The sequence below is a fragment of the Chryseobacterium sp. CFS2 genome (assembly GCF_036543225.1).
Taxonomy (GTDB): domain Bacteria; phylum Bacteroidota; class Bacteroidia; order Flavobacteriales; family Weeksellaceae; genus Chryseobacterium; species Chryseobacterium culicis_A.
Map to the genome: position 1 here is coordinate 115,343 of NZ_JAZHQU010000007.1, position 180,371 is coordinate 295,713.

At 35.8% G+C, this 180,371-nt stretch carries 173 protein-coding genes, 8 tRNA genes, 1 other RNA gene and 1 riboswitch (1 of these 183 cut by a window edge); of the genes, 95 read left to right on the top strand and 87 right to left on the bottom strand.

Translation table 11 applies throughout. From position 1 onward, the window contains the following. From ODR02_RS16810 to ODR02_RS16835, 6 genes are all read left to right on the top strand, one after another. Positions 1-110 carry the end of a CDP-alcohol phosphatidyltransferase family protein gene (locus ODR02_RS16810; protein ID WP_309512841.1) on the top strand. 493 nt of this gene lie to the left of the window's left edge, so 110 of the gene's 603 nt are visible here — the last part of the coding sequence; its start codon lies off the left edge, out of view; the stop codon is at positions 108-110. Then, positions 100-903: a phosphatidate cytidylyltransferase gene (locus ODR02_RS16815; protein WP_309512842.1), complete on the top strand. Its 804-nt coding sequence runs from the start codon at positions 100-102 to the stop codon at positions 901-903. The genes ODR02_RS16810 and ODR02_RS16815 overlap by 11 nt, the downstream gene beginning before the upstream one ends. A 4-nt stretch (positions 904-907) precedes the next feature. After that, on the top strand, positions 908-1,945 hold the full coding sequence (locus ODR02_RS16820; RefSeq protein WP_309512843.1) for a patatin-like phospholipase family protein: 1,038 nt from the start codon (positions 908-910) through the stop codon (positions 1,943-1,945). 375 nt (positions 1,946-2,320) lie between these two features. Continuing rightward, complete coding sequence (locus ODR02_RS16825) at positions 2,321-3,076, top strand: SDR family NAD(P)-dependent oxidoreductase (protein WP_309512844.1); 756 nt, start codon at positions 2,321-2,323, stop codon at positions 3,074-3,076. Beyond that, entirely contained in the window at positions 3,058-4,359 is a 1,302-nt protein-coding gene (locus ODR02_RS16830; RefSeq protein WP_331835776.1) for a phosphatase PAP2 family protein, read from the top strand. The genes ODR02_RS16825 and ODR02_RS16830 overlap by 19 nt, the downstream gene beginning before the upstream one ends. Positions 4,360-4,362: 3 nt before the next feature. Further along, entirely contained in the window at positions 4,363-6,063 is a 1,701-nt protein-coding gene (locus ODR02_RS16835) for a bifunctional alpha/beta hydrolase/class I SAM-dependent methyltransferase (protein WP_309512846.1), read from the top strand. 99 nt (positions 6,064-6,162) lie between these two features. On the opposite strand, the gene ODR02_RS16840 is transcribed toward ODR02_RS16835, so the two are convergent. After that, positions 6,163-6,732: a YceI family protein gene (locus ODR02_RS16840; RefSeq protein WP_209787080.1), complete on the bottom strand. Its 570-nt coding sequence runs from the start codon at positions 6,730-6,732 to the stop codon at positions 6,163-6,165. A gap of 137 nt (positions 6,733-6,869) precedes the next feature. Between ODR02_RS16840 and radA the strand changes: the two genes are divergently transcribed. Next, positions 6,870-8,219: a DNA repair protein RadA gene (radA, locus tag ODR02_RS16845; RefSeq protein WP_309512847.1), complete on the top strand. Its 1,350-nt coding sequence runs from the start codon at positions 6,870-6,872 to the stop codon at positions 8,217-8,219. Between the two features lie 133 nt (positions 8,220-8,352). Then, positions 8,353-8,946, top strand: a complete 594-nt coding sequence (locus ODR02_RS16850; RefSeq protein WP_309512848.1) for an acyl carrier protein phosphodiesterase — start codon at positions 8,353-8,355, stop codon at positions 8,944-8,946. Positions 8,947-9,187: 241 nt separating this feature from the next. Here ODR02_RS16850 and ODR02_RS16855 read toward each other — a convergent pair whose 3' ends face one another. Together ODR02_RS16855 and ODR02_RS16860 are read right to left on the bottom strand one after the other, a co-directional pair. Continuing rightward, entirely contained in the window at positions 9,188-9,703 is a 516-nt protein-coding gene (locus ODR02_RS16855; protein WP_309512849.1) for a DUF6702 family protein, read from the bottom strand. Positions 9,704-9,784: 81 nt separating this feature from the next. After that, a complete protein-coding gene (locus ODR02_RS16860) occupies positions 9,785-13,003 on the bottom strand; it encodes a S8/S53 family peptidase (RefSeq protein ID WP_309512850.1) in 3,219 nt (1,072 codons plus the stop codon). A gap of 151 nt (positions 13,004-13,154) precedes the next feature. On the opposite strand from ODR02_RS16860, the gene ODR02_RS16865 reads away from it, so the two are divergent. From ODR02_RS16865 to ODR02_RS16885, 5 genes are all read left to right on the top strand, one after another. Then, positions 13,155-13,733, top strand: a complete 579-nt coding sequence (locus tag ODR02_RS16865; RefSeq protein ID WP_309512851.1) for a HupE/UreJ family protein — start codon at positions 13,155-13,157, stop codon at positions 13,731-13,733. Between the two features lie 67 nt (positions 13,734-13,800). Further along, a complete protein-coding gene (locus ODR02_RS16870) occupies positions 13,801-16,188 on the top strand; it encodes a M1 family metallopeptidase (RefSeq protein ID WP_309512852.1) in 2,388 nt (795 codons plus the stop codon). Between the two features lie 56 nt (positions 16,189-16,244). After that, positions 16,245-16,967 (top strand): DUF3108 domain-containing protein, encoded by a 723-nt coding sequence (locus ODR02_RS16875; protein WP_309512853.1) that lies wholly within the window; start codon positions 16,245-16,247, stop codon positions 16,965-16,967. Between the two features lie 155 nt (positions 16,968-17,122). Then, positions 17,123-17,260: a hypothetical protein gene (locus ODR02_RS16880; RefSeq protein ID WP_209787066.1), complete on the top strand. Its 138-nt coding sequence runs from the start codon at positions 17,123-17,125 to the stop codon at positions 17,258-17,260. A gap of 263 nt (positions 17,261-17,523) precedes the next feature. Next, positions 17,524-17,658 (top strand): hypothetical protein, encoded by a 135-nt coding sequence (locus tag ODR02_RS16885; protein ID WP_309512854.1) that lies wholly within the window; start codon positions 17,524-17,526, stop codon positions 17,656-17,658. Positions 17,659-17,730: 72 nt separating this feature from the next. Here ODR02_RS16885 and ODR02_RS16890 read toward each other — a convergent pair whose 3' ends face one another. Together ODR02_RS16890 and ODR02_RS16895 are read right to left on the bottom strand one after the other, a co-directional pair. Beyond that, a complete protein-coding gene (locus tag ODR02_RS16890) occupies positions 17,731-18,429 on the bottom strand; it encodes a LytR/AlgR family response regulator transcription factor (protein WP_309512855.1) in 699 nt (232 codons plus the stop codon). Beyond that, on the bottom strand, positions 18,422-19,390 hold the full coding sequence (locus ODR02_RS16895) for a sensor histidine kinase (RefSeq protein WP_245169829.1): 969 nt from the start codon (positions 19,388-19,390) through the stop codon (positions 18,422-18,424). Before ODR02_RS16895 ends, ODR02_RS16890 begins: the two co-directional genes overlap by 8 nt. 295 nt (positions 19,391-19,685) lie before the next feature. Here ODR02_RS16895 and ODR02_RS16900 point away from each other — a divergent pair, with 295 nt between their 5' ends. From ODR02_RS16900 to ODR02_RS17110, 43 genes are all read left to right on the top strand, one after another. Further along, positions 19,686-20,381 carry a DUF2490 domain-containing protein gene (locus ODR02_RS16900; RefSeq protein ID WP_309512856.1) on the top strand — a complete coding sequence of 232 codons (696 nt, stop codon included), beginning with the start codon at positions 19,686-19,688 and terminating at the stop codon, positions 20,379-20,381. 23 nt (positions 20,382-20,404) lie between these two features. After that, complete coding sequence (locus tag ODR02_RS16905) at positions 20,405-21,691, top strand: CitMHS family transporter (protein WP_309512857.1); 1,287 nt, start codon at positions 20,405-20,407, stop codon at positions 21,689-21,691. A gap of 41 nt (positions 21,692-21,732) precedes the next feature. Then, complete coding sequence (locus tag ODR02_RS16910; protein ID WP_309512858.1) at positions 21,733-22,944, top strand: cation:dicarboxylate symporter family transporter; 1,212 nt, start codon at positions 21,733-21,735, stop codon at positions 22,942-22,944. Beyond that, positions 22,931-23,722, top strand: a complete 792-nt coding sequence (locus ODR02_RS16915) for a TerC family protein (protein ID WP_209787056.1) — start codon at positions 22,931-22,933, stop codon at positions 23,720-23,722. The genes ODR02_RS16910 and ODR02_RS16915 overlap by 14 nt, the downstream gene beginning before the upstream one ends. 115 nt (positions 23,723-23,837) lie before the next feature. Beyond that, positions 23,838-24,116 carry a co-chaperone GroES gene (locus tag ODR02_RS16920; RefSeq protein ID WP_034696138.1) on the top strand — a complete coding sequence of 93 codons (279 nt, stop codon included), beginning with the start codon at positions 23,838-23,840 and terminating at the stop codon, positions 24,114-24,116. A 103-nt stretch (positions 24,117-24,219) separates the two neighbouring features. Next, positions 24,220-25,845, top strand: a complete 1,626-nt coding sequence (groL, locus tag ODR02_RS16925; protein ID WP_309512859.1) for a chaperonin GroEL — start codon at positions 24,220-24,222, stop codon at positions 25,843-25,845. Positions 25,846-26,429: 584 nt separating this feature from the next. Beyond that, the gene (locus ODR02_RS16930) at positions 26,430-26,744 is read left to right on the top strand and encodes a hypothetical protein (RefSeq protein ID WP_309512860.1); all 315 of its coding nucleotides are present in this window, start codon (positions 26,430-26,432) and stop codon (positions 26,742-26,744) included. Positions 26,745-27,239: 495 nt separating this feature from the next. Then, positions 27,240-27,917 (top strand): hypothetical protein, encoded by a 678-nt coding sequence (locus ODR02_RS16935; RefSeq protein WP_309512861.1) that lies wholly within the window; start codon positions 27,240-27,242, stop codon positions 27,915-27,917. Positions 27,918-28,140: 223 nt separating this feature from the next. Further along, positions 28,141-28,602, top strand: a complete 462-nt coding sequence (locus ODR02_RS16940) for a hypothetical protein (RefSeq protein WP_309512862.1) — start codon at positions 28,141-28,143, stop codon at positions 28,600-28,602. 222 nt (positions 28,603-28,824) lie between these two features. Then, complete coding sequence (locus tag ODR02_RS16945; RefSeq protein ID WP_309512863.1) at positions 28,825-30,579, top strand: ATP-dependent nuclease; 1,755 nt, start codon at positions 28,825-28,827, stop codon at positions 30,577-30,579. A 157-nt stretch (positions 30,580-30,736) separates the two neighbouring features. Further along, positions 30,737-31,144, top strand: a complete 408-nt coding sequence (locus ODR02_RS16950) for a helix-turn-helix transcriptional regulator (RefSeq protein WP_114819374.1) — start codon at positions 30,737-30,739, stop codon at positions 31,142-31,144. A gap of 44 nt (positions 31,145-31,188) precedes the next feature. Then, positions 31,189-31,731, top strand: coding sequence for a hypothetical protein (locus ODR02_RS16955; protein WP_309512864.1), 543 nt, complete (start codon positions 31,189-31,191; stop codon positions 31,729-31,731). 26 nt (positions 31,732-31,757) lie between these two features. Next, positions 31,758-32,207 (top strand): hypothetical protein, encoded by a 450-nt coding sequence (locus tag ODR02_RS16960; protein WP_309512865.1) that lies wholly within the window; start codon positions 31,758-31,760, stop codon positions 32,205-32,207. A gap of 58 nt (positions 32,208-32,265) precedes the next feature. After that, positions 32,266-32,835, top strand: a complete 570-nt coding sequence (locus ODR02_RS16965; protein ID WP_309512866.1) for a hypothetical protein — start codon at positions 32,266-32,268, stop codon at positions 32,833-32,835. 414 nt (positions 32,836-33,249) lie between these two features. Continuing rightward, on the top strand, positions 33,250-33,834 hold the full coding sequence (locus ODR02_RS16970) for a hypothetical protein (protein WP_309512867.1): 585 nt from the start codon (positions 33,250-33,252) through the stop codon (positions 33,832-33,834). Positions 33,835-33,930: 96 nt separating this feature from the next. Beyond that, positions 33,931-34,569, top strand: a complete 639-nt coding sequence (locus ODR02_RS16975) for a hypothetical protein (RefSeq protein WP_309512868.1) — start codon at positions 33,931-33,933, stop codon at positions 34,567-34,569. A gap of 173 nt (positions 34,570-34,742) precedes the next feature. Continuing rightward, entirely contained in the window at positions 34,743-35,288 is a 546-nt protein-coding gene (locus tag ODR02_RS16980; protein ID WP_309512869.1) for a hypothetical protein, read from the top strand. 63 nt (positions 35,289-35,351) lie between these two features. Next, positions 35,352-36,527 (top strand): Kelch repeat-containing protein, encoded by a 1,176-nt coding sequence (locus ODR02_RS16985; RefSeq protein ID WP_309512870.1) that lies wholly within the window; start codon positions 35,352-35,354, stop codon positions 36,525-36,527. A gap of 41 nt (positions 36,528-36,568) precedes the next feature. After that, positions 36,569-37,012, top strand: coding sequence for a hypothetical protein (locus ODR02_RS16990; RefSeq protein ID WP_309512871.1), 444 nt, complete (start codon positions 36,569-36,571; stop codon positions 37,010-37,012). 2 nt (positions 37,013-37,014) lie between these two features. Next, a complete protein-coding gene (locus ODR02_RS16995; RefSeq protein ID WP_309512872.1) occupies positions 37,015-37,530 on the top strand; it encodes a hypothetical protein in 516 nt (171 codons plus the stop codon). Positions 37,531-37,595: 65 nt separating this feature from the next. Beyond that, positions 37,596-38,006, top strand: coding sequence for an SMI1/KNR4 family protein (locus ODR02_RS17000; protein WP_309512873.1), 411 nt, complete (start codon positions 37,596-37,598; stop codon positions 38,004-38,006). 87 nt (positions 38,007-38,093) lie between these two features. Further along, positions 38,094-38,621: a DUF922 domain-containing protein gene (locus ODR02_RS17005; protein WP_309512874.1), complete on the top strand. Its 528-nt coding sequence runs from the start codon at positions 38,094-38,096 to the stop codon at positions 38,619-38,621. Positions 38,622-38,974: 353 nt separating this feature from the next. Next, entirely contained in the window at positions 38,975-39,637 is a 663-nt protein-coding gene (locus ODR02_RS17010) for a hypothetical protein (protein ID WP_309512875.1), read from the top strand. 38 nt (positions 39,638-39,675) lie between these two features. After that, the gene (locus ODR02_RS17015) at positions 39,676-40,185 is read left to right on the top strand and encodes a YegJ family protein (protein WP_309512876.1); all 510 of its coding nucleotides are present in this window, start codon (positions 39,676-39,678) and stop codon (positions 40,183-40,185) included. A gap of 126 nt (positions 40,186-40,311) precedes the next feature. Beyond that, positions 40,312-40,908, top strand: a complete 597-nt coding sequence (locus ODR02_RS17020) for an SMI1/KNR4 family protein (protein WP_309512877.1) — start codon at positions 40,312-40,314, stop codon at positions 40,906-40,908. Between the two features lie 72 nt (positions 40,909-40,980). Beyond that, positions 40,981-42,183, top strand: coding sequence for a hypothetical protein (locus ODR02_RS17025; RefSeq protein WP_309512878.1), 1,203 nt, complete (start codon positions 40,981-40,983; stop codon positions 42,181-42,183). Between the two features lie 17 nt (positions 42,184-42,200). Continuing rightward, entirely contained in the window at positions 42,201-42,860 is a 660-nt protein-coding gene (locus ODR02_RS17030; protein ID WP_309512879.1) for a DUF2461 domain-containing protein, read from the top strand. Between the two features lie 400 nt (positions 42,861-43,260). After that, positions 43,261-44,229: a hypothetical protein gene (locus tag ODR02_RS17035; protein ID WP_309512880.1), complete on the top strand. Its 969-nt coding sequence runs from the start codon at positions 43,261-43,263 to the stop codon at positions 44,227-44,229. 65 nt (positions 44,230-44,294) lie between these two features. Then, positions 44,295-44,936 (top strand): hypothetical protein, encoded by a 642-nt coding sequence (locus tag ODR02_RS17040; protein ID WP_209787011.1) that lies wholly within the window; start codon positions 44,295-44,297, stop codon positions 44,934-44,936. A 73-nt stretch (positions 44,937-45,009) separates the two neighbouring features. Next, on the top strand, positions 45,010-45,768 hold the full coding sequence (locus ODR02_RS17045) for a hypothetical protein (RefSeq protein ID WP_309512881.1): 759 nt from the start codon (positions 45,010-45,012) through the stop codon (positions 45,766-45,768). A 29-nt stretch (positions 45,769-45,797) separates the two neighbouring features. After that, positions 45,798-46,454: a hypothetical protein gene (locus ODR02_RS17050; RefSeq protein WP_309512882.1), complete on the top strand. Its 657-nt coding sequence runs from the start codon at positions 45,798-45,800 to the stop codon at positions 46,452-46,454. Between the two features lie 93 nt (positions 46,455-46,547). Continuing rightward, a complete protein-coding gene (locus ODR02_RS17055; RefSeq protein ID WP_309512883.1) occupies positions 46,548-47,012 on the top strand; it encodes a DUF2628 domain-containing protein in 465 nt (154 codons plus the stop codon). Between the two features lie 113 nt (positions 47,013-47,125). Continuing rightward, on the top strand, positions 47,126-47,677 hold the full coding sequence (locus ODR02_RS17060) for a dihydrofolate reductase family protein (RefSeq protein ID WP_209787004.1): 552 nt from the start codon (positions 47,126-47,128) through the stop codon (positions 47,675-47,677). 6 nt (positions 47,678-47,683) lie between these two features. After that, positions 47,684-48,058, top strand: coding sequence for a VOC family protein (locus tag ODR02_RS17065; protein WP_309512884.1), 375 nt, complete (start codon positions 47,684-47,686; stop codon positions 48,056-48,058). Between the two features lie 122 nt (positions 48,059-48,180). After that, the gene (locus ODR02_RS17070; RefSeq protein ID WP_309512885.1) at positions 48,181-48,552 is read left to right on the top strand and encodes a hypothetical protein; all 372 of its coding nucleotides are present in this window, start codon (positions 48,181-48,183) and stop codon (positions 48,550-48,552) included. Between the two features lie 196 nt (positions 48,553-48,748). After that, on the top strand, positions 48,749-49,186 hold the full coding sequence (locus ODR02_RS17075) for a hypothetical protein (protein WP_209786998.1): 438 nt from the start codon (positions 48,749-48,751) through the stop codon (positions 49,184-49,186). An 87-nt stretch (positions 49,187-49,273) separates the two neighbouring features. Then, a complete protein-coding gene (locus ODR02_RS17080; RefSeq protein ID WP_209786996.1) occupies positions 49,274-50,884 on the top strand; it encodes a serine hydrolase in 1,611 nt (536 codons plus the stop codon). A 132-nt stretch (positions 50,885-51,016) separates the two neighbouring features. Continuing rightward, the gene (locus tag ODR02_RS17085) at positions 51,017-51,400 is read left to right on the top strand and encodes a 5-carboxymethyl-2-hydroxymuconate Delta-isomerase (RefSeq protein ID WP_209786995.1); all 384 of its coding nucleotides are present in this window, start codon (positions 51,017-51,019) and stop codon (positions 51,398-51,400) included. Positions 51,401-51,433: 33 nt separating this feature from the next. Then, on the top strand, positions 51,434-51,934 hold the full coding sequence (locus ODR02_RS17090; RefSeq protein ID WP_209786993.1) for a DinB family protein: 501 nt from the start codon (positions 51,434-51,436) through the stop codon (positions 51,932-51,934). A 406-nt stretch (positions 51,935-52,340) separates the two neighbouring features. Continuing rightward, positions 52,341-53,117, top strand: a complete 777-nt coding sequence (locus tag ODR02_RS17095) for an alpha/beta fold hydrolase (RefSeq protein ID WP_309512886.1) — start codon at positions 52,341-52,343, stop codon at positions 53,115-53,117. Between the two features lie 8 nt (positions 53,118-53,125). Further along, positions 53,126-53,479 carry a DUF2200 domain-containing protein gene (locus ODR02_RS17100; RefSeq protein WP_209786989.1) on the top strand — a complete coding sequence of 118 codons (354 nt, stop codon included), beginning with the start codon at positions 53,126-53,128 and terminating at the stop codon, positions 53,477-53,479. Positions 53,480-53,622: 143 nt separating this feature from the next. After that, positions 53,623-53,748, top strand: a riboswitch (FMN riboswitch). A gap of 92 nt (positions 53,749-53,840) precedes the next feature. Next, on the top strand, positions 53,841-54,488 hold the full coding sequence (ribB, locus tag ODR02_RS17105; RefSeq protein ID WP_309512887.1) for a 3,4-dihydroxy-2-butanone-4-phosphate synthase: 648 nt from the start codon (positions 53,841-53,843) through the stop codon (positions 54,486-54,488). 133 nt (positions 54,489-54,621) lie between these two features. Continuing rightward, positions 54,622-55,620: a T9SS type A sorting domain-containing protein gene (locus ODR02_RS17110; protein ID WP_309512888.1), complete on the top strand. Its 999-nt coding sequence runs from the start codon at positions 54,622-54,624 to the stop codon at positions 55,618-55,620. A 62-nt stretch (positions 55,621-55,682) separates the two neighbouring features. On the opposite strand, the gene ODR02_RS17115 is transcribed toward ODR02_RS17110, so the two are convergent. Further along, positions 55,683-57,767 (bottom strand): TonB-dependent receptor domain-containing protein, encoded by a 2,085-nt coding sequence (locus ODR02_RS17115; RefSeq protein WP_309512889.1) that lies wholly within the window; start codon positions 57,765-57,767, stop codon positions 55,683-55,685. A gap of 168 nt (positions 57,768-57,935) precedes the next feature. Between ODR02_RS17115 and ODR02_RS17120 the strand changes: the two genes are divergently transcribed. Together ODR02_RS17120 and ODR02_RS17125 are read left to right on the top strand one after the other, a co-directional pair. Beyond that, on the top strand, positions 57,936-58,688 hold the full coding sequence (locus ODR02_RS17120; RefSeq protein ID WP_309512890.1) for a DUF3575 domain-containing protein: 753 nt from the start codon (positions 57,936-57,938) through the stop codon (positions 58,686-58,688). A gap of 108 nt (positions 58,689-58,796) precedes the next feature. Further along, a complete protein-coding gene (locus ODR02_RS17125) occupies positions 58,797-60,092 on the top strand; it encodes an MFS transporter (RefSeq protein ID WP_309512891.1) in 1,296 nt (431 codons plus the stop codon). Positions 60,093-60,152: 60 nt separating this feature from the next. Here the strand turns inward: ODR02_RS17125 and ODR02_RS17130 are convergent, their stop codons facing one another. After that, positions 60,153-60,368, bottom strand: a complete 216-nt coding sequence (locus ODR02_RS17130) for a hypothetical protein (RefSeq protein ID WP_034696179.1) — start codon at positions 60,366-60,368, stop codon at positions 60,153-60,155. Positions 60,369-60,586: 218 nt separating this feature from the next. Between ODR02_RS17130 and ODR02_RS17135 the strand changes: the two genes are divergently transcribed. From ODR02_RS17135 to ODR02_RS17155, 5 genes are all read left to right on the top strand, one after another. Further along, positions 60,587-61,261: a DUF4919 domain-containing protein gene (locus ODR02_RS17135; RefSeq protein WP_209786979.1), complete on the top strand. Its 675-nt coding sequence runs from the start codon at positions 60,587-60,589 to the stop codon at positions 61,259-61,261. A gap of 192 nt (positions 61,262-61,453) precedes the next feature. Further along, positions 61,454-62,305, top strand: a complete 852-nt coding sequence (locus ODR02_RS17140; protein ID WP_309512892.1) for an alpha/beta fold hydrolase — start codon at positions 61,454-61,456, stop codon at positions 62,303-62,305. Next, the gene (locus tag ODR02_RS17145) at positions 62,305-62,775 is read left to right on the top strand and encodes an RNA polymerase sigma factor (protein ID WP_309512893.1); all 471 of its coding nucleotides are present in this window, start codon (positions 62,305-62,307) and stop codon (positions 62,773-62,775) included. The genes ODR02_RS17140 and ODR02_RS17145 overlap by 1 nt, the downstream gene beginning before the upstream one ends. Continuing rightward, the gene (locus tag ODR02_RS17150; protein WP_209786974.1) at positions 62,765-63,358 is read left to right on the top strand and encodes a hypothetical protein; all 594 of its coding nucleotides are present in this window, start codon (positions 62,765-62,767) and stop codon (positions 63,356-63,358) included. The genes ODR02_RS17145 and ODR02_RS17150 overlap by 11 nt, the downstream gene beginning before the upstream one ends. Next, positions 63,355-63,969, top strand: coding sequence for a class I SAM-dependent methyltransferase (locus ODR02_RS17155; protein WP_209786973.1), 615 nt, complete (start codon positions 63,355-63,357; stop codon positions 63,967-63,969). The genes ODR02_RS17150 and ODR02_RS17155 overlap by 4 nt, the downstream gene beginning before the upstream one ends. Positions 63,970-64,030: 61 nt before the next feature. Here ODR02_RS17155 and ODR02_RS17160 read toward each other — a convergent pair whose 3' ends face one another. From ODR02_RS17160 to truA, 6 genes are all read right to left on the bottom strand, one after another. Further along, entirely contained in the window at positions 64,031-65,788 is a 1,758-nt protein-coding gene (locus ODR02_RS17160) for an ABC transporter ATP-binding protein (protein WP_309512894.1), read from the bottom strand. Positions 65,789-65,919: 131 nt separating this feature from the next. Next, positions 65,920-66,498 (bottom strand): alpha/beta hydrolase, encoded by a 579-nt coding sequence (locus ODR02_RS17165; protein ID WP_309512895.1) that lies wholly within the window; start codon positions 66,496-66,498, stop codon positions 65,920-65,922. Then, positions 66,495-66,689 carry a hypothetical protein gene (locus tag ODR02_RS17170; protein WP_309512896.1) on the bottom strand — a complete coding sequence of 65 codons (195 nt, stop codon included), beginning with the start codon at positions 66,687-66,689 and terminating at the stop codon, positions 66,495-66,497. Before ODR02_RS17170 ends, ODR02_RS17165 begins: the two co-directional genes overlap by 4 nt. Positions 66,690-66,775: 86 nt before the next feature. Next, positions 66,776-67,363 (bottom strand): Crp/Fnr family transcriptional regulator, encoded by a 588-nt coding sequence (locus ODR02_RS17175; protein WP_209786970.1) that lies wholly within the window; start codon positions 67,361-67,363, stop codon positions 66,776-66,778. Positions 67,364-67,432: 69 nt separating this feature from the next. After that, entirely contained in the window at positions 67,433-67,774 is a 342-nt protein-coding gene (locus tag ODR02_RS17180; RefSeq protein WP_209786969.1) for a hypothetical protein, read from the bottom strand. A 23-nt stretch (positions 67,775-67,797) separates the two neighbouring features. Beyond that, complete coding sequence (truA, locus tag ODR02_RS17185; protein WP_105681583.1) at positions 67,798-68,532, bottom strand: tRNA pseudouridine(38-40) synthase TruA; 735 nt, start codon at positions 68,530-68,532, stop codon at positions 67,798-67,800. Positions 68,533-68,641: 109 nt separating this feature from the next. On the opposite strand from truA, the gene lpxK reads away from it, so the two are divergent. The 6 genes from lpxK to ODR02_RS17215 all read left to right on the top strand — a co-directional run bounded on the left by lpxK (position 68,642) and on the right by ODR02_RS17215 (position 74,504). Then, positions 68,642-69,667 carry a tetraacyldisaccharide 4'-kinase gene (gene lpxK / locus ODR02_RS17190; RefSeq protein WP_079243242.1) on the top strand — a complete coding sequence of 342 codons (1,026 nt, stop codon included), beginning with the start codon at positions 68,642-68,644 and terminating at the stop codon, positions 69,665-69,667. Then, positions 69,651-70,466 (top strand): purine-nucleoside phosphorylase, encoded by an 816-nt coding sequence (locus tag ODR02_RS17195; protein WP_309512897.1) that lies wholly within the window; start codon positions 69,651-69,653, stop codon positions 70,464-70,466. The genes lpxK and ODR02_RS17195 overlap by 17 nt, the downstream gene beginning before the upstream one ends. A 195-nt stretch (positions 70,467-70,661) precedes the next feature. Further along, positions 70,662-71,177, top strand: a complete 516-nt coding sequence (locus ODR02_RS17200; protein WP_209786967.1) for a TlpA family protein disulfide reductase — start codon at positions 70,662-70,664, stop codon at positions 71,175-71,177. A gap of 88 nt (positions 71,178-71,265) precedes the next feature. Beyond that, positions 71,266-71,721, top strand: a complete 456-nt coding sequence (locus tag ODR02_RS17205; RefSeq protein ID WP_309512898.1) for a GNAT family N-acetyltransferase — start codon at positions 71,266-71,268, stop codon at positions 71,719-71,721. 168 nt (positions 71,722-71,889) lie between these two features. Further along, positions 71,890-72,987 carry a DNA polymerase IV gene (dinB, locus tag ODR02_RS17210; RefSeq protein ID WP_209786965.1) on the top strand — a complete coding sequence of 366 codons (1,098 nt, stop codon included), beginning with the start codon at positions 71,890-71,892 and terminating at the stop codon, positions 72,985-72,987. Between the two features lie 44 nt (positions 72,988-73,031). After that, positions 73,032-74,504 (top strand): alpha-amylase, encoded by a 1,473-nt coding sequence (locus ODR02_RS17215; RefSeq protein WP_331835777.1) that lies wholly within the window; start codon positions 73,032-73,034, stop codon positions 74,502-74,504. A gap of 52 nt (positions 74,505-74,556) precedes the next feature. Here the strand turns inward: ODR02_RS17215 and ODR02_RS17220 are convergent, their stop codons facing one another. The 3 genes from ODR02_RS17220 to ODR02_RS17230 all read right to left on the bottom strand — a co-directional run bounded on the left by ODR02_RS17220 (position 74,557) and on the right by ODR02_RS17230 (position 77,607). Then, positions 74,557-74,724 carry a hypothetical protein gene (locus tag ODR02_RS17220; RefSeq protein WP_158521389.1) on the bottom strand — a complete coding sequence of 56 codons (168 nt, stop codon included), beginning with the start codon at positions 74,722-74,724 and terminating at the stop codon, positions 74,557-74,559. 244 nt (positions 74,725-74,968) lie between these two features. After that, positions 74,969-76,309 carry a carboxylesterase family protein gene (locus tag ODR02_RS17225; RefSeq protein WP_309512900.1) on the bottom strand — a complete coding sequence of 447 codons (1,341 nt, stop codon included), beginning with the start codon at positions 76,307-76,309 and terminating at the stop codon, positions 74,969-74,971. A 395-nt stretch (positions 76,310-76,704) separates the two neighbouring features. Next, positions 76,705-77,607, bottom strand: a complete 903-nt coding sequence (locus ODR02_RS17230) for a helix-turn-helix domain-containing protein (protein WP_105681590.1) — start codon at positions 77,605-77,607, stop codon at positions 76,705-76,707. Between the two features lie 105 nt (positions 77,608-77,712). On the opposite strand from ODR02_RS17230, the gene ODR02_RS17235 reads away from it, so the two are divergent. Both ODR02_RS17235 and ODR02_RS17240 read left to right on the top strand, forming a co-directional pair. Further along, the gene (locus ODR02_RS17235) at positions 77,713-77,892 is read left to right on the top strand and encodes a hypothetical protein (RefSeq protein ID WP_245169823.1); all 180 of its coding nucleotides are present in this window, start codon (positions 77,713-77,715) and stop codon (positions 77,890-77,892) included. Positions 77,893-77,908: 16 nt separating this feature from the next. Continuing rightward, positions 77,909-78,961 carry an NAD(P)-dependent alcohol dehydrogenase gene (locus ODR02_RS17240; protein WP_309512901.1) on the top strand — a complete coding sequence of 351 codons (1,053 nt, stop codon included), beginning with the start codon at positions 77,909-77,911 and terminating at the stop codon, positions 78,959-78,961. A 52-nt stretch (positions 78,962-79,013) separates the two neighbouring features. On the opposite strand, the gene ODR02_RS17245 is transcribed toward ODR02_RS17240, so the two are convergent. Further along, entirely contained in the window at positions 79,014-79,442 is a 429-nt protein-coding gene (locus ODR02_RS17245) for a winged helix-turn-helix transcriptional regulator (RefSeq protein WP_079243251.1), read from the bottom strand. Positions 79,443-79,524: 82 nt separating this feature from the next. On the opposite strand from ODR02_RS17245, the gene ODR02_RS17250 reads away from it, so the two are divergent. Then, positions 79,525-80,403 carry an NAD(P)H-binding protein gene (locus tag ODR02_RS17250; protein ID WP_309512902.1) on the top strand — a complete coding sequence of 293 codons (879 nt, stop codon included), beginning with the start codon at positions 79,525-79,527 and terminating at the stop codon, positions 80,401-80,403. Positions 80,404-80,494: 91 nt separating this feature from the next. On the opposite strand, the gene ODR02_RS17255 is transcribed toward ODR02_RS17250, so the two are convergent. From ODR02_RS17255 to tuf, 25 genes are all read right to left on the bottom strand, one after another. Next, positions 80,495-81,778: an alkaline phosphatase family protein gene (locus tag ODR02_RS17255; protein ID WP_309512903.1), complete on the bottom strand. Its 1,284-nt coding sequence runs from the start codon at positions 81,776-81,778 to the stop codon at positions 80,495-80,497. Between the two features lie 110 nt (positions 81,779-81,888). Further along, positions 81,889-82,734: a GNAT family N-acetyltransferase gene (locus ODR02_RS17260; RefSeq protein WP_309512904.1), complete on the bottom strand. Its 846-nt coding sequence runs from the start codon at positions 82,732-82,734 to the stop codon at positions 81,889-81,891. 24 nt (positions 82,735-82,758) lie between these two features. Next, positions 82,759-83,364, bottom strand: coding sequence for a GrpB family protein (locus ODR02_RS17265; RefSeq protein ID WP_309512905.1), 606 nt, complete (start codon positions 83,362-83,364; stop codon positions 82,759-82,761). A gap of 132 nt (positions 83,365-83,496) precedes the next feature. Next, positions 83,497-84,243, bottom strand: a complete 747-nt coding sequence (locus ODR02_RS17270) for a T9SS type A sorting domain-containing protein (RefSeq protein ID WP_309512906.1) — start codon at positions 84,241-84,243, stop codon at positions 83,497-83,499. A 1-nt stretch (position 84,244) separates the two neighbouring features. Next, positions 84,245-84,769, bottom strand: coding sequence for an ankyrin repeat domain-containing protein (locus tag ODR02_RS17275; RefSeq protein ID WP_309512907.1), 525 nt, complete (start codon positions 84,767-84,769; stop codon positions 84,245-84,247). Then, positions 84,766-85,311: a YceI family protein gene (locus tag ODR02_RS17280; RefSeq protein WP_209786954.1), complete on the bottom strand. Its 546-nt coding sequence runs from the start codon at positions 85,309-85,311 to the stop codon at positions 84,766-84,768. Before ODR02_RS17280 ends, ODR02_RS17275 begins: the two co-directional genes overlap by 4 nt. An 11-nt stretch (positions 85,312-85,322) precedes the next feature. Beyond that, complete coding sequence (locus ODR02_RS17285) at positions 85,323-85,670, bottom strand: hypothetical protein (RefSeq protein ID WP_245169822.1); 348 nt, start codon at positions 85,668-85,670, stop codon at positions 85,323-85,325. Between the two features lies 1 nt (position 85,671). Continuing rightward, on the bottom strand, positions 85,672-86,514 hold the full coding sequence (locus ODR02_RS17290; RefSeq protein WP_309512908.1) for a DUF5777 family beta-barrel protein: 843 nt from the start codon (positions 86,512-86,514) through the stop codon (positions 85,672-85,674). A 125-nt stretch (positions 86,515-86,639) separates the two neighbouring features. Next, the gene (locus tag ODR02_RS17295; RefSeq protein ID WP_209786951.1) at positions 86,640-87,290 is read right to left on the bottom strand and encodes a Crp/Fnr family transcriptional regulator; all 651 of its coding nucleotides are present in this window, start codon (positions 87,288-87,290) and stop codon (positions 86,640-86,642) included. Positions 87,291-87,471: 181 nt separating this feature from the next. After that, on the bottom strand, positions 87,472-87,777 hold the full coding sequence (locus tag ODR02_RS17300; protein ID WP_002976436.1) for a DUF3467 domain-containing protein: 306 nt from the start codon (positions 87,775-87,777) through the stop codon (positions 87,472-87,474). Between the two features lie 87 nt (positions 87,778-87,864). Then, a complete protein-coding gene (gene rpoC / locus ODR02_RS17305) occupies positions 87,865-92,130 on the bottom strand; it encodes a DNA-directed RNA polymerase subunit beta' (RefSeq protein ID WP_105681603.1) in 4,266 nt (1,421 codons plus the stop codon). 122 nt (positions 92,131-92,252) lie between these two features. After that, positions 92,253-96,074 carry a DNA-directed RNA polymerase subunit beta gene (gene rpoB / locus ODR02_RS17310; protein WP_105681604.1) on the bottom strand — a complete coding sequence of 1,274 codons (3,822 nt, stop codon included), beginning with the start codon at positions 96,072-96,074 and terminating at the stop codon, positions 92,253-92,255. A 440-nt stretch (positions 96,075-96,514) separates the two neighbouring features. Further along, positions 96,515-99,112 carry a T9SS type A sorting domain-containing protein gene (locus ODR02_RS17315; RefSeq protein ID WP_309512909.1) on the bottom strand — a complete coding sequence of 866 codons (2,598 nt, stop codon included), beginning with the start codon at positions 99,110-99,112 and terminating at the stop codon, positions 96,515-96,517. Between the two features lie 31 nt (positions 99,113-99,143). Then, complete coding sequence (locus ODR02_RS17320; protein WP_309512910.1) at positions 99,144-100,280, bottom strand: hypothetical protein; 1,137 nt, start codon at positions 100,278-100,280, stop codon at positions 99,144-99,146. Between the two features lie 902 nt (positions 100,281-101,182). Next, positions 101,183-101,551 (bottom strand): 50S ribosomal protein L7/L12, encoded by a 369-nt coding sequence (gene rplL / locus ODR02_RS17325; protein ID WP_076781873.1) that lies wholly within the window; start codon positions 101,549-101,551, stop codon positions 101,183-101,185. 46 nt (positions 101,552-101,597) lie between these two features. Next, on the bottom strand, positions 101,598-102,194 hold the full coding sequence (gene rplJ, locus ODR02_RS17330) for a 50S ribosomal protein L10 (protein ID WP_105681608.1): 597 nt from the start codon (positions 102,192-102,194) through the stop codon (positions 101,598-101,600). A gap of 17 nt (positions 102,195-102,211) precedes the next feature. Next, complete coding sequence (gene rplA / locus ODR02_RS17335; RefSeq protein WP_076354938.1) at positions 102,212-102,904, bottom strand: 50S ribosomal protein L1; 693 nt, start codon at positions 102,902-102,904, stop codon at positions 102,212-102,214. Positions 102,905-102,915: 11 nt separating this feature from the next. Next, entirely contained in the window at positions 102,916-103,359 is a 444-nt protein-coding gene (gene rplK / locus ODR02_RS17340; protein WP_209786948.1) for a 50S ribosomal protein L11, read from the bottom strand. 249 nt (positions 103,360-103,608) lie between these two features. Then, entirely contained in the window at positions 103,609-104,277 is a 669-nt protein-coding gene (locus tag ODR02_RS17345; protein WP_105681611.1) for a hypothetical protein, read from the bottom strand. A 7-nt stretch (positions 104,278-104,284) separates the two neighbouring features. Continuing rightward, positions 104,285-104,932: a hypothetical protein gene (locus ODR02_RS17350; protein WP_309512911.1), complete on the bottom strand. Its 648-nt coding sequence runs from the start codon at positions 104,930-104,932 to the stop codon at positions 104,285-104,287. Between the two features lie 12 nt (positions 104,933-104,944). Beyond that, positions 104,945-105,565, bottom strand: coding sequence for a hypothetical protein (locus ODR02_RS17355; RefSeq protein ID WP_209786946.1), 621 nt, complete (start codon positions 105,563-105,565; stop codon positions 104,945-104,947). 425 nt (positions 105,566-105,990) lie between these two features. Beyond that, the gene (gene nusG, locus ODR02_RS17360; RefSeq protein WP_105681614.1) at positions 105,991-106,533 is read right to left on the bottom strand and encodes a transcription termination/antitermination protein NusG; all 543 of its coding nucleotides are present in this window, start codon (positions 106,531-106,533) and stop codon (positions 105,991-105,993) included. Positions 106,534-106,552: 19 nt separating this feature from the next. Continuing rightward, positions 106,553-106,759: a preprotein translocase subunit SecE gene (gene secE, locus ODR02_RS17365; protein WP_002976410.1), complete on the bottom strand. Its 207-nt coding sequence runs from the start codon at positions 106,757-106,759 to the stop codon at positions 106,553-106,555. 12 nt (positions 106,760-106,771) lie between these two features. After that, positions 106,772-106,842 (bottom strand) — tRNA-Trp (locus ODR02_RS17370). Positions 106,843-106,899: 57 nt separating this feature from the next. Continuing rightward, entirely contained in the window at positions 106,900-108,111 is a 1,212-nt protein-coding gene (tuf, locus tag ODR02_RS17375; protein WP_105681615.1) for an elongation factor Tu, read from the bottom strand. Between the two features lie 325 nt (positions 108,112-108,436). On the opposite strand from tuf, the gene ODR02_RS17380 reads away from it, so the two are divergent. Then, positions 108,437-109,936, top strand: a complete 1,500-nt coding sequence (locus tag ODR02_RS17380; protein ID WP_309512912.1) for a DUF4394 domain-containing protein — start codon at positions 108,437-108,439, stop codon at positions 109,934-109,936. Between the two features lie 83 nt (positions 109,937-110,019). Here ODR02_RS17380 and ODR02_RS17385 read toward each other — a convergent pair whose 3' ends face one another. From ODR02_RS17385 to rpsU, 15 genes are all read right to left on the bottom strand, one after another. Further along, positions 110,020-113,118 (bottom strand): efflux RND transporter permease subunit, encoded by a 3,099-nt coding sequence (locus ODR02_RS17385; RefSeq protein WP_309512913.1) that lies wholly within the window; start codon positions 113,116-113,118, stop codon positions 110,020-110,022. 69 nt (positions 113,119-113,187) lie between these two features. Beyond that, positions 113,188-114,273: an efflux RND transporter periplasmic adaptor subunit gene (locus ODR02_RS17390; protein WP_209786943.1), complete on the bottom strand. Its 1,086-nt coding sequence runs from the start codon at positions 114,271-114,273 to the stop codon at positions 113,188-113,190. Positions 114,274-114,277: 4 nt separating this feature from the next. Next, positions 114,278-115,519 carry a TolC family protein gene (locus tag ODR02_RS17395; protein ID WP_309512914.1) on the bottom strand — a complete coding sequence of 414 codons (1,242 nt, stop codon included), beginning with the start codon at positions 115,517-115,519 and terminating at the stop codon, positions 114,278-114,280. A 218-nt stretch (positions 115,520-115,737) separates the two neighbouring features. Continuing rightward, complete coding sequence (locus ODR02_RS17400) at positions 115,738-117,102, bottom strand: sensor histidine kinase (protein ID WP_309512915.1); 1,365 nt, start codon at positions 117,100-117,102, stop codon at positions 115,738-115,740. Beyond that, positions 117,103-117,783: a response regulator transcription factor gene (locus ODR02_RS17405; protein ID WP_105681621.1), complete on the bottom strand. Its 681-nt coding sequence runs from the start codon at positions 117,781-117,783 to the stop codon at positions 117,103-117,105. A gap of 250 nt (positions 117,784-118,033) precedes the next feature. After that, positions 118,034-118,105 (bottom strand) — tRNA-Thr (locus ODR02_RS17410). 42 nt (positions 118,106-118,147) lie between these two features. Further along, a tRNA-Gly gene (locus ODR02_RS17415) sits at positions 118,148-118,220 on the bottom strand. 86 nt (positions 118,221-118,306) lie between these two features. Next, a tRNA-Tyr gene (locus ODR02_RS17420) sits at positions 118,307-118,387 on the bottom strand. A 20-nt stretch (positions 118,388-118,407) separates the two neighbouring features. Next, positions 118,408-118,481 (bottom strand) — tRNA-Thr (locus ODR02_RS17425). An 89-nt stretch (positions 118,482-118,570) separates the two neighbouring features. Then, positions 118,571-118,643, bottom strand: a tRNA-Gly gene (locus ODR02_RS17430). Between the two features lie 88 nt (positions 118,644-118,731). Continuing rightward, positions 118,732-118,812 (bottom strand) — tRNA-Tyr (locus tag ODR02_RS17435). A gap of 19 nt (positions 118,813-118,831) precedes the next feature. After that, positions 118,832-118,905: transfer RNA gene (locus tag ODR02_RS17440), tRNA-Thr, on the bottom strand. Positions 118,906-119,015: 110 nt separating this feature from the next. Continuing rightward, positions 119,016-119,306: an HPF/RaiA family ribosome-associated protein gene (locus ODR02_RS17445; RefSeq protein WP_209786941.1), complete on the bottom strand. Its 291-nt coding sequence runs from the start codon at positions 119,304-119,306 to the stop codon at positions 119,016-119,018. Then, complete coding sequence (locus tag ODR02_RS17450; protein WP_309512931.1) at positions 119,303-120,190, bottom strand: tyrosine-type recombinase/integrase; 888 nt, start codon at positions 120,188-120,190, stop codon at positions 119,303-119,305. The genes ODR02_RS17445 and ODR02_RS17450 overlap by 4 nt, the downstream gene beginning before the upstream one ends. A 78-nt stretch (positions 120,191-120,268) precedes the next feature. Then, positions 120,269-120,466: a 30S ribosomal protein S21 gene (rpsU, locus tag ODR02_RS17455; protein WP_045501128.1), complete on the bottom strand. Its 198-nt coding sequence runs from the start codon at positions 120,464-120,466 to the stop codon at positions 120,269-120,271. A gap of 269 nt (positions 120,467-120,735) precedes the next feature. Here rpsU and ssrA point away from each other — a divergent pair. After that, positions 120,736-121,137, top strand: a transfer-messenger RNA (tmRNA) gene (gene ssrA / locus ODR02_RS17460). Positions 121,138-121,301: 164 nt separating this feature from the next. Here ssrA and ODR02_RS17465 read toward each other — a convergent pair. The 9 genes from ODR02_RS17465 to ODR02_RS17505 form a co-directional block, all read right to left on the bottom strand. Further along, complete coding sequence (locus ODR02_RS17465) at positions 121,302-121,862, bottom strand: HlyD family efflux transporter periplasmic adaptor subunit (protein ID WP_209786940.1); 561 nt, start codon at positions 121,860-121,862, stop codon at positions 121,302-121,304. Further along, entirely contained in the window at positions 121,852-124,059 is a 2,208-nt protein-coding gene (locus ODR02_RS17470; RefSeq protein ID WP_209786939.1) for a peptidase domain-containing ABC transporter, read from the bottom strand. The genes ODR02_RS17465 and ODR02_RS17470 overlap by 11 nt, the downstream gene beginning before the upstream one ends. A gap of 9 nt (positions 124,060-124,068) precedes the next feature. Then, positions 124,069-125,298 (bottom strand): hypothetical protein, encoded by a 1,230-nt coding sequence (locus ODR02_RS17475; RefSeq protein ID WP_209786938.1) that lies wholly within the window; start codon positions 125,296-125,298, stop codon positions 124,069-124,071. A gap of 285 nt (positions 125,299-125,583) precedes the next feature. Further along, entirely contained in the window at positions 125,584-126,417 is an 834-nt protein-coding gene (locus tag ODR02_RS17480; RefSeq protein ID WP_280895007.1) for a GLPGLI family protein, read from the bottom strand. Between the two features lie 216 nt (positions 126,418-126,633). After that, complete coding sequence (locus ODR02_RS17485) at positions 126,634-127,818, bottom strand: tetratricopeptide repeat-containing glycosyltransferase (RefSeq protein ID WP_209786936.1); 1,185 nt, start codon at positions 127,816-127,818, stop codon at positions 126,634-126,636. Then, the gene (gwsS, locus tag ODR02_RS17490) at positions 127,818-128,864 is read right to left on the bottom strand and encodes a grasp-with-spasm system SPASM domain peptide maturase (protein ID WP_209786935.1); all 1,047 of its coding nucleotides are present in this window, start codon (positions 128,862-128,864) and stop codon (positions 127,818-127,820) included. Before gwsS ends, ODR02_RS17485 begins: the two co-directional genes overlap by 1 nt. After that, positions 128,861-129,055: a hypothetical protein gene (locus tag ODR02_RS17495; protein WP_105681630.1), complete on the bottom strand. Its 195-nt coding sequence runs from the start codon at positions 129,053-129,055 to the stop codon at positions 128,861-128,863. The genes gwsS and ODR02_RS17495 overlap by 4 nt, the downstream gene beginning before the upstream one ends. Positions 129,056-129,062: 7 nt before the next feature. Next, complete coding sequence (gwsG, locus tag ODR02_RS17500; RefSeq protein WP_309512916.1) at positions 129,063-130,049, bottom strand: grasp-with-spasm system ATP-grasp peptide maturase; 987 nt, start codon at positions 130,047-130,049, stop codon at positions 129,063-129,065. Positions 130,050-130,137: 88 nt separating this feature from the next. Beyond that, positions 130,138-130,371: a hypothetical protein gene (locus ODR02_RS17505; protein WP_105681632.1), complete on the bottom strand. Its 234-nt coding sequence runs from the start codon at positions 130,369-130,371 to the stop codon at positions 130,138-130,140. Positions 130,372-131,651: 1,280 nt separating this feature from the next. On the opposite strand from ODR02_RS17505, the gene ODR02_RS17510 reads away from it, so the two are divergent. Genes ODR02_RS17510 through pyk form a run of 5 tightly spaced genes read left to right on the top strand, consistent with a single transcriptional unit; the run spans position 131,652 to position 135,833 of the window. Beyond that, positions 131,652-131,891 carry an acyl carrier protein gene (locus tag ODR02_RS17510; protein ID WP_002976354.1) on the top strand — a complete coding sequence of 80 codons (240 nt, stop codon included), beginning with the start codon at positions 131,652-131,654 and terminating at the stop codon, positions 131,889-131,891. Positions 131,892-131,925: 34 nt separating this feature from the next. Then, positions 131,926-133,170 (top strand): beta-ketoacyl-ACP synthase II, encoded by a 1,245-nt coding sequence (gene fabF / locus ODR02_RS17515; RefSeq protein ID WP_209786933.1) that lies wholly within the window; start codon positions 131,926-131,928, stop codon positions 133,168-133,170. Positions 133,171-133,179: 9 nt separating this feature from the next. Then, positions 133,180-133,944 (top strand): ribonuclease III, encoded by a 765-nt coding sequence (gene rnc / locus ODR02_RS17520; RefSeq protein WP_209786932.1) that lies wholly within the window; start codon positions 133,180-133,182, stop codon positions 133,942-133,944. Continuing rightward, on the top strand, positions 133,922-134,395 hold the full coding sequence (locus ODR02_RS17525; protein WP_209786931.1) for an IPExxxVDY family protein: 474 nt from the start codon (positions 133,922-133,924) through the stop codon (positions 134,393-134,395). Before rnc ends, ODR02_RS17525 begins: the two co-directional genes overlap by 23 nt. Continuing rightward, positions 134,388-135,833 (top strand): pyruvate kinase, encoded by a 1,446-nt coding sequence (gene pyk, locus ODR02_RS17530; protein WP_105681637.1) that lies wholly within the window; start codon positions 134,388-134,390, stop codon positions 135,831-135,833. The genes ODR02_RS17525 and pyk overlap by 8 nt, the downstream gene beginning before the upstream one ends. Positions 135,834-135,967: 134 nt before the next feature. Here pyk and ODR02_RS17535 read toward each other — a convergent pair whose 3' ends face one another. From ODR02_RS17535 to hutI, 3 genes are all read right to left on the bottom strand, one after another. After that, a complete protein-coding gene (locus ODR02_RS17535) occupies positions 135,968-137,260 on the bottom strand; it encodes an aldehyde dehydrogenase family protein (protein WP_309512917.1) in 1,293 nt (430 codons plus the stop codon). A 138-nt stretch (positions 137,261-137,398) separates the two neighbouring features. After that, on the bottom strand, positions 137,399-138,319 hold the full coding sequence (gene hutG, locus ODR02_RS17540; protein ID WP_209786929.1) for a formimidoylglutamase: 921 nt from the start codon (positions 138,317-138,319) through the stop codon (positions 137,399-137,401). A gap of 88 nt (positions 138,320-138,407) precedes the next feature. After that, positions 138,408-139,631, bottom strand: a complete 1,224-nt coding sequence (gene hutI, locus ODR02_RS17545; protein WP_209786928.1) for an imidazolonepropionase — start codon at positions 139,629-139,631, stop codon at positions 138,408-138,410. 258 nt (positions 139,632-139,889) lie between these two features. Between hutI and ruvB the strand changes: the two genes are divergently transcribed. The 4 genes from ruvB (at position 139,890) to coaE (ending at position 143,105) form a co-directional block, all read left to right on the top strand. Continuing rightward, the gene (gene ruvB / locus ODR02_RS17550; protein WP_105681642.1) at positions 139,890-140,912 is read left to right on the top strand and encodes a Holliday junction branch migration DNA helicase RuvB; all 1,023 of its coding nucleotides are present in this window, start codon (positions 139,890-139,892) and stop codon (positions 140,910-140,912) included. Between the two features lie 62 nt (positions 140,913-140,974). After that, positions 140,975-141,586 (top strand): FMN-binding negative transcriptional regulator, encoded by a 612-nt coding sequence (locus tag ODR02_RS17555; protein WP_309512918.1) that lies wholly within the window; start codon positions 140,975-140,977, stop codon positions 141,584-141,586. A 13-nt stretch (positions 141,587-141,599) separates the two neighbouring features. After that, positions 141,600-142,466, top strand: coding sequence for an MBL fold metallo-hydrolase (locus ODR02_RS17560; protein ID WP_209786926.1), 867 nt, complete (start codon positions 141,600-141,602; stop codon positions 142,464-142,466). 9 nt (positions 142,467-142,475) lie between these two features. Continuing rightward, a complete protein-coding gene (gene coaE / locus ODR02_RS17565; RefSeq protein ID WP_209786925.1) occupies positions 142,476-143,105 on the top strand; it encodes a dephospho-CoA kinase in 630 nt (209 codons plus the stop codon). Between the two features lie 137 nt (positions 143,106-143,242). On the opposite strand, the gene ODR02_RS17570 is transcribed toward coaE, so the two are convergent. The 12 genes from ODR02_RS17570 to lpxB form a co-directional block, all read right to left on the bottom strand. Next, on the bottom strand, positions 143,243-147,673 hold the full coding sequence (locus tag ODR02_RS17570) for a GEVED domain-containing protein (protein WP_309512919.1): 4,431 nt from the start codon (positions 147,671-147,673) through the stop codon (positions 143,243-143,245). 167 nt (positions 147,674-147,840) lie between these two features. Then, positions 147,841-150,876, bottom strand: a complete 3,036-nt coding sequence (locus ODR02_RS17575; RefSeq protein WP_209786923.1) for a reprolysin-like metallopeptidase — start codon at positions 150,874-150,876, stop codon at positions 147,841-147,843. 180 nt (positions 150,877-151,056) lie between these two features. Then, a complete protein-coding gene (locus ODR02_RS17580; protein WP_105681648.1) occupies positions 151,057-151,722 on the bottom strand; it encodes a DUF6048 family protein in 666 nt (221 codons plus the stop codon). Continuing rightward, positions 151,688-152,164 carry a DUF6452 family protein gene (locus ODR02_RS17585; RefSeq protein WP_309512920.1) on the bottom strand — a complete coding sequence of 159 codons (477 nt, stop codon included), beginning with the start codon at positions 152,162-152,164 and terminating at the stop codon, positions 151,688-151,690. The genes ODR02_RS17580 and ODR02_RS17585 overlap by 35 nt, the downstream gene beginning before the upstream one ends. Before the next feature lie 31 nt (positions 152,165-152,195). Next, the gene (gene rlmD / locus ODR02_RS17590; RefSeq protein WP_309512921.1) at positions 152,196-153,608 is read right to left on the bottom strand and encodes a 23S rRNA (uracil(1939)-C(5))-methyltransferase RlmD; all 1,413 of its coding nucleotides are present in this window, start codon (positions 153,606-153,608) and stop codon (positions 152,196-152,198) included. A 108-nt stretch (positions 153,609-153,716) separates the two neighbouring features. Further along, positions 153,717-155,258 (bottom strand): TlpA family protein disulfide reductase, encoded by a 1,542-nt coding sequence (locus tag ODR02_RS17595; protein WP_309512922.1) that lies wholly within the window; start codon positions 155,256-155,258, stop codon positions 153,717-153,719. Between the two features lie 307 nt (positions 155,259-155,565). Then, positions 155,566-156,333, bottom strand: a complete 768-nt coding sequence (locus tag ODR02_RS17600; RefSeq protein ID WP_209786921.1) for a succinate dehydrogenase/fumarate reductase iron-sulfur subunit — start codon at positions 156,331-156,333, stop codon at positions 155,566-155,568. A 24-nt stretch (positions 156,334-156,357) separates the two neighbouring features. Next, positions 156,358-158,370 (bottom strand): fumarate reductase/succinate dehydrogenase flavoprotein subunit, encoded by a 2,013-nt coding sequence (locus tag ODR02_RS17605; protein WP_209786920.1) that lies wholly within the window; start codon positions 158,368-158,370, stop codon positions 156,358-156,360. Positions 158,371-158,385: 15 nt separating this feature from the next. Continuing rightward, positions 158,386-159,048, bottom strand: a complete 663-nt coding sequence (locus ODR02_RS17610; RefSeq protein WP_105681654.1) for a succinate dehydrogenase cytochrome b subunit — start codon at positions 159,046-159,048, stop codon at positions 158,386-158,388. A 145-nt stretch (positions 159,049-159,193) separates the two neighbouring features. Next, the gene (locus tag ODR02_RS17615) at positions 159,194-160,966 is read right to left on the bottom strand and encodes a ComEC/Rec2 family competence protein (protein WP_309512923.1); all 1,773 of its coding nucleotides are present in this window, start codon (positions 160,964-160,966) and stop codon (positions 159,194-159,196) included. A 141-nt stretch (positions 160,967-161,107) separates the two neighbouring features. Next, positions 161,108-162,199, bottom strand: a complete 1,092-nt coding sequence (locus tag ODR02_RS17620) for a glycoside hydrolase family 99 protein (RefSeq protein WP_209786918.1) — start codon at positions 162,197-162,199, stop codon at positions 161,108-161,110. 42 nt (positions 162,200-162,241) lie between these two features. Further along, complete coding sequence (gene lpxB, locus ODR02_RS17625) at positions 162,242-163,345, bottom strand: lipid-A-disaccharide synthase (protein ID WP_309512924.1); 1,104 nt, start codon at positions 163,343-163,345, stop codon at positions 162,242-162,244. Positions 163,346-163,423: 78 nt separating this feature from the next. Between lpxB and ODR02_RS17630 the strand changes: the two genes are divergently transcribed. The 3 genes from ODR02_RS17630 to ODR02_RS17640 all read left to right on the top strand — a co-directional run bounded on the left by ODR02_RS17630 (position 163,424) and on the right by ODR02_RS17640 (position 165,067). After that, on the top strand, positions 163,424-163,933 hold the full coding sequence (locus tag ODR02_RS17630) for a DUF2480 family protein (RefSeq protein ID WP_209786916.1): 510 nt from the start codon (positions 163,424-163,426) through the stop codon (positions 163,931-163,933). Between the two features lies 1 nt (position 163,934). After that, positions 163,935-164,330: a hypothetical protein gene (locus ODR02_RS17635; protein ID WP_309512925.1), complete on the top strand. Its 396-nt coding sequence runs from the start codon at positions 163,935-163,937 to the stop codon at positions 164,328-164,330. Between the two features lie 80 nt (positions 164,331-164,410). Beyond that, positions 164,411-165,067, top strand: a complete 657-nt coding sequence (locus ODR02_RS17640; RefSeq protein ID WP_105681660.1) for a DUF937 domain-containing protein — start codon at positions 164,411-164,413, stop codon at positions 165,065-165,067. Between the two features lie 59 nt (positions 165,068-165,126). Here the strand turns inward: ODR02_RS17640 and ODR02_RS17645 are convergent, their stop codons facing one another. Together ODR02_RS17645 and ODR02_RS17650 are read right to left on the bottom strand one after the other, a co-directional pair. Then, entirely contained in the window at positions 165,127-165,246 is a 120-nt protein-coding gene (locus ODR02_RS17645) for a 30S ribosomal protein THX (protein WP_065119703.1), read from the bottom strand. A 473-nt stretch (positions 165,247-165,719) separates the two neighbouring features. Beyond that, positions 165,720-167,114, bottom strand: a complete 1,395-nt coding sequence (locus ODR02_RS17650; protein WP_209786913.1) for an MATE family efflux transporter — start codon at positions 167,112-167,114, stop codon at positions 165,720-165,722. A 197-nt stretch (positions 167,115-167,311) separates the two neighbouring features. Between ODR02_RS17650 and ODR02_RS17655 the strand changes: the two genes are divergently transcribed. From ODR02_RS17655 to ODR02_RS17680, 6 genes are all read left to right on the top strand, one after another. Then, positions 167,312-167,896 (top strand): hypothetical protein, encoded by a 585-nt coding sequence (locus tag ODR02_RS17655; protein ID WP_309512926.1) that lies wholly within the window; start codon positions 167,312-167,314, stop codon positions 167,894-167,896. 2 nt (positions 167,897-167,898) lie between these two features. Beyond that, positions 167,899-168,102 (top strand): helix-turn-helix domain-containing protein, encoded by a 204-nt coding sequence (locus ODR02_RS17660; protein WP_077418859.1) that lies wholly within the window; start codon positions 167,899-167,901, stop codon positions 168,100-168,102. 10 nt (positions 168,103-168,112) lie between these two features. Further along, the gene (locus ODR02_RS17665; RefSeq protein ID WP_209786911.1) at positions 168,113-168,556 is read left to right on the top strand and encodes an ankyrin repeat domain-containing protein; all 444 of its coding nucleotides are present in this window, start codon (positions 168,113-168,115) and stop codon (positions 168,554-168,556) included. 144 nt (positions 168,557-168,700) lie between these two features. Then, complete coding sequence (locus ODR02_RS17670) at positions 168,701-169,063, top strand: ankyrin repeat domain-containing protein (RefSeq protein ID WP_123864430.1); 363 nt, start codon at positions 168,701-168,703, stop codon at positions 169,061-169,063. Positions 169,064-169,200: 137 nt separating this feature from the next. After that, complete coding sequence (gene aspS / locus ODR02_RS17675; RefSeq protein ID WP_309512927.1) at positions 169,201-170,955, top strand: aspartate--tRNA ligase; 1,755 nt, start codon at positions 169,201-169,203, stop codon at positions 170,953-170,955. 498 nt (positions 170,956-171,453) lie between these two features. Then, entirely contained in the window at positions 171,454-172,785 is a 1,332-nt protein-coding gene (locus ODR02_RS17680; protein ID WP_309512928.1) for a M12 family metallopeptidase, read from the top strand. A gap of 71 nt (positions 172,786-172,856) precedes the next feature. Here the strand turns inward: ODR02_RS17680 and ODR02_RS17685 are convergent, their stop codons facing one another. Further along, on the bottom strand, positions 172,857-174,125 hold the full coding sequence (locus ODR02_RS17685; protein WP_209786908.1) for an adenylosuccinate synthase: 1,269 nt from the start codon (positions 174,123-174,125) through the stop codon (positions 172,857-172,859). Positions 174,126-174,324: 199 nt separating this feature from the next. Beyond that, positions 174,325-174,894: a Crp/Fnr family transcriptional regulator gene (locus ODR02_RS17690; protein ID WP_209786907.1), complete on the bottom strand. Its 570-nt coding sequence runs from the start codon at positions 174,892-174,894 to the stop codon at positions 174,325-174,327. Between the two features lie 146 nt (positions 174,895-175,040). On the opposite strand from ODR02_RS17690, the gene ku reads away from it, so the two are divergent. The 3 genes from ku to ligD all read left to right on the top strand — a co-directional run bounded on the left by ku (position 175,041) and on the right by ligD (position 178,374). Then, a complete protein-coding gene (ku, locus tag ODR02_RS17695; protein ID WP_209786906.1) occupies positions 175,041-175,826 on the top strand; it encodes a non-homologous end joining protein Ku in 786 nt (261 codons plus the stop codon). After that, entirely contained in the window at positions 175,826-176,431 is a 606-nt protein-coding gene (locus ODR02_RS17700) for a DNA polymerase ligase N-terminal domain-containing protein (RefSeq protein ID WP_209786905.1), read from the top strand. Before ku ends, ODR02_RS17700 begins: the two co-directional genes overlap by 1 nt. A 71-nt stretch (positions 176,432-176,502) precedes the next feature. Beyond that, positions 176,503-178,374 (top strand): DNA ligase D, encoded by a 1,872-nt coding sequence (gene ligD, locus ODR02_RS17705; RefSeq protein WP_209786904.1) that lies wholly within the window; start codon positions 176,503-176,505, stop codon positions 178,372-178,374. A gap of 56 nt (positions 178,375-178,430) precedes the next feature. Here ligD and ODR02_RS17710 read toward each other — a convergent pair whose 3' ends face one another. Together ODR02_RS17710 and ODR02_RS17715 are read right to left on the bottom strand one after the other, a co-directional pair. Next, positions 178,431-179,276 (bottom strand): mechanosensitive ion channel family protein, encoded by an 846-nt coding sequence (locus ODR02_RS17710; protein ID WP_209786902.1) that lies wholly within the window; start codon positions 179,274-179,276, stop codon positions 178,431-178,433. Between the two features lie 306 nt (positions 179,277-179,582). Next, entirely contained in the window at positions 179,583-180,317 is a 735-nt protein-coding gene (locus ODR02_RS17715) for an SDR family NAD(P)-dependent oxidoreductase (RefSeq protein WP_309512929.1), read from the bottom strand. Between the last annotated feature and the right edge of the window lie 54 nt (positions 180,318-180,371).

The following is a 180,371-nucleotide window of genomic DNA, read 5'->3' on the forward strand; positions in this document are numbered from 1 at the left end:
TTTTCGGAGTAAACATTACCGTTGTTTCCCCATACATTTTTGGAATTATCATTGTTTTACTCCTGATCAGTACTTATACACGACTTAAGAAATCTCTGAATGAAGCCTGAAGAAAATAAATTTGCCGATGTTCCTATACGGGTAAAAACATGGATCTACATCATTATTGTTTTTGCGCTGGGAGTTTCACATCATCTTGCTATGACCATTTTGGTTTCATGGATAAGTTTTCAATGTTTTTTTGAATTTTCAAGGATGTTCAAAATTTATGATTCTCCACTTGCTCCTTCAATTTTCATAAGTGTTTTACAGTTTTTCCTGCTCTATTTTTTGAATACTGATGTTTACCTTTTGTACAGTTTCCTTATAACAATCCTCATTGTATGCCGTTCTGTACTGAAAGGTTCCTCCGTAAAACAGATATACGGAATTTCCATTGCCTTATTAATATGCCTTATCGCTTTTCCGAATTTGCTATGGATAAGAAATCGTTTTGATGGGTTGAATGCCATTATCTTCATTGTAGTAGTGACTGAACTGAACGATGTATTTCAATATCTGATGGGAAAGTTTTTCGGGAAACATAAAATAACACCTCAAATCAGTCCCAACAAAACACTGGAAGGGCTTATTGGTGGTATTTTTATTACAATTATCCTGAGTAATATCTTAGGACATTTTCTGCTTACAACAAATATGGTAACCAATTCTATTTTAGGACTTGTTCTGGGAATTTCAGGATTTTTCGGTGATATCTTCATGTCTTATGTAAAAAGAAAAACCGGTGTAAAAGATACCGGCAGCCTGCTTCCCGGACATGGTGGCCTTCTTGATAGAATGGACAGTCTGGTTTTTAATGCGCCTTTATTCTTTTGGTTATTTCCTCTTCTGATAAAAAATTAATGCCATGGAAGAAAAATTTAAAAGAGCTGTTATTTTTTCAGGAGGCGGAACAAGGCTGATGATTTATCTCGGAATCTTCGCTGCACTGGAAGAACTGGATCTTAAACCGGATCTCCTGATTGCTTCCTGTGGTGGATCATTTGCAGCAACAATCATCAATGCTTTTCCTGATCATCTTTCCCGGAAAGAATACCTGACATCTGAAGAATATTTTCAGTTTGTTTCAGGAACTGTATTGACAAAGCAGAGAAAACTTTCACAAATCGGATTTTTCTCACTAAAAAAACTTCTGGATAAAAGAAAAGCCCCATTCATTGAAGATGTTTTCAACCGATATCTTGTTGAAATGCCCCAAGATCTATCCAAATGTTTTCCAGCCATCAAAAATGTTCAGTTTTCAAAAGAAATACCTACCCTAATTATGGGTTCGGAGATTCTTTTTACCCCAAAAGAATGTGGACAAAAAAGAAATGAAAAAAAATTATATCAAAAAACAATCTTCACAGATCCGGAAACAGCAAAGAAGATTTACCCCGAACAAATTGTCAGTCATTCTGAAAGCTTAAAAAACAGTGCTGTTGAAGAAACGCCCAAAATAGTTACTGACTTTTCCATGCTTGAAAGTACCCGAGCTTCTATTTCCGATATGTTTTATGTAGAACCTGCATTTCTTAAGGGAAAATATTTTGCTGGCGGAGCTATAGATCTTGTTCCTGCAGAATTAAGTCAGCATCTCGCACAGGAAATCATTACCGAAAAAAAACAATCATACAATCCCGTGGAAGAAGCTCTTGTACGTTCTGTCCTTGGATTCAGTGGAAATGAAAGGCTTGCAGAGACAGACCAACTTTTATCAGGCTTCCAAATTGATACCATCAACATAAAACAGGAACTGGAAGGACATTATCTGAAAAAAGGAATTGACTGGAGAAAATTTGAAATCAATTTTTCGTTTCCTAAAAGTTACCACCAATTTGTGAAAGACATGGAAATACAATGGCAATATGGATTTGATCAGACCATGAAAACTATTAGAGGGTGATGACAAATCCTCCAACTGAAGACGGGAAAATTCCCCTCCTCCGGAGGGGTGGCGAAAATTCAAAGAATTTTTGACGGGGTGGTTTTTAACACATAGTTTTAAGTTTCGGCTAAAGCCAATGGAAATGCAACCTATTGTGATCACGGGCTAAAGCCCGTGCCTATTGAATATCTTAGTTTTATAAGTAATACTAAAACCATTAAGAAATAAAGTATAGTTAAGATGAATCATCCTGATTTTTAAGCTTAAAGCAAAGCTCATCTTCATATTCTAAACATCTTAAAAAAATCTTAATGTTTCAATCGTTAAAAACATTCACCTTATTTTCACTTTTAAAATCTATTTTTACATAGAATTGAAAACCATCAGACACTCATGAACGTTTTTATCGCAGGCGGAACTTCGGGTATTGGCTATGCACTGGCCAGACACTATCTTTCTAAAGGATACTGTGTAGGAATCTGTGGAAGAGATCTTACTAAAATCCCGGAGAATGATTCTAAAGATATAAAGGCTTTTCAGACAGATGTTTGTGACATCAACGCCCTGTTATCCACATTACAGTCTTTTCTTGTGGATAAAAATGAACTTGACATTTTCATTAACTGTGCAGGAAGCTATGCAGAAGATGTAGCAGGAAGAATTTCTTACGAAGAGGCTGAAGAAATGCTCCAGACCAATATTCTGGGAACCGTTAATTTTTTCGAGGCAGCAAGAAAAGTAATGAAAAATCAGAAAAAAGGAAGTATTGCCGTGATTGCTTCTGTTTCAGGGATATTGGAATATGAAAATTCCAGTCTTTATACGAAGACAAAACGTTCTGTAATACAGATTGCCGATGCGTATCACCGTGCACTGAAACCTTTCGGAATTTCTGTCACTACAATTGCTCCGGGATATATTGATACCGAAAAATTAAGGCAGCTTAACCAAAATAACTTAAGTAAAAAACCATTCCTTACGGAGGTAGAAACTGCAGTTTCCATTATCTCAGAAGCCATAGAAAAACAAAAAAAGCTTATTATTTTCCCAACAAAAATGAAGTGGATGATGAAATCTTTATCCCTACTTCCTTCTTCTTTATTAAATATCATCATGTTCAGAAAAGCCCAATGGATGAAAAACAACTGACAATACAACGAAAGCTGTACGCTTTGATTCTGTGTTCCATTGTATTTATGATGGTTTACAATTTTACAGCATGGTACATTTCAAAACTGACTGATGTTCCGTCCTTCGTCTTTAATTTTGAAAATTACATTCCATTTATTCCGTGGAGCATTATTCCTTATATGACCAGCGGAATCTTTTTCTGTCTGGTATTTTTTTTCTGTCAAAATAAAGAGCAGCTTAAAGTTTTAACACAGCGCATACTCTTCGTAACGGTTGTTGCCGGAATTTGCTTCTTATTATTTCCCTTAAAATTTTCATTGCCCAAACCTGAAATCAACGACCCGGTTCTGGGATATTCTTTTCAGTTTTTAAAAGTATTTGATTCTCCTTTCAATCAGGCTCCGTCCCTTCATATTGCCTATGCTTTTATTTTCTGGTCTGTTTTCAGGAATTTAAAAAAAGGAAGATCATTCGTAATGCTTTGGCTTATTATCTTGGGAATTTCTACGTTGACAACGTATCAGCATCATTTCATTGATGTCATAACCGGAAGTATTCTTGCCCATTTTAGTTTTATCATCTTTCCTTATCAAAAAAATAATTTTCTGTATAGAAATTTTCATATCGCCAACCTCTATTTTTTATCAGGATGGTGTATTATTTTAATCGTATTTCTGGCTAATCAATTCATCGGAGAAACAGGGTTGTTATTTCTTTGGCCAGGGTTGATGATTATTCTGATCGGGTATCATTATCAGAAAAACGATATCTTCTTTTTAAAAAATAAAGCAGGACATATTCCGTGGATAAAAAAGATTTTCTATATCCCATATCTGTTAATTTACAGGATATTTTGGAGGTTTTTCCGGAAAAACAGAACTCCCTTGGAAATTCTTCCCCGATTATATATTTCATCTAGACCTGATCGTGAAAGCATACAGGATTTCGGAATTAACAAAGCAACATTTGTGTATGACCTGTCAGCTGAAATAGAAGAACTCTCTATCATAAAAGATACAGCAGTTTATCATTCTTTTCCTCTTCTGGACATTGGAACATTTGATAGTTCTGAAACCCAAAAGCTGGTTACGGAAATCACAGAATATTATCAGCAACTTCCGCCGGATGGCAAGATTCTGATCCATTGCACAATGGGATTCACAAGAAGTTCAGTAATCGGAATTTTAGTAATCAAAAATATTCTATCTTTACCTCTTACAGAAGCAATAACCATGATGAAAACCCACAATAAGCATGCGGTCATACCTACTTATCTGGAGGATTTTCTGAAAAAAATTTAATCTATGAACAGCGGACATTTTACAAGTTTTGACAACAGTGAAATTTTTTATCGTGAGTGGAATTATCAACCTCAGCAGAAGAGTATCATCATGATCCACCGTGGACATGAACATTCTGAAAGACTAAATGATATTGCACAATCTCCCCAGTTTTCAAAATACAATATCTTCGCATTTGATCTTCGTGGGCATGGGTATACGAAAACCCAAACCTCATCTGTTTTTATGGATTATGTAAGAGATTTAGATGCTTTCTCTCAATTTATCAATTCCCAATACGATATAAAAACGGCAGACATTTTTGTTGTAGCCAATAGTATAGGCGGAGTGGTAGCTTCTGCATGGGCTCATGATTTCGCTCCTTCTATTGCAGGAATGGCTCTTTTGGCTCCAGCTTTTAAAATCAATCTCATTGTTCCTCTTGCTAATGAAATGATTACGTTAGGAACAAAGCTTAAGAAAGGACTGATCATTAAAAGCTATGTAAAATCCAAAATGCTGACTCATGATCTTGAACAGCAAAAAGCATATGATACAGATCCCCTGATCTCAAGGTCTATTGATGCAGAACTTCTTATTGATCTGGCAAAAGCAGGAAAACGTCTGGTAGAAGATGCTGAAGCTATAGATACGCCGACTTTAATTCTGGCTGCAGAAAAAGATCATGTGGTTTTCAATAAAGATCAGAAAATATTCCATGAAAAACTGGATACAGATTTGAAACATTATGAAGTGCTGCCTGATTTCTTCCATGGGATTTTATTCGATACCGGAAAGGAAAAAGTCTACGATAAAATTGTGGATTTTGCTGAAAAATGCTTCAAGAGAGCAACAAAGCAAAACTCTCTTTCTCCCGACCGTTTTTCTGTAAAAGAATATAACGATCTGCAAAATAATGTCGGGAATAATCTGAATTTTAAAATGCAGAAATTTTCTTTAGGAAAAATCGGGAAACTAAGCAATGGAATGGCCATTGGTCTGAAATACGGCTTCGATTCCGGAGCTTCGCTGGATTATGTATATCAGAATCAACCCAAAGGCAAATTCGGCTTTGGAAAAATGATGGATAAAAACTACCTCAATGCAATCGGCTGGAAAGGAATCCGCATCAGAAAACAACATTTGCTGCAGCTTTTGGAACAAAATATCAAAACACTAAAACAACAGGGCAGACCTGTGAAAATACTGGATATTGCAGGCGGAACAGGAAATTATTTGTTCGATATCAAAGAAAAATATCCGGACGCAGAAATCGTTATCAACGAATTTGTAAAATCCAATATTGAAATCGGAGAAAAAGTTATTAAAGAAAAGAACTATCAGGATATCAGATTTACCAATTTTGACTGTTTTGATCCGCAAACCTATCAAAAACTGAATTTTGAACCTAATATCACCATTGTATCCGGGATTCTTGAACTTTTCGGAGATAATGAAATGGCGAGTAAAGCGATTCAGGGCGTGAATTCAATTTCGGAAAAGAATACCTTCATCATTTACACCGGACAACCATGGCATCCTCAGCTGAAAATGATTGCCTATGTACTGAATAACCATCAGAACAAAGACTGGATTATGAGAAGACGCTCGCAGAAGGAGCTGGACAGAATGATGGCTTTTAATACCATTCAGAAACAAAATATGCTGATTGATGATTTTGGAATTTTCACTGTTTCTTCAGGAAAAGTAAACGTTTCAGATTAATACTATTTTTAATTCCCGCAGATCCTCTGACCGGTTTTTATAAACAAAAAAGGTTTTCCATGAGAACGGAAAACCTTTTTATATTTTAGGGGTTGAATATTATTGCTTCACCAGTTCAAAGTAAGCGGTTACTTCAACATCTTTTGCAATACCTGCTCCTGTAGGATCATATTTGATTCCATAATCCAGACGGTTGATGGTAAACTTGGTCTGAATCCCCATAATTTGTTTTCCGTCTTTATTTTTTGTAATCCCACCGAAGGTAACCGGAGCCGTAATATCTTTCTCCACTCCTTTGATCGTCAGTTTTCCTTTAACAATATAGTTGTTGTTTTTATCTTTTGTAACGGAAGAGCTCTTAAATTCAATGGCAGGATATTTGGCCACATCAAAAAACTCTTCACTTATAAGATGTCTGTCTCTCATGTCCACTCCGGTATTAATGGTGGAAGCACTTATAGAAAAGCTTAAATCAGCATTATCCAGATTTGCTCCACTACTGGCCATCCTTCCGTCAAACTTATCGAATCTTCCCTGTACAAAGCTAATTCCCATATGTTTAATATTAAAATTGATGGAAGAATGCATATGGTCTACGTCCCACGTACCTTGTGCAAAGGTAACAACACTTAAAAACACAAACACGAAAGATAAAAATACTTTTTTCATTGTAATGATATTTTACATTAATATTTTAATTGAATGAGGCTAATATATGAAAGATATTTCTACCATGCATGGATTAGTTTTTAATATTAAGTTCAATTAGATTCTGAAAAAAAAATGCTTTTTTATACCTTCGCAGTATGGCAAAACTGAAAACAGCATATTTCTGTCAAAACTGTGGAACACAGTACCCTCAATGGCTGGGACAATGTAAAAACTGTGGAGAGTGGAATACCTTAGTAGAAGAGGTTGTTGAAAAACCTTCTCACAAAAGTCCTCCTTTCTCAAAAACGAAACAACATGTCATCAATATTGTTGAAGTGGAAACAAGCGAGGAACCGAGAATAAAAACACCTTCCGAAGAACTGAACCGCGTTTTAGGAGGTGGAATTGTTTTAGGCTCCGTTACTTTGATTGGTGGCGAACCGGGAATCGGGAAATCTACCCTTCTGCTTCAGCTTGCATTAAAAATGAAGAAAAAAATCTTCTATGTTTCCGGGGAAGAAAGTGCATCTCAGATTAAAATGAGAGCTGACAGGCTTACGGATATTCAAAATCCGAACTGTTTCCTTTTTACAGAAACGTCATTGGAGAAAATTCTTCATGAAGCAAAAAAACTGGAACCGGATTTCATGATCATTGATTCCATTCAGACGCTGCAGTCTCAACTGATAGAAAGTTCTCCAGGAACGGTCTCTCAAATCCGGGAATGTTCCAATGAGATTATCAAATATGCCAAAGAAAATAATACTCCTGTTTTCCTTGTAGGCCACATCACCAAAGACGGCCAAATTGCCGGCCCAAAAGTCCTGGAGCATATGGTAGATGTTGTTCTGAATTTCGATGGAGACCGGAATCACCTTTTCAGATTGTTGAGAGCCAATAAAAACCGTTTTGGTTCTACCGCCGAAATTGGTATTTATGAAATGGTCTCCCAGGGATTGAAAGAGATTAAAAATCCTTCTGAAATTCTGATCACCAAAAAATTTGAAGAACTGTCCGGAAACTCCGTTGCCGTAACACTGGAAGGAAACAGACCTATGCTTTTGGAAATTCAGGCATTGGTAAGCACTGCTGTTTATGGTACTCCTCAAAGAAGCTGCACCGGTTTTGATTCAAAAAGGCTCAATATGCTTTTGGCTGTACTGGAAAAAAGAGCAGGTTTTCAATTGGGGGCAAAAGATGTTTTCCTGAATATTACCGGAGGGATAAAAACAGATGATCCGGCACTGGATTTAGCGGTCATTGCTTCTGTTCTTTCCTCCAATGAAGACATTGCCATTTCGGAACATTACTGCTTTGCCGGAGAAATTGGTCTGAGTGGAGAAATACGTCCTATAGCCCAGGTAGAACAAAGAATTACTGAAGCTGAAAAGTTGGGGTATGAAAAAATATTCGTTTCTAATCTTAATAAAATTCCGAAGAGAAAATTTGGAATAAAGATTGAAGAAGTGAGCAAAATTGAGGATTTTCACGAGAGACTTTTTTAATGTGAATGGTCAATTTTGCTTCGCAAGTCAATGGTCAATGAGGATGTAGATAAAAAAATTCACAAGCGAAGAGGATTCACTTTTCACTATTCACTTTTATCAAACATTCACATTTAATTCATACCTTTAAATTATGAATTATCTGGCGCATTCTTTTCTTTCTTTTACCGACGGACAGATCGTGGGGCAGTTTCTTGAAGATTTTATCCGCAACAGGGATCGTTTTTCTTTCCCGAAAGATATTCAGGACGGAATTACCCTGCACAGAGCTATTGATACTTTTACAGATTCCCACCCCGCCATTCATGAAGCCAAAAAAGTGTTTGCCCCTTTGGTAAGATTATACGCAGGTGCATTTGTAGATGTTTCTATGGATCATTTTGTAGCCAACGATTTTTCTTTACATACGCTTGATGGCTGGAAAGCTCATTCCCTTCGAGTGTACCGTGTTTTGAATGCCAATGAACAGTGGCTGCCCGAAAACTTCAAAAAAATGCTTGTCAAAATGGAGCATGATGACTGGCTTTATAATTATCGTGAAAACTGGGGAATTAAATTCAGTATTCAGAATGTACTTAATAAAGCAAAATATCTTGATAAGGACATTCCTGTTTTTGAAGCTTTTTTAAAGAATAAAGAGCGTCTTCAGCAATGCTATGATGATTTTTTTCCTGATCTGCTCGCCCATGCAAAAGGTATCAATACCTTGATTCAGCTGGAAAATTAATATTTTCGAATTGGTTAAAACACAAAGTTCATGTCAAATAGCTTATCAGAAGTGAGCTAAGAAAGCGACAAAGTCGCTGACTAAGCTGAGTGGATATGAATAAGCTTAGAACGAATCAATGAAGTTGATTCTACCTTTGCTCCCTTAAGAACATCACACAACAGGTTAAATCTTTACGTCAAACGAAAATAATCTAAACCGAATTGTAATTCTACTTGTCTTTTAGAGCTTTATAATAGGTTTAAAATTGCTTATAAAGATAACGGTTAGGATAAGTAAGTTTTTCGCTTCTTCTTTCTCCATTCACAATAATATGGACAATATTGATCTGATCATCAAAAAGGTTATACAGAAAGCTTACCGCTGTTTCTACTTTTTTGGGAGTGGATACAGTTTCAGATTCCAGAAATACATTTACCGATTCCTGGTCTTCTTCATACCCGATGTAGTTGACCTTCAAAAATTTATTATCAACTTTTAATTTGAAATATTCTGAACAATATTTTTGCAGGGCATCATTCAATTTTGCTTTGTATTGTTCATCATTAAAATGAAAAGCGCCTCCATATTTTTTTCCTAAGCCATTTTCCATATCATCAAGGAAAAACCTTCCTGTCACTTCAAATGTTCTGGATTTTGAATTATAATTAATTTCCACAGAGCCTACATGGTAGGGATGAACAGCCTCATCGCTTACAAAACTCTGAAAGACGATGGTTACCAATACAAGAAATCCAAAAAAAAACTTACGTGACATGAATTTTATTTTAAGCAAATATAAAAAAAGCAACAGTTATAGAAACTGCTGCTTTTTTATTTGAAATTGATTACTGAATTTTTATTCTTTAATCACCTTTTTCGTAATTTTTGTATTATCCTCCAATACAATGGTGAACAGATAAGTTCCTCTTACCAGTGCTGAAACATCAATTTTACTTGCGTTGGTGTTGACATTTGCTGTTTTAACCAGTTTTCCTGAAGCATCATAAATAGTTACCATTCCTTTTGAATGTCTGCCCAACACTACATTCACAAAATCTTTCGCAGGATTCGGAGTGATATTCACCTCTGCATTGATCTTAACATCTGCTGTTCCCAGTGTTGTACCTGTTTTAACAAAATATCCGCCAAAACCTGTTGTCTGGAAGCTTACTTCCCAGTATTGGTAGGTATCATTCCAGATAATATCTGCAATATCAGGAGTGATAATCGCTGCAGTTCCTCCAAAAGAAGCTACTGTACCTGTGGTACTTGTTCCTGTGTATTTTTCAATAAGAAGATTGGCTTTATTGGCAACATCGGTAGGTGAAGTAGGTAATTTCACTCCATTGGTAAGATTATAAGCATCGAAATCACTCTGCTTAAAGTATAAAGTTACTTTACCAGTTGCAGTCGTAGTGTTTGCATCCGAATTGATTTCATATCTTCTTGCCACATAGTTGGGCTGTGCATTATCCACCCATACTTTTGATGTTACATTTCCTGTTACGGTACTTGCGGCTTCTTTTTCTACTCTTGCTATAAGCTGGCAGATATTTGTAAAATAGTTATATCCATTGGCTACCGTGCTGGCTTTCGTTTGGTTGGAAGTTGCTAAATTCTTCACTTCAGCTACATTTTCATACACTACAGCTCTCATTTTAAAGTCAAATGTTCTTGAAGTCCATGCCGTACCATCTGTAGATGTTTTAGATCTGTTATTAACTACTGCATTTTCAGCCTTCATGGCGATTCTTCCTCCCAAACCATTGACCACAATATAAAAATCTTTTCCGGTAACCATCTGTATATTCAGATCGGAAAGACTCACATAGTTCCAGGTAAACCTCTGTGTATTATTAAGCCACGAAGTAATCGTTTTAGTAGCTATAATATCCCCGGGATTTCCATTGGCATCCACTTTTCTGATTTGAATATCCACCGGAATATCAGAAGGAAGTGAAGTTCCCGTTAAAAACGAAAATCCTCCCAGTTTCCCTGTTAATGTTGGGGTATATCTGACAGCAAGAGCTATATTATCAAAATAATAATTTGATTCTGTATTGGCAATGATATAAGGTTCATCATACCCTACTGTTTCAAAATTAGATTTCACACATCCCAGTTCGTCGGTAACGGCTTTATAAATATCTAATTTACCATATCCCCATCTCATATTCGGAACAGTACCGGTTGCCCCATCCATTCTTGCGTTAGCTGTAAGACGGGCTTTCACCTGTGCTGCTGTTAAAGTGGGATTAGCCTGAAGCAATAATCCTACTGCTCCTGCTACTCCTGGTGAAGACATACTGGTTCCCTGGTTTTTCACATAATAGTTGGTTCCTGCAATAATATCTGTAGCTCCGGGAGAAGAATCAGCTGATCTGGTTGAAATCACATTCTGGCCGGAAGCCGCAATCTCCGGTTTTTGAACCCCATCTACTCTTGGCCCTTGCGCACTGAATGATGATATGGATTCCTGTGGAGTAAGGGTATAATAACCGCTCGTTCCGCTGTACCAGCTTGTTCTTCCTAAATATGAAGCCACGGTAATGGCATTAGAAGCATTCCCGGGAGACCCTACAATATATTCATTATCGCCATTTTGCAAAGTTGTACTCACTCCCTGGCTGTACAACCAGCCATGTGTAGTAATCTGCTGGGTTCCGTTATTGGTAATTTCTAAGGTATAATTTCCCTGAACGTTTGTAGTTCCGGAAGTTCTGGTTATCACCATCTGAACATACCGCTTGTTGTTATCATTCCCCCAGTAGTTATACATTGTTGCTGTAAGCCCTCCTCCCAATATACTGTGAGCAGTAGTTGTGCTTATATTCTGTGTATACTGTTGTCCGTCCGGAGTAGTTAGTTTTGCTGTAACAGGAGTATTATCATTGGCATACATAATAAATGAAAATACTGAAGTTGCAGAAGTATTGCTTGAAACGGTAAAGGTATACGTCTGTGCCGCACCAGCCGCAATATCAAATTTTCTATGAAGATTGGCTCCATAATCATTACCTGCAGAAATAACCACTACTCTACCAGGTCCTGAAGTGGTAAAATTGTTCACCGCTACCTCATGGCTGGAAGTTCCGTCATGAGCAGTTCCCTGTCCGCCAATACTCATATTGACAACAATAGGTTTATTAAGCGCTGTTGCTACGTTTTTAAAATAGGTTAAAGCATTAATGGTATTTGTTGTAGGAAAGGATCCGTTACCACCTTTTACAAAAACAATGTCTGCATCAGATGAAAATCCTTTATGTCTTTTATCCGTAAATGCAGAGCCATTGCCGGCTGCCGTCCCCGAAACGTGGGTTCCGTGTCCGTTGGTATCATTTTCACGCACAAATCCTGTTGGCGTTCCATCCAACTCATCTTCAATCTGTGCTCTTGTATACTCTACACCTGTTGAAAATCCTGTAGGGGTTGTCTCTCCTGCTTGTGCTGTGAGTGTCTGATCCCAGATGGAAACAATTCTGCTTTTGGTCTGATCATTGGCTTTTCTGAAGTCCGGATGTTTCCAGTCTATTCCACTGTCATAAATTCCGACTAAAACACCTGTTCCGTTATAAGCTGTGTTATTGAAAACTCCATCCTGCAAAAGGCTTGCTCCGGACTGAGCTCTGCTCACATCATTATGAAGTTCGTCAAACTCAGGAGCCATTACTGAAGTTACATAAGGAAGTTTCGTAAGCCGTTCAAGATCATCCATGGAGACCAGAGCAGTAGAAAATGTTGGCAGCTGACTTTGGATCAGGAAACCATCAGCCTTCAGTTTTTCAGGCTCTTTCGTATAGATTATACATGAATACATAGTCTGAGCTCCCTTTGAAGTCACTACCAGATGCTGGTCAAGTTTCATATCAGGACGTTCCAACTCTTTTACGGCTCTACCATTGGTAATATTTTCTTTATTTTTCAATAAAATATCAAACCGGGAGTCCAATTTCTGTACCTGACCGTAAAAAGCGTAGGAATATAATCCCAAAAAGGCTGCTGTAGCATTTCTAAGAAGCTTCGCTCCTCCAGGTGAAATGTTTACATTTGTAGAAAATAATTTTTTAATATCCATATTTCATTTTTATGCAATACAATTATACAATTTTTATTCAATACATAAATAATACAAGACATTAATAAAAATCAAGCATAAAAATTAAACCAAACAATAAAACCAACCCCACTTTAACAATATATTCAAAACATAAAATTTTTTAATCAAAATGCAGGATTTCCTTTTTTATTTAAACCTTGGATGGGAACATATTATTTCTCCGGATGCTCTGGATCATCAGCTTTTTGTACTGGCATTGATCGCTGTTTATTCCTACAGTGACTGGAAAAAAATCCTGATTCTGGTGACTGCATTTACAATAGGACATTCCATTACATTAGCTTTGAGTATTCTGGATGTTTTCAGAGTTCCTTCTGACTGGGTTGAGTTTTTAATTCCTTTAACCATTGTTCTGACTTCTTTGGATAATATTATCATGAAAAATCAGAAACAGACCTTGATGCGGGCCAATTACTACCTCGCATTAATCTTTGGACTTGTTCACGGAATGGGATTCGCCAATACGGCAAGAGTAATGATTGCAAAAAGTCAAGGTATTGCTTTACCGCTATTGGGTTTCAATATAGGTCTTGAGCTTGGCCAGATTGTAATTGTTGCTGCGATTTTAATCATCCTGTTTATTTCACTCAATCTTTTTAAAGTGAATAAAAAAGACTGGATTCTTTTTGTTTCTTCCGGGGTATTTGCTTTATCCCTGAAAATGACTCTGGAAAGAATTCCGTTTTAAAAGTTAAATATTTTTATTATTTCAGCAGCTAATTCCTATCTTTGATCATTAATAAATCATTTCGGTTATGAAACTAAAAGTTGTTATACTTTCACTTTCTGTATTTGCATATACAGGTTTCACCGCACAAAATATTCAGAATAACCCAGGCAGCAACCATGGCAACAAGTTTGAGCAGCTGGGAACGATTCTACCAACACCCAATATTTACAGAACAGCTTCAGGAGCTCCCGGACACGGATACTGGCAGAACAGAGCCGACTATAACATTTCTGCTTATCTGGATGAGGATAAAAGAAATCTGAAAGGTTCGGAAACAGTTACGTACTACAACAATTCTCCGGATGAGCTGGATTATATCTGGTTGCAGCTTGATGAAAACGAACACTCAAGTATCAAAAATGCCGGATATGACGCTTCATCTGTTCTTCGTCCTTCCACTACAGATCAGCAGCTTAAAATTTCTGAGCTTCCTGTAAAAGATAATGGCTATGGAGTAAATCTTGAAAAAGTGACTGATGCTTCAGGGAATCCTTTGAAGTATACCGTTAACAAAACCATGATGCGGATTGACCTTCCCAAAGTTTTGAAAAAGGGAGAAAAATTCGTTTTCAAAGTAGACTGGAATTACAATATCTCTAACAGAATAAAGATGGGAGGCCGAGGCGGTTACGAAAACTTCCCCGAGGATGGCAATGATCTGTATACGATAACACAATGGTATCCAAGAATGTGCGTGTATAGCGACTTTCAGGGATGGCAGAACCACCAGTTTACCGGAAGAGGTGAATTTGCATTGGTTTTCGGAGATTTTAAAGTTTCTATGAATGTTCCTGCCGATCATATTGTAGGAGGAACCGGAGAATGTAAAAACTACGATCAGGTATTAACAGCTGATCAGTTATCAAGATACAGAAAATCTGAAAATGCAGCGGAACCCATCGAAATTGTAACATTGGATGAAGCTAAAAAAGCAGAGAAAAATCATTCAAAACAAAGAAAAACATGGGTTTTTGAAGCAAAGGATGTTCGTGATTTTGCATGGACTTCTTCCAGAAAATTTGTCTGGGACGGAATGCGTGTAACGATCCCTGAAAACAATAACAAGGTAATGGCAATGAGTTTTTATCCAAAAGAATCTTATGGCCTTTACAGAAAGTTTTCAACAAAAGCTGTAGCGCACACCATTAAAACCTATTCAGAATTAACCATTCCTTATCCATATCCTGTAGCACAGTCTGTAGAAGCATCTAATGGAATGGAATATCCGATGATCTGTTTTAATTTCGGGAGAACTGAGAAAGACGGAACGTATTCTGAAGGAACCAAAAATGGGATGATTGGAGTAATTATCCATGAGGTTGGCCACAACTTTTTCCCGATGATCATCAATTCTGATGAAAGACAGTGGGCATGGATGGACGAAGGTTTGAATACATTTACTGAATATCTTACAGAAGAGAAGTGGGATAACAAATTCCCATCTAAAAGAGGGCCGGCATGGACGATTGTAGATTACATGAAACTCCCGAAAGATCAGCTGGAGCCTATCATGAGTAATTCAGAAAATATTGTTCAGTATGGACCGAATGCGTATTCAAAACCTGCTACAGGACTGAATATTCTTCGTGAAACAATCATGGGAAGAGAGCTTTTCGACAAGGCATTTAAAACCTATGCTAAAAGATGGGCATTCAAACATCCTGAACCTGCAGATTTATTCCGCACCATGGAAGATGCCAGCGGTGAAGACCTTGATTGGTTCTGGAGAGGCTGGTTCTACGGTACAGATCCTGTAGATATCGCTATTGATAAGGTAACGGTAGCTGTTCCTAATCTTGAATCTGATCCAAAAGCAGCTGCAGAAGTAAAATATCAGGTTGAAAAACCTTTGGTTAACAGTTTCGAAGACCTTTCAAAAATCAGAAACAGAGAAGATAAGAATATCAAATTCTATGTAGACGGAGATAAAGATCTTCAGGACTTCTATTACAGATACGACAGAGGCCAGGAAAAGATAGATAATAATAAGGAATACACCGTAAAACCAGCAGCCAATCTTCCTTTAGATGCTAAGGACAAAGAGAAATTCAAAAATATTACAGGCTATCAGATAGACTTTGTGAATAAAGGCGGACTGGTAATGCCGATCATCCTTGAATTCACTTTTGAAGACGGATCAAAATTATATGATAAATCTGCGGCTCAGATCTGGAGATTGAATGAGCAAAAGGTTTCCAAAACGTATTATTTCGACAAAAAATTAAAATCTATTCAGCTTGATCCAATGAGAGAAACGGCTGATATTGATACCACTAATAATGTTTGGAGCAGTACCGGATCTGGCAGTGAAACTTCAAAATTCCAACTTTTTAAACAAAAACAGGAAGGAGGAACTGTAAGAGGAGGCTCAACCGGAAAGGTTAATCCAATGCAGGCTTCAGGAAAGAGTTAAAAAACAAAACGTTGTAACTTTTAACAAATACAGCACTACTTATTATTAAAAAGATCATGAGAACTATTCTTTTCCTTTTAATACTAAGTAGTGCTAATTTTTTTTCTCAAAAACTGCTTACGCCTGAAAATGCTGGAATCAATCCAAAATTAATACAAGATGAAACTTCCGAAGCTCTATGGTTTGCAGAAAATGCAGGAACAAAAATAGAAATAGGACGCATTACCACCGAGACAAAAAAACTGAACAAAACAGATCTTCTGATCAGAACAACTGTACAAATGAAACAGGCTCCTGATGCAAAATGGACAGATTCTACCCTTGTGAAAATATCGAACTTCGCTCCTATTTATCATTCTTCTTACAATATAAACAGAGATACGGTTCTCAAGTCTGGGAAAGATAAAGTCACCGGATATTATCTGGATAAAAAATCTCAGAAAAAAGATATCATTGAAATCCCTGCTGTACATTATTTTGATAGCAGCAGCTATGCAATGCTGATACGCTATCTTCCTTTGAAAGAAAATTACACTGCTGAGATTTCTATTTTCGATTACAATCCAAAATCTGAGAAAAAAGGATTAATGAAAGCCTATATTCTGGATACTCAAAAAGCAGAATATAAAGGAAAACCAGTTTGGGTAGTCAAAACAAATGATGATATCAGCAACAAAACAGCTACCACAACCTATTATATTGATCCTGCAACAAGAAAAATTGTAAAACAGGATATGGATATGGCAGGAAGAAAAATGTCTTTGGAAATAACTCAGTAAATTATTGAAAACCAAACACCAACACCTTTTTTTCGTCTATAAAAAATATAACAATCCGGCTTAAAAAGTTTTATATTTGGATCACCATAAACACCAGATGTCAAAAGCCTGATTGACTTTAAATGCTCAGGAACGTACAAATCAAAATATTACTTATGAAAAATGCCAGATTACTAAGCAGAGATGCTCAAAAAAAAATCCATGGCGGAATTGCTGCCAGATTGGTATGTTGCGAACGCGACGATAATGGAAAATGTACTTTATGGATCGGGCCTGGACAAAACTGTCCTTAGTTCTATCATCTCATAACAATTTTGAAGAAAGCCGGAAGTTTCCGGCTTTCTCTGTTTACATTCTCAACCTGAAGTATATCTATTACCATTGAAGAAAAACCATTATCAACTGATAATCAAAATTTTATTTAAAAAAAATATCAATAAAATATATCACATCATAAGGAAAAGTACTATCTTTGATTCTCTTATTTTACACCAAGTGTCAAAATCCTGATTGACTTTAAATGTTCAGGAACGTACAAATCAAAATATTAATAACTATGAAAAATGCTAAATTATTGAGCAGAGACACTCAGAAATCGATCAACGGCGGAGCAGCAGGACGCGTTTGCTGTGAGTACAATTACAAAGGACAGTGTATTCTTTGGATTGGACCTGGACAATATTGCCCATAGTTCTATCATCAGATAACAGTTTAAAAAAAGATTGTTTCAAAAGTCAAGTTATTGGGTTTTGAAACAATCTTTTTAGTTTAAATGTGCTTTCACATTCTTTTTATAGGTTCTTCCCAACGGAAGCTCTTCTCCAGTTTTCAGAAAAACATGACTGGAATTATACGAATTAATATGTTCTGACAATACAATATAAGACTTGTGAATTCTGATGAAACCGAAATGCTGAAATTTTTCCTCAAAATTTGACATTCTCTCCAGAATCATATATTTTTTCAAAGGGGTCATCAGCACAATATATTCCCCGAATCCCTGTATCCAGAGAATATCTTTGAGAAAAACCTTATTCATCACATAATTGGATTTGAACATAATATAGTCTTCCTGATGATGATTGTTTGCTGAGTTTTTAAACTGAACAAAATCTCTTGCTTTATTGACCGCTTTTCTAAAAGTATCAAAATCCACAGGCTTTATAAGATAATGAACAACATCCAGTTCAAATGCTTTCACCGCATATTTTGTTTCCAGCGTCAGAAAAATACACAGCGGAGGATCGGGAAGCTGTTGTAAAAGCTCTACCCCATTGATTCCAGGCATATTGATATCAAAAACCACCAGATCCACTTTGTTGGTTTTCAGAAAAGCCAGCGCTTCTTCCGGTTTCTGAAAGGAAGCCAGCAATTCAACCTCTTCAAGCTGATCACAATATTGTTTTACAAGCTGCAATGCAGGATATTCATCATCTACATTAACGATAGTCAGGTTAGCCATTGATAGTAATTGTTAAAGCAATTTTATATTGATCATGTTCTTTCGGTCCGGAATAAAATTCATACTGATCAGGATAAAATTTTTCCAAGATATGAATAATTGCCTCATTACCCAATCCATGATAATTAGATTCAGCTGCATGAATTCTATCTTTCCCTACAGAATTTATAATTTCAAAATACAATTCAGAGCGCTCAATATTACAGAATAATTTTATAAAACCATGAGCATCCTCTCCTATTGCTGAATGTTTTAAAGCATTTTCAAATAAAGTAAGAAGTATAGCAGACGGGATTTCAGCAACGTCAAATTCTTCCTGCTCTTCAATATCCATGACAATATCAAGCTGGTTATTATATTTAAGCTGGTACAACGCAGCAAGAGCTTTCAATGAAGAAAATTCCTGGGAAACCGTAACTTTTTCTTTTCCGCTGTCATAAATAATATACTTCAGAAGTTTACTCAACTGCAAAATAGAATCTGAGGTCTTCTCGGAATGGGTAAAACTGTTCGCATATATATTATTAAGGGTATTCAGCAAAAAATGAGGATTCAGTTTAGACTTCAGCAAATCAAGATACAGCTGATCTTTCTCCTCTCCAAGGCTGATCACATCCTGTTCTATTAAAAATTTGTCTTTGGTAATTCCCAAAAAAGATCCCACCAGAATGATGATTCCCTGTGAAATGTATACATTGTACAGAAACCCAACGTGAAAGCCCTTTCCACTGAAATCCATCTGAAAAACAGCAGGCTCCCACAGAATCCTGAAAAGGCTGGAAACCAAAAAGCAGATTAAAGCATAGAGAATAAACTCCGGATACTTATTGGATAAATAAAACCGGGGAACCAGATAATAGTACACCAGATAATAAATTCCCACATTGAAAATTGTATTCAAAATAATGCTTATCACCAACTGAGTTGAATCCAGGAAGTAGTTTTCGGTGAAATAAGTCATCAAAATGAAGATAAAAAGGAAAAAAATATGCTGAAACCTCAACAAAAATTTCCAACGGTACTTCATAAGGCTTTCCAGAATCTTACCACTAAATAAAATTCTGATAATCAATAATATAATAATAAAATTAATGATTAAAAACATAGTCCATACCTTATTTTGAAACGCATCAAATATAATATCTTTTTGTCTCAAAATGCAGTTCGTTGAGAAAAACTGTCATTGATTGAAAAAATCCGGGCCCGCTCTTCCGAATAAATATATTTGAGAAACCGCAATATTAATCAAATATTTCATGAAACTTAATATAAAATTAACGCTTATTTTATCATTTTGTCTGATAAATGGTCTTTTATACAGTCAGAGCAAAGACAATTATAATATGTGGTTTCAGTACCTGATGTCTGCAAAGATTACTGATAAAAGTACTTTAACTGCCCTTACCCAATACCGTTCCTTTGACCTGGCTTACGACACAAGACTTTTCCTTGTGAATGCTTATGTAGACTATGAAGTAGCAGAAAATATAAGACCTGCCGCAGGAGCGATGTTTTTGATTCTTGAATCTTATAATGCTGACGATTCTAAAAAGATTCGCTACGAAAAAAGGCCATTTCAACAGGTAACCGCTGATTACTACATTGGCAGAACCTCAATATCCAACCGCCTTAGAGTGGAAGAACGCTTTATCAGTAACCCTGATGAATTCGAGGTAAGAATCCGATACCTGATCTCTGTCAGAATTCCTTTCAATAAAAAAGGAGAAAAAGAAAAACTCTATGGTATTCTTAAAAATGAAATAAGAATGAATATTGATAAAACAGAGCCTTTCGACAGCAATCGTATTACTGCAGGCCTGGGAATAAAAGTAGGGAAAAATTCTGCGCTGGAGCTTGCCTTTATTAATCAGATGGAAACCGGAAAAACAAGCAATTACGGATTCATAGGCTTCAGAAACAGCTTTGACTGGAGAAAAAAGAAACAACAATAACCTCATTAACATTATACTATATTATGCTTACATTTCTTGGTTTTTTAATGATTTTCATCTTCATGATCCTCATCATGAACAAAAAGATGACCCCGCTTACGGCTTTAGTCCTTGTACCTGTTCTTATCGCTGTGGTGGCAGGATTCGGGCCTGACCTGGGGAAAATGATGAAAGATGGAGTAAAAGAAATAGCACTTACTGGGGTTATGCTGATTTTTGCCATCCTGTATTTCAGTCTGATGATTGATACCGGGCTTTTTGAACCTCTCGTGAATGCCATACTAAAGGCTGTAGGAGATAATCCGGTAAAAACAACCATCGGGACTGCCCTTCTCACCACACTTGTTTCTTTAGACGGAGATGGCTCTTCCACTTACATTATTGTGGTGGCAGCATTACTCCCACTTTATAAAAAACAGGGCATGAACCCTTTAGTTCTGACCTGCATCATCATGCTAGCCGGCGGAATTATGAATATTTTACCATGGGGAGGCCCAACTGCCAGAGTAATGAGTTCTCTAAAACTGGGACATACTGAAATTTTTGTTCCTATGATTCCGGTAATGCTGATCGGGCTGGTATGGGTGTTCTTTGTTGCCTATATTTTAGGAGTCAGAGAGAAAAAAAGAATCAGCAAACATGGTAAATACACCAAATACAGCGGACAGGATATTGCTGGCGAAAATGATCCCGCATTAAGACGTCCGAAACTTATCATTATCAATTTAATCCTGACCATTATTTTGCTTTGTGTGATGATTCTTGACATTATTCCTTTGGGAGTTGCTTTTATGATTGCTTTCTGCATTGCTTCCGTGATCAATTATCCTAAACTGAAAGATCAGCAGAAGATTATTTCAAAACATGCCGGAAATGCTTTATCTGTGGCGGGAATGATCTTCGGTGCAGGAATTTTCACCGGTATTCTGAATGGTACCGGAATTATGAGTTCTATGGGAAATAGTATCATCAGTATCGTTCCAAAAACCTGGGGTGGCTATCTGAACATTATCACCGCTATATTCAGTGTACCGCTTACCTTTTTCCTTACCAATGATGCTTATTATTTTGGAATCCTTCCAGTTATTACAGCTACAGGCAGCCAGCTGAATATTCCACCTGATATTTTGGGACGTGCCAGCCTTGTAGGACAGGCTTCTCATTTATTAAGTCCTCTGGTTCCTTCCACTTATCTGCTGGTTTCACTGGCAGGTGTTGAATTCTCCGACCACTTGAAATTTACCTTAAAGTGGGCTATAGGATCATCAATCGTAATGTTGCTGGGTGCTTTGGTTCTTGGTATTATATAAGGTTATATCTTTGAATTCTGTAATCTTATCCTAAAACGAGAATGATGAAAACTGCCAAGCAAAAAACATTTACAGACTCTTATTTAAGAAATCTTACGCTTTATGTGTTCACAGCAATCATCTGTGGAGCATTAACCGGTTATTATTTTCCGGAAATCAGTAAGCATCTGGAAACGGTAAGCAGTTACTTTTTCATGCTTCTTGAGGTTTTGATTATTCCGGTAATTTTTATTGCTGTAACGTATGGAGTAAGCTATATTTTCAGCACAAAAAATGCTTTTAAAATTGTAAGTCAGATGGTTCTGTATTTTATAATCATCACTTCCATCAGTATTGTATTGGGGATCGGATCCGGTCTTCTTTTAAAACCGGGGGCAAATACGGGGATTATTCTTTCTTCACACAAAGCATTGCCTGAAAGATTTCTAACCAGGACTACGAATCCTTTACATATCAGCAACTATGTACTTTTTCTTTTACTCTCCATATCTGCAGGAGTTGTAATTGGTCTTTCAAAGAAAAAAAATAACATTCTTAAAGCTATAGACGTAGGAAGGAACTTGTTTTTCAAACTCATCAAGTATGTGTACCTGTTTCTCCCGATAGTCATTTTCTCTAATATCGCTTACGGAATTTCTGTATACGGAATTAATACTTTGCTCCCATTAAGTAAGATTGTTGCCACAGTATATCTTACCTGTGTATTTTTCATCTTCGGGATATTAGGGGTTGTAACAGCTTATTTTAAAATTAACCTTTGGGATTTTTTAATCAGCATCAAAGAAGAAATCATTCTTGTTATAGCAACGTCTTCATCAAAGACCGCCTTTCCAATGATCTTTGATAAAATGGAATCACAGGGTTATGATCGGAAAATTCTCCGCCTTATTATTCCTCTAGGATACAATTTTAATCTGGCCGGAGCTTGTATCTACCTTTCGATTTCATGTATTTTCCTTATCCAGTTTTATAATATTCCTCTTACCATAAAAGATTATTTCTGGCTTTTTATCACCATTTCCATTGCTTCAAAAACAGCTTCAGGGGTACCGGGATCCGGTTTTCTTGCCCTGATGTTTACCTTAAGCCGTTTTGGAAAAATCCCCACCACAGATCTTGCCCTTTTATACAGCGTAGACCGCTTTATGAATGAAGCCAGATCAGTTACCAATTTCATAGGCATTTCAGTTTCTGCTGCCATTATTTCAAAACTTAATCAACATTCTATTCCCTTAAAAAATGATATTTCCTGATTTTACCCTCCTTTTCAATGACATCTTACAAAACCCTGCAAAATCTTTAGCCATTATCGGCAATCTCATCCTGATCGAAAGCCTTCTGTCCGTAGATAATGCTGCTGTATTGGCCACCATCGTAATGGATCTGCCAGAACATCAAAGAAAAAGAGCTTTGAAATATGGAATTCTGGGTGCTTATCTATTTCGGGGACTTGCTCTTATTTTTGCGTCTGTTCTGATTTCCGTTTGGTGGCTGAAACCACTGGGAGGATTATACCTGATCTATATTTCTCTGGACTGGCTGATCAAAAAGATGAAAAATAAAAACGATGAAGAAAGTGCAGACGAAAGTCCTGACAAAGAATCCAGCTGGCTGTATAAAAATTCCATCGGGCTGCTGGGGCAATTCTGGGCAACCGTTGCGATTGTAGAAGTAATGGACCTTGCTTTTTCTATAGATAATGTTTTTGCGGCAGTTGCTTTCTCTGATAATTTACTTCTGATTACCCTCGGCGTATTTATAGGGATTTTAGCGATGAGATTTATAGCGCAGTGGTTTGTCCGCCTTATGCAGATATTTCCTTTCCTGGAAACTGCCGCGTTTATTGTGATTGCTATTTTAGGAATTAAACTAAGTTTATCTTTATTTGAGCACTTCTACCCTGCCACCGCATTCGCTCAATTTCTAGGCAGCCATACCATGGAAATTTTAGTTTCCGCCATTACCGTTCTTTTATTTGTAATTCCTGTAGTGACCAGTTATCTTGTTGGATTTCCAACCCGTAAAAAATAATTTTTCTGCCAAATTTTCACATTCGGAAACAAAAGTCTGCCATTTCAGCCACCATGGTCTCATGGCATACATTTAGAGAATTACAACACAGAAATAATTAAAAAATAAATATATTATGTCAGTAAACTTTAAACCATTGGCAGACAGAGTTCTGGTAGAGCCAATCGCAGCAGAAACTAAAACAGCTTCAGGTATTATCATCCCGGACACTGCAAAGGAAAAGCCGCAAGAAGGTACTGTAGTGGCAGTAGGTCCTGGTAAGAAAGATGAGCCTACAACAGTTCAGGTAGGTGACAAAGTTCTTTATGGAAAATATTCAGGAGCTGAATTGAAGCTGGAAGGTAAAGATTATTTAATCGTAAGAGAAGCTGATTTATTAGGAATTATTGGCTAAGATTTAAGATCACAGACATCAGATTTCAGATTAAAAAAATCAAATTAAAAAACTTTTGTTAGCTGTCTAATATCTGACATCTAACATCTAATATCTAATCAAAATGGCAAAAGAAATAAAATTCGATATTGAATCAAGAGACGCTCTAAAGAGAGGGGTAGATGCATTGGCTAATGCAGTAAAAGTAACTTTAGGTCCTAAAGGGAGAAACGTGGTAATTGAAAAATCTTTCGGTGCTCCACACGTAACTAAGGATGGTGTGTCTGTTGCAAAAGAAATCGAACTTGAAGACAGAGTAGAAAATATGGGAGCTCAAATGGTAAAAGAAGTAGCTTCCAAAACTAATGATATCGCAGGAGACGGTACTACTACCGCTACTGTATTGGCACAGGCTATCGTAAGAGAAGGTCTTAAGAACGTAGCTGCAGGTGCTAATCCAATGGATCTTAAAAGAGGGATCGACAAAGCTGTAACTGCAGTTGTTGAAAACCTTAAAGCGCAGTCTCAGGCTGTTGGAGATTCTACAGATAAAGTAAAGCAAGTTGCTTCTGTATCAGCTAACAATGATGAGACTATCGGTGCATTAATCGCTGAAGCTTTCGGAAAAGTTGGAAAAGAAGGTGTAATCACTGTAGAAGAAGCTAAAGGTATCGATACAACAGTTGACGTTGTAGAAGGTATGCAGTTTGACAGAGGATACCAGTCACCATACTTCGTGACTAACCCTGAGAAAATGTTAGCTGAACTAGAAAACCCATATATCCTTTTAGTAGAGAAGAAAATCTCTTCAATGAAAGAATTGTTACCGGTTCTTGAGCCAATTGCACAAGGTGGTAAGTCTCTATTAATTATCTCTGAAGAAGTTGAAGGTGAAGCTTTAGCTACTTTGGTGGTAAACAAACTAAGAGGTTCTCTTAAAATTGCTGCTGTAAAAGCTCCAGGATTCGGAGACAGAAGAAAAGCAATGTTAGAAGATATCGCTATCCTTACAGGTGGACAGGTGATCTCTGAAGAGCAAGGTTTCACTATGGAAAACATCTCTTTAGATATGCTTGGAACTGCTGAGAAAGTAACGATCGACAAAGACAACACTACAGTTGTAAACGGTGGTGGTGACGAAGCGAAAATCAAAGGAAGAGTAGCTCAGATCAAAGCTCAGATGGAAACTACAACTTCTGACTACGACAGAGAGAAACTTCAGGAAAGATTAGCTAAGTTAGCTGGTGGTGTTGCTGTACTTTATGTAGGTGCTGCTTCTGAAGTTGAAATGAAAGAGAAAAAAGACAGAGTAGATGATGCATTACACGCTACAAGAGCGGCTGTAGAAGAAGGTATCGTTGCAGGTGGTGGTGTTGCTTTAGTAAGAGCAATCTCTGCTTTAGAAAGCCTTACAGGAATCAATTCTGACGAAACTACAGGGATCAAAATCGTGAAAAGAGCAATCGAAGAGCCATTAAGACAAATCGTTGCTAACGCAGGTGGTGAAGGTTCTGTAATTGTTGCTAAAGTAGCAGAAGGAACAGGAGACTTCGGATACAACGCAAAAACTGACGAGTATGTTCACATGCTTGAAGCAGGAATCATTGACCCAACTAAAGTAACAAGAGTTGCCCTTGAAAACGCAGCTTCTGTATCTGGAATGCTTCTTACCACTGAATGTGTAATCACTGAAGTAAAGAGCGCTGAACCAGCTATGCCAATGGGTGGTGGAATGCCAGGAATGATGTAATAGCGTGAGCTAAGACAAATTAATATATAGACCGCTCTGCTTTTGTAGAGCGGTTTTTTTGTTTGTAAGGTTTAAGTTTTTTGGCAAAGGTATCTGGGTTGATATCCTTGTCAAGGTTTAGAACCTTGATAAGGATACGTGCATACAGCAATACAAGTAATAAGAGTTGCCCTTGAACACGCAGCTTCTATATCTGGAATGCTTCTTACTACTGAATGTGCAAATTAATATACTAACCGTTCTACTTTTTATAGAGCGGTTTTTTATTTAATATTGTTTTATAACATTAAAGATTATGCAGTTTGGAAAACACAAAAAAATAACTAAAAAATATGTTCTTCAAAAGTTGTGAAGTTTCATATATTTGAGAATTGGACCTTACTTAAAAGAAAAAACAATAAAATATGGTGACACTCAAAATAAAAAATTATTTCATCGTTTTTTTTAGAATTGTATTCTCTTTTTTTTCATTACCTCTGCCATTTATTTTTACAAAAGGAGCATATCAAAATATGATTTCAAAAGGTCATTATTTATGGTTCTGTTACTTTATTTTACTCTTTCTGCTCACAATATACATAGTAATGAAAAAGAATTATTATGAATTGATACGAGCCAAGATTCAACACGAAAATCTAGTTTATTATAACTTCTTATTAATTAAGAAAACCTTACACTTAAAAGATGTTCTTGGCTATAAAAATGGAATTGATGATGATGGAAATGAATTTATAAGTCTATACAATGATAAAAACAAAAAAATAGTTACGCTAAAAGTAAACATATATTCTAATTTACCTGAATTTGTAGAAGCTTTACATTGTAAACATATTGGATATGAATTAACGCCTTTTCAACATGTGATTGAGAAGATTAAAAAACTTTTTACAAATACATAAAACGTCTTACAACATTATTCTATATCAAATATACTTCTTATCACTAACTGTGTAATCACTGAAGTAAAGAGCGCTGAACCAGCTATGCCAATGAGTGGTAGAATGCCAGAAATAATGTAATGGTCAGCGACCGAGGCAAATTAATATACTAACCGCTCTGCTTTGTAGAGCGGTTTTTGTTTGTAAGGTTTAAAACCTTGACAAGGATACGTACATACAACAATACAAGTAACAAGATTTACTCTTGAAAACGTAGCTTCTGTTTCCGGAATGCTTCTTTCAATTGAATGTGTTATCACTGAAGAAAGTATTGCTCTAATATTATATTTCACAAATAGTAGAAATACTTAAATTCATTTTGGGTAATAAATACGGTATTTTCACCGCTTACATTCGTTTAATTTTACAGAAATAAAAGTTCCCAAACAAACAATCTTTCTTAAACAGGTATACCGAAAACTGTATAGAGTAGGTACAATATAAAACACAATTATTATGGCAGGAGATAATGACAGAATACACGGCTATAATCCCACTTACCGTGTACAAAAACCCGTTAACTTTCACTCTTTTGATCTTGACAGTAAGAACAAACCCACAAACTTCATCTATCAAAAAGTAACCATTGATGGACCAGGTGTTGCAGCTGATGATCATCAGGGGCATATTGTTCCCCAAAAGACGCTTAATATTGTCCTGAATCCTCTGATGGAGAATATGGCAAAAAGTTGTAAAAACTTAGCCGATGTCAAAAATTTTATTAAAAATTCATGGATGCAGCTTGTCTATGACTATGGAGAAAAAATTTCGGCACCCATGTTTGATTTTGAGGATAGCGATCCGGAAACTAAAGTAGGTGGTTTTTTCTCCATAGTAACCTGGAATCCGGTGAATATCTGCCGGGCTCCAGAGGATAAAAAAAGAAATGGTGTTCCTGGTAATTCTATTGATACCCAGGTTGAGCAATATCTTGCTGGTCATAGGGACCAGCAAGGCATTAATGCAGCATGGCTTTCAAGTTTGCAAACGCTGATGAAAGATGATAAAAATCCCGATAAAATAACAGATTATATCGCCAAATGCTCTGACACTCTATCAGGACAGCTAACGAAAGGGATTGGTTATTATGCATTTCCCTGGAAATACACCAATAACATTTTAAATCCTGTATAGATCAATACCAGGAATGATGTAACGGTCTGCGAGCGAGGCAGATTAATATACTAATCGTTCTACTTTTTGTAGAGCGGTTTTTTGTCGGAATATGGTTTCCCGTAAGGAGATATTAACAAGACATTTTAAATTAGTAAGAATAAAAGTAAATTAATAAGAATAAGTATAAATTATGAAAATTAAAATAATTTATAGGTAAGCTCAAAAACAAAAAACTATAATAATGAAATCAATCCTAATTATTGGAGCAAGTAACGCAGGAAAGTCAACAACTGCACAAGAAGTTTGCAGACAACTTAAGCCAACGAAAGTATTCAGACTGGATATCTCAAAAGAAGAATTAGATAATGCTGAAATAGAAAACATTTTCAACAACACATTTATTATTGAAGTAAATGGTAAACTTATTTTAGTTGTTGCAGGAGCAACAACTGAACAAGGTGTCAAAATTACAGCTATAATGGATGTTTGTATAAAGTTAAAACTTAATATTTCATTCGCTCTTGTATCCATGAGAAGTTTTGAAAGAACAGAAGGATTTGACACAAAAAATCAATTATCTTCAATTTCAGAAATATTGCTAGAAGAAAGGATTTATAAAATTAATGAAGAAGATTTTAGAAACTCAAAAGAATGGAAAAGTAGAATTAAAAAAATAGTTAGCCTAATTAAAGAAAATATATAAAACAAAACCGTTACCTTAAAATTGTATCGTATGGTAACAGTATGTACTAAATCAAATTAATATACTAACTGTTCTACTTCTTGTGGGACGGTTTTTATTTGTATTATGGTTTCACTAAAGAAGTATTATTTTTAATATTTAGCTTTAAAAGTCTTATTCTGAAAACATCTAAGGTTAAATAAAATAATTTATATTATGTTTGTATGAACTATAACTAAAAACATGATACTTAAAGAGATTCAAATTAAAAATTTTAGATCTATTAAAGATGAAAATATAATTTTCAACCATAATTGTATTATACTTCTTGGAAAAAACGAAGCTGGAAAAAGTAATATTTTAAAAGCTATTGCTGCTGTTTTTGGAGAATATACTGTTTCCAATAAAGATAAAAGGAAAAGAGTAGAAAATGAAAAAATAGATGAATATTTAATTCTAGCAGTTTTTAAATTAGATGAAAACGATGTAAAGAAAATTATAGAAATTTTTAAGAAAAAGTTTTCTGGCACTGAATTAATTACATTCAAAAATAAAATGACCTTAGTAGAGTTTGTAAAAAAAATATTCTATGAATTCGTAATTAGGCTAGATATACAGGAAAATAGTAAACCTTTATTTACAAGATGGAAATATGCTGGAAAAGATTTGTTTTTTGAAAAAGATTTATTTCTGAATTCAAATATAATTACTGATAATCCAAGTCAAGGAATAGGATTAAACTTAGTAAAAGAATTTCAAACTATTGTTGAAAATTATTATAATATAACACCTATCAAATGCCATTACTGGCAATATAGTGATAGTTATCTTCTACCAAATTGTGTCAATATTCAAGAATTTATTTCATCTCCTTCTGAACATAAAGCACTAGAAAACATTTTTGCTTTATGTGATAGAGAGAATATTGAACAAGAGTTTGATAATGCATATTCAGAAGATGGTGATTATTCTAATCTATTAGAGCAAGTTTCAAAAAAGGTTACAACTACTTTCCAAAAAATTTGGAAAGACTTTCATGGTACATCAATTCAATTATTACCAAATGGCGAAGAGATTCTTATTAAAGTTGTTGAAAAAGCAAAATATAATTTTGAGGACCGAAGTGATGGCTTCAAAAAATTTATTAGTATTCTTCTTATGCTTTCAACAGAAGCAAGAATAAATAAAATTCAAGAAAAAGACATCATACTAATGGATGAACCTGATCAAAGTTTATATCCTAGTAGTGCACAATATTTAAGAGATGAACTTATAGATATAAGTAAAAAAACAAAAATTGTTTATTCAACTCACTCTCAGTATATGATTGACTCAAATTGTATTGATAGACACTTAATAATTGAGAAGAAAAATGATGTAACATCTATTAATAAAGATGAAATTAAATCACCATTTGCAACGGACGAGCTATTGAGAAGAGCAATTGGAACGAGTATTTTTGAAAGTTTACAGGAAAAGAATATTATTTTTGAAGGATATTTGGATAAATTAATTTTTGATTCATATATAGAATTTTATAAACAAAAAAAAGAATTTGAATCATTTGGCAAAGTATATCTTAGTGGAATATCTGGAGTTGAAACTTTAACACAAATCTTAATTCTCGCAAACAAAAAATTAATAATTGTCGCTGACTCTGACGAAGCATCTAATAAAAAGAAAGTCGAATATCAAAAAAATTATCCTCAATTTAAAGATGCTTGGTTAGCATATGGTGATATTGATAAGAATATAGCAACTCTTGAAGATTTTTACACCCAAAATTATTTAGAAACTCAGATTTTAAAAAATGGTTATGAAGTCCCATATGATAAAAATAATAATGCTATTTTCAATATAGAAAAAGCGGTAAATAAGGATAAAGAGCTTAAACAAAAGTTAAAAGTAAGTTTAGCTGAACAAATACGTAAAACATATCTTACCGATTCATATTCTCAATATATTAATGCATTAAAAGAAAAATTAGAAAATTTATGATTTTCGTGTTGCAAAACCCACGCTGCGCAAAGTCTCCCAACTTTGCGCCATCATAAAAAAACAAAATCCGAAGTCTCCCACTTCGGATTCTTTATATCCCACTATCTAAAATATCCCCCAACTTTTACTTATATTTGTTTCTATAACGTACACAAATATGCAAAACAAAAAAATACATCAGGGGAGAAATATCAAGCGTTTTCGTGAGATGTTGGGTATCAAGCAGGAGGCTTTGGCTTTTGATCTTGGGGAAGACTGGAACCAGAAGAAGATTTCGCTTTTGGAGCAGAAAGAAACTATTGAAGATCCTTTACTGAAAAGGATTTCTGAGGTATTGAAAATTCCTGTAGAAGCTTTTCAGAATTTTGATGAGGAAGAAGCTGTGAATGTCATTGCCAATACTTTTGGAGATCATAGTATTGGTTATCAGAAAAATGATAATCCTATTTTCAATCCTATTGAACAGGTACTAAAACTGCACGAAGAAAAAATTGCGCTGTACGAAAGAATGCTGAAGGAAAAAGATGAGATGATGGCCAGACTGGAGCAGTTGATTCAGAAATAAAAAACAAAACTAATAACCAATAGTTCAAGAAACTTATACTCAAAATGAAATTAAACATTCAACTTTTCTCCATCTTTATTCTTTTTTTAGTTTCCACCTTTTCATTTGCCCAAAAGAAGACTCCTTTTCAAATCAATGGAGAGTTATTTGAAATTCCTGGAAAATGGGAATATAAAAATCAACTGAAATCATCCGGACAATTTCACCTAAGCAATAAAGACGAAAAAATAAATTTGCTGATTTCAGTAAGAAAACCTGAGAAATTTGAGTTTTATAAAGAAAGTATAACAGAAAAAGAATTGCTGAATGCATTTTACCAATGGGAATATGATTACTGGGCATCTTCCAATGGAGTGAAAGCTGAAGTCTCTGAAGTAAAGCGAAACGAAGAAAAAAATTATATCATCTGGAAAATTATCATAAAAGATAAATCTCAGGATGTTAGTAAGGACCTTACTTCCTATTTACTGTATGCGGTTAGAAACAACAATCTGATTTCATTCAATCTAACCAATAATACAGATAAGAAGAATCCCTTAACTGAAACGGAATCGGTTAAACTTCTTGAACAAACTTATTTGAAATAAAAAACAACACTAATAACCAGCCCTTCATGAAACTCTATACTTTAATAGCAATACTCTTCTTGCTATCCTTTAGTTGTACAAAAAAAGACCCATATAGAGTCGGCCAGCAATGGAATTACAAAACCCGTCCTACGGAAAAAAGCTCAATCCTTACCATTCTAAAGATTGAAGAATATCCTGAAACCGGAAAAGTGATTCATATTTCTATCAGCGGTTTGAAAATGAAAAACCCTGCCAGCCCTAGCGGTTATGCAGAAACCCTCACCCATATTCCCATATCAGAAGAGGCATTAGACAAGAGTATCACCAGTCTGAAAAATGAAACCGGCAAAAAACCAGATTCCCTTGAAATGAACGGATATTCTTACTGGAAGAAAGAGTTTGATAATGGCAATGCCGGGATATTTACGATTACTGTTTCGGAGATTGTAAGTACAATGGAAAAATCTATTGTTGCAGGGGATTATACCAAATAAAATTCAACACTTCCCCGACGCTTTTTTTCAGTTATACGATCATACAATATAAATTCTCATGAAATCAAGAATTCTCTTTCTTATTATTATTTTAATTTCTTATAGTTGCTCACTAAATAAATATAGTAACGTTCCTGTTCAAAATGAAATTGATCTTTCCTTTAAAAGCTTCAGTGAAATTAAAAAAGAAGAAATGGATAAAGAATCAAAAGATATTACTCTCGGATATTTTTGGGGAATTGGAGAAGATATCTATCCCGCTTTTCAAAAATATAAGTTTGAAATTCCCAGATCATATCAAAGAAACGAAAACAATTTCATCCTTAAAGTAGATTATTTTTTCACAAAAGATGAGCAAATCAAATTCAAGTCTTATGAATGGAATGAAAATGAAAAAATTGAAACTTCGAATGAAATGTTTAACGAAAAATTCCACGAAATAAAAAAATATTTAACTGAAAATCTCGGAAAACCATCCCTTGAAGTATATGAAGATTTAGAAAAATCTAAAGAGCAAATGGTAAGGGATGATATAAAATGGCAAAGTAAAAATTTGAACGCCTACTTATTTCGTTTCAGAGGAAAAGGTGGATTTGATCAAATACGTTTGGCAATTTATTGTGATTAAGAATATTGTTATGAACAGAAGAACATTAATAAAATAAAGCTATACATGAAAAAAAATTACTCTTAGGAATATTTTTCTCTGTTTCAATTTCTTTTCACATTAAAGCTCAGGATTTTCCACAAAAATTTGAAAAAGACAGTATAGATTATATTCAGAGATGGATTTGAAAAGGATAAATTGATCATTTCATTACAAACCCTATTGCGGGAAACAAAACAGGATCCTGGTTTCTTTCCCGCAACTTGTATAAGACTTCTGGAGGCCTCGGGAGATTACAAACAAAGTTGTTTTTAACTTCTGGAGAATTCGTTTGATGACAAACATAAACGTTTCTGACTTCCGGAGAACTCACTTAATGAAAAACAGAATTGTATGTATTCTGATTTTAAAATCATCTATTTATATTTGAATACCATGAAAAATTTCACACTGTTATTATTTTGTCTTATAATTTTATTCTCCTGTAATAATAAAAATAATGATCACAAAATTGAAAAACCTAAACCTGTTCTGATCAAAATAGGATACTACCCTACGTTTCATCTTCCTGCTGAAACCATCTTAAATTTTAACGAAAAATATTTGATTTTTTACAGCCCAGTTTCTTATAACCCACCACCTCCACCTCCATCAAAGGAAAATGGAGAAAAATGGAGTGCCGAAGAAAAGAAAGAACATCTGGAATACCTCAATGAAAGGCCGCAACTGCAACCTTTTAAAATTAAACTCTCACAAAATGATATCGATCGAATTCAACGAATATCAGGTTCCTTCACTTCAGAAGATTTTAATGATAAAGATTTAAAACCTGCAATGGATGGGATGTCAACAAACATTATCATTGTATACTCCAATGGAAAATTAGTTCAAATCAACCCTATGAACGCTCCCAATGAAAAGCAAAGGGCGTTATATGGAGAGATTTTAGATCTCCTCATAGAAAAGAATACGAATAAGAATGATGCTGTTATTTTACAGAAAATAAAAGGACATCACTGATTGACAGCTATTTTTCCAGTTCTATCTCTATAGATACTCTCTGATGTTAATTTAATATCTAAATTTGGATGTTTGTAACAAAAAAACAAATTAAGAATGAAAATTAATTGCAACAAATGTAAAAATGAAGTGATTACTCTAAACTTTTCTGAAGAACAAAAGCTTGATCTTTATATTTTGATGCAAAACGATTTAAAAGTATTTACTGAAAAAAAATTAATTGACGAATTCAATGTAGATAAAAACGAAGCAAAAATTATTATTCAACATTTAAACAATAGAAATGGCAGATGTGTAGAATGTGAGTTTGAAGAATTGAATGGAGAATATATTGAATGTCCCAATTGTGGTGCTTTTAATTATAATCTTAATGAACCCGTGTTTAATTTAGAATTTTGCAGTCACTTAGAATGGTCTCTTGATTTTAAAAACATTGAAAATGAAAACATAAAATATTATGCTAAGAATTTTTGGTGTGATGGTATAAGTCATTTACCAGAAGACTCGAAATCTTTACTTTATCATACTATTGAAAACAGCAAGCAAATCATAACAAAAGCCTGGATTGGATATGGTGGTGATGAAATTTATGAAATGAAAATCAAGTTTGGGAAAAAAGCTATAGAAAATTATAAAAATAATAAAAGTTTAATCGAATGTATTCCGAAAAATAATGAAAATCCGAATTGGATAAAGTTATTTATGGAAGATAAAAAGATTGATAATAACTGTTGATAACATGAGTTTGCACCATTGCAGAAGGCAGTAACCTCGCTCTACAAAGTCTCCCTATTTTACAGAAATAAAATAAAATCCACCACCGCACTAATTTTTATCCTCAAACTTTCTCTTATCTTTGTTTCAATAACGATCTGATCAGTGCTGACGACGTAACACCAAAACAAAATATGGCAACAAAAGAAGAATTCTGGGACAGGAAAAAGAAATTAAATGATGATTTTTTCGTGATGGGCTCCGTGGCCAGTCCTGCAACTGAAGAACAAATCAGAAAATATGAAGAAAGCACAGGATTTACCTTCAGTGAAGATGTTAAGGATTTTCTGACCTCATTCGGGTCCTTACTTTTTGAAGTGAAAGAAGAGATCTGGAAACGTCCCCAGGAATTTGATGTTCTTCCAAGCTGGAAATTCGGGTATGGATTTTTTGTGTACGGACTTTCGCAGGATGAAGAAATGCCTTCCTGGATGGGATTTGAAGAAAAACATCAGGAAGCCCTTGAGTATAAAGAAAAGCCATTGGGACAACTGTTTTTCAAGCGCAGTGGAAATCTCTACAGGGCATATACCGACAACGGAATCATAAAAATTGAGTATGACAAATACGACGAGGAAGATCATGAAGTATTTGAAGGAAATATTTATGATTTTTTAATTGAAGAAATTAATAATTTAGAGCAGGATTATCTGGAATACATTAATGAAGGAAAATCCTGATGTATTTGTACACAACCTTATAACTTCTGACTTTACCCCTATAAAACACTAAACTTTATACCATTGAAAACAAAATTATTATTCCTTTCATTTTTAGGATCAATACTAGCCCATACACAAACCCTTCATTTTAAGAGTCTCAAAGATATGTCTACAGGCAGAGGGGCCACAGCCAGTGTAATTGTGGATGACAATATCTATGTGAGCAACGGGTATCAGGACAAGGGAGCTAACGCCAATTATATTGAGAAATATAATATTACGGATAACAAATGGAGTGTTCTCAATACTACTCTGCTTTCTAAAAAATTTGCTAATTCGGAGACTTACCATAATAAAATTTATATTTTTAACGGTTGGGGAAACAGCCATCTTGAAATTCTGGATCTTGCAACCAATACCATAACGAAGGGCGCTGTTAATCGTTCCTACACAGGAAATGCAGGTTCTGCCATTCATAATGGCAAAATATATGTGTTTGGGGGCAGCGGACTCAACGGAGCGAAAACCACTGTATTTTCTAACAGATTCCAGTATTATGATATTGCTTCCGATACATGGCATCCATTACCCGATATGCCCACAGCCAGAGAAACAAAGGGCAAAATTGTGAATGACAAGCTTTATGTCATTGGTGGTTTTAACGGTACCTCATCCCGTCTCATCAATGTTTACGACCTCAACACGAATCTCTGGACCGATCAATATACGATGCCCGCCGGGATATCGGGACACTCATTAGCCGTATCCGGTAATAAGATTTTTATTGCAGGAGGCTATAATAATCAAACTTTTCTGGCCTATTTTGATACCTCCACCAATAAATTCCATCCACTATCCTCCAACATGATTCCCAGAAGACACGCTGCAGCGGAAATATATAACGATAAACTATACATCATCGGAGGAAGTACAACTTCTCTCACCAGCTCAGCAATTAAAAGCATACAGGTGGCAGATATCAGCGAAAACGTACTCTCTGAAACCACAGCAAATGATAATAGGACATTGGAGAAAAAGGTGTATACCAATGCAGCCAGAGACGGTTTTGTCATCAGTAATAAAAATAACAGCAATCAATTTGAATACGCCGTTTATTCCATCGACGGGAATCAAGTCCACAAAGGGTTTGCCTATTATAATAAAACGATAGATTTATCAAAAGTACAGCGCGGAGCTTATATTTTCAGTTATAAAGATGAGAAAGGAGTTCTGCAGCAGATTAAAATTTTCAGATAATCATACCTTACAATCATCCATTAAAAAATACAATGATTACAATGAATTTAAATTTTAGCAGTGCTGAAATAGATGAGGCAGTTAGAAAGAACTCAAAAAGAAGCTCAATGATACTGGATTTAGCCAACACAGCATCGTTGGCCACTGATGGAAAATTATTCTATGGCAGGGAATTTAAAAATAGAATTGAGGTTGCTAGAATAAAAACTCCTATCACATCAATCCTTCCTATTCTCATTATTGTTTTTAAAAAGAATGACCTTCAACATCCTAAATTAAGACTAAGCTTTTTGGGATACTTTTGGTTTTCCATTCTCACCTTACTATTTTTATGGGCTATCATAAAAAAAATTATTGATCCCGATTTCCCGGGGGATCTTGAATTGGTTATATTTTCAGTTCTATTTTTTTACTCATTATTCGCAATAGAATTTTACTTCACAAAAAAGGTTTTTGAAAGACTAAAACTAAGAATCAGTAAATAATCATGAAAAACAGAGTTCTCATTTTATTTATTTTAATTTTATTTTTGGGGTGTAAAAAACAAGAATTTGATGAATTTGATTTTTCTTATGGCAATAGTTTTGAGACAGATTTCTCAATAAAATTCAGCCATAAAAATGATTCGATTTTTTTGTATGAAAATTGGGCTCCGGAAAACAACCAATTACCCAAAAACAAAACCAGCTATCTTTCAGTCCTGAATAAAAGTCAAAAATTAAAACTGGATAGCTTTATTTCGAAGATAGACTTCAAAAGTTTAGACACCTTATATTTTGAAAAGTATCAGGATGGGGAATATTATAATTTCTTTATTAGAAAAGGTAAAATCAGGAAAACTATAAAAGTTCATAGTCTGAATGCACCCCAATCATTAAGCAGTTTTGCCCATTGGATTTATCAAACAAAAAAAACTTTACAATTAACAGAAACACAAAGAAGTTTTGAATTTAAAAGTAAAAACATTTATACTGAGCCTCCCCTCTTTAAATCAAAAAACTAAAAAAAATAAAATAAACTTATATAAATGAGTTCAAAAGGCGGAAAATACCAGCATCTCTTATCATTATGATACAACTCCGAATCGATACAATTAAAGAAACATGGGTAAGTGAAAATATAAAACTTAGCCCACCCGCAACAACAGAAGATATAAAAGCTGTCGAAGAAATCCTTGACTTTCAGTTTCCGGATGATTGTAAAGAATTGTATTTAAAACTGGATGGTTTTGCAGATTGGGACTGGACAAAGAATATGTTTTCCATCTGGCCATTGGCAAGAATTCTCGAAGAATACCATAACGAAAGTGATAAGAGCTTCATTGTATTTGCAGACTATCTGATTAATTCCCATCATATCGGTTTTGTAAAAGAGAAAAACGGGATATTTAAAAATACAGATAAAATACCTGTAAAGATTGCGGATACTTTTTCTGAAGCAATCTTTCTTATCAATTCAGATGCAGATATTCTGTATTGAGATCAGTTCCTTACTGATAAGGATTCTCGCAAGATCAGCCTTATCACTTGTTTTATTTTGATTTACCCTTCAATAAAAAGTTCCAGAATGAAGTATACGTTAGCAATGATTATGTTTTTTATCAGCCTCTTCTCTTATTCACAAACCATGGAATGGAAGCCTGATTATAAATTACAAAAAAAAGACTTTCAGGGTAAAGTTCCTGACAATAATACGATTGATCATGCAGGAACTGCTTTTAATATCGGTTATGAAATTGTCTCGAATTCAATATGGACAGGAAGAATGAAGATCAGAACCTATGCCGTATTCGACAAATCAAAATCCTGGTTAAATGAATCTTTTTATTCTGATCATCTATTGAATCATGAGCAAAAGCATTTTGACATCGCTCAGGCTTTCGCGTACAAATTGCAAAATTTAATTAATAAGGAAATAAAAAATTCAAAAGATTTCAGTTCAAAATTTTCAAACTTAAGCGAACTGGTTGGTGATGAATGTTTACGTTTTCAGGAAAAATATGATGCAGAAACTGATCACGGAACAATACCGGAAATACAAAAAGAATATGATAAAATTATTGAACAAATGCTCAAAGAAAATAACACCAACTAATCATGCCATATTATAAACAATTATTCCTATTTCTCACAGTACTACTACTTCCCATTAACCATTCATTTGCTCAAAACAAAAAGACGGCTAAAATTGATTCTCTGATGAAGTAGGCTCATCAAACAGGCATTTTTAATGGAAATGTCTTAGTAGCAAAAAATAATAAGGTCATTTATAATACTTCTTTTGGCTTTACCGATGCTACAAAAACATGATTATAGATGATTTAATATGGGTTCTATTACGAAGAAAACCTGTTCTGCTTTTTCAGAATGGGTTTATTTTTTAACTTAACATGATCTGCATCATTATTCTGGTATTTATATGTAGATTTGGGGACTAATAATCATGATATGAACGCTCAGGAACTTCAAACATTACTTACCGAAAGAGCTGAAAAATTTCATCTCAAAAATGAAGCATTTCACACGCTCCACAAAATACTCTCAGAAGATCCTGATGAACTTATAGGAGGCTTTGCCCGTCACGAAATTACTTTTGTATTTGAGGGATACCAATATCGGATTGAACAGCAATACCAGGAACCTATTATCCGGGCAAGAATAAGTCTTTGTGTGGAAAACGAAATCTATCTTAAAAACCTGGAACCCATCGGATATTATGATCTTGAAATGAATTTTGATGGCGAAATAGTGGACGACTGGTTTGTCATTGAGAAGGAAAAATACCTGAAAGATATCGGAATCATTTCCTATTTTCAGGAGATGAACAAAAAGATGCCTCCTCAATATTTACGTAGAAACCACAGTGAATATAAATTTGTTTCCTATATTTCCTTAATTGGAACATTATTCAGCAAAGAATTTGAAGGGGCCGGAGTATTTATCAACAGAGCCAACACTTATTTAAATGACACCGATAATGTCTTACCAGATAAAGATTATTTAAAAAAATGCCGGTATTTCCTGAAAATAATGACCCACTACTTACTAGAAAACAATTTGTTATCAGAAAGTTTGAAACAAAGATTGATGGATAATAAGACCAATGACTAATAATTAAGAAATGTAAATTAAAACGATCAGATTAAATAATGCATTTTAAATATCCAATCTACCTACTTTTAGGCCTTATAGCAGTAAGCTGTCAAAGAAAAGATGAAGTTGTAAAAAGAGACAATAAACCTGATATTCATATTCTGCAAGGAGAAGACCATGAAATGAATACAGCCATAGAAAATGCCCAGAAATCATTATACAAGTTCAAAGAAGCAATACAAAGCCCAAACCCTGATTATTACAACTTTGCACTGAAAGAAAGATTTACCACTGCTGATTCCGGAGGTGAACATATCTGGATAAGCGCAGTTCAATATTCTGGTGATAAATTCTATGGAATTGTAGACGGAGATCCCATTTCAACAACAGAAGTAAAACTGGGAGATACTATTGAGATTGATCAACGCAATATTACAGACTGGATGTATATTGATAAAAATATTGTAAAAGGAGGCTATACTACAAGGGTTTTAAGAAAAAGAATATCACAAAAAGAACGCGAACAAATGGATAAGGAAAATGGTTTTACTTTTGAGAACGAGTAAAAATGTCACTTTCTCCTCAACATGTTCCAGCTTTCTAAATCAGGACAGAACAAATGAAGCTTTTGAGGCAATTGGAGGTCATCAAAATGGAGTAACCGTGAATAGAATAAATAAATTCTTTTGTAAATGAAAAAAAGACAATTTAAAAAACTGGATAATTCAATTTCAAGCTTTCAATGGATAAAAAAGAAAAGTGAAAAATATTGGCAGAAAGTAGATCTGATGGAATGCTGGGGATTCCAGATTCAGGAAGGCAGTACATGGAAAAAAGGATTGTCAGAGTCTGAATTGGACGATTTTCAGAAGCAACTGAACATCACTTTTCCGGAGTCATTAAAGAACTATTACCGGACGATGAACGGACTTGACAAGCCGGGAATAGATAATAATGGTGGTGAAGGAGACATTGATTTTGGTCCTACCTTTTATTCATATCCTGAGGACATTCCCCTCATAAAAGCAAGAATTGAATGGATAATGGAAGCCAATCGTGTGACAGAAGATATTTTGAAGAACCAAAATGTTCCTCCAATTATTCCCTATTTAGGACATCGGTTTTTAATCCTGAATCATGAAGAACATGTACTTTCAATGTTTGGCAATGATATTATATTCTGGGGAGGCAATTTATCAAAAGGAATTGCAAGTGATATTTTTTCAATTTATCATTTTGAAAAAAAGAAAATTGATACAAGCTCATTTTGGAACAAAAAAATTGGGTAGTTAACAACTGATTTTAGTTTAAAATTTTCCCACTCGAACCAATACATTAAGCTCTTTAGCCAGAAACAAACTATGGAAATTAAAGCTGCCCTCGAAAAATATAAAATCATTGGCAAATACTTTGATCCTGATTATGAACGGGAGAACGAAGCCTTGACTGAATTCAAAGCCAATAATCAGAATTTATCGGATCAACAAACAGCTGAATTACTAAATCTTCTTCAAAGTGATTCTGAAATGCCCGACAAATATTTTGCTGCTGACTTACTTTATTTATATACCAGCTTCAGTAGAGAGCTATTTGAGTCTCTATTAACAACAGCAATACATTATAAAGATCCTAGTTTCAACAGAATATTTCTGATACCTTGTCTGAATGCATTTGGAACTAAAGCTGTTGCCAATTACCTTGTTGATCAATTCAACAAAGGAAACATCATTGAGCGTATAGGGATTTCTAATTTGATATATTGGCTAAAGCCACAAGGAAATGACGAAGCAGATCAATTGCATCATACTGTTTTAGAAAGAGCCAATAACACATCCAATTTAATTGAGCTTTATCATTATAAGTTACAATATGGAAACAAGCTCAATCATATCACTAATATCCCGGACAATGCTGAAAATCTTATTAAAGCTATTAAGGGGAATAAAGAATATGAAGAACTATTATTTGACAAGCTTGGCTGGATAAAAAAAGCGCAAATACTCATCGAAAACAAAGGAATACAAACAGACCTGTTTTACGTTCCTGCATTTACACTCAATGAAGGGGAAATTATTATTATAAATCTTTTCCAAGGACCACACTTTTATGAAACGGAAATGTTTCTTAAAGATCTATTTTGTGGTAAAACAAACCATGAAAGTGTTATCATCCACAAAAAGATGGCCTTTGCTGAACATTTCAGAGAATCAAATTTCAAAGACATTTTTTATCCTATGACGGTGGGAAAATATTTAAGAAAGAACACCAACCCAGCCAGTCCCTATGCAGCAAAAATTTATGAAACGGAATGGATCAATAAAAAAATAAAGGTCAATACCCTTGCAGGTAACCAAAGACGATTATTAACTTTATATGCAACACTTTCAAAAACAAATAATATTGTTTTTCATTTAGCAGGTCTAGATCCTGAGGGAGCGAAAGAAACTTATAAAATAGTACAGGAAGTAGTAAAAACAGGAGGTTCAGCCATTTTACTTGATGAATATGATGATATGAAAAACGACTGTACAAAATATATTGAACTGCAATGGAAACAAGCATAACTTCTCTAAATAACAACATGAAAAAAGCATTTGAATTCCTTACCCATTTAAAAGAAAACAATAATCGTGAATGGTTTGCTCAACACAAATCCGAATACGACACCATTGTAAAAGAAAACAAAGTTTTTTTTAATCATATCTATCATGAACTTCAGGAATATGACAACCTGAAAGGAATCCATATTTTCAGGATTTATAATGACGTTCGTTTTTCCAAAGACAAGACGCCCTATAAACCCTATTTCGGAGTGGGATATTCCCGTTCAAAACCTATGCTGAGAGGCGGATATTATATTCAGTTGGAATCGGGTAACAGTTTTGTAGGCGGCGGTTTTTGGGGTCCGGAAGCTAAAGATTTACTTCGTATCCGTAAAGAATTTGAAATCAGCAGTACAGAAATTGAAAAAATTATCTCTGACAAAACTTTTATACAATATTTTGGAGAACTTAAAGGTGACGCTGTAAAAACAGCCCCACGAGGTTTTGATAAAAATCATCCGGCTATAGATTTAATCAGAAAAAAGCAGTTTCTGGTGATGCGGAAGTTTACCGATAAGGAAGTTTTATCAGACAATTTTCAAAAAGAAGCGCTGCAAACCTTACTTGCCATGCGTCCTTTTTTTGATTATATGAGTGAAGTGCTGACCACGGATTTGAACGGGGAACCTTTGTTTTAAAATTCAGTTATCATACATTTTATATGATCTTAGGATAATGAACAATATTTTTATAGAACCTGCCGAACCTTTTGTCTTTTTCAGCTATTCTGATTTTCTAATTATAACAGTTATTAATATCATTTTATACATTTTAAGCAAAAATCAACTGCTTAAAGCAAATAGAATAAGCAAAATAATAATTGGAATATTTTTTTTCATTATTGTTCCCATTATTTCTACTCAAATTGAATTAAGGAATGTTAATAATAAATTTGAAATTGTCGATGGATTTAATGTTTTATATATTATTTTTAAAATTCCTATCTGGTGGATCATTGGAATCTTAAATATTTATATAATTAAAATAAAACTAATGAGCCGCTGATAAACGGTAATCTATCCACCTAAAAAACAACCCATGAAAATAAAAATACTTCTACTCCTTTTATTCATTGTCAATGCTGTCAAGGCACAAATCACAGAGAAAATCACCATTCCTTCCGGTGTGGTTTATCTCTATGCTGATGATAAAACAAATGAGAAAGCAAAAAAAATGCTTACTGAGAGCCTCACCAATACACTCAATAATGATCTATTGGGAAAAAACTTAATTATAGGTCCAACTCTTTGGAAAAGATTTAAAAATATTGAAAGCTTAAAAACGATACCTGACAGTTTGATTTTCCACATAGATGATATGGAAATTGAAGGGAAAATGGCAAAAAAACTGGATGACTCAAAAAAGATATGGAATGAATTTAAAAAAGAAGTTTCTGGAAATTATAAGATCAGAAAGGCCAATGAAGATGAATTAAAATATTATTGGTCCACCATTTCGTTTGACATCCAGGAGCCTTTATTCATTCTGCAAACCGAAAATCATGAATACATCGTAAATTTCCTGAAAGAAAAGCTGAAATTATTCTGGCTTGATGAGTTTCCCAATAAAAATGCTTACAACAATCCCATTGATAACGGAACTTATACAACGGAGGGAACTTTCAAAAAGTATAGAAATGGTAATGAAGTGTACATGACCGATAAGGGAAACAAGGAAACAAAACTTGAAAAAGTACTCTTCTTAAGCAGTGAGCCTGAAATACAGGCCAATTTTTCCATTGAGGATATTCAGGCTATTATAGAAAAGACCAACGGAATCTTTGAGAACCTGTTCAAAAACTCTAAGAAAGAAGGAAAAATAATGGTTCAATTCGAATTAGGAAAAAAGAAGAATGACATCCAATATGCGGTTAAAGATGATCTGGATCTGGAAATTATGAAAGAATTCGAAAAACAGGTCAATGAAGAAAAATATCCCAATTCCAAGAAAAATACAGTGAAATTTCAGCTGATTTATAAGGTAAATTCTTATAATGATACAGAATAAACAATCTTTTATTCTATTTCCCTATTCACTTATTTGTAATTTAGTCCCTCAGAAAAAACAAAACCATGAAACTGTTTATTTTATTTTCTCTTCTTTTTATTTCCGGCATAGTAACCGGACAAGAGAAAGAATATCCATCCATCAAAAAAGGAGATTTTCCGGAAGGCGTTTATATGACACTGGAAGATGTTTTAAATAAAAAACCTTCTTCCACCGAAGAAGTATACTTCAAAGTTTGTGAAAAATGTGATTCTCTTGCTCTGCCGGAAAAGGCTCTTTTTTACTTTAAGCAAAAGAATAAAAGGGTTAAATTTCCGCTAGCCGTTTCGCATAAAGGGGAAATGTATTTTCAGACCTATAGAAAATATACCAACAGGGACGATAAAGGATATGATCCTGACCAATATTCAAGATTTTGTAAAGTTCTGAATTATGGAAGATTCATTTATTTTGAAGAAAATATGAAAGGCTTATGGTCTAAAGCATTCTTAGGGGCATTAAGTCCTCTTGCCTATTCTATCAATGGAAAAACCAAAGGAATTGTTTTAGATCTAGACAATAAAGAATTTAATATTCTTCAAAATTGTGATGATTTGAATGATTTCCTATCAGCCCATAATATTCCGCAAATCCAGTGTAACCCGGAAGCGTATACCATTGGAGATTTGAGAGCAAAAATTGAAGAAATTAATCTGCCTTACCGCTAATCTGATGTTGACAATATATTGAAAGCCGTTCCGTTTTAAGAACGGCTTTATTCCTTTATAAAACTTTTAACCGATGAAAAAATATATCACAGTGTATCTAATTCTTTTCTCCTGCCTGCTATGGTCACAGGAAATAATTTATCCTAAATATATTTACGAAAAAGATTTAAATAACATTACCATAGAACAAACGGAAGACATCAATCTTTTTAGATATAAACAAATACAGTACATCGGACAGCCTGAAAAAAAAATCACACTCAGCTATACGGGTATTGAATGGTATAGTGAAATTTTAAAAAAAAATTATCGGAACAAGGATTTTATTGCTCTTAATCAAGAATTTAATAAACGTCAGTATAAGGATCTCCGAATTTTTGTGGATACATCTCAAAAAACACCCTTAATTAAAACATATACTGATACTACAAAAATATCAAATCTAGACTATGATATCAAAATGGATAGTTTAGCTGCTGGTTTAAAATTATCAAAAGAGATTCCATTCATTATAACGTATTACGATGGATTTCCTGTTACCATTTATAATATGGAAGAAAGAGAGCGCATAATCGGTTTTGGCAATAATGTGATACTAGAACTTGAAGGTTTAGATAAAAATCATCAATGGAAAAAAATAGATGGCTTCAGAAAATATACTTGCGGCGTAGGTATTAAGTTTTTCGTTTTAAAATCCAAAGAAATTGCAACTGTATTTGAGCCTCGTTTAACGGGTAATTTTAAAACAAAATTCAGATATAGATTAGGGAATATCCTTTCTAATGAATTTGACGGAAGCATCAATGACAAATATTTTGAACAAATAGACTAATTTCTTCAATCAAGAAAAAAACAAACCCCATGAAATTCAAAGTTTTTTTACTCTTCCTTTTATTATTTTCCCTAAAAGTTTTAGCCTGCAAATGTAATGGAGAACCCACTTTAAAATCTTCGTTCGAAAATGCTGACTTTGTATTGATTGGTGAAGTATATGATATCTCAGAAGTGCCTTCAGGATTCAAAACTGCCCAGAATATTTTAAGCAAAGTCAAAATAAATAAAGTCTACAAATCAAATGATTATGGAGAGTTCTATCAGCAGACTGCTACCCTTTTCGGATCTCCACTTCATTCATGTAATGTTCTTTTTACCCAAAAAGGAAAATATCTGATTTTCGCCTATGAGGAAAAAGATACCGGATTGCTCCTCTCCGATCATTGTTTTGTACAAAAAAGATTAGACGAACTTTCTTCTGCAGAATTACAAGAACTGGAATCTCTAAGTTCTCAGTATAAAAAATTATCTGAAAATTCCGATACATCCAATCATGCCGAACTTACAGATTTGATTGTAGACGGCTCCAATCAATCCGATAGAAAGGTCAATGAGCAAAAAAAAGAAATATCATCACTTAACCAACAAAATAATAAATATAAAGTTATTATTTACATAGCCACTTTTGTGATTATTATGCTTCTGATAGCACTAATTTTGTTACGCAGAAGAACTCGACATTGACATGAATGACAGGAGATTGTTTGTTGTGAAAATCATGTGAAAACCAATTTACCTATATTATTTCAACCAACATAAAATTTTATGAACTCAACTATGAACCCAATTCAACAATATGAAAATTTCTTTCAGGAAAGTAGTCCATATTATCTTGAAAAATTAAATCTTTTTGAAAAAGGAAAAAAATTCACCTTTAACTATGCTGCTTTTTTCTTTGGCGTATTCTGGTTTCTCTATAGAAGAATGTATCTGGAAGCCATACTCATTTACTCATTCTTCTTTGTTGAAGGCTGCTTTGAAAAATTTTTCTTAGCCCCAATAATTGGGGTGGAGCAAACCAAACTGGTTGGCTATATTATTACAATTTTCATGCTTATTATTGTAGGTTTTTGGGGAAATCTTCTTTACCTCAACAAAGCAAAGAAAACTATAGAAAAAGCAGAGGAAAAATTTCCGGAATATGAACAGCAAAAAAAATATTTGAGCAAAAAAGGAGGAACAAGCTTTCTGTACGTAAGTATTTTATTGATTATAATAATTGCCTCAATGGCTTTGAGTTAAATATTTATTTAAGTGTTGAAAATCAAAGAATAATACAAACCTTATTTTTAGTAAAAAAAAGCAAAACATTCCTATCTTTATCGTTATTTCCAACTCATACCTATCTTAAAAAAATGAAAAAAATAATACTAGACCTTGCCACTACATTAGACGGCTTTATTGAAGGACCCAACGGAGAAACCGATTGGTGTATCATGGATGATGATATGGATTTTAATGGATTTCTTTCCGGAATAGACACTATTTTTTACGGAAGGGTAAGCTATGATGCCTGGGGAAATTATCAGCCGGAAGAGAATACAGATCCGGAAGAACAAAAAGTTTGGGAAGCGGTTCATTCAAAAAATAAATTTGTCTTTTCCAGTCAAAACAGAGAAGATGAAAATGCTGTTTTTATCAGTTCTGACATTGCAGAAAAAGTTTCAGAAATAAAAAATCAGGGCGGAAAAGATATCTGGCTGTATGGAGGAGCAAGTCTTATTAAAACTTTTATTCAGAACAACCTTATTGACACCTATAGAATATCCGTTCATCCGGTCGCTCTGGGGAAAGGAAAACCTCTTTTTGAAGATTTGAAGGAAAGATTAAATTTAAAATTAATTAAAACCAATGTATTCAGATCTGGCGTAGTACAGCTTATTTACGAACCACAGACTCAAAATTAATACAAGATGAATGCTCGCTTTAGTACCATTATTCTGTATGTAAAAAATGTTTCGTTGCTCGCCCATTTTTATGTAGAAAATTTTAATCTGAAAGTGATAGAAGAAGATCCAATATGGGTTTTGCTTGATGCTGGTGGTGTTTATATCGGGTTACACAAAATCGGAGATCAGTATCTTGATCAAATAGAAGAAGGCCATGTGTTTGACAACAATACTAAAATTGTTTTTGAAATTGATGTTGATATAGAATCAGCAAGAAATGAGTTGGTCTCAAAAAACATCCGCATGAGAGAAATTAAAACCTTTGAGAATTATCCTTTCCTGCTTTGTGACGGAACAGATCCTGAAGGAAATGTATTTCAGTTAAAAAGTAAAAAATAAAACTAATCAATATGATGCTAAAAAGAAAATCATCAGTATCCCATTAATTCGGGATGATTCCAGAGTTACAGATAAAAGAATTCGATATCAGTTCAAAGGGAAGTACTTTGAAAAATTATAATATGAAAAAGATCATCGCAGCCACCTGTTTCATTCTCATTCTCACTTTGTTTTACTATCCCGTTTTTGACGACAAAAAAATTTCATTTGTCATTATCTTTCTGTGTTTTGTTGTGCTTATATTTTCAGTAGCCAAACTCTATTCCCCTGACGAAGAAAAAGATTATGATTCATTTGAAAAAGAAATGGACAGACTGCATAAAGATGATGGAATATTTCAATATACAAATGATGGCTTCTATTTTAAACAAAATAGCCTAACAGAGTATATAAAATGGGATGAAATTGTTTCCGTACATTCCTTCAGTATTCCCTCTCCATTTGGTAAAAGGCAGTCTGGATTGGAAATTACCACTAATGAAAAAAAACTATGAATTTGATCATGCGGTAACACCCGGAATAGTAAAATTAACTGATCAGCTTTATGATAATCTGCCAAATTGTGAAGAGGATTCGCCGACAATAAGAATTAATAATTTCGGACTTAAGAAGGCAAAATTGTATGAAAGAAAAGTACTATAATAAACATTCTTACTTATGCCAGTCATCTTTAAAATTAAAACAAGAGTTATGATAAAAAAGACCGATCAATCCAAGCACCGTATCTGTATTTCAAAAATAAAAAGAAGTACCATTAAACCTTACGACGCCTTTCAATGGACAAAATTTCATGAAGACAACCAATCATTTTTCAATACATATCCTGACCTATATGTAGAAATTAATGATGAAGAACTTCTAATTTGTTCTACCATCATTGACTCCAATAATTATAGTATTCTGACAACACAAAAACTCATCACATCCGAAAACGGAGTCTTAGAATCCGGTCTCATTATGCATGCAAAAAATGAGCTGTACGGAAATTTTAAAGGACACGGAAATGAGAAACTCACTTTTGGAAAAATTATTGTTGAGCATGGAAAAATCATAAAATATTTTATTGAAACGGGAAAAGCATCCATGATTATGATTTATGGGGTTAAAACATTAATTCAAATTAAGTAGAATCCTCTTTAGATAAGTACTAATAAAATAGTTTTCAAATTCCATGTAATATTATCACACTTAAAAGTGTCTTATTTAAAAAATTACATGAGATCTATTTTAACCTGTATAGCTTTATTACTTGCAGTACATCCCCTTTTTTCGCAGAAATCTAAAAAACTGGAAAACCTATTCTCAACGTATGAAAAGGCAGGATTGTTCAATGGTTCTGTTCTGATTGCTGAAAAAGGAAAAATCATTTTTGAAAAAAGCTATGGCTACAGAAATGCTAGTAAAAAAGAGAAAAATACCAATAATAGCCTCTACAGGGTTTTCTCCACCACAAAAATGTTCACCGCAACAGTTATTTTTCAACTGGAAGAACAGGGAAAATTATCTCTGAATGACAAGCTGTCCAAATATTACCCTGACTTTCCTAAGGGCGACAGTATTACTATTGCCAATCTGTTATCTCATACTTCAGGAATTCCCAATGATACCAACTCTGAATATACTGTAGATGAAGAAACATTTTTACAATATATTTCTGCAAAACCACTGAATTTCTCCCCTGGTAAGGATTGGGATTACTCCAATTCCGGATATTATATTCTTGGCTATATTATTAAAAAAGTGACCGGTCTGAATTATGATAAAGTCATAGAAAATAATATCCTGAAACCTCTGAAAATGAATCACAGCGGATTTCATTTCAACAACGTTACCGATGAAAATAAAGCATTCGGATATGAATTCTTATCTGAGAACCTGTCTAACGAAGCATTACGTTTTAAAACAGATCACCCTTTTGGCGCAGGAGCAATGTATTCTACCGTAGAAGATTTGTTCAAATTCAATGAAGCACTCAAGAACTACACCCTCCTGAAAAAAGAAACCTTAGAAAAAGCTTTCACACCCTATCTTAAGGATCATTATGGTTTAGGTTTCCAGATTTCAACTGTTTTTGACAAAAAAAGAGTGGGTCATGATGGCGGCGGACCTGGCTACAGAAGCAGATACTATAGAGTCCTTGAAGATGATATTTGTCTGATTGTTATCTCAAATTCAGAATTGTCACACACCGATTTTATTCTTCCTTTGGTAGAAAAAATACTGTACAATAAACCTTATCGCATTCCAGCCATTGCAAAAGTGAGTGCAGAGGATTTAAAAAAGCTGGAAGGTGTTTATTCTACAGAAAACTCAAACTTCTACATAAAAAGTTCTGATGGACGACTGGTTTTCAAAGAAGGCAGTTACCCAAGAAATGGGCTGTTACCAAAAAGTAAAACATTATTTCAGCTTGATGAAAAATTCACCTGTACATTCCAGCCGGATCAAAATGGAAAAATAGAGACTCTTGTTATTCATTTTTGGGATGGAACAGTGAAAACAGCCAAAAGGAATACCCATAATCTTACCTGGGGAATTATAGGAAATGCGACTCCTAACGGCTGGGACGGAAAAGACATTCCGCTACAGACTGATCTTAAAAACCCCAATATTTATTTTCTGAGAAATTATAAACTGAATAAAGGTAATCTTAAATTCAGATTTAATAACGACTGGGGATACAGTTTGGGACTGAACAATGATGATAAAAGTATTGCCTTTGATGCCTATGATTTTCCCATCAAAGAAGAAGGAATGTATGATATTGTTCTCGACATGACCCATGCAGTGCAACCACAATACAGTATAAAAAAATCTGTTCAATAAAACCTGCATCCACAAAGTAAAAAATACATATTTTCAAACCGTTCTAAAAACAGAACGGTTTTTATTTTGGATATCCGTTGATATTTTTTATTACTTTTATCTTACACAAAATCAAACCACAAAATATAATCTATGCCTCATTTTATTATAGATTGTTCACAGGATATTATTCATCAGAAGACTCCTGATGAGTTAATGGATGCTATTTATGAAGTGGCCCATGCAACAGGCCTTTTTGCGCCCAACGATATTAAAGTCAGAATTCAACCCTATCAGTATTACAGCTTAGGCAATGGCAAAAAAAACTTTCTGCATGTGTTTGGATATATCATGCAGGGACGCAGTACGGAACAAAAAGCTGATCTCTCAAAACAAATCTGTACCCGACTTTCAGAATTACTGCCTGATATTTCTTTTCTTTCTGTAAATATCAGTGATTTTGAAGCGGCAACATACAGTAACAAAGCACTCATTAATCCTGAAAACACGGATAAAAACAGACATTTCGGTTTATAACATTCACCTTTACACCAACTAAACATTAATCATATGAGCCTAAAAACATTAGTCAGCAAAAGTGCACAGTACAACAATTGGGTAGTCAATAAATACATCGACTGGTTATCCACAAAGTCTGATGAACAACTCAACCAGGAAACAATTTCAAGCTTCCCGACTATTTTAAAAACACTACACCATATCTGGCAAACACAGGAATACTGGTGGAGCCATATTTCTGAAAACAATGATTTTGATTTTACAAAAACAACAGAAACCACCAGCAAAGAAGATGTTTTCAATGCCATTAAAAACAATTCACAAAAGCTGGTAGATTATGTGGAAAGTCTGTCTGAAGAAGATCTTTCAAAAAATGTAAAGATAGAATCCCAATGGTTTCAGTGTGATTTTTCCAAATACGAATATATCCAGCATGCCATTCTCCACGGAACATACCATAGAGGGCAAATTGTAACGATGGGAAGAAATGTCGGAATAACAGACGCTCCCATGACCGATTTCAATTTTTGGAATATTTATAAAGATCAGTAATAAAACCAACGGTTTTGTGGATAAGTCTGAAATAAAATATCAGCACCATCACAGAAATACAATTAAACAACTGATTTCAAACAATTTACATTAAAAATATTTAGTTATCCACATCTTAAAATATTTGTGGATAACTTTACATGTATCTATTTACTCCTGTGGATAAACTATGGATAACTTTTCCCACCATTGAAAAAAAATACCGTAATTAACTGTATTTCTTTAATTTACAGTAAATATAAATTTTCGTGAAATTTCCACAATAGAAAATCATGTTGATAAGTTCTGTGGATAACTTATCAACATTTTTTAACAGGGATCTTGATTTATCCACTAATCTCATTCATATAGGATCACTGTGATTTTGTAAATTTGGTTTATAATACACCAATACTTACAATTATATATGGAAAAATTTGCAATATCATCAGACGGTCAGAAAATTCATTATAAAGAATCCGGAAAAGGGAATACAACATTGATCTTCATCCACGGATGGCTGGGCAATACCGAATGGTGGGAAGACCAGCAGAAATATTTCAGCAGCCAGTATCATATTGTACAAATGGATCTTGCAGGACATGGAAAATCTGATTCTTCCAGGCAGGAATGGACAATCACAAGATATGCCGATGACATTAAAGCGGTTGCTGATGCTGTTCATTCAAATGAAATTATACTTGTAGGACATTCTATGTCCGGAGCTTATGTGCTTGAGGCTTCATTGAAAATCCCACAGGTAAAAGCGTTAATTCTGATTGATACCCTGAAAAATTTAGATGAATCTTATACGGAAGAACAGACTGAAGAAGTTTTATCACAGTACAGAACCGATTTTAAATATACTGTGGAAAACATCCTGCCGCAATATCTGTTTGCCAAACAAACTCCTTCTGACGTAAAGGAAAGACTCCAGCACGAATTTCTTCAGAATGCCCCTGAACTGGCAATCAATGTCCTCAGACCGCTATACAAAGCTGACGTGAATACAATTGCAAAGCAGGTTCAGGTACCAGTGATCGCCATCAATTCGGATGCTTCTCCTACCGATGCGGAAACCAATCGAAAATATCTGAAAAACTATGATTACGTGACCATTGAAGGAGTTGGACATTATCCTATGTTGGAAAACCCAACTGAATTCAATACTATTCTTGATAACGTTATCAAAAAACTAATCTAATATTTATCATGCAAAATACCAGAATTTTCGCAACAGCATTCTCCAGCGTTTACCCGCATTATATTCAAAAAGCTGAAAAAAAGGGACGCACCAAAGAAGAGGTACATGAAATCATATTCTGGCTGACGGGATATGACGAAAAAAAACTGCAGGAAATACTGGATCATAAAACTGACTTCAAAACATTTTTTGAACAGGCTCCACAGCTGAATCCCAATGTTTCATTAATTAAAGGAGTCATCTGTGGATATCGTGTGGAAGAAATTGAAGATGAGCTGATGAGAAATATCCGGTATCTGGACAAACTGATTGATGAACTGGCGAAAGGAAAGAAGATGGAAAAAATATTAAGAGCTGTTTAAAAATAAATACTCTTTTACAAATTTATAAATCTGAAAAATATCTTCTCCAATTCAAAAAACTTCCCGAAATTAGCGGTCTGTGCGTTAAATACTATTCAATGAAATAAAAATTTAAATTACAACATACAGCAAAACTTAGTATAAGTTTTCTTCGGGGCAGGGTGAAATTCCCTACCGGCGGTTACAGTCCGCGACTCCTTTCTTTTGAAGGGACTGATCTGGTGAAATTCCGGAACCGACAGTTAAAGTCTGGATGGGAGAAGAAAATGAGATGATCAATAAGATTCCTTATGGACTCTTGTTGTGTCGTATTTCATTTCCATGTACCGAAGACTATTTTAACTTTTAAAAGTAAAATAACATGGAAAAATTATTAGAACAATTCGGAGCTACCTCCAGAGAACGTGTAGAAAAAGCACTTCAAACATTACAAAAGGGAAAAGGTATTCTATTAGTAGATGATGAAAACCGCGAAAACGAAGGCGATATCATCTTTCCCGCTTCCACTATTACAGAACAGGATATGGCACTTTTGATCCGCGAATGCAGCGGCATTGTCTGCTTATGTATTTCTGAGGAAAAAAGCCGCCACCTCAACCTTCGTCCAATGGTGGAAAACAACAATTCAAAAAATCAAACTGCATTCACAATTTCCATTGAAGCCAGAGAAGGTGTGGAATCAGGTGTTTCAGCAAGAGACCGTGTAACAACAATCAGAACAGCGGTAGCATCAGATGCAGAAGCAGAGCATATTGCAAGCCCCGGTCATGTTTTCCCCCTGATTGCCAGAGAAGGTGGTGTATTTGAAAGACGTGGACATACCGAAGGTAGCGTAGATCTTGTAAAAATGGCCAACCTGGGTGACGATGCCGTACTTTGTGAACTGACCAACGAAGATGGTTCTATGGCAAGACTTCCTGAAATTGTGAACTTTGCACTCAAAAAAGGAATGAGTGTAGTGACCATCGAAGATATTTATGCTTATCGCAAAATGGTAATAAGCAATTAAACTTAACATTTTTAACGCACAGACCGCCTGTTGATCCGATCAACAGGCGTTTTTATTAAAAATATAATTAAAAAGAGAAAAAATTAACATTTGAATACTATTTTTTAATTATTTTTAACAAAAAATTCTGACTATGAAAAAATCTTTACTCCTTTTACTAGGAGCGTCTGCCATGATGTCTGCGCAGATCACGCTTACAAAAGCATCCAATGATCCTATTTCCGGAAACGTTATCAATTATAACAATACAGCCGGTACCGTAAACAACTCTGCAACAGGACCAAACGCAACATTTTCAAATGGAGGACTTACGATGGGAGCTGCGTCACAAACAACCTATTCCACTCCTACTTCTACTGAAATAGCAACATTCCCGGGTTCTACTCTTAAAATGGTAGATGGAGGAACAACTGTTTATTACAAAGCGTCAACTACTAAACTGGAAATTACAGGAATTGTCAATACACAGGCAACTTTAAATTTTAGTGTGGATAATGGTACTCATATTAATTATCCAACAACGTACGGACCAACACAGAACGATACCGCGAAAGGTACTTTTTCCTCATCTTCTGCCAGCGGATTATTCAGTGGTACAATGACTGCTATTTCTGATGCATATGGAACTTTAATTATAGGAAATCAAACATACAATAATGTTCTGAGAGTAAAATTCACACAGAATTTCAATCTCTATTCAGCTCTGGATGTTACTTATTCTAACCCTATCGGAACAATTACCAATATAGCATATTCTTATTACGATGCTTCTCACAGATATGCACTGCTTAATTCTACAAGCGGAAATATCAGCATTCCATTGTTGAGCATCAATCAGAATGTAAAAACTACATTTGCATTAAGTGAAACATTCCTTGCCGTAAACAATGCAGTAAAAAAAGAAAACCTAGTGGTTTATCCAAATCCTGCACAGGACTTTATCGGCTTCAAGGGAAATACAGATAATTACTCTAAAGCCAATATTTACAGTCTGGATGGAAAACTGGTTAAAACTTCAGAGGTAAAATCTGGAAACATACAGATTTCAGACCTTCCGCCAGCATCTTATTTCATTGAGGTCAGTGGAAAAAATGCTGCAGAAACAAAGAATACAAAATTCATCAAGAAATAATAAAACAAAATCCCCGCTCCTACCAATGAGCGGGGATTTCTTATTAACATTCAAACTTGCATTTAAAAGGTTGCAGCAGGAGCAGTTTCATTATTAAGCTTTCGCTGAATCTCTGTTTTTTTCCCTTTAGAGAAATCATAGCTTAATCCTAACACAAACATGGATTTGTTGTTCATAATCTGTGTATGAATTTTATAATCAACCAAACTTTCCGGTAAACTTTTCGTTTTGTATTCCGAAGGCATTCCTATCCAGTACATTCCTGTGGAAAACGTCCAGTTTTGATGCTTATAGCTCACAAAAACATTATTCTGGTTTTCATTTGTATTCAAGAAAGCTCCATTAAGGCTATATACCGGAATATTGAACTGATACTGCACTGAGAAAGATTTATATTCTGATGAAAGCGAAAAATAATTTCCTAAATAATCATTTTTGATCAAAGCACCTGTACTTGTCCTTACGGTTTCAGAAGTTGGGGTGATTACAGCTTTTACAACAAGTAAGCTGTTCCCAAAGGGTTTATAAGATCCTGTCAGCTGTATTCCGTATCGCTGTCCGTTCTTCCCGTTTTCATAAGTCAGTGCATATCCTCCCAATATATCATCCTGAACATAATACTGATTAATCACACGATTGGTATACCTGTAAAACAAGCCTGCATTAAAATCAAAATATTTATTATTAAAAGAATAGGTCAGATTATTAGAAAAAACCTGTTGTGATTCTAAAAAAGGGTTTCCTCTCTGAACAATATTAGGAGCCAGCTGTACCACATTACTACTCAAAGCATTACTCCATGGACTCACTGGATTGTAGCTTGCGGTAAAACGAAGATTCTGATTACCTTTAACCTGATAGGCTAAAATCACCTTCGGAGTAAAAGTCCATTCATCAAAAGTATTCTCTGCACTTTTGTTATGAATATTCGTAAGACCGGCTCCGATGCGGTAACTGAATTGATTCACTTTTCCTGCAAATTCGGTATAAAAATACTGTTCCAGATAAGTGACACTGTATTGAGAATATCCGGCAAGGTTATTCAGATCATTGGAAATAGAAGACCTTGAAATACGATATCCGGATGAAAGTTTTCCTGCTTTGAAATCGTGTGTATGAGCAAGCTCTCCCACCATACTCGTCTGTTTGGCTTTCAGCATCATATCATTGTCATACACAGACAATCCCGAACCTACCACCCATTCTTTGGCTGTTTCTGTAGTATTTGTAGTATAATAAGAACCCACCACATTAATACTCAACTCATCTTTTTCACTGATTTTTTTTGAATAATAAAGATCCAACTTCGGAATTACATAGTCTGAGCCATTATTTTTAAACATGCTGTGCTCTTCCTTCAGGTTATCTTCAGTAAAGACACTCTGCCCCACTCCTTTTGAAAACCTGTTGAAAATATCCATATTCAGTTTAGCCTGAAAAGCATAATCATCGGGAACAAGTCTTGTATAACGCAAAGCAATATTCTGGAAAGTATATCCGAAATGATCTGTTCTGTTTTCATCCGAACGGTAATGTTTTCCGTTCAGCTGATAGTCATAGATACTGTTTACCCTTCTGTCATTATAATCTCTCAGATTCAAAGAATATTCCAGTCCGAAATTATTTTTTCCTTTTGTATAATTCGCATAGGCCGAGCTATTCACAAACCCGGTATTTAAAGCAGTAGAAATATCAGCTCCGAAAACATATCCTGTTTCTGTAGATTTTGTAAGAATATTAACTACCGTATCTGCTCTCGTTGCCCATCTTGCAGGCGGAATGTCATAATACTCTACCTTTACCACCTCACTGGGTGCAACACTCCGGATCTGCATATCTGTAGCTTCAATGCCGTTAATAAGGAACAGTATAGTTCCTCCTTTCGTACTGGTAATGGTATTTGCTACCGGATCCAGCTGCAATTCCGGAAGTGTACGAAGAAGATCTTTTGCGTATCGGGCTTTTTCCAGAGCTTCTTTGTCAAAAGTATAAACAGCTTTGTCTGCAAACAGCTTTTTACGTTGTGATTTCAAAATAACTTCCTGAATTTCTTTGCTGGCCACAGCATCAGCCGTATCATTTTTCGTCTCTTGTGAAAACATAAAAGTGCCGCAAAGAAAAAAGATGGTATATATAGTTTTTTTCATGTCTGAAGATGAATTATACCATTAAAACAATCAATCCCTCATGTTTGTTACATTATAATGACAGACCAATTAAAAAGCGATCCATAAGTTTTCTTCAAAATTTCAGTTATTATGTTAAATTCAGCCCGTTTTTTGCTGGTATTTTTTTACATCACAAAATATAGAGTCATGAAAAAAGTATTCATATTAATTCCGTGCTTCCTGTTTTCTGTGTTGGGGGCTCAGGAAATTCAGAACAGTTCGGCAGAGAAGATGAATATCATCAAGACCAATGTAACGGCTTATGCATTCCGAAATATCAACCTGTCTTATGAACGGGCAGTCAACCAATGGTTTTCCGTGAATATTGGTTTCGGAACTATGCCGGAAGGAAAAGTGCCTTTTATCAATGCTTTTCTGAAAGATGAAGATGAGAAAAGATTCCAGAATCTTAGGGTAAAAGCGACCAATTTCACTATTGAGCCGAGGTTTTATATCGGGAAAGGTTATGGAAAAGGATTTTATTTTGCTCCCTATTACCGCTATTCAAGTGTAACATCCAATGCTTTTGATTTTTATTATGATTATAACGGTCCAAATGGAGTGGCTTATCAAGTACCACTTAAAGGGCAGGGAGATACGAAAGGGAACAGTGGCGGATTAATGGTCGGCGTACAATTCTTTCTTACCAGAAGCCAGAATCTTGTACTGGATTTTTGGATCGCGGGAGCTCATTATGGAAGTGGAAAAGGGGATTTTACCATGACTTCAGATTATGTACTGACTCCTGATATGCAGGCTCAGCTAAAAAAAGAAATTGAAAATCTGGATATTCCGTTTGTAAAATATACGGTAGAAACGAATGCCAATGGCACCAGAATAAAAGTGGACGGCCCTTGGGCGGGTTTCCGAAGCGGACTTTCCATTGGGTATAGATTTTAAAAAATACAATCCTTTATGTATACCAACCGTTCTTTTTCAGAGCGGTTTATTTTTTTCTAAAATTTGTATCTTGGATGTTATAATTAACAAAAATTTCTGGAAAATATCATGATGAATTCGTCCACTATTACTACCGCTCAAAGAATTAAAGCCATCATAGGCGGATCTATCGGAAACCTTGTGGAATGGTATGACTGGTATGCGTATGCTGCCTTTGCCATTTATTTTTCCCATTCATTTTTTCCGGATTCTGACCTGAATGCCCAACTGATGAATACCGCAGGAATATTTGCTGTAGGCTTTCTTATGCGTCCTATCGGTGGATGGCTGTTCGGTAGCATTGCGGATAAGATCGGAAGAAAAAAAGCGATGACTCTTTCTGTTCTTCTTATGTCTTTTGGATCTTTATTGATAGCTCTTACACCTACTTATAAATCTATAGGTATTCTGGCTCCTTTATTACTTTTATTGGCAAGACTACTTCAGGGGTTGAGTGTTGGCGGTGAATACGGAGTCTCTGCAACCTACCTCAGCGAAATGGCAACACAGGACAGAAGAGGATTTTATTCCAGCTTTCAATATGTCACTCTGATTGGCGGACAGCTTATAGCGCTGGGAATTCAGCTTATTTTACAAAAATTACTTCTGACTGAAGCTCAGCTTGAAGATTGGGGTTGGAGAATTCCTTTTGTAATCGGGGCTATGCTTTCTATCATTGCATTATACCTAAGAGCCAACCTTCATGAAACGGAAGCTTTTGAAAATAAAAAAGAAATCAGCGAAAAGAAAAAAGGAACTGTAAAAGAGCTTCTGAAGCATCCTAGAGCCCTACTTACCGTTGTAGGCCTTACTTTAGGAGGAACATTGGCATTTTATACCTACACCACCTATATGCAGAAATTCCTGGTGAATACAGTACATCTTACAAAGGAAGAGTCTACACTGGTTTCTTTTATTTCACTATTTATTTTCGCATGCCTTCAGCCTGTATTTGGAGGACTATCTGACAAGATTGGAAGAAGGCCGCTTCTTTTAGGATTTGGTATTCTGGGAACGCTGTGTACTGTTCCTCTTCTTACAGCATTGAGTACAACTACTTCAATATGGAGTGCATTTTTTCTGATTATGGCAGCATTAATTATTGTAAGTGGATACACCTCCATCAATGCAGTGGTAAAAGCAGAACTTTTTCCTTCCGAAATCAGGGCACTTGGTGTGGGTCTGCCTTATGCGATTACAGTGGCTATATTTGGGGGAACAGCAGAATATATTGCCCTTTGGTTTAAAAAGATTGGTTCAGAAGAATACTTTTACTGGTATATTACCGGATGTATTCTTTTTTCTCTGGTCGTTTATATAGGAATGAAAGATACTAAAAAGACTTCTACACTTGATCAGGATTAATATTCCAGTAATTTATAAAAAATGTTCGCCGCAGATTCTCTGCGGCGAACGTTCTATTTTTTAATGATAGGCCTGTTTAAATTTTTCAATCATACTGTCCAGATTATGACGCTGGACATAGATGCTCTTTACCTCTTCATACCTCGGCGATTTGTAGAAAACCTCATGGAAATCCATACTCCCGTTTCCTACTTTTACAACTTTCTGTACTTCGATATTCAACTTTCTCAATTCGTCTTTGAAGACTTTAAATTCATCTTGGATACTACTGCTCATTAATATTTTTAGTTTTTTAGTTAAAAATTCCATTTACCCCTTCAAATGTTAGGGGTAACATCTCAAATTCCGAATAAAGTTAGTAAATTTATTAACACAAAGTAACACTTTGATAATATTTTATTATTTTTTTTACAAATAGTCAGTCGATATTAACCGATTGATACATATTCCGTATTTTTACGATCATAAAAAAATGTAACAACCTTATACAAACTATGAATATTAAAGCATTTTTCTCTTTATTCTTCTTTCTATTGCTTACTTTCCTGCATGGTCAAAAAATGGAATTCAAAGCACCGGATTATGCTGCCATTCAAAAAAATATTGAGGATAAAAATTCAGAGTTCTATTATCCGAAGCTTTTAAAAAGGTTAAAACAGAACGATACCCTTCTTACCAGCAATCAATATCGTCATCTTTATTTCGGTTACACGTTTCAAAAAGGATATGAACCTTATAAAACAGGCAAGAAGGCTGAAGAGGTTGCCAAATATTATCGTGGAGAAGGTATTTCGCAAAAAGATCTTTCTAAAGGAATCCAGCTATTTCTGGATGCTTTGGATGAAAATCCGTTGGATCTGCGCGCTATGAATTATCTTGCTTATCTGTATCATTTGAATAAAGATGATGTCACTGCTGAAAAAATTGCAGGAAATTTCCACGGACTATTAAACGCCATTCTAACTTCCGGTGACGGGCTGAAATGTGAGACAGGCTTTCATGTCATTTCCGTTACAGATGAGTATGTTCTTTTAAACAGATTTCAAATGGAAACAAAATCACAAAGTATAAAAGGGAAATGTGACTATCAGGAGTTTGAAAAAGACAAATATAAAATTCCAGGATTTTATTTTGATATCAGCCGATTCTATGGAAGAATATTGGAGTAATTAATTCCTATATTTTATAATTCAAAAATAGCAGCCATCAATTTTTTTAAAATAAATTTCATATGATTTTGCCCTAATAATAAGGGTTCCGGAGAAGGAGAAATATTTTTCCAAAAAAATAAATAAATTTTGTGTAACATTTTTTGAAGGTTCGTCTCTAAAAGACAAATAAACTTTAAAACTTTAGAAATCATGAAAAAATTTACATTCCTTCTTATCATCATGTTATTTTTTTTAGCAGTATGCAATATATTCGGTCAGGAAACTACCTATCCGTTTGAAGTTAAAAAAACTGGAAAAGGGAATCAGTCATTAATTTTCATTCCGGGATTTGCCTCTTCAGGAGATGTATGGAACGAAACCACTGCAAGATTTGAAAAAAACTTCACCTGTTATACTTTAACAATGTCCGGATTTGCAGGAACTCAACCACAGGCAGACGCCAGCTTTAAAGATTGGGAAAAAGGAATTGCTGCTTATATCAGGAATAATAAAATTGACCAACCCACCATTATTGGGCATAGTATGGGAGGCGGCCTGGCTTTGGCTATTGCCGCTGATTATCCTGAGCTTGTAGGTAAGATTGTAATCGTAGACACCCTTCCCTGCCTGGCAGCAATGGCTGATCCTAATTTTACCTCAAAAGAAAACAACGACTGTACTCCTGTCATTACTCAGTTAACCGCTATGAATGATGAACAGTTCCGTAAAATGCAGACTCAGGCTATGCCACGTCTTCTGGCAGATAGTTCTATGCAGGAAACTGTAATCAGCTGGAGCATGAAATCTGACCGAAAAACTTTTGCTAAAATGTATTGTGATTTTTCCAATACCGACCTCAGAGAGAAAATAAAAAATATACAATGTCCTTCTCTTATCCTTTTGGAGTCTTTTTTTATCAATCTTAAGCCAACCATTGAAGGACAATACAAAAATTTAAAAAATGCCAATATGCAGTACGCTTCAAAAGGATTGCATTTCATTATGTATGATGATAAGGATTGGTATTTTAATCAGCTTACTCACTTTTTATCTGCGAAATAATGGTTTTTGAAGAGATATACGAACTCTACTGGCAAAGGATATTCCGTTTATGCATGGGATATGTGAACGACACCGACATTGCTCAGGATCTTGCCCAGGAAACATTTATCATTGTATGGCAGCAGCTCCCAAAATTCAGGAATGAATCCAGCATAGGAACATGGATCTTCAGAATTGCCTCTAATAACTGCCTCAGACAGATTGAAAAGGAAAAGAAGTTTACCAAAACTGATCTACCCATTAATTTGGAAGAGAAAAAGCAGGAATCTATGGAACCTCAGATACAAATGCTGTATCAGTTTATTTCGGAGTTGCCTGAAACAGACAGAATTATTATTTCATTGGAACTGGAAGAGATAAAACAGGCTGAAATAGCTCATATCGTAGGACTTTCAGAATCCAACATCAGAGTAAAGATTCACAGGATAAAAGAAAAATTAACGCAAAAGTTTAAAGAAAATGGCTACTAATATTGATTTCAAAAATATATGGAAGCAGCAGACTTCCAACAAACCTAATCTGGAGGAGCTTCTTGGAAAGCTAAAAAAATTCAGAAACCAGAATCTGCGCCGGCTCATCTTTGCTAATATTGGATTAATCGCTACTTCATTAGTAATTCTTTTCATCTGGTATCGTTATCAGCCGGAAATGATCACAACAAAAATCGGAATGGTGCTTGTAGTTCTGGGTATGGCTATCTTTCTATTGGCCTATAACAAAATGTTTATGGTATTTTACAAAATTGATCAGACTCAATCTAACCATGAATATTTACAAAGTTTATATCTGGTAAAAAGCAAGCAAAAATTCATGCAGACTACCATACTCAACTTGTATTTTATCATGCTGTTTCTGGGAATATGCTTTTATATGTATGAATATACTTCAAAAATGACCATTGGTTCTGCTGTTTTGACTTATTCAGTAACCTCTTTATGGGTAGCCTTTAACTGGTTTTATTTAAGGCCCAGAACTATAAAGAAACAACAAGGGAAACTTGACGAATTAATTAATAAATTTGAAGAGATCAATAATCAATTAAAAGAATCATGATTTCTTCTGACAACAAAAACCACTGGGAAAATGTATATGAGACCAAAAATCCTAATCAGGTAAGCTGGACTCAGAAAAAACCTCACACCTCTCTTGATTTTATAAAATCTTCCGGATTGGGAAAAGATGCCCGCATCATTGATATCGGCGGCGGAGACAGCAACCTTGTTGATTTTCTTCTTGAGGAAGGCTATGAAAATATTACCGTGCTGGATATTTCCGCCAAAGCTCTGGAAAAAGCACAGGAAAGACTGGGAAATGCTGCCGGTAAAGTAAAGTGGATTGCTACAGACATTACCGATTTTGAACCCACTGAAGTTTATGATATCTGGCATGACAGGGCTGCTTTTCATTTCCTGACAACACCGGAAAAGGTTTCAAAATATGTAGATATTGCAGAAAAAAATGTGGATAACTTTATGATCATTGGAACTTTTTCTAAAAATGGCCCAACCAAATGCAGCGGATTGGATATTCAGCAGTATGATGAGGAATCATTAACAGAAAAATTTGAAAAAAGTTTTAAAAAGTTACAATGTATTACCGAAGATCACACAACCCCTTTTGAGACCGTTCAGAATTTTGTGTTCTGCTGTTTTAAAAAGCATTAATGAATTGTATATATTTTATTTAAATATAAAAAAGAGAGTCGGTAATGACTCTCTTTTTTGTTTATGATTCTTTTTCTTCTTCCACTTCCACTTCATGACGAAGCTGAGCTTTGTAAAGAGTGGCGTAATATCCGTTTCTATCCAGAAGCTCAAGGTGCTTTCCTTCTTCTACAATTTTACCGTGTTCCATTACAATGATCTTATCCGCTTTTTCAATGGTGGAAAGTCTGTGGGCAATAATAATGGATGTTCTGTTTTTAGTAATTTTTTCTGTAGCTCTCTGAATCAGCTTTTCACTTTCGTGATCAATGGAAGAGGTTGCTTCATCCAGAATTAAAATTTTCGGATCTGATAAATAAGCTCTCAGGAAAGACAACAGCTGTCTCTGCCCTAAAGAAATGGATGAACCTCTTTCACTCACTACATAATCATATCCGCCAGGAAGCTGCTGAATAAACTGATCCACCTCAATCTCTCTGGCACCAGCTTTTATTTTTTCAAGCGTGATACTGTCATCTCCAAAGGCAAGGTTTTCAAAAATACTTCCGTGGAAAAGGAAAACATCCTGCAATACCACTCCAATATGGCTTCTCAGGTTATAAAGCTCATAATCTTTTAAATCCACATCATCAATCAGAATATTCCCGGAATTGATATCATACAATCTTGTGATCAAGCTAATGATGGTAGATTTCCCGGCACCTGTTGCCCCAACGATAGCTACCGTTTCTCCAGGATTCACCTTAAAATCTATCCCTTTCAGTACTTCCTGTTTTTCATCATAGGCAAAATGTACTTTCCGGAATTCAATTTTTCCGGCAAAGTGGTCTTTCTTCACTGTTCCGTTATTCGGCATTGAGTTTTCTTCATCCATCAGTCCCAATACTCTTTCTGCTCCTACAATTCCTCGCTGGATATTATTAAAGCGGTCTGCAATCTGTCTCAAAGGGCGGATCAGCATTGAAATATACTGGATAAATGCAATTACTACTCCGGCACTGATGGTAATATAACCTCCATAAAAAAGGATAAATCCTATAAATAATGACGAAATAAGTTCTACTACCGGAAAGAACAATGAGAATATAAATACAGTTCTCAGTAATGCTCCTTTCAGGGTAATATTGATATCATCAAATTTCTTAAACTCAGATTCCTGTCTGTTGAATACCTGAATAATCGACATTCCGGCAAGCCTTTCCTGAACAAAAGAGTTCTGATTGGATGTCCAGTTTCTTTCATCCCCGAACGCTTTCTTAAGTCTTTTCTGAAAGAATCTTGTAATCATTACCATCAAAGGTAAAATAGCCAGTGTAATATAACTCAGATGAACATTGGTACTGAACATCATGACTAATACAAACAGAATTCTCAGAATATCCCCGAATACCATCAGGAAACCATCGGTATAGACAGTCGCAATAGTTTCCACATCTCCTACGGCACGCGTTACCAGCTGTCCGATAGGAGTTTTATCAAAAAATGAAGTCTTGAAATAGATCAGTTTAGCATAAAGTCGCTCTCTGATATCTCTGATTACATTCTGCGAGATAAAATTTGAAAAATAAACCAGGAAAAAGTTTAAAATAGTTTCTGCAAATACCAATCCTACAAGGATATAGATATGCTTCATCATCAAAGCCTTATCATGGAGCTTTGTAATGTCATTATCCACCACCTGCATTGTAAGATAAGGCCTGTAAGTAGAAACAATAGAAAGGAATATAGAAATTATAAGGGTAAGGATGAACCATGAACGAAATTTCATTCCGATAAAGAACAGCCTTTTTATAATTCCCCAGGTATCTTGTTTTTTCATTGTACGAATCGAAAGAAAGAATTAAAATAAAATTCTATGCAAAAATAAGACTTTATAACCGGACTGCCTTTACAACTTTTGGAAATCGTCATAGAAAATTTCAGATACCTACCATTTACAATATGAATATATTAAGCATTCTTTTGTATCCAGCCCAGAACATATTCTGCTACTTCTTCCCAATTTTTTTCTCCACAGATAAAGTGACTTCTGCCTGCAAATTCTTTAAAATCTACAATACTGTTGGAATCTTTATAAGCTCCCGCAATTTTTTTTGAAAATTTAGCAGGAAAAATTTTATCATTAGAGCCAGCAATAAACAACAGTGGCTGATGGGGTTTCTTCAGATCTAATTTAGCAGAAGCTTTGAGTAAAGGATCTCTTGCCAGTTTTCTACTTTCGGGAGCAGCTACCTTTTCATACAATGTATCACTTTCTTCTTTAGAATAATTATTAAAAAAAGCTTTGTGATACCAATCTTTCGTTCCTAAAAACGGACTGTTTCCTTTGAAAAAGTTAACTACCGGCCAAACAATTTTTACCGTAGAAAAAGGAGCCATCACATTTTTGGGAGGCGCACCATCTATACTCACTCCTGCTGCTGCTTTTCCCATATCAATCAGTTTCTGAACCATAAGTCCTCCAAATGAGTGTCCGATAACAATAGGTTTTTCAGGAAGGCTGTCAATCAGTTTTACAAGATTATTCACCGTATCATCAAAGCCACATGTCTCAATTCCTGGGGAATATTGTTTTTTAAATTCACAGGATCTCCTTCATGTCCCGGATTGGAAGGTGTATGCACGGTATACCCCTGAGTTTCGAAATACGTTTTCCATTCTTTCCAGCTTGTATTATTCACAAATAATCCATGAATTAATACGATCGTTTTTGTTTTCATATTTTTTACTTTTTTGTATTGTTAAAATGATGAAACAAATTTCCGCAGATAAAATGACGAAAACTTTAACTCAGGTTAAAATCGTACTATTTACCTGAAATTCTTTTTCTTATCCTGCTCAGAGAAGGTCCCTGAATGCCCAGATAAGAAGAAATATGATACAGCGGAACATTGCTGAAAATATCAGGATGCTCTTTCATAAGATCCAGGTATCGTTCTTCAGGAGACTTTAATAAAAACCCCTCTACCCTTGTCATGGTAATATTAAATGCTGCCTGTGCCATAAGCCGTCCAAACTTTTCCCATTGATGCGACTGCTGATAAAGCGAAAGTAAATCAGCATGTCGGATAAAAATAATGGAGGCATCCGTAAGAGCCTGTGTAAAATAATCACATGGAATCTGATTCAGAAAACTTTTAAAAGGAACAACAAAGCCATTGGCAGAATACAGAAAAACATTCTTCTCTTCTCCGGTATCTCCATTAATAACGTAAGAACGGAAAACTCCATCAACGATAAACCCCAAATAAGAGCAGACATTTCCTTGAAGATTATAAAAATCTCCTTTTTTATATTCCTTAGGAAGCCAAAATTGTTCAGACAATCTGAAATCTTCTTCTGAAAGTCCGGCAAAATGATGTAATGCGAAGGCTAGTTTTTCAATTTCAGTCATGATTATTTTTTTAGTATCCCTTACATTATTTAAAAATAATCTTATTTTCTGATACTAAAAAGAGAAATATTACTGATCAATAGCCTTCCCTATTTCTTCAATTTCGATGGTTTTTGCCGGTCTTTCTTTTATAAACTTATTTTCAAGAAATTTATAAACTCCCCAAACAGCAAGAATAGAGATTAACCAGCCGACCATATTCACTCCCGAAAATCCTGTATAATTTACATTATCTACGGATTCAGGATCTGTTATTCCCAAATACACACCGTAACTCATCCCTAACACAATCTGGGTTCCCAGATAAATTCCAATAGCCAAAACACCGTATTGCCATTTTGTTTTTCCAAATCTTTCGGCTAATTGTGCATAATATCGGTAGGCACCGATAAGAATAAAAATTGATAACATGATTATTATTTTGTTTTTAGTTTTTATTTAAAATCGTATCCCACATCCACCAGATACAGTCCATGTCCCGGAGCTGAAGTACCTGCAGCATTGCGGTTTTTATCTTCAATTACTTTACGGAGATCTTCCGGTTTCAGCTTTCCTGTACCAATTTCCACCATCGTTCCGACAATAGCACGAACCATATTTCTAAGAAAACGGTTGGCAGAAACTGTGAATTTCAGCTCTGTTCCGTTCTGCTCCCATTCTGCTTTGTACATTTTACAGATATTAGTTTTGTTGTCGGTTTTTAATTTGGCAAAACTGGTAAAATCTTCATATTCAAAAAGAATCTTACAGGCTTCGTTCATTGCGACAATATCCAGAGATCTTTTCCAGTGCTGCCATGCAGATTCCTGGGTAAACGGATTTTTTTCCAGAGAGATATAATATTCGTAGGTTCTGTAAGTCGCATCAAAACGGGCATGAAAATCATCTTTTACCGGAAAAATCCTTTTAATGGAAATATCAGGCGGAAGAAAACTGTTCAGCCTGCGTGTAAGTTGGTCGTCCAGTTCTTTTTCAGTATCAAAATGGGCAAATATCTTTTTGGCATGAACCCCGGTATCAGTTCTTCCCGCTCCTGTTGTTTTAATCTCTTCGCGCAAAATTGTAGACAGCGCTTTTTCCAGTTCTTCCTGCACAGAAATGGCATCCGGCTGTATCTGATAGCCGAAATAATTCTTCCCGTTGTAAGAAAATTCAATAAAGTATCTCAATGTATTGTAATAACTCCACAAAAATACTTTAATTTAACGAAATATTTGTTGAAAAGTCTTTGAGAATGTTGCACCAAATGCTTACGAAAATTCCTATTTTTGCAATCGTATGAAAAGATGGTACCTTTATCCTTTTTCCCTTGGTTATCATTTGGTAACGGGTATCCGGAACACAATGTATGATCTGGGAATTTTTAAGTCGACAAAATTCAAAACCCCGATAATCAATGTCGGAAACCTTTCTGTGGGCGGAAGCGGGAAGTCACCTATGGTGATGTATCTTGCTCAGTTTCTATCCAAACATTACAGAACCGGTGTGCTTTCAAGAGGCTATGGAAGGCTGACCAAAGGCTACGAAGTAACCAATTACGAAAGCAACTATAAAATGGTGGGTGATGAAGCCATGCAGCTTTTTGAGCGTTTTAAAAACCGTTTTGTTATTGCCGTTTCCGAAGAACGTGTTCCCGGAGCTAAAAAAGTAATTGATGATATGGATCTTCAGGTTCTTGTATTGGATGATGCCATGCAGCACAGAGCTATTAAGGCTGGATTCAATATTCTGATGACTGATTTTAACGATCCTTTTTTTAAAGATTATGTGCTTCCTGCCGGAGACCTCAGAGAATCGAGAGCTGGATATAAAAGAGCCAATATCATCATGGTCAGTAAATGTCCTGATGAACTGACAGAGGAAACAAAAAGGTATTATATTTCAAGAATAAGACCTTCTTATGGGCAGAAAGTCTTCTTTTCATCCATTGGTTATGACGAAAATGTATACGGAAAAGATAAAATGCTTCCGGATAACAACCTGAATTATTATGATATTTTACTGATTACCGGAATTGCCAATCCAAAACCACTTCTGGAACATCTGGCAAAATTCTCAAAAAGGGTGAAGCATTTAAAATTCAGGGATCATCATAATTTCACCGATGATGATATTAAAAAAATCCTTGCCGAATACAAAAAACTAGGAGAATATAAACTGATATTAACCACAGAGAAAGATTACGTACGTCTGAAAACTTTTGACTATCTTAGAGAAATTGTTTACTACTGGCCTATCAATGTACTTATTGATAAGAAAGAAGAATTCAATCAAATCATCTTGGATTATGTTAGAAAAAATTAAAGAGACCGCGGATTTTATTAAAAATATTATTCAGGAAACTCCTGATTTTGCGGTTGTTTTAGGATCCGGACTGGGAAAATTACAAAATGAAGTAGAACCAATCCATATTTTAGAGTACAAGGACATTCCTCATTTTCCACAAACTACAGTGGCCGGACACACCGGAAAACTGATTTATGGAATATTGGAAGGGAAAAAAGTACTGATGATGAGCGGCCGTTTCCATTATTATGAAGGACATTCAATGGAAACCGTTACTTTCCCGATAAGAGTTTTTCATCTGCTGGGAATTCAAAATCTTATTCTTTCCAATGCCTGTGGCGGAGTAAATCCTGCTTACAGCGTTGCTGATATTGTCATTCTGAAAGATCACATCAATATGATGCCTGAGCATCCTCTTCGCGGAAAAAATATAGATGAACTTGGACCACGTTTTGTGGACATGAGTGAGCCTTACAACAAAAAAATGATTGCTGTGGCTGAACAGGCAGCAGCAGAACATGACATTAAAATTCATCAGGGAGTTTACGTTGCCCTGCAGGGACCTACTTTTGAAACTCCGGCTGAATACGGAATGATTAAAGCTATTGGTGGGGATATGGTAGGAATGAGCACGGTACCCGAAGTCATCGTTGCCAGACATATGGAAATGGATGTTTTCTGTATTTCCGTAATTACAGATCTTGGCGGTCCTGATGTAGCGTTTGCCGTTTCTCACGAAGAAGTTTTGAATGCCGCCAACAAAGCAATGCCGAATGTAATTTCCGTTGTCAAAGGATTGATTAAAAACTACCAGTAAAATAGCATAACTCAATATTACAACTCAAGACGCAATATTACCTTCCTGTGGAGGGGTGGCAAAAATTTAAATAATTTTTGACGGGGTGGTTTATCCCATAGAATCCATCAATATTATAAATTTTTCCTAATTCCCCAGAAATCAATCTCAGATTGCAATTCATTGTTTAGATTTGTACAAATGAAATTGTTCAAGATGAGAAAGTGGATATTAATTTTTATGATGGGTATTTTTGGAATAAGCTATTCGCAAAAAGTCCCTGCTGTCCTTAAAACAGGATTCTCAAAAGAAGCTTTACAGCAAAAACTGGAAGATGAAGAAGGAAAAGCCATTACCATTCAGCAGATTCTAAATCAGCATAAAGGAAAAGTTTTAGTCATTGATTTTTGGGCAGGATGGTGCAGAGATTGTTTAAATGCCCTTCCAAAAGCTAAGGAATTAGAAGAAAATAACAAGAATATTGATTTCGTATTTCTATCATTAGACCGTTCAAAAGAAGGGTTTGAAAAAAGTCTTGAAAGATTTGATATGAAAAACAAAGAAAATTATTGGTTTTCTACAGGCTGGAAAAATGATTTTAACAATTATGTGGATCTTAACTGGATTCCCAGATATATGGTTATTGATCAGAAATCTTCTATTGCAAAATATTATGCAATTTCCCCCGAAGACCCAGAACTTCAGCAAACCATTGACAAGCTTTTAAAATAATTGTCATTTATTTTAATCTGAAAAAACATAAAAACTCATTGAAAATCATAGGTTTCAATGAGTTTTAAAATTTTATTTATTTAACACCATGATCACAAGAGAAGCTACAGAAAAGGATTTAGAAATTCTTTTAGAATTTGAACAGGGAGTGATTACTGCTGAAAGACCTTTCAACAGTACACTTATTGAAGGAGAGATCCATTATTATGATTTAAAATTTCTGATCCAATCTCCTGACGCAACTGTCATTGTTGCTGAAGAGAATAATGAAGTCATTGCATCCGGATATGCTCTGATTAAAAAGTCAGAAAAATATTACAACCAATTTGAAAAGTATTCTTATCTGGGGTTTATGTATGTAAAGCCGGAGCATAGAGGGAAAGGAATCAATAAAGTGATTACCGATGAACTAATTTCCTGGTCAAAATCAAGGGAAATCAGTGAGGTAAGACTTGATGTATATGCTCAAAATGAATCTGCCATCAAAGCTTATGAAAAGGCAGGTTTTGAACCTCATCTTCTCACCATGAGACTGAAGGATTGATGATGGAAGGCGGGAGCTGGAAGCTGGAAGTTATTGACGCGTTATTAATTACTACTTCGTTTTTTATTATTTAGTGAGCAGTTCTTTAATTTCCTTATCGAGTAATATTACTTCCCTCTTCCAGCTTCTAGCTTCCTTCTATAAATAAAGGAATCCATATCTTTGTATATGGATTTTTCTTTGCCGCTTCGTAAAATTATTCATGTGGATATGGATGCATTCTATGCTTCTGTGGAGCAGCATGATAATCCTACATTGAAAGGCAAGCCGATTGCTGTAGGAGGCCAGCATCGCGGGGTCGTTGCAGCAGCAAGCTATGAGGCCAGAAAATATGGTGTTCGCTCTGCAATGCCCAGTAAAACAGCCAAAGAAAAATGCCCTCAGCTTATTTTTGTTCCTCCCCGATTTGCCCGATATAAAGAAATTTCAAAAAAAATCCGGGAAATTTTCTATGAATATACAGATCTGGTAGAACCTTTATCTCTGGACGAAGCCTATCTGGATGTCACTGAAAATAAAAAAGGTATGGAATCTGCCAATCTGATTGCCAAAGAAATTCGTCAGAAAATTTTTGAACAGACGGGACTTACCGCTTCTGCAGGAATTTCAGTCAATAAGTTTTTAGCTAAAGTAGCTTCTGATATTAATAAACCGAATGGCCAGAAAACCATTCATCCTGACAAAATGGAGCATTTTCTGGAAGAACTTCCGGTGGAAAAATTTTATGGTGTTGGGAAAGTTACGGCTAACAAAATGTTTAGTTTAGGTATTTATAAAGGAAAAGATTTAAAGAAGAGATCACTTGAAGATCTGGTAAGAATCTTTGGAAAATCTGGTCAGCATTATTATAATGTGGTACGTGGGATTCATACTTCTGAAGTAAAACCTCATCGGATCCAAAAAAGTGTGGCTGTGGAAAGAACTTTTTTTGAGGATCTTTTAGATGAGCAGCAGATCAATGAAAAGCTGGAAAGCCTTGCAGAGGAAATCCATCAAAGATTACAGAAAAATAATATTCTCGGAAGAACTTTAACCTTAAAAATAAAATATAAAGATTTCTCTCTTTTTACAAGAAGTATAACGAGAGAAGATTATTTTTCATCTCCGGAACAGTATTTCAATACCGGAAAAAAGCTCTGGGAACTTCGTCCCTTCGATAAGGCTGTACGCCTGCTCGGATTGTCTCTCTCTCAACTGAATACGGAAGAAAAAAAGCAGGTTTCCGTTCAACTAAAAATCCCGTTTGAAGAATTTGAAAATGAATAGGTCATATTTTTTTGCTAACTTGTATTGATCAAATCAGCAAATCTATGAACCCAACCATGATCCAATTTTTTCACTGGTATTCTGAAGGAGACGGAAAATTGTGGAAAGAAGCCGAAAAACAGGCCAAATATTTAGCAAAACTTGGGATTACTTCTGTATGGTTTCCTCCTGCCTACAAAGGAACAAATGGCGGTTACTCCATCGGATATGATGCCTATGACCTCTATGATCTTGGAGAGTTTGATCAAAAAGGAATTATTCCTACCAAATACGGGACTAAAAACGATTATACAAAAGCCATTAAAGCCTTAAAGAAACAAAATATACAGATTATTGTAGACATTGTTCTGGGACATAAAGCCGGAGGTGATGAACTGGAAAAATTCAAGGTCGTAAAAGTAGATGAGGAAAACAGAGAAAAAGTAATTTCTGATGTTATCGAAATAGAATCATATACCAAATTCACCTTTCCCGGAAGAGGAAAAAAATATTCTGATTTTGAATGGAACTTTACCTGCTTCAGCGGTGTGGATTATGCTGAAGGCATGGATTCTCATATCTATAAAATACAGTCAGAATATGGAAATGACTGGGAAGAAATGATTGATGATGAAAAAGGAAATTACGATTACCTGATGTATAATGACATTGAACATCGGAATCCTTTTGTACGGGAAGAGCTCAACAATTGGGCAAAATGGTATTTTGATCAGACAGATTTTGATGGGGTGAGACTGGATGCTTTAAAACATATTTCTTTTGATTTTTATAAAGAGTGGCTTTCTCTGCTTCGTTCCAATTCCGGAAAAAATATTTTCGCTGTAGGAGAATACTGGGCTCCCGGATATCTTCATCTGCTTCAAAAATATATTGAAGTGACGGAAGGCTGCATGAGTCTTTTTGACAGCTCCCTGCAGAACAACTTCCACAATGCCTCAAAAGAAGGCGGTTCTTATGATCTTCGAAGAATTTTTGATGAAACCCTTACTCAGGCAGATCCTATGCATGCTGTAAGTTTAGTTGCAAATCATGACACACAACCTCTGCAGGATCTTGAAGCTCCTGTAGAACCCTGGTTCAAACCTATTGCTTACGCCCTTATTTTGTTGAGAAAAGACGGCTATCCATGTGTATTTTATCCCGATCTCTATGGAGCTCATTATGTGGATAAAGACAGAGAAGGTAATGATCAGGAAATTTTCATGCCTAAAGTAGATGGCATTGAGGCGCTATTAAAAGCAAGAAAAGATCATGCGTATGGTGAGCAACATGATTATTTTGAAGATGCCAATTGCCTTGGCTGGGTACGTACAGGAGATGATCAACATACCGGATGTGCTGTTGTTCTAAGCAATAAAGAGTCTTACCATAAACCTATGGAAATGGGAACACTGTATGCCGGAAAAAAATTTAAAGACCTTTTGAAAAGATGTAAAGATAAAGTGATCATTGATGAAAACGGCTGGGGAAATTTCCCTGTTCCGGCAGGAAATGTAAGCGTCTGGATTCCTGAGTAAGAGCCTTGTCAAGGTTTAAAAAACCTTGACAAGGCTTTCTTTCAATAGAAAATTAACAATAAATATATCGGCAATTCCAGATATCTATGGCCCACTCGCAACATTGTCCGTCTTCGTTGGAAGTACAGCACACTTTGCCCCAGTTTAAGTCTCCGGCTTTTAAAGTCTTCAATTCCTCACGGTTAAGTTTTCTTACTTTGAACTCTTTTTTCGTTTTCATAATGATTATTTTTTTATGGTTTAGCTATTAAATATACATTAAATTTATAATTATGAATAAATAATACAAATCAATCACACGAATAAGCATACATAATTCATATAAAACAAACAGATATTGAAAGAGTGATAACCACCCCGTCAAAAATTCTTTGAATTTTTGCCCCCCTCCAAAGGATGGGAATGTTTATGCCTCCAGTTGGGATAATTGTTAAGATTAGAGATGTTATAAGCTTGCTGTATAACTACATTTTTCTGAGTTCCAGAATTTCTGGTCTTTCGGAGGTGTCAGCTATTTTTCCGGTACGGGCAAATTCCGCCCAGAGAGCTCTTAATTTTTCACCATGCTCATGAATACGGCTCCATGGAATATCTTTCAGCAGTTCGGATGATTTCCAGGCTGATTCATTTCCAAAAATCAAAGGAAGATCAATACAATGTGGTGCTCCGATAGGGTTGTCTTTCAATTTTGAATGAATTCTGAAGAGATAAACATTTCCTCCGGCATCAGAAATATTCTGAGCAAACTGTTTTGCCGGAGTTCCGTAAATCAATTCCGTAGTTTTCTCAACCGTTTTATCCATAATTTTTAAGCCCAATCCTTTTCCGAAATATTTGTTTAAAGCCTCGGAAGTTTTAAGGTAAAATGCAGTTTCATCATTATTAAACCCTATCAGTATATCATATTTTGGAGCATTCTTTTTCCACATGTCCAACGACTCTTCTTCTTTACATAAAGGGAAAAATCCATATTGGGTACCAAAGGGCATTGCTGCTTTCAAACCATACTTCATCACAGACGGTAAAAATTTTCCGTACTCATCCATCATTTTTAGAACATCGGTTTCATCTTTCAATACTTCTGTTTTTTTCAGAAATTCCGCAGACATTTTCTGTCTTTTATGACGAAGCCCTAACGGAGCACTCTGAATAATCACCCGCTGAAATAAATCTTCTATTCCTTCTGAAATCATAAGATGGGCAATGGCATCACCTCCTGAAGACTGGCCGAGAAGGGTAATATTATTTTCATCACCTCCTACCTCTTCGATATATTTTTTAATCCATCTCAATGCTTCCATCATATCCAGCAGTCCAAGATTAGCAGGTCTTTTTTCATTTCCTCCCAGAAAGCCAAAAAGCCCCAAACGATAGGAAACCGTAACTACGATGATATGTTGCTCTTTCACCCATTCGGCAGGATCGGCAGTAGCAAGATCACCACAGCCAATTTCATGAGAGCCTCCATGAATCCAGACTACAACAGGTAATTTTTCATTTTCACATATGATTTCCGGACGGGTTATGGAAAGGTATTGCGTAGCTTCATCAGCCTCGAAGCTTTCAACAGGAGTTGCTCCTATCATTTTTTCCACAAGCGGACTTAAAGACTGTGGACAGACCGGAGTTTTTTCAGGAGAAGTAATAAGTGATGATGAAGAATATTCTACAGGAACAGGTTTTTGAAACCTCTCAGAATAGGCATAGCGAATACTTTTAATTCTGATTATTCCATCATCTTTTAATGCAATAATTCTCCCGAAACGAGTCTCGAAAATAGTGGTGTTCTGCTGATTTGGTGTCATCTTTAGAATGGTGAAAACTTTTCTCTCTAAATTTAATTATTTAAACACAAATTTCACAATTAATATGGTGTTATTCATGTTAAGAATCTAAAAATAGTTTAAACACAAATTGCACAAATGAAAACGCTAATGTCCACTAATTATTATAGTGTTATTTATGACATAATTAGTGTTATTCGTGTTAAGAATCCAAAAATAATTTAAACACAAATTGCACAAATGAAAACGCTAATGTCCACTAATTATTATAGTGTTATTTGTGAAATAATTGGTGTTATTCGTGTTAAGAATCCAAAAATAATTTAAACACAAATTGCACTAATGAAAACGCTAATGCCCACTAATTATTATAGTGTTATTTGTGACATAATTAGTGTTATTCGTTTTAAAAAAATTTAGTTCAGGATTTTATACTCACTCGGAGAAATTCCCACTTTGGTTTTAAAAAGTCTTGTAAAATGTTGTGGATATTTAAAGCCTAAATCATAAGAAATTTCGCTGATTGTTTTTGCCTGATCCAGAATCTGTTCTTTGGCGATATCAATAAGTTTGTTGTGAATAAATTCCTGAGCGGAAATTCCCAGTTCTTTTTTTATCAGATCTCCGAAATAATTGGCAGAAAGATTTAGTTTTTCTGCAAAGTAATTCACCATAGGAAAACCAATATTTTTGGGATTTTCAGATTTTAAATAATCATCTACAAGATTTTCAAATTTCCCAATAACTCCCTGGTTGATATGGTCTCTTGTAATAAACTGGCGGTCATAAAAACGCATGCAGTAATTCAGGAACAGTTCAATATTATTAACAATTAAAGATTTGCTGTGTTTATCAATAGCCTGCTCCAGTTCCAGTTTAATATTTTTAAAACAATCCAGGACAACTTCTCGTTCTTTTTCAGAGAGGTGGAGCGCTTCATGTACATCATAAGAGAAAAATGAATAGTCTTTCATATTCTTTCCTAAGTTGGTTCCTTTTATTAAATCCGGATGAAAAATTAATGCAAATCCTGCAGGCTGAACATGTCTGTCTTTATTATAAATTCCATAGGTCTGCCCCGGAGCAATAAAAACCAATGTCCCTTCCTGGTAGTCATAGCTATGTTTTCCATACTGCATGTCTCCGCACATTACATCTTTCAGGAAAACGGTATAAAACCCAAATTTTCTTTTATACTGACAGATAGGATCGGATTTGGAAAAATCAATCACACTCACCAAAGGGTGCAGCGTTTCATGATTGGCCATTTTATTATATTCCGAGACCGTATTATAGATTTCAACCTCCTGATTTTCCATGAAGTATATTTTTATTACTATTCAAAATTACCACTTTCATTTGTAATTAAAATGAGGTCTGTAAAATTGGTAAGTAATTCGGTAATCTGTATAAGTCTGGTTTAAGTGAAAGTTTCGACTTTTGTACCGTTATGGAAACTTTTAATACCAACATTTTTCAAAAGGCATGGAGCAGCTCCTGATAGTGCGTTTGCCCATATTGCCATCAATCCTAATACCCAAAGCGGAATCGTAGAATGGCTGCAGCCTGTAACAGATGAAGAATATAATAATTTATCAACCTAAATAAACTGAATATAAAATGAGTACAATCACAGTAAAAGCTTATGGTGCAGCGTCTACCACAGCAGATCTGAAAGAAATGAATATTGAAAGAAGAGAAGTAACCTCAAAGGATGTAGAGATTGAAATTCTATACTGCGGGGTATGCCACTCTGACCTTCATACAGCAAGAAACGACTGGGGCGGATCTTTGTATCCTGTAGTTCCGGGACATGAAATCGTGGGAAGAATCACAAAAGTAGGAAGCGAGGTTTCCAAATTTAAAGTGGGTGATCTTGCAGGAGTGGGATGTATCGTAGATTCGTGCGGACATTGCGACAGCTGCCAGCATGATCTTGAGCAATATTGCTTAAATGGTTTCACAGGAACATACAATGGAAAGGACAAGCATTTGGGAGGTCATACTTTTGGCGGATATTCTCAAAAAGTAGTTGTTGATTCCCACCACGTTTTAAAAGTACCTGAAAATCTTGACCTTGCTGGTGTAGCACCTCTCCTTTGTGCAGGTATTACCACATGGTCACCTTTAAAACACTGGAATGTAGGTCCTGGTTCTAAAGTAGCTGTTGTAGGTTTGGGAGGTCTGGGTCACATGGCTATTAAATTAGCAAAAGGACTGGGAGCTGAAGTTACTTTATTCTCCAGAACTCCGGGAAAAACCGATGATGCTAAACAACTGGGAGCTGATCATGTTATTATTTCTACTGATGACGCACAAATGGATTCTGTAAAAGGGAAATTCGATGTGATCATTGATACTGTTCCTTATGTACATGATGTAAATCCGTATGTAGCCACTTTAAATATCAACGGAACGCATGTTCTTGTGGGATATCTTGGAGGTTTAGAGCCTATCCTTAATACGGTTCCGATGATTATGGGAAGAAAATCTGTAGCAGGTTCAGTAATCGGTGGTATTGCTGAAACTCAGGAATTACTTGATTTCTGCGGGGAACACAATATCGTTTCAGAAATTGAAATGATCAAAATGCAGGACATCAACGAGGCATATGAAAGAATGTTGAAAAGTGATGTGAGATACCGTTTCGTGATTGATATGCAGTCTTTATAATTCTTCTATAGAATAGTAACGAAAACAGGCTCTTCAGATCGAAGAGCTTGTTTTATTTTTTCAGATTTTGGCTAAAAGCATTCTGATCCTGATTCGTTATATATCTATTTCCTTCGGCACATTGGTTATCATTTCTTTCCATGTCCTGAAAAGCCCATGCTGCCATAGCATCAATAACGGGAGCCAGTTCATTACCCGCTTCACTCAGTTTATAAGTCACATGAGGCGGCACTACAGGTTTTGCTGTCCTGATAATTAACCCGTCAGCTTCAAGCTGTTTTAGATGCTGGATGAGCATTTTTTCCGTTACGGCAGGAATTGCTTTTTTCAATTCGCTGTATCTTTTTTCTCCTGTGGAAAGATTAAACAGGATGATTGGCTTCCAGAATCCTCCAATTCTTTCCATAACATACATTACAGGACAATCCTGCACTGTTTTTTTATTCTCCTGAATGGTTGAACTTTCTTTGATCGCTGTCATATTTACATACTTTAGGGTAAGTACTTGTATAAAAGTAAGTACAAATATAACTTTGTTCTCAGAAATAAAAAAATATTTACATATGAAAATTATAATCACAGGATCACTGGGAAACGTGGCTAAACCATTAGCACAACAATTAATTGCCGAAGGGCATAATATTACAGTAGTAAGCAGCAGCGATGCCAGAAAACAGAATATTGAATCTCTGGGAGCAACGCCAGCTATAGGATCTATTACAGACGTCAATTTTTTAACGCAAACATTTGATGGAGCTGATGCTGTTTTTGTCATGACACCTCCTGCAATAAGCCCGGATAAGATTGTAGAAAACACGACCAATGCAGGAAAAAATTATGCTGAAGCTTTAAAAAATGCCAATGTAAAAAAAGCAGTAATGCTAAGCAGCGTAGGAGCAGAATCTCCGGTAGAAAATGGCCCTATTGCAGGTCTTCATAATATTGAAAAATTATATAATGAAGTGGAAAATACCTCTTTTACTTTTTTAAGAGCCGGATATTTTTATAATAATTTTTTCAATGATATTCCTTTAATTCAAAATGCAGGAATTATTGGAGGGAATTATCCTGCAGGTATTGAAGTGCCTGTGGTACATCCCAATGATATTGCCAAAGCAGCCGCTGAAGAACTGGTAAAAAACGGAAATACCAATACAATCAGATATATTGTAAGTGATGTAAGAAAAGCTTCTGATTTTGCGAAGGTTCTGGGAACTTCTGTTAATAAGCCTGAACTTCCATGGGTAGAATTCTCTGATGAAGATTCTTTAAACGGAATGCTTCAGGCAGGTTTACCGGAAGATATGGCCAAATTATATGTTGAAATGGGACGAGGAATAAGAACCGGTGTGGTACAAAAAGATTTTATTGATCATGGTTCTCCCGTAACAGGAAACACCAAGCTAGAAGATTTTGCGAAGGAGTTTTCTTCTAAATTCTAATTTCTTTTGTCTTTTCAAGATTGATAAAAATAGAATCGGCGCACCTTTGGTGCGCCGATTCTATTTTTTATATGACATCTTAAGTTTAAGATTATTTTTTCTCCTTCAGGGTTTCTTTTAAAACTTTCAATTTTCCGTCAATGGGCTGATCTATTTTTAATCCTAAAACCTTAGCAACCAAAGGATAAACATTGATATTGGCAAATTCGTCGATCACCAGATTATTTTTAAATTCCGGTCCCCATGCAAAGAAAGTAGCTTTCATTTCCGGAACTACTTTAGGATTGTAACCGTGCTTTCCAACAGAGGTTTTCTTTCCTTTTTCCAGGAAGATTTTAGGAGCTTTTGGAATCAGAAGAATCTGCCCTATTCTGTGGTACTGATCATCTCTTGTGGCAAAGTGCAGATATCTAGGCAGTTTTTTATCCAGATATACTTCGTAATCATCTGTTTTGTTAGCTTTCAGTTCTTTATAAACCGCTTTTACCTCTTCCGGATTTTTAACGTAAACTCTCAGTAAAGTCTGGGAATTGTAAATATCAAACCTGTTTTTATCCAAAAGAACAGCCGGAATTTCCAAAGGTGTACCTCCATCTACTTTGATCATTCCGTGGTCTGAAACAAAAATAAAGTTGACATTCTTTAATCCTAAATCATTTACTTTCTGAACAAGATCACCAATGGCCTGATCTATCAGATGAACAGCATTTTCCGTTTCTTTGGTGTCCGGACCATAATGATGCCCGCTTCCATCAACTTCCGGAAAATATAATGAAATAAAGTGAGGTCTTTTATCTTCCGGTAATTTCAGCCAGTTTACAACTTTTCCTACTTTTTCAGAAGGAGTAAATTTCTCGTGATACGGATAATAATAAGTAGGTCTTATTCCTCCTGCATCGCTGGCAGATCCCACCCACATTAAAGAAGCAGAGATCATTCCCTGTTTTTCAGCAAGTCCCCAAAGCGGAGTTCCTCCATACCAGCTTCCGTCCTCAGCATTTTTTTTGTTGCTCATTGCATAGCCTTCCTTTCTCTTGTAATCGTAGAAAAAGTTATCAATCAGGCCATGGTGAGAAGGATAAAGTCCGGTGATTAAACTCCAGTGATTGGGAAAAGTAATACTGGGATAGCTTGGAATCATTGCTTCAGCCCTTACACCTCCATTAGCCAGCTTCACAAGATTTTCAGCCTTGTATTTTTGGGCATAGTCATAACGGAAACCATCCGTAGAGATCATAATTACGTAAGGTTTTGCCTGGGCTTCCGTACTGTTTTGTCTTCCCGGTATAACAACCTGGGCTGTATCAATATTGACCTGTTGTGCAAAAGCTGTAAAGGAAATTAGCAGCAGTAAAAAATGGATTCCTCGCTTCATTATTTAAAAATTTTCGGCAAAGTTACATCCTATACTTCTCCCTGAAAAGTTTAAGAGATTAAAAGTATATTAAAACCTTCTTATTTTTTCTGAGTCAAAATTACTCCCTGTTAAATAGATCTTTTCATTTCAAATTGTGACAACCAATTGTTCAGTCCTATTTTTTCGCTAAGGAATTTACTGGTGTTTTCTGAGGAGTCATCTACATTATTCAAGGCTATTGTCTGTCCGTTATTTTTTTCTCTAATAGCATTAAAAAGCATTATCCCAATTCCACGGTTTCTATACTTCTTATCTACGGCAAACTGATATATTTTTTTTGCAGCAGGACCATAAACGATATATCCAGCCAGCTGATCTCCATCATAAGCTCCTAAAGTGATATAGTTTTCCGGCATTGGCTCTAATACGAATACAGATCCCTGCCAGGAAGGTTCAATATCCCAAAAAGAACATAACACATCCCATTGAAAGTCTTTGAGATCTTTTATCAATATTCCGGCATTTTCTTCTCCAGGCTTGATGTTTCCATTAAAGCAAAGCAGCCTTCTGACAATGCTGAATCCTAAGTTTTCATAGGCTCTGATTGCAGGCTGATTTCCTTCAATCACTTCAAGCAGTAATGTATTGGCATTTCTTTCTTTTAAAATGGGAATAATAAAATCATACATTTTTCTCACCAGCCCTTTCCCTCTGTTTTCCGGAACGACTCCTGTTCCGCCATTGTAAATAATCTTCTCCCCATTTTCCATTTTTTCAGCCTGAAGAATAAAGCCTACCAATTTTCCATTTTCAAATGATCCGGCAGAAAGATTCATATCCAATTTTTCGGCAGCTATTTTAGCAACAAGCACGTCTTTGGTTAAATGAAATGGGACTACATAATCAGAAAATGAATGGTTGAATACTGATAAAAGCTCATCAATTGTAATATTGGTTAAGGTTTTAAATTCCATAAATATTTAAAATTTATATAGTAATTACGCTTTGCTCTGTTGATTCAAATACCATTGAATGGCGTTACGTTCTTCTCTTTTTATAAATGGGTCTTTTTCCTGATTATAATCATTCCCGTCAAACCATTCTTTTTTACTCAATTCCTCTTTCAGTTTTTGATATTCTTCCTTTACCTCCGGATGAGTACGAAGATAATCCCTGAAAGCCAAATGGCGAAGCCAGTGTTCTGAAGAAGTTGGAATAACGTGAATATGAGCAATACGGAGATGATGATTGTGAATTCTCTCAGGAATTTCATCCTTTGAATAAATTACATCAGGAAATCCTAATGCATGGGCATTATCTATAAGTTTAATAAAGAAACGGCGATATGGCATATCTTGATTATACTTTTCGTAATAGACATAATCTTTTCCTTCCAGTAAAGGAGGAACTTTATCAAGTTCTTTTTCATCCTTTACCCCAATCATAATATCAATAATTGGTTTTGCAGATAAACCTTCCACAGATGTGCTGCCAATATGTTCAATTTCCGGATTCAAAAAACCGATACAGTTCTCGAGTTCTTTTTTGATGGTTTCAAACTGTTTTTTCCAGAAAGGATTATATTTTTCAAAAGTAACTTTCATAGGTATCCAGATATTACACAAATATAAAAATTTTCTCAGCAAACTCCCTAGAATTAATACTTAACAAAAAATGACACCTCTGAAAAATCAGAGGTATCATTGCTAAATATTTAGGTGTGCTTTTTCTAAAAATTATTCTTTAATCAGTTTTTCGTAAGATGTGGTTCCATCTTTAAGCTGAATTTCAAGATAATAACTTCCTGATTTAAGGTCTTCAATATTGATACTTTCACCCTCCGGTTGTACTGATTTTATCTTTCTTCCGGTTGCTTCATAGATATCAACACTTCTAATTTTATCAAAGTTTTTGAAGTTTACCGTTGATTTCGCAGGATTCGGGTAAAGATTTACCTTCTTGCTATTGGAAGCAATTTCGTTAGTAGATAAACTCGCTGCTGTCATGGTTAAAGAAGCATATCCTCTTCCTGCATCATGATATCCTAAAGAAGTTCCGGTACTTTTACGGGAATAAAAGATATTGATTGTTCCGGCAGCATTGGCAATAGCAAAATCTCCTGCCCCACCTGAAAGGGATCTTGTTGCCACTACAGTTCTTGTACTTCCGGAAATGGTATTGGAAGTTTCCGTCCAGTCCTGAGAAGCATCTGCATTAGGCGTTGTCATCCCAATAAATGTATAATCTCTGTTCGCCGATGTATTATAAATAAACCCGTCTGATCCTGGAGCCATTCCTACAGTTCCAAAACCTATTCCCAACATAGAGTTGCTGTCACCTGTTACCGTAATAGTTACTCCGGTTGGAGTCGTATCTAATTTCACCGTCATAGCTGTACTGGGTAGATTTACAACGCCTGACGAAAACTGTGCCCATGCAAAATTAGCAAGAGCTAAACTAAGTACTAGTAAAGTTTTTTTCATATCAATTTTTAAAAAGGTTAATAATTTCTTTGTTGTTGGTTTGCAATGCATATTCAAAAGGAGTCATTCCCATTGAATCTTTTTTTGTTTTATCTGCTTTATATCTAAGCAGCTGTTCTATCAGTTCTTTATTTCCGGATTTTACAGCCCAGAATAAAGGAGTGTATCCCGTAGCATCCGCAATATTGGGATCCGCTTTTTTCTTTAACAGGTGTTCTACCAGATCTTTGTTGTATTTAATAGCAAGACCGGCAAGTGCTGTTCCTTCACGGCTTTTGTAGTTGACATCTTTTACGTTATCAATCAGAAAATCTGCAACGCCTGTATTTCCTCTGTAACATGCTAAAATAAGGGGTGAAAATCCGTTCTCATTAGTTTGATTAATGATATCCGGATTTTGTTTCATCAACTCCTGAACTTCAGTTACGGTTCCGTTTCTGGCAATATCAAATATTGATTTTGCCTTTTCCTGGGCAGAGATCAATGAACTCAGGAATAGTCCAAATAGTAAGATTAGCGGTCTCATTGTTTCACCATTACGTAGTTGTATTCAATATTGACATTTTCGGCCACTTTCTTAGTCACCATTTTAGGAATCGTAACTTTATAATCAGCAGGTCTGGCCATAAATCCACCCTGCATATAGATTTTTCCGTCTTTTGCATATAGAGTGGCTGCTGAAGCAACCGCTTTGTCTACACCGTGAAAGTTTAACGTTCCCTGAACGGTATATTTCTGAGGACTTGCCGTAAGTTTTGTTTTATCAAAGTTGACTATTTTCCCTTTGAAAGTTGTTTTCGGATATTTTGCAGATTCTGCATAGCTTTCATTGAAATGCTCTTCCATTAATTTGGTTTTAAAATGAAAGTTTTTAACGGTAGAAACGGATGCCATTTCGCCGTTATCTGCGTTCAGAATCACAATATTATTGTCATCCTGGGCAAAAATATCATCAAACAAAGGAACCGAAGCTTCAAAAGTCACTTTTCCTGTTTTAGAACTGTATTTTTGTGCTGAAGCATACCCTGCAGAAAAGAGTAATACGCTTAATAATGCTAATTTTTTCATATCAATTTTTTTTAATTTTCATTTAATCCGTCAGCTTTCCACTTGATGAAAATATTGATCTGGGTAGCAGACAAAGATCCTCCCTGTGGCATTTTTCCGGGATCACCGTTAGGTCTTTGGATACGGTCCAGAATTCCGTCTATATTATTTTTGACCTGATCATAAGTAACTAAGGGTTTAAAGCTTCCTGCAGAATGACAGCCTATGCAGCTGTTATCCACAATGGGTTTTACATCTGCTGTATATTTTACCGGAGCAGTGATTGGTGTGTTGTCAGAAATCTCTTCATAAGTTCTGCTGTCACAAGCCATCAGTATGATTGCTGATGACAATATCAATAAGGATGTTAGCTTTTTCATATTAAAAAACTCTATAAAGATTAAACCCAAAGAAAATATGTCCCTTTCCCCATGCTCCTGTGGCATTGGTAAGATATCCGATATCTGAATTTATCTGGGAGTTTGTTAGTAAAAGCTGGAACACGTGTCCTCCTGTTTCTATATCCACCCCTAATGATAAAGGATTTTTATAAAAACTGTGATCGTCAAAATTCACAAAGTACTCTGCATTCAGAGAAACTCTTTTTGAGATTTTGTAGCGTCCTCCCAAACCTGCCAGAAACTGGTTTTTGTTTTCAATAGTAGGTTCGTAAAGATTTTTGTGAACGAAGGAAGGGGTAAGCTGTACGGAAAGCTTATCATTGAACCTTCTCGAGATTAATGCCTGTGTAAGATAAGAAAGCCTGTCATTGAATTTCAGGTGTGGATACGTATCTTTATCCAGTTCAGTATTGGCACCCATTACATTGTACCCCACAATATCCACCGGAAAGTTTTCACTTTGTTTTACCAGTCTGTATTTCACTGCTCCTTCAAACGTTTTCATATTCGTTTCTCTGGAAAGGCTTACAGATACTGCATCTGAGATGCCATAGATAACACCTAATTTGGTAGAAGCATGATCCAGACCAAAAAAGTCTTTAAATCCTGCGCTTATATCTCCAAATCTATGGGCAACGATAATGTACCATTCTTTTTTGGCAGCCAGTTTTGTAGATTGCCCTGTAACAATCTGAAGCGCTTTGAAGGCGGGTTGTGAGGTTTCTGTGTTGGTTTTCACCGTGTCAATATCTTTCAACAGATCTTCCTGTGCAAAGACAAGACCTGAAGAAAATACTGACAAAAATAAGAGAGTTTTTGTCATATACAATTTGAATTAAATTATGATATAACAAACTTATCGAGTTCTCAATTCAAAAATAGGTGATAAAAGTCACCACTCAAATTGTTTTTATCAATGATAGGAATAAACAATTCAAACAAATAAAATTAGATCATCCTAACATTTTCATTTACAGGAACTTTTATTCCTTCTTTGGTCTGAGCGATTTCACCTTCGCTTTCAATTTTTTTCAAAACTCTGCTCACAACTTCTCTTGAAGTTCCCAAACTGTTGGCAATTTCGCGATGGGTGATCTTAATAGGGTTGCTTCCTGTGGTTGAAATCTGTTGTTTAATATAATTCAGCACTCTCTTGTCAAGCCTGTGAAAAACGGCATCATTTACCATATTCATAACTTCTGAAAATCTGCGGTCATATTCATGATAAAACAGTTTATTGATTTCCGGAAATTTAATCAGCCATTCATGCATTATAGAAACAGGGATGAGAATAGCTTTTGAGTCTTCTTCTGCTACGGCATATACTCTGCTGATATAATCCGTCAAAATAGAAGAAAAGGTCATAAGGCAACTATCTTTAGGTTTAATATAATAGTAGATGAGTTCTCTTCCATCATTAAGGGTAAAAACCTTGATAGATCCTTTTATTAAGAAAGGGACAAACTTATTCTTCTGTCCTTCTCTTATGATTTCAGTTTTTGCTTTTATATCAATGGCAACAGCATGCTTTTCGAGCTCGGATAAAAAATCAGTGCCCAGAAAGCCAAATTTACTTACAGCGAACGAGTTATCAATCATATCTTATATTTTCTGCTTTTTCTTAAACAAAGATATAAAATTGCTATATCGTTACTATATATTTTTACCTTATTAAAGAAAATTAACAATTAAAAAGATTTTAATCTCCTTTACTTAGGGTGTAGAATAAAAAAATGCCCTGGAAAACCAGGGCATTCTTTATATTATTGTAAAAGAAATCTTACGCTTGAACGTTGTTTCCTCCTAATACGAAAGGCTCAACTTCTTTGATTTCTCCGAACTGCTGCTCGTAGTTAGCGATGTTCTGTTGAAGAGCGTTTAATACTCTTTTAGCGTGAAGTGGAGCAAGAATTACTCTTGATCTTACTTTAGCTTGCTGAACACCTGGCATCAACTGAATAAAGTCTACTACAAATTCAGATGGAGAGTGGTTTACTAAAGCTAGGTTAGCATAGATACCAGCAGCTACCATTTCGTTTAATTCGATGTTGATGTTTCCGTCTTGTGGATTTTGATTGTTGTCCATTGTTATAAATTATGTTTTTAAAATTCGAAATTTGAGATTGTGAAAATATAAAAATAATTTCAAATCCCAAATTTCAAATCATTAATTTTAGTTAAGGTCTTCGAATTCTTTCTTAGAACCAACAATAACGTTCTGGTATTCTTTAAGACCTGTACCTGCAGGGATTCTGTGTCCTACAATTACATTTTCTTTAAGACCTCCAAGATTATCTACCTTACCAGCAACTGCTGCTTCGTTAAGAACCTTAGTGGTTTCCTGGAACGATGCTGCAGACATGAATGACTTAGTCTGAAGGGCTGCTCTGGTAATACCTTGTAATACAGGTGTTGCTGTAGCAGGAAGAGCTTCTCTTACTTCTACCAAGTTTTGATCTTCACGTCTTAATTTAGAGTTTTCGTCTCTTAATTCTCTTGCGTTAATCATCTGACCTGGGCTGAATTCTTTAGAATCACCAGCATCTACAACTACTTTAAGACCGAATACTCTGTTGTTTTCTTCCAAGAAATCATACTTGTGCTCAAGAGCTCCTTCAAGGAACTGAGTATCACCTCCATCAACGATAGATACTTTCGTCATCATCTGTCTTACGATAATTTCGAAGTGCTTGTCGTCGATTTTTACCCCCTGTAGACGGTAAACTTCCTGAATTTCGTTTACTAAGTATTCCTGAACGGCAGTTGGACCTTTAATTCTTAAGATATCTTCTGGTGTAATAGAACCGTCAGAAAGTGGAGAACCTGCTCTTACGAAGTCATTCTCCTGAACAAGAATCTGGTTAGAAAGTTTTACCAAATAGATTTTTCTTTCTCCAGTTTTAGCCTCAACAATAAGTTCACGGTTACCTCTCTTGATTTTTCCGTAAGAAACTACCCCGTCGATTTCAGTAACAACCGCTGGGTTTGAAGGGTTTCTTGCTTCGAATAATTCGGTAACTCTCGGAAGACCTCCGGTGATATCCCCTGCTTTTGCAGATTTTCTTGGGATCTTGATTAAGACTTTACCCGCCTTAATTTTTTCACCATCGTTAACCATTAAGTGGGCTCCTACCGGTAAGTTGTAAGCTTTTTGCTCAATACCTTTAGAGTCTACCACTTTCAAGGTAGGTACGGCTTTCTTATTTCTAGATTCAGAGATTACTTTCTCTTCAAATCCTGTTTGTTCGTCAATTTCAAGCTGGAATGAAATACCCTGGATGATATCCTCGTATTCTACCTTACCTGAAGTTTCAGCAATGATAACCGCGTTATATGGATCCCATCTACAGATTGTATCTCCTTTCTTCACTTTATCACCTGGTTTCACAGATAATATAGATCCGTAAGGTACGTTAGCTACCATTAATGGAGTTCTTGACTCATTATCAGCAACTAATCTGAATTCTGTTGAACGAGAAACTACAACCTCAGCTGTATTACCGTTTTCATCTTCAGAAGTAATTGTTCTTACTTCGTCCATTTCAACGATACCATCTCTTCTTGCAACAATAGATGGGTTTTCTGATACGTTTCCGGCAGTACCCCCTTGGTGGAAAGTTCTCAACGTAAGCTGAGTACCTGGTTCCCCAATTGACTGTGCTGCAATTACACCTACCGCTTCACCCATGTGAATTACTTTACCTGTTGCCAGGTTTCTACCATAACATTTTGCACAGATACCTTTCTTAGCTTCACAAGTTAATGGTGAACGAACTTCAACAGCTTCTAATCCTGCTTCTTCAATTCTCTTAGCTAATTCTTCGATGATTACCTGATCTGCACTCGCAATAAGCTCGTCAGATTCCGGATCATAGATATTATGAAGGGATACTCTACCTAAGATTCTTTCAGAGATTCTTTCAACGATCTCGTCATTTTTCTTAAGTGCAGTAACTTCTGTACCTCTCAGCGTTCCACAGTCATCTTCTGTAACGATAACATCCTGTGCAACGTCTACCAATCTTCTCGTTAAGTAACCAGCATCGGCTGTCTTAAGAGCGGTATCCGCAAGACCCTTACGAGCACCGTGGGTAGAGATAAAGTACTCTAGAATCGAAAGACCTTCCTTAAAGTTTGCAAGGATCGGGTTTTCGATGATCTCCGCTCCGGTAGATCCGGCTTTCTGCGGTTTTGCCATCAAACCTCTCATCCCTGATAACTGACGGATCTGTTCTTTAGAACCCCTCGCTCCAGAGTCAAGCATCATGTATACAGAGTTAAATCCACCTTGGTCAACTTTCATTCTGCTCATGATCATTTCAGTTAATCCAGCGTTGGTATTTGTCCAAACGTCGATTACCTGGTTATAACGTTCTGTATCTGTAATTAGACCCATGTTATAGTTAGCTCTAATTTCGTCTACAGTTTCAATAGAAGTAGCAATCATCTGCTTTTTCTCAACAGGAACTACAATATCCCCTAGTGAGAAAGAAAGACCTCCTTTGAATGCATTTGAATACCCTAAGTCTTTCATTGCATCCAGGAACTTCACAGTTGTAGGGAAATCTGTATCAGCAAGAATCTTACCGATAACGTTTCTCAATGATTTCTTCGTAAGAAGTTCATTGATATATCCTACCTGCTTAGGTACAATCTGGTTGAATAGGATTCTACCTACAGAAGTTTCGATCAATCTTGTAACGATTTCACCATCTTCTTTGATAGGCAGTCTACATCTTACTTTAGCATTTAAAGATACTCTACCTTCAGCATAAGCGATTTCCGCTTCTTCAGGAGAATAGAATGCAAGACCTTCTCCTTTTACTTTCATCGTCTCAGTAGAGCTTAATTCTTTAGTCATGAAATAAAGACCAAGAACCATGTCCTGAGATGGTACTGTAATTGGAGAACCGTTTGCAGGGTTCAAGATGTTTTGAGAACCTAACATCAATAACTGAGCTTCAAGGATCGCTTCTGGTCCTAACGGCAAGTGTACTGCCATCTGGTCACCATCGAAATCGGCATTGAAGGCCGTAGTTACTAACGGGTGTAGCTGGATTGCTTTACCTTCGATCATCTTAGGTTGGAAAGCCTGAATACCCAATCTGTGAAGAGTAGGTGCTCTGTTCAATAGAACAGGGTGACCTTTCATCACGTTTTCAAGGATATCATAAACTACTGGTTCTTTTCTGTCGATAATTCTCTTTGCAGATTTTACTGTTTTTACAATACCTCTTTCAATTAGTTTTCTAATGATGAATGGTTTGTAAAGTTCAGCTGCCATATCTTTAGGAATACCACATTCGTGAAGCTGTAAGTTTGGACCTACAACAATTACCGAACGCGCAGAGTAGTCAACCCTTTTCCCTAGTAGGTTCTGACGGAAACGACCTTGCTTACCTTTCAATGAATCAGAAAGTGATTTCAATGGTCTGTTTGATTCAGATTTTACTGCAGAAGATTTTCTTGTGTTATCGAATAATGAATCTACTGATTCCTGAAGCATACGCTTCTCGTTTCTCAAGATTACTTCAGGAGCTTTGATCTCCAATAATCTTTTCAAACGGTTATTTCTGATAATAACTCTTCTATAAAGGTCATTCAAGTCAGAAGTTGCGAAACGTCCTCCATCCAATGGAACTAATGGTCTTAATTCTGGTGGGATAACAGGAAGTACACGCATGATCATCCACTCTGGTCTGTTGATCATTCTTGTATTAGCACCTCTTAATGCTTCTACAACGTTCAATCTTTTCAGCGCTTCAGTTCTTCTTTGTTTTGAACCTTCGTTGTGAGCTTTGTGTCTCAAGTCGAAAGACAATGCATCAAGATCAATTCTTTTTAATAGATCTTCAACAGCTTCAGCACCCATTCTGGCGATGAATTTGTTTGGATCAGAATCATCAAGATACTGGTTTTCTACAGGAAGAGTTTCCATGATATCAAGGTACTCTTCTTCTGTAAGGAATTCCATATTTTCAAAATCAGAACCGTCTAATTTTTTAGCAATACCCTGCTGAATCACTACATATCTTTCGTAGTAGATGATCATGTCTAATTTCTTAGAAGGAATTCCTAAAAGGTATCCGATTTTGTTTGGTAATGAACGGAAATACCAGATGTGTGCAATTGGAACTACAAGGTTGATGTGCCCGATTCTCTCTCTTCTTACTTTTTTCTCAGTAACTTCTACTCCACAACGGTCACACACAATCCCTTTGTAACGAATTCTCTTGTATTTACCACAAGCACATTCGTAATCCTTTACAGGACCAAAGATTTTCTCACAGAATAGCCCGTCTCTTTCAGGCTTGTGAGTTCTGTAGTTAATAGTTTCCGGCTTTAAAACCTCTCCTCTTGAGTCTTGCAAAATAGACTCTGGTGAAGCTAAACCGATGGTTATTTTATTAAATCTACTTGATTTATTTTTATTTGACATAATTTTTTTTAGATTTTAGATTTCAGATTTCAGATTTCAGACGAAATCATCATTCCAAATTCAAGGATTATAAAATTTTTAGAGTGCCATAGTCTGACATCTTGTGTCTGACATCTGATATCTTACTCCTCCAATCTTACGTCTAATCCAAGACCTTGTAACTCGTGAAGTAATACGTTGAATGATTCTGGAATACCTGGTTCAGGCATAGATTCACCTTTCGCAATTGCTTCATAAGTTTTTGCTCTACCAATCACGTCATCCGACTTCACAGTAAGGATCTCTCTCAGGATGTTAGATGCACCGAATGCTTCAAGTGCCCAAACCTCCATCTCTCCGAATCTCTGACCTCCGAACTGAGCTTTACCTCCTAACGGCTGCTGAGTAATCAATGAGTAAGGACCAATAGAACGTGCGTGCATCTTATCATCTACCATGTGTCCTAGTTTCAACATGTAAATGATACCTACTGTCGCAGCCTGAGTAAATCTTTCTCCGGTACCACCATCATAAAGGTGAGTGTGACCGAATTTAGGAAGACCTGCTTTCTCAGTATATTCAGTAATCTGATCAAGACTTGCTCCATCGAAGATTGGCGTAGCGAACTTCAATCCTAATTTTCTACCAGCCCATCCAAGAACGGTTTCGTAGATCTGACCGATGTTCATACGAGAAGGTACCCCTAGTGGATTCAATACGATATCTACTGGTGTTCCATCTTCCAGGAATGGCATATCTTCTTCACGAACGATTCTTGAAACGATACCTTTGTTACCGTGACGTCCTGCCATCTTATCTCCTACATTCAGTTTACGTTTCTTAGCGATGTAAACTTTAGCCAACTTCATGATCCCTGCCGGAAGCTCATCTCCGATTGAAATTGCAAATTTCTCACGGTTTTTAACTCCCTGGATGTCGTTATATTTGATTTTGTAATTGTGAATTAATTGTTTGATCAATTCATTCTTGTCAGCGTCAACTGTCCAGTCTGCACCGCTAACATTTACATAATCTTCAACTGAAGTTAATAACTTGTGAGTAAATTTCACACCTTTACCGATGATTTCTTCGTCAAGGTCATTTTGTACCCCTTGAGAAGTTTTACCGCTTACCAGTGTATTTAATTTTTCAATTAAAGTATTTCTCAACTCGTCAAATTTAGCCTTGTAAGTGTTTTCAATTTCTTCAAGTCTAAGTTTTTCTTCAGTTCTTTTCTTTTTGTCTTTAATGTTTCTAGAGAACAATTTCTTGTTGATAACAACTCCTCTTAATGAAGAGTCAGCTTTCAATGAAGCATCCTTCACATCACCAGCTTTATCACCGAAAATTGCTCTAAGAAGTTTTTCTTCAGGAGTCGGGTCAGATTCACCTTTTGGAGTAATTTTACCAATCATGATATCTCCAGGCTTCACTTCAGCACCGATTCTGATCATACCGTTCTCGTCAAGATCTTTAGTAGCTTCTTCAGATACGTTTGGAATATCTGCTGTAAGCTCTTCCATACCTAGTTTGGTATCACGAACTTCAAGAGAGTACTCATCTACGTGGATTGAAGTAAACCAGTCTTCACGTACAACTTTTTCGTTGATTACGATTGCATCCTCAAAGTTGTATCCTTTCCAAGGCATGAACGCTACCACTAAGTTTCTACCAAGAGCTAATTCTCCTTTTTCAGTAGCATAACCGTCGCAAAGTACCTGTCCTTTCTCCACTACATCACCTACTCTTACGTTTGGTCTTAGGGTAATGGTTGTACTCTGGTTAGTTTTTCTGAACTTAGTCAGTTTGTATGTTTTAGTAGCAGACTCAAATTGTACTAAATCTTCGTCTTCGCTTCTTTCGTATTTGATGGTAATCTTGTCAGCATCTACATACTCTACAGTACCTGTACCTTCAGCATTAATTAAGATTCTTGAATCTCTTGCAACTTGTTGCTCAAGCCCTGTACCCACGATTGGAGCCTGTGGCTTCAATAGAGGAACGGCCTGACGCATCATGTTAGATCCCATCAATGCACGGTTCGCATCATCATGTTCCAAGAATGGAATTAATGAAGCAGAAATACCAGAAATCTGGTTTGGTGCTACATCGATAAGGTTCACCTGAGCTGGTTCAACTACCGGGTAGTCACCATCTAATCTTGCAATAATTCTGTCTGTTAAGAAATCACCGTTATCGCTCAATTCAACGTTTGCCTGAGCAATTACCTTGTCTTCTTCGTCTTCTGCATTTAGATAGATAGGATCAGCGTTAAGATCAATCTTACCACCGTCTACTTTTCTATATGGAGTTTCAATGAAACCTAGGTTGTTGATTTTAGCATAGATCCCTAGAGATGAAATCAAACCGATGTTTGGTCCTTCCGGAGTTTCAATCGGACAAATTCTTCCGTAGTGAGTATGGTGAACGTCACGAACCTCGAAACCTGCTCTTTCTCTTGATAAACCACCAGGCCCTAGTGCAGATAATCTTCTCTTGTGAGTGATCTCTGATAGAGGGTTGGTTTGGTCCATGAACTGAGATAGCTGGTTGGTACCGAAGAATGAGTTGATTACAGATGTTAATGTCTTAGCATTTACAAGATCAAGCGGAGTAAAGATTTCATTATCTCTAACGTTCATTCTTTCCTTGATTGTTCTTGCAATTCTTGAAAGACCTACACCGAATTGTCCTGCCAATTGCTCACCAACAGTTTTAATTCTTCTGTTTGATAAGTGGTCAATATCATCCACATCCGTTTTTGAGTTTACTAACTCAATTAAGTGTCTTACGATTGCAATGATATCTTCCTTTGTAAGAACTTCAGTTGTAGTTGGGATGTTTAGACTTAACTTTTTGTTTAGTCTGTAACGTCCTACTTCACCTAAAGAGTATCTCTGCTCAGAGAAGAATAATTTTTCAATGATTCCTCTTGCCGTTTCCTCATCTGGTGGATCTGCGTTTCTTAACTGACGATAAATATACTCTACCGCTTCTTTTTCAGAGTTAGTAGGGTCTTTTTGTAATGTATTCTGAATGATTGAGAATTCATTGCTGTTTTCTTTGTGAATCAAGATAGATTTCACTCCAGCATCCAGGATAAGATCTAAGTGTTCTTTTTCAAGGATTGTTTCTCTATCCAAGATGATCTCGTTTCTTTCGATAGAAACTACTTCACCTGTATCTTCGTCTACGAAATCTTCGAACCAAGTGTTCAATACTCTCGCAGCCAATGTTCTCCCTTCCACTTTTTTAAGGGCAGCTTTAGAAACTTTCACTTCTTCAGCAAGGTCGAAGATTTGAAGGATATCTTTATCAGATTCGTATCCGATAGCTCTTAATAAAGTTGTTAATGGTAATTTTTTCTTACGGTCGATATACGCGTACATTACGCTGTTGATATCTGTTGTAAATTCCATCCAAGATCCTTTGAAAGGGATAATTCTTGAATAGTAAAGTTTGGTCCCGTTCGCGTGGTAAGTCTGTCCGAAGAATACACCAGGTGAACGGTGAAGCTGCGTAACGATAACTCTTTCAGCACCATTGATGATGAAAGACCCACTTGGCGTCATATAAGGAACCGGACCTAAATATACATCCTGAACCACAGTTTGGAAATCTTCGTGTTCCGGGTCAGTACAATACAATTTAAGTCTAGCTTTTAGAGGAACTGAATAAGTAAGTCCTCTTTCCACACACTCATCAATTGAATAACGTGGAGAATCTACCAGATAGTCTAAGAATTCTAATACGAATTGGTTTCTTGAATCCGTAATTGGGAAATTCTCTTGGAAAGTCTTGTAAAGAGCTTCTGTCTTTCTGGCTTCAGGAAGTGTATCAAGCTGGAAAAATTCTCTGAAAGACTCAATTTGGATATCCAAAAAGTCTGGAGTGATAATTTTTCCTTTCGCTGATGAGAAATTAATTCTCGGATTTCCTTGAGTTGTTGATTTTGTTTTACTCATAAAACTTTTAAGAAAGGGTTAAAAAATATTTTGATTCATTAAAAAATATCAGAAAAGAACAAGAAACAAGGTAAAAGCAAAAGGTAAAAGTGTTTTTGGCGCTCACGAAGGACCTTAGAACTCTTTTAACGCTGTACTTGGCTCTTTCTAACTGCAACACTGGTATATCTTTTCACAGCGTAATGCAAAATATTTTTATTACTTTTGAGGCTATATTACCGCAATATCTATACACACGAAATCCCCTTCATGTTTTACACAATGAAAGATTTGATTTTCAGTATTTTATAAATTTACAAACAATTTTTCGCGCCAAAAGAGGGGCAAAGATACAAAAAGTTATCCACAATAACAAATAAATCCTCTCATTTTGAGACTCTTAAAATAAGAGAGACTGCCCAAAATGAGCAGTCCCTCCACAACACAAGCTAATCTTATGATTATTTCACAATAACCTTATAAGATTTTATTTTCGATTTAGTTTCTATTTTTATCATATACAGCCCTGTTGGAAGTGAATAGGTATCAATACCAGTACCGGCATTGAATTTACCTGTCTTAACAACCTGACCCTGTGCTGAGAATAAAGTATACGTTCCTTCTTCCACTGATGTAATGCTAAGGGTTTCTCCTGCTTTTACAGGGTTTGGATATACTTTCACATCATTGGCAGCTTCAGTGATTTCAGCAGTAGTGATCTTAGCAGCGGTGTTGGACGCATTTTTCAGAAACGAAGCATAAGGTGAAAGTGGTGAGCCCGGAGATCCTCTTTTCACAAGATCTGTATCTACCACAGCCTGAATTCCGTCTTTATCTTTGTCGTTGATCGTAGAGATAAATCCTCCTCCTAACGTATCAAGGTTTGCTTTTCCGATCTGATAAAGGTCCGGATCTGAACCATTGGACGTAATATCCAGGAAGTCCGGTTTATCATCACCATCTGTATTTTTGATTGGATATTTCAGTACGCCTGAATCAGGTGACGTTTCCAGAATATCAGCAATTCCGTTTTTACCTACCGGAACATTCGCATCAATAACGCCGTTTCGATCTGCATCGATCTGATTGATTACAGATGTTGGAATTCCAGATTCAAATAAATCTAAGATACCATCATTATCGGAATCCAGATCAAGATAATTAGGAACAGAATCTCCTAATACTGGTGTCAAAAGGATATCTCCTTCGTTATCATCATCCTGAAACTTACCATTGTTATCAAAATCCTCTACCGCATCCGGAATTCCGTCATTATCAGAATCCAAATCACAGGCATCTACAATACCATCTCCATCTGTATCCAGTGCAGGAGATTTGTCATTTACTGCCGTACAGCCTTCTGCACAATCAGGAATTCCGTTTCCGTTATTATCTATGCTGTCATCTCCTCCCTGGCACTGATCAAAGCAGTTCGGAACACCATCATTATCATCATCTCTGCTCGCAAAAGCATTGTAGATATAATAATTTTGAGGAATACGAATCGCTGTTCCGCTATTGAACGTAATCTTGATACGGTTGAAAGGTTTTGTAGCCTTTCCTCCAACATAGAATTTATTTGAGTTGGTAGTGAAGAAGTTCCCGCTGATAAGGCTTCCCGAACTTGTAAAGGTATCAGTCAAAGTATTTCCGTTATACAATGTCACGGTGATATTTTCCAGAACACTTACTCCAAGAAGATTTCCTGCTTTTTCTACCGTAAATCCAGCCATTGTATTGACAGGAAGTATTGAATTACTGCTTACTGTTGCAAATGCAGAGAAAAGACTGAATATAGACGCTGCCGGAACAGTAGCTGTTGCATAATTGGATGGATTATTATCTACAATCGCTTCCGGATTGATCATTTTAGCTAAAATAAGACCAAGGAATCCCGGACCTGATGTCCATGCAGCACCTGTAACCAAATTCCCAGGTACAGCAGAACCGCTTGTCTGGATTTTATCATCACAATCACAGGAAACAGGTTCTTCAAAAGCATAATATACTTTCATCGCTCCTAAATTAAACCCTAGTGTTTGGGTAATTTTCAATCTTACTTCATTGAAAGGTTTAGTACTGGTTAATGTAACTTTCTGTTTTCCTGAACCATACCCCAACACTTTAATATTAATCAGGCCTCCTCCGTCAGACAGTTGTTTTGAATCCTGAAGCTGACCGAAAAGATACGTTTCTATGGTAATATTTTTTAAAAACTCAGCACTTAGGAGTTTTCCCTGATCATCAGGCTCTATTACAAAACCGGTTCTGTTCCCTGCAGGATATACCTGATTTTTATCGAGAACTCCCACTGAATAAGATCCTAGCAACCCTATCGGCAATACGATTGATCCATAAGAGTTTTTATATCCATCTCCAATTCTTTCTTTATTCTGAACATAAGAAAGCGGAGCCAGGAAACTGCTGCTTCCGGATACATTTCCATCAACACCACTTCCGGCAATAATGTCATCGCAAATACCATTATTATCCGTTGGCACTTTTGCAGGGTCAAATGCAAATGCATAATATACATTCATTGCGCTGAATACAGAAAGAACATTGGTTTGGTATAACCTCACTTCATCAAATTCTTTTGAAGTCTTGAAGTGCAGGAATATTCTGTTTTTGCTTCCCCCGAATGCAGGTACCGACAAAAGAGTACTGCTGGTGGTTGTTTCCTGAAGAACTCCATTTTTATAGGTACTGATCCTCAAAGAGCTCAAAAGATCCACCGTAATAAAACTTGTTCCCAGGTCTACATTGAATCCGGTAATATATCCCGCAGGATATGTTGTATTTTTATTTTTTACAGATATTCCGTTTCCACTTAACAGAGAAGCGAAATTTCCCATACTTACACTGTTATCAAGACTGGCATCTACTACAGGATTCATACTTCCGTTATAGCACGCAAGACAAATCCCTGAATTGTTGACAGGCTTTGCCTCTACACCCATTCCTCGGATTGGTTCATAGCCCTGCTGCGCAAACAGTACTGCCGACATCATCAATGTCATGAGCATCGCAGCTAGCTTTTCGAATAATTTTCTGGTCATTTTTTATTTTTTTAAGGTTTGTGTTTTTTTATTAATTGTAAAGGGCTTTCCAATTGCTACCATTACAGCCTTCATGTACTTTAGCCGTTGTATTATAACGGATTGCGCCTTCTTCAGCCGTAGTACACGTAGCATTAGCACTGGAAGCAATTCCCTTCATCTGAATCGCAGCACCTGTAGAAGTTGCTGCAGTAGGAGTCATATTGATTCCTAGTATGGTATCTGTTCCATTTCCTTTATTGAAGAAAACGTGTACTTTGTTGGCATAAACCATTTGTCCCGCAGCTGCCTGTCCTGAAAATCCTATCGCAAAAGCTTCTGTACCGCTTGCTGTATTGGCAGAACCAACAGCTACATTGTTTGTTGATGTTGTGTTTCCGCTCCCAATGGCAATTCCGCCATTATTTGTATGATTATTCCCAACAGTCAGCCCCGTCAATCCCGTTACTGTATTCAGATTTCCAAAGACTAAATTATTGGCTCCTGTTGCGCTGTTATTATTCCCTATTACTTTAGCACCATTATTCGCTGTATTGCTTAATCCAATGGCTACAGCCGGAAAATTCCCCTGTGCAGAGACTATATTGTCTTTTCCCAGCGCCACATTTGAAGAGGTACTGTTTGTAAGGGTGTTATTTGAACCCCAAGTAACTGAGGCATAAGGGCCTGTGGCAGAATTAGAATTACCTCCCTGTAGAGTTCCGTTTATATCCAAAATTCCTTTTACATTTTTCTGGGTAGCCAAAACTAAGTTCTGACCGTCATTTGTTCCTAAGTAATTTCCACTCCCAATGTCTGTTCCTAAGGCTGCTGTTGCTGCTGTTGTTCCGGTATTTCCTACTGTTCGCCAGCTTCCGCTTAAGCTATTCCATTTGGCACCGTCAAAATAATAGTAACCTGGAGAAACGACATCTACAGTTTGTCCTGTAGGTGCTGTTTCGGCTGATGAAACATATACTATGGCTCCTGTTTGAGCTGTCGTATAATTTTTAGCTTTTAATTGTACCCCTGTAAGCCTTGGAGCAATAACGCCGTCAAACTTACTGGTATTGGAAGGTGATCCTACGATATCAAAGGTTGCCTGAGCTTGATTGGTATTAATCCCTACCTGAGCGAATGTGGACAAGCCAACTGATAAAAGAGCGATGGTTAATAATTTGTTTTTCATTTGTAATGATGTTTGCTGTTTTTTATGTGTATGTGTTTTTTTGAAAGGGCAATTTTCGGGCGTTCTCATTTAAATACTAAATGAAATGACAGATTGTACTGCAAGAAAGCGTTAAAATTGTAAGAAATAGTATCAGATAAGGGAATGGATTGGTTTATCAGGAATTTTTATGATAAACTTAAAACCGTCTACAAGTTTAATGGAATTACTGTAGAACTTTTTAACTTCTTTAAATGCCAGAAAAATATTCTCTTTATAGTTCCGGTATGAATGACTCCATGTATTTGATATGGTTATAAGTTTTATGTTGCCGGGGAAAGATATATGAAGATGGGTGTTTTTAAAGAAACAAAGATTATATTGGAAATCTTTGTCATAGAATACATAAGCTTCCTTTTGATAGACAGGCAATTTACCGGTAGCTGCCAATTGATTTTCTGTTTCAGCACACAAATGAATTGAAACATCAGCTAAGCAGGGCTGCAGGTAGTTAGTAATATCTGTACGGTATGATAACTCAGGTTTTATCATCTTAACAGATATAAACTTAGCGTTTATTTTTCCTACAGCCGCCAAAAGCAACAAAAGAGTAATCTTATGGCCGTAGGAAAGAAAGTAATTTCTATCCAATTATGTTGTGTTTTTTTCGATACAAATATAATATTTTTTCAACCAAAACAATGTTTTATTAATAAAAATTCACACAAAATAAACAAATCACTAAATTAACGTAAAATATTATGTTAATTTTTGAAAAATAACCAATCATAATAAAATATATACAAACAAGAGTCAACAATATTAAAATACAATTATGAAATAAGACATGAATTTACAAAGACTTACATACAAAAAAAGCCCGGGCAAATGCCCGGGCTTCTATATTTATAATAAAATTGAAATTATTTCAATTCTACTTCAGCACCAGCTTCTTCTAATTGCTTCTTAAGAGCTTCAGCTTCGTCTTTAGAAACACCTTGCTTGATTGGAGCAGGAGCACCATCTACGATATCTTTAGCTTCTTTAAGACCAGCACCAGTTAAATCTTTTACTAATTTAACGATAGCTAATTTAGAAGCACCTGCAGACTTAAGAATTACGTCGAATTCAGTCTTTTCTTCAGCAGCTTCACCTGCACCACCTGCAGCAACAACTACAGCAGCAGCAGCTGGCTCAATTCCGTACTCATCCTTAAGGATAGCAGCTAATTCGTTTACGTCTTTTACAGTTAGGTTTACTAGCGTTTCAGCTAAATTTTTTAAATCTGACATTGTTGTAATGTTTTTGTTGATTATTTATTTAATTTTTTGAGAGTAATTATTCAGCAGCTGGCGTTTCGTCAGTGCTTTCTGCAGCAGGAGCTTCTGGAGCTTCAGCAGCAGGAGTTTCTTCTACCACAGGAGCAGCAGCTTCTTCAGCTTGAGCTTCTACAGTTTCAGATTTGTTTTGAAGAGCAGAAACAACTCTTTGGATTGGAGACTGAAGTAATCCGATGATTTCACCGATCATTTCTTCTCTAGACTTGATGCTTACTAGAGTATCAAGGTTGTTGTCACCAACATAGAAAGTTTCTTGAACAAAAGCAGACTTCAAAGCCGGCTTCTCGTCTTTCTTTCTAAAATCTTTGATTAATTTTGCAGGAGCGTTAGCTGTCTCAGCAATCATTAAAGCAGAGTTACCTTTGAAAGTTTCAAACATTTCAGAGTAGTCTACTCCTTCAATTTGCTCCATTGCTTTTTGTAAAAGTGTATTTTTTACTACTTTTACTTTGATATTTTGCTTGAAAGCCTGTCTTCTGAAATCTGAAGATTTAGCAGCGTTCAAACCATTTAGATCTGCTACGTATACTACTTTTGCATCCTGAAGCAAGTCTTTGATCTCTTGTATTGCTACAACTTTTTGGTCTTTTGTCATTGTCTTAGGATTAAATATTAGTTAACAGATTTTGTATCAATTGCAATACCAGGGCTCATTGTAGAAGACAAATAAATGCTTTTTACATAAGTTCCTTTAGCAGCAGTTGGCTTCATTTTGATCAATGTAGAGATCAATTCCTGCGCATTTTCTTTGATCTTGGCAGCATCGAAAGATACTTTACCAATACCAGCGTGGATGATACCATACTTGTCTACTTTGAAATCAATTTTACCTGCTTTTACTTCAGTTACTGCTTTACCAATTTCCATTGTTACAGTTCCTGATTTAGGGTTTGGCATTAAACCTCTTGGACCTAATACTCTACCTAATGGACCTAATTTACCCATTACAGCTGGCATAGTAACGATAACGTCAACATCTGTCCAACCGTCTTTGATTTTTTGTAAATATTCGTCTAGACCTACATAGTCAGCACCAGCAGCTTTAGCTTCTGCTTCTTTATCTGGAGTTACAAGAGCTAATACTTTAACATCTTTACCAGTACCGTGAGGAAGAGATACAACACCTCTTACCATTTGGTTTGCTTTTCTTGGGTCTACACCTAATCTTACAGCGATATCTACTGAAGCATCAAACTTTGTAGTGTTCACTTCTTTTACAAGAGCTGAACCTTCTTCAAGGTTATAGATTCTTCCTTTTTCTACTTTGCTTAAAGCTTCCTTTTGCTTTTTAGTTAATTTTGCCATTTCTTTAGGTTTTAAGCGTTAGTTGGTTTAGTTCCTGTTACTCTTAATCCCATAGATCTAGCAGTACCTGCAACCATAGAAAGAGCAGAGTCCAATGTAAAACAGTTAAGATCCGCCATTTTATCTTCAGCGATTTTCTTTACTTGTTCCCAAGTTACAGAACCTACTTTGTTTCTGTTTGGTTCACCAGAACCTCCCTTGATTTTAGCTGCATCCATTAACTGGATTGCTGCAGGTGGAGTTTTAATAACGAATTCAAAAGATTTGTCTTCGTATACTGTAATTACTACAGGTAAAACTTGCCCTGGCTTATCTTGGGTTCTTCCGTTAAATTGCTTACAAAACTCCATGATGTTCACACCTGCAGAACCCAATGCTGGACCTACTGGTGGAGAAGGGTTAGCTGCGCCACCTTTCACCTGAAGCTTTACCATTTTAAAGACTTTCTTAGCCATTGTTTGTTTTTTAAATTTGAATAATTAATGAGTTTGGAAGCATTTATTATTCAGCAGGTTATCCTACTCACTTATGATAAACCTACTTTTTGGACTGCAAAAGTATAAAATATTTTTGAAATAGCAAACGGAAATTGCTGATTTTTAAAAAGTTTTAAAGAAAAAAAAATAAATCATGACCATCACCAAAACAAAAACGGTCAGGGAATCCCAATGACCGTTTCATATATTTTTAAAAGGAAATATTAATTAAAAACCTGCGGGTTTGTTAATCGTCTGGGTAGAACCATCATTTCCTCCCAGGTCAGCATTGATGTCGCTGATATTCTGTTTTTCTATCAGTCTTCTATAGGCCATCAGATAAAGATCAACCGTAAAGTTGTTATAAGTTCTGGATGGAGTGGATGAACTCACTGCAAGAATTCTGCTGTCTGTAAATCTTGCTCTTACATGCCATGTCCCGTTACTTTTGAAAGCAACAACATCTGGTGATCCCTGTTTGTTATCATTCACACCATTGTCCCCATAATCAAGCATTACGTTGGTAGTTCCATCATTCAGTTTGAATGAGTAATTGTGAAGGATAACCAAAAAATTGTTTGCATCAATTTTGGTATCATAATCCGCAATTCCTGTTCCCGATACTCCTGTAAGAGTAAGCTTAAGGTAATTGAAAAGTCCGCTGCTTTCCAAAGAAGGATCATACAATTGCAAACCATTTTGTGAAGTTGCTAAAAAGCTACCTCCCGTCATGGTAGGTTCTCCCGGATTTCTTAGATATAGAGAATTCGTATATGTTTTTCCGTTAACATCAAGTGTTTCCGTAGGGTTTGCTGTATTCACTCCTACTTTTCCTTTCTGGGCATTCAAAAATATCCCCAGACACATGATTATTGTGATATAAATTTTTCTTTTCATAGTATTTTTATTGAAGTCCTAGAGGTGTAGTGTTTGAAACTCCTGAATAAGCAGGTGAAGCAGATGCTGAAACAGAACCATTGAAAGTTCCCCAGTCTTTAACCAATGATTTTTCAAAGACATTTAAGGTAAGTGTCCAGGTACCATTTTGGGAAGAAACAGTTCCTGCTCCTTTAAAAGCCAAATTAATAGCATGATATTTTATACCACCGCTGGTTACCTGAGTAATTTCAGTTGCATAAGAACCATATGATTTGGGATTGGTGGTGGTATTCGCTGCTGAAACCGCTCCAGTAAAAACAGCACCTGTAATAGCCACAACATATTTACCCGCATCTAATCCTGTATTGAGGTTTACCACTTCATCTTGTCTTACATTTTTCAATACAACATTATACATATTTACAGGTGCTACATTACGGAGCGTTATATCCAACAGCTTCACCTTACCTACCGGTGAAGTATCTTTTGAACGGGTAAGAAGAAGATAATTTCCACTTGCCTTTGTATTTTCAGTATCTATTAAATAGGATTCTACCAATGTTTCTCCTTCAACATCCAGGGTACCTTTAGGTGTTTTAGTATTGATTCCTACTTGGGCATACATGCTTAAAGCGGCAAAACCCGTAAAGAGTATCGCAATAATTTTTTTCATATAGTTTATGTTTTATTGAATTAAAGGAGCTGCTGCAGCACCCGTAGTTGAAGCATTAAGGTTTTGTGTAGTAGTAAAATCTTTGGCATATGATCTGTCAAATACCAATAAGTTTAGTGTCCAGACTCCTGTTGGAAAAGAGTTATCAGGAGCAAATCCCTGGTAATCTGCCTTAAGCTTCCATGTTCCTCCTGAAGAATACGCAAAAATCTGAGGCATTGGGGTCACCCAGTCTGCTGTATAAGTTCTTGTAGGCTGTGTAAATCCAAACGAAGAGATCACGACCAAAAACTTGTTGGAATTAATCTTTGTGTCAAACTGATTTACCCAATCCTTGTCTGAAGGGTCGCAGGTAATTTTAAACTGAATAAGATTAATTGGAGCCGGTGAATTAGGTACAAAAGAATCATTGTACGCTGTAATTTTGTTTTCCGGAGCCGGAGATTTAATAATGAAAGTGTAATTCTCGTCCGCTTTCAGTTTCTCCATGGGCTGCTTGAAAACAATTCCTGATGTCTTCATTGTACCGTTCACGGTAAGTTCCTTTTCCGGTGTAGCAGTATTGATACCAACCTGCGCACTCGTGAGCATTGATACACTCACTAGAATGATCATCGAAATAATTTTTGTCATTGGGTTATGTGTTTATATAAGACTTGTGTTTTACTAGTTCAGGTTTTACTTTTTTATTAAAAGCATAAATGCTCCATACAACTGCAAGCAGTGTATAAAATAAAAAAATATAAAATTTTTGGATTAGTTACCATGTTGTTGCAAGAAGTATGCCATCTGAAAGTGAATTAAGCATAAGGAAAGGACTTCGATCTGCAAAAACAAATCTATTCCCTATATGGTGATTATTAAATTAAAGGAAAGCTCTTTGCAGGCGTAACTAACAGAAATTGAGAATTAAAGAATAGGAGAAAAATAATTATGAAAAATTACACAAAAATATATTTCTTCATAATCGTTAATCTATACCCTTCTAAATTAACAGAAATGGTGTAAAGCAAAAAGACTGCTTAATAGCAGTCTTTTTTATATTTTATAAGTAATTATTATACTTTTTCTACTTGCATGTAGCTTAATTCCATTGGAGTTTTTCTACCGAAGATCAATACAGAAACTTCAATTTTCTTTTTGTCTTCAAGAATCTTCTCAACTGTACCATTGAATCCGTTGAAAGGACCATCGATCACTTTAACGTTTTCACCTACTACATAAGGAATCTCAACATCGCTTGCAAATTCTGAAAGCTCATCCATTCTTCCAAGCATTCTGTTAACCTCTGATTTTCTCATTGGAACAGGATCACCACCTTTTGTCAAACTTAAGAAAGAAATAACTCCAGGAATATTCTTAATAGCGTGAGGAATCTCTCCCATCAGGTCAGCTTCAATCATCAAGTAGCCAGGATAGTAAGGTCTCTCTTTAGGAACTTTTTTACCGTTTCTAATCTGGATCACCTTTTCCATAGGAATAACCACTTGAGTAACGTACTGCTCAAACCCTAGACGTTTGATTTCTGTCTCAATATAGTTTTTCACTTTATTTTCCTGTCCGCTGATAGCTTTCAGCACATACCATTTCAATTCGCTCATTATGGAAAATACTTAATTATTAATTGAACAAGTTGATTAGCATTCCTATTATGTTGCTGATTGCTTTTGAAAACAATTCATCAACTCCAAAGGTAAATAAAGCCAGAATAACTGTCGCAATAGTCACTACAATTGTAGAAGACTGTAGGTCAGCCCATTTTGGCCATTCAACTTTATGTCTGAATTCGTTATAAGAACCTTTTAAAAAATCGACAAATGAACTCATAATTTATATTTGCACGGGCACAAGGATTCGAACCCTGATCAACGGTTTTGGAGACCGGTATCCTACCATTGGACGATGCCCGTAGATTAAAAGCTCCGTAAAGAAATTCCTTACGGAAGCTTTTTATATTTTTAAGATGATTAGTCTATGATTTCAGTAACCTGACCTGAACCAACTGTTCTACCTCCTTCTCTGATCGCAAATCTAAGACCTACGTTAAGAGCGATTGGTTGTAACAATTCTACAGTGATCTCTAAGTTATCACCAGGCATTACCATTTCTACACCTTCTGGTAAGAAGATCTCACCTGTAACGTCAGTAGTTCTTACGTAGAACTGAGGACGGTACTTGTTGTGGAATGGAGTGTGACGTCCACCTTCTTCTTTAGAAAGGATATAAACAGAAGCTTTGAATTTCTTATGTGGCTTAACTGAATCTTTCTTAGCGATAACCATACCTCTCTTGATGTCAGTTTTTTCAATACCTCTCAACAATAGACCTACGTTATCTCCAGCTTCACCTCTATCTAGGATCTTTCTGAACATCTCAACTCCTGTAATAGTAGAAGTTAATTTTTCATCACCCATACCTACGATATCAACTGGATCACCAGTGTTGATAACACCAGCCTCGATTCTACCAGTTGCTACAGTACCTCTACCTGTAATAGAGAATACGTCTTCGATTGGCATCAAGAATGGCTTATCAGTATCTCTTGGTGGTTGCTCGATCCAAGTATCAACAGCATCCATTAATTCTTCTACGCTTTTGAACCACTTATCTTCTGTGTTAGCAGGAGATGCAGTAGCAGCTGTAAGAGCACCTAGAGCAGAACCTTGAATTACTGGAGAGTTATCTCCGTCAAATTCGTAAGTAGACAATAAGTCTCTAAGTTCCATTTCAACAAGCTCTAACAACTCAGGATCGTCTACCATGTCAACTTTGTTCATGAAAACAACGATTCTAGGTACGTTTACCTGACGGCAAAGTAGGATATGTTCTCTAGTCTGAGGCATTGGACCGTCAGTTGCAGCACATACTACGATAGCTCCATCCATCTGAGCAGCACCTGTTACCATGTTCTTAACATAGTCGGCGTGACCTGGACAGTCAACGTGAGCATAATGTCTTTTTTCAGTTTCGTATTCGATGTGAGCAGTATTGATAGTAATACCTCTTTCTTTTTCTTCTGGAGCAGAGTCAATTGCAGAGAAGTCTTTTTTCTCAGCAAGACCTTTGCTAGCTAATACAGCAGAAATAGCAGCTGTAAGAGTAGTTTTACCATGGTCAACGTGACCAATAGTACCAATGTTCAAGTGTGGTTTGTTACGATTAAACGTTTCCTTTGCCATGATTTAAAATTATTTATTTATTGTTTTTCAAATTTTCGGTGTGCAAATATAATGAATTTTTAAATACCAAAAACTTTTTATTAAAAAAACTTTCAATATTCTCATCCAGTGAAGGACAAACCTTATATTTCAACGTATTGAGACTGCAAATTTACACATTTTTCCGGATTGAAAAAAATCATTAGAAACGTTTTATGAAAAAATATAAACTATCTAGCTAATTATGAATATAATAAGCGATAAAAAAATATTCAGACAATCATTATATTCTTAAATCCATCTTGCTTTTTTTCTCGTAGATATAATAACAACTAAAATTAATATTATGAGAAAACTATTACACATGTGTTTGGCTTTATTTACAATTGCAACACTATTTTCATGTGACAATTCAGATGAAAACCCTATGTCAGAGAACATACCTCAGGGTCCGGATCTTATGGTATATGGAATAACAGCCATGAATGAACTTGTTTATTTTAATTCCAACAATCCGAAAACCTTCACTTCAAAATCGACTGTAACAGGTGTTCCTTCAGGAGAAAAATTGTTAAGTATAGATTTCAGACCTGCCACAGGAGAATTGTATGCAGTATCAAATGCCAGTAAATTATATATAATCAATACCACCAATGCTTCAGCAAGAGCTGTAAGCACAACAGCGTTTGCTCCTTTGATTTCCGGAACAATTGTTTCTATTGATTTCAATCCTACCGTTGATAGAATCCGTTTGGTGAGCAATACTGGTCAAAATCTACGTCTGCATCCGGAAACAGGTGCTGTTGCAGCTACTGATTCTAATATTAATGGAACAGGGAATCCCTCTATAACAGGATTAGCTTATACCAACAGTAAAGCAGGTGCTACTACAACTATTTTATATGACATTGATCCGGCATTAGGAAAATTATATAAACAAGATCCTCCCAATAATGGTAGTTTAATAGAGGTAGGGAGCTTGGGAACTACTTTTACCGGACAAGCTTCTTTTGATATTAAATTTGATAACAATACTGCATTGTTAGCTTTCAATGATAAACTACATATTCTGGATCTGAATAATGGAAAAGCAACTTCAATAGGTTCTCTTCAACAGGCAATTATTGATCTGGCGATTCCTACAGAACCGGTAGCCTATGCTATTGACAATTCAAATAATCTTCAGATTTTCAATCCCAACAGCCCGATGCCTGTTTCCAAAACAATAGCAGGGTTACAAAGCGGTGAAAATATTTTAGGAATAGATTTCCGTCCTGTAAATGGACAATTGTATGCATTGGGAAGCTCAAGCAGAATCTACACTATCAATTTGGGCACAGGTGCCGCTACTGCTGTGGGAGCATCTCCATTTTCTACCTTACTTTCCGGCACGGATTTCGGATTTGACTTCAATCCAACAGTTGACAGGATAAGAGTAGTAAGCAATACAGGACAAAATCTCCGTCTCAATCCTAATGATGGAACAATTGCTGCTGCAGATCTTACACTGAATCCGGGAACTCCCATGATAAGCGCAGCTGCCTATACCAACAACTTTGCCGGAGCTACCTCAACAACCTTATTTGTGATTGATCATAATACGGATAAATTATATCAGCAAAACCCTCCTAACAATGGAACTTTAGTAGAAACAGGTTCTTTAGGAATTAATATTACAAATACTAATGGTTTTGATATTGGAAGTATGAGCCAAAAAGCATATTTAATGGCATCTGTAGGTTCCTCTACAAAAATTTATACCATTAATACAACAACAGGAGCTGCTACATCAGTCTCTGATTACCCTAATTCTGTAAAAGCTTTTACAGTAGGGCTAGGATTTTAAACTCATCCTATTTTATTTCAATAATGGAGCAGCGCGGAAAACAAAGTTTTCCGCGCTGCTGACTAATATAAATGAAAGATAATTTAAATATTACCGAGCTTTTTTGTTCTGTTGAAGATCCAGAAGATAATTGGGAAAATAAGCAGGGTAAGCACTGTTGCAGTAATCAGTCCTCCGATAATGACAATTGCCAGAGGTTTCTGGGATTCTGATCCGATCCCTGTAGACAATGCCGCCGGCATAAGCCCGATGGAAGCCATGAGTGCTGTCATAATAACAGGTCTGGTTCTGGATTTCACTCCATTTAGTATCGCGGTGTCTATATCCATCCCATCTTTGACATTCTGATGGAATTCTGTAATAAGAATCACCCCGTTCTGAATACAAATTCCCAAAAGGGCAATCATCCCTACCCCAGCAGAGATTCCAAAGTTGATTCCGGTAACATGCAATGCAATAATTCCTCCTATTAAAGCAAAAGGAACATTCGCTAATACCAGAAGAGAATCTTTCATATTTCCAAACAGAATAAACAAAAGGAAGAAAATCATCAGAATACTCACTGGTACTACCTGCGCTAATCGGTGGGAGGCGCGCTGCTGATTTTCAAACTGACCTGTCCATCCTACAGAATAGCCGTCCGGAAGTTCAATCGTTTCTACCTTTTTCTGGGCATCCGCAATAGTACTTCCCAAATCTCTGTCACGAATTGAAAATTTAACTCCAATATATCGTTTGATATTGTCTCTGTAAATAAATGCGGCTCCGTTATCTTTAACGATGGTACTTATTTCTTTTAAAGGAATTTTTGCTCCATCCTGTGTAGGCACCATCAGAGCTGCAATATCATTTTCATTGGTTCTGTATTCCTGAGAATAACGAAGACGTATCGGAAACTTCCTTTCTCCATCAAACATTTCTGAAGCCGTTTTTCCACCAAAAGCCATTTCCAGTACTGCCTGTGCATCTGCCGGCATTACTCCGTAAGCTGCCATTTTATCTCTGTCAAGTACTACACTTACTTCCGGCTGCCCTATATTTTTAATAATTCCGGGATCTTTTACTCCGTTTACATCTTTAATCTTCAATAAAACCTCATTGGCTAACTTGTCCAGGGTTTCCAGATTATCACCATAAATTTTAATTCCATTTTCTGCTTTAAAACCTGCTACGGCTTCTGCTACGTTATCCGAAATCGGCTGGGAATAGTTAAATGTAATTCCCTGATAACTTCTGAGTTTTTTGTCTATTTCGTTGATTAATTCGTCATAAGTAATCTTACGTTTCCATTCTTCTCTTGGTTTAAGATTCACAGCAAACTGTACGAATCCAAATCCATTAGGATCTGTTCCGTCATTACTTCTTCCTGTCTGTGCGAGAACATCCGTTACTTCGGAAAAGCTCATAATATCTTTTTTTAAAAGATCTGCTGTTTTCAAAGATTCTTTTAACGAGGAACTCATTGGCATTTCTGCGGTGATCCATAATGAACCTTCATTCAACTGTGGCAGGAATTCTGTTCCTAAAAATTTACCGGAGAATAAAGTCAAAGCCAGAAAAGAAATCGCTACGATCATACTCGTTTTTTTATGCCTAAATGTTAAATTAAAGCCTTTCAAAACAATTCTGTCCCAGAAATTAACAAATGGGTTATTTTTTTCTCTTACATTTTTATTCAAAAGAATATGGGAAAGAACAGGAACCAGTGTCAGCGTAAATATCAAGGCTCCTATTAATGCAAATCCCAACGTAAAAGCCAAAGGAGAGAACATTTTCCCTTCCACTTTCTGGAATGAGAAAATAGGAATCAGGGACGTAATGATAATTAATTTTGAAAAGAATATTGCTTTTCCTAATCCGGTACCGGTTTGTTTGATCCAGCCTCCTTTTGCAAGTTTATTAAACTTCTCCGTTCCGTACCGTTTCGCTTTATGATCCAGCATTACGAAGAGTCCTTCTACCATGACGACGGCTCCGTCAATGATAATCCCAAAGTCTACGGCTCCCAGCGAAAGCAGGTTGGCACTCATTCCAGCCAGTTTTAAACATAAAAATGCAAACAGTAAAGATAGAGGAATGATGATGGAAACAATCAAAGTTGTCCTCCAGTCTGCCATAAAGATGAGTACAATTACGGTTACCAATACAATTCCTTCAATAAGGTTGTGCATTACGGTATGAGTAGTAAAGTCCATCAGATTATCACGGTCGTAGAAAGTAACCATTTTGACATCTTTTGGAAGTATTTTTTCGTTAAGCTCTTTAATTTTTGCCTTTACTCCCACCAAAACTTCTCTTGGATTCTCTCCTTTTCTCATGACAACGATTCCTTCCACGGTATCATCATGATGATTCAGGGCAGCCTGTCCTACCCTGGGCATGGAGCTTTCATGAACTTCTGCTACATTTTTCACCAAAACAGGGTTTCCACTGTCATTCTGAATGGTAATATTTCCAATATCAGCCACTGATTTCACTAATCCTATTCCTCTTACTACATAGGCCTGCCCATTTTTTTCAATGACATCACCTCCTACATTCAGATTGCTTTTGGTGACTGCATCATATACCTGAAGCGGAGTAAGATTATATTTATCCAAGGCTCTGGGATCGATACTCAGTTCAAAAACTTTATCCTGTCCTCCAAAAACATTGATATCAGCAACGCCGGGAACTCCTCTTAAAGAACGGTCTATCACCCAGTTTTGCAGGGTAAGCAATGCCCGGGAATCTTTTGTTTTACTTTCCAGCGTATATCTGAAAATCTCTCCGGTAGGCCCGTAGGGTGGCTGTACTTCAGGGTCTACCTCATCAGGAAGGCTAATGGTTCTTAATTGGTTATTAACCTGATTTCTGGCAAAAGTATCATCCACCCCGTCGTCAAACAGAATCTTAACAATGGAAAGCCCAAACATGGTGGTACTTCTCACACTTGTTTTCTTCTGAACCGGGCTCATCGCCAATTCGATGGGTGTAGTGACAAAACGTTCTACTTCTTCTGCACTACGCCCATTCCATTGGGTAATGATGACAATCTGGGTATTGGTTACATCCGGAAAAGCTTCAATAGGCATATTTTTGAAACTTATAAAACCGGAGATGGCTAAAATCGCTACCCAGATAAAGGTAAATGCTTTATTTTTTAATGAAAAAGCAATTATATTTTTAATGAATTTATTCATGATAGATAAATTGATGACCTAAAAAAGCCGTTAAAGAAAAACATAGATATTCTTAATGGTTTAATAAGACTAGCTGTTCAGCGAACGGTATATCAGCAGCTGGTTGTTAGTTATCACTTCTTCCCCTTCTTTCAGACCGTCTGCAATATAGGTAACGTCACCTACCTGTTTTAATACTTTTATCTCCCGGATTTTCACATCTGTTCTGGATTTAAAAATCACAACAAAGCTTTTATTATCATCAAAAATCACAGCTTTGGAAGGGATCGCCAAGGTAGTACTGCTTTCAAGGCTGGAAACTTTTATAGTTGCTTTACTGTCGGGAATTAACAATCCGTTGGCATTATCCAGGACAACTCTTGCCTGCATGGCATTGGTCTGCGGATCAATAATTTTGAATATTTTATCAATTTTCCCGTCAAAAACTTTATCCGGATAAGAGAGAGTGGATACCTGGGCTTTCATTCCAAGGCTGATCTTATCAATATCAGATTCGTTCACATTCATGATTGCCCAAACATTGGTGGTATTGGCAACATCAAAAATATTATCACTTCTGTCACTTCTCAGCTGCATGTCTTTATTGATACTTTTCTGAACAATATAACCGTTAATAGGTGCTACTACACTGTATATATTTCCGGTTTTCACATTATAAACCGTACTTACTGCAGCAGCTCTCTGCAATTGGTCTTCGGCTTTTTGAAGTTGGCTTTTAGCTTCCAGAACATCTCTTTCTGTATTTAGTTTTCCTTCGTACAACTCTTTGGCAACGCGAAGATTATTTTTTGCTACTACCAGATCTGTTTTGGCATCGCTTACATCCTTTTGAATTTCTGCAAGCTCAGTACTTCTGATCGTTGCCAGCACCTGCCCTTTTCTTACATAGTCTCCCAGTTCAACATTTACACTCATCACATTTCCTCCTACCAGCGGGTAAACATCTATATAACTATTTTTGTCGGCAGAGATTTTTCCGTAAAAGCTATATTCATCTTCTATATTCTTTCTCTCAACTTTTGCCAGGGAAATAGAACTCAACATTGTGTTGCTAAGCTCAAATCCTTTTTTAGCGTGAATATTTTTCTCTTCCTCTTTTTTTGAACAGGCCAATAATGAAACGACCATCAATGCGGGGATAATATATGTTTTCATGATTTTAATAGAAGATTTTCGTTTGTATGAGTTGATTAAGCTGCTCCGCAGACTGCATGATTTCATTTTTCATATCATAGATCTGAAGGGCAGTTTCTCGGTAACTATCCATAAAGTCCGTGAATTCAATCAGGTTGACATTTCCTTTTCTGAAATTGTTCAGCATTCCGTTGTAGACAAGTTCCATATTCTGAAGATCCGTAGTTTTCACATCCAGAAGCTGATCATACTGAGCTTTCCATGTTTTATAAGCAGACTGAACCTTCGTTTCAAGAGTCAGTTTCTGAAAATCTGCATTTTTCTGGTTCTGCTGAATGGCATAATTTGCTTTTACCACATTACCCTGATTTGCTTTCCATAATGGCAAAGGAATTCCCAATGTCAGATTCGCTTCATTATTAAAGGTTCCGCCTGCCTGGTCCCATGCAGCACCTACAGTAACATCCGGTACATTCATTGATTTCTGCCACTGGGCATACAGCTTACTGTTATCAATAAGTTTTAAATTGTATCTGTAATCTGCATTATTTTCCAGAGCTTTACTTTTCAGTTCTTCTTCATCACCAAAAGGCTGGGCTGCCAGCGCATCTTTAGCTTCAGTTTCAGACATCACAGGCTCTATCTCTTCCGAAGTTCCTGTCAAAACTTTTAGATTCTGTTCAAAATCAAGGATATTTTTATTGATTTCCAGTTTATCATGATTCAGCTGGATCACAATACTCTGTAGTCTTACAGCATCTTTAAGGGAAACATTTCCTTTTGCTGATTGTACGCGATAGGCATTTAAAAGATCATTCATATACCCCAGCTGCCTGTTGGTATTCTCCAGTTTCAGTTTTTCATAGTAAAGGTTGAAATAGGCAGAACGGAGCTGAGATCTTAAATCCACCAGCAATTGTGAAAACTGAAGCTGGGCAAGTTCTTTATTGGATTTGGCAAAAGCAATTTCGTTTTTCTTTTTGCCACCCATATAAATCAATTGAGTAATGCCTGCTCCTTTGGAATGTCCTACATCAAAAAACTTTTTATCCTGAGGGTTGTAAGCATTAAACTGTCCGCTTAATTGAGGTAATTCCCAGATTTTAGCCTGCAGAATATCCGCATCAGCCATATTGATGTTGTATTGTTCGGCGAGCAGCTGGAGGTTGTTCTTCTGAAAGGCTTCTTCGCATTCCAAAAGAGACATCTGCTGTTGTGCTGCCATGAATGAGGAAATGGCGAGGCACAGCACTGCAATTCTGTTCATTATTTTTCTTTTTAAAATACAAAATTGCTTTGATGCGATTAAAAGAAACTTAAATGACGCTTAAAAAAATATTAAAATAGGCTTAAACAGGACGTTTATGGTAAAAATCGAGAGATGAAAATAATATATTTTTCTCCAATCATTGAATTTTATAGTAAAAAACTCAATCCAGAGTTTAACAAAAAAGCAACCGTTTTCGTAACCAGTTGCCTTTAATTTTATTTTTTAAAAAATAATGTAAACTTATTCATGCAATCCTCAGGTGAAGAGTACTTAATATCTGCATCGTGGTATTCCAGGATTCTTTTGACAATTCTAAGACCTAACCCGGATCCTGCTATATTCTGAGCATTATTTCCTCTTGTAAAAGCTTCGAACAATTTAGCTTGTTCTTCTTCGGGAATTGTATTTCCATGGGAAATGACTTCTACAAAAAGATTGTCATTCGTTTCAGTTATTAATACGTTTACTTCAGTATTGTCCGAATATACAGCCGCATTTTTAAAGAGATTAATAAAGACAATCACCAATAGTGATTGAATTCCTTTGATCATCAGAAAAGCATTCTCAGAATTATCTTCATTAATCAGGAAGTCCAGCTTAAGTTGTGGATAACTTTTCTCTACCGCTTCAAAGGCTTCGAAAATAACTTCATCAATCCTTACTTCCTCATAAATACTCTGAATATTTTCTTTATCAAATTTCGTAAGCAGTAAAAGTGAGTTCGTAAGATCCGACAGCTGGTATACATCCCGCTGAATCTGTTTTAGAGAAGAAAGGGTTTCCGGGGAATGTTCCTCAAATTTAATCAGGTTCTCCAGCTGAAACGCCATTCTCGTTATGGGTGTTCTGATCTCATGGGAAGCACTTGCCGTAAAATCTTTTTGTGACTGAAATACATCATCCAGCCTTCCGATCATCGTATTAAAAGATTTTGCAAGAACACTTACTTCATCATTGGATTGTTGCACAGGAATCTGTGTGGTTAGTTTGTGAGCCGTAACTTCAGAAATTTCTTTATTCAGGTCTTCCAGCGGACGTAGAAACTTTTCTACAAAATAATAACTGAAAAAACCAATAAGCATAGTACTCATCACATAAGCCGTGATCAAAAGATATTTAAGATATCCCAACTTGGATTTCCCGTTGGTATCAAAGGCACTCGTAAGAATATAATAGTTTTCTCCATTAATGTTTCTGAGCGCTGCATAGATTTCCGGAACGGTCTTTTCTGTATAGATAATCTTTTTCTTATCCAGCTCTTTAAGCATTGCACTGTCCCAGATGACATTCCGGTCTTTGATGGTACTGTAGATCAATTCTTTTTTTTCGTTGAAAATTAAAATCTTTTCATTCAAAAGAATATTATCAGAGTTTTCATTGAAAAAAACGGGAGCTTCCTCTTCAAAGTCTTTAGATTTTGAGATGAAATGAGACGTAAACTCAAGCCTCTGCCTGAATCGTTCTTTAAACTCATCCCTTCTGAAATCATTAAAAGATAAATAAATGACCGCCATCACCATTCCAAAAAGCAATGAAAAGGCGATACTGATCGTTAAAGCTATCTTTCTTTTTAAAGACATTTATAATGGGCTTAGGTAGTATCCGAAACCTGAACGGGTATGGATGAGTTTTATTTTAAAATCCTTATCAATCTTTTTCCTCAGGAAATTGATATAAACTTCTACCGTGTTGGTATTGGTATTAAAATTATGTTCCCAGACATGTTCTGTGATCTGCTGCTTGGAAACGGTTCTTCCCTGCGCTTCCGCAAGATAAACCAGCAGCTGAAATTCTTTTAGGGTAAGGGTGATTTCATTTCCTCCACGATACACTTTCTGTTCTGTTTTATTGATGATAAGATCATCAATTCTGAGAATATCCTGATCTGAATTATCAGAAGGAGCTTTTCGTCTCAGCAGTGAATTGATTCTTAAAAGAAGTTCTTCAAACTGGAAAGGCTTTACAAGATAATCATCTGCCAGCCTGGTGAAGGCATCTTTTTTATCAGAGATATCTCCGTAGGCCGAAATGATAATGATTGGGGTATTTTTATCAAAAGAACGGATCGTCTGGCATACATCAAGTCCATTTATTTTAGGAACATTAATATCCAGCAGATACAAATCGTAAGTATTGTTTTTTATCTGGCGGAGAAAAGTCTCTCCGTCATAGATCTTATCACAGTTAAAATTATTTGATTCTAAAAATCTGCAAAGTTCTGCAGACAGAATGAGATCATCTTCCAATAAAAGAATATTCATCAAAAATTTATTTTACACGAATTTAACGAAAATTTTACGATTGTGATTCTAAAGGTGAAGTAAAAGTTTTATGACCCCCAATACATATTCCTTACAGATCAAAAAAACCTTATGAAAGATTAGAGTCACATTATTTGGGAAGTTATCTAAACAGATGCTTAACGGTAAAATACCCAGATCAACAAATGAATTTCTTTTGAGTGTAAAAATTGGGTAAAAAAAAATCCCGAAGAAATTCGGGAAAATCGAGAGCCAACTACGGGACTTGAACCCGTGACCTCTTCCTTACCAAGGAAGCACTCTACCGCTGAGCTAAGTCGGCATCAACTAAAAAAATCACACTGAGTAGCATGATTTTTTGTTGAGCGGAAGACGGGGGTCGAACCCGCGACATTCAGCTTGGAAGGCTGACGCTCTACCAACTGAGCTACTTCCGCAATTTTGTTTCCAAAATTATTGGTAAACGCTGTGCAAAACTAAGAAAACTTATTTAATCTTGCAAGTATTTTATTAATATAAAATGTGGGGAGAGCAGGATTCGAACCTACGAAGCCGAAGCAACTGAGTTACAGTCAGTCCCATTTAGCCACTCTGGAATCTCCCCAGATATTTTATATTAAAATGAGCCTCCAGAGGGATTCGAACCCACGACCCCGAGATTACAAATCACGTGCTCTGGCCAACTGAGCTATGGAGGCATTTTAATAAAAGACTGAAAGTGATTGAGAAACTCTACTCTACACGTTTCAGTGTTAAAAAAAATCACTTTTATTGTGTGATTTTATTGAGCGGAAGACGGGGGTCGAACCCGCGACATTCAGCTTGGAAGGCTGACGCTCTACCAACTGAGCTACTTCCGCAATTTTGTTTCCAAAACCATTGGTAAACGCTGTGCAAAACTAAGAAAACTTATTTAATCTTGCAAGTTTTTTTTATAAAAATATAAAGTGGGGAGAGCAGGATTCGAACCTACGAAGCCGAAGCAACTGAGTTACAGTCAGTCCCATTTAGCCACTCTGGAATCTCCCCAAAAAGTTTATATTTTATGAGCCTCCAGAGGGATTCGAACCCACGACCCCGAGATTACAAATCACGTGCTCTGGCCAACTGAGCTATGGAGGCAAATATAAAAAAAGAATTCAAAAGATCGCTGTTCCTTTTTTGCGAGTGCAAATATAGAACGGATTTTTTGAATTCTCAAATATTTTATAAACTTTTTTTAACTTTTTTTCCTATGCCATTTCTTTTTTCTTGATTAATAGCTTTTTAGCTGTATCAACACAAAGGTCCAAACTTTCTTCAAAACTCGCAGATGTCTTCTTTACTACGATATCATCTCCTGGAACCGCCAAAATAATCTCAGCTGTTTTATTCGCTTTATCAGCGTTATTTTCTACTTTTAAAAATACCTTACAATCTTGAATTTTGTCATAAAAGGTATCCAATTTGCTTACTTTTTTGTCGATGTGTGACTCTAGTGGTTCGTGTGGTGTTAAACCAATTGATTGAACTGAAATCTTCATAATTCTTCTTTTTTTGATGCTCGAGGGTGAGCCTGATTAAACACTTTTTTCAATTGTTCAATATTAGCATTCGTATAGACTTGAGTACTGGCAAGACTGGAATGCCCTAATATTTTTTTCACTTTGGAGATCTCCGCCCCATTATCCAAAACGTGTGTAGCAAAGCTATGCCGAAGGATATGAGGACTTCTTTTTTCTTTCGTTGTTACAAGACTAAGGTACTTATTAACTACCACATAAACAAATTTTTCGTTGAGTTTTTTCCCTTTCTTATTGACGAAAAAATATGATTTAAATTCTGTCTGTGGATTTCTTATTTCCAGATAACTTTTAAGGAGTTCAGACAATTCGTTGGAAATAGGGATTACTCTTTCTTTATTCCCCTTTCCTATTACTTTTAATTCATTTTCATATAAGTCAACATACTCAAATATCAGGCCACAAAGTTCGGCTTTACGCATTCCGGTCTGATAAAGAACCTCCATAATGCATTCTTCAAGCAGATCATGCACCTGTTGGAAGATTCTTTTATTAAGGTCTGTCATTTCCTCTTTAGATATAGGAATCTGTTTTTCAGCATAAAACTTCAGAGAAGAGATTCCTTCTGTTGGGGAAACTTTAATTTCTCCTATTTTTAAAAGAAAAAGATAAAAACTGCGGAGAGAAGATAGTTTTCGATTGATACTTCTTTTGGAAATATTATTTTCGCTTAGTTCAACAATAAAATTTCTGATAATTTTCTTGTCTGCTTTGGCTAAATTGTCGGAAGATTCTGTTCGGAGAAAGAAATGGGAAAAGTCTTCAAGGTCTTTTTTGTAGCTTGTAATAGTATGAGGAGAATATCTTTTTTCGAATTGTAAGTATTCTAAAAACTTTTCCAGCATCATAGGTATAAAAATAAAAATTCACTCCTCAAATATAAGAATTTAAGAAGTGAATTAATATATGGTTAAGAAAAAATCTTAAGCCTGCTCTTCTTTGCTAAGCGCTCTTTGTTTGTAAGCAGCTTTTAGCTTAGATTGTCTCAAAGTTACAGAAGGCTTGATAAAAGCTTGTCTAGATCTTAATTGACGAACAGTTCCTGTTTTATCAAATTTTCTCTTGTATTTTTTTAAAGCTCTGTCGATGGATTCACCATCTTTTACTGGAATTATTAACATATTTTACATCTCATTTTGGATTGCAAAACTAGGCAATTTTTCTTACAACACAAAATATATTACCATAAACAATCACTCCATTATCTAAAGTCATCTTAAAAACCTAGTATTAAAAGCCATTAACACATAATATTTTTTTATCCACAATGATTCAATATTTAAATCTTAATGGCTTCAAATTGGTCATCATAACCCCTAATTTTCATTAAAATCGTTCATATTAATGAAATATAAACAAAAAGCATTATCTTTGCATTCACTTTATTCATGGGGTTGACTGGTTTCGACAGCAAGACCAATGGGTAAGTAAGCATGCAGAGAACCGTAGCGCGATCTCTATAATCCCTTGCTACAAAATTTTAACTGGCAACGAAGAGTTCGCTCTTGCAGCTTAATATCGAAGTATAGTAGATCAAGCGTTTTCCCGAAGATTTCAGTAGGGAAGCAAGATATTCCACAAATGCTCTGTTCTGCGGCGTTTGATTCTGGGATATAGGAATGCGGAAATAAGGCTTTAGAAGCTTTGGCTAAAGCTCGAAAAATTTAGAAGATAAGTTGGAAGTTGAGTGTCTATCCTCTGCTTTCAATCGAAAACCAATGGTAGAATAAGCATGTAGAAAGCTTATGTATTGCTTGTTTGGACGAGGGTTCGAATCCCTCCAACTCCACAAAAACAAAACCTTAAATTATTCAACATAAATAATTTAAGGTTTTTTTGTTTTCACTTACTGTATAAAAAGTTTTTAACGGCGCCAATCTTCTACTTCCCTACTCCTCAAAATAGTCTGAAATAGATTGATCTTTTGACAATATAATGAGGATAAGCACTGACTTACTATCTGATTTTATGAAAGAATCTTTCAATTAACCTGACATCTTTTGTTATAATTTCAGCATCTCCTTTCAGTTCCTGATCAAAGTGAAAGTTTTTGTCATTAGAAATTGTTAAGCCTTTAGGTAGCATAACATTTACATAATACTTTCCAGTTTTACCAGAAGCCTCAGTTATCTTTTGCACCTTTCCCTCTACTACTCCATATTCCTGCTGGGGATAATTGTCAAATTTTATCAAAACTTTTTGACCCGATGTAACCTTAAGAGAATCTTCTATTGGGATATCCATCTTCCCTACAAACCTCTCTTCTTTTGGTAAAGTAGGTACTGCAGTGTCTCCTTCCATTATTTTTTCAGGACGATTTTGTGAGGTAACAATAATAGGCGCCCGGATATATTCGGGATATTTGATAAAATAACTCATCAATATAATAAGGAGTAAAACAATAAAAACTATAGTATTTCCCCATCGAATCATCCAATGAGGCGATGTAGAAAGTATCTTTTGTACACTTTCTGAATGAAGTTTAAGCTTGTCTGATATATTTTTTTTAGCTTCCAAGTTCTAATTGGTTTTTTACAAGTCTATAATATTCGCCTCTCTTAGCAACTAATTCAGCATGATTCCCTTCTTCTACCACACATCCTTTATCCAAAACAATAATTTTGTCAGCATTTTTCACTGTAGAAAGCCGATGTGCAATAACGATTGCTGTCCTACCCTTGAAAAACTGTTCCAGATTTCTCATTATTATTCTTTCATTATTGGCATCCAGTGCTGAAGTAGCTTCATCAAAGAAAATATATTCGGGAGATTTATAAATAGCTCTTGCAATAAAGAGTCTTTGCTTTTGCCCTCCGCTTATTCCTATTCCTTCATTGCCTATGCGAGTATTATAGCCGAGAGGTAGTTCATCAATAAAGTCTTTAATATTAGCAATCTCTACTGCTTTCAACAATTTTTTCTGATCTATATTTTCTTCTCCTACAGCAATATTTTCTTCAATTGAATCGTTAAAAACATATCCATCTTGCATAACAACTCCACAATGCTCCCGCCAAAATCTGGGCGAAATGTTTTTCAAATCGGTATTATCAATTTTTATTTCTCCTGTTTCTGGTTCATAAAATTTCATAATCAGTTTCAAAAGAGTAGTTTTCCCGCTCCCACTAGCCCCAACGATTGCAGTTGTTTTTTGATAAGGGATAACCAGATTTAAATTTTTGAAAACATATTGTTTCGTGCCAACATACCTAAAAGATATGTCTTTAATTTCAATGTCCTTTTTCGGAATTTCTGTAACATATTTCTCGTCGGCAATTTCCTCATCTTCTTTTTCATGTATTTCCCCTAATCTCTCTAAAGAAATTTTAGCATCCTGACTTTGCTTAATAAAATCGATTAGCTGCAATAACGGACTATTTAACTGTCCTACAATATACTGTACTGACAGCATCATACCCAAAGTAAGACTGCCATCCAAAACTAATTTTGCAGATAAAAAACTTACTAAAATATCTTTCATTTGATTGATGAAATTCCCACCAACAGATTGCCATTGTTCCAATGAAAGAGACTCAATTCTTATATCGAATAATTTGGCCTGCAAACCTTCCCAATCCCAACGCTTTTTCTTTTCGGCATTGTGCATTTTTATTTCCTGCATGCCATTAATGAGTTCAATTACTTTACTTTGTTCATGAGAAATCTGGGAAAATCTTTTATAGTCTAGCTTTTCTCTTTTATTAAGGAAAAAAGTGATCCAGGTAACATATAAGACGGCACCTATCAGATACACGATAAAAAGTCTGTAATCGTAATACAGTAAAACAATACTGAAAATTATCAGATTGACTAATGAGAACAATGTATTTAATGAAGAAGTCGTGAGAAGCTGTTCTATTCTGTGGTGATCATTAATCCTCTGCATAATATCTCCTGTCATCCTTGTATCAAAGAAACTGATAGGCAGCTTCATCAGCTTAATGAAGAATTCGGAAATTATAGAAATATTGATTCGTGTAGAAAGATGGAGAAGAATCCAACTGCGGGTAATTTCTATTCCCGTTTTCCCTAAAAAAAGCATAATCTGCGCAAGCAAAACGATATAAATAAAGTTTAAATCGCGGTTTTGTATCCCCACATCTACAATGCTTTGGGTAAGAAACGGAAAAATAAGTGAGAGCAAACTCCCTGCTAAAAGCCCTATAACTAATTGCCCTACCAGCAGTTTGTATTCAAACAGGTATTGAGACAGAAACTTAAGACTGGCTTTATTTTCTTGTTTATCGAGATGTTTTTTTAAAAAATCAGGCGTGGTTTCTAAAAATAAGACAACCCCTTCCTCAGTTTTTTCAGTGGCGTCTTCATCAATCCAACGCTTGAGAAATTCTGCTTGTTCATATTTAAGAATGCCAAATCCCGGGTCCGAGATATGGAAATAATATTTTTTATTTTTTTCTTCTATTTTGTATAAAACAACAAAATGATTTTTATCCCAATGGAGAATGCATGGTAATGGAGGATCATCAACCAACATATCGCAGCTGATTTTCACTGCCATAGTTTTAAAACCAATCTGTTCTGCAGCTGTACTTATGCCCTTGAGGCTGCTTCCTTCCCGGGTCGTCTCTGAAAGAAGACGTATCTGTTCTATGGAGAGTGTTTTGCCGAAGTATTTGGCTATTATCCGCAAACAAGTAGGGCCACAGTCTTTTGCATCAGGCTGCCTGTAGAAGGGAAAGGTAGTTTTAAACATTTTTCTAATCTACTTTTTCATTTCCAGCAAATGTTTTTTAATAAAATTTACCAGAAGATTGTTATTACTAATTTTCTTTTCATTCTTAATCAACTCAAGAAGTTTAATTATTTTTTTTTCTCTATCAGCATTGTTTGCAGTAGTAATATAAATATCTAAAAATTTGTCATAATATACTATCATTGGATATGTATAGTTATACTCATCAGTTTCTTTAGTTATATATTTTTTTGCCAGAGTTATATTTTCTTTGGCTTTTGAGATATCTTCAATTTCAAAATAATATAAAGCTCTATTAAAATAAATCTTATAATAATCAGAATCTTTTGGCGAGGTACCAGCCAGAGCCTCATCAGTCACCGATATAGCTCTACTAAAATCTTCGATACCATAATACAGATTGGCTATATACACATATTCATTGGGAGATATTTCGTGGCTTACATTAGTGATATGCTCTAATACATGATACTTTGTTTTTAAATTTTTTAAAATATCGTACTTATTATTTACCATAAACTCAGTTTCCAAACTGCTTATAATCCACGGATCAAAAGCGTAATTTATTGAATTATAAATAGACATAGGAATTATTGTATTATGATTTGCCGTTGGAAAATAATCATATTTCAACTTAAACTTAGGGCTATTTATGCTATCAATCTTCCCTTTATAGGCAACAGTTTCCTCTTTAAACGAATTTTCATATTGTCCGATACCACCATGTGATAAATATAAGTTTACATCTTGTGATGGGATATTTAATTTATCAACAGTTTTAGATGGAGAATACGCAATATACACCTGAAACAACTTACTCAAATTGATATCGTTTGCAAGGTCTAAAACAAATGATGCGGAATTAGAATGACCTAGAATTACATTATAATTCAATGCATTATATTTGTTAAGATGAATAATCGTTTTTTGGAGCATCTCTGCCAGCTCGTTTACCCCTTCACCAAAATACAACTTAGACCGATCATATACCTCCACCCTTACGAATATGACTTCAGGTATTTCTTTACCAAAGTTCTGCAAATAAGATATATTTGATTTCACTATATCAACAATGTTCTTTTCCTGAGAATCTAAAATGAAAAACACCGGATATTTTTTATTCTTTGCCGAAGAATTTTTAGCAACAGGCAGATCAACAATTATTTTAGCATTCTTTGTATTTACTAAAGTATCACTTAACACAGATCCATTTTGCGAAGACAAAAGATTAGACATCATAGCCGTAATAATTAAAAAACATTTAAAAAAAAATTTCATTTAGTATTTATTACAAATTAATAATTTGGCTAACAATAAATCATGAAAATGAAACGCGGATTGCTTGATCAGCATGACTTATTGGGTCCAATTTGTCTATTATATTTTGAAAAATTAATTTCACATTGAAGAATGGCTTTACTGCCCAATAAATCTTTATTGCATTGTCTGGAATTTTACTGAAATAAAGTAAATAGCCCGTAACACAATTCCCTTTAGACAGGACATAAATTCTTTATGTCTAAATTATTTTTTAGAGTAATGAATGACTTTGTTAACTTCAATAGGATTATTTTCTTTCATCATTGTTTCTTGCGCTTGCTTCTCAAATGTTTTCAACTGGTCTTTACTTGTAATTTGTGTACCTCTGTAAAAATACTGGGCATCCGGCTGCTTATCAAACTGTAACATAAAATCCTTGAAAGGCTCATTAAATCTTTCTAATTTTTTTTTCTGAACCATTTCCTCACTTACTTCTAAAGGTTTAGTACCTGCATAGCCTTCTATGAAACCTGTTGTATCATAGGTCACATCCAATGACTTCGACTGCAGCATGTTATACTTGAACTGACTTTTTGAATCATAAATTTGAAATATTAATCCTGGCAACCCTCTAAATTTATAAGGTCCTTCATTGTAAGGAATCTCTTTACAAAACCATGCCGTCCACTGTCTTCCTCCAAAAAATGTCGTGGCTTTTTGCAGAAGATATTTATCCGCCATTTTGGTTTCATTGCTTAAATTCCACTTCATTGAATTATCTGTTTGATACACAAACAAGTCATCCAGATTTTCGAAATTTTTGTTTTTGAAGGAATTTCGTTCCCTCGTAATAATATTTTGAAAACCCCAGGTTCGAAAGCGGTAGTTCTGATTAGCCTTATTAATGGAATCCATTCTAAGAAATTTATATTCATAGAATTTGACGTCCTTAGGGTTAATATCCAATACCATATTGGTTTTAATATAATCAGTGGAGGTTGAGTCTATTTTGAATTGTAATTCATAAATAAAACGATGAGTTTGTGCTGAAGTAAAAAAACAGCTCATCAGGAGAAGAAAAAATATTCGGTTTAACATAATGATTTGGTGGTTTTTAAGAAATAATTTTAAAGTAGGAGAAATCGTTTTCACATTTTATGTATCATAATACAAATCAAAACCTTATATCTCGCTACCGTATAATAAATCTGTGGAATTTCATTTATAATCTAAATATAATACAAACTGGAATAAATTGATTTTTAAAATAGATGCCAGCACTCTTTTATGGGGTTTGACGTAACATCGGCAGCACTAAAAATACGTGAGAAATTGATTAACTTCTCTGATATCGTTAAGGTCTTCCGAATTAAACCATTCCGGACTTTCATCTACAAGATTATTGAGCTCTTCAACAGTAATCTTTGCTTCATCTATGTGGTTTATTTTTACACAAATTTTCAAATGCTTGTATAACAATTTCCAATTATATAATTCGAGTTCAACAAATAATAACCTTTGAGGAAATGGATTTTTACCATGATACAGCTTTAAAGACTTTTTCGAATATTCATAAGCCGAAGTATAATTATCGTTGTCATAATAATGACAAATGATTTTGTAAGTAGTCTCAGCTCTTATCGGATCAATATCATCTGCTTTTGTATATTCGTTTAGAACAACATCCCAATCCTTCTCTAATAAGTATGAAATGCGTCCTATGATATATTGAGAATAAAATATTTCTTCACTGTACCCATCGGCTGTCATTGCAACCCTTTCTCTATATACTTTTAATGCCTTGTTTAATTTGTAGATACGGTCGTCATTATTAAATGTAAACAAAGCTGAAAAATAGTAGCTTTGCGCCAGATAAAAAAGCCATCTGGCAGCATCTGTTATATCATTTTTTTGCAGATGCTTTTCTAAAATATTTGCGTGATTTAAGTATTTTTCTGTTAAATTATTTTGCCACGAGTTACCATCGTTATAAACATTGATTTCAAAGTTTTCAATCACGGCACACGTAAACTTCGGTTCACATTTTAAATATTCGTGTACAGGTCCATACCAAAAGAAGGGTAAATCTAACCTGAAAAAGGTTAATCTTGAAAATATATCCCCATTCAGATGTACTTTACACAGATACGAATCTTCTGTCAGCGTATTCTTATCAAAGCCTTTATCCGTTACAACTTCATCACAATCCAGCCAATATCCATAAGTTTTTTTTTCATCCCAGCCCAGTGTACGAACAACCTCTTTTAATTTATTTAAAGCAAAATTCCGGCTATTATCAAAATAATCAAAAGTTCTATAAAATATAAATAATTGTTTTTTATTGATTTCTGCCCATTTCTTAATGACATCTACGGTATTATCTGTGGACCCTGTATCGACACACACTATCAAATCAGCAAAGTGTAAGTTGCTGTTTAACATCCGTTCGATAACATGCTCTTCATCTTTAAAAATAAAATTAAGTACAACTCTTTTCATTATTCCTGCCAGACATTATTGTAAGGATCATAACCACATAAAACCGGCTTTGCATTATGAATCTGGCTTTCATCTAAAAAGCCTCTACAATCGCTGCATACGTTTCTATATTCACAATCTTTACAAACACTCAGTTGATTTTTATTAATATTCCAAATGTCAGTAAATGATTCTTTAATTACAATTTCAGTTAATCTGTCTTGCTTTATATTACCAAAAGAAGAGGCTAATGTTGGACAGTTTTTAATATTTCCATTCGTATCAACACCAATTTTCTTATACAGGCACGAATTGTATTTTAATGATTCATTAAACATTCTAAAGTTTGTGGTAAAATATTCCGGAGAGATTTTCCCGCAATGAGTCTCATCTTTAATTTCCTGCATAATAAAAACCACATTCCCCATGTAAGAAAAATATTCAGCGTTAATAATTTCTATCCTGCTAAAGGGTGTAGAGTGAACAAAAACACTTTTAATTCTTAAGTTTTGCTTGGTTAATTCTATTAAAAAATCAACATTATATGATTCATCATACTTGATTATAAAATCTAAAGAAGTAATCCTTGAGTTGCCAAGAAGGGTTACAATTTTAATTATTTCTGCTTTTGAAGGAGAATGAAAAAATCTGAATTGACAATTTTTACATCCCAGCAATTCCAGATCAGAAAAGATTTCCTCAAGATGCTGTAAATTTTGTGATGTACTATCAAAATCAATAATAGCACTTTCAATGATTGAAGGACTTTCAATATAATCACCCAACGGCGGAAAACAATCAGCTGACTCAGAATAAAATATCAGATCATTTTCATATAAAAAATCCAAGTACTCCATTAAAACCTCTTCTTCCCCTTTGAAATCTCCGAACAGCTTTTCTAATTTTTGATTATTATAGTTGAGAAGAATTGTGTGTAAAGAATTTGGGATATGATACCATTCTTCTCTTTGAGTGTCTACTATCACGGATCTTTTCACCCCTTTTGTCATAAGACATACTGAATACAGTTGTAAAAATTTATCCTTTAAAATTGTATAATCCATCATTTAGTTTTCTGGTTTATGTCTTCATTTAATTTTTTTAAATCAATAATTTTACTGATCGGTTTGTTGGCACCTCCTTCAGGCACACAATATGTGCTGTCATAAGCATCCACGGGAAATGCCTCCTGTCTTTTCTTATCAATATTTAATTTAATTTTAGTTAAATATTTATATATGTATGGTAGTTTTGTCATTTTCAAATTAGTTAGATAGATATTCTGCTATTTTTGATTCAAGATTGTATGAACACGCTTGGGAAACCGCTCCAAACTGCCCCACAGGATTAACTTCTAAAAAATAATACTGTCCCTTTGTATATATTAAATCCAGTGAACCACAATTCAAATTAATCTTATGCATGAATGAAACTATTTTTTCTTCTACATCAACAGGTAATTTGTAGGGAACATTCCGGTTAGGTCTATCGAAATTATATTTTCGGAAATCAGTTTGAGTCTTAGCATCTGCCTGACTAAAAATAGCCATGCTATAACAAGTTCCGTGGAGATAAAAAATTCTAATTTCATATTCTTTTTCAATCTTATGCTGGAATAAACTAGGATAAAATTGAATAGAATCATTGATATCATCCGCAGGAACATCTTCAGTAAAATACATATATCTGTTTATGTCATCCTGAGCATGAAGAATGTCTTGGATACTTTTTGTGATAAGTGTAGCTTTGGAAGTATTTTTAAAATTTGTTAAAATCTTAGTTTCAGGTATGGGCAGCCCGCAGCTATTAGCAACGGTAAGCTGTTTCAGTTTATTGATATGGGCACTTGACTGGCTTCCAATAGTCTTCTCAATATGAGTCTCCAGATACCAATGGATATATTCATGTAATTCACGGGACTCTGCGTACAGATGTTCTCTTGATTTAAGCGATATCTTTTCACTTTTAAATAGCTCGTATATATCTTTCATTTCCGGTAAAGGAAACATGGGAATGCCTCCTCTTCTATACCAGCATGAATAAACATCATTTAAATCCAGAGGTGCTTTGTTTTCAAAATAAAGTATGAATTTTGTAACCTCTCCTTCTTCAAAATCTAAGCGCACATCAACAAGCCTGTCAGAATCTACATTTACCCTGTAAAAATCTTTTTGGGAAGCGATCAGATAATCAATTACTCTATTGGTAGAGATATCAGATTTCTGACTTAAAATTAAAATAGTTTTTTTCAACTTGAATTTTTTTACTATTAGAAATAAAAAGCCTTAAATACTAACTGTATTAAATAAGTTAAATATTTAAGGCTGGATAATTTAAAAATTATTTTGCTGATCTACCAAGACCAAAGCCTGGTTCTAAGCCAACACTTGTTCCTCCATTTGGATCTTTTTCACAATCTGGACATGCGCTATCAGTATCAAAAGTACTTTCGTTTGTCACAGAACTTGATGTGCTTGTATTACCAGCTAGACCTCCTTTAATTAATTCAGTGATTTCCAAAGTGTTTTTTGAATATTTACCAAATTTCTCGCTTTTTAAACTTTCTAATTTCATAGTGTAAAAAATTAATATTTTGTAATGTTTGTTTAGTTTCCTTTAACTCCCATTTCTAATTTAAACTGCGTGCACTCAATCATGGTTAAAAATTTGTCTAAAGCAAAACTTTTTTAAAAGTATTAAAAAAAAATCAAACTTATCAACGCTTTGTGAGTTTTTTTTTAATAAAAAACACAATAATATGAATATATAATAAACATACTCTCATTTATGTGAATTAAAATTTAATCCCATGATGGATCAATGAAGGTATCGGGAATAGTATGCTTAACTGAAAATTATTTTTAATAAAAAAAATTACAGAAACATAAAATAATTATATCAATGCTCATAGAAATAATTTATAAAATAAGGTATAAAAACAAAAGTAAAATGGCAACTACGGAACATTACACATGAACATTAAAGGCAGAAGCCCACAAGATTAAAGTAAAGACTTAGGTAAAATAAAAACGGACTCATTCTTTTGAAATCCGAACCCTGGCAGAATAGCTATTATAATAAATATCGATTTTGGTTTGAAAACAAGTTTATCTGCAAAAGATGAAAAACACTTATCAAATGTGTTACTAAACAAAATTTTCAGCATTATTAATTCTATAGTAAATTGTCCTTTCTAGTAACAATCTCAATATTTCAAACTTATTGATCAGAAATCATCTATCCTCAAATCTAAATTAGAACATCTAATCAACAAATTAATATGTTTACACTACTTATTCCTGATAAAGAGAATAGTATTTTATCAACAAACTAATACTACCATCTTATCAAAACTAAAAAGCACATTTTATTAATCCTCTTTTAGCATTGTCATTTTAACAATAGCAACGAATATATTGGACTCAATGAGTTTAGGGTAAAAAAAAAGAATGACAGGGTAATGGTAAGAGTTCCCGATTTTTCTGTACCTATTTACTATACTAAAGAAAAGGATTAATCAAACTCAAGAAGGTTAGGCTTCTATTCATTTCTCATCAAAAAGATTGGAAAGTAGAGATTGGGTTATAAAAATTCTCAATCAAAAGTCAATTTTAAAGTTCATACATCATTTTTATTGATAAGAAGGGAGAATTCTGCTTGACCTCAAACTTTCTTAATTTGAAGCACCTTATCCTTTTACCGTTTCATCAAAATATAACCCACTGAAAACTAAAAGACTAAAGCTAAACAATCTAAAATGAAAGCTTCCGGTCCACAAAAAAGACTAAAAAAATGTTTTATCGTAAAGAATTTTATATATTTGCACCATCTAACAATTAAAAAAATAATTTACTATGTCAGACATTGCATCAAGAGTAAAAGCTATCATCGCTGATAAGCTTGACGTTGAAGAAACAGAAGTAACTCCTGAAGCTAGCTTCACTAACGATTTAGGAGCTGATTCACTAGATACAGTTGAGTTAATCATGGAATTTGAAAAAGAATTTAACATTCAGATCCCTGATGACCAAGCTGAAAAAATTACTACTGTAGGACACGCTATCGCTTACATCGAAGAAGTAGTAAATAAATAATATTCTTCAACAAAAAAGAAATTAAACAAAGTTTATGGAATTAAAAAGAGTAGTTGTAACCGGATTTGGAGCAATAACGCCAATAGGAAATAATGCAAAAGAATACTGGGAAAATCTTGTGAAAGGTGAGAGCGGTGCCGCTCCGATTACTCTTTTTGATGCCACAAACTTTAAAACAAAGTTCGCTTGCGAGGTGAAAAATTTCGATCCGTTACAGCATTTCGATAAGAAAGAGGCTAAAAAAATGGACCGAAACACTCAATTGGGACTTGTTGCTGCAAGAGAAGCAGTAGCGCATTCCGGAATTATTGAAGGCAATGTAGATAAAAACAGAGTTGGTGTAATCTGGGGATCCGGAATCGGAGGATTAGAGACTTTTGAAACTGAAGTGTTAGGATGGGCCAATACGGAAATTCCGAGATTTAACCCTTTCTTTATCCCAAAAATGATTGCGGATATCACTCCTGGACATATCTCAATTGAATACGGTTTCCACGGACCTAACTACACGACTGTATCTGCATGTGCATCTTCAGCAAATGCTATAATTGATTCCAAAATGCTGATCCAATTAGGAAAAGCAGATGTTATTGTGTGCGGAGGCTCTGAAGCTGCCGTTACAGCAAGTGGTGTCGGTGGATTCAACGCAATGATGGCACTTTCTACAAGAAATGATGACCCTAAAACTGCTTCAAGACCTTTTGATAAAGACAGAGATGGATTTGTATTGGGTGAAGGAGCCGGCTGTATCATTCTTGAAGAATATGAGCACGCTGTAAAACGTGGTGCTACAATTTATGCAGAATTATTAGGAGGTGGTTTAAGTGCTGATGCACATCACATGACCGCTCCGCATCCTGAAGGCCTTGGTGCTTATCTGGTAATGAAGAGCTGCCTGGAAGATGCAGGTTTAACTGCTGATGAAGTAGATCATATCAATATGCATGGTACTTCTACTCCATTAGGAGACATCGCAGAATCCAATGCTATCTCAAGATTATTAGGCGAGCACGCTTATGACATTCAGATTAATTCTACAAAATCAATGACTGGACACCTTTTAGGAGCTGCCGGAGTTATTGAAGCTATCGCTGCATTGGGAACTATTATTCATGGTACTGTTCCTCCTACCATCAACCATTTTACTGATGATGAAAATATTGACAGCAGACTAAACTTTACGTTTAATACGGCTGTGAAGAAAGATGTAAAAGTAGCCATGAGCAATACTTTTGGATTTGGCGGGCATAACGCTTGCGTTCTATTTAAGAAAATCTAAATTCAATGAATGGAGTTACAGAAATACTTTTCTAAATTCCTTCTCAAAAAAAGAAAAAGACAATTAACGGAGAGAGAATATTTTCTCAGTACCGAGCTTAGTAAAGTATTGGGTACCGAGGTTCAAAATATAGCTCTTTACCGCGAAGCTTTTTCTTTAAAAAATTCTTCTAAAAATCAAGACAGCAATTACGAAAGGCTTGAATTTTTGGGAGATTCTGTTTTGGGTACAATTATTTCTTGTCATTTGTTCCAGACGTATCCTCAGGCTAATGAGGGATATCTGACACAAATGAAATCTAAGATTGTTAATAGGAAAAATCTCAATAAATTAGGAGAAGATCTCAAGCTTACCAACCTTTTGCAAAAGCAAAACAGTTCTTCCGCTTTGGGAGAGAATATCTCCGGAAATTTATTCGAGGCCTTAATCGGTGCCGTTTATTTAGACTTCCATTATGATGCCTGCAAAAGGATCATCTTGGAAAAATTGCTGACCCCTTCTGAGATCAATAAGCTTGAAAACAAAATTGTAAGCTACAAAGGTCTCCTTCTTGAATGGAGCCAAAAGAAGAAGGTTAACATAAAGTACGAAACCTGCGAGGAAATACAGGCAAATAAAGCTGTCGTATTCAGATGTCATGTATGGCTGGGAGATGAAAAGATTGCGAATGCAACTGAGACTTCTAAGAAGAAAGCAGAGGAAAAAGCAGCACATAGGGCATTTTATATTTTAAATAAAAAAGAAAATATACTTGGAAATTCAAAAACTTTATGATCTTGATGATATAGAATTTGAAGATATTGCCATAGGATTGGTAAGATTAGCCAAAGATGTACCTGCTCACGAGTTTTTCTATAAAATAAATCAAACAAACGACCTCAATTTTTCAAGAAAGAAAGATCTTGTCTTTCATGGGGGATATTATGATTATCTTTTTCCAAGATTTGAAGCCTACCACAAGTTTTCAAAGACCTGTTTCACCTTCATTTCAAATAAATCTTCTGAAAGTAAGCAAAAAAAAATTCAGACAGAACTCTTTACAGAAGAAGAAAACATTAAATTTTTATTAAATAATCAGGTAGATGTGGAATATATTCTGCATAGTTCGGAACAGTTTCCTGATTTTTCCGTAATTTTGCTCCCTGAAAATCTTGTGTTTCCAATTCAAGATTACACACTGAGTTCTGATGAAGAACTTTATCAAATTATCCAGTATTATGAATAAGTATTTAAAGAAGACAAAAATTATCGCAACACTAGGGCCTGCTTCATCGTCGAAGGAGGTAATGTTAGATTTAATGAAAGCGGGTGTTGATATTTTCAGAATAAATTTTTCCCATGCAGATTACGACTTAGTTCGAAAAAATATTGAAATAATTAGAGAGCTAAACAGCGAGTATGGTTATTCAGTGGGAATCTTGGGAGATCTTCAGGGTCCTAAGCTGAGAGTAGGAGTTGTAAAGGAAGGATCTTATCTGAACCCAGGTGATATTCTTACCTTCACCAATGAAAAGATGGAGGGAGATTCCACGAAAGTGTACATGACTTACCAACAGTTTCCACAAGACGTAAAAGTAGGAGAAAGAATCCTTATTGACGATGGGAAGCTGATGTTGGAGGTTACTGAAACCAATGAAATAGATACGGTAAAAGCAAAAACCATTCAAGGAGGGCCGTTAAGCTCTAAAAAAGGAGTTAATTTACCTAATACAAATGTTTCTCTTCCTGCATTGACAGAAAAGGATATTCAGGATGCTAATTTCATGCTTGACATGGAAGTTGACTGGATTGCCTTATCATTTGTTCGTCATGCCCAGGATATTATCGACTTGAAGGAGCTTATCAAGGCGCATCCAAATGGTAAATTCAAGACTCCGATTATTGCAAAGATTGAAAAGCCTGAAGGGGTTAAAAATATTGAAGAAATCCTTCTTGAATGTGATGGATTAATGGTAGCTCGTGGAGACCTTGGAGTAGAAGTTCCAATGGAAGAAGTTCCTGCAATTCAAAAAAACCTGGTAGAAAAAGCAAGATTCTATTCTAAGCCGGTGATTATCGCTACCCAGATGATGGAAACGATGATCAACAGCTTAACACCAACCAGAGCGGAAGTAAATGACGTTGCCAACTCTGTATTGGATGGTGCAGATGCCGTAATGCTTTCGGGAGAAACTTCTGTAGGGAGATATCCGGTACAGGTTGTGGAAAACATGGCCAAAATTGTAAAGAATATCGAAACCACTCATTTTTACCAACATAAAAATGAGCCTATCGAAAAAGATTATAACTGTATTGATGAGAGATTCATTACCAACAGGGTTTGCCTTGCCGCGGTAAGAATTGCTAAAACAACAAACGTTTCTGCTATTGTAACGCTTACTCACTCTGGATACACTGCTTTCCAGCTTGCAGCCCACAGACCAAACTCTCACATCATTGTATATAGTGGTAACAAAAGGGTTATTACCATGCTGAACCTTCTTTGGGGTGTTCACGCATACTATTATGATATGAAGAAATCTACTGATGAAACGATTATCCAGGTAAATATGTTAACGCATAATTATGGCTATATCGAAACAGGAGATTTCGTAATCAATATCAATGCAACTCCATCCTATGAAGGTGGAAAAACCAATACATTGAGATTGACTACTGTATAAGCAATAAGCAAAATTACTTTTTGTCAAAACATAAAAAACTCCTGGAAATTGATTTCCGGGAGTTTTTTTATATTATAAAATTGGCTCATGAATACATTGTACTTTTTACATTGTACAATATACTACGGTACAATCTAATTACCTACAATAGTCTTAGCTGTCACGAATTCTTTTAAAGCCAACAGAGACAATTCTGTTCCATATCCTGAAGCTTTTGTTCCTCCAAATGGAAAACGCGGATCAGAACTCGTCATACGATTGATATTGACAGTTCCTGACTCAAGGTTTTCAATGAAGAATAACTGGCGTTCTTTATTTTTCGTCCAAACAGAATTAGAAAGTCCGAAAGGAATATCATTCGCCATCTGCAAAGCTTCTTCCTGATTTTTTGCTATCATAATCATTCCAAGAGGTCCGAAAAGTTCTTCTTTCAAAATTGGATTTCCTTCCTGAACTCTGATTAAACCAGGTTTAAATTCATTTTCAGAAACCCTTTCCAAAGGAATGATAATTTCGGCACCATTTTCCAGCGCTCTGTTGAACTGCGCTTCCAACTCATCAGCAAGATCAGGTCTAGCCATTCCTGCTAATTTCGTTTCTTTATTTAAAGGATCTCCAATTTCATATTTTTTATATTCTTCAATAAATATTGGTAAAAACTGATCCTCAATCTTTTCATCAATAATAAATCTTTTGGCTGCAGTACAGGTTTGTCCACAGTTTTGAAGTCTTGATTTCACTCCCGCTTTTGCTGCATCTTCCAGGTCTGCATCATCAAAAATGATAAAAGAATCACTACCACCCAGTTCAAGCAAAGATTTTTTGATATTTAATCCGGCTATTGAAGCCACTTCTCCACCTGCTTTTCCACTTCCTGTTAAGCTCACTCCTCTTACAGCATCGTGTTCAAGGATTTCTTTTACAGCTTTGTGTCCTACTTCAAGATTTTGAAAAATACCTTCAGGAAAACCTGCTTCCAGAAGAACATCTACAATGGCATTTCCACTTCCGAAACAAATTGATGCATGCTTTAAAACCACTGTATTTCCAGCCAAAATTGCAGGAGTAGCAAATCTTAATACCTGCCAAAAAGGAAAATTCCAAGGCATTACGCCTAAAATTACTCCTTTGGGAGCATAGTGAACTTCAGAATAAGCAAATTCTGATTCTACTTTCTCAGGTTTTAAAATATTCTCAGCGTTTGCATAATAATTCATCATTAAAGCACACTTTTCTACTTCAGCAATAGATTCTGAAATAGGTTTGTTCATTTCTGTTGTAATTATTCTCCCAAATTTCTCCGAATTATTCTTTAAAATTTCCGCTGCTTTTGCAATTAACTTCTGCCTTTCCTCAAACGGCACTTTTCTCCATACTGAAAACGCTTTATCTGCTTTAATAAGCTTGCTTTCAATTAATTGTTCCATAATATAAATTTCTGTTTTAAATTCAGCTAATGAATTTATGAGCGCTTTTATTTTAAAAGCACGGTGAAATCAGCAAATTCCATTCCTTAAGGGTTAATAAAATAATGATTTTCTCTATCGGAAGAATATAGCTTTATCTTAAATCATTAGCCATTCATTCACAAGACATGCTGCAAGTCTTGCTGTTCTGTCCTGAATATCGAAAGAAGGATTCACTTCTGCTACATCCAGTGCCAGCAATTTTTTATTTTTTAAGATATGTCTGTAAAAATGCATAAAAGCAGTATCCGCAAAGATACCATTATATGCTGCTGCCGATACTCCGGGAGCAACGGATGCATTAAAGACGTCCATACAAATGGTAAGATAGGCATAATCTACACTGTCCAGCAATTCATCGATACGCTGATAGATGGATGTAAGATTTTCAAAAAATAATTCGTCAGCAAGGATATATTTCATCCCATACTGATGAGCGGTATCAAAAAGCTTTAATGTATTGGAGTTTCTCTGAATTCCAATATGCAAAGAATTGATGGGTCCTTCCTGGGCAATCTGCCAGAATCCGGTGCCAGAACTTGGTCCTACTCCTTTTTCCGGCTGCCTGTTATCAAAATGGGCATCAATATTAATAATACCAATTTTTTGTTCAGGGAAAGCTGTTTTAACCCCTAAATAATGGGCATATGTCACCTCGTGGCCTCCACCCAGCACAAGGGATTTTCCTCCTTTTAAAAGTACTTTTGAAACATTTTTGGCAAGATTATTCTGAGTATTTTCCAGATTGCCGTCCTCACAGGTAACGTTTCCAAAATCCAGCATTGAAAAGTCAGGAAGGATCACCGGAAAATTAGACATATTTTTTCGGATCACATCAGGAGCATCTTTCGCTCCCTGACGGCCTTTATTTCTTCTTACTCCTTCATCTACAGCAAATCCATGCAACGCAAAGTCACCTGTAGAGATGTTGTCGTAATTATGTTCTTCTTTTACTCTTTGAAATAATCTGTGATAGAGAAGTTCTTCTCCGTCCAATCTGCCTTGCCAAATATTACTCATTATTCAGTCATTTGCCTATTGTCTGCCCTTCCATCAGCTCATATTGCAAACACGCTGATGGAAGAACAAATATGGTTAATTTATAATTTTACATCAGATTTCCGTCAATGTACACATTTTCTGCTTTTAAGCTTCCCTGATTATACAGTACATTCTGGAAATTATTGGTTTTGAAAGTCACAAAATCTGCCTTTTTTCCTTCCTGTAGCTGTCCTCTATCCTCAAGATTAAGGGCATAAGCAGCACGGAAAGTCATTCCTGCCAATACTTCAGCTGTAGTCAGTTTCTGGAAAGTGGCTAAAATAGACGCCTGGGTAATTAAATTTCCCATAGGGGCTGATCCCGGATTCCAGTCACTTGCAATGGCTACAATAGCTCCTGCATCCAGTAACTTTCTTGCCGGAGTAAATTTCTCACCCAAACCTAGGCTCGCTCCCGGAAGAGCTGTTGCCACAGTATCAGATTCAGCCAGAAATTGAATATCTTCATCAATGGTTGCTTCTAAATGGTCTGCAGACTTCGCTCCCACTTCTACTGCAATTCTTGAACTTCCAGGGGTAAACTGATCTGCATGAACGGTAATTTCAAAACCTAGTGCTTTTGCTTTAAGTAAGAAATCCTTACTTTCCTCAGGCTGAAAGGCAGACTTTTCAATAAAAATATCTACTCTGTTCGCCAATCCTTCTTCTTTTACTTTTGGTAAAATTTCGGTGATGATATATTGCAGATATTCAGGATTGCTTCCTTCAAAATCTCTTGGTTTCAAGTGAGCTGAAAGACAGGTAGGAACTAAAGTTGCCTTAGTTTCGTGCTGGGCTTTTTTAATAATTCTAAGCATTTTCAGCTCATTTTCCACATCCAGTCCGTAACCACTTTTCACCTCAATCGTCGTAATTCCCAGCTCAACCAAAAAGTTGATTCTTTCCACTAAAGTTTTCAGTAATTCTTCTTCTGAAGCATTTCTTGTGTGCTGTACAGAACTCCAGATTCCACCACCACTCTCGGCGATTTCCAGATAAGTTTTCCCTGCATTACGCATAGCAAAATCATTCGCACGGTTTCCTCCGAAACAGATATGGGTATGTGAATCTACAAAAGCAGGAAGAGCAATCTGTTCTCCCTCGATCTGTTCAATTTCTATGGTAGGATTTTCTGTTTTTAATGTTTCGAAATTTCCAACTTTCCGGATGGTATTCTGATCTACTACAATCCCTCCGTCTACAATAATTTCCAGCTGCTCATCGGAAAGTTTTCCTCTTAAGGGTAAGTTAGCAAGGGTCACCACCTGCTTAAATGGTCCTATTAATTTCATTAGTCTAAAGTTAATTCGATGTTTAGATCAGGCTGATTAGTTCTCAATCAACACCTGTCTGCTAAACAGTCAAAATTTTATTAATTTTTATTAATAATTTCTCCTCTCAAAAATACTTAAAATATCCCAAATATTTAAATCTTAGGTGTTCTCATTTTCAACCCTGGCTAAAACCTCTGTATCAATCTTAACGTTTTCTCAATCTGCCCTTCAACCTTAGTCGAAATTTGCTATCTTTGAAGTAAATGAAATGAATTAATGCCAGATTTTTTACATCCAGATAAGGAAAACTACTCACGAGAGGAGCTGATGCAGGAAGAACAGATCCGTCCCCAAAGCTTTAAAGATTTTGCGGGACAGAGAAAAACGCTGGAGAACCTTGAAGTTTTTGTTACCGCTGCAAAAAGACGTGGCGGAGCACTAGATCATGTTTTATTACACGGTCCGCCAGGGCTTGGTAAAACTACGTTGGCCAATATTATCGCTAATGAGCTTGGAGTAAACTGTAAGATTACTTCTGGCCCTGTATTGGACAAACCTGGTAGCTTGGCTGGTTTATTGACCAATCTGGAAGAAAATGATGTTCTTTTCATTGATGAAATTCACCGTCTTTCTCCTGTTGTAGAGGAATATTTGTATTCTGCAATGGAAGATTACAAGATTGATATCATGCTGGAAACGGGTCCCAATGCCAGAAGTGTACAGATCGGACTGAATCCGTTTACCCTGGTGGGAGCCACTACAAGAAGTGGTATGCTTACCAAACCAATGCTTGCCCGATTCGGGATTCAAAGCAGGCTGGAGTATTACTCTGTTGAATTGTTATCAATGATTATTCAGAGAAGTGCAAGGGTTTTGGGAGTTGTTATTTATGAAGATGCCGCCATAGAAATTGCAAGAAGAAGCCGTGGAACACCAAGGATTGCCAATGCATTATTGAGAAGGGTACGTGATTTTGCTGAGATCAAAGGAAATGGTGAAATTGAGATTAAGATCACAAAATATGCCCTGGATTCTTTGAATGTGGATGAATTTGGTCTGGATGAAATGGACAATAAGATCATGCGTGTCATGATTGAAAACTTTAAGGGAAAACCGGTAGGTATTTCTGCGCTTGCCACATCCATTGCTGAAAATCCGGAAACACTGGAAGAAGTGTATGAGCCGTTTTTGATTCAGGAAGGATTTATTATCAGAACTCCGAGAGGAAGAGAAGTTACAGATAAGGCTTACAAGCATTTGAATATTACAAGACCTAAAAATCCGGGAGAGCTATTTTAATTCAAAGTTTTGAGTTTAGAGTTTAAGGATTTTGGGGTAAGGTTAACAAGAATTTTTAGTTTATGTTTATTCCCAAATTATATAAAAGCGAAGATTACCATTTGATGAGAGAGATCATCAAAGAAAATTCTTTTGCTTTACTGATCTCTTCTGTTGATAAGATAAGAGCGACCCATTCTATGATGATGCTTAATGAGGATGATCCGGAAAATGCTTATATTGAAACTCATATTTCGAGAGCTAACCCACAGGCAAAAACCTTACAAAACGGGGATGAAGTTCTTTGTGATTTTCTAGGTGCCCACACCTACATATCCAGCAGCTGGTATGATCATATTAATGTTTCCACCTGGAATTATGAAGCGGTACAGATTCACGGAAAAGTTGAAGTAATGGATCATGATGAGCTGTATGTCCATTTGGATAAATTAACATCCAAATATGAAAGCTTCCAGCAATGTCCAATGATGGTGAAAGATATGGGAAATGCCTTTGTGGAAAAAGAAATGAAGGGGGCTTTTGGAATTAAAGTTATTCCAACCGAAATATTTATCAAACAAAAGCTTTCTCAGAACAGAAAAGAGACGGATTTCAACAACATTATCAGCCAACTTGAACAAGCTGATGATAACGCAAGAAAGATTGCGGAGAAAATGAAACAAATAAAAAAATAATCAAAATATACATATGAAGTTATATCCAATACAATGTGGAAAATTTAAACTGGACGGCGGTGCTATGTTCGGAGTCGTCCCGAAGAGTCTGTGGGAAAAAACGAACCCGGCAGACGAAAAAAACCTGATCGAATTGGGAACCCGCTCCCTGCTTATTGAAGACGGGAAAAAACTGATCCTGGTAGACTGTGGCCTTGGTAACAAACAGGATGATAAATTTTTCGGACACTACTCTCTTTGGGGAGACGATACTCTAGATAAAAATCTTAAAAAATACGGCTTTGTAAAGGAGGATATTACGGATGTATTCCTTACGCATCTTCACTTCGACCACTGTGGTGGTGCTATAGAATGGAATGATGACAGAACCGGATACAGACCAGCCTTCAAAAATGCCCATTTCTGGACTAATGAAAATCACTGGCAGTGGGCAACAGAACCTAATGCAAGAGAAAAAGCAAGCTTCCTGAAGGAAAATATTATGCCTATGCAGGAAAGCGGACAACTTAACTTTTTGCCTCTTCCTACCACCGGAAATTACGGCTTTGCTCCGGACCTGAAAATGGATGTCATCTTTGTAGACGGACATACCGAAAAACAGATGCTACCGGTAATTCAATACCAGGAAAAAACAGTTGTCTTTGCCGCCGACCTTATTCCTACTGCAGGACATATCAACCCGGTGTATGTGATGGGATATGATACCAGACCTCTTTTAACAATGGAAGAAAAAGGAAAATTCCTTAAGCAATGTGTAGACAACGAATATTTACTGTTCTTTGAGCATGATGCGCATAACGAGCTTGCAAGTCTTAAAATGACTGACAAAGGAGTAAGGCTTGATGAAACGTTTAGCTTTAATGATGTTTTTGGATATTAATTTTGAATCATGGAAGAATTACATTCAGAAACACAACAGACAGAACCGGAACCAGCACCCAAGATCATTGGTTTAACCGGAGGAATAGGCTCAGGAAAAACCACAGTAGCACGCTTTATAGAGGAATTCGGTTTTCCGGTCTATTATTCCGATGATAGAGCTAAGGCCATCGTTAATGAAAGCGAAGATCTGAAAATAAAAATCAAAGAACTTCTTGGTGAAGAATCTTATGATGAAAATGGATTGTATGACAGAAAATTTGTTGCTGATAAAGTTTTTAATAACAGAGATCTGCTTCAGCAATTAAACGAAATCATACATCCTGCCGTAAGGGTTGATTTTGAAGACTGGGTAAAGAAACAAAGCAAATATTTAGTTTTCAAAGAAACAGCACTATTGTTTGAGCTGAAGCTCAACAGACAATGTTACAAATCTCTTTTGGTAACCGCTGAGGATAACATCAGGATCAAAAGGGTAATGGATAGAGATCAGAAAACCTACCGCGAGGTAGAAACTGTCATGGAAAAACAAATGCCTGAAAGGGATAAAATTAAAATGGCAGATTGTATCATCTACAACAATACCAATCTGGAAGAATTAAAAGAACAGACTGAGAAAGTGATCTTCAGTATTGAATAAATAAGAACTCGTTAGAAGCTTTTCTAACGAGTTTTTTTTCTGCTAAAAATATTTCTTAGGGAAGATTCAACCAAGATTCTTTTGCAAAAAATAAGCCTCCATTTCTGGAGGCTTATTCTATCTGAAATTTAATTGATTTATTCTTTGATAAATTTCTTTTGGGCAGTATTACCGTTATCATCGATATCAATCACATAAACACCGTTAATCAATCTGCTTACGTTGATCTGGTTGTTTAATAAGATACCGTCAGCGATTACCTGTCCTGCAGCATTGTAGATCTTATATTTAGCTCTCTTGCTAACATTTTTCACAAACAATACTGAGCTTACCGGGTTAGGATAAATCATGACACTTGTCTGATCAATCGGATTAGCAACGATCGGTTTAGAGATTCTTACCGTGTAATCCTCTACTTCTCCGTTTTTGAAGTCAGTACAGTTTACAGGGATACCGTCTCTTGACATCGCTACTCTCATCACTACATACTTATAGTCTGTCATACTTACAAAAGCATCTGCAGGAACATTGAATTTACCAGATACAGGGCTGTTTGAATTCGGTGAAGAAGTGAATACTCTTTCGTTGATATCAAACTCTCCATTTCTGTTGAAGTCAATCCATACTGCGATTCCTTCGTTGTAAGTAGTTCCTGTCCATTTCTTCTCGATGATGATCTCATTGTCAGTTGATCCCTGAATCATCTCGATGAATGTCTTAGGTACTCCTGTATAATCTGTATAGGTAGAAGCTCCGGATTCATTCTCCATTGTTTTCTTACCTGTAGGCTTCACAGTAACTTTAGAAATATGCTCTCCTGTAGAACTTTCTCCTTTCATTTTACAGTAAATTACTGTAGGTGTTGTAAAGTAATATGGAGGAGTATAGTTTCCTGGTGTACCGTTACAGATATTGACTACCTGCATCTCATATTTCGTTAATTCTGTAAGTCCTGTTAATACAAGATTATTAACTAATGAAGGTACTTCTGTCCAGCTTGGAATTCCTACTTTTCTATATCTAAGAACGTATGTCGCTCCTGGGAAAGGATCCCACTGAATCGCTGCCGATGTAGGAAGCAATTGAGTAATTGTTAATCCTGGAGGAGGAATTTCACATATTCTTTCTGTAGTAAATACTTTAGGGTTAGAATATGGATTCAATGTTGTTTCTCCGTTACACTGGTTCGCAATCTGAACTTCATATGTAGTATATGGATCTAAAGGAGTTGCACTTCCTAATACATAAGTATTTGCAGGAGCTGCTGGTAAACTCACAATATTCCAAGTAGTAGTCCCTACTTTTCTCCATCTCATCGTGTACGTAGAGCTTGCTGCTAGCGGAGCCCATGTAATCAATGCTGTTGTTGGAGTAATGGTACTTACCGTTACATTTGGAGGAGTAGGATCACATCTCGTAGTAAATGTTTTGATAGGAGTTGCAGTTCCCACGATATCTCCACAAATTGCTGCTACCTCTACTTCATAAGTAGTAGCTGGTGTCAATCCATTGATTACTAACGGAAGGTTACCCAATTGTGCTGAAGCATATACTTCTGTCCAGGCTGTTGTTCCCTGAACTCTGTATCTTACTACATAGCTCACTCCTGCTCCTGTGATGGTAACAGTAGCTGTTGTATGCGTTGTAGTAAATGTTGGTGCGTTAGGAGTTGCATTGCTACAAGGTCTGATTCTGACTCTGTAATCTTCAACTTCTCCATCCACTGCATTCTGGCACATTGTAGGAGCACTTGTACGCTTCAGTACAACTCTCATTGTAGTTGTCAATGGTCCTGTATAAGCAGTTGAAGGAACAGCAAAAGTAGCTGTAACCGGAGTAGTTGTGTTAGCTGGAGAAATTAAGATTCTCTCAGCATCTGTAAACTGTCCGTTTCTGTCAAAGTCAATCCAAGCTGTTACAGCGTCATTACCTGTTGCGCCTGTCCATCCTTTTGCTACAGAGATTTTATTATTTTGAGAATTTACATCTAAAGTAATAAGAGTCTCCGGAGTAGTATAGCTGATATAATTTGTCTGTACTGAAGTATTATTCATTGGTGGAACTCCAAGATTCGAAGAGGTAATTGTTACATTCGAAATATGGTCATTCGTTCCTGTACCTGTCATTTGACAGTAAGACAATGGTGGTGTTGTAAATGTTACTGATCCTGAATAAGCTCCTGTAGAACCGTTACAAGTTGTTGAAACCTGAACTTCATAATTAGTCTGCTCATTAAGACCTGTAATTCCATAGTAGTTCTGACCTGCAGGAACAGTTGCTGTTTGCCAAACACCTCCAGGAGTTGTTCTCCATCTAATGTTATAAGTAGCTCCAGCAGTAGCAACCCATGATACTGTTGCCGTAGTTGCCCCAATATTATTTACGGTAATATTTGTCGGAGGAGCCGTTGTACAGTTTTGAGGATCTACAAATTTTACTGCATAATCTTCTACTTCTCCCTGAGTGAATGTGCCACAAGGATTAGCATTATCAAAATATCTCATCACTACACGCATACGGGTAGGAAGAGTTCCTGTATATACATTACCACTTGCAACGGTAGGCACTGCAAAAGTAGCCGTTACCGGAGTAGTTGTGTTATAGGTAGTATTAAGAATTCTCTCACTGGTTTCAAATGTTCCGTTTCTGTTAAAGTCTACCCAAGCTGAAACTCCGTATGAAGTAGGAGAACCTGGCCAGTATTTGTTGACAGAAATTTTATTATTTGCTGAACCTCTTTCAAAGATAACTACTCTTGTAGCATCTGTTGTATAATCTTTATAATTGTCAGATCCGGAATTACTCAACATGATAGGAGTATTCGTAGGAGTAACAGTTACATTATTAATATATCCACTTGTTGCGGTATTACCTGTAGGACCTGCTGTACAATAAGTAAGAGCTGGCGTTGTAAAAGTAACACTTGATGAGAATGCTCCAGTTGTTCCTCCACAAACAGTAGCTACCTGTACCTCATATGTAGTCTGCTCCAATAATCCTGCAAGTATTTGATTACTGATTAATGGGGTATTGACTGCAATCTGCTGCCATGCTCCGGAAGGAGAAACTCTGTATCTTACAATATAAGTAGCTCCTGTAGCTGATGTCCAAGTAACATTAGCAGAAGAAGGAGTTACGTTATTTACCATAATATTAGAAGGCGGTGCTGTAGAACAAGGTGATAAGTCTATAAACTTAACAGCATAGTCTTCAGTTTCACCATAAGAGTATGTTCCACAAGCATTAATAGGGCTGTATTCGTTTAATACAACACGCATTTTTGTAGTCAGGTTTCCAGTGTAAACACCACCGGCAACATTTGGTACTGTAAATGTAGCGGTAACCGGAGTTGTTGTATTACTTGGTGAAGTAAGTACTCTTTCATTTGTTTCAAAAACACCATTACGGTTAAAATCAATCCAAACTCCTGTTAAGAAGCTATATTGGTAACCTGGCCAGGTCTTTGAAACAGAAACAGTAGCACTACCTCCTCTTACCAAAGTAACTACTCTTGTAGGATCTGTACTGTAATCTGTATAACCACTCTGATCAGAGTTGCTGGTCATGGACGGAGCGCCTTGTGCATTAACAGAAACCTGGTTGATATATCCATCAATAAAAGTACTCGTAGCACCGGACGCACAATAACTAAGTGCCGGAGTTGTAAAGTTTACGCTGGAAGAGAATGCTCCCTGAGTACCACCGCAAATCGTAGCTACCTGAACTTCATACTGTGTCTGTTCGGTTAATCCCGTAATAAGCTGATTTCCCACCAAAGGAGTTGTAACATTGATTGTTGTCCAGGCGCCTCCTGATACAGGTCTGTACCTTACCACATAAGTAGCTCCTGCAGAAAGATACCAACCTACATTAGCTGAAGTTGTTGTCAGGTTTGAAACCGTGATATTTGTAGGTGGAGCTGTTGAACAAGCCGGTAGCGGGTGGCTTTCCAATTGTATTCTAGGAATATCTGCAAGTCTGTCTTTTGCAGAAGGGGGTGCAGCAGGATCCGGGTTTGTAGTATCTTCATAATAGATGATACCTCGGTTTGCCCCTGCATTATAAGATCCCCAAGCCGTACCTGGCGAAGATGAATAGCCTGGAGTTTTTTCATTTACAGCAACTACCAGGTTGTCTGTTCCGTTCCATAAAAACGGTGTAGCCAATTGAAGAGTTACCCAGTTTCCGTTTGTTAAGTTAGGTAAAGTTCCGGCAAACACCTGAGTTAAAGAACCTAACGGAACCCAGTTTGTATTGGACGTAAAGGCATTCTGGGTTGTATTACCCATATATACCACCCAATCCTTATACACATCCTGAGAAGTTGAAACGGTAGTGGAATAAAACTTTATGGCTGTGATATAGTTCGACGTACCTATGGCCGTCGTAAGCTCCGCAGCAGTATAAATCTGCTGAGAATAACTATACCCATAATAGGAACGTATGGGGAGATACACAGAGGTACCCGTTCCTGTCCCGATCTGCCCTGCCTGAGCCGAGACTTTGGATACAAAGCCTGTACAAATCAAACAGAGAAACAGAATTAAAGAGGTAAAGAGTTTCTTCATAATGTTTTCATTATAATATTAATCACACAAATCTAATCATTTTTTATTATTAATTTATAAGTGCATTTGGGTTTTTTCTGAAAAAAAACAATATTTTTTCCACTTATGCTCTAAATAAAGAAATCCCCGGGACTTCCCGGGGATTTACTAATATTTAAAGGTTATCTTTATTTCTTGATAAATTTAGATTTGAATTGTTCAATTCCTTTATCATCTATTGTAATTACGTATCCACCTTTAACTAAAGTTGAAACATTTACCTTTCCACTATTGATATTTCCTCTATCCACTAATTGTCCGGCAGCACTATAAATTTTATAAGTTGCTTTATCTGAAACTTTAGTAACGTTTAGAACATCCGTTGCAGGATTTGGATAAATCTGAATACCATTATTTTTAACAGCATTTTCAGAAGTAGCAAGGTTACCTGTAATAACTACGTTATAGTCTTCAACTTCTCCGTAATCGAAAAGATCTCCACATACATAATCTGAAGGTAATGATAAACCAACATTTCCGTTTCCAGTACCAGCTCCAACATAGAATGCTACCACTCTCATTCTTAATGGCTGTCCTTCTACAGCATTACTTGGAATTGCAACATTTGCATTGATCACCGTTGATGGCTGCGTTAATGTCACAGGATAATTCAATACTCTTTCTGAATCACTGAAAACACCATCCTTGTTAAAGTCAATAAATGCTGCTACAGCATCATAATCTGCAATATCAGGGTTACCAACAGTAACAGACATAGGATAAGTATTTCCTTTTGTTAAGTTAATCTGAAGAGCTGAATTCGTAGTATAGTTTGTATATGTACTGTTTGCAGAAGTATTATTTACATTGGCAAGAGTTACATTGGCAATATACTCATAGTTTGCACTTCCTGTAGAAGCTGTACAATAAGTAAGTGCAGGTGTACTGAAGTTTACAGAAGTTGAATATGTTCCTACCGTAGTACCACAAACTAAAGCTACCTGAACTTCATAAGTTGTACCATCAATTAAGTTACTTAAATTGATTGAAGGAACAGTTGTATCCGCCTCAGTCCATACAGTTGAACCTACTTTTCTGTAACGTACTTTATAAGTAGCTCCAGTATAAGACATCCATGATACACTTCCTGAAGATACAGTAATGTTGCTCACCACTACGTTAGTTGGCGCCGCACTGCTACATGCAGATAGAGGAGCGATACTAACAGGACCTACAGCATAGAAAACATTTCCTATTGAAGAAATTCTTACTTTAATAGTCTGACCGTTCAATGAAGAAGGGAAAGTAAAGTTTTCAGATCCGTCGTTAGGAGTTGAAGCTGATAATACAGTCCAAGTTGTTCCGTTATCTGTAGTATAGTCAATCTTTACGTTAGCAACATTATAAGGAGCTGCGTTAGTATTTGCAACAATCCACTGAACCGGAGTTGGAGTATTCACATCAGCATATTGGTTAGCTAATCTGAAAGGACCATTATCTCCTACAACAATTGTTTGAACTTTAAAAGCTGACTGCTGTTGAGCTACGTTAGAATTGTTATCTCTTACAGTTAATGCAAAATTTGTAGTTCTTGCTATAGTAGATACAGCCTCCCAAGTATTGTTTGCATTATTTAGTACTCCACTCATTACAGAAGCAAATTTCGGGAAGTATCTTGTTGGGCTTGCGTTTGGAGCAGCAGATCTGAAAGAAGCTCCAGACATTGTATTTCCTAAGTTATACTTATCAATAGAAACTGAAGCGTCATCCACCTCTTCCCAAGAATAAGTCATTGGATCATTTTCAGGATCTGTAGCACTACCTGTTAAAGCAAAAGCAGTCCCTTTTGGTATTGTATATGTTGGAAGATCAGCAATTACCGGAGGGTTATTGGTAATTGTAGTTTCTACGTCACAAGTTTTTGCAATTAAGTTAGCTTGTACCTGACCGATACTTGCTTTATGGAAATAAGGATCAGAATTAGCCTGAACATCTGTATCAGGACCTGTAATACCTGCGTATCCCATGATGGTAGTTCCTGAACCTGGTTCCATATTTACACCACTTCCTTCAAGATTGTGAGAGAAAGTATGGTTAGCTCCTAACTGGTGACCCATCTCATGAGCAACGTAGTCGATATCAAAGCTATCTCCTGATGGAATTCCGTTCGCTGGAGAAGTAAATCCTGAACCTTTTCCTTTAGGAACTGAAGTGGTAGGATTAATACATACACACCCGATACATCCGGCGTTTCCTCCACCTCCTGATTTACCGAATAAGTGTCCGATATCGTAGTTGACATCTCCTACATTGGCCGTCAAAGCAGCCTGAAGTTGTCCATTCCATGCTCCCCCTGCTCCTGTTGCAGCAGCAGAATATGGATCTGTAGCAGGGTCAATATAAATTACATTAGGAAAATTCTGCAAATTCAAATGTAATGCAAAATCTTTTTCAAAAACTCCATTTACTCTGGTTAAAGTATTGTTGATGGCAACAAGTGCAGGAGCTCTTTTTTGGTCATCTGTAGCAGTAGCAGGTACACCAGCAAGTCCCATAAAGTATTGGGTATACTCACCTGTAACAGACATTGCCAATCTCATTGTTCTGTATTTCTTATCAGAACTTTTGTTAAAAGTTGTTGCCTGATTAGAGAATGACTGCCCATTTTTTAATAAAGCATCTATTTCCTTTTTAGCAGCAGGAGATTCTTCTGTAGAACATAAGAAACCATTCTTTTCCTTTTTTGTTTTAGGATGAACAGCATACACTGTTTTATCTGCAGAGGCAGGGTCAATAAATTCATACTTATCTCCATGAATGATCATCGACTGAAAATCATTAGGAGCGATACTGAATCTTAAAAATTTGGTAGGGTCATCGACACTTGATCCAACATAAGATCCCAATTCATACTTGTCTGCCAGTTCTTTTACAACTACTGGAAAACTGTACACATTAAACCTTTCAATCTTCCCGCTCATCGTAGGAAGAGAAATTACTACAGGAGTGGAATTAGATCCCATTTCCTGTGCATTCTTCAGCTGAGATCTCAGTAAGTTCAGGTCTAACTTATAGTACCCATTACCTCTTACATTGGATTGATCTACTCTAAATCCTGTACTTCTTTTGTTATCGTCTCCTTTTTTAAGAGAAGTGGGTGTCCATTGGCCGAACACTGCGCCTCCTATAAAAGTAAACATTAAAGCAGTAAATACTCTTTTCATAAATTAAAACACAATTATAATTTCCGCCAAATATAGCTATTTTATAACTCACACAGATAAAATAAGTTAATATTTTTTAATATTATACATCTAATAAGCATATCTATTAAAAAAAATACAAACTTTAGAACATTCTAAAGTTTGTATTTTATATATTTTAAAGATAAAGGATTGATATTTCTAGAACTTATAAGCAATATTCCATGCAAATCCCATATTGAATTTTGAAGAACTTCTTCCAAAACCGGGAACAATCATTGGAGAGATATCATCCTGCTTAGAAGTATATACCATGTATCTTGGCTGAAGATTCACATCGATATAGAAGTTGGAACTGAATAACTGCACCCTGCCTCCTATTGTTCCTTCCAGCCAAAAAGAAGTTTGTGAGGACGAAGGAAACGCTTCAGAGGAATTACTTCCCCCAAATCCGCGAACGGGGACAGCCATATATTCCTGATTATAGAATGATCCGGCCGCTTTTCCACCGGCATAAAATCCGTTGAATTCATTTTCAGAATCTTTTGCCAGCATATAAAATGCACCCAACTTAACGAAAGGGCCGCTTGCCTTAGCATCATACCCATTCTTCTGATATATGTTTTTTTCAAAACCGGCTTCTGCAATAGCATGAATATTTCCTCTGATTTTTGAGGAAATAAATCCCTGGTACAATTTTCTGTCCGAAAAAAATCCGGCTCCTGTATTCAATACATCAAGGCCAACCATAAAATTGGGTTCATATTTTTCGTGAACCTTCTTCTCTGCTTCCTTTTTTTTATCCTGTGCCCAGCTTATTATTCCAAATAAACTAAAAAGAAAGGTAAAGATTAGTCTTGTCTTCATTCTCTATCTGATTTTGTCCGGCTTCCAGTTTCAGAACTGGATTAGGAGTTAATAATTCTGAACTTAAATTCTCATAAGTTTTTTTGATCCCACATCCTGGAGATACATACGTTGACTTCGTAGTATAATTAATCCTTACTTTAGACTCTACCCCTTTATTGGTAAGTTTAAAATAAACATCTGTATAGGGCGAATTGTCTACCCGAAGAGGAATCAACCTTGAATCAATCTTTGCAAGTCCTCCCAGATCTACTTTTCCTGCACCATAATCTACTGCAACATAGAGTGAATCCAGAGTTCTATCTTTTCCAGAATCCAGTGATCTGAAAGCTACCTTCATTCTTGGAGTTCCTTCTCCGCTTTCGCAAATATCATCATCTCCTCCACAGGAAAAAAGCATTCCTAAAAGACAGATTGCTATGAGAAATTTAAAATACTTCATATTAAGATTTGAAATTCAAATTTAAATAAATTTATTTTTTAATCAACAACGCAATGTTCTCAACATGGTGTGTCTGCGGGAACATATCTACCGGCAAGATCTTTACTAAAGTATAGTGATCTTTCATCAAAGCAAGGTCTCTTGCCTGAGTAGCAGAATTACAGCTTACGTAAACTACTTTTTCAGGTGAAAGTTTTAAGATTTGCTCTACTACCTTCTGGTGCATTCCGTCTCTTGGTGGATCTGTGATCAATACATCTGCTTTAGGATGGTTTGCCATGAATTCATCATTGAAAATATCTTTCATATCTCCACAATAGAACGTTGTATTTGTTAAACCGTTCAATGCAGCATGTTCTATCGCTGCATCTATTGCTTCCTGTACAGATTCTATTCCAATAACCTGTTTTGCATTTCTTGCTACATATTGTGCAATTGTTCCTGTTCCTGTATAAAGGTCATATACCACTTCATCTCCTTTCAGATCAGCAAATTCAAGTGTTTTTCTGTATAATTCCAATGCCTGTTTGTAGTTGGTCTGGAAGAATGATTTCGGTCCTATCTTAAACTTCAGTCCGTCCATTTCTTCCATAAGGTAACCTTCTCCGAAATACACATTAATATTTAAATCATAAATAGAATCATTCTGCTTAGGATTAATGGCGTATACCAATGTCTTAATCTGCGGGAATTTTTCCAATAAGAATTCAAAAAGCTTCTCTCTGTTTTCTTTTTCTTCTCTGTAAAGCTGGAAAAGGACCATCCATTCTCCTTTAGAGTTCTGTCTCATCATCAAGGTTCTTAAAAACCCTTCCTGATTTCTTACATCAAAGAAGTCCAGACCATTATTTACTCCATATTCTTTTACAGCAAGTCTTATTGCATTGGAAGGATCTTCCTGAAGAAAGCACTCTTTCAGATCAAGAATCTTACTCCACATTCCCGGGATATGGAATCCCAGGGCATCTCTAGTTCCGAAATTCTCTTCGGAACTGATTTCATACTGAGTAAGCCATCTTGCATTGGAGAAGGAAAACTCCATTTTGTTTCTATAAAAATACTGTTCTTCAGATCCTAGAATTGACACGGTTTCAAAGTCATCAATTCCTCCGATTCTTTTGATATTATTATATACTTCTTCCTGTTTAAAATCGAGCTGTTTTTCATAGCTCATATTCTGCCATTTGCATCCTCCGCAGGTTCCGAAATGGACGCATTTAGGATCAACCCTGTAGGGCGATTTTTCAAGTACTTCAATAGCTTCGCCTTCATAATATTTTGACTTCGCTTTCTTCACTTTTACATTCACAATATCACCTGGAATTGCTCCTGAAACCATCACAGCTTTTCCTTCTTCTGTTCTTCCGATTGCCACGCCTTTTGCTCCGGCAGTCAATAGCTTTATATTTTCAAGAATTAAATCTCTTTTTTTCTTCCTACTCATTCTAAAATTTTCTATTTTCCTAATTGAAACTTTTACGTTCCAGTTTGCAAAAATACAATAAAAAAAACCTTATCCGAAGATAAGGTTTCTATACTGTGTTAAAGTTTATTATTTTGTTGGAGCTGGCTGTGGATTTGCGGGCTGTGGAGCTTGCTGCATTGCAGAAGGATCAAGCTGTAATTGCGGCTGCGTTTGCATATTCGGCTCTACTTTTGGAGCTGAAAGACCTGTTTGTTTATCAAGAATCGTTACTAATTCCTGCTCACCCAGGTTTACAAAAGATCTGCTGGCAATTTTACCATCTTTATCAATGATTACAAAGCAAGGTAACTTGAATCCATATACACCATATTTCTTAGCAATATCTGAGTTCAATCCTCCTTCTCCATAAACATTTACTCCCTGAATTCCTTTTAATAAGGAGTTACTTGTTTTAATGAACTGGTCTTTTGTATCATCAACGTTTACAAATACAAAATTCATTTTAGACTTGTAGAAGTTTACTACTTCCTTTAGTACAGGTACCGTAGCTTCGCTGATGTAAGGATTCCATGAAGCATAGAAGAATAACATATAAGGTTTTCCTTTGTTTTCAGAAAGTTTATAAGCTTTTCCGTCTTGTTTTGCTAAAGCTGCTTCAGGAGCTGCATCTCCGATTTTAAGACCTGTAATCGCTATCTGCATTTTTAAAAGATCACTTTTAATGGTAGCATCTTTAATATCTGAATCGATAATCTTTTTAATCTTGTCGATATTGGCAACCGGAGTCGTTGGATGAATATCAGCCTGAGCCATTACAAAAGCAAGAAGATAATCTTTTGCAGTCTGAGATAAGTCTTTCTTTGTTTTTAAATACTGAGCAAACATCTCAGAAGTTGTAATTCCTGTTTTTCCTTTGCTGTTTGCTTCAGCATACTTCTGGAAATCAGGAGTCATTTTTACAAGAAGATATTGTCTGTAAAGAGGAATCGTTTTCACCATTGCATCTTTATCTGTCTCTAACTGAGTTTCATAATCTTTAAAAGCCTTAGAAGCTTTGTAAGAAGGGTTTCCAGACATTGGACCGTGACCCATTTCATAATTGGCAAGCAAGTTAAGAATAGTTACTTTCACGTCGTTTTTCTTCCACTCTAATAATCCTTTGCTTGGGTTATTTTTCTTGGCAAGATCATCTACATTTTTATTAATATCTGCTTCAATTTTATGCATTCCTTTCAAAAATGCAGCTTCATCTCCACCCATTAATACAGGTAAATTAACTTTGCTGCCATAGTCTGCTAAAAACTTCATACTTGCCGTAAGGAAATCATTATTCTTTTTAGCATCTCCGGTAATTACATATTCATTTGGGAAAGTAGTTCCGTTTCCAGAAATATTCACAGTTTGTCCTCCTTCAAGATAGATCAGGCTTTGTCTGCCTGCATAGTTAATTACGTACATCCCATCTTTAGGAGCATCAAAATTTCCTGAAAAGTTTCCGTCTTTATCCAGACCTATATTAATTAAAGGCAGGGTTCCTACTCCTGAAGCTTCTACAAATTCAATTCTTTCTAATGGTGAGCTTCCTGTAATTTTTCCTTTTACTTCTACTTTTTTTGAACAAGACATCACAAAGAATGTGATGATAAACAATAAAAGATATTTTTTCATTTCAATTTTTAATATTACACAAAAATACGCTTTTTAGGGCTTGCTAATTTACACTAATTATTTTTTTTAAAAATTTTATTATTACCGTTCAAAAGGGATATTCTAATTATTGAACCCTATCTTTTTACCGGTAAAAAGTATTGGAAAGTTTTTTAAAAAACCATTCTATTACCCTTCAAATATATACTTAATAAATAAAGAATAACGAAGATCTATCAATAAGTTAACAAACTTTAACAGGGTCATCCCTTTCATAAAAAAATCGCCTCCAAAAATGAAGGCGATTTTTTATGTATTTGAATCAATTCTATCCTCGATCTGCAAGAGCAGCCATGTATTCTCTGTTCATTCTTGCAATGTTTTCAAGAGAAATACCTTTTGGACATTCTACTTCACATGCTCCGGTGTTTGAACAGTTTCCGAATCCTTCTTCGTCCATAGCTTTCACCATGTTCAGAACTCTTCTCTTAGCTTCTACTCTACCTTGTGGAAGTAAGGCATACTGAGAAACCTTAGCTCCTACGAATAGCATTGCAGATCCGTTTTTACATGTTGCCACACAAGCTCCACATCCGATACAAGCTGCAGCATCCATTGCTTTATCTGCATCTTCTTTAGGAACCGGAATAGCATTAGCATCCAAGGTATTACCTGAAGTATTCACAGAAATGAAACCTCCGGCTGCCATTACTCTGTCGAATGCGCTTCTGTCTACCATCAAGTCTTTGATAACAGGGAAAGCGGCACTTCTCCAAGGTTCAATAACGATCGTTTCACCGTCTTTGAACATTCTCATGTGAAGCTGACAAGTTGTAATACCAGTATCAGGCCCGTGAGCTCTACCATTGATATAAAGAGAACACATACCGCAAATTCCTTCACGACAGTCGTGGTCGAAAGCGATAGGCTCTTTACCTTCGTTAATTAAGTTTTCGTTCAGAATATCCAACATCTCCAAAAATGAAGAATCCGTAGATACATCTGATATTTTATAGGTCTCAAACTGACCTTTAGTTTTACTATTTTTTTGTCTCCAAATTTTCAGCGTAAGATGTAAGCCTTTTTTTGCACTCATAATGTTATATTTATAGGTTGGAGATTATTTATAACTTCTAGTTTTAACCTCGATGTTGTCGTATATCAATTCTTCTTTATGCAACACTTCCGCGTTGATATCGTTACCTTGATATTCCCAAGCTCCGACGTATTTATAGTTTACGTCATCTCTTTCCGCTTCTCCGTCCGGAGTTGAATGGTCTTCACGGAAATGTCCACCACAAGATTCATTTCTATGTAGTGCATCGATAGCCATTAATTGTCCAAGTTCAAGGAAATCTGCTACTCTGAATGCTTTTTCAAGCTCAGTGTTCATTCCTTCTCCTTCTCCTGGTACTTTTACATTTTTCCAGAAATCGTTTCTTACTTCTTCAATTTCCTTGATTGCTTCTCTCAATCCTTCAGGCGTTCTTCCCATTCCAACTTTGTTCCACATAATGTTTCCTAATTGCTTATGGAAGTGGTCTACAGAATGAGTTCCTTTATTATTTAAGAAGAAATCAATTTTTTCTTTAATTCCTTTTTCAGCTTCGTCAAACGCTCCTGAATTGGTAGGAATAGCTCCTGTTCTGATGTCTGCAGAAAGGTAATCTGCAATTGTGTAAGGAAGTACGAAATATCCGTCAGCAAGACCCTGCATCAATGCAGAAGCTCCAAGTCTGTTAGCTCCGTGGTCAGAGAAGTTAGCTTCACCGATTACGAAACATCCAGGAATGGTAGACTGAAGGTTATAATCAACCCATACACCACCCATTGTATAGTGAACTGCAGGATAAATCTTCATTGGAGTTTTGTAAGGATCATCAGCAGTAATTTTTTCGTACATAACGAATAAGTTACCGTATTTCTCCTCTACCCAGCTCTTACCTAAATCATAGATCTGCTGATCTGTAGGATTATGAATATGTTTTTCGATAGCGGATTCTTTACCTTTTTTCATGATCTCTGTAGAGAAATCCAGGTAAACACCTTCCTGAGTATCATTATTTTCAATACCGAATCCAGCATCACATCTTTCCTTAGCTGCTCTGGAAGCAACGTCTCTAGGTACAAGGTTACCGAATGCAGGATATCTTCTTTCTAAATAATAATCTCTATCTTCTTCTTTAATATTTTCCGGTCTTAATTTACCTTCTCTGATGGCTATTGAATCTTCAATTTTCTTAGGAACCCAGATTCTTCCTGAGTTTCTTAATGATTCAGACATCAAAGTCAGTTTAGACTGTTGTGTTCCGTGAACAGGAATACAAGTCGGGTGAATCTGTACGTAGCAAGGGTTTGCAAAGTACGCTCCTTTCTTGTGAATCTTCCAAGCTGCAGAAACGTTTGATCCCATTGCGTTGGTAGAAAGGAAATATACGTTTCCGTATCCTCCTGAAGCAATTACTACAGCGTGAGCAGAGTGTCTTTCGATCTCACCTGTTACAAGGTTTCTTGCAATGATTCCTCTTGCTTTTCCATCTACAATTACAAGGTCAAGCATTTCATGACGGTTGTACATTTTGATTCTTCCTTTACCGATCTGGCGGCTCATTGAAGAGTATGCACCTAATAATAACTGCTGTCCTGTTTGTCCTTTTGCATAGAAAGTTCTTTTTACCTGAACTCCACCAAATGAACGGTTATCTAGCTGACCGCCGTAATCTCTCCCGAAAGGAACCCCTTGGGAAACACACTGGTCAATAATATTTGCAGAAACTTCAGCAAGTCTGTAAACGTTAGCCTCTCTTGCTCTATAGTCACCACCTTTGATGGTATCATAGAATAATCTGTAAGTAGAGTCACCGTCTCCCTGATAGTTTTTAGCAGCGTTGATCCCTCCCTGAGCTGCAATAGAGTGTGCTCTTCTTGGAGAATCCTGGTAGCAGAATGCTTTTACATTATATCCTTGCTCAGCCAGAGTAGCTGCTGCTGAACCTCCTGCCAAACCTGTACCTACAACAATAATATCAATCTTATCTCTGTTGTTTGGTGCAACAAGGTTCATATGGTCTTTATGATTTTTCCACTTGTCTTTAAGAGGACCCGCTGGAATTCTTGAATCTAATTTACTCATACTAGTATATTGATATTATTGAGTTATAAAATGGAAAACTGCTACGATGATGAATCCTGCAGGGATAAGGATTGAATACCATGTCCCGAAAGCTTTGATCACCGGCGTGTATTTTGGATGTCTTGCTCCAATAGACTGGAATGAAGACTGGAATCCGTGAGCTAAGTGTAATCCTAGTAGAACAAAAGAAATTACATATAGAGCCACCCTCCAAAGATCAGCAAACTTCTCATGAAGTTCAGGCCAGAAACGTTCTGCATCAGGAGTTAATCCTTCTACATACTTGTAATTAATTTCATGCAACCAGAAATCATATAAGTGAAGCGCTAAGAAAGCTAAGATAACAGCTCCGGAAATAATCATATTTCTGGACATCCATGAAGAATTCACTGATGCGTTGTTTGCTGCATACTTTACCGGACGCGCTTTATTATTCTTGATTTCAAGCACAAATCCCATTACGAAATGGAAAATTACTGCAAAACCAAGAATAGGCTGCATTAAGAACTGCACAAAAGGATTATAGCCCATGAAGTCAGATGCTGTATTGAATGCATCTTTGTTCAGAACTGATAACAAATTGGTCGTCAAATGCAGTATAAGAAAAATCAGCAAAAATAGAGCTGATAATGCCATAGCATATTTTCTACCTATCGTAGAACTCGTTAAACCTGCCATATAAGTTTAAATTTGAATTTCTACAAAATTAAGAAAGTTTAACAATATCGAAAAGTGAGAAATCTCACAATTAGGCAGTTTGTAATGTTTCTAAATAAGAATTCTACCCTTTATAAATACAGGAAAACGCCTAAATTAAGAACCATCATTTCAGATCGTAAATCTTATCTCTGAAAACTACTTTTTGAACGGAGGATGACAAGGTTTTTACCTCAAAATGATCTACTCTCCTGGAGGCACAATAGGGATTTATTATATACTGTAAAATCTCTGCCATATTTTCCATATCCGAAATCCAGAAACATACTGTATCCCCATTTTTTACTGAAAAGATTTTGTTTTTATTAAAATGATGAACCAATATCTCTTCTTTCTGATGTTCAAAAGCTGTGCTTCCCGTTCTTATTATCAAAAAAACGATGGCCATCATTATCAGTCTCATAAGATTTTTAAAATTAAACTTTAAGATAACCGGCCTTAATAAATAAACTACAGCAGACACCGAAAGAACTTCCAGGATATTCATTGGAATATTTTCAAAGAATAAAAGGTCAATCTCAGCAAAACTGTGGATTATTTTCAATAGAACCAGGATAATACAATCATATAGTCCATTCAGAAATTCAAAATCAATTCCAAAAGAAACCAGGGCAGTCATTATAAAGGAGAAAACAATAATGAGTTCGGAAAAAGGAACAACAACAAAATTGGCAATGATTGATATGAATGAAAACTGATGAAAATAATACAAGACCAAAGGAAGGGTTGCCAACTGTGCTGATAAAGATATTGTGATGGTATTAAACAGGAGTTTTTTAATATAGTTATCCTGTTTTGGAAAATATTTCAACAGAGGCTGATTCAACCAATAAATCCCCAAAACAGCCAAAAAGCTAAGCTGAAAACCCACGTCAAAAAGTTGCTGGGTATCACCAATTAAAATAAAGAAAGCAGATAAAGCCAATGAATGAAGCAAATCCGGTTTTCGCTGAAGCAATACAAAAACAAAATAAACACTGAGCATGATACAGGATCGCAACACTGAATTTCCAAATCCAATAAAAGCAGCAAACAGCCAGATAAAAACCAAGCTTGCAATTACCGTATATTTTCTGAATGGTAAGGGAGTAAAACGGATCAGCAAAAAATAAAATACCCCGAAGATAACCACAATATGGGTTCCGGAAATAGCCAAAAAATGAACCAGCCCGGATTTATTGAAATCTTTTACAGTATCTGCATCAATCTCTGTACGGTCTGCCAGAATAATCCCTTTTAAAAATTCTTTGGTCTTTCCTGACATTCCGGTTGTATCAATTTTATGAAGAACCATAAGTCTATATTGCCGCATTTTATCCGCCAGCGTTACCTCACTCCATTCTGCAGATACAATTTCTTTTGAAATATAAATTTGATAATCAATATGTTTTCGCTTCAGATATCTGGCATAATCAAACTGAAAATCATATTGGGCCGTCTTTGCTTGTGTTACATACGCTTCAGCTTTATAATAATGAATAAAATCCAGCTCTTTTCTGTCTTTTGGAACATAAAAAATGGAATTGAAACGTGTATTTCCCACCTGTGCCGCACCTTCGTATTTTCTATATTTTCCAGAAGAATTTAATTTCTGAGCGATCTTAAAAGTAACCGTTTCTTTTTTCCCTACCAGAACTTTATCATCCGGAGAATAAGCATTATAAAAATGAAGGATAATCCCAGCACCAAAGAACAAAAGCACAAGCCCGATAACTTTGGTTTTGTGCAAAAAGTAAGAATGAAAACAGATTAAAACAAGCAGAACTAAGCAGATTGCAGCAATCCCATAAACGAAAGATTTCGTCAACACTATTTTATCCTGAAAAAGAATCCCAAGAATAAAACATACGGCCAGAATAAGAAGAGGCTGCTTGTGCAATTTCAATTAATTATCAGGGTAAAGTAGATAATTAATTCATGAGATATAATCTCTAAACTGACTAAAAAACGCCCCGTTATGCATCAAAAACATCAACGGGGCACTTAATTTTTTATGGTAAAATTCAGGATTGAAAGTATACTATTTCTTTTTCAAAAATTTATCCGTCAAACGCTTAGTTTCTTTGATATAAAACAACGGATCTTTCCCATAATCTTCATATTTAAAATCTCCCGATTTTTTAGGAACAGCAGGTTCTATCTGGGTTCCTTCATGCCATTCATTGAATGAGGTGATCCCGATGAAATCAGGGTTTACTTTTATGGCAGCATCAAACATGTTTTCATAATACTTCCCATTGTTTCGGCTTTTGAAATTTGCTTCGTTCCATGGGCGGATTCTTGTATCTGAATACCCAGGCCCTACACAAGGAATAAAAATCAGATGATGATCTTTAGCATATTGGGCCATAAAATTCCAATTGGCAATTGTGCTTCCATATACAAAACCTTCGCTGGCAAAATAGGTATAGAAACCGTCAAAACCTGATGATTCAAAAAATTTCGCATCATCTTTTTCAACCCAAAGTCCTATATAAAGAGCATCTAATTCTGTATTTCGGATTGTTTTTTCGCCATTTTCAGACAGCATTTTTGCCCATTCTTCTTTAGGGATTTTATAGCTGTCATATACATACAACAGAGGTTTTCCGTCTTTTTTATAGAAAGCATGGTGATTGGAATATGTTTTTATAAGGTAGGAAAGCTGCTCCTTTAATTCTGATGTATTTTTATAAAACGGTTCAATGTGAAATGCAATTTTCAAATCAAAACGATCTGCAATATCCAGATAATTGATAAGACTTTTATCCGTGTATGAATCTTTTCCCAGCCAGCTTACCACCACAACTCCTACTCCGGATTCTTTGATCATTTTCATATGTTTTTCAATGATCTCCTTGTCGTTGGAACTATAATTTCCAAGTGCCGGATAAAAATTAGCCCCGATATCATCTCCTCCCTGGTGATGTCCCATATTGTTCCACTTCGGATTGCTCCAGTGAGGAAGAATTTCATGATTCCAGTGTTGATAACTTCCGTCTGTTGATGGATTTCCATACCAGCCGTAATAAAATATCTGAGCTTTATCTCTTATATTGTTCTGCTGGGCAAAACTATGGGAGAAAAATAAGGTAAATATCAGTAATAACAGGAAACGGGTACAATAATTCATAGGTAAAAGGTAGATTAATTTTTCAAAAGATTTGGGATGAGGCTATACGTTTAATATTACCTCAGCGGCATGGTCGCTGGCTCCTTTTCCGCCAAGCTTTTCTCTCAGAAGGCTATAGTCATTCAGAACCTGTTGTCTTTTTTCTCCTGTTAAAATCTTGTTGAGTTCTTCTACCAGGTTTTTGGTGTTCAGATCATTTTGAATCAATTCTTTTACCACTTCTCTATCCATAATCAGATTAACAAGGGAAATATAATTGATGTTTTTCACTAATCTTTTAGCAATAGCATAAGAAATTTTACTTCCGCGATAACAGACTACTTCAGGGATATCCAGTAATGCTGTTTCCAGAGTAGCTGTTCCTGACGTAACAAGAGCTGCTTTTGAACATCTCAGCAGGTCATAGGTTTTATTGGAAACAAAATGAACATTATCATCCACATATTTCTCGTAAAATTCTTTTGGAAGACTGGGTGCTCCGGCAATTACAAACTGATAATTTTTAAAGTGTGGTCTTACAGAAAGCATTATTTCAAGCATTTTTTCTACCTCCTGTTCTCTGGAACCCGGTAATAATGCAATGATTTCCTTTTCGTTCAGTCCATGCTCAGATTTGAATTTTTCAATACTGATTTCCTGCAGATCCGAAATAGCATCCAGCAAAGGATGACCTACAAAATGGGAATGAACTCCATGTTTCCTGTAAAAATCTTCTTCGAAAGGAAGAATCACCATCATTTCATCCACATATTTTTTGATAATTTCTACGCGGCCTTCTTTCCAGGCCCAAAGTTGTGGTGAAATATAATACACCACCTTGATTCCAAGCTCTTTGGCAAATCTGGCAATTCTCAGGTTGAAACCCGGATAATCTACCAAAATCAAAACGTCAGGTCTGTTCTTTTGAATATCCTCTTTACAGAATTTAATATTATTCAGAATGGTACGAAGGTTCATCACCACTTCCAGGAATCCCATAAAGGCAAGGTCACGGTAATGTTTTACCAATGTTCCGCCCTGGGCTTTCATAAGGTCGCCACCCCAAAATCTGAATTCTGCATTGGAATCCTTTCGTTTTAAGGCTTTCATCAGGTTACTTCCATGTAAATCTCCAGAAGCTTCTCCTGCAATAATATAATACTTCATTTCTATAGTAAGGATAGAGAACAAATTAAGATTGATATGATCTTAATTCGTAAATTTGTTCAAAGATAATGATAAAAAATGTCAGAAGAATTTGAAATCCGGAATAAGGTTGCAGAAAGCGGCCTTATCAATTTTGACCTTACCACTTTACTTCCAAAAGGGGAAAGAAAAGGTATTGACCTTAAAGATTTTCTTTTTCAGGAAATGATCCTTAAAGAAAAAGATTTCCGTGAAAAGGTTGACGCCATCGATACGGAACAATATAGAGACACCTATATATACATTTACAATTCTGTAGATACTATTATTCCGCTTTGGGCTTATTTTGTTTTAACAGCGAAGCTTACAGAAGTAGCAAAGAAAATCGTTTTTGGAAACCGCGAAGACCTGGACGTTATTTTAATGCACAATGCCATCCAGACTCATGATTTTGAGGAAATGAGAGGAAAAAGAGTACTCGTAAAAGGCTGTTCCGATAAAGAAATCCCTGAAAATGCCTATATTGAATTGGTAGAACAATTAAAACCCATTGTAAAATCTCTGATGTTCGGAGAAGCTTGTTCGAATGTTCCTATTATAAAGAACTAATATGAACAAATATTTATTTTTGTTTATTATTTTTCTTGGAATCTATTATTTCGGAAGTTTTTCAAAAATTTCTTTGCCGATTGTGTTGGGTTTAGCTTATACCAGTCTACGAAAATTTTCATGGGTATGCCTGTTGATTCCTGTGGGATATCTTCTAGTCTATAAAGTCATATTATTAACGGAAAAAGGAAAAGAATTTCACACGTTTAAGGAGTATAAAGGAGGGCTGAATTATTATGCACTTCCATGGATGAATAACAATATTGGTATTTTGGAGTTCACCATTGATAAGAAGCAGGCATCTGAACCTATTGAATGGATGACCATCAGTGCGATAGAATATATAAAGCTTTTAAAGAGCAAAGGTTACACGGAAGATCAGATAAGAAAACTTTAACAATAATTATGAAAGGCGGTCATTTTATGAGGCATATTTTTTGATAACTTTGGTTCACTTAATACTAACAAACACAAAAAATGAGTTTAATTGACCTACTTACAGGGAACACAGGCAACCAGGTTGCAGAACAGGCTGAAAACAAATTCGGAATCAGCAAAAACCAGGTAATTGCCCTATTAGCAGTAGCTACTCCTCTTATCATTTCTTATCTTAGAAATAAATCTCAGGATGCTAAAGAAGCAGAAGCTTTAAATAGTGCTTTAGATAAAGACCATAACGGAAGTATTTTAGATGATGCCTCACAAATTGAAGCAAGACAGGCTGAAGGAGGATCTATTCTTGATCATATTTTCGGCGGACAAAAAAGTACTGTTGAAAACCAGTTGTCACAAAACACAGGAATTTCAATAGACAAAATAGGTCCTATTCTTGCGATGCTTGCCCCTGTTGTAATGGGTTATATCGGCCAGCAAAAGCAACAAAATAATGTAGGCGCAGGCGGTTTGGGTGATCTTTTAGGAGGAATTCTTGGAAATGCTTCTAATCAGGCTCAGGCTCAGCAGTCTAATCCTTTAAATGACATTCTTGGAAGTGTTTTGGGAGGTGGCGGACAAGCCCAATCATCAGGAAATCCTCTGAACGATATACTGGGAAGTGTATTGGGTGGTGGAAACCAACAACAAGGCGGTGGCGGCTTAGGCAGCATCCTTGGTAATATTCTTGGAGGTAAATAATTAATTTAATTTTCATAAAAAAAGACCGGAGACATGATCTTCGGTCTTTTTTATTTTGATTACTTCTTAGATTTTTCTTCAGAAGCTGCAAAAGATTTTGAAGCCTTTTTAGGTCTTCTTTTTCCATAACTTCCGGAATTAATTTTTCCTCTTCTTGATTTTTTGTCTCCTTTTCCCATAGTATTATGTATTTGTTGTACTACGAATTTATAAAACCCAACGCTAAAATCCAATTAATAAAGCTGTTAAAGTTTTATAAATAGCTGGGAGCTGGGAGAGGGAGGCTGGAAGTTACACCAGATTGGTGTTTTCAATTTCTCTTTTATCTGATCAAAATCTATACTATAAAAACCGTTTTAGAGATCTCATGCCTTCATTACTTCCATCATCCATCATCCAGCTTCCAGCCTTTTAAACCTTTCATTTTCCTTAAAAAAAATTTACACTCCAATGTTTGCTAATAAAAACCGTTTTAGATATTTCAGACCTTCATTACTTCCATCATCCAGCTTCCAGCTCCCAGCCTTTTAAACCCTGATTGTTTTCCATTTTCCTTTAAAAAAATCTACACTCCAATGTTTGCTAATAAAAACCATTTTAGATATTTCAAACCTTCATTACTTCCATCATCCAGCTTCCAGCTCCCAGCCTTCTAAACCTTTATCGTTTTCCATTTTCCTTTTTTAAACAAGATAAAAGCAACAATGGTAATTAAAGTTTCTGCCGCCGGGATTGAAATAAAAACACCTTTCGGCCCCATGTCAAAATATTTGGATAAAAAATAGGCTAAAGGAATCTGAAACAGCCAGAATCCAAAAAGATTAACCCATGTAGGAGTCCAGGTATCTCCTGCTCCATTGAATGCATTGATCATTACCATACCGATTCCATAAAAGATAAATCCAGTGCTCATAATCTGAAGAGCATTTTTAGCAAAATCTTTAATGGCCATTTCCTGCGTGAAAAAGCCCACTAAAAAATTCCCCATAAAAAGGAAGATCAGACTGACCACCAGCATAAAGATGACATTATATTTCACGGTTTTCATTACAGACTGTTCTGCTCTCAGCATTTCATTGGCTCCCATATTTTGTCCTACCAGCGTAGAAGCGGCATTACTCAGTCCCCATGCAGGAAGCATAAAAAACATCATAAGCCTTAAAGCGGTCTGATAACCTGCTGATGCATTCTCACCACCAGTTGTTGCCACTAGTTCTGCTAGGAAAATCCAGCTGCATGATGCAATAACAAACTGAAAAATTCCGGGAGTTGCTATTTTTATTACGGATTGGATAAGTTCATAATTCGGTTTAAAATAAGGAATCTTTATACGAATCTGCGTATCGGCTACTAAGAGATGATACAACTGATAAATCACCCCTATGCTACGGCCTATCGTTGTGGCCAAAGCAGCACCCGTTAATCCCAGAGCCGGAACTGGTCCTAAGCCTTTTATCAAAATCGGACAGAGAATAATATTGGCAATATTGGCTATCCATAAACTTTTCATCGCAATCATCGCATTTCCTGCTCCTCTGAAAATACCATTGATTAAAAATAAAAGCATAATAATGGTACTGCTTCCCATCATAATTCTGGTGAAATTCTTTCCATAAGCTGCCGCTTCAGGTTTTGAGCCCATCAGAATCAAAATTTCTTCAGCATAGATCACTCCGAGTAAGCTTAAAACAAAAGTAATAGCAAAGGAAACGAGCAGTACCTGTGCTGCACTTCTGGAAGCCTGTTCCGGGTTTTTCTCCCCAATTCTTCGTGCCACTAAAGCAGTTGCCGCCATACTCATACCGATCGCAATAGAATACATCACTGAAAGTACAGATTCGGTAAGGCCTACCGTCTGAATGGCAAAGCCACTTTCTTTCAGGTGACCAACAAAATAGAGATCAACAAGAGCAAATACAGATTCCATAGCCATCTCCAACATCATGGGAATTGCTAAAAGCAGTACAGCGCTTCTGATATTCACTTTTGTAAAATCTGTTTCTTCGCCGCTGAATGCCTTTTTCAAAAACTGAATATATTTTGTCATGACTCTCCTGGTTTATTAGCAAAAGTATTCATTCAAAAGCAATTAAAAGTTGGCATATGAAAAGTTTTAATCATTTTTGAATCATGACCGTTGCTATCAAAATTCAGTTAAAAATATTGTAAAATTAATTTTACAATAAAAATTTATCGTATTACGATAAATTTTTATACATTTACAACAACTAAAAATAATATCGCATGAAATTAATTGGTGAAAAATCTGTTTCTACTCTGCTAAGTAAAATTCTATTGGCAGGCTCCGTCGCTCAGCTTCTATACCTGGGATATATCATTTTGGGATTTGTCATTGTTTACAGTAATTTACATCAGGGAACACAGTTTTTCTCAGAAACTTTTAAAACCGGAAATTTCGATAATGAAATAAGAAAAACTGCAACTGATTCTTTAATGTTCCAATTCGAAATGCCATTAACGGGTGCTATAATCAAAGGAAGTTATACCCTGTATACCTTTATTTCCATTATTTTTTTTGTGGGATTTTACAGTGTTTTTACTTTTTATTTGTTCAGAATATTCAAAGGGATGAGTACTGATCTTATTTTTAATATAAAAGTGATCCATGATTTAAAGATATTCGCTACACTTAACATCGTCTTTATCCCTATCTATAGTATTGTTTTATATTGTATGGATCAATCTATCTATAGCATAGATCCTCTATTCATCGTGCTTCACTTCACATTGGGAATCATTATATTTTTTATTATAGAATTTTTCAAAAAGGGATATGAATTACAAACAGAAAACGAATTAACTATATAATCATGCCGATCATTATCAACATTGATGTAATGCTTGCCAAACGGAAAATGCAGTCCCAGGAATTAGCCGAAAAAATAGGAATTACCCAAGCAAATCTCTCCATTTTAAAAAACGGAAAAGCCAAGGCTTTGAAAATTTCCACCTTAGAAGCAATCTGCACTGCACTGGATTGTCAACCCGGAGATATCTTAGAATTTAAACCATAAAAACTACAATATGCAATTACACCAAACCCTTAAAACAATCATTCTTGCATTAGGAATGTTATGCGTGACCTCTGTAACCGCTCAGGAATTAACTAATGAGCATAAGCAAATGCTAAAATATGACAACACTGCCTACTTTGCAGGTTTAATCAATAAGGAAAACATCAATGCATGTTATCAAATCGAAAATAACGCTTATACTTTATTAGCGCTGGCCATTAAAATGAACAGCAAGGAGATTTTCCAAAAACTGATTGATGAAAAAGCTGATCTAAACAAAATCTGTGATGGAAAAACACCATTAATGTTTGCGGCAAAATATGGCAATACAGAGTTAGCAAAAAAACTTCTGGCCAACGGAGCAAAAAAAGACACGAAAACCTCAGCAGGCTACACTGCTTTAGATTATGCCCGAAAGTATGAAAAACCCGAAATGATTAAGCTTTTAGAATAAGTTCCCCTTATTTCCCAAAACCAGTTTTACGATTTTACAATAATTAAAAGAATAGACCGCTTAATCAAATAACATTTATTGCCAAAACTTATCAATTGGTAATAAAATTTAATTTAGATTTGTATATTCTTAAAAATTATTCTTATGAAAAAAATAATCTCTACTACCTTTCTATTTGGAATGTTACTGTCTGGCAGTATGTTATCTGCTCAGAAAATGACTCAGGAAAAGATGAAAGCCATTTATTCTGATGATATAGCAACATTTAAAAAACAGTTTGCCCCGGGAGATTACAACAAATGTTTCCTTGTTGGAGATATACTTTATTCACCTCTTGGCTTCAGTGTTATGTCTGATAGAAAGAACATTATCAACTTCCTTTTGGACAACAAAGCCAACGTCAACAAAAAATGTCAAAACAAAACACCTCTTGAAGTAGCTGATGAAACAAAAGGTACTGAAGAAATAAAGAGAATTCTGATCGCAAAAGGTGGTAATAGAAATTAAAAAATCTAAAAACAATATATGAAACTTCCGAAAGGAAGTTTTTTTTATTTATAAAACCTGCAAAAATCTTATCTTTGCCAACGAAAAATTCAAGGTTCAAAAATGAACCTTAAACATTGAACTTTAAACAAATAATTATGTTTCGATCACACACCAACGGAGAGCTATCTCTGAAAAATCTGAATGAAGAAGTTACACTATCAGGATGGGTACAGACTATCCGTGATAAAGGATTTATGATTTGGGTAGATCTACGAGATCGTTACGGAATTACCCAGCTGGTTTTTGACCAGGAGCGCTCTTCTGCACAATTGATGGAAGAAGCTAAAAAACTGGGCCGTGAATTTGTGATTCAGGCTACCGGAAGAGTTATTGAAAGAGTAAGTAAAAACCCTAATATTCCAACCGGGGAAATTGAAATTCTGGTAGAAAAACTGACTATTCTGAACGACTCTCAGCTTCCTCCTTTCACTATTGAGGATGAAACAGACGGTGGTGAAGAATTAAGAATGAAATACCGTTATCTGGATATCAGAAGAAATCCGGTAAAAGATAAACTGATCTTCCGTCATAAAATGGCACAGAAAGTAAGAAATTATTTATCTGAAGAAGGTTTCATTGAAGTGGAAACCCCTGTTTTGATCAAGTCCACTCCGGAAGGCGCAAGAGACTTCGTGGTACCAAGCAGAATGAATCCGGGGCAGTTTTATGCATTACCACAGTCTCCACAGACTTTCAAGCAGCTTTTGATGGTAGGTGGAATGGATAAATACTTCCAGATTGTAAAATGCTTCCGTGATGAGGATTTGAGAGCTGACAGACAGCCGGAATTTACACAGATCGACTGTGAAATGGCTTTTGTAGAGCAGGAAGATGTGATGAACGTATTCGAAGGAATGACTAAAACTCTTTTAAAAGATATTACAGGCCAGGAATTCGAAAACTTCCCAAGAATGACTTTCGCGGATGCAATGAGAAAATACGGAAATGACAAACCGGATATTCGTTTCGGGATGGAGTTCGTAGAACTGAATGAGTTGGTAAAAGGGAAAGACTTTAAAATATTTGATGACGCAGAACTGGTTGTCGGAATCAATGTAGAAGGTTGTGCAGAATATACAAGAAAGCAAATTGACGAACTTGTTGATTGGGTAAAACGTCCTCAGATTGGAGCTTCAGGAATGGTTTGGGCAAAATTCCAGAATGATGGAGTGAAAACCTCATCGGTGAACAAATTCTACAACGAAGAAGATTTAGCAAAAATCATCGAAAAATTCGGAGCTAAAGAAGGAGACTTAATGTTGATTCTTTCCGGAAATGAGAATAAAGTAAGAGCTCAGCTTTCTGCATTAAGAATGGAGCTTGGAAACCGTTTGGGATTAAGAAAAGGAAATGAGTTTGCTCCACTTTGGGTAGTTGACTTCCCTCTATTGGAATGGGATGAAGATACTGAAAGATACCATGCAATGCACCACCCTTTCACCTCTCCAAAACCAGAAGATATTCACTTATTGGAAACGGATCCTGGAAAAGCAAGAGCCAATGCTTATGATATGGTTCTTAACGGAAATGAAATCGGAGGAGGATCTATCAGAATTTTTGACAGAGATCTTCAGTCTAAAATGTTTGATTTATTAGGATTCACCAGAGAAGAAGCAGAAGCTCAGTTTGGATTCCTAATGAATGCGTTCAAATATGGAGCTCCGCCACATGGTGGTTTAGCATTCGGATTTGACCGTTTGGTAGCCATTCTTGATGGAAATGAAGTAATCAGAGATTATATCGCATTCCCTAAGAACAATTCAGGACGAGATGTAATGATTGACGCGCCGGCCTCGATTGCTGATGCACAGCTCGACGAATTAGAATTACAATTGAATTTAAAAGCATAGATGTAAAGCGGGGTTTTTGCCCCGCTTTTTTTATATCATCAATTACAGGGATCTTCAATTTACCTACAATTTCCATGCTCTATATCGACAATATTACTTAAAAAAAGAAGATCACATTTTGGCTGCCATGACTGTATAAATTTAATCATGTCTTATTAATTTGTTAATAGAATAAACTTTACGTGAGTGTAATGTGCAGTTTTAATCACTATATCAAATATTCGTGAAATAATTAGATTTGAAAATAAGTAGTAAAAATTAAATCAAAATAAATTATTTAACGAAACAAATACATTTTTCGAATAAAAACAAAACAATCAATATATTATGTTATATTTAAATAATAACTTTTATTGATATATTTACCACACACAGCTGAATTATAATGAAGACTAAATCAAAACTTAGAAATTGATGTATTTTTATAATCTCATGCGTATGATAATAATATAGCTGTTCATATTTTAAACCTTGATCACCAAACCAATATTAAATAATATGAAAAGCAAACTATTACTATTATCAGGATGCCTTATTTTGGCACTGAATTCATGTAGGTCGGATATTGAAAATGCACAGGCAGATTCAATGGATCAAACCACGACAAAGCTAGACAATGCAAAGATTCACAAATTCTTAATCAACGGAAATTACACGTATGTCAATGAAGTAAACGGTGAATATTTTTACGCCGATGACATTACGATTAGCCCTGAGCAGTTTGACAAATTAAAGATGCAGGCCAGTTCTGAAATGTCAACCGTTGAAAAAAGTACCATTGTAAGCTCCTTTATTAAGACATGGCCGAATGCAACCGTTTATTATACATTACCCAGCCAGGGAAGTATGAGTACTCAGAATTACAATACCTTCCTTACCAATATCAACAAAGCGTTTGATATGATTTCTTCTCAAACCAGTGTTCAGTTTGTTGAACGCACCAATCAAACAGAATATATTACTTTTACTTATACAACCTCCAATAGCTCTCCCCTTGGATGGCAAAAAAACAGGGTTAATGGTATTAAAATTTATAATATCACTTATCCCGCCATTATTGCTCACGAAATAATGCATTCTATGGGAATCATGCATGAGCAGTGCCGCCCAGATAGAGATCAGTACATCATTGTAGATGTTAACAAAGCGGTGGAAGGAAGCCGTCATAACTTCAATCTTTATAATGATTATGCAGGACATGGGGCGTTTGATTTCGGGTCAGTCATGATGTATCAGTCTACAGACTTTGCTATAGATGCAAGCCAGCCTGTAATGACCAAGCTGGACGGATCTACATTTACCAAGCAAAGGACAGGATTATCTGCAGGTGACTATGCCGGAATAAACCATTTGTATGGACCTGTTAATGCCTCTTCTGCAATCAACGGAACGTATACCATGACAACGGCTTTAGCGAGTGATAAAAATTTAGATATTTCCGGAAGTTCCACTACAGACGGCACCAGCATCATTCTGTATTCAGCTTCTACAGGGAATAACCAGAGATTTACTTTCAGCAAATCAGATCATGGGTATTATATCATCAAATCTATATTGGATCCTGCAAAAGTATTAACCGTAAAAAGTAACGGAACAACGAATGGAACAGCTGTTGAATTAAGAACCAATTCTAATGCAGATTCTCAGAAATGGTTATTATTCAATCTGGGAAATAATGGTTTTGGATTCGCTCCTAAGAATGCGCCAGCACTGAGATTAGAAGTAAAGAATGGAGCAACTACTAATCTTACTCCTATTGTAATTGGTACTACGGATCAAACGGTTCAGCCTTCTACAAAACAACGCTTTATTCTTACAAAAGTTAACTAAACCTCTCTATACAAATAAAAAAAAGGTTAGGAAATACTTCCTAACCTCTTTCTCTATTCGATAACTATTTATTAGATTAATTTCAACATCTCATTTCTTCCCGGACCTGTTGAAAGATAAGCCACCGGAATTCCCAATTCAGCTTCCAAAAATGATAAAAATTCAATTAACTCCTGTGGTAATTCTGAAGGATTTTTCATTGTAGAAAAATCAGCATTCCAGCCGTTCATCCATTTCAGTACAGGCTTTCCATTTTCCGGAAGTATCCCTGAAGCCGCTACTGTTTTTCCATCTTCCAGTTCATAGTGGGTACAAACAGCTACAGATTTCAATCCGCTTAAAACATCTGCCTTCGTCAGAACCAGCTGCGTCACTCCGTTGATCATTACGGCGTATTTTAAAGCAGGTAAATCCAGCCAGCCTGTTCTTCTCGGACGTCCTGTATTGGAACCAAACTCATTCCCTTTAGTTCTGATCTCTTCTCCTAATTCATCAAACAACTCTGTTGGGAAAACTCCGTTCCCTACTCTCGTACAATATGCTTTAGCAATTCCAAATATTTCACCGATCTTTTTCGGTGAAACACCTAACCCACTGCTCGCTCCTGAAGCTGTTGTGGAAGAAGAAGTTACATAAGGATAGGTTCCGTGGTCAATATCAAGCATGGCTGCCTGAGATCCTTCAGCCAATATTGTTTTTCCTTCAGCCAAAGCATTGTTTAAATACATTTCGGTTTCTGTACACTTAAATCTCTTCAGAAAATCGACTGCTTCAAAAAACTCATTACTGATATCCTCTAAAGATGGCAGCTCTATATTTCCCTCAGCAAGCATTTTGTAATCTCTTGCTAAAATATGTTTTACCCTGCTTTCAAAGTCCGGAGCAAACATATCTCCTATTCTTACATTCTGTCTTAAAATTTTATTTGAATAGGCCTGAGCAATCCCATTTTTAGTTGTTCCAATGGTAGTATAATCAGAACTCTCCTCCATAAAAATATCCAGAAGCTTATGGGTAGGAAGTACAAAGTGAGATTTCAATGAAATAACGATATTATTTTCCGGCTGAACAGTCTCATCAAATGCCTGAAGGTTTATAATCTCTTTTTTAAAGCTCACCGGATCCAGAACCGTTCCCGTACCGATAACGTTCTGCACTCCTTTCATAAAGATTCCCGAAGGGATCATTTTAAGCGTAATTCTGCGGCCATTTCTTTCTATGCTGTGCCCAGCGTTAGATCCGCCGTTAAAACGCGCTGTAATGTCATAACTTTCACTGATAAGATCAATAAACTTTCCTTTTCCTTCATCACCCCATTGTAATCCTAATACAATATCCATATTCGTACTTTAATTTTTATAGGGCAAAGCTATGACAGTCAAATAGAAAGACCATTGCCATTTGACAAAAAGGGTTTAATAAGAAATTAGATGTTAGATGTTAGATGTTAGATGTTAGATGTTAGCCAAATTTACAAAGTCTGTTGTTCCTGCACACTCATTAGTATCATCTATCAATGATCATTCATCATTGATCATTCTAGACTATATTTCTTCTGATCCGGCTTAATGAAGAAGGAGTAACCCCAAGATAGGAAGCCAGCATGGACTGTGGAACTCTATTGGCAAGTCCGGGATAATGGTTTAAAAAATGAATGTACCGTGATTTCGCATCCTGATTCAGCATGATACTGGCCACCTTTAACTTGTTCTCCACCACAAAGGCATGAATTCTGGCAAATAAAACCGGCCACACCGCAATTTTCTGTTCCAGGATTTTAAAATATTGAAGATCCATCACCAAAAGTACAGCATCCGTAATAGCTTCAATATCTTCATGCGCAGGCAGCTGATCTGTAAACCCTTGAAAATCTCCGATAAATCTCCCTTCATAGATGAAATACCTGGTAAAATCATCACCTTGTTTATTATAATACAAAGACCGGAATACTCCTTTTTTTACAAAAGCAATTCTTTGGCTCACCTTTCCTGCTTCTACAAAAGGTTCTCCTTTTTTTACAGTGACTTCCTGAATGCCATCAGCAATTAAAAGCTCATCCTGAGGATTCAGTGACCCGAATTTTTTGATATAATTAAAAAGTTCTTCCATGTTGTATTGTATCCACAGATTGCGGAAAGATAAAGATATAAAAGTCAGCGCTAAAAACAATTGTCATTTGACAACAAAGCCATCTAAAGGTACCACACGGGTGTTCAACGGCATATTAATTGCTTGATTTTTAAAAACGTAAGACAATGAAAGCAATTTGGAATGGCGCCATTGGCTTCGGTTTAGTGAACATTCCTGTTAAAATTTATTCGGCAACGGAAACCACAAAATTGGATCTTGATATGCTTGACAAATCTGATTTTTCCAATATACGGTTCAAAAGAGTGAATGAAAACACAGGAAAAGAAGTTAAATGGGAAAACATCGTCAAAGGTTATCTCATGGACGACAAATATATCGTTCTTGATGAGGAAGATTACGAAGCTGCAAGCCCTGAAAAGTCAAAAATACTCTCTATTGACCAGTTTGTAAAAGAGGTTGAAGTAGACAGTGTGTATTTTGAAAACCCCTACTATCTGGAGCCTCAGAAAAATGGAGAAAATGCCTACAGGCTTTTACTGAAAGCTCTTGAAAAAACAGCTATGGTGGGAATCGGAACATTTGTACTCCGTGAAACGGAAGCCATTGGAATGATCCGTCCGTACAAAGATGACATCCTCGTCCTCAACCGTTTGAGGTTTGATCAGGAAATAAGGGATTATAAAGATTTAAAAATTCCCGCTCAAAAAGCCCCGAAACCGGCAGAACTTAAAATGGCGGTTAACCTCATCGAGCAACTTTCTCAGGAATTTGATCCTGCAATGTACAAAGACACCTATTCTGATGAACTGATGAAGATCATTAAGCAGAAAGCAAAAGGCAAAAATATAAAAGCTAAAAAAGCACAGCCTGCAAAAGAAGGTAAAGTGATTGACCTCATGGCACAGTTAAAAGCCAGCCTGAATACTTCTAAATCCAAATCCGCATCATAATGGCTCTTAAAGATTATAATAGTAAAAGGAAGTTCGATGAAACCAGCGAACCAAAAGGAAAAACCAAGAAAAGTAAAGACAAACTTATTTTTGTGATTCAGAGACATGCTGCTTCCAGACTTCATTATGACTTCCGGCTTGAAATGGAAGGTGTACTGAAAAGCTGGGCAGTTCCAAAAGGTCCGTCATTAGATCCAAAAGACAAACGTCTGGCCATGATGGTAGAAGATCATCCTTACGATTATAAAGATTTTGAAGGAAATATTCCTGAAGGAAATTACGGAGCCGGACAAGTGGAAATCTGGGATAGCGGAACTTATGAACCTCTGGAAGAAAATTCTAAACTTACAGATGAAAAAGAACTTCTGAAGGAGTTACATGCAGGTTCTTTAAAGTTTATTTTACATGGTAAGAAACTCAAAGGAGAATTTGCTTTGGTGAAAATGAAAAATAGTGAAGATAACGCATGGCTTCTAATTAAACATAAGGATGAATTTGCAGAAGCCCCTTACGATGCTGAAGAAAATACTTCCCAAAAATCTCTGGTCACAAAATTTTTAGAGGAAAAAAAAAGCCTAAAAATAAAAGAAAAAAAGAACTCATAACATCTGACAGTCCTTTCAGAAGTGTTAATTCTTTAACCAACGAAAAAAAACTGAAGTCTTTCATCAAACCTATGCTGGCTAAGCTTTCAGAGGAAGCCTTCAATGATAAAGACTGGATCTTTGAAATAAAATGGGACGGTTACAGAGCAATTGCAGACCTCAGTAAAGATACTCCACTCTTCTATTCCCGAAACGGAATTTCATTTTTATCCAAATTCGAAAAAATAGCCTTGGAGCTCGAAAAACAGAAACACCATATGATTCTGGACGGCGAAGTTGTAGCCTATGACAAACAGGGAAAGCCTAATTTCCAGCTTTTACAACAAATCGGGGATAATCCCAGCACAGCTCTTGTTTATCAAGTTTTTGATCTTCTTTGGCTTAATGGCCATTCTACAGAAGACCTTCCTCTTATCCAGCGGAAAGAACTCTTAAAGGAAGCTCTTACAGAAACTGGCAGTATTACATATTGTGATCATATTCCGGAAAAGGGTATTGAATTTTTTGGTCAGATGAAAAAAATGCAGCTGGAAGGTATGATTGCGAAACGGGCAGACAGCACCTACAGTGAAAATCACAGAACTGCTGACTGGCTTAAAATAAAATTCTCCAATACTGATGAGGTTATTATTTGTGGTTTTACTGAACCCAGAGGCACACGGGAAAGTTTCGGAGCATTGATTTTAGGAAAATATATCAATTCCCAACTTACTTACTGTGGCCATACAGGAACAGGATTTAATAATAATTCCCTGAAAGAGCTCTATAAAAGGTTTCAGAAATTAATTGTAAAATCTTCACCTTTCGAAACAGTTCCAAAAACCAATATGCCGGTAACATGGGTAAAACCTGAACTGGTTTGTGAAATAAAATATTCTGAAATTACCCGTGACGGAATCTTCAGGCATCCGGTTTTCATGCAAATCAGAGAAGACAAAAGTCCGGAAGATCTTAAAGAATCATCCTTCACCGAAAAACCTAAAGAAATGAAAACAAAAACTGCATCAAAAAAAACGGAGGTTACTGAGAAAGAAAAAGAGATCACTTTAGATAAGCATCTTGTAAAACTTACGAATCAGAATAAGGTTTATTTTCCTGAAGAAAATATTACGAAAGGAGATGTCATAGACTATTATCAATCTATAGCACGTTATATTCTGCCTTATTTAAAAAACCGTCCCCTTTCTCTCAATCGATTTCCCAATGGAATTGAGGAACAAAGTTTTTATCAGAAAGATGCAGGAGATCATATTCCTGAATGGATAAAAACCACACAGGTATATTCTGAATCGAATGATAAATATATTGATTATATTTATTGTAATGACAAAGCAACATTAGCGTATCTCAATAATTTAGGCTGTATTGACCTCAATCCATGGAACAGTTCTTTACCCGATCTTGAACATCCTGATTATCTGGTTTTAGACCTGGATCCTTCTTCAAAGAATACATTTGATGAAGTAATCGAAACGGCTCTTCAGGTGAATGAAGTTTTAAAATCAATTAAAATAAAAGGCTATTGCAAAACTTCAGGGAGTACGGGAATTCACATTTATATCCCGATGGGTGGCAAATATGATTTTGACCAGGTAAAAGATTTTGCTCATATCCTCATGAAGCAGGTGAATGATAAGCTGCCTAAGATTACAACGTTAGAAAGAAGCCTTCAAAAAAGGGATAACAAAAAAATTTATCTCGATTACCTTCAGAACAGAACGGGCCAGACTCTGGCAAGTGCTTACAGTCTGAGACCTAAACAAGGTGCTGCCGTTTCTATGCCTTTGGATTGGGATGAATTAAAATTTGGCCTGAAACCAACAGATTTTACAATTACCAATGCACTTGACAGAATTAAAGAGAAAGGAGACCTGTTCAAACCGGTTTTGGGTAAGGGAATTGATATGATAAAGGCTTTGGAACTGCTTCAGAATATTGATTAAATTAAAAACTCCCACATTAAAATAATGCAGGAGTTTCTTAAAAAAATTAAATATAATTATTGATTATAAACATGAATATCTCGTTGTGGAAAAGGAATTCCTATTCCCGCTTTATCGAGAGCTTCTTTACAACCGATGATTAATTCTTCATTCATTGCCCAGAAGTTTTCAGTGGAAGCGCTCACTCTTATGGATAAATTGACAGCGCTATCTCCCAGCTGGGTCACCACTACTTGCGGCGCAGGTGTTTCAAGAGCATATTGATTACTTTTAATAACATTCATTAAAATATCTTTGGTTTGTCTTAGATCTGCATCATAGGCAACCCCTATATCCAATGATGTTCTTCTTGTTCCTAATTGCGTAAAATTGGTAATACTATTATTTGAAACTACTCCGTTTGGAATAACGATGAGTTGGTTTTGCGGAGTGATTAGTTTTGTATGAAAAATATCTATTGCATCTACCGTCCCTGAAACTCCGGAATTGGTAGAAATAAAATCCCCGATTTTAAAAGGTTTTAATAGTAAAATTAATATTCCACCTGCAAAATTTGTTAGAGATCCCTGCAAAGCTAAACCTATAGCCAAACCTGCAGCACCAATCATTGCAACAAATGCAGAAGTCTGTACTCCCAACTGTGTCACCACAACAATAAACAACAGAATATTAAGTCCCCAGTTGATAATATTTAAAAGAAAATGCTGTAGAGAAGCTTCCATATTTCTTTTTTTGAAAGCTTTCTCCACCAGTTTCTTAATCATTCTGATCATCCATGACCCGATAAGATAAATTAATAATGCAGAAATAATTGCAGTAAAAATTCTCGGTGCCCATGAAATGGCTGAAGAAATTAAGGTATCCCAGTGTTGTTGAATGTTGTTCAGTTCTAAATCGTCCATTTTTGTACGTATGTATGTGTTTTATTATTTATGTCAATAGATATTAACATCTTCTGCAAGACTTAAAATGAAATTGAACAAAAGTATATTCCGGTTCAAAAAGAAATTCACTTTACACCAGCCTAGTGAAAGTAAAAATATGATAGATTAAAATAGATTGACAGCAGAACAGATTGTTTCTGCTTTACTCAATAATCATTCAGAAATTGAATCTTGCAGGAAGAAATAATTTTCAGGTCATAGAATTACAAAAACGATACCGAAGTGTGGTATTCATCAAAGAAAAATAATGTTAATGAACATTACTTAAGGTAATTTTGCGGCCAGGCTTTCCGGTAAAAGTCTAAGAATATGGTAGATAATCTTCCATTTAAAATTTGGAACAATGGTAAAGGAGTTTCCTGCATTAACAATAAATTTGGCCACATAATCCGGTTCCATAATCAAGGATTCATTCAATTCCAATCCTTTATTAATCTTTGTTCTGATATAACCAATAACCAAAGCATTGACAATGATGTTACGGGAAGCTAACTCCTGTCTTAATCCAGCCAAAAACTGGGTAAATGCGGCTTTTGTACTTCCATACACAAAATTACTTTTTCTTCCTCTTACTCCGGACAGTGAAGAGAGCCCAATGATTCTTTCCAGGTTTGAATTGGTTTTATCCATTGCCATAATGCTCAGGATTGACACCCCACCCATATAATTGACTTCCATCATTTGTTTGGTGCCTTTAAAATCAGTCAAAGCTTTTTGATTGTCTACTAAAAAGCCTGCAGCATATACTACAATATGAGGTTTTACAGAAAGGCTGGAATAAAATTCATAATGAGAGTCAAAATCTGCGGCATCAAAGTATAAAACAGAAATTAGTGAGCGGTTCAGATTGTTTGAATCAATAAAATCGTCCAAAGATGTTGTATTTCGGGAAGCAGCAATGACTGAAAATCCTTTTTCAGTATATTGTATCATACATTGTTTTGCTACATCTGAATTAGCACCAAGAATAAGAACGGTTTTATTTGTGTTTTGATTCATTGGACAAAGATAAATTTTATTAGCCACTAATTCCACCGATATATAAAAACCCTA

Coding starts and splice junctions, on each gene's coding strand:
- ku (WP_209786906.1), top strand. CDS start 175,041: ATGAAAGCAATTTGGAATGGCGCCATTGGCTTCGGTTTAGTGAACATT.
- ODR02_RS17445 (WP_209786941.1), bottom strand. CDS start 119,306: ATGAAGATTTCAGTTCAATCAATTGGTTTAACACCACACGAACCACTA.
- ligD (WP_209786904.1), top strand. CDS start 176,503: ATGCTGGCTAAGCTTTCAGAGGAAGCCTTCAATGATAAAGACTGGATC.
- ODR02_RS16955 (WP_309512864.1), top strand. CDS start 31,189: ATGAAATTAAACATTCAACTTTTCTCCATCTTTATTCTTTTTTTAGTT.
- ODR02_RS17140 (WP_309512892.1), top strand. CDS start 61,454: ATGAAAAAATTTACATTCCTTCTTATCATCATGTTATTTTTTTTAGCA.
- ODR02_RS16820 (WP_309512843.1), top strand. CDS start 908: ATGGAAGAAAAATTTAAAAGAGCTGTTATTTTTTCAGGAGGCGGAACA.
- ODR02_RS16945 (WP_309512863.1), top strand. CDS start 28,825: ATGATACTTAAAGAGATTCAAATTAAAAATTTTAGATCTATTAAAGAT.
- ODR02_RS16830 (WP_331835776.1), top strand. CDS start 3,058: ATGGATGAAAAACAACTGACAATACAACGAAAGCTGTACGCTTTGATT.
- ODR02_RS17320 (WP_309512910.1), bottom strand. CDS start 100,280: ATGAAAAACAAATTATTAACCATCGCTCTTTTATCAGTTGGCTTGTCC.
- ODR02_RS17405 (WP_105681621.1), bottom strand. CDS start 117,783: ATGAATATTCTTTTATTGGAAGATGATCTCATTCTGTCTGCAGAACTT.
- ODR02_RS17610 (WP_105681654.1), bottom strand. CDS start 159,048: ATGGCAGGTTTAACGAGTTCTACGATAGGTAGAAAATATGCTATGGCA.
- rpoB (WP_105681604.1), bottom strand. CDS start 96,074: ATGAGTAAAACAAAATCAACAACTCAAGGAAATCCGAGAATTAATTTC.
- ODR02_RS17670 (WP_123864430.1), top strand. CDS start 168,701: ATGAAAAAAATAATCTCTACTACCTTTCTATTTGGAATGTTACTGTCT.
- ODR02_RS17090 (WP_209786993.1), top strand. CDS start 51,434: ATGAGCCTAAAAACATTAGTCAGCAAAAGTGCACAGTACAACAATTGG.
- ODR02_RS16920 (WP_034696138.1), top strand. CDS start 23,838: ATGTCAGTAAACTTTAAACCATTGGCAGACAGAGTTCTGGTAGAGCCA.
- ODR02_RS17665 (WP_209786911.1), top strand. CDS start 168,113: ATGCAATTACACCAAACCCTTAAAACAATCATTCTTGCATTAGGAATG.
- ODR02_RS16950 (WP_114819374.1), top strand. CDS start 30,737: ATGCAAAACAAAAAAATACATCAGGGGAGAAATATCAAGCGTTTTCGT.
- ODR02_RS17470 (WP_209786939.1), bottom strand. CDS start 124,059: ATGTTTAAAACTACCTTTCCCTTCTACAGGCAGCCTGATGCAAAAGAC.
- ODR02_RS17275 (WP_309512907.1), bottom strand. CDS start 84,769: ATGAGACCGCTAATCTTACTATTTGGACTATTCCTGAGTTCATTGATC.
- ODR02_RS17255 (WP_309512903.1), bottom strand. CDS start 81,778: ATGAAGCGAGGAATCCATTTTTTACTGCTGCTAATTTCCTTTACAGCT.
- ODR02_RS17070 (WP_309512885.1), top strand. CDS start 48,181: ATGAAAAAGATCATCGCAGCCACCTGTTTCATTCTCATTCTCACTTTG.
- ODR02_RS17150 (WP_209786974.1), top strand. CDS start 62,765: ATGGCTACTAATATTGATTTCAAAAATATATGGAAGCAGCAGACTTCC.
- ODR02_RS17095 (WP_309512886.1), top strand. CDS start 52,341: ATGGAAAAATTTGCAATATCATCAGACGGTCAGAAAATTCATTATAAA.
- ODR02_RS17175 (WP_209786970.1), bottom strand. CDS start 67,363: ATGACTGAAATTGAAAAACTAGCCTTCGCATTACATCATTTTGCCGGA.
- ODR02_RS17130 (WP_034696179.1), bottom strand. CDS start 60,368: ATGAGCAGTAGTATCCAAGATGAATTTAAAGTCTTCAAAGACGAATTG.
- ODR02_RS17055 (WP_309512883.1), top strand. CDS start 46,548: ATGAACCCAATTCAACAATATGAAAATTTCTTTCAGGAAAGTAGTCCA.
- ODR02_RS17685 (WP_209786908.1), bottom strand. CDS start 174,125: ATGGATATTGTATTAGGATTACAATGGGGTGATGAAGGAAAAGGAAAG.
- ODR02_RS16940 (WP_309512862.1), top strand. CDS start 28,141: ATGAAATCAATCCTAATTATTGGAGCAAGTAACGCAGGAAAGTCAACA.
- rlmD (WP_309512921.1), bottom strand. CDS start 153,608: ATGAGTAGGAAGAAAAAAAGAGATTTAATTCTTGAAAATATAAAGCTA.
- ODR02_RS17655 (WP_309512926.1), top strand. CDS start 167,312: ATGAAATTAATTGGTGAAAAATCTGTTTCTACTCTGCTAAGTAAAATT.
- ODR02_RS17480 (WP_280895007.1), bottom strand. CDS start 126,417: ATGTTAAACCGAATATTTTTTCTTCTCCTGATGAGCTGTTTTTTTACT.
- ODR02_RS17580 (WP_105681648.1), bottom strand. CDS start 151,722: ATGAAGACAAGACTAATCTTTACCTTTCTTTTTAGTTTATTTGGAATA.
- ODR02_RS17155 (WP_209786973.1), top strand. CDS start 63,355: ATGATTTCTTCTGACAACAAAAACCACTGGGAAAATGTATATGAGACC.
- ODR02_RS17020 (WP_309512877.1), top strand. CDS start 40,312: ATGAAAAAAAGACAATTTAAAAAACTGGATAATTCAATTTCAAGCTTT.
- ODR02_RS17250 (WP_309512902.1), top strand. CDS start 79,525: ATGAAAATTATAATCACAGGATCACTGGGAAACGTGGCTAAACCATTA.
- ODR02_RS17715 (WP_309512929.1), bottom strand. CDS start 180,317: ATGAATCAAAACACAAATAAAACCGTTCTTATTCTTGGTGCTAATTCA.
- ODR02_RS17350 (WP_309512911.1), bottom strand. CDS start 104,932: ATGAAAAAAATTATTGCGATACTCTTTACGGGTTTTGCCGCTTTAAGC.
- ODR02_RS17630 (WP_209786916.1), top strand. CDS start 163,424: ATGTCAGAAGAATTTGAAATCCGGAATAAGGTTGCAGAAAGCGGCCTT.
- ODR02_RS17230 (WP_105681590.1), bottom strand. CDS start 77,607: ATGGAAAATCAGGAGGTTGAAATCTATAATACGGTCTCGGAATATAAT.
- ODR02_RS17475 (WP_209786938.1), bottom strand. CDS start 125,298: ATGATGTCTAATCTTTTGTCTTCGCAAAATGGATCTGTGTTAAGTGAT.
- ODR02_RS16835 (WP_309512846.1), top strand. CDS start 4,363: ATGAACAGCGGACATTTTACAAGTTTTGACAACAGTGAAATTTTTTAT.
- ODR02_RS17575 (WP_209786923.1), bottom strand. CDS start 150,876: ATGAAAAGAGTATTTACTGCTTTAATGTTTACTTTTATAGGAGGCGCA.
- ODR02_RS17035 (WP_309512880.1), top strand. CDS start 43,261: ATGAAAATAAAAATACTTCTACTCCTTTTATTCATTGTCAATGCTGTC.
- ODR02_RS17200 (WP_209786967.1), top strand. CDS start 70,662: ATGAGAAAGTGGATATTAATTTTTATGATGGGTATTTTTGGAATAAGC.
- lpxK (WP_079243242.1), top strand. CDS start 68,642: ATGAAAAGATGGTACCTTTATCCTTTTTCCCTTGGTTATCATTTGGTA.
- hutI (WP_209786928.1), bottom strand. CDS start 139,631: ATGAAATTAATAGGACCATTTAAGCAGGTGGTGACCCTTGCTAACTTA.
- ODR02_RS17195 (WP_309512897.1), top strand. CDS start 69,651: ATGTTAGAAAAAATTAAAGAGACCGCGGATTTTATTAAAAATATTATT.
- tuf (WP_105681615.1), bottom strand. CDS start 108,111: ATGGCAAAGGAAACGTTTAATCGTAACAAACCACACTTGAACATTGGT.
- ODR02_RS17585 (WP_309512920.1), bottom strand. CDS start 152,164: ATGAAGTATTTTAAATTTCTCATAGCAATCTGTCTTTTAGGAATGCTT.
- ODR02_RS17345 (WP_105681611.1), bottom strand. CDS start 104,277: ATGAAAAGAAAAATTTATATCACAATAATCATGTGTCTGGGGATATTT.
- ODR02_RS17120 (WP_309512890.1), top strand. CDS start 57,936: ATGAAAAAAGTATTCATATTAATTCCGTGCTTCCTGTTTTCTGTGTTG.
- ODR02_RS17205 (WP_309512898.1), top strand. CDS start 71,266: ATGATCACAAGAGAAGCTACAGAAAAGGATTTAGAAATTCTTTTAGAA.
- coaE (WP_209786925.1), top strand. CDS start 142,476: ATGGAAGAATTACATTCAGAAACACAACAGACAGAACCGGAACCAGCA.
- rpsU (WP_045501128.1), bottom strand. CDS start 120,466: ATGTTAATAATTCCAGTAAAAGATGGTGAATCCATCGACAGAGCTTTA.
- ODR02_RS16905 (WP_309512857.1), top strand. CDS start 20,405: ATGCTTACATTTCTTGGTTTTTTAATGATTTTCATCTTCATGATCCTC.
- ODR02_RS17225 (WP_309512900.1), bottom strand. CDS start 76,309: ATGACACCAAATCAGCAGAACACCACTATTTTCGAGACTCGTTTCGGG.
- rplL (WP_076781873.1), bottom strand. CDS start 101,551: ATGTCAGATTTAAAAAATTTAGCTGAAACGCTAGTAAACCTAACTGTA.
- ODR02_RS17450 (WP_309512931.1), bottom strand. CDS start 120,190: ATGCTGGAAAAGTTTTTAGAATACTTACAATTCGAAAAAAGATATTCT.
- ODR02_RS16870 (WP_309512852.1), top strand. CDS start 13,801: ATGAAACTAAAAGTTGTTATACTTTCACTTTCTGTATTTGCATATACA.
- ruvB (WP_105681642.1), top strand. CDS start 139,890: ATGCCAGATTTTTTACATCCAGATAAGGAAAACTACTCACGAGAGGAG.
- ODR02_RS16875 (WP_309512853.1), top strand. CDS start 16,245: ATGAGAACTATTCTTTTCCTTTTAATACTAAGTAGTGCTAATTTTTTT.
- ODR02_RS17110 (WP_309512888.1), top strand. CDS start 54,622: ATGAAAAAATCTTTACTCCTTTTACTAGGAGCGTCTGCCATGATGTCT.
- ODR02_RS17100 (WP_209786989.1), top strand. CDS start 53,126: ATGCAAAATACCAGAATTTTCGCAACAGCATTCTCCAGCGTTTACCCG.
- ODR02_RS16860 (WP_309512850.1), bottom strand. CDS start 13,003: ATGGATATTAAAAAATTATTTTCTACAAATGTAAACATTTCACCTGGA.
- hutG (WP_209786929.1), bottom strand. CDS start 138,319: ATGAGTAATATTTGGCAAGGCAGATTGGACGGAGAAGAACTTCTCTAT.
- ODR02_RS17600 (WP_209786921.1), bottom strand. CDS start 156,333: ATGAGTGCAAAAAAAGGCTTACATCTTACGCTGAAAATTTGGAGACAA.
- ODR02_RS17400 (WP_309512915.1), bottom strand. CDS start 117,102: ATGTCTTTAAAAAGAAAGATAGCTTTAACGATCAGTATCGCCTTTTCA.
- dinB (WP_209786965.1), top strand. CDS start 71,890: ATGGATTTTTCTTTGCCGCTTCGTAAAATTATTCATGTGGATATGGAT.
- ODR02_RS17380 (WP_309512912.1), top strand. CDS start 108,437: ATGAGAAAACTATTACACATGTGTTTGGCTTTATTTACAATTGCAACA.
- ODR02_RS17010 (WP_309512875.1), top strand. CDS start 38,975: ATGAACGCTCAGGAACTTCAAACATTACTTACCGAAAGAGCTGAAAAA.
- ODR02_RS17595 (WP_309512922.1), bottom strand. CDS start 155,258: ATGAAAAAATATCTTTTATTGTTTATCATCACATTCTTTGTGATGTCT.
- ODR02_RS17290 (WP_309512908.1), bottom strand. CDS start 86,514: ATGACAAAAACTCTCTTATTTTTGTCAGTATTTTCTTCAGGTCTTGTC.
- gwsS (WP_209786935.1), bottom strand. CDS start 128,864: ATGATGGATTATACAATTTTAAAGGATAAATTTTTACAACTGTATTCA.
- ODR02_RS17390 (WP_209786943.1), bottom strand. CDS start 114,273: ATGAAAACATATATTATCCCCGCATTGATGGTCGTTTCATTATTGGCC.
- ODR02_RS17005 (WP_309512874.1), top strand. CDS start 38,094: ATGAAGTATACGTTAGCAATGATTATGTTTTTTATCAGCCTCTTCTCT.
- ODR02_RS16970 (WP_309512867.1), top strand. CDS start 33,250: ATGAAAAATTTCACACTGTTATTATTTTGTCTTATAATTTTATTCTCC.
- ODR02_RS17635 (WP_309512925.1), top strand. CDS start 163,935: ATGAACAAATATTTATTTTTGTTTATTATTTTTCTTGGAATCTATTAT.
- ODR02_RS17115 (WP_309512889.1), bottom strand. CDS start 57,767: ATGAAAAAAACTATATATACCATCTTTTTTCTTTGCGGCACTTTTATG.
- ODR02_RS17355 (WP_209786946.1), bottom strand. CDS start 105,565: ATGACAAAAATTATTTCGATGATCATTCTAGTGAGTGTATCAATGCTC.
- ODR02_RS17395 (WP_309512914.1), bottom strand. CDS start 115,519: ATGAACAGAATTGCAGTGCTGTGCCTCGCCATTTCCTCATTCATGGCA.
- ODR02_RS17045 (WP_309512881.1), top strand. CDS start 45,010: ATGAAAAAATATATCACAGTGTATCTAATTCTTTTCTCCTGCCTGCTA.
- ODR02_RS17605 (WP_209786920.1), bottom strand. CDS start 158,370: ATGAGTAAATTAGATTCAAGAATTCCAGCGGGTCCTCTTAAAGACAAG.
- ODR02_RS17300 (WP_002976436.1), bottom strand. CDS start 87,777: ATGGACAACAATCAAAATCCACAAGACGGAAACATCAACATCGAATTA.
- ODR02_RS16935 (WP_309512861.1), top strand. CDS start 27,240: ATGGCAGGAGATAATGACAGAATACACGGCTATAATCCCACTTACCGT.
- ODR02_RS17245 (WP_079243251.1), bottom strand. CDS start 79,442: ATGACAGCGATCAAAGAAAGTTCAACCATTCAGGAGAATAAAAAAACA.
- ODR02_RS16980 (WP_309512869.1), top strand. CDS start 34,743: ATGGCAACAAAAGAAGAATTCTGGGACAGGAAAAAGAAATTAAATGAT.
- pyk (WP_105681637.1), top strand. CDS start 134,388: ATGAATAAGTATTTAAAGAAGACAAAAATTATCGCAACACTAGGGCCT.
- ODR02_RS16855 (WP_309512849.1), bottom strand. CDS start 9,703: ATGTCACGTAAGTTTTTTTTTGGATTTCTTGTATTGGTAACCATCGTC.
- ODR02_RS17135 (WP_209786979.1), top strand. CDS start 60,587: ATGAATATTAAAGCATTTTTCTCTTTATTCTTCTTTCTATTGCTTACT.
- ODR02_RS17050 (WP_309512882.1), top strand. CDS start 45,798: ATGAAATTCAAAGTTTTTTTACTCTTCCTTTTATTATTTTCCCTAAAA.
- ODR02_RS17570 (WP_309512919.1), bottom strand. CDS start 147,673: ATGAAGAAACTCTTTACCTCTTTAATTCTGTTTCTCTGTTTGATTTGT.
- ODR02_RS17220 (WP_158521389.1), bottom strand. CDS start 74,724: ATGAAAACGAAAAAAGAGTTCAAAGTAAGAAAACTTAACCGTGAGGAA.
- ODR02_RS17645 (WP_065119703.1), bottom strand. CDS start 165,246: ATGGGAAAAGGAGACAAAAAATCAAGAAGAGGAAAAATTAATTCCGGA.
- ODR02_RS16990 (WP_309512871.1), top strand. CDS start 36,569: ATGAATTTAAATTTTAGCAGTGCTGAAATAGATGAGGCAGTTAGAAAG.
- ODR02_RS16915 (WP_209787056.1), top strand. CDS start 22,931: ATGATATTTCCTGATTTTACCCTCCTTTTCAATGACATCTTACAAAAC.
- ODR02_RS17700 (WP_209786905.1), top strand. CDS start 175,826: ATGGCTCTTAAAGATTATAATAGTAAAAGGAAGTTCGATGAAACCAGC.
- groL (WP_309512859.1), top strand. CDS start 24,220: ATGGCAAAAGAAATAAAATTCGATATTGAATCAAGAGACGCTCTAAAG.
- ODR02_RS17650 (WP_209786913.1), bottom strand. CDS start 167,114: ATGACAAAATATATTCAGTTTTTGAAAAAGGCATTCAGCGGCGAAGAA.
- ODR02_RS17030 (WP_309512879.1), top strand. CDS start 42,201: ATGAAAAAAGCATTTGAATTCCTTACCCATTTAAAAGAAAACAATAAT.
- radA (WP_309512847.1), top strand. CDS start 6,870: ATGGCAAAACTGAAAACAGCATATTTCTGTCAAAACTGTGGAACACAG.
- ribB (WP_309512887.1), top strand. CDS start 53,841: ATGGAAAAATTATTAGAACAATTCGGAGCTACCTCCAGAGAACGTGTA.
- lpxB (WP_309512924.1), bottom strand. CDS start 163,345: ATGAAGTATTATATTATTGCAGGAGAAGCTTCTGGAGATTTACATGGA.
- ODR02_RS16850 (WP_309512848.1), top strand. CDS start 8,353: ATGAATTATCTGGCGCATTCTTTTCTTTCTTTTACCGACGGACAGATC.
- ODR02_RS17270 (WP_309512906.1), bottom strand. CDS start 84,243: ATGAAAAAAACTTTACTAGTACTTAGTTTAGCTCTTGCTAATTTTGCA.
- ODR02_RS17680 (WP_309512928.1), top strand. CDS start 171,454: ATGAAAAGCAAACTATTACTATTATCAGGATGCCTTATTTTGGCACTG.
- ODR02_RS16930 (WP_309512860.1), top strand. CDS start 26,430: ATGAAAAAGAATTATTATGAATTGATACGAGCCAAGATTCAACACGAA.
- ODR02_RS16975 (WP_309512868.1), top strand. CDS start 33,931: ATGAAAATTAATTGCAACAAATGTAAAAATGAAGTGATTACTCTAAAC.
- ODR02_RS17065 (WP_309512884.1), top strand. CDS start 47,684: ATGAATGCTCGCTTTAGTACCATTATTCTGTATGTAAAAAATGTTTCG.
- ODR02_RS17170 (WP_309512896.1), bottom strand. CDS start 66,689: ATGAAAACAAAAACGATCGTATTAATTCATGGATTATTTGTGAATAAT.
- ODR02_RS16910 (WP_309512858.1), top strand. CDS start 21,733: ATGATGAAAACTGCCAAGCAAAAAACATTTACAGACTCTTATTTAAGA.
- ODR02_RS17125 (WP_309512891.1), top strand. CDS start 58,797: ATGATGAATTCGTCCACTATTACTACCGCTCAAAGAATTAAAGCCATC.
- ODR02_RS17560 (WP_209786926.1), top strand. CDS start 141,600: ATGAAGTTATATCCAATACAATGTGGAAAATTTAAACTGGACGGCGGT.
- ODR02_RS17180 (WP_209786969.1), bottom strand. CDS start 67,774: ATGTTATCAATTTTTATTCTTATCGGTGCCTACCGATATTATGCACAA.
- ODR02_RS17060 (WP_209787004.1), top strand. CDS start 47,126: ATGAAAAAAATAATACTAGACCTTGCCACTACATTAGACGGCTTTATT.
- ODR02_RS16815 (WP_309512842.1), top strand. CDS start 100: ATGAAGCCTGAAGAAAATAAATTTGCCGATGTTCCTATACGGGTAAAA.
- ODR02_RS17690 (WP_209786907.1), bottom strand. CDS start 174,894: ATGGAAGAACTTTTTAATTATATCAAAAAATTCGGGTCACTGAATCCT.
- ODR02_RS16825 (WP_309512844.1), top strand. CDS start 2,321: ATGAACGTTTTTATCGCAGGCGGAACTTCGGGTATTGGCTATGCACTG.
- ODR02_RS17485 (WP_209786936.1), bottom strand. CDS start 127,818: ATGAAAAGAGTTGTACTTAATTTTATTTTTAAAGATGAAGAGCATGTT.
- rnc (WP_209786932.1), top strand. CDS start 133,180: ATGGAGTTACAGAAATACTTTTCTAAATTCCTTCTCAAAAAAAGAAAA.
- ODR02_RS16885 (WP_309512854.1), top strand. CDS start 17,524: ATGAAAAATGCTAAATTATTGAGCAGAGACACTCAGAAATCGATCAAC.
- ODR02_RS17080 (WP_209786996.1), top strand. CDS start 49,274: ATGAGATCTATTTTAACCTGTATAGCTTTATTACTTGCAGTACATCCC.
- ODR02_RS17260 (WP_309512904.1), bottom strand. CDS start 82,734: ATGGAATTTAAAACCTTAACCAATATTACAATTGATGAGCTTTTATCA.
- ODR02_RS17280 (WP_209786954.1), bottom strand. CDS start 85,311: ATGAAAAAATTAGCATTATTAAGCGTATTACTCTTTTCTGCAGGGTAT.
- ODR02_RS16880 (WP_209787066.1), top strand. CDS start 17,123: ATGAAAAATGCCAGATTACTAAGCAGAGATGCTCAAAAAAAAATCCAT.
- ODR02_RS17510 (WP_002976354.1), top strand. CDS start 131,652: ATGTCAGACATTGCATCAAGAGTAAAAGCTATCATCGCTGATAAGCTT.
- ODR02_RS16960 (WP_309512865.1), top strand. CDS start 31,758: ATGAAACTCTATACTTTAATAGCAATACTCTTCTTGCTATCCTTTAGT.
- ODR02_RS17145 (WP_309512893.1), top strand. CDS start 62,305: ATGGTTTTTGAAGAGATATACGAACTCTACTGGCAAAGGATATTCCGT.
- ODR02_RS17555 (WP_309512918.1), top strand. CDS start 140,975: ATGTTTATTCCCAAATTATATAAAAGCGAAGATTACCATTTGATGAGA.
- ODR02_RS17040 (WP_209787011.1), top strand. CDS start 44,295: ATGAAACTGTTTATTTTATTTTCTCTTCTTTTTATTTCCGGCATAGTA.
- ODR02_RS17075 (WP_209786998.1), top strand. CDS start 48,749: ATGATAAAAAAGACCGATCAATCCAAGCACCGTATCTGTATTTCAAAA.
- ODR02_RS16995 (WP_309512872.1), top strand. CDS start 37,015: ATGAAAAACAGAGTTCTCATTTTATTTATTTTAATTTTATTTTTGGGG.
- ODR02_RS17240 (WP_309512901.1), top strand. CDS start 77,909: ATGAGTACAATCACAGTAAAAGCTTATGGTGCAGCGTCTACCACAGCA.
- ODR02_RS16865 (WP_309512851.1), top strand. CDS start 13,155: ATGCAGGATTTCCTTTTTTATTTAAACCTTGGATGGGAACATATTATT.
- secE (WP_002976410.1), bottom strand. CDS start 106,759: ATGAGTTCATTTGTCGATTTTTTAAAAGGTTCTTATAACGAATTCAGA.
- ODR02_RS17660 (WP_077418859.1), top strand. CDS start 167,899: ATGCCGATCATTATCAACATTGATGTAATGCTTGCCAAACGGAAAATG.
- ODR02_RS17265 (WP_309512905.1), bottom strand. CDS start 83,364: ATGAAAGTTACTTTTGAAAAATATAATCCTTTCTGGAAAAAACAGTTT.
- ODR02_RS16895 (WP_245169829.1), bottom strand. CDS start 19,390: ATGACTTATTTCACCGAAAACTACTTCCTGGATTCAACTCAGTTGGTG.
- ODR02_RS16965 (WP_309512866.1), top strand. CDS start 32,266: ATGAAATCAAGAATTCTCTTTCTTATTATTATTTTAATTTCTTATAGT.
- rplK (WP_209786948.1), bottom strand. CDS start 103,359: ATGGCTAAGAAAGTCTTTAAAATGGTAAAGCTTCAGGTGAAAGGTGGC.
- ODR02_RS17315 (WP_309512909.1), bottom strand. CDS start 99,112: ATGACCAGAAAATTATTCGAAAAGCTAGCTGCGATGCTCATGACATTG.
- ODR02_RS17285 (WP_245169822.1), bottom strand. CDS start 85,670: ATGAAAAAGCTAACATCCTTATTGATATTGTCATCAGCAATCATACTG.
- ODR02_RS17495 (WP_105681630.1), bottom strand. CDS start 129,055: ATGACAAAACTACCATACATATATAAATATTTAACTAAAATTAAATTA.
- rplA (WP_076354938.1), bottom strand. CDS start 102,904: ATGGCAAAATTAACTAAAAAGCAAAAGGAAGCTTTAAGCAAAGTAGAA.
- ODR02_RS16840 (WP_209787080.1), bottom strand. CDS start 6,732: ATGAAAAAAGTATTTTTATCTTTCGTGTTTGTGTTTTTAAGTGTTGTT.
- ODR02_RS16900 (WP_309512856.1), top strand. CDS start 19,686: ATGAAACTTAATATAAAATTAACGCTTATTTTATCATTTTGTCTGATA.
- fabF (WP_209786933.1), top strand. CDS start 131,926: ATGGAATTAAAAAGAGTAGTTGTAACCGGATTTGGAGCAATAACGCCA.
- ODR02_RS17620 (WP_209786918.1), bottom strand. CDS start 162,199: ATGAATTATTGTACCCGTTTCCTGTTATTACTGATATTTACCTTATTT.
- rplJ (WP_105681608.1), bottom strand. CDS start 102,194: ATGACAAAAGACCAAAAAGTTGTAGCAATACAAGAGATCAAAGACTTG.
- ODR02_RS17505 (WP_105681632.1), bottom strand. CDS start 130,371: ATGAAATTAGAAAGTTTAAAAAGCGAGAAATTTGGTAAATATTCAAAA.
- ODR02_RS17710 (WP_209786902.1), bottom strand. CDS start 179,276: ATGGACGATTTAGAACTGAACAACATTCAACAACACTGGGATACCTTA.
- ODR02_RS17015 (WP_309512876.1), top strand. CDS start 39,676: ATGCATTTTAAATATCCAATCTACCTACTTTTAGGCCTTATAGCAGTA.
- rpoC (WP_105681603.1), bottom strand. CDS start 92,130: ATGTCAAATAAAAATAAATCAAGTAGATTTAATAAAATAACCATCGGT.
- aspS (WP_309512927.1), top strand. CDS start 169,201: ATGTTTCGATCACACACCAACGGAGAGCTATCTCTGAAAAATCTGAAT.
- ODR02_RS17000 (WP_309512873.1), top strand. CDS start 37,596: ATGATACAACTCCGAATCGATACAATTAAAGAAACATGGGTAAGTGAA.
- ODR02_RS17295 (WP_209786951.1), bottom strand. CDS start 87,290: ATGATTGATAACTCGTTCGCTGTAAGTAAATTTGGCTTTCTGGGCACT.
- ODR02_RS17025 (WP_309512878.1), top strand. CDS start 40,981: ATGGAAATTAAAGCTGCCCTCGAAAAATATAAAATCATTGGCAAATAC.
- ODR02_RS17215 (WP_331835777.1), top strand. CDS start 73,032: ATGAACCCAACCATGATCCAATTTTTTCACTGGTATTCTGAAGGAGAC.
- ODR02_RS17640 (WP_105681660.1), top strand. CDS start 164,411: ATGAGTTTAATTGACCTACTTACAGGGAACACAGGCAACCAGGTTGCA.
- ODR02_RS17085 (WP_209786995.1), top strand. CDS start 51,017: ATGCCTCATTTTATTATAGATTGTTCACAGGATATTATTCATCAGAAG.
- nusG (WP_105681614.1), bottom strand. CDS start 106,533: ATGAGCGAATTGAAATGGTATGTGCTGAAAGCTATCAGCGGACAGGAA.
- ODR02_RS17385 (WP_309512913.1), bottom strand. CDS start 113,118: ATGAATAAATTCATTAAAAATATAATTGCTTTTTCATTAAAAAATAAA.
- ODR02_RS17160 (WP_309512894.1), bottom strand. CDS start 65,788: ATGAAAAAACAAGATACCTGGGGAATTATAAAAAGGCTGTTCTTTATC.
- ODR02_RS17535 (WP_309512917.1), bottom strand. CDS start 137,260: ATGGAACAATTAATTGAAAGCAAGCTTATTAAAGCAGATAAAGCGTTT.
- ODR02_RS16890 (WP_309512855.1), bottom strand. CDS start 18,429: ATGGCTAACCTGACTATCGTTAATGTAGATGATGAATATCCTGCATTG.